This is a genomic window from Qipengyuania sp. ABI-127-1, from assembly GCA_022953095.1.
Classification (GTDB): Bacteria; Pseudomonadota; Alphaproteobacteria; order Sphingomonadales; family Sphingomonadaceae; genus Qipengyuania.
The window spans coordinates 55,606-283,431 of record JALJCR010000003.1; the positions used below are offsets into that span (position 1 = coordinate 55,606).

Sequence of the window (227,826 nt, forward strand, 5' to 3'; positions counted from 1 at the left end):
AGCCCTGGCATCTTGCCATCGCGGTACTGCTGGCGGCTCTGGCCGGGTGCATCGGGGCGCTGGCGGCAGATCGGTGGATCCGTGCGAATGACGAGCCGACGCTGCACGAATTCGTCCACGACGAACTCGAGTTGACTGCGGAGCAGAGCAAGCAGCTCGAAACCCTCGAAGCGGCCTATGCCGTGGAACACAAAGAACTGGAACTTGCACTGCGCGCCGCCAATGCAAGATTGGCGCGCGCCATGGACGACGAACACGAGTTCGGTCCCGAAGTCGCCGCCGCCATCGACGAGGTGCATGCGCGCATGGGCGCCTTGCAAAAGGCGACCATCAACCACGTATTCGATATGCGCAAACTTCTGAACCCGGCCCAGCAGCAGCGGTTCGATAGGCATGTCAGCACCGCTTTAACGCGCGACCCGCGCGCTTGAGAAGCTCGGTTGAAGCAGGAACCAGGCAGCGAAAAGGTTCTGGTCGAGCGCGTGCGGGAGGGCGATCGGCAGGCGTTTGCCGCACTCATCCGACCGGAAGTCCAGCGGCTGATCGCCATGGCCAATCGGATGCTCGGCGCTCCGGCCCAGGCCGAAGAATGCGTTCAGGATGCCCTCGCATCGGTTTGGGTGGCGCGCGCACGCCTTGATCCCCAGCGTCCGTTTACGCCGTTCGTGACCACGGTTGTGCTGAACAAGTGCCGCGATCGGTTGAGGCGCCGTAAGGTCACGGGCATTTTCGGTTTTCCGGACCAGATCGACGATTTGTCCATCGCCGACGATACTCCCAGTCCGGAAGCCCAGGCGATCGACCGGCAAAAGCTACTGCATTTGCGCGAAGCGCTCGACAAGCTGCCCATGAAACTGCGTGAGGCTCTTGTCCTCGTGGCTGTGGACGAACGCAGCCAACGAGAGGCGGCTGACATTCTCGGCGTTAGCGAAAAGACCGTGGAAACCCGGGTCTATCGTGCCCGCAAGACTCTGCGAAAAAAGTTCGACCGAAACTGAGGGGTGGAACCGGCGATAGCGTAAGAGCGGACAAACAGTCAGGGAAACCACCTTCATGTCCGCCCTCAGCCGTCGATCGTTTTTGTCGTCCAGTACAGGTGCCGTCGCCGCCACCGGCCTGCTTACTGCCATGCCCGCCTGGGCGCGTGGGGCGGTATCGGGCACCGTTGCGCGCAAGGGCAGCGACGTCCTGTCGGGCGAGCATCTGACCATGTCGGTGGCGGACACCCTGTTCACCACCGGATCGCGCAGAGGCCCGGGGGTTGCGGTCAACGGCACCATTCCAGGCCCGCTTGTCCGCCTGAAGGAGGGGCAGAACCTCGTTGTCGACCTGGTCAACAACAGTGCGCACGGCACGTCGATCCATTGGCACGGCCTGCTCGTCCCTTTCCTGATGGATGGAGTGCCCGGCGTCAGCATGGCGGCTGTCGAGCCGGGAGAGACCTATCGCTATGAATTCCCGATCCGTCAGTCGGGCACCTATTGGTGGCACGCCCATACGCTTCAGGAGCCGCTCGGCCATTACGGGCCACTGATCATCGACCCGATCGAGCCGGAGCCCCACCAATACGACCGTGATTATGTCGTCATGCTTTCCGACTGGAGCGAGATGAGCCCGCACGAGATCATGAAGAAGCTGAAAGTCGCGGACGGGTATTTCAATTACAACCAGACGACTTGGACCGACGATTACGACATGTCCGGTGAAGATCGGAGAATGTGGGCGCGCATGCGGATGATGCCGACGGATATCTCTGACGTCAGCGGTGCGACCTACACATTTCTCGTCAACGGGCATGGCCCTGAAGACGGGCTGGAGTATCTCTTCCGGCCCGGCGAGCGGGTGCGGCTGCGTTTCATCAATGGTTCCGCCATGACCTATTTCAACGTCCGCATACCGGGCACGGCGATGACGGTGATCCAGGCCGACGGGCAGAACGTTCAGCCGGTCGAAACCGATGAATTCCAGATCGGCGTTGCCGAAACCTATGACGTGATCGTCGAGCCGACGGCGCTCGCCCATGCGATCGTGGCCGAATCGACAGACCGGTCGGGCATGGGGGTGGCGATGCTGACCAGCCGTCCCGGTGCGAAGGCCCCAATTCCGGCGCTGCGCAAGCCGCCACTACTGACCATGGCCGATATGGGCATGGGTGGCATGGATCATTCTGCCCATGGCGGCGGGGATTCGATGGGCGGCGAAATGTCCGGCGGGGCCGCGATGGCAGGGGGAGCCATGAAAATGCGTGATACATCGCGCCTGCCCGAAACCGTCAAGGTCGGCCCCGGTCTCGACATGGTTGCGGCAAATCCCGTCGACAGGATGGATTACCCCGGGCTTGGCCTTGAGGATGTCGGTCATCGTGTGCTCGACTACAGCCAACTTGTCTCTCACAAACCACATGCGGAAGTGCGCCAGCCGACCCGGCTGAAGACCCTACACCTTACCGGGAACATGCACCGCTATATGTGGTCCTTCGATGGCGAGAAATTCAGTGCCGTCACCGAACCGATCCGCTTCGCCTATAACGAGCGGGTTCGGGTGAAGCTGGTCAACGATACCATGATGGCGCACCCCATCCACCTGCACGGCCATTTCTTCGAACTGGTCAATGGGACCGCCCCGGACCGCCAGCCGAAAAAGCACACGCTGACGGTCCAGCCGGGCAGCAGTGCACAGTTCGATCTCACTGCCGATGAACGCGGTGACTGGGCGTTCCACTGCCACCTGTTCTACCACATGCATAATGGGATGTTCCAGGTGGTGACAGTGCGCCCGCTGGCCGGTGGAGGCGCAAAATGATCCGCGCTTTCTTCCTTCTCGGCACTGCGCTGGCGGTTGGTACTCCGGCCATGGCGCAAGAGCAGCCGCACGCAGCACATACGATGCCCGCCCCGCAGTCCCCGCAAGAGCAGCCGGCGCATGACATGTCATCCATGGATGCCGAGGAGACGGCTTCGCATGACGCCGACAAAGACTCGGCGCAGTCTGGCGAGATGTCGGCGATGGATCATGCCGCCATGGGCCATGGCAGCCCGGCGATGGATGCGATGATTCCAGAAACGGCCCCTCCTCCCCAAGCATTCGAGAATCCGGGTTTCGCTGCCGATGCCTTTGTGGGCGCCGATGTGATGGCCGCCTCGCGTGCCGAAGTGATCGGCGAAATTCGCGGGCCGAAGGTGTTCTGGGTTCAGGGTGATCGGCTCGAATATCGCGCGCGGCAGGGCGAAGACGGTTATCTCTTCGATCTCCAGGGCTATTACGGCGGAGATCTGAACAAATTCTGGTTCAAGGCGGAAGGCGAGGGCGCCTTCGGCGAGGAGATCGAAAGCGCCGAGGTGCAGGCGCTCTATAGCCGCGCAATTGCCCCGTTCTTCGATGTCCAGCTGGGTGCGAAACAGGACCTCACCGGTCCGGAGCGTACGCATCTCGCGGTCGGCATACAGGGGCTAGTTCCCTACGAATTCGAGGTGGACGCGGCGGCTTTCGTGTCGACCAAGGGCGACCTGACCGCCCGTATCGAGGGCGAACTCGATCAGAGGATCACTCAAAGATTGATTTTGCAGCCGCGTGCCGAATTCTCGCTTGCCGCTCAGGACATCCCCGAGCTCGGCGTGGGGGCGGGTTTCGACAGCGTAGAGCTGGGCGTGCGCCTCCGCTATGAATTCGCGCGCGAATTCGCGCCCTATGTCGGCGTCGACCAGGAATGGAAGCTGGGCGACAGTGCCGATTTCGCCCGCCTTGCAGGCGAGGACCCCAGCGTCACCAACTACGTTGTCGGCATCCGTTTCTGGTTCTGAGGAGAAGAATAGTATGCGAATTCTCACCATGCTAATGATGGCGCAGGCCACAGCCGCCACGCCCGCGCTGGCGCAGGACCATTCCGGTCATGCCGCGCATACCCCGCGGCAGGCGGAAGTGGCTGCCGTCGGTCAAGCCACCCCCGAAGAGGCCCTTACCTCCTTTCGCTCGGCGCTTGAAAGGCTGGATGGCGCGGCAATGACGCGGCTCTTTGCCGACGATGCGGTCATCGTGGAAAATGGCAAGGCTGAAGGAACGTTCGCCGAGTATTTTGAACACCATCTCGGCCCGGAACTGAAAGCTATAAAGAGTTTCCGCTTCATCGATCCCACGATCGATATCGTCCGCCAGGGCGAGCACATGGCAATGGGTATGGAAAACTATCGTTACCGGATCGAACTGGTAGACGGTCGTGTGATCGAACGCCGCGGCAGCGCGACCTCTGTCCTTATGCACGATGCGGTGGGATGGAAGATCCTGCGCTATCACAGCAGTTCGCGTCCCGTTTCTTGATCCGGTCGTAATGCCAGGCATATAACTGCCGCCTGCCAAGGTTGTTTCCATCCTGCTAGCGCCTTGTCGGCGCCAGCCCCCCGGACATTCTAGGCTGCGGCTTCCGGAGGTTAATAACCGCAATACGTCGTCAATCGCTGGACCTTTCTGAAGACCGTGATGGGAACCGGTTTCGAAACGACAGGTTTTTGATTCATGAGAACCAAGCTCGTCGCGGCCAGCGCCGCATCCGCCCTTTTTGCGACCTTTTTGGCAGCCTGTGGTTCAGCTGAAAACGAATCTCCGGACAGCGGGGGCGCGGCAGCCCAACAAGCCCAGGAAACGACCGGCATTTCGGAGGATAGCCCCGAACTTGCCCCCGACTCGGTCGAGACTAATCCTACGGGCGATCCCGAAGCGCCCGATATCGCCGCAGAGAACTGCATCGACGAGCTAGCGAGGACCGCGAATCAACCGAAATCGAATATTTCGGTTCAACGCGTGGAGGTCGACCAAACCGGTCCAACCCACTTCCTGACCGTGGAAGGGGCCGCCGCACCATGGGCATGCAAGACGCTCCCGAATGCGAGTGTGACCGATCTCTATTACACTCAGGAAGGCTAGAAAACGCCTCCTTCACAAGGTCTGTCGGTCGGGAAGCCCTTTCGGGCTCAGGATAGGCCGGTTACGAACCTCAGCGCGATGTTCGAATTCCCAACCGCAGCCTCCGCGGCGACTGATCCGCCTCGCGCCTATGCCGGTTTGCCTATCTAGCGGGGGCTCGGGGGCGCGACTTGCACGGGAACGGCCAAGCCCGATGCACAGTGCCGACGGCAGTCAGCTCGGCTACTTTGTTAAACATTTGGTCGTCCAGAAACGTAGGTTTGTCGATTCACCGGCAGGCGAATGCCGAAAACGGTTGCGCCACGCTGCTGTCCGTCTATGGGGAAGGATATGTTGTATCGTACACAAGCTCCCCGCCGCCTCCTCTCCTCCACACTAGCACTTGCAACCGTGCTTGCCGCCGCTCCGATAGCCGCGCAGGAAAGCGAGGATCCAACACCTTCGGAAGCCGATGAACCGCTTTCCGAAGACCTGCACGATCGCCGGATAGATTATCAGGGCCAGATCATCGTCAGCGCGCAGGGCCTGCGCCAATTCGATCTGCTGGCAGGTACCAGCGTGGTCGAAGCGGCCGATCTCCAGCGTAATATGGACGGACAACTCGGTGAAGTTCTCGCCAATTTGCCAGGTGTGTCAGCCTCGGGCTTCGCGCCGGGGGCGTCACGCCCGATCTTGCGCGGGTTCGCCGGTGAGCGCGTCAAGGTTCTGGTCGACGGGATCGGGGCGATCGACGCTTCGAATACGTCGGACGATCACGCCGTGTCGATCGATCCGCTGACCGCCGAAAGCATCGAGGTGCTGCGCGGCCCTGCGGTGCTGCTGTTCGGCAGCCAGGCGATCGGCGGCGCGGTCAACGTGATCGACAAACGCATTCCGCGTCGTATTCCCGACGAGCCCATTCATGTCGATCTCCTGGCGCGCGGCGATACCGCCAGCGATCTGCGCGAATTCGGGGGTTCGGTCGATGTGCCCTTCGGCAAGAGCGGCTTCGTGGCGCATATCGACGGGTCATGGCGCAAGACCAATGATCTCGAGATCGCCGGCTATCAGGTGGCGCCGGTCTTGCGTGCCGAGCTGCTCGAAGATGCGGCCGAGGAGCAGGAAGAAGGCGAGCTGGAAGAAGCTGAGGAGCTGCGTGAGGCCGCCGAGCAGCGCGGCGTTCTGCCCAATAGCGCGACAGAGACCTGGACGGCCAATGCCGGCATTGCTTTCTTCCGCGCCGACAGCAGCCTTGGCGTTTCCTTCGGCGTCTATGACACGGACTATGGCATTCCTGGTCGTCCCGGTGCGGGGCATCATCACGGCGAGGAAGAAGAGGGCCATGACGAGGAAGATCATGACGAGGAAGATCATGGCGACGAGGAGCATGGCGAGGAATTGGTCAGCATTGGCCTGCGTCAATATCGTGCGGATTTGCGCGGCGACGTCTTCCTGGGCGAGGGTTTCTTTGAGCGGTTGAGGCTGCGCGCGGGCTATTCCGACTATACCCATACCGAGTTCGAGGGCGACGAGGTTGGCACCGTATTCGATGTCGAAGGTATCGAAGGGCGGCTCGAACTGGTCCAGAACCAGCAGGGACGCTGGCGCGGTTCGATGGGTGCGCAATATTACTTCCGCGATTTCGAAGCGGTCGGTGCGGAAGCCTTCGTGGCGCCGAACCGGACCGAGCAGCTCGCGTTCTTCGCGTTGCAGGAGTATGGCAACGGGCCTGTCCAGGTGGAAGGCTCCGTCCGCTTCGAATCGACCGACGTCGATTCGACCCAGCTCGGCATCGAGCGCAGCTTCGATACCTTCTCCGGTGCACTGGGGCTGGCCTATGACGGGGCGCAGGCCTTCCGCGCGGGCGTGAACCTGTCGCGTGTGGCGCGGGCTCCCTCTGGCGAAGAGCTGTTTTCCGACGGTCCGCATATCGCCACGCAGGCTTTTGAGATCGGGGATCCGAATCTCGATACCGAACGTGCCTGGGGCGTGGAAATCTTCGCGCGTGGCCGTCTGGGGCGCGCAGAATTCAGCGTTGCGGCATACAAGAACTGGTTCGACGATTTCATCTATCTGAGCGCTACCGGCACGGAAGAAGACGAACTGCCCGTCTTCGCCTATCGCCAGCAGGATGCCACCTACACGGGCGTCGAAGGCGAGATCGATTACGAGTTCTACGATGACGGCAATATCGCATTCGGTACCGAACTGCGCGGCGAGTATGTCCGCGCCAAGCTGTCCGACGGCAATTCGGTTCCGCGTATTCCGCCTTTGAGCCTGTCCGGCGCGCTGACCGCGTCAACGGGCGATTTCGACCTGCGCGGCGAGGTGGAGTGGTTCGACGATCAGCGAAAGGTCGCGCCGTTCGAGATCGCGACCGAGGGCTTCACCCATGTGAATGCCGCGATCACATGGCGGCCGCTGCGCGACAACCCGAACGTCAGCTTCATCGTGAAGGCCGACAACATCTTCGACGTGACGGGCCGCCGCCACACCAGCTTCACGAAGGATTTCGTGCCGCTGGCGGGCCGCAACATCAGTGCGAGCGTGCGCGCCAGCTTCTAGTCGCTGCTGGCCGCAGTAGCGCCTTCGGCCTTGCCTTCGGCATGCGCGGCGCGGACTTCGGCGTCGAGCCGCTTCGCGCGCTCGTCGACCACGTCGATCCGCCCGCGCACCTGGCCATAGGCGAAGACCATCAGCAGGCCGCCGATGATGGCCAGATTCTTCAGCGCCATCGCGGCCTGGACCTGATCGGTGACTTTTTCGTGGAAGAACAGCGTGGCGAGCGCCGTGAAGACGATCAACGCAAGGCTGGCGATCCGCGTCATGAAGCCGCTGGCAAGCACCAGCCCCGCTGCGATCTCGAAAATGCCCACAGCGAGCGCAAGGCTGCCTGGAAAGGGTGATTCCGCTTCCATATAGGCTGCGGTCCCGGCGGTATCCATGACCTTGCCGAACCCGGCGAAGACGAACAGTGCGCCGAGCAGGATACGCCCGATTATCGCGGTAATGACTGCCATTGCTTCTCTCCCCGTATAATGTTCTGTCAAACCCGCTGCGGCCTGGTGGTTCCTACTCCTCTACCGCGAAGGTCAGCTCCGCATGGTCCCGCAACCGCTCGACCAGCGCTTCGCCGAGAAACGAACCGGGCGTGCCGACCCCGCCTTCAGCGTCGCTGTCGAGCAGCGCCATGCCGGTTTCGGCCAGCATCCGGCTGGTCGAACCGTAACCCGGATCGTATTTGCCCTTTACCCCGTAATGAAGCCGTTTGCCGTCGGGCCATTCGCCGACGAACAGGACATCGTAGAAGCCGTTCTCGCGCTCTTCCTTGCTCGGCCCCTCGCCCGGTTTGGGCGGCTTGGCGCCGAAGGGGTTCTTGAGCATTTCCACCACGGCATTGGCCGCCGCCTTACCCGCTTCGCCCGGACTGGTGAGCATCATTTCGTCATAGCGGAAATTCTCGCCATAGGGATGCCCGCGAAGGAAATTGGTGCGGTGGACGTTTTTTGTGTTGATCGTCGCCATGATGAAGGGCGCGGCCCATTTGTCGAGCTCCGCCTCGTGGCGCGGGATCAGACCGCTGGGCTGGTCGGGGCCCTCGAAGCCTGGCGTCAGGCCGAAGGGATCGTTGAGCACCTTGATGATGCCCGGGTTCTTCGCTGCCGCTTTCATCGTGGCGGTCAGGCTGGCTGCGGTGCCGCCTGAAAAGGTCCCCTGCATGGCGCGCACGCGGCCCTTGACCCGCGGCGCGGGCGAACCATGGCGTGCGACCGCTTCTTTCTGCAGCATCAGGACGCCGAGATCGAAAGGAATCGAATCGAAGCCGCTCGAGAACGTGATCCGCGCACCCGATGTCTTCGCCGCATCGTGGTGCAGGTCGATCTGTTCGCGCATCCAGGCGGGTTCGCCGCACAAATCGGCATAGTCGGTGCCGGTCTTCACGCAGGCCGCGACCAGCTTGTCGCCATAGAGCTGATAGGGGCCGACTGTGGTGAGAACCACTTTGGTTCGTCCGCACATGGCCTCGAGGCTCGCGGGATCGTCGGCATCGGCAATCACCAGCGGGGTCGATTTGGGCGCGCCGATCTCGTCGCGGACGGCTTCGAGTTTGTCCATGCTCCGCCCGGCCATTGCCCACTTAGGCCCGCCCTCAGACTTGCCGTATTCGCGTACGAAATGCTCGGCAACCAGGCGACCGGTATATCCGGTCGCGCCATAAACGATGATGTCGAATTCGCTGGTGGCCATGGGTAGTCTCTCCTTCGCTCGTCTGAATGCGCGTGGGCGAAGCGAGAGTCAAAGCCGTTACGGCGTGCAAGGCATGAGGGGCCGTCTTCCGGTTCAACCAGATATCATGGGCAGGCCACACTTTCGAGCGAGGATTGCCTCGAGGCAGGCTGTGTAAGTGTCTAGAGCCTCGGCAGTGTGACCCCGCGCTGGCCCATATATTTCCCTGCGCGGTCCTTGTAGCTTGTCTCGCAGCGCTCATTGCCCTTGAGGAAGAGGAACTGGCACGCGCCTTCATTGGCGTAAATCTTGGCCGGGAGCGGCGTGGTATTCGAAAACTCCAGCGTCACATGGCCTTCCCAGCCCGGCTCCAATGGGGTGACGTTCACGATGATCCCGCAGCGCGCATAGGTGCTCTTGCCGAGGCAGATGACCAGTACGTCTTCGGGCACGCGGAAATACTCGACCGTGCGGGCAAGCGCGAAACTGTTCGGCGGGATCACGCAAATGTCGGTTTCGCGGTCGACGAAGCTGTTGCTGGCGAAATCCTTCGGGTCGACTACCGCGCTGTCGACATTGGTGAAGATCTTGAATTCGGGCGCCACGCGCGCGTCATAGCCATAGCTCGACAGCCCGTAGCTGATTACACCCTCGCGCCGCTGAGCCTCGACGAAAGGCTCGATCATGCCTTCGTTCTGTGCCTTGTCGCGGATCCACTTGTCGGAAAGAATCGCCATGAGAGACGCATTCCCGATTGGGCTGGCGGGGGCAAGCCGGAGGCGCGGAATATCCCCTCTTTGGCGCCGTCACGGCGGGTGGGGGAGCGTATCGAGGCGCTCCCACCTCCGCTCAGCCTGAGCGGAGGTGGCTCCGGTCAACTCGCCAGCAGCGTCGCGTTCCCCCCGGCCGCAGTCGTGTCGATGCATACCACGCGTTCGGTAGCGAAGCGCTGGACGTAGTGCGGGCCGCCCGCCTTGGGGCCGGTGCCCGACAGGCCCTCGCCGCCGAAGGGCTGGCTTTCGACCACCGCGCCGATCTGATTGCGGTTGACGTAGAAATTGCCGACCTTGGCGCGCGCCTCGACGAAGGCGCGGACATCGTCATTGCGGCTGTGTAGGCCCAGCGTCAGCCCGTATCCCGTGGCATTGATATCGGCGATCACCTGCTCGAGGTCGCTGGCCTTCCAGCGCACGACGTGAAGCACGGGGCCGAAGTTCTCGCGCTTCAGATCGAGGATCGAATCCATCTCGATGATCGTCGGCGCGACAAAGCAACCGGCACCGGCTCCGCGATGGAGCTTGCGGCGCCATACCGGGCGGCCGTTTTTCTTGCGGCGCGCGACATGGCGTTCGAGCGCGGCCTTGGCGTCGGGATCGATCACCGGGCCGACGTCGGTCGCCAGATGTTCGGGATTGCCGATGGTCAGCGCCTCGAACCCGCCGCGGATCATGCGCAGCATCTCGTCATAGACGTCGTCCTGAATGTAGAGGACGCGCAGCGCCGAACAGCGCTGGCCCGCGCTCTGGAAAGCGGAGGCGATGACATCGCGCGTGACCTGTTCTGGCAGCGCCGTCGAATCGACGATCATCGCATTCTGCCCGCCGGTTTCGGCGATCAACGTGGCGATGGGGCCATCGCGCGATGCCAGACTGCGGTTGATTGCCTGTGCCGTCTGCGTCGAGCCGGTGAAGGCGACGCCCGCAATGCGTGGGTCAGAGGTAATGAACTCGCCCACATCGCCGGCGCCCGGAAGGAGCTGGAAAGCTTCTTCGGGAATGCCCGCCTCGTGGCACAGGCGTACCGCCAGCGCCGCGATCAGCGGGGTTTGTTCGGCGGGCTTGGCGACAACCGTATTGCCCGCGGCGAGCGCGGCCGCCGGCGTGCCGATGAAAATTGCCAGCGGAAAGTTCCACGGACTGATGCAGGCGAAGACCCCGCGCCCGTGCAGGCTGAGGCGGTTTTCCTCACCCGTCGGGCCGGGCAGCGGCATCGGGCGGGTGAACAGGCGGCGCGCCTCATTGGCGTAGAAGCGCAGGAAATCGACCGCCTCGCGCAGTTCGAGCACCGCATCCATCAGCGTCTTGCCCGCTTCGCGCTGGCACAGGCTGAGGAACTCGTCGGTATGCTCTTCGAACAGGTCTGCCGCCGCTTCGAGCAGCAGCGCGCGCTTCTCGCCCCCCAGCCGGTCCCAGCCCGGCTGGATGGCCTCGGCCCGCGTGATCGCTTCCTCGACCTCGAAATCGAGCGTGTCGCGGCGGGTGCCGACTTCGGCCGTCAGGTCGTGCGGCTTGTTGATCGGCGCGATTTCGGCCTCGGCGCCCGACTTGAAGGTCGGCTCTGCCGTCCAGTGACGGCTTTCGAGCGCGGCGAGGCGTTCCTGCAGCGGTTCGAGCACTAGCGGGTCGGACAGGTCGACACCGGCCGAGTTGCGTCGGTCGGGGAAGATATCCGCGGGTAGCGGAATGGCCGGGTTGCGATAGGGTTCGAGCGTGGCGAGTTCCGCTACCGGATCGGTCGCCAGCTCGGCTGCGGGCACTTCGGCATCGGCCATGCGGTTGACAAAGGAGCTGTTGGCGCCGTTCTCGAGCAATCGACGCACGAGATAGGCGAGCAGATCCTTGTGTGTGCCGGTGGGCGCATAGATGCGTACATTGGTACGGGCATTGCCTTCCATCTGCGCCAGCGCGCCGTAAATGTCCTCGCCCATTCCGTGCAGCCGCTGGAATTCCAGCGGTTTGGAGCCGGCCAGCGCCTTGATCGCACCGATTGTATAGGCGTTATGCGTGGCGAAGGCGGGGTAAATCGCATCGTCCGCCGCGAGCATCTTCTCCGCGCAGGCGAGATAGCTGACATCGGTTGCAAGCTTGCGCGTGAAGACCGGAAAGTCGGTGAAGCCGCCGACATGGCTGAGCTTGATTTCGGTATCCCAGTAGGCGCCTTTCACCAGCCGCACGAAAAATCTGCGATCATATTTGCGCGCGAGCCGGGCGGTCCAGTCGACCATTGGAACGCCGCGTTTCTGATAGGCCTGGATGGCCAAGCCGAAGCCTTCCCAGCGGCCGCCATCGGGACGCGCGAACAGGGTATCGTCGCGTGCCAGCGCTTCGATCAAGTCCATCGAAAGCTCGAGCCGATCCGCCTCTTCGGCATCGATCGTGAAGTGAATATTCGCATCCCGCGCGGCGCTGGCGAGTTCGCGGACGATTGGCAGCAGATCGGCCACTGCCAGATCGGCGTGAAGAAAGGTGTATTTCGGATGCAACGCCGACAGTTTGACCGAGATACCGGGGGATGTGCGCATGTCACCGGTCGATTGCGTTGCCAGCCGCTCGATCGCCTTGTGATAATTCACCCTGTAGCGTTCGGCATCGTCAAAAGTCATCGCCGCTTCGCCGAGCATGTCGAAGCTGTGCGTCAGACCACGGGCGCGTTCGGGCTTGGCGCGTTTGAGCGACTCCTCGATCGTACGGCCATATACGAATTGCCCGCCCAGAATGCGCATGGCCTGCAAGGTGGCCTTACGGATGACCGGTTCGCCAAGCCGTGTGACTGCATTTTTGAGTGTCCGGCGCATGCTTTTATGGGCTTCTCTGGGGCGCTCGAGAACTTCCCCCGTCAACATCAGCGAAAATGTCGCCGCATTGACGAAAGTGGATGAGCTTTCGCCCATGTGCTCAGCCCAGTCGATATCGCCGATCTTGTCGCGGATCAGCGCATCCGCGGTGGCGGCATCGGGCACGCGCAGCAGCGCCTCGGCAAGACACATCAGCGCGACGCCTTCCTCTGTCGCGAGGCCGTATTGCTGCAGGAAAGCATCGATCCCGCTGGCTTTGCGCTTGCGCGCTTCTTCGATCAGGCCAACCGCGATGCGGGCCGCCTCTTCGTGTTTCGCGCTTGCGCCTGCTGCTTGCGCCAGGCGTTCGGCCACGCAGGCATTCTCCTCCGCGCGATAGGCTTCGCGGACGGCTTGGCGGGAAATTGCGGGCAGGCGAACAGGATCGTGCAGGGCCATACGACTCCGAATGACTAGAGGGTTATCTCGCGCCACTTGGACCCGCGACGTTTTGCTTTCAAGCTTTGTGAAAGGCCCTGGTTCCGTAACGTCGCGTCACGCCTGGGCGGCGAACCAGTCGGCGACCGCCTGTAGGGCTTCGGCGGGCAGATGCAGGCCGAGCTTGCTGCGCCGCCAGAGCACGTCTTCCGCCGTGCGCGCATATTCCTGATCGACGAGATAGCGCAACTCGGCTTCGAACAGTGTTCCGCCGAAATCCCGCCCCAGATCATCGAGCGATGTCGCCGCGCCGAGCACCCGGTCGATCCGTGTGCCATAGGCACGCGCGAGACGCAGCAGCATCTCCGGCGGTGCCCAGGAATAGCGTTCGCTCGCGCGCCAGAGGAAGGCCGCGAAATCGCCGTCGGGCATGTCTCCGCCGGGCAGGGGCGCATGCGCGGTCCACGGCTTGCCCGGCAGGGCGAGCACCTTGCCCAGCCTGTCGAGCGCATGTTCGGCAAGCTTGCGATAGGTCGTGATCTTGCCGCCATAGACCGACAGGATCGGTGCGCCGCCCTCTGCTTCCAGTTCGAAGACATAGTCGCGGGTCACGGTCGAATTGTTCGCGGCATTGTCTTCGTAGAGCGGGCGCACGCCGGCATAGGTCGAGGCGATCTCCTCCACGGTTATCGCACTGGCGAAATAGCGCGAGGCAGCATCGCACAGATACCGCGTTTCCTCATCCGAAATGCGCACCGCATCGAGGTCGCCTTCATACAGCAGATCGGTGGTGCCGATCAGCGTGAAATCGCGTTCGTAGGGAATCGCGAAGACGATGCGGCCATCGGGCTGCTGGAAAATATAGGCGTGCTCACCGGGGAATCGGCGCGAGACGATGATATGGCTGCCTTTGACCAATCGCAGATGGGCAGGGGTGCCCTGGCCCAGCGCGACTTTGGCCATGCGGTCGACGAAGGGGCCGGCGGCGTTGATGACCGCGCGGGCGGAAACCTTCCGTTCGCCCTCTTTGTCGCGCAGAGTGGCGGTCCAGCAATCGGCGGTGCGCTCCAGACCGGTGCATTCGGTGCGCACGAGCACATCGGCTCCTCGCTCTTCCGCGTCCCTGGCGGTCAAGACAACCAAACGGGCATCCTCGACCCAGCAGTCCGAATATTCGAACCCCGCCGTAAGCCGGTCCTGCAGCACGCCGCGATGCGGTGCGATGCGCAGGTCCACGCGCTTGCTACGCGGCAGGCTCATCTTCCCGCCGATGCGATCGTAGAGCGCAAGCCCGAGCCGCAGCATCCACTTCGGCCGCATCGTCGGTTCGTGCGGCATGACGAAGCGCAGCGGCCAGATGATGTGCGGCGCATTGCGGAGCAGCACCTCGCGCTCGCGCAGGCTTTCCGCGACCAGCCGGAATTCGTAATGTTCCAGATAGCGCAAGCCGCCATGCACAAGCTTGGTGCTGGCCGAGGAGGTGTGCGAAGCGAGGTCGTCCTTCTCGACCAGCAGCACCTTCATGCCGCGCCCGGCGGCATCGCGCGCTATCCCCGCGCCGTTTATGCCGCCACCGATGACTAGAAGGTCGTAAACCGCGCTCATCCCGACTTGAGCAGCCGCCCTGCCACCGCGTCGAGCTTGGCCAGCAGCGCCTTGTCACGCCTCTCTGGCGCCGTGATCACCGCGTCGCTCAGCGATTGGTCGATAGGAGAAGGCGTGCGCTTTTTTGGCAGGTTCTTGCAGAATGTCTCGATAACCTCGCGCGCCAGTTTCGAATTGCGCTGCATCTGCTCGACCACCTGCGCCAAATCGACGGCGTCGGTTCCCTCGCGCCAACAATCGTAATCGGTGACCATGGCGAGCAGGGCGTAAGGCAGTTCCGCCTCCCGCGCGAGCTTGGCTTCGGGCATGCCGGTCATGCCAATCAGCTCGGCGCCCCAATGGCGATACAGCCTGCTTTCGGCGCGAGTCGAGAATTGCGGCCCCTCCATCGCGAGATAGGTAGCGCCCTCGGCGCATTCGCCCCCCGCAATGGCCACCGATCTGACTGCATGTTTCGACAGGCGCTGGCAAACCGGATCGGCCATGGATACGTGCGCCACGAATCCGTCGCCGAAAAAGCTCGACGCACGGCCCCTGGTATTGTCGATGAACTGGTCGACGGCGACGAAGCGGCCGGGCGCCAGTTCTTCGGACAGGGATCCGACTGCGCTGATGGCAAGGATATCGGTGCAGCCCGCGCGCTTGAGCGCGTCGATATTGGCGCGCGCATTGATGGTGGAGGGGGCGATCCGGTGGCCGCGGCCGTGGCGCGGAAGGAAGCGTACCCTGACATGACCGATCCTGCCGCACAATATTTCATCGGAAGGCTCGCCCCAGGGCGATTGTACCGGAATCCACTGGGCCTCCTCGAGTGCGTCGATGGCATAGAGCCCCGATCCCCCGATGATGCCGATGGTCCACTCGCTCATGAAATCCCCTTGCCGGAAGCGCTTGTCCAGGAAATCACGGGTGGCGGCTGGCGAGTACTCTGTCCAGAAATTTAGCGCGCGATGATATCAGCGCTCATCGAGGAGCGCAGGACGAGACCGTTCGTCCAAATGAGGGCGGAACGTAAGCCAATATCCCTTTCGCATCCGTATTCATTGGCCTTGCTGCGGGCATTGCTTGACAGCGCCGCCGCATTGCCGCGGAACGCATTCCCTTCCCGGTGCATAGAGAAGAACGATGGCCGAAACGACGATCGAACCGACATTGGCAAGCTTGAGTGAACGCTTGCGCATCCTCCACCGACAAACGCGCGAAACGCCGCTCTTCAATCCCGTTTTCCAGCTCTCGCTCGATATTTCGCGCAAGCTGGAAGGGGGGGAGCTGAGCATCGAAGCGCTGGCCGGGCTGGTCGACGAATTGGAAACCCAGTCGCTCGGCGCCCGGGCCGCACGATTGCGCCAACTGATCGAGCCGCAGGATGCGGTCCAGAGACTCTCGGCCCTGACCGTCGCAAATGACGACGACTTCGAGACGTTTCGTGCGATGTGGGAACGGCCCCACATGCACGCGGTCTTCACCGCCCATCCGACCTTCCTCCTGTCGCCCCACCGGAGCGAAGCGGTCGCGGAGGCTGTCCTGTCGGGCGGCGAGCCGCGGCTTCGCGAAGCTCCGGAGGAGCCGGAGATCACACTGCGATATGAACATGATCGCGCGATGGCAGCGCTCGCCAATGCGCAGGATGCGCGCGACCGCATGGTGAGCGGGGTTTTGCGGGAAGCGCGGCGGGCCTTTCCCGATCGCTGGTCCGGGCTTCAGCCACTGCCTTTCCGCTTCGCCACCTGGGTCGGCTACGATATGGATGGCCGCACCGATATCAAATGGTACACGTCCATTGCCTTCCGTCTGGCCGAGAAAGCCCAGCGGTTGGGCCGGTATGCCGATAGGCTGGCGGAAATCGATCCCTCACACGATCTTGTCGCCACCCTGCGCGCCGCATCGGGCCGTGCCCGGACCAGCGCGTCGGAATTTGCCGGTGATCTGTCGGATCCCGAAGCCCTTTCGGCAGCGGCGAACCGGTTGACGAAGGATGGCCCCGACAAGCTCCTTTCGCTCGCCCCGCTAATCGAGCAACTGGAGAGCGATGCAGCCGCTGGGGATGCCGAGCGGGCCATTGCCCTGCGCACGCTTGTTGCTGCCATGCGCGCGGATGGGCTGGGCATGGGGTGGATTCACTTTCGCGTGAACGCGAAGCAATTGCACAATGCCATCCGGACTCGCCTCGGGGACGCGGCGGATATCGATCTGTCGAGCCGGGGTGCCATTGCGGCGTTGCGCGAGCTCCTCGCCAGTGTCGAGCCGCAGAGCGCCAACTTCGCCAGCCTCGCCGTCGAAAGCTCGACCGCTACCCGCCAGTTTCTCGCAATGGCGCAGATTCTCAAGCATATCGATGCCGATGCGCCGATCCGCATGCTGGTGGCAGAGTGCGAACAACCCTCGACCGTGCTTGCCGCGCTCTATTTCGCCAGACTGTTCGGGATCGCGGACAAGGTCGATGTGTCGCCGCTGTTCGAAACGGAAACCGCTCTGGAACATGGTGGGCGCTTTCTCGACTTGCTCCTCGCCGAGCCGGACTATCGGGCCTATGCGCGAACGCGTGGCCGTGTCGCGATCCAGACGGGGTTTTCCGATGCAGGCCGGTTTGTTGGCCAGATCCCCGCCAGTCTCGCGATTGAACGCCTCCAGGGCCGTCTGGCAGAGGCGATGGACGCCAATGGCCTGAGCGATATTGCAGCCTTGATTTTCGACACCCATGGCGAGGGAATGGGACGCGGCGCGCATCCTTCCAGTTTCGAAGACCGCATCGAATGGGCGCTCAGCCCATGGGCGCAACGGAGGTTCGCGCGGGCCGGAATCGCGCTCGAACCCGAAGCGAGTTTCCAGGGCGGCGATGGGTACCTGTTGTTTGCGACGCCCGACATGGCGCTGGCCACACTGACGCAAATCGTGGCGCACAGCCCCGCGCATACCGATTCCGACGTGCCCACCGATCCGTTCTATCGCCGGACCGATCTCAGTCTCGATTTCTACCGCGCGATCAAGGATCATCAGCGCGAACATCTCGAAAGCCGCACCTATAGCCGCGCAATCACAGCCTTCGGCCTCGGCCTGCTCAACGAAACCGGAAGCCGCAGGTCGCGCCGCCAGAGCGACCTCAATGCCGATCGCGAGATGAGCCTGCGGCAGATACGGGCGATACCGCATAATGCGATCTTGCAACAATTGGGCTATCCGGTGAACATCATCGCCGGCGTCGGGAGCGCGGCGGAAAGCAATATCGAGGAGGTGGGGGCATTGCTTTCGGAAAGCCCACGCGGCCGTCAGATCATGCGGTTGGTGCGCGCTTCCAACGCTCTTGCCAGCATCAAGACCGTTGCCGCGTTCGGCGAGCTGTTCAACTCCGCCTATTGGGCGAGCCGCCCTTATCGAGGGACCGAACAGCATTTGGCGCAGGCTTGCGAGGCGTTGGCCGAATATCTCATCAAAGACGATCGCAACGGTGTTTTCCGACGCCTCGCCTCACGCCTGCGGGTGGATGCCCTAAAGCTGCATCGTCTGTTCGATCTCGTGCCGGACGACGATCCGCATCCCGAACGCGAAAGCGTCCGCCGCGCGATCGGGGTATTGCAGGCGGTACGGCTGGCGCTGCTTCAGCACATGTTTCTCAAGGTGGTTTCGGTACCCGCATTCAGCCGCGCCAACGACATCAGCCGCACCGATGTACTGGAAATGGTGTTCACCCTGCGCATCGACGAGGCCTTGGCGCAGCTTCGCCGTGCCTTTCCCACCAGCTTTCCCCGCAAGGACGATTTCAGGCTCGATGAGCCGGGCGAATATCCGCGCGGCGAAGGCGAAGGATACGCCGCGATCCGCAAGAATTATATCGACCCTATCGAGCAGTCCTATGCACTGTGTCTGCGGATATCGACCGCGATTGCCAATGAATTCGGTGCGCATGGCTGATTGATATTGGCGTGAAACCGGCGCATTGTCTTCCCGTCCGCTTGGGGGGGTAATGATGGGAAACTTTCTGCTTGGCGTAGGCGCCACGCTGCTGGCGCTTGGCGTTTTTGGTTACCTGGCCTTCCGGCTGTTTCGTCGCGGCCCGCTGACCTTTGCGATCGAGGACTTTTACACGCATGTCGTCGATGGCGACGTCGGCCCCTTCATTCGCGATGTCCAGGCCGATGTTCCGCATGTGCAGGAATGCCGCCTGGATGACCGCCTGTCCTGCTCGATCCGCGATGCGGTGCAATCGCATAACCAGGCGGGTCGGCCCGATTGCAACGTGCTGCTGCTGTCGGGGGGCGGTCAATGGGGCGCCTATGGTGCCGGTCTGTTCGACACGCTCAGCCGCAACAGCGTCAACGAACTGGCGTTGAACGATGTCGGGGTCATCACGGGCATTTCGACCGGGTCGCTTCAGACCTTGATGTTGATGGTGGCGCTCGACCGAAAGCAGACGCCCGAAATGCGCCGCTTCGCGCTCGATCGGCTGGTATGGGGCTATTCGCCGAAAAGCGAAAGCGAGGTCGTCAAACACACCAAAATGATCGGCGTCCCGGTTTACGGTTCGGCTGCGGGCACTGCGCCTTTGCGCAAGCGGATCGTCGAGGCGCTCATGCCAAGCGGCGATACGCGACTGATCGAGGCGATCGGGGAATCGAGCATCGAAGGTTTCGCTGGTTTCGTCGAGGCGGAACGCGGGGTGTTCCGCTATGCCGATATCAAGGAGCTGGTGAATGCCGCGCCCAATGCCGCAGCAGCGGCACAGGCTCTGGCGGCGGCGACAATGGCATCTTCGGCCATGCCCGTATTCCACCAGCAATTGCGCATTGCGGGCAGCGACGGAAAAGCACTCGCGCTCTACGATGGCGGGGTCCGCCGCTCGGTATTCTTCGACCGCGCCATGGCTGCCGTCGACGCCGAAGTGCGCGAGCAGATGAAGGGCCACGCGCTGGCAAAGGTTGCCGACGGCGTTACGCAAGACGCTTTCGTCAAGGATTACGAAGCGACGGCACCGAGCGTCTATGTGGTGCGCAACGGCCCCACGGCGCGCAAGCCCGACGCGACGCTCAACACCAAATCGGGTCCGCTCAAGAACGGCCAGCGCGGTTATGATCTGCTCGTCAATGAAAGCGAAATCGGAGCGATCGCAGCGCTCAGACTCAACAATCCCTACGGCCGTATCATGCTGACCAGCGCGGATCGCTACGATACCTTCCCCAGCAATGTGGGCGAGAACTTCAAGAAGGACGAAATGTTCAAACCCGCCTTCATGGCCCGTCTGCGCGATCTCGGCCGCCACAAGGCAGAACGGCCCGAGGGTCCATGGTGGCCGCTCAGCAAGATCGACGGAGTTTGAGAAACGCCGCAAAAGCGGCAATTCGGCTGTGCGGCCCGACCCGGACATTCGCTACCAGCCTGTCCTAGGTGGATTACGTATCGCGTTCGGCCCAATGCATCGCAAGAGATCTGTGGCTCGGCAGACGTTGCAAGGAAGGCAGTAAAGGATGGCCACCACACCCCCGCACGAACCGGACCGGATCGATCCCCAGTCGCCGCCCGAAACACCGGCTCAGCCGGACGAGCCGGTTCCGGACCGGCGGCCCGAGATCATCCCGACCGAACCCGATTTCGACGAACCCGATCGCAGTCCGGACGAATATCCCCCGGCGACGAATGGAGTTATCTAGTGGCTTAGCAAAAGGGGGATCGGAGGATCGGACAGCATGTCGCGCGTCACGCCTCCGAGCAGCCGCTCGCGAAAGCGCGAACGACCGTAAGCACCCATGATGACGATCCCCGCCGCGCGTATCTTTGCCGCATCGATCAGCGTCGTAGCGATTGATGTCTCACCCTCGCGGGCGAGTTCGGTGATCAGCGGCTCGATATCATGACGGGCAAGAAATTTCGCTGCCTCCGATGTCGACAAACCCCGCCTGTTATGGCTTGTGTTCTCTCGAACGGCGAAGATGTGGACCTCCGACGCCGCGCTCAGTATCGGCTGCGCTGCCTGAAGGGCGTGGGCGCTTTCCGAAGAGCCATTCCATGCGACGGCCGCAGGCGCATCCAGAGCCAAGCCGGTGGCCGATGGGGGTACGACGAGAACCGGAGCCTTTACGCCGACGACTGCTTCGGTGACCAGCCGTGACGGTTGCCTGGCATCCCCGACGGGGTTGCGCGACCCCAAGATCACCATGTCCGACAGCGGCGCCAGATGATCGATCTCATCGACAGCATCGCCTTTCGTGCGGACCCAGTCCCATCGCACCCCTTCGCCGGTCAGACGGTTTTCTATCTCTTTCTGAAACCGGTCGGCATTTGCGCGGAACGAAGCGGCCATGTCCATCGCCAGGGAAAAATAGAGGTCTCCGGGCATGCCGAATTCGTAGGGTACGGCCTGGAGACAAGTGATGTGGCTATCGAAGCGCCGAGCGACGTCGAGAGCGGCCTGGAATCTGGCCTCCATGGCCTCGTCGTCGTGAATATGGAGCAGTATCGAGCGCATGGAACTCTCCCTTTCCGTGACTGTTCTGTAGCCCGCCTCCTAGGCGGCAGAGGCCTTTGCGAAATTACGCAAATGTCCTGACGGATAGCCTCGGTAGTTTCCGTATTTGCGTCGGTGCGCACGAAAGACACGATTGCGCCAGGTCAGGAGAAGTGGCTGCCATGAGCGACTGGAGCCTTATAAAGCTGGAGATGGCCCGTTCGGCCGACTATCCGTTCGGTTCTGTCAGTCGGGCCTATCTCATCCGCGTCCCGCTCGATCGGGTTGGCATGATCGATGGGGCCGGTGTGGCGCAAAACCCGAAAAGAGCTACCGTCAGGCGCTTTTGGCCGAATGAACCGGATCAGTCCGGCTATGTCGTGAAGTGTCAGCACCGCTGGGGTTTCCGCGAAGGAGATTACCCGGGAAGTAAAGGCTGCTTTGCCAGCATGCCGGATTGCTCGATCAGGGCTGGCGCGCTTCTCAAGGTCATCGAACGCAACGGCACGAGTTCGCCATTCCGTGTGGCCGAGATTTCCCTGGTTTAGTCTTTCCCAGGAATCTCATCCGCTTCGCCGACACCCGCCATGAACGCCACGCGAAGCAGGTCGGAGAGGCTGTGCACTTCCAGTTTCGCCATCAGGTTGGCGCGATGGATCTCGACCGTGCGTGGGCTGATGCCGAGATCGTAGCCGATGGTCTTGTTGGGATGGCCCTTGACCAAGCCTTCCAGCACTTCCGTTTCGCGGGTAGTAAGCGGCTTGAGCCGGGCTTGCGCTTCTTCCCTTCTCGTCCGCCATCTGTCGTCGTCGTCAAGACGCCGCCATGCTTCGGTGATCGCGGCAAACAGTTGGCGTTTGTCGAAGGGCTTCTCGATGAAATCGATCGCGCCGGCTTTCATCGCCTTGACCGCCAGTTCGACATCGCCGTGGCCCGTCATGACCACGACCGGAAACGTGATGGCGCGCTTGCGCATTTGCTCCTGCACATCGAGCCCATCGGGACCCGGCATGCGGATGTCGATAACGACGCATCCCGGATCGAGCCGTTCGACTTCGCCGAGCAATTGAGTGCCGCTTTCGAACGTTTGGACGGTGTGCCCTGACGTGCGGAGCATGAACCCGATGGAACGCCGGATGGACGGGTCGTCATCGACCAGATAGACTGGATAATCAGCCATCCGCATCTCTCAAATCGGCTCTTTTGAGTGTGAATGAGAACTCGGTTCCGCCCAATTCGGATGGGCCGGCCCAGATCTTTCCGCCATGCGCGTTGACGATCGTGTGACATATGGAAAGGCCCAGCCCCATGCCGCTGGACTTGGTGCTGACGAAGGGGTGGAACAGTCTTTCCGCTACGTGCGGATCCAGCCCGGGTCCGCTATCGCTGACCGAAACGCGGACCATCCCGTCGCTCTCGCACATGCTGTAGACGCGGATGCGCTTGCTATCGGTATCCTCCATCGCTTCCAGAGCGTTGCGGATCAGATTGACCAGGACCTGCTGGATCTGCACGGGGACGACCAGCACCCATTCGCAGTCCGGAGCGAACTGGCTGGAGAAATCCACGTCGCGCCCGTCGCCATTGACCAATGCTATGGCCGTGGCGGCATTCACGATCCTTCTGAGACTGTCGATCTCCAGCTCCACATCGCCACGCGATACGAAGGCGCGCAGCCGCCGTATGATATCGCCTGCCCGAAGAGCCTCGTTGCGGCATTCGGACACGGCATGACGCAGATTCTCCAGATCCACCGGCGAGGAATCGTCGAGAAGATCCATGGCCGCGCCTGCATAGTTGGCAATCCCCGTCAGCGGTTGGTTGAGCTCGTGAGCAATGGAATTCGCCAGGCTTCCCATGGAGGAAATGCGCGAGACATGGGCGAGATCGGCCTGCAGCGAATGCATGAGCTTTTCGCTCTCCCGCATTTCACTCAGATCTCGAATGAAGCCGGTAAAATGCAAAACTCCGGCGATTTCCACTTCGCCTAGCCCCAGCTCGATCGGGAAAGTGTCGCCATTGCGGCGGCGTGCGGTCGTGACCCGACCGCTGCCGATAATGTGCTTTTCGCCCGTTTCGAGATAACGTGCGATGTATCCGTCATGCGCTTCGCGATCGGGCGAGGGCATCAGAACGCTGACATTCTCGCCCAGCAATTGCTCTTCGCTATACCCGAATATCCGCTCTGCACCCTTGTTGAAGGATCGGATCGCCCCGGTTCGATCGATTACGACCATTGCGTCGGGAACCACATCGATCAGCGCGTGAAGCTCGTCGATCCGGCGAAACACTTGGCTAGGTACTTCTGGGGTGGATTGATGATTGTTCATGTTCGAATTTATGGTTGAGCGACCTTCATTTGGGTAATGGCTAAGCGTCGAGACACAATATCTCAGCCTAGGCCCTCCGATAGACGAATTCAGGCGTAAGATACTTACACTATATGGGTGCCCTCGGCGATCCCCAGTACGATTTACGGCGCTCGTGCCGCGCGCGCTTGCTGAAGCAGGCAAGAATGACCTGCGTGTGATCTCGCATGTCAGGGTGGGTGATGATCGCCATACGGAGGTTTGCGTATCGTGGCCGCCTCCGGACGGATTTATGCGGTCTGCACAAATGGCAGAAAGGAGGACCGGAGAATGGCCAATCAGACCGTCAGAGCCACCGAGCGGCGGCTAGAGCCCAGCTTCGCCGAGCGCTTTATCGAGCCCTTCACCCGTATGCGAACGGGGGTCGATCACCTGATGGACGAACTGCCCGCGCGCTGGTCGGCCTTGCAGTTTCCAGCGTCACCTGTAATCGAAATGGCAGAAACCGACACGCTCTATACCATCGATGCGGAAATCCCCGGAGTTGCGAATGGGGATGTCGAGATCCAGGTTGATCGCGACACACTGATCATCAAGGGCGAAAAGAAAGAGAAAAGCCGCGAAGAGCACTGTGATTATGTCATCAGCGAAAGAGCTTATGGCTCCTTCGAGCGGCGCATCTCCCTTCCGCACGATGCGCTGATCGACGAAATTACTGCCGAACAAGAAGCGGGTATGCTGCGTATCGCGATCCCGCGCAGCAAGGATGCCAGATCCGAAAAGCGCAAGATCGAGATCCATTCGAAGAGCGCTTCCTGAATCGGGCTGCCCCCTGTCCCGACCTCCCGTCTATCGGGACAGCCCGAAGGAGCTAGACGTGCCCCCCCCCGCACGACGACGCTCCACAATCAGGCCCCGGCTCATTGACGAGCCGGGGCTTTTTTCGATGTCCGGGCTGCGATTGATCATGTCACCGGGGTTTGAGGCCGATGGAAGAAAGGCAGTTCGACGATGCGAATCGCTGTTTTCAGTACCAAGCCATATGATGAGGAATTCCTCCTATCCGCCAACACCGAGGCGGGCGCCCCGCACGAGCTGGAGTTCCACCGCGTGCATCTGTCGGAGCAAAGCGCTATTCTGGCGCAAGGTAGCGATGCGATCTGCGCCTTTGTGAACGATCGCGCCGATCGTCCGGCGCTGGAGATCCTGCGTGATAACGGCGTTCGCCTGATCTGTCTGCGCAGCGCCGGTTTCAATAATGTCGACCTGGCAGCCGCTCGCGATCTCGGCCTCGCCGTAGCGCGGGTGCCCGCCTATTCTCCTCATGCAATCGCGGAACATACCGTTGCGCTCCTGCTTTCCTTGGTCCGCAAAATCCACCGATCCTATGCCCGCGTACGCGAGGGCAATTTCTCGCTCGACGGGCTGCTCGGTTTCGATCTTGCAGGCCGCACTGTCGGTGTTGTTGGCACGGGCAAGATCGGGTTGTGCGTGGCAAGAATACTCACCGGTTTCGGATGCGAGGTTCTGGGAACCGATCCGGTGCCGAACGGCGATTTCCATGGTCGCTACGTGGCGCTCGACGAGTTGCTCGAGAGCGCCGATATCGTCACTCTCCATTGCCCGCTTACGCCCGACACCCATCATCTGATCGATGCGCAGGCTCTTTCGCGGATGAAGGACGGTGTCACGATCATCAACACCAGTCGTGGGGCGGTAATCGACACGCAAGCAATCATCGCCGCGCTGAAGACGCGAAAAATCGGTCTGCTTGGACTGGATGTGTACGAAGAAGAGGAGGACATCTTCTTCGAGGACATGTCGCGCCAACCGATCATGGATGATACTTTTGCGCGGCTCCTGACCTTTCCCAATGTTCTGATTACGGGGCATCAGGGGTTTTTCACCACCCAAGCGCTCGAAGCGATCGCGCAGATAACGATCGCCAATGCCAGCGCCTTCGAGCGAGATGGCAGGCCGCTCCACTCCGCCGGGTTGCCTCCCGGGGGCCGGGACTGAGCTTCAAGGTGCCAATCGGCGGGATGCGGAGGTTTCCTTAATGCGCCGCTTGTGATCACGGCTAGCTTGTCCGTTGCACCGATAGCCGAGCGAAGGATCTTTCATGAGCACGACAGGCCTCGAAGTTTTCGACAAGACTCTCCAATCGACACATATCTGGCTCGATGAAATCATGGAGGAGATCGGCCCGGACCGCCATCTGGCCTGGAAGGTGCTAACCACCGTATTGCAGGCACTACGCGACCGCTTGCCCGTGGAACTGGCCGCCCATTTCGGGGCGCAATTGCCGCTCCTCGTGCGGGGTGGCTTCTATGCGGGTTTCGATCCTTCCAAAATGCCGACTCAGTGGCATACGGCAGAGGAATTTCGCCATCATATTGCAGCGAATCTCGCCGATGCCCGCGCGGTCGGGGCGATCGACGCGATCGATGCCGTCGTCGGGGTTCTCGATCGCCATCTCTCGCCGGGTCAGGTCGGCAAGGTCTATCGGGCTCTGCCCAAGCAGATTCGGGAACTCTGGCCGGATTACGAGGCGAGCGAGACCTGATTCGCAAAGGCCATCCCGCCGTTCGGCACCGGTCGACGCGTTGCCAGGCGGCCGACCCGATCAATATGGATTGATACTGATAGCCTGCGTCGCCTCCGCGTTTCACAGTCCCGATGCGAAGGTCGGCGGCGTATGGCCCCGTCGATAGGCGCTGCAATTTGCAACAGGGGTACATTTCCATCACCGATCCGCAGCAAGGAGCTGACGAACCTTGGCATGCGCTTGACGCCAGGGACGCCCTCAACCGCTTTGCCTCTTCCCGTAACGGCCTTGTGCAGGGCGAAGCCGAGCGGCGGCTGGCATCGCACGGGCCGAACCTGCTGCCCGAGCCCCAGAGGATGGGGCCTCTTCGCATCTTCGCACACCAGTTCACCAACCCGCTCATCTATCTGCTCATATTCGCGGGGGCGTTATCTCTCCTCATCGGCGACAGGTGGGACGCGGCGTTCATTTTCGGTGTCCTGACGACAAACGCCCTGGTGGGCAGTTATCAGGAATACAAGGCCGATGCCGGCGCGCGCGCGCTGCGCAGCCTGGTGCCACAAGTCGCCCGCGTGGTGCGCGACGGTGTCGTGCGCGAGATACCGGCGGCAGAGATCGTGCCGGGCGACATCGTCGAACTTGAAAGCGGGATGAAGGTTACGGCCGATATGAGGCTGGTGGAAGCACATGGTCTCAGGATCGACGAAGGTTCCCTGACCGGCGAGTCCATGCCCGTGCTGAAAGATGCCGATCGGTCGTTGGAGGCGGAAACCGTAGCCGGGGACCGGCTGACCATGGCACATGCCGGGACCGTCGTCGTGGAAGGGCGCGGGCTTGGTGTCGCAGTGGCAACGGGGGCAGGCACCTTGCTGGCCAATATCGGCTCCATGCTCACCGAAAACGCTCGCGTCGCGGTCGAAACACCCTTGGTCAGACGCATGGCGAAGCTTGCGCGAAGGATAGCCATTGCCACGGTATTCCTGATTCTGGTGCTGGCCGTCCTGCTTGCGCTTCAGGGTGGAGGATGGCGCGAGATTGTGCTGCTGGCCATTGCCCTTGCCGTTGCAGCGATCCCGGAAGGCCTGCCCATTGCAGTAACCGTAGCATTATCGGCAGCCGCCAGCCGTATGGCCCGGCGCAATGTGATCGTGCGGTCGCTGCCGGCCGTGGAAGGGCTTGGGTCCTGCACACTCATTGCAACCGATAAGACCGGAACGCTGACCCTCAACAGGCTGACGGTCCATCGCGTGGTTCTGGCCGATGGAACCAGTGTCGAGCGTCAGCAGTGGCTAAATGGTGACGGAAACGATCCCCTTGGCGAGATCGGTTCGGCGGCCGCCATCTGCAACGAAGCGCATCTGAGCGATACGGGCAGCCCGGTAGGCGATGCAGTGGATGTCGCTCTGCTCGATCTGGCCCGTGAGACGGGGCACGATCCCGAAAACCTGCTCGGAATGGAGCGGCTGGCCATCGTTCCCTACGAGCCTGCGGCCCGCTTCGCGGCCGTCGAAGCTGTATCATCCCAGGGAACTCGTCTCGTGGTGAAAGGGGCGCCGGAAACGGTCCTGCCAATGTGTGCGGAAGTGGCCCCGGGCGCGGTCGAAACTGCCGAGCGGCTTGCCGCCGAGGGGTTCCGGGTCCTGGTACTGGCCTACGCCGATTCGGCGGCATCCGCAGTGCCGATTCACGAACGGCTTCACGGGCTCCGACTGCTGGGTTTCGTCGGCTTGACCGATCCGCTGCGCTTCGGCGTTGTCGAAGCGGTCGCGCATTGCCGCGAGGCAGGCATTTCGGTGCGAATGATCACTGGCGATCATCCGGCGACGGCCCTCGCCATTGCCAGGCAACTGGGCCTGGATGTCCATCCAGGCGAGGTCGTGACCGGGGCTCAGCTTGCGGGGCTGGATAGCAAGAGCGAAGCATTCGATCGGACGATCGGCAATGCGGAAGTCTTCGCCAGAATCGAGCCTGCGCAAAAGCTGGCGATCGTGCAAGCTCTGCAACGCAACGACCATATCGTCGCCGTCACGGGGGATGGTGTGAATGATGGCCCCGCTCTGCACGCGGCGGACATCGGCGTTGCCATGGGGAAGGGCGGTACGGATGTTGCGCGTGCAGCCTCCGATCTGGTCATCGCGGACGACAATTTCGCCACCATCCTGTCCGGGATCGAGGAAGGGCGCGTTACCTTCCTCAACATTCGCAAGATCGTGATCTTCATGCTGGCCACGGGCCTTGCCGAAATCCTCATGTTCATCGGTGCCCTGGCCTTTGGGCTGCCAATGCCGCTCACTCCCGTCCAGCTTCTCTGGCTCAATCTTGTCACCAACGGTCTTCAGGATGTCACGCTGGGGTTCGGCAAGGGAGAGGGGGATGAATTGCAAAGGCCCCCGCGGCGCAAGCTGACCACGCTGATCGATATCGATGCCATCATACTGATGTTGCCGGGAACCCTGGTGATGACCGCAGCCGCGATATGGGTCATGGCAGGACATCTAGCTGCGGGAGAAAGCGTCGCGGAGGCACGTAACGCCGTCCTGTTCATCGTGGTGCTGTTCCAGAACGCCTTCCTGCTCACCGTTCGCAACCTCCATCGGCCCTTTTGGAGGTGGCATGCGCCGGAAAATGGATGGCTGTTTGCGGGGCTGGGCAGTGCGTTGATGCTGCATGTCGCTGCCCAGCATCTGCCGCTGTCCCAGACACTGCTCGGCATCAGTCCGGTCGGCCTTGATGTGGTCGTGCAGGGCCTTCTTGCCGCCCTGGCCGTGCTGCTTTCCACCGAGGTTGCGAAATGGTGGATCAATCGTACACGCCGCCTCCGGGCGACCGGGACATTACTTATGGATTGAGGCTGCGATAGTGCCGACGATGCGGATCGATCCACTATCCCGAGGAGAGAACAGATGGTCCGGCCCCTCAGACAGGCAATGGCGGCGCTGGTCGGGGCGGGTCTGCTTGCGACGGCAGCTTGTACCTACAGCAGTACGCCATACCAGCCGATTTCCTCGGCCAACCGTGTATCGGGCGGCTATAGCGATGAACAACTGGGCGAATATCGCTTTCGGGTGTCGTTTGCAGGCAATTCGCTGACCTCGCGCGAACAGGTCGAAAGTTACTTGTTGTTCCGCGCCGCCGAACTGACGCTGGAGCAGGGGCACACCTGGTTCGTGATCGAAGATCGTGTCATCGAGCACGAGGTCGAACGCAGCTTCCGGCGCGATCCGCTATACGATCCCTGGTATCGATCCTATTATGGCTATTGGCGTCCATACTGGCGTTATTACGGGCCGCGCGGCTGGCAAGCCTGGTATCCCTATCACGGCCATTCCTTCTGGACCGATCATGTCGATATCCGCGAAGTCGATCGGTTTGAGGCAATTGCCGAAATCCGCCTCGGAGATGGCCCTATGCCGAACGGCAATTTGCGCGCCTTCGACGCGCGCGAAGTGATTGCGCGGATCGGGCCGCGGGTGAAGTATCCCGGACAGGATTAGGCGCGCGGCGAAACGCGCGTACCGTCTTCGATATTACCCGACGGATTGAGGACGACGCGCTCGCCCGCTTTCAAACCGTCGCGAACTTCGGCAAAGTCATCATTGAGGTGACCGATCGCGACATCGCGCCGCCGTGCCCGGCCATCGGCTTCGACGAAGACCTGCCAGCCGCCTTCCGATCCCCGGAACAGAGCGCCGACGGGAACCCGCACCACCGCGTCTTCGCGCCACAGGATGACCGTGGCATCGATCTGGTAGCCATGGCCGAGGGGCGCGATCTGCCGGGCGGCATCGGCCGCGAAATCGATGATGACATTGACGCGTTGTTCTTCGATCCCGAGCGCGGATATCTTGAGCCTGCCGAAGGGTTCGATCCGGCGCACCCGGCCGGGCAGGGCATCCTCGCCACCCCACCGTGTGATCTTCACTGCATCGCCGGGCTTGATTCGCGCAGCCTCGCGCGAAAGCAGATCGGCGACCACCTCGATGCGTGCCGGATCGCCGATTTCGACCAACGCGGTTCCCTGCGCAACGACTCCTTCGCTTTCGACGAGCCGCCGTAGCAAGACCCCGCTTTCTGGCGAGCGTACCGCCACTGTACCACCCGACGGCAGGCCAGAGGCGGCAGGCTCGGATAGCTGGCTCTGCAACCGCTTGGTTTCGGCACGGATGCGTGCCAGTTCGCTGCTCGCCGTGGCAGCCGCGGCCCGCCGCGCATCGAGGTCTGACCGGGGCAGAAAACCCCGCTCGGCCAAGGCCTCGGCACGCTCCAGATCGGCCTTCGCCAGCCGCAGGGTAGCGGCCGCGCTCGCCTCGCCAGCGCGCGACGCGGTAATCGCATTGCCGATTTCCAGCCGTGTCCGCCGGTCTAGCGGCGTCGACGGAATTCCCGACATGCGGGCGATCACGGTCTGGCCCGCAACGACCTCGTCGCCGGGATCCAGCTCTATCCGCGTGACATATCCCGTGACCGGTGCCGTGACGGTGTAGAGATCGTGCACGCGGGTTACCCCGTCATCGGTCAGGCCCACCTCCATCGGTCCTTCGCTGACCGTGCCGAGATCGACGGCCTCCGCTTCGGGCCAGAAGCTATAGGCGAGCCCGGATACCAGCAGCGCCGTGATGATGATGGCCCAACGCCAGTTCTTGATCCGGTCCCACATCAGTCGCGCGCCTTCAATACGCGGACCATGTCGAGCCGAGCGACCCGGCGTGCGACGATCAATGCCGTCGCGCTGGCTGCGGCCAGCACTACCAACGCGGCGAACCCGTAGCTCGACCGGTCGGGGGCGAAGGGAAGGCGGAAGAGATCGGAACTGAACATCGCGACCATCAATTGGGCCAGAAAATAGCCGGTCAGGCACCCGACGGGTACTGCGACAACGACGAGCAGGGCTAGTTCTCCGAGCAGAACGATGCCGACTTCGCTGCGATGGTATCCCAGCACGCGCATGGTGGCGAGTTCGTGTGCCCGTTCGGAAAAGAGAATGCGCGCGCTGTTGTAAACGACGCCGACCGCGATGGCGGCTGCGAACGCGATATAGAAACCCATCATTGCCATGATGTTCTCCTCGATGATTTCCTCGAAAAGCTGCATCGCTGCATCGCGTTCGGTGATCCCGAGGACCAGCGGCATATCGCTGAGTTCGGTTATCAACTGGTCGCGATAGAGCGGATCGATCAGCAGATTGGCGCTGCCCACCGGAGTGCCGTCGCGTGTCAGGCGGGACAGCGCCTCGCTTCGTGCATAAGCCCGTGTACCGATCAGTTCGTCGATAATGCTCGCCACGGTCAATGTCGTCTTGGTCTGGCGTCCGCCGAGCAGTTCCACTTCCGCCCTGTCTCCGGGCGCGAGGTCGAGCTTCTCCGCGAGCGGGCGGCTCAACATCAGGCCGGAAGCCGGCAACGGAACCTCGAAGCCGTTCGCATCGACCCGTGCAGAAAGGCGGTCGTCGATTTCTGCCGCCTCGATCCCGACCCGTTCCGAGAGTGCACCGTTTCGCATGACCACTGGGACGGCGCGGGCCGGTTCCACTCTCAGGACACCGGGCATCGAGGCCAGTTCGAACAGGACCTTTTCGTTCTGCGGTTCGATGAAGGCGACGGAGATGTCCTGCCGCTGCGCCCGGAAGAAGTAATTGTCGAGCATGGCACGCGAACCGTCGATGAACTGGATCGTCGCGAAAAGGAGGGCAAGGGAAAGGGCCACGCCCGATACGGTCACCGCCGAACGTCCCGGCCAGCGTGCGATGTGGCGGATGATCATGTTGCCCACCGCCGATATGTCCGCCCACTGACCGAATTTTTCGACCAGACCTGCGCGATAGATGGGCGGCGGCGGCGCCGACATGGCGACCGCCGGAGTCAGCGCTGCGGCAGCCCGCACCCCGCCGATGGCGCCGATCCCGGCCGACCCGAATGCCAACGCGGCACCGGTCGCGAACACGTTGGGTGCGACCTGATAGTAGAGGAACGGGAAGCGGTAATACTCTGCATATTGCTCGGTCATGGACAGCCCCATCCACCAGCCGAGCGCGGAGCCCATGAGGATGCCGATCAGGGCCACGGCAATGGCGAATTTCAGATAATGCCAGCCGATTGCCCAGTTGCCGTAGCCGAAGGCCTTCATCAGCCCGATTTCCTCGCGCTCCGTGCGGATCGTCCGGCCGAGCACGACATAGACGAGGAAGGTGGAGACGAGCAGGAAGATCGGCGGGATGATCGTGGTCATCGCCTCGAGCTGGTCGAGTTCGCTGGTTAGGAAAGCGTTCGACATGTGGTCTTCGCGGCCGACTGCGCCGGTCCCGCCATATTGCGCGACGATGGCATCGACGTGCCGGACGACCTCGTCCTCGCTCGCGCCGCGTTCGAGCTTCAGCGACAGAGCGTTGATCGCGCCCGTTCGGCCCGAAGCGGCCTCGAGCGCTTTCTCCCCCATCCAGAAGATACCGTAGCGACTGGCATCGGGGATCAACTCTCCCGGTGCGATCGACCAGATGTAATCTGGCGCGAGGCCGATGCCGACCACTTCGAGCCGTGTCCGGCTGCCATAGACGACAGCATCGATCCGGGCACCCAGGTCGAGATCGTTGGCATCGGCAAACGCCTTGTCGATCACGACCTCGTTGGCCTTGTCGATCACCGGTCCGCGGCCTTCGGCCAGGACCAGCCTGTTCAGCTTGCTTTCGCCGTCCGCTCCGACCGAATTGATCAGCGCGCGGACCGGTTCGATGCGGTCGGCGAATTCCAGCGTGGCGAATTGTTCGATCCGGCCTTCGGCGATGGCTACCCCATCGACCGCTTCGATCCGCTGCACTATGCTGCGCGGCGCCCGGGTCATGCTGACGAAGATATCGCCATATTGATAGCGATCGTAATAGGCGTCGCGGGTCTGCGTCAGCGAGTGGTGCACACCCAGTGCCATCACGAACGTCGCCATCGCGGCACCGATCACCAGCCCGATCGCGAGCGCCTGTCCGCGCAGGCGCCACAGATCGCGCAGGAGCTTGGTGTCCAGCGCCCTCACCACGTCATCTCCGAGGCCGAAATTCGGTTCTCATTGGTTTCGATCGACGCGATCTGCCCATCGAGGAAGTTGAACACCCGGTCGGCCATGGCGGCGATGCCGGCATTATGGGTAATCAGGATCAAGGTGGTGCCGAGTTCGCGATTGGCCTCTGCCAGTGTCTCCAGAACCCTGACGCCGGTCGCGCTGTCCAACGCTCCCGTGGGTTCGTCGCACAGCAGGACTCCCGGCCGTTTCGCAACCGCCCGGGCAACTGCGACGCGCTGTTGTTCGCCGCCCGACAGTTGGGCCGGGAAATGATGGCGCCGGTCCCCCAGACCGACGAGTTCAAGCGCTTCCTTGGCCGACATGGGATTTTCCGCGATGTCGGTTACCAGCCGCACGTTCTCTTCTGCGGTCAGGCTGGGAATGAGATTGTAGAACTGGAAGATGAAACCGATGCTGGACCGGCGAAAACGGGTAAGGTCGGCTTCGTCCAGCGCGGTGAGTTCGGTATCGCGATACCAGAGCTCGCCGGAGGTGGGACGGTCCAGCCCGCCGACGATGTTGAGCAGCGTCGATTTGCCGCTGCCCGACGGGCCGAGTAGCACCAAAATCTCTCCGGCCATGATGTCGAGATCCACTCCGCGCAGAGCGTGGACCTCGGTTTCGCCGGTGACGTAGGTTTTGCGAAGCGATCGCCCGACAAAGGCAACTTCGCGTCCATTTCCGGGTTCTGTCTTCACCGCCTCGGGCATCGCGCGGGTCTATAACGTGGGTCGCGGCCGTGCGCTACGCAACTATCCCTAGTGACACATCCTTCCTGCGCCGATCGGCATTAGAGGCCGCCCCCCGCTGCCAGCAGAAATGCCAGCCCCGCCGCATAGACGAGGATGACGGCTACCGAATCCTCGCCCATTCTGAAGACGGTGCGATCCCGTCTTTCGATGAGCCCCAGCACGAATGCGCCCGACATCACCAGCGCGATAAGCGCCGCCATGGCTTCGAATGGACCTGCCATGGAAAGCACCGGGGGGCCGCTGGCGACGAGTTCGATAACGAGAATGAGGCCGAAATTGAACAGGTTGGAGCCGAACACCTCGCCGATCGCCAGTTCGTATCGCCGGTTGCGAATGGCGCCGATGATGGCAGAAAATTCGGGAAGCGAAGTTGCTGCCGATACGAAAAGGAATCCCATCAGGCTTCCGCCGATGCCCGTCGCGCCCGCGATCCTGATCGCCGTGGCTGCCAGCGTCGCCCCGGCGATCATGATGATACCGGCCAGCAGCGCGAGCCACAGGAACAGTCGCCGCCAACCGATGTCGCGCTGCTTTACCTCTTCGGCGAACGCCCGCTCGCTCTGGTCGATCACCTGCCACATCGGGCGCCGTTCGGCCCGGTCGGCGATGCCGATCGATGCTACCGAGGCAGCGAAGATCAGGCCCGGCCATAGGAATGGCCCGCCTATGGGTGTGCGCCCTTCGGCAGTGATCGCGGCGATGACCAGTGCCAGCACCATCATCCCCGAGACACCCTGGATCAGCGTGACCGGTCGAGCCACCACCGAAGTCAAGGGGCGCGACCCAATCAGCATATCGGCCACCGCAAGCAGCAGAATATTGAATGCCGCGCTACCCAGCACGTCGTTGGTCGCGAGAAGCGGCGCGCCGATTGCGGCCGCCGTTGTGGCAGTTGCAAGTTCGGGCAGGGAGGTAATGCCGCCCAATACCAGCATTCCGGCAAAACCCTGTCCCAGCCCGGTCTTGTCGCTCAGCGCAACGACATAGCGCGGCAAGCGCGTGCCAGCCCACCATACTGCCCCGGCGGCCAGGCCGAAGCCGACAAGAGCGGCGGTTAAGGATGGTTCATTCACGAGCATAGCTTTCCCGGTTCGGCCGGAACCGGACCGGCGATGAAACGGTCGGGGCTGCGCTGGTACATGACCGCGCGTCTTCGCAGGAGCTGTTGGGCAGGGGCCATCCGTAACTATCCTGAGCGCGGCGGTTAAGGAGGGTTCCGTATTGGAAGCGCCCGGCACGGTCTTCACGCTGGGCAAATCGCTTGAGACTCGCTCTGCCCCGCTTTCCAAGGAGAACGTCGTGCCTGGCAACCAATTGAGAGGAATTGTGGATACCGGGCCGCGCTCCGCCCCCTTAACTTATCGCTCGCGCTCGGTGCCGCGCGGGCTTTTCCGACCATATAGCGACACGCCGCGCCTGGTGGCCTGTGTCGATGACGGGGATTTGGCCCGGCGCGTTTCTTCTCATGCCCTTGCGATTGCTCGCAGTCTTGGAATGGAAGTGACCTTTGCGCGGGTCATCGATGCCCCCGGAAAATCCGGATCGCCGGCGGACCCGGTCGAATGGCAATTGCGCCAGCACAGCCAGAAAAGGGACTTGCGCCTGTTCGCTGGCGAGAAGGAGGCCGCAGTAGCCGCCAACAGCGTTCTCCTGGCCGGTTGTCCGGCAGAGGAGATCAGTGATTGGGCGCTCGAACATGGCGCGACACTGCTCGTTTCGGGCTGCAGTCGAAGCGAGACCGCAAAAGGTCTCGGATCGACCGCCCAGTCGCTTCTCGATCGGGGCGAACATTCTCTCCTGCTGGTGCCTCCGGGACCGACGAAAGAGGGCGGCTACCGCCGGATAATGGTCCCGGTAGACGGATCGCACCGGGGCGATGCGGTGCTCCCGGTTGCCCGCCGTATCGCCCGGACCCATGGCGCCGATCTGGTGCTGGTTCATGTCGTACCGCAAGCGCAGATATTGGAGAGAGAGCGCACTCCGAACCTCCAGCGGTTGAGTGTCGAGCTGGACAAGCAGCAGACCCGTTTCGGCAAAACGCATCTCGCGGACTTGCGGAGCCGCAGCGTAGAGGATGGTGTCGAAGTGCGAACGATCATTCGCGGCCCCGGAGATCCGCGAGCGTTGCTTCGCGAAACCGCCGTTTCGGAGAGTATCGACCTGATCGTCATGGCATCGCACGGTGTGACCGGGCTGGACGATGTCTCATGCGGTAGCGTGGCCGAATATCTGGCGGGCCACACCCCGGTACCGCTTCTGATCGTCAGGCCCAACCTGCGATGCAGTTTCAGCCCCGAGGAAAGAAGCTGCGGCCATTCTTCGGCCTTCCGTTTGACCGGGTGACCGGGTGACCGGGTCGGCCGATCTCGAAACACCGCTGGAACATGCCGCCAACGATCTGGCTGCGGCGCACATGCTTGGCAGTTCGCCGCCCAGGCCGCTGGCGCTGCTCGACCGCATTGCGGAAACGAAGCGATGGTTCGAGGCGGCGCGCAAAGCCTGCGTCGATCCCCCGCCCCATGCCAGCAAAGCTGCCGAGTGGCTGCTTGACAATGATTATCACGTCTACCGCGCGCTACAGCAGATAGGCAAGGATCTGGCGCAGACCTTCTATCGGCAACTCGCTGCACTCGGCGGAGAACGAGAGGGCATTCCACGGATTTACGATCTCGCGACCGAATATCTGCGCGCCAGCCACTTGCAGGTCTCCCCGAAAGGGCTTGCCGGTTTCGTCAATAGCTATCAGCGGCACCGGCCCCTCACGATTGCCGAAATCTGGGCTTTGCCCACGATGCTGCGAATTGCGAGCGTGGAGTTCCTCGTGACTTCGATGGATCGTTTGCTGGCGCTATCGCAGAGCCCGCCTTTCGCGGCCGATTGTACCTGCCTCGAAACGCTTTCGCTTGATCCAACCGAACGCGTCGCGCGTTCCATTGCCAATCTCGCCACCATAGCTTCGATTTCCTGGAAGGATTTTTTCGACAGCGTCAGCCTGGTCGAGAGAATTCTCTCGCGCGATCCGACGCATCACTATCCGCAAATGGATTTCGAGACCCGCGACCGTTACCGAAAGGCCGTCGAACGGATCGCGCGTGGCAGCGCGTGGACCGAAACCGACGTGGCAGAGGCCGCCCTGGGATGTGCCCGCGCCATGCCAAGCGCGGAGCCATCCGGTCATGTCGGATATTGGCTGATCGATCGGGGCAGGCGCGCTCTCGAACGCAAACTCGGAGTATCTCTCAGCCTGGGCGAGCGTATGCGCCGCGCCGTTCTCGACAATCCGGGAAAGTTCTACGCATCGGCGCTGGTTCTCGGCGGATTGGGCGTGTTGATCCCGCCCGCGCTTTATCTCGCCCGTGTCGGATCGTCGCTAGAGGGCTGGATCGGCGCGATGATCGTCAGCACCGTGCCTGCTTCGATTCTGGCGATCACCGCCTTGCACTGGACGATCACCCGCCTACTTCCTCCGTCCGTCCTGCCGAAACTCGATTACCGCCGGGGATTGCCGGAGAATGCGAAATGCTTCGTAGTCGTGCCGGTCGTGATCGGCTCCGATACGGAAATTGCCAGCCTCTCCCAGCAGCTCGAGACGCATTGGCTCGCGAATGTCGACGCGCGGGTCCATGTAGCTCTCCTCGCCGATCTGGCCGATGCGCCCGAACAGGAAATGGAAAGCGATGCGCCCATTTCCGATGCGCTCGAAGAGGCGATCCTGAACCTCAATTGCAGGCATGGCAAATCGGAGGGTAGTGGACCTTTCCACCTACTTCTGCGGCCCCGCCACTACAATTCGTCGGAAGCGTGCTGGATGGCATGGGAACGCAAGCGGGGAAAGCTGGAGCAATTCAATCGCCTGATCGTGGAAGGCGATCGGTCTGCATTCTCGATCCATATCGGCGATCCGGATGCGTTTCGCGACGTGCGTTATGTGGTGACTGTCGATGCCGACACCATGCTCCCGCCAGGCTCGGTGGCGCAGCTTGTCGGGACCATCGCGCATCCGCTGAACCGCGCCCGGTTCGATCCACAAAGCGGCAGGGTGCTGGGGGGCTACGCGCTGGTGCAACCGCGGGTGGAGATATCGCCGCAAGCGGGCAACCGCAGTCTGTTCGCAAGACTTTTCACCGGCGATACTGCGATCGACATTTACAGCCGGGCGGTGTCGGACGTGTATCAGGACCTGTTCGGCGCGGGGATTTTCGTCGGCAAGGGCGTGTATGACGTCGGTGCCTTCCACGCCGCGATTGACGGTCGCGTTCCGGAAAACCGAATCCTGAGCCACGATCTGTTCGAAGGAGCACACGGTCGCGCCGCGCTGGCCACGGACATCGTGCTCTACGAGAATTTTCCGGCGAGCTATCCAGAGTATGCCCGCAGATTGCATCGCTGGATCCGCGGCGACTGGCAGCTTCTCGCATGGCTGTGGCCGCGCGTACCCGGTCCCGGCGGCGCGCGGCTAAAAAGTTCGATCAGCGGGATCGACCGGTGGAAGATGCTCGACAACCTTCGCCGAAGTCTGATTGCGCCGGGCCTTCTGTTCATGGCGCTTGCAGGCTGGTTCGTGCTTCCCGGGCACCCCGCCTTCTGGACTGTTCTCGTAATCCTCGCCCCCGGCTGGCAGCTCATGACCGATATCGTCAGCGGGCTGGCGCGCGGAAGGAGAGTTGGCGCCAGCTATGGTCTGGCCAACCGGCTTGCAGACCAGGCAGGGCGCTGGCTGTTGCTGATGGTCTATCTGATGCACGAGGCGACCTTGTCGCTTCATGCCATCGGGATCACCTTGTGGCGCACCTTTGTCAGTCATCGGCATATGTTGCAGTGGACTGCGGCAGCGCAAGTCGCGGCCCGTATGGGCCAGACCAGTCCTCGCCGCACGGTCTGGCGCGAGATGTGGCTGGGCTCGCTCGTGGCGGCGCTTACCGGCGTCGCGCTGGCCGTGTTGCGGCCGAATGCCCTGCCGATCGCCTTGCCTTTGCTGGCGGCGTGGCTGGCGGCACCCGAGATTGCGCTTTTCACCGGACGGCCGCGGCGGGCCAAGGCCATTCCGCTCGGCGATGGGGATGATCGCTTCTTGCGTTTGTTGGCCCGCCGTACCTGGTATTTCTTCGAATGTTTCGCCGGGCCGGAAGACAATTGGCTGCCGCCCGACAACTATCAGGCGCCGCCGCACGAGGAGATCGCCCACCGCACCTCGCCGACCAATATCGGGATGCTGCTGATTTCCACCGCAGCCGCCTGGGATCTGGGCTTTCTCGGCAGGCAGGAACTGACCGCGCGGGGGCGGAATATGCTCGATGCGCTGGAGCAGTTGGAACGGTATCGCGGGCATTTCTTCAACTGGTATGATACCCGACACTTGCGTCCGCTCGAGCCGCGTTATGTCTCGACCGTGGATAGTGGCAACCTCGCCGTCAGCCTGATCGCCTATGCAGAAACCCTCCGCGAAGCCGCGGCCTCCCCGGATATGGAAGCCCAGCGCTGGTCCGGCCTTCGCGATATTCTCGACCTCCTCGAAGAAGCCGCGTCCGGCCTTCCCGGGTCCGATTCGCTGCTGACCCGCCTGGCTACGATCCGCTCCGGCGCGGAGGGAGCGGAGGAAAGCCGACCTGCTACGCAGGCGAAGATGGTCGACGGATTTCGCAGCGGCGAAGTGTTCGCTCTTGCAGACGATGTCGAAGCTATTGTGGCCGCTACCGGCGACGCTGCGCCAGAACAGTTGCAGGACTTGCTCGTCTGGCTTGAGCGTTTCCGCCATCACGTGGCCGAAATGAACCGCGATCTCAATGCGCCGGAGGGGCTGCGCGGCGATATGATCGAATTGGCCGACGAAGCAGAGGCTCTGGCCTGGTCGATGGATTTCGCCTGGCTCTACGATCGTGAACGCCGCCTGTTCTTTATCGGTCACAATGTCACTGCCAGCCGGATCGATACGCATCACTACGATTTGCTGGCATCGGAGGCCCGGCTAGCGAGCTTCTTTGCAATCGCCAAAGGCGATGTGCCGCCCGAACACTGGTTCCACCTTCAGCGACCCGTAACCAAGACCGAAGGCGGATTGTCGCTCGTCTCGTGGAACGGTTCGATGTTCGAATATCTCATGCCGCGACTGCTGCTTCGCGGCGAGCCTGAGACCTTACTGGGCGAGAGCGAGCGTGTAGCGGTCGAGATCCAGCGGCGTTACGGGAGCAAACAGGGAATACCCTGGGGGATTTCGGAATCCGCCTATGCCGAACGCGATCCCGAGCACCGCTATCGCTACCAGGCATTCGGCACACCCGGGCTCGGTCTCAAGCGCGGCCTCGCGCGGGATCACGTCGTGGCGCCCTATGCGTCCGCACTTGCTCTGGCCGTCGCCCCACGTCTCGCGACCGAAAATCTCAAGGACTTGACGGAGCTTGGTGCGCAAAGCCGCTACGGCATGTGGGAAGCGCTGGATTTCACTCCCGACCGTGCTCCCGCTTCGCAGCCGTTTGTGCCGGTCATGGCCTATATGGCGCATCATCAGGGCATGGTGATCTGCGCCATAGCCAATGCGCTGACGCAGGATCGCATGGTCACACGCTTCCTTCGCGATCCGCAGATGGGACTGGTCTCGCTTCTGTTGAGTGAGCGAGTGCCGCGCGAACTGCCCCCGGAGATCGAGCGTTTGGAAACAGTGGATGCCACGGCGGGAGGGGTTGAGATCGAGCCGATTGCTCCCTGGACGCCCCGCGCATTGCCCTTCCCGCAGATTCAGGTGCTGGGGAATGGACGCCTGTCGAGCTGGATCGGCGAAAGCGGGGGCGGCACGCTGCGCTGGCAGAAACAGGCGCTGACCCGATTTTCCCCCGACGCAACACGCGATGCGGAAGGAATGTGGCTTTACCTACAGGATGTCGAAAGTGGCGCACTGTGGTCGGCCACCCGCCAGCCGACCGGCGCGGTTCCCGATGAATATCAGGTTCAGTTCCAACCGCATCTCGCGGAGTTCCACCGCCGTGACCAGGGTATCGACCTGCGGATGGAAGTATGCGTGGGAAGCGGCGAGGACATCGAAATGCGCCGCGTCACACTGATAAACGAAGGCCTCGGGACGCGGCGCCTGCGGCTGACCAGCTATGCCGAGATCGTCCTTGCCCCGCCGCTGGAAGATGAACGGCACCCGGCGTTCAGCAAGCTGTTCACCGGCGGAGAATTCGTCCGTCAGATAGGCGGCCTCGCGTTCAAGCGCAGGCCGCGGAAACCCGGCGAAGCGCACCCATCGCTGGCTCAGTTCGTCATCGATGGCGATGGCCCGATCAGCGGGCTGCGATACGAAGTCGACCGGCGGGCGTTTATCGGCCGCGGGCGCGGTCTGGACGACCCGCTGGGTGCATCGCATCCGCTGAACGGTACGAGCGGCTTCACACTCGACCCGATTTCCGCATTGCAATGGGAGGTTGCACTGGAACCGGGAGAACGACGGGTGATGTGCCTGGTCACTGCCGTGGCGGCCAGCGCGGGAAATGCGCTGGAAATGGCCGCGCGCCATGCCACTCTGGCTTCGATGGACTGGATCGTCGGCGATGCGGCTCTGGAATCGGCCCGCACGATCGCGCGCGGCAAATTGCGTTCGGCGGACCTGCCCCATGTGCAGGCACTGGGTTCGCTGATGATTTACCCGCATGGCGCTTTGCGGGCCAAGCCGGAGCGGATCCGGGCAAACAGCCTCGGTCAGTCGAACCTCTGGGGTCTTGCGTTGTCCGGAGACTATCCGATCCTGTTGATGCGTGTAAACGGAGACTGGAAAGGGCTGCTCGCGCAAGTCGCAAGCGCGCACGAATTGTGGCGCCGCGCGGGGCTGCCGGTCGATCTTGTCATTCTGCAAAATTCCGGCTCGGCCTATATCGAGCCACTCCGCGAAGCTCTGCTGGAATTGCTTAGAGAGATGGGCGCCCGCGACATGCTTGGGCGCAATGGCGGTCTGCACCTTCTCTTCGCGGACCAGGGTGGTGAAGAACAAACGAGAATGCTCGAGACAATGGCCTGGGCCATTCTCGACGATGCGTGCGGCCCACTCGACCGGCAGCTAGCCCGAGCAGTGACATCGGGTGCCCTCCCGCCGCCGATCCTGCCGACCTTCCCCCGCTCGCCCGTTGTGGCCGATCAACCTACCGCGAGCGAAAAGCTGTCATTTTTCAATCAATATGGTGGCTTCGCGCGTGATGGGAGCGAATATGCGATCCGGTTGGCCCAGGGGCAGGGCACCCCTGCGCCCTGGACCAACATATTGGCCAACGAAGCGTTCGGCACGCTGGTCACCGAAAGCGGTGGCGGCTTTACCTGGTCGATCAACAGCGGCGAATATCGTATCACGCCCTGGACGAACGATCCGGTAATCGACCGTCCCGGCGAAGCCCTCTACCTGAGAGACGAGGAATCAGTCGCCATCTGGACGGTGACGCCAGCCCCTGCCGGACACGATCAGACATGCCATGTCCGACATGGCATGGGCTATTCCGAATGGCGTTGCGTCTCGCACGGGCTGGAACAGGAGCAGCGGGTCTTCGTGGCGCCGGATGCTCCGATAAAGCTGATCCGCCTTCGGTTGAGGAACAATACCCGGCGACATCGCAGGCTTACCGCGACCTATTATTGCGAATGGCTGCTGGGATCGCTCCCATCGGTCTCCCGCCATCATGTTTGTTGCCGTTTCGATGAAGCGGAGCAGCTCATCATCGCTGTCAATCCCTGGAATGGGGACTCCGCCGAACGGCGCGCTTTCCTCGGCGCTACCCATCAGGCGCACGGTTTCACCAGCGACCGTGAGGAGTTCCTCGGTCGGGAGGGCCGCTTTGCCGAACCCGAAGCGTTGCGCAGGTGGGGGCTGAGCAACAGGCAGATCGCCGGGGCCGATGCCTGCGGCGCTTATCAGGTCCATATCGAACTTGCTCCCGGCGCAAGTGACGAAGTCACCTTCATTCTCGGTGATGCAGCGAGTGATGAAGAGGCAGTGGCGCTGGCCCGCCAGTGGAAAGTACCTGCGGCCACTCCGCAAGCCGAAGCTGCATTGGCACGGAAATGGGACGATCTGCTCACGCGCGTCAGCGTGGAGACACCGGATCGCGCCTTCGATCTGATGATCAATCGCTGGTTGGTCTATCAATCGCTGTCGTCGCGGGTCCTGGCGCGCGCGGGTTTTTACCAGGCGAGCGGAGCTTTCGGTTTTCGCGATCAGCTTCAGGACGTGCTTGCCCTGCTGTTCATCGATCCCGCCAGGGTCCGGTCCCACATCCTGACCTGCGCCGCGCACCAGTTCGAGGAGGGGGATGTCCTGCATTGGTGGCATCCTCCTTCGGGCCGGGGGGTTCGCACGCGGTTCTCCGACGATCTTCTATGGCTGCCCTACGCAACCGGCACGTATGTGCGCGCGACCGGCGATCTGAGTATCCTCGAGGAAGAGGTATCGTTTCTTTCGGCGCCGCCGCTCGGTCCTGACGAACATGATCGTTATGCCCTGTTCGAGCGGTCGGAGGCCCGGGCTCCGCTGATCGATCATTGCGAGCGGGCTCTGGAACGGGTTGCGCTGGGTGCGCACGGCCTGCCACTCATGGGTACGGGCGACTGGAACGACGGGATGGACCGTGTCGGCGATCGCGGAAGAGGCGAGAGCGTATGGCTGGCCTGGTTCGCTTCGGTATCGGCCGACCTGCTGGCCGATCTTCAGAGCAGAATGGATCGTCCACAGGAGGCGGAGCAATGGATGCAGACGGCAGGTCGCTGGCGGCGCAATGCCGAAGATGCAGGGTGGGACGGCGCCTGGTACCGGAGAGCCTATGACGACGAGGGCCACCCGTTGGGATCGGCGCGCGAGACCGAATGCCGGATCGATTCGATTTCCCAGAGCTGGGCGGTCTTCGCCGGTGCGGATCCGGAACGCACGGCACTTGCGCTCGATGCGGCGCGGCGCGAACTGATCGATGGCGAAGCCCGGCTGGCGCGGCTCTTGTGGCCCCCATTCGACCGGGGCCTCATCGATCCGGGCTATATTGCCGCTTACCCACCGGGGCTGCGGGAGAATGGCGGGCAATATTCCCACGCCGCCGCGTGGCTGGGCCTGGCACTGGCGCAAACCGGCGATGCCGACGGCGCGCTCGACATCTTTCATATGATCTGTCCAGCCACACGCACGGCTAACGCCGAAGGGGCAGAACACTATCGGATCGAACCCTATGTGGTGGCGGGAGATATCGCCTCGGCACCGCCGCATGGCGGAAAGGGTGGCTGGAGCTGGTACACTGGCGCGGCGGCCTGGACCTGGCGGTTGGGCGTGGAAGGTCTGCTCGGTCTTTCTTTGGAAGGCGGCAAGGTCCGTATCGCCCCGGTGCTGCCGAGTGATTGGCCCGGCTATCGCGCGACATTGCGGCGCGGCGATGCAACGCTTGAAATCGAGGTTTCGGTTGCGCCGGAGCTGTCCGATATTCGCCTTACGGTCGATGGCGAAGGCTTCCCCGGCGATGCCATTCCCTTCCCTCCCGCCGGAAAAACCCATTCGGTTCGGGTCCTGTGCCCGGCGAAGCAGCCCGAGATTGCAGGAGAGCGCGTGTGACGGAACCCCTTGTGTTGAACTTCACCGAGGTATCGAAAAACGACGTCGGCCTCGTGGGTGGCAAAAACGCCTCCCTCGGCGAATTGATACGATCGCTGGTTCCCCGGGGCATTGTGGTCCCTCCCGGCTTCGCGACGACGGCACGGGCTTTCCGGCTGTTTCTCGAACACAATGATCTCGACAGCGCTATTGCGGACCTTTTCGCGGCCCACGAGGCGGGCGAGGCGGGCCTTGCCCGGACCGGCGAAGCGATTCGTACTGCCATAGAGGCCGCCGAATGGCCCGACCCGCTGCGCCGGGCCATCATCGATGCCTACGTGGCGATGGGCGAGCAGGCGGGCGAAGAGGCTTCGACGGTCGCGGTTCGCTCCAGCGCGACGGCGGAGGACCTCCCCGAGGCCAGTTTTGCCGGGCAACAGGAAACCTATCTCAACATCACCGGCGAAGACGCCGTGCTCGATGCCTGCAAGCGCTGTTTCGCATCTCTCTACACCGATCGGGCCATCACCTACCGCGCCGCTCATGGCTTTGCCGAAGGCACGGTCGCGCTGTCGGTCGGTGTGCAGCGCATGGTGCGCTCTGACCGAGCATGTTCGGGTGTGATGTTTTCGATCGACACGGAAACCGGATTTCCCGGTATTGTCCTGATCGATGGGGCATGGGGCCTTGGCGAAAGCATCGTGCAGGGGGCGGTCGATCCCGATGCATGGCAGGTGTTCAAACCCCTCCTGTCTGAGCGCGAGGCCAATCCGATCGTCACGCGCAGGCTTGGTGGCAAGCGCAAGAAGATGATCTACGCAGCCGGTCCGCACGTTTCGACTGTCAGCATCGAGACCGACCCCGCCGAGCGCGAGATGTTCGTATTGTCGGATGCCGAGGTGCTGCGGCTCGCCCGGTGGGCGGTCCTGATCGAAGAGCATTACGGGCGTCCGATGGATATCGAATGGGCCAAGGATGGTCCCGACGGAGGCCTTTGCATCCTCCAGGCCCGCCCCGAGACGGTCCAGTCCCGCATGGCGGGCGGTTCCCTGAAATCCTATTCGCTGCGCAACGAAGGCGAAGCGTTGCTGACCGGGTTGGCGATTGGCGGGGCTGCGGCCAGCGGTCCGGTGTGTCTGATCGAAAGCGCCGGCGATATCGCGGATTTCGTCGATGGCGCCGTGCTGGTCACCGCGACGACGGATCCTGACTGGGTGCCGATCATGCAGCGCGCGGCCGCGATCGTCACCGACCACGGTGGGCGCACTTCCCACGCGGCGATTGTCAGCCGTGAATTCGGCCTTCCGGCGATCGTCGGGACGGGCAATGCCACACGGATTTTGAAACCCGGCCAGCAGGTGACCGTCAGCTGTATCGGCGGCGATGAGGGGGTCGTCTATGGTGGCGAGGCGGAGGTCGCCGTCGAGGATATTGACTTGAGTACCGTGCCCGAAACCCGGACGAAGGTCATGCTCAACATTGCCGATCCGGGTGCCGCCAGCCGCTGGTGGCGGCTGCCGAGCGACGGCGTGGGCCTCACTCGCATGGAGTTCGTGATTGCCAATACCATCAAGGTCCACCCGATGGCTCTGGTTCGTTTCGCGGAACTTGAAGATGCTACCGTCAAAGCGGAGATCGAGCGGTTGACCGAGGGTTATTCCGACAAGCGGGACTATTTCATCGAACATCTCGCCCAGGGTCTTGCGCGGATCGCCGCAGTGCATTTTCCTCGCCCGGTGATTGTACGGATGAGCGATTTCAAGACCAATGAATATGCCGGGCTGGTCGGTGGAGCCGCGTTCGAACCTGAAGAAGAAAATCCGATGCTCGGATTTCGCGGTGCATCGCGCTATTACTCGAAACACTACCGTGCGGGCTTCGCGCTTGAGTGTCGCGCGATCCGGCATCTTCGGGAAACCATGGGGTTTTCCAACGTGGCGATCATGATTCCGTTCTGCCGCACGCCGAAGGAAGCCGATCGCGTGATCGAGACCTTGCGCGAAGAAGGGCTGGCTCGGGGCCGCGACGGCCTCGAACTCTACATGATGTGCGAGATCCCTTCCAACGTCGTCCTGGCGGGCGAATTCGCTCGGCGATTCGACGGCTTCTCGATCGGGAGCAACGATCTGACGCAGCTCACGCTCGGAATCGATCGCGATTCCGAGCTTCTGGCCGATCAGTTCGATGCGCGCGATCCGGCAGTTGCATGGATGATCCGCCGGACTGTCGAAGAGGCGCATCGTGCGGGGGCAAAGGTGGGGCTATGCGGTCAGGCGCCGAGCGACGATCCGGAATTCGCACGCTTCCTCGTGGAATGCGGTATCGATTCGATCTCCGTCACTCCGGATAGTTTCGTCGCGGTCAAAAACCATGTGGCGTCAGCCGAACGGATACGTAGTAAAGGCGGCCCAGAGCAGGAGACGGGCGCATGATGGACATCGGCACACTGACGCTGAACCCGACGATCGACATCGCGTGCGAGGTCGAGCAGGTCATTCCCATGCGCAAGATGCGCACGCAAAACGAACGCTACGACCCTGGCGGGGGCGGGATCAATGTGGCCCGCGTCTTTGTCCGCCTGGGGGGGAATGCGCGCTGTTACTATTTGTCCGGCGGCGCAACCGGCATCGCGTTCGACGGCCTGCTGGACCTGCATCAGCTTGTGCGCTCGCCAATCAGGATCGCGGGGGCGACCCGGGTCAGCACCGCAGTCCACGAGCGCAATACGGGCCAGGAATTTCGCTTCGTCCCGGGCGGACCCGACGTGACGGAAGAGGAATGGAACGAGTGCCTTTCGAGACTGGAAGGCGCGCACCACGATTTTCTGGTGGCCAGCGGTTCGCTGCCGCGCGGCGTACCGTCCGATTTCTACGCAAGGGTTGCTGCGATTGCGGCCAAGAACGATGTGCGTTTCGTTCTCGATACGTCGGGTGAAGCGCTTGCGGCCGGGATCGAAGGCGGCGGGGTTCACCTCGCGAAACCGAGCCTCGGAGAGTTTCGTGCCCTCATCGGTCACGATTTGCCGGACGATACGGCGATCGCCGAGGCCGCGACCGAATTGGTCCGCACCAAAAAGATCGACTATCTGGCAATCACCATGGCCGAAAGAGGGGCGCTGCTGGCGAGCCGCGAGGGTGTGCTGCGTTTGCCGGCCATTACGGTCGAGACGAAAAGCGCGGTGGGGGCGGGCGATAGTTTCCTGGCTGCGATGGTCCATGCGCTCGCATCCGGTAAGACACCGGACATGGCTTTCCGCTTCGGGCTTGCAGCCGGCGCTGCCGCCGTGCTCACTCCGGGTACCGACCTGTGCCGCGTAAAGGATGTAGAACGCCTGTTCGAGCGCTCTCTCGCGGGTGGTTTAGAGGCGGAGTTGTTATAATATAACAAAACTGCGCCATTTAGATACTTTTCGACCCTTCTCATGGCAACCTTCATTTGCTAGAGGGCTGCCAGCCCATGACTGTAAGCTATCGTCGCCTTGTCCTGAATCCGTTCATCGTCCTGCTGATGCTGGTCGCAATGGTTTTTGTGACTGCGGCGGATGCCGCGGCCTGCGGGGCCGAAGTGATGCCGGAAGCTCCTGCTGTTCTGATTGACGGTAATGGCGGTTCGGTTGCCTCGGCCGCCGACGCCGATGAAGAGCCAGCCGACGATGCCGCTCCGATAGAGCAGCATGGCGTGTGCAATCATGGCCACTGCCATCACGGGGCAAGCTTCGCTGCTCCCGTTCAGAAAACCGCGGCTATGCATGAGCCTGCTCTTCTTGTCTCAGCTCCGCCGATGGTCCTCGTATCGAGTGTCAGCGATCGACTGAGGCGTCCTCCTCGCGCCTGACGACCGTCATCGCACTGCGTGTTGCAGTGCTTTTCGGATCGTCAGCAGAGGAAATTTCCAGAAATGTCAGCCATCAATTGGCGGGGGGTCCTGTTTGCAGGGCTGGCTCTCGCCGCAATCGCCACACCTGTGGCGGCGCAGGAGCGCGAGCGCCTCTCGCTCGCCGATGCCTTGCGCCGCGCGGATGTCATTACGGGCCTTGAGCAGGCCGCGCCCAATCCGCGCATAGCCGGTCCGCGGGCGCAGGCCGATGCCGCGCGCGCTCTCGTCGGCCAGGCTCGGCTCCGGCCCAACCCCGAAGTATCCCTCGAAGTCGAAAATATTGCGGGTAGCGGAGCGTTTTCGGGTTTGAGCGCTACCGAATATACGCTTTCCATCGGACAGCGTCTCGAGCTTGGAGACAAGCGTGGGACGAGGGTTCGTGCAGCGCAGGCCGGCGCCAATCTCGCCGATCTGCGTGCCGATCTCGCGAATGTCGACCTCGCCTTTCTTGTGCGCGAGCGCTATCTGGCGGCGACAGCCGCTGCGGCGCGTGTCGAACTTGCGCGCGATGTCGTCACACGTAACGAAGAACTGGCGCGGATTGCCGGCCTGCTGGTCGAGGTCGGCCGCGAGCCTCCCTTGCGTGCGCTTCGCGCTGAAGCTGCTTTGGCGGAAGCAAGAGCCGAGCTGGAAGCGGCGGACGCGGCGAGCGTTGCCGCGCGTACGGCGCTCGCTTCGCTGTGGGGCGAACAGAGCAACCCTCCCACGGTTCCTGCCAGCTTCCCGGTCATCGACCCGCCCGGTCTTCTTCTCGCCGCGACGGATGGCCTTGCGCTGAAGGTCGCTCGGGCGGAAAGCAGGGTGGCAGCAGCCGAAATTGCGCGCGAGCGCAGCCTGCGGGTTCCCGACCCGGTGGTTTCGGGGGGCGTTCGCCGCTTCGCGGAAAGCAATGACAACGCTTTTCTTGTCGGTGTGTCCATCCCTCTTCCATTCAGCAACCGCAACCAAGGCAACATTGCTGCCGCAGAGGCCGAATTCAGGGCAGCATCCGCGCGTGAGGCGGTGGCACTGGCAGATTTCGAGCAGGCGGTGACGCGTGCGCGTGCCCAGTTCCTTGCCGCCGAAATGCGTGTCGAAACGCTTTCGGCCACGTCGCTTCCGCAGGCCGAAGAGGCACTGCGGCTCGTCCGTATCGGGTACCGCAACGGCCGCTTCCCTCTGATCGAGGTGCTCAGTGCTGCCGAGGCGCGCGACGCCATTCGTGAAGCGCTGATCGCGGCGCAGGAAGAACGAGGTCGGGCTGCCGCCGAACTCATCCGGCTGGCAGCACAATGAGGAAAATGATCATGAACCGCAGAACACTGGCGATTATCGCCGGGGCAATCATACTGTCCGCCGTCATCCTGTCGATCTTCTGGCCCGATGGCGCCCAAGAAGCCGAACCGGTCGAAACAGCGAGCGAGGCCGAACTGCCCGAAGGGCTCGTCTTGCTCGATGAGCAACAGATCCGTGCAGCAAAGATTTCGGTCGAGACCGTTGGCCGGGGCTCTGCCGTCGAGCTGGTTTTCCCGGCGACAATTGCCGCCAGCCCGACAGGGAGTGCGAGGATCGATGCGCGCGCGGCAGGCGTCGTGCGGAGCGTGAACAAGACGCTGGGCGACTATGTTCGCGCGGGGGAGACCGTCGCGCGCATCGAAAGCGCGGATGCCGCTGCGCTGGCATCCCAGCTCAACGCGGCCCGGGCGCGGGTGAATGAGCTATCGGCGGCCTACGAGCGAGAGCGCCGCCTGTTCGAAGCCAGCGTGACCGCGCGCCAGGATCTGGAGGCGGCAAGGGCCAATCTCCAGGTCGCCCAATCCGAATTGTCGCGCGCGCAGGCAGCCGTTGCTGCTGCCGGCGTCAGCGGGGATGGGAGATCGCTTGCCGTTACCAGCCCGCTTGCGGGTCGGGTCACGGCTGCGCCGATCATACTGGGCGCATTCGTCGCTTCCGGCGAGGAACTTTACCGCGTTGTCGATCCCAATGCGATGCAGGTCGAGGTGGCTCTGCCTGCCGCCGATGCAACTCGCATCGCTCCTGGTGACGAGGCCACTCTGGAAGTTGGCGACGACAGCGAAGTCGGCGCCCGCGTCCGCTCCGTAACGCCCTCACTGGATATGGAAAGTCGCAGCGCCACGGCGGTTCTGGCGCTGTCCCGGCCGATACCCGGATTGCAGCCCGGCGCTTTCCTTCAGGCACGGATCCGGCCTTCGGAGGAGGTCGACCAAACCCGGATATCGGTTCCCGAAGACGCGGTGCAGACCATCGATGGCCAGGACATGGTTTTCGTGCGGACCCGTCGCGGATTTCAGGCGCGACCCGTCGTAACTGGCACCCGATCGGGCGGCCAGGTCGTCATCGAATCCGGTCTCGAACCGAAATGGCGGATCGCCACTGCGAACGCCTTCCTGCTCAAAGCCGAGCTCGAGAAAGAGAGCGCCGAACATGGTCACTGATAATCCATCCGAGCGTCAGCACCTCGAAAAAAAGCATGGTCATGGCCTTATTGGCATGATCCTCGATGTAGCGGTCCGTTTCCGCTGGGTGATGATCGTCCTGACGGTCGGGATCTCCATCTGGGGGGCGCTCAATCTTTTGCGCCTGCCGATCGATGCCGTTCCCGACATCACGAACGTCCAGGTACAAATCAACACCGAGGCACCGGCCCTTTCGCCGTCACAGGTCGAGACCCAGGTGACGTATCCGGTCGAAACGGGCTTGGCCGGTATCGACGGGCTCGAAATGACTCGTTCGATTTCGCGCAATGGCTTCAGCCAGGTCACCGCCATCTTCGAGGAGGGGACCGACATCTATTTTGCGCGCCAGCAGGTGAATGAACGGCTGGCACCCATCACCGCCTCGCTTCCCGAAGGTGCGGAACCGGTCATGGGGCCAATATCCACCGGCCTTGGCGAAGTACTCATGTACACGATCGAATACGAATATCCGGGTGGCAAAGGTGCACCTGTCGGTGGGGCAACCGGCTGGCAAAGCGACGGTAGCTTCGTCACCGAACGCGGCGATCGTCTGGGCAGCGATGTTGCCAAGGCGGCCTATCTTCGCACGGTACAGGACTGGGTCGTCGCACCGCTCATGCGATCGGTTGATGGTGTTGCGGGCGTGGACTCCATCGGAGGTTTCGAGAAACAATATCTGGTTCAGCCCGATCCCGCGCGGTTGACCGGATATGGTCTGTCCTTCGACGCGCTGATCGAGGCGCTCGAAGCGGCCAATCTGGCCGAAGGCGCCAATTTCGTCGAACGGTCCGGTGAAGCGTTACTTGCCCGCGTCGATGCGCGGCTTGGCAGTATCGAGGATATCGAAAACGCCGTCGTCGCAACTCGCGAAGGCGTTCCGATCCGGATCGGCGATGTCGCGACGGTCGCCATCGGCGGAGATCTGAGAACCGGTGCTGCTTCGCTGAATGGCGATGAAGCCGTGGTCGGGACGGTTCTCATGCGGGCCGGGGAAAACAGCCGCACGGTTTCCGCTGGAGCCGCCGAAAGACTTGAAGAAGTCCGATCCTCGCTTCCCGAGGGTGTGGCCGCCGAGATCGTGTACAACCGTTCCTCGCTGGTCGATGCGACGATTGCGACGGTCGAGAAGAACCTCGTCGAGGGTGCTCTTCTGGTCATTGCGGTGCTGTTCCTCCTGCTCGGCAATATCCGTGCCGCAATCATCGCGGCGCTGGTCATCCCGGTTTCGATGCTGATGGCGGCAATCGGAATGAATCGCCTCGGCGTTTCGGGTAATCTGATGAGCCTGGGGGCGCTCGACTTCGGCCTGATCGTCGATGGTGCTGTGATCATCGTTGAAAACAGCGTCGCCAGACTTGCCGCGCGGCAGCATCACGAAGGACGCTTGCTCACGCTCGGCGAACGCCTGGCTGAAACACGGCTTGCCGCGCAGGAAATGATCAAACCGACCGTTTACGGACAAGCGATCATCCTGCTGGTATATGCCCCTCTGCTGACGTTCTCCGGCGTGGAGGGCAAAACTTTCTCACCCATGGCGATCACGGTCATGCTGGCGCTCGCTTCGGCTTTCGTCCTGTCGCTCACCTTCGTACCGGCCATGATCGCCGTGCTTTTAAACAAGAAGATGACTGAAAAGGAGGTCAAGCCGATACGCCTGGCGAAGGAACGCTATGGCCCGCTGCTGAGAAAAACGATTGCCCGGCCTTGGCCAGTGATCGCTGGCGGGGCGGGACTGTTCGTTCTGGCGGCTTTCGTTTTCACCCTGCTGGGGAGCGAGTTTACTCCGCAGCTCGACGAACGCGATATCGCCGTCCAGTCGCTCAGGATTCCGTCCACGTCGCTCGAACGGTCGCTTGCCATGCAACGCCAGGTGGAAGACCGGCTCGAGCAGTTCCCGCAAGTTGCGCTGGTGTTCTCACGTACCGGAACGGCGGAGGTTGCGAGCGATCCGATGCCGCCCAACGCATCCGACGCCTACGTCATTCTGAAGCCACGCGAGGAATGGCCCGACCCGGGTCTTCCGAAGGATGAGCTCGTTTCCGAAATGGAAAGCGCCCTCAATGGTCTGGTTGGCAACCTTTATGAATTCAGCCAACCGATCGAACTGCGCTTCAACGAGCTAATCGCTGGCGTGCGCGGCGATGTCGCGGTCAAAATTTATGGCGACGATCTCGCCGCCATGACCTCGACTGCCAACGAGGTTGCAGGTGTCCTGCGGGACATCGAGGGCGCCGCTGACGTCAAGGTCCAGCAGGTGACAGGCTTCCCGACGCTCGACATCGTCTTCGATCGGCCGACGATCGCCCGATACGGCCTGACCGTGGAAGATGTGGCCCAGTCGGTTGCCATAGCACTGGGCGGTCGGCCGGCGGGTCTCGTCTTCGAGGGCGATCGCAGATTCGACGTGATGGTGCGCCTCGCCGATGCGACACGAGATGACTTCGACCAGCTCGGAACGCTGCCGATATTGCTGCCCAATGGAGCAACAGTGCCTTTGCGCACTGTCGCTCAATTCCAAGTGGTCGATGGGCTTGCCGAAGTGCGCCGTGAACAGGGCCGCCGCCTTGTTATCGTCTCGGCCAATGTGCGCGAACGCGATCTCGGTACCTTCGTCGAGGAAGCTCAGGAAGGAGTGCGCGATCAGGTCGAACTGCCCGCAGCTTCTTTCATCGAATGGGGCGGCCAGTATCAGAACCTCCAGGCCGCCCAGGGACGGCTTGCCCTGGTCGTGCCGCTGGCCTTTGCGGTGATCCTGCTGCTGCTCTACATGGCGCTTGGCGGATGGGTTCCGGCACTCGCCGTCTTCACCGCCATTCCGATGGGCCTTGCTGGCGGTGTGTTCGCTCTGGCGCTGCGTGGCATGCCGTTTTCCGTTTCGGCGGCTGTGGGCTTCATCGCGCTGTCGGGAGTGGCGACACTCAATGGACTCGTGATGGTCACCGCGATCCGCCAGCGCCTGGAGAAAGGTGTCGAACTCAGCGAAGCGGTTGTGGATGGCGCCTTGGCCCGGCTGCGACCGGTGCTGATGACCGCTCTCGTCGCGTCGCTCGGCTTCGTCCCGATGGCGATCGCCACCGGCACCGGAGCGGAAGTGCAAAGACCGCTGGCAACCGTCGTCATCGGCGGGTTGATCACGGCGACCGCGCTCACACTTTTCGTTCTGCCCGCAATTGCGCGGCTCGTTCTGAACCGTTCGAACGACGGGCAGAGTTGGCGCCAAAGATGGTGGGACCGCCTGCGCCGCAACGCCACACGCGCGGAGCAGCGTGAGCTGGGAGACATAGTTTGATGGCGCTCCTTGCTGGGCAGCTCATGCAGCACATGGGTGACCGAAGGATGCGTTTCGGAGGAGTGGCCGTGCATCGCGGCCACTCCGCCCGCCTGTCTTCTTTTGATCGCATCGCGGTGGATTGGAAGGACGGAGTGAACCAGCTCAATCGTTCCTGGTGTCGGACCAACGAGGAAATTCTTACGCCCTCACCGCGTTATGCGGCAGGAAAAGGCGTGAGGATCGCAAAGGAGCCTTCATGAGCGGCGAAGGGGAAATCAGGCTGGATACGGCGAAAAGGCGCGGAACACTCTGGGTGGTACTGTGGCTTAACGTCGCCATCGCCATCGGGTTCTTCGCGGTCGGCTATCTTGCCGATTCCAACGCGCTGCTTGCGAACGGCCTCGACAATTCCTCCGATGCGCTTGTTTATGCGCTCAGCCTGTTGGCGCTCGCCCGTCCGCGCCGATGGAAGCGGGGAGCCGCGCGCTTTTCGGGAATCATGCTGCTGGTCTTTGCGGCAGGCGTCATCATCGATGCCATCAGGCGTTTCGTGGACGGGTCGGATCCCGCTGGCATGATGATGTTGGCGATGGCGGCTATCGCGGCGGTGGTCAATCTGGTCTGTCTCCGCCTGTTACAGAACATGGAAGGCAAGGATGTGAACTTGCGCGCGGCCACGACCTTCAGTTTCAACGATTTCATTTCCAATGGTGGGATCATCATCGCTGCGATCATCGTGATGCTGACGGGTGCGAACTGGCCGGATCTCGTCGTCGGCATCGCGGTGGCCGGGATCGCGATCTATGGCGGGATCGACATTTTGCGCGATGCCCATATGGATGGCCATGACGAGCGCGGGACGGTGCATGGCGAGGAACGTGAATGATGGCGTTCCACAGAGACATGGGACCGGGGATATGTCCTGGAATCCTGACCCCGGTCGCGCTTGTAGGCCAAGGGAATGGCCCCGGATTAGCTCGCGCGCAATTGCGTGGCTATCGAAGCGATAACACGAATAGGGGAGTGCAATGATGGCGCAGTCGGGTGGGCACACAGGGCACAGCCATGGAGAGGAACAACTCAGCGATCGTCAGTTGGTTCTCGCAGTAGCGATCAATGTCCTTTTGACATTGGCCCAGATCATCGGTGGTATCGTGTCCGGCTCGCTCGCGCTCATAGCGGACGCATTGCACAATTTCAGCGATGCGGCTTCACTCGGGCTGGCCTGGTTCGCGCGCCGGATAGGTCGGCGCCCCGCCGACAAGCTTATGACCTTTGGCTATGCGCAGGGCGAGGTCGTCGCAGCGCTAATCAACCTGACGACTCTGCTCATCATCGGTTTTTATCTGGTCGTCGAGGCGATCAACCGGTTTGCCGATCCGCAGCCCGTCGAAGGTTGGACGGTGATCGCTGTCGCCGGTGTTGCTCTTGTCATCGATCTTGTCACCGCCTTCATCGTCTATCGCGGCGCGCATGAAAGCATAAACATGAAAGCCGCTTTCCTGCATAATGTCTCGGACGCCCTGGCCTCGGTGGGCGTGATCGTCGCCGGGATTCTCATTCTCCTGTATGATCTCTACGTCGCCGATCTGGTGATTACGCTGGTTATCGCAGGTTACGTTATCTGGCAGGGCATCACGCTCCTGCCCCGGACCGTACGATTGCTGATGGGCGCAGTGCCGGATGAGTTGGAGTTCGACCGCATCGTCGAGTTTCTCGAAGGTCAGCAGGGTGTCGAGAGCGTCCATCACGTTCATATCTGGAACCTAGGCGAACATCATCGCGCCCTCGAAACGCATATCGTCCCGTCGTTTGATTCGCTCGCTGCCTTCGAGGAGTTGAAGCTATCGCTCCGCGCCCGTCTCACGCAGCGTTTCGGCATCGCGCATGCCACGTTCGAAGCGTGTCTCGTGCGCGACTGTAAAGATGCGTTGGTGGCCGACCATCACGCGGCGCGCCCGCACACCGATCATGACGATCACGACCACTAGCATGGACTGTGCCGACTGCTGAGCCTTCGGCAAGAAACCGGGTTCGGCGAGCGGAGGTAGCGATTACCCGGCGATCGCTTACGCTATTATGCCGGCTGCTGGTGGCGATCAGGCGCGCCAGCCCGTAGCCGCCGCACCAAGACGACGCAGAGTTCCTGGCTCCGGTATCAGATGACGACGAACTGTCCCATCATGCCCGCATCCTCGTGCTCGAGAATATGGCAGTGATACATATAGGGAAGATCGGGATCGGTGTGTTCCTCAAAGCGAAGCAGCAGGCGTACCTGTTCGCGCGAATTGACGATCACCGTGTCCTTAAAGCCGGTTTCCATCGGCGGAGGCGCTTTGCCATCGCGATCGAGTACCCGAAATTGCACATTATGGATGTGGAAGGGGTGGGCCATCATCGAGGCGTTCACGATCTCCCAGATCTCCCACTGTCCTACGGGAATACGTGCATTGATGATGTTCATGTCCATGGTTGCGCCATTGATCGACATGCCTCGTCCCATCATGCCCATATCAAGCACGAAACGCCGCGTCCGGGCAGCAAGCGACGGATCGGGCGGGGGCAGGGACGCCAGCTGCGCAGGCAGGCGCGTTGCCTTGAAAGAGCTTGTCGGCCTGATGTCGAGAATGGGGACCACATCGCCGCTGCGGTCTTCCCGGCCGCGCATCATGCCGCGTCCGCGACTGCCCATCATGCCCATCGCGTTACCCGGGGTACGGGCCACGAGCCGCAGCGGGCGCCCATCGGAAAGATCGATGACGACCTGGGCGCGTTCTCCGGGGGCGAGCATGACCGAACGAACGGAATGCGGTGACGCCAGCAATCCGCCGTCGCTCGCGACAAGCTGCATCGACCGGTTGCCTTCGAGCGAGAAGGTGTAAAACCGGGCATTCGATCCGTTGAGAATGCGCAGCCGGACTTGTCCGGTGCGTGCTTCGAACAGCGCGTTGCGGGTGCCGTTGACATAGACGGCATCGCCTTGAACACCCATCATCCGGGTGTGCATGTTCAGCGGATAGATTATCCGACCCGAACCATCGATTATCCGGTCCTGTACGATCACCGGAATGTCGTCGACACCGTATTCGCCCGGCAGGTCGAGGCGTTCTTCTTCCTCGTCGCGGACGTATATCGGCGCGGCGAGGCCGGCATAGACCTGCGGTCCCGACCGACCATGCACGTGCGAATGGCACCAATAGAGCGAGGCGCGCTGGCGAACTTCGTATGACGGGCTCCAGCGCTTGCCAGGCCGGATCACTTGATGAGGCCCCCCGTCGGCGGCGGCAGGAAGTTCGAAGCCGTGCCAATGGAGGGTGACGTCTTCGCTCAGTTCGTTGTCGATGTGAAAGCGCACGCGCTCACCGCGGCGCATGTCCAGCGTAGGCCCCAGATAGGGCGCCTCGATACCGATTGTTTGCGAAGCTGTACCCGGGACGAATTCTTTTTTACCCGCAGTTACGGACAGGCGGAAGGTTCGCTCACCCTGCTCGATCCTGCCCGTGTTCAAGGGTGGGACGGCGAGCGGATTACGCTCGTCCGAACCATCGAGCATTACTGCATTGCGTACCTGGCAACCGGCAAGCGGGAAAGCGGTCGATCCAAACGCTGCAAGGCCGACACCCCCGATCAGCTTGCGCCGATCGATAAGGAATGGCTTGTCCTCGCCGTTCATCTTCGTACCGCTCCCTCGCTAGAGTATTGGCCTCCGGTGCTCTCCCGCTACCTTATTGCGGGGCAATGGAAGTGATGTTGCTGCCTTGGGGACCGGTGGTAAACTCGAAGGCCACGGCATCGCCCACGCTGACCTGGTCGCGCAATTGCTTGTCGGTCTCGAAGCTCATGGTCATCGCGGGCCAGTCGATCGCGGGGACCGGGCCATGCTTGATGGTGATCGTACCCGCTTCCGGATCGATCGCGGTTACCGTGCCTTCGGCGCGAGCATCGTGCATCGCATCGGTGTCCCCCATCATGGGCATATCGTCTGACATAGGCATGTCGCCTGACATGGGCATTCCATCGCCGTCGGGCATGGACTCACCCATCATCGTCTCTGCCGGCTCTGGCGTTTCCTGGGCGCTGTCGCATGCCGCAAGGGCAAATGGGGCAGCCAGCAGGCCAAGATAGGTTGCTACACGCATTCGATGTCTCCTTAAGGGTATCTCGGCGATCAAAACCGGGTGCCGTGACAAATATGAACGCCCCGGAGCGGGGTTATCGGCCGAAGCGAACGGCGGCACGAGGCGTTCGATTGTTACTGGCTCCGTGCCGTTCATTGTCATGGGCTCCGCCCCGGCAGATCGTTTGGGCTTTGCTCCGCTGAGGCGGATTGCCGGCCTTCGTCATCGGATTAGAAATGACGAAGGCCGGGGTTGCATCCGGACGACTCAGGGGGACTGCGTAATGCAATCGTCCGGATGCTTGGGTGTGGAACAAGCCGCCATCGATGAAGGGGCGACTATTGTTGTGTCTTTCCGCCCTCAGCCATGGCCGGGTTCTCCGCCATCTGCGCCATCATCTCTTGCATCATCGCCATATGCTGATGGCACTGCTTCATCATCTCGGCGTTTTCGCCCGACATCATCTGTGCCATCTGCTCTTTCATCTTCTTGCGGTGTTCGGCCATCAATCGTTGGCGTTCTGCCGGGTCCGTTGCGGCGCTTGCTCGCTGTCTGAGATCGCGCATTTCCTGCATGGCCTGCTGATGCTGCTGCATCCCGCCATTGTGTTCCATCTGCATGCCAGACTTCTGTCCGCCGCCGTGCTGATGCTGTGTTTCCTGAGCGATAGCGGGCGCTGCGACGACTGCCACCAGCGCGGAGGCTGCCAGAAGAAACTTTTTCATAGCGTCTTTCCTTTTTCGATCCGGACCGGATTGCCCCAGTCATTCCTGATACGCACGGGCCGGGCTTACCCCTCAAAATTCGGTTTTTGTCGATGAGGGGACCATGCGTTGGGGTGTTCTGCATTCGCCGGTTCACCCTCGCCCGCACTGTATCGGTTGCCCTGACGGGGCCGACGCAAAAGCAGATAGGCCGCGGGAAGCAGGAACATGGATAACAGAGGGGCCGTGATCATTCCGCCGATCATCGGGGCGGCAATCCGGCTCATCACTTCCGAACCTGCGCCCGTGCCTATCAGGATAGGGAACAGGCCGGCCAAAATTACGGCGACGGTCATTGCTTTGGGCCGGACCCGCAACAGCGCGCCCTCGCGAATGCTCTGGTCGACCTGTTCGGCAGTGAGCTCTCCGCTGCGCCGCTCAAGCGCTGCTTTCAGGTAGATCAGCATCACCACGCCGAATTCCGCAGATACACCGGCGAGTGCGATGAAGCCGACAGCGGTCGCCACCGACTGGTTGTATCCCATGAGATAGAGCAGCCAATATCCGCCGGAGAGTGCGAAAGGCAGCGTGCCCATGATAAGCATGGCTTCATCCACCCGCCGGAAGATCAGGTAGAGCAACAGGAAAATGATCACCAGCGTGGCCGGTACCACGACCTGAAGCCGCTCATAGGCGCGGGTGAGATATTCGAACTGCCCCGCATAGGAGAGGCTGACTCCAGCGGGTAAATCGATGCTTGCGGAGACGGCTTCCTGAAGGTCGGAGACTACCGAGGTCAGATCGCGCCCTCGAACATCGACATAGATGGAGCCGGTAAGCCGCCCTTGCTCGCTTTTCAGCATCGGAGGGCCATCACTTACGCCGACACGCGCAACGGTGCCGAGCGTGATCTGTTGCCCCGAAGGCGTAAGCAGTGGCAGCGCCCTCAGCTTGTCCACACTATCGCGGATCTCGCGCGGATAACGCACATTGATCGGGTAGCGCGCCAGGCCCTCGACGGTACGGGCGATGTTTGCGCCGCCGACTGCGCCGGCGACAATCTGCTGAACGTCCGCGATGTTAAGCCCGTATCGTGCGGCTGCCGCCCGATCGATATCGACATCGACATAGCGGCCGCCAGAGAGCCGTTCGGCAAGCGCCGAACTCACGCCGGGGACGGCCTTGGCGATACCTTCGATCTCGAGCGCGACGCGCTCGATTTCCTCAAGGTCGTCGCCTGAGACCTTGACCCCGATCGGGCTCTTGATGCCGGTGGCCAGCATGTCGATGCGATTGCGGATGGGCGGGACCCATACATTGGCGAGCCCGGGCACCTTGACCACCCGGTCCAACTCCTCGACGAGCTTGTCCGGAGTCATTCCCTCGCGCCATTGATCGCGCGGTTTGAAGCGGATCGTGGTCTCGAACATAGTGAGCGGTGCCGGGTCGGTTGCCGTATCGGCGCGTCCCGCCTTGCCGAATACGGTTTCAACCTCCGGGACCGACTTGATGAGGCGATCGGTGCGTTGCAGCAGCGCCGATGCTTCGCCGGGAGACAGAGCGGGCAGCGCGCTCGGCATGTAGAGCAGGTCGCCCTCGTCGAGGGGCGGCAGGAACTCCCCGCCCAATCGAGTGAAGGGAATAGCGGTGGTAAGAAAGATAACACCGGCAATCGCCAAGGTCGCCTTGGGCCGTCGCATGACCCAGTCGAGCCCGGGGCGATAGATTCTTGTCAACCAGCGATTGAGGAAGTTCGCATCCTCCGATGGGATCTTTCCCCGGATCAGCCAGCCCATCATTACCGGGACCAGTGTCACCGAGAGAATGGCCGCCGCCGCCATGGCATAGGTCTTGGTGAAGGCGAGCGGGGCGAACAAGCGTCCTTCCTGCGCCTGCAGCGTAAAGACCGGCAGGAAGGACAGGGTGATGATCAGCAGGCTGAAGAACAGCGCAGGGCCTACTTCCTTCGAAGCGTCGGCGATGATACGCCACCGCTCTTTCGTCGCGAGAACGGCGTCTGGATTCTCGTGTTCCCACCGTTCGAGATGCTTGTGGGCATTCTCGATCATGACGACTGCGGCATCGACCATCGCACCGATCGCGATCGCGATCCCACCCAGCGACATGATGTTCGCGTTGACCCCCTGAAAACGCATCACGATGAAAGCCGCGAGCACCCCTAGGGGCAAGGTGATGATGACGACCAGAGCCGATCGTGCGTGCCAGAGGAACAGCAGGCACACCAGGGCCACCACGATGAACTCTTCGATCAGCTTGTAAGTGAGGTTTTCGACCGAGGCGTCGATTAGTTTTGAGCGGTCGTAGGTCGTGACGATCTCGACGCCGTCGGGCAGGCTGGCCTGTAATTCGTCGAGCTTCTGTTCGACTGCCCGGATCGCGCTTCGGGCATCCGCACCCTGGCGCAGAACGATGATACCGCCGGCAACTTCGCCTTCACCATCGAGTTCTGCGATCCCGCGGCGCAGTTCCGGCCCGATCTGGATCGTCGCCACATCGCCCAAGGTCACCGGAACGCCGCCGACCGTTGTGCGCAAGGGGATGGCCCGGAAATCGTTCAGACTGCCCAGATAGCCTGATGCGCGGACCATATATTCGGCTTCGCCCATTTCGACGATCGAGCCCCCGGATTCCTGGTTTGCCGACTGGATCGCACTGACGATTTCGGCATGGGTGACTCCGAACGACGCCATCCGGAAGGGATCGAGAACGACCTGATATTGCTTGACCATCCCGCCGACGCTGGCGACCTCCGCGATACCCGGAATGGTTTTGAGTTCATAGCGCAGGAACCAGTCCTGCAAGCTGCGAAGGCCCGCCAGATCGTGCCCGCCGGTCCGATCGACCAGAGCATATTCGTAAACCCACCCGACACCTGTCGCGTCCGGCCCGAGTGTGCTCGTGACCCCTTCGGGCAGACGGTTCTGCACCTGGTTCAGATATTCCAGAACGCGCGAGCGCGCCCAGTAAAGATCGGTGCCATCTTCGAAGATGATATAGACATAGCTGTCACCGAACATCGAATACCCGCGCACGGTCTTCGCGCCCGGGACCGACAGCATGGTTGTTGCCAGGGGATAGGTGACCTGATCCTCGATGATGCGCGGCGCCTGCCCCGGATAGTTGGAGCGAACCACGACCTGGACATCGGACAGATCGGGCAGTGCGTCGACCGGTGTCGTGCGCACGGCCCAAAAACCGGCCAGGGTCACGGCAATGGCCCCGAGCACGATGAACAGCCGGTTCGCGATCGAAGCATCGATGATTCTGGCGATCATTGTCCGCTCCTCCGGATGGTCTCGATCCGGGGACCGGCATCTTGCTGAATGAAGGTGAAGCGTACCGTGTCACCTATCTTGAACCCGCGTATCTGGGCCGTGTCCTTGAGACGGAATGTCATCGTCATCGCGGGCCAATCGAGCCGCGGTACGGCGCTGTGGCGCAGGGTCACGGTACCATCGGCAATCTTCTCGATGGTGCCCGTGGCGCTGAAGCGCGATTCCTTGTCGTTCTCTTTGGCCGCGTCGCTCGCCTGATCGATCGGGCGGACATCGAGACCGTTCAGGCTGGCTTCGGAATCGAGCAGGAACTGGCCGGAGGTAACGACCTTTTCACCGGTAGGGAGACCGGCCAAAACCTCGGTCCTGCCGCCTGCTTCGCGTCCGATACGAACCTCGGCAGGCATGAAACCGCTCTCGTCCTGCTTGACCATTACGATGGTACGCTGTCCGGTCCGGATCACCGCTTCGGAAGGAACCAGTAGCGCCCGACGGGTATCGGGAGTCAGGGATACCTGCGCGAACATGCCCGGCTTGAGCCGTCCCGATGGATTGGGCAGTTCGGCGCGAACGGTGATTGTCCGGCTCGCGTCCTGTGCGCTGGGAAGGATGGCGACAATCTGTCCCGCGAACCGTTCGTCGGGAAATGCGGTCAGCGTCGCGCTGACCGGCTGTCCGACACGAACATTCGCAGCTTGTGTCTCGGGCACGGCGGCTTCGAGCCAGATCGGGGAGAAACCGGTGATTTCCGCCAGTGTCTGACCTGATGTCACACTCATCCCCGGGCGCACTGCGAGCGATGTGATCGCCCCTCCGATCGGCGCCGTAACCGTGATCGTCGAGTGTGGCCGCCCGCTGCGTCCGACCGATGCAATCAGCTTGGGGGACATGCCGAGCAGGCGCATCCGTTCGCGCATGGCGCGAGCCAGTTCCTCGTCGCCGCTGCGCAGCACAGCGAGATATTCCTGCTGGGCGCCGCCCCATTCGGGCACGAGGATATCGACCAGGGGCGCACCGCGCCCGACCACGTCGTCGGGCGCATGGCCATAGGTGCGCTCGACATAGCCCCCTGCGCGTGGCTGGACGATCGCAACGTCGCGCCCGTTATAGGCCAGCACACCGGTCACGGTCACTTCGGGTTCGAGAATGCCGTATTCCGCCTCTGTCGTGCGAATCCCGAAATTCTGCACCATGCCGGGATCGATCCTCACCCCGGCCGATACTTCCTCGCCCGCGCATTTGGGCAGCAATTCCATATCCATGAAGGGTGACTTGCCTGGCTTGTCGAACTGTTGCCCTGGAACCATCGGATCGTACCAGTACAGCACTTCCTTGCATTCGCTGCCCGACCCACCGACGTTGTCGCTCGACCCGGTGCCGTTGTCGCCGAGCTGTGCCAAACCATATCCGGCGGCGAGGCTAATCAGGGCGGCAGTAGCCGCCATCGTCCATGACTTCTGGCGCGGCGACAGCCTGTCCCACGCGGATTGTGTTACGGCTCTCATTGGCCATGCTCCCTGTAGGTCAGTCGTAGATTGGCTGCGGCTTCGACAGTGGCTTGTTCGCGCGCGAGGATTTCGATGCGCAGCAGCGCCAGCGTTTTGATCGCTCTGATTACATCGAGCAGGTCTGCGCGGCCTGCGGCAAAACTCGCTCGCTCGAGCTCGGCCCGGCTTACAGCCAGGGGAAGCAACTCATCACTGGCGCGTCGCCATTGCCGATAGGCGCTGCGCCATGACGCAAGATCCGCCCCAAACTGGGCTTCGAGCGTGCGCAGCATGTCCAGTCTGGCTTCGCCGGCAGCGGCGGCTTGCGCGCGGGCAGCCTCTATCCTGGGTTGCTGTCGGCGCTTGGCGAACAGTGGCAGGGTAACCGTGCCCATGACGGAGAACAGATCGCCATATTGGCGTTCGCGGATGCCGTAGCTGGCACCGACGCTGAAGTCCGGTCGCAGATCGGATCGTGCCAGGTCGACACCCGCTTTGGCCTGCCTGATCTCAGTTTCCGCAAGCACGATTTCCGGGGTGTACTCCAGCGTCGCGCGCAATTGCTCGGGATTGACCTCGGGTGAAGGGGGTGGGCCAACGGCCAGCGCGTCCTCCACGGCGATATAGCGGGCAAGGCGGGCCTGCGCCGTCTGCATGTCGGCCCGGATTTGTGTCCGCCTGTCTTCCACTTCGAGGACCGCACGGCGGACTTCCAGGCTTTCGCCGGGTCTGGCTGTGCCGGCGGCTACCGAACTTCGTGCCAGCGGCACCAGGCGCTCGATCTCGTGGAGAGCATCGCTGGCGACTTCTTCCGCCTGTTGGGCATAGGCAAGAGATATCCATGCGCGCCCTGCGCCCAGCCGTGCGATATTACGCGCATAGGAAAGCTCGGCGGAGGCCCGCGCGATGTCGGCGTCGGCCAGTCCGGCGCGCGCGCGGCGTTCGGAAAGGTTAGGTATCTCCTGATCGATCCCGACCTCGAACACGGTCATCATGGTCGGGTCGAGCAGATCGGGACCGGTAACCGGCAGATTGCGCAGGCCGGCTCGCAGTTTCGGATCGGGCAATTCGTCCGCTGCATCGGCGACGTCACGCCGTGCATCGAGCCGCAATTCGCTCGCCCGGATCCGTGGCTGGTCGCTGACCGCCGATCTCAGAGCGTCTTCGTAGCCCACCGATTGGGCGTAGCTTGCCGACGCGACGGTCAGCAGGACCGGAAGCGCGGTCCAACATACTCGTTTCATGGTTTTCGTTCCGCAAAGAGGCGCGCCGAGCGCGCGGTCGGATCGTGCAGGGGGCGCGAAATGCGCGTACCCGTTCGTCCGGCATGGGCGTGCAGGATTACTCCCGCACGAGCGCTACGCCCGTGCTTGCGGAGGCGGGGTTTCGGGGCCGTGTCCGGTACCCAATAAAGGAACGCCGGTAACCACGGTAAACAGGAATGGTGTTACAAGATAGTCTCGCGGCGCCATCGCATCATCGACAAGCGCCAACGGCGGGATACAGCCGTGAGTCACGAGGCATTCGAGGCGAATATCCCTGCATCGCTGCCCGTCGCTGTCGTGAGCGAGCGAGGGTCCGGTCGCCATGCGCATTTCTGTGCAATCGACCTCCGACTTCATGGGAGCTTGCGGAACCGCCGAAGCATGGGCAGCCGACTGGACGAATAGCCCAGCGGCAATCAAGACGAGCGCCAGGGAGCGCAGCATGCGCATATATCGTTTCGGGGCGGTCATCTGGGCCAAGGCGTGCTTACACCTTCTGGCCTGCAAGAGCCCGTGACGCTGACTGCCAGTCGCTCATGGAGCCGAGATGAATATCGAGCTTGTCGACCCCTTTGCCTTGCGAACCGATCGGATAAGACAGTTGGGAAAGCCCGGGCATTCTGATCTTTTCCAGAATCATGTCGTCTCCTTACGCTTCTAGCTGCCAAATCGGCGCATGGGGTCGGTCAGGCGATGCCAAGTTCGTCTTTCAACGCGGTAATGTCTTCGAACCGGTTCTGCTCCGGTCGTCCGATCGCCGGTTTTGCCCTGACCCACGTGTTTTCGCAGATGAATTCGAGAAGGCCAGCCGCAAGGTCGGCATGACGGCATCGCAAACATCCTTCGGCCAACCGCTCGTCCGATATAACGGCTTCGCCGGTATAGGGCGCCTCTAGAAGCCAACCGGGGCGTGCTGCCGTCCAGTCGAGTTCGGTTTCGCGCTCCAGCGTCTTTTCCATCGCCCGCATTTCTTGGAGGATATTGTGCAGCACGGGCTTCGCGGTAAGCTCGAACCAGGCTGGAATGCTGGGCTGCGGCTCAACGAAAGCTGCCGAGATGACTGCGATCCGGCGGATCGCGGTTTCCCGCATCGCGAGAATCAGCTTGCGCGTCCCTTCGGTGTAGAGTGGAGGCGGTTGGATGACTGTCGATGGGTTCAATGGGATCCCGAGCGCAGAAATGATCGCACGGCATCCCTCGAGATTATCCGCGAATGCATCGTTCAGGACATCGCATTCGATGTATTCGATGCCTTCGATACGCGCCGATGGCGGCGGTAGGACGTGTTCGAACGCCCGCACCGCCACGCTGCGGCGGATCGCCTGGCGCAGGATCTCGCCCCCGGTTTTTCCTCCGGCTCCGAAAACTGCGATGGGGGATGTATCGCTCACTGGCTTACTTCCCTTGTCTCTGCTCCGTCCTCCTGTCGGCAGCGCGCGATGGAGGCGGATGTGCATGGATGCTGTCAGGCGAGTGCCGACGGATGCCAGCGCCCTCCTGGGCGTGGGCTAGGTCTCGGCACTGTCGCAGGTCGTGTAGCCCCAGAAGCCGAACTCGTCCTTCGCTCGCGGGGCGACAACGATCATTTCCTGCATTTGCAGGCCAGCGGTTCCCCGATCGTCGAGCGGGCGCGTGCGGATGCGAAGCTCTCCGCTGGCATAGCTGCCGGGACCGCTCGACGTCACCGGGATGAGCTTGCCGTTGATCTTGATCGCGCCCCGCCCGTCGCCATCATGGACGAAAGAGGGGAAGGCGACTTCGGTCAGGCGGAACTGGCAGGCCTTCTCGGCTCCGAGAGCGGCGAGGTCCGCATCGCTCATCGTCTCGGGAAGCATCAGCCCTGGGCTGAGATTCGCAAGCGCGCTGGCCGCGTTCTCGATCGGAGCCGCGCTCGGCGGTGGATCGAGCCGGGCCTCCCGGTCATTTCCAATGGCGGTATTCGAATTGCAGGCCGCCAGCGGTACCGCAGCCAATGCGATGAATGCGATCCGGTTCATTGCTGCATCTCCTCGGGCAGGCGTTCTGAGGTCCTCGGTCCGTTCCGTTCGATGTCGTCGATCAGATATTTCATCTCGGCGATCTCGCGGCGCTGCGCGACGATGATGGCCTGAGCGAGTTCGCGCACGCGGGGGTCCTTCAGGCTGGCTCTTTCGCTCGTCATGATTGCGATCGAGTGGTGCGGGATCATCGCCGCCATATACTCGGTGTCATCGACGGTCGTCTGGCTGCGCACGAGCCACAAGGCGAGCGCGAAAACCAAGGCACCGACCCCCAGAATTGCGAAGTTCTTGGTTCGGTCCTTATACATGCCCCACATGAAGAGCAGCATGACGACCATCATCATCGCGCCCATCACGAACATCATCCAGAAGCGGGTTTCGCTCCAGAAGACATCGTCCATGTCGTAGGTGTTGGCATACATCAGAAAGAACATGATCACGGTGGAAGTCGACACCATGGCCATGAACCGCCAATAATTGCCGCCCCTTGCCGTTTCGGAATGGGATGGAACTTCGGTCATGCTGGTTCACTTTCCTTCGACATGATTTCTCAAACGGGGCCAAGCGAACGATGCACGCATGGCTCCTGCGATGCCTCGATAATGGCTGCAACGCGCCAGACGGGGAAAACCGCCAAGAGCATGAGACCGTCGGGCCGCGAGGCAGGGGATGGGCCTCTTCGCTTCCTGGCCTGACGGCATAATTTTCCCCTGTTCTGTCTCACGAGGTCGAGATTATCCTGTCAGGCAATACGATGGGCCGGGGCGCATCCCTCAAAAATTTGTTCGAAGATCGACCGCAGGACATCCGCTCGCCACTTCAAGCGGACGCGTTTCGGGATGATCGCGAGGGCGGGACCAGGCGATCCCGTTGCGGACCGCACACAGATAAAGCTACATTTCTCCTGCCTCAAGATGTTACGAAAACTAGCGACTGGCTGCCGAGCGACGGCGGGCGGTTAGCTTGCGCCCGTCCAGCGCGTTCTTCGTCAGAAGCCAGAGATTGACCGCGCCTGCGGCGAGTTCGACCATCTGTACGGCATAGAATGTTGCATCGAAATCGCCGGCTTTCGCCTTGGCCGCCAGAAACAGCGCCGAAGGGATGAGGATCAGAACGCCGTTGGCGGCAATGATCGGCATCCGCTTGCGCTTCTTGCCGACGAGACCGCCCGATCGCCCGCCGGAGAGTGCGATGCCGGTTCCACCGACTGCCGCCAAAGCGGGAATGAGAATGATGAACCCCCACGGGATGAGTGTCTTGACGAAAACCACGAAAGGTTCCGAGCCCGAGAGTTCGGAGATTGCGGTAGAGAGCCAGAAGGTTGCGATCATGAGGATCGCAACCCCACCGGCGAGAGGATGGACGGTCTTCTTCATTTTCACTGTCCCGATCCCGTTGCGAGCGGCGCATCGGTGTGGATCGCGCGGCGATATCCGGGGCCTTCGACCACCGGCACGATCTTGCGCTCGTCCTTTTGCGTCGCAGCGGCGGCGAGGGCCAGCGCGCTTTCCCGGATGGCGAATGCGGTAAGATGCTTCATCGGATCTTCCTTCCATCTACATAGCATGCTATCCTCATATACACAGCATGCTATGGATACTCAAGGTCCCGCGATGCCATTCGAAAAAAACGCCTCCATGGGCTTTGTCACCAACCGGCTGGCGCGGTTGTTTGCCCAGCATCTGCACGCCCGCATCGCGCCTCTGGGACTCGCCCCGGCGCAATTCATGACGCTTCTGGAACTTTGGGAAGGCGATGGTCTGACCCAGGCAGAGCTTACCGATCGCCTCGATGTCGAGCAGGCGACCATGGCCAACACGCTCGCGCGGATGAAGCGGGACGGGCTGATCGAGCGGACGCCGCATCCGCAAGACCGGCGCGCGCAGCTTGTCTGGTTGACCGACAAGGCACGGTCTCTCGAGCAGCCGGCAAAACAGGCGGCGCATTCGGTCAATCAATTGGCGCTGGCCGGGTTGGAGGGGGGCGATGCCGCACAGGTGCTCGGTCATATGAACGCGATGATCGAGAGCTTGCGCGATAAGCCCGGATGAGAGTGCCAGGGGCTCAGACATGGGGCGGTCAACGCCCTCAGGTCCTGACGCCCGGGTCACGAGCGCCAGCCATAGCGAGCGTTCCGATACTCTTTCCGATGTGCTCCGAACGGCGGCCCGAAGACCGCGCTCCCCCCGAAACCTTGGATCATCTCTTCGATTTCAGGGGATTGGTGCGGTCGAGAAGACTCGAACTTCCACGGGTTATTCACCCACAACGACCTCAACGTTGCGCGTCTACCAGTTCCGCCACGACCGCACACAGTCTGCATCGGGAGCGAATCCTGTCGGATGCTCCCGCCGGTAGGAGCGCGCCACTAGCAGCGAGGCTGCGCCCTCGCAAGCACCTTTGTTGCCCGAATTCGAAAGCTAGCGCGGCGCCCAGCCTATATCCGCGAACACGGCCGATTTCGGTACATCGGTGACGGCTTCGTTGATGGTCAGCTCCTCGCCCGGCGCTAGGTTCGATTGGGGGGGCTGGACGACCCAACTGTAGACCTGCCGCTCGCGCTGGTCGCGCAAGACGATCAGAATTGGCGGGATCTGCCGTGATTCGCGCGCGGTATTCTTGACAATGATCCGCGCGCCGAAGAATTCGGTCCCGTTGGGCAGTGTGCGCCGTTCCTGCTGGTCCACGGGGAAGGCCAGTTCGAGATCGGGTTGCGCGGCTCCGAACAGCGGGCGTGTCACCGGCACCCATTCGGGGAGACCGACAGAGTTTACCGCCGCCACCGTGCCGAGTGCGATTACCGCGAAGAGGGCCGCGGCCCAAGTCCATAGCTTGGTGACGTTCCGGCGCGGGCGGAACGGGGGTGAATGATCGAAGCGTGAAGGCCCTTGTTCGGTTTCGGTCTCCGGCGGCGGCGGGAGATCTTCCTGCACCTCGCCATAGGGGGGTGCGGCTTCGTCGAAATCAGGTCCATCGCGGCCGGTTCTTCCGCTATCCGCATCATCATATGTAAAGCCCGGCTTGGCTGCCGGATCGGGTGCGGCCGACTTTTCGACAGCAGCCGGTTGCGGCGCAGTCGGCTCTGGCGGCGGTGGCGGCACCGGCGCTGTATCGACGGCCTCGAAGCGTTCGGCATCGGGGCCGTCCTGGAACCAGCTATGCTTGCATTTCGCGCAGCGCACCATGCGCCCGTCGAGTCCGATGGCACTGTCGGGCACGACATAACGCGTCGAGCAAGCGGGGCAGGCGATGATCATGGTGACCCAAGGCCTTAGGCTGCCTCGTGAATCACGACAAGCGACTGTCCTGTTCGCAAACCCCGACGGCGCCTTTTTTCCACATGCAAGCGCGGGTATAGGCTGTTTCGGACAATGACGGGCGCTTTCTTCCTCTTGATCGACCGGGCCGGACAATGAGCGGGGCCGAGAGCGAAGTCGTCCAGTTCGACAATGTCGGGCTGCGTTACGGCACCGATCGCGAAGTGCTCTCCAATGTTTCCTTCACGCTCTATCCGGGGCGTTTCTATTTCCTCACGGGGGCCAGCGGTGCGGGCAAGACCTCGCTGCTCAAGCTGCTCTATCTCGCCCAGCGTCCGTCGCGCGGCGCGATCCGCCTGTTCGGGACCGATGTCATCACCCTCCCGCGCGAGCGCCTGCCCGCCTATCGCAGGCGGATGGGCGTGGTTTTCCAGGATTTCCGCCTGGTCGACCATCTCTCGGCCTTCGACAATATCGCGCTGCCGCTTCGCGTGTCGGGCGTGCGCGAGGCGGATCTTCAGGGGCCGGTTTCCGATATGCTCGACTGGGTGGGGCTCGCCAACCGGGCCGACGCCCGTCCGGCGACGCTATCGGGCGGCGAGCAGCAACGGGTCGCCATCGCTCGCGCGGTAATCGGGCGGCCCGATATGCTCGTGGCCGACGAGCCGACGGGCAATGTCGATCCCGAAATGGCGTTGAAGCTCATTCGCCTGTTCGAGGCACTCAATCGTCTCGGCACCACCGTGGTGGTGGCGACCCACGATGTCCACCTGCTGCGAAAAGTGCCCGATTCGCTGATCATGCGGCTCGACAAGGGCGCATTGTCGGACCCCACGGGTGCCCTGCGCTACCCGCCACGCCGTGTGGGGGCGGGGGAATGAAGAAGCCTCCGGTCGTCACCCGCGCGGTGGAGCGCGGCCTGTCGCCCTTCCGCGGCCGCCGGGCGGCGCATCTCCTGCCGCAGGCGCGCCTGGGCGGGCCGATGCCGTGGGTCATAGCGATCATGGTCGCGCTTGTCGTGCTAGCCGCAGGTGGCGGGCTGGCGCTCGGCAATCTGGCCGACCGCGCGAGAGGAGAACTCGCGGGCAGTGCGACGGTCCAGATCGTCGAAGCCGATCCCGCTCTGCGCGCGCAGCAGGCGCAAGCGGCGGCGGCGATTCTCTCGCAGGACTCCGCAGTGGCGAGCCTGTCGGTGGTTCCGCAGGAGACGGTGGCGCAATTGCTCGAACCCTGGCTGGGCACCGACGATCCCGAGCAGACGGTGCCGATCCCCGCCCTGATCGACGTGCGCTTGCGCGACGGCGCCGATGCGGCGACGCTCGATCGATTGCGCCGCTTGCTTGTCGATCACGCGCCGTCCGCACGGATCGATACGCAGGCGCAATGGCTGGCGCCGGTCCTGTCGGCGCTTTCCGCGCTCGGCTGGATGGCGCTCGGCTTGATCGCCTTGCTGGCCTTTACCGGCGCGGCAGCGGTCTGGCTGGCTGCACGCAATGCGCTGGGTGCCAATCGCGAGACAATCGAGATTGTCCATCTTCTCGGCGGCAATGACGACCAGATTGCCCGCATTTTCCAAAGATCGATTTTCGCCGATGCGCTGGTCGGGGGTGTGTTGGGGCTGGTGGTCGGTTCCATGGCCGTGTGGCTGATGGGGGCGCAATTCGCGGCGCTGGATTCAGGTCTGGTGTCGGGCGGCGGCCTTGAGACGAGCGACTGGCTGGTCTTGGCCCTTGTCCCCGTGGGCGCGGTTGTTCTAGCGGTCTACACGGCACGTTTGACCGTGCTGGCCTCGCTCAGGAAAATGCTGTGATTCTCCGTTTCTTCGCCGCCGCCCTGCTGGTTTATGCGTTCGGTTTCCTCGGCTTCGCCGTGTCCCTGCCAAAGCCGGTTTCGGGAGAGCCGACCGATGCCGTCGTCGTGCTCACCGGCGGGCCGGGCCGCATCGCACGCGGTCTTTCTGTGGTCGAACAGGGGCTGGCAAAGGAAATGTTCGTATCCGGTGTCGATCCGGAAGTGCGACCCGCCGAATTCGCGGCCGAATTCGATGTCTCGGCCCGCACGATGGAATGCTGCGTCAAGCTTGGCTACCTCGCGGTCGATACCCGCAGCAATGCCGGTGAGGCGGCGCAATGGCTCAAGGAGAACGACTTCCGATCCGTCCGGCTGGTGACGACGGATTGGCACATGGCGCGGGCCGGTTCCGAATTCGCCGAAACGCTTCCGCCGGAGATAAGAGTAGTCGAGGATGCGGTTTCCTCGCACCCCAATCTCGCCACGCTCTTTCTGGAATATAACAAGCTTCTGGCGGCTGCGATTTCGCAAGGCTTGCCGAGCTGAGGCCCGTCATGCGACTGCTGCGCAACTTAGCCTTCTATTTCGCTTTTTACGTCGGCTCGCTGCTGATTACCTCGGCCTCGCTGATCGCGCTTACCTTCAGCGTGGAGACATTCCGGGCGCGGGTGCGGGACTGGTCGCAATGGCAGCGCTGGTGCCTGACCCATCTGCTCGGTTGCGAGATTGTGATCGAGGGCGCGCCGCAGAGCGAGCCGGTCCTGTATGCCATCAAGCATGAAAGCTTCTTCGAAGCGATCGATGCGCCCGCGCTGCTGGATTGCCCCAGCGTATTCGCCAAACAGGAACTGTTCGACATCCCGCTATGGGGCCGCGCGGCGGCTGCCTTCGGTCTGGTTCCGGTGGAACGCGATGCCGGGGCAAGAGCCCTGATGACCATGATCCGTTCGGCCAAGGCGCTGGTGGCGGATGGGCGTCCGCTGGTGATCTTCCCCGAAGGTACCCGCGTGCCGCATGGCGAGAAACGCAAGCTGCAGGCAGGCTTTGCGGGCCTCTACAAGATGCTCGGCCTTCCGGTGGTGCCGGTCGCGGTCGATAGCGGGCCGGTCTATCACAGGCGACTGAAAAAGCCGGGCCGGATCACCTACCGCTTTGGCGAGCCGATCCCGCCGGGCCTCCCCCGCGCGGAAGTGGAAGAGCGGGTGCGCGAGGCGATCAACGCGCTCAACCGGTGAGTTCGCCGCGCCTGCAAGCCCAGGAAACGGGCTGTGGGAAAGCGTCGGCATCGCAAATCTAACCGCAGTGGTCTTCGACGCGTTGGGAAAGCGGTTTCCTCTCCAGTGCATCTTCCAGCCGATCAATCGCGGCGATGGCATCGCCTGCTTCCGCGTTCAACTCGATCGCGGCCTTGTCGAGCGCATCGAACAGCGGAGCCAATTGCCGGGCGAGAGCCATCCCCTTGTCGGTAAGGGCAAGCACGCGTCGCCTGCCGTCGCGTTCGTCCGCCCGTGACCCGACGAGGCCCTCCTTCTCGAGCGCGCTCCTGATAACGCTGATCGAAACGTGCGAAACCTGGAGGCGATCCGCGAGATCGGTAACCGACATCGGTTCTCCGCTGCGAAGGCAATTGAAGACGGGAAACCAGCGCTGCTCGAACGCAACCCCGCGTTCTTCGTAGAGCGCCTTTGCTTCGCGATCGATTCTGTCGCTCAAGCGCCTCAGCCGACCACCGAGCGCGGCAGCCCCGTAGGCTCTGACCGCGTCTCGCGCGGGTTCCTCTGGTGTCGTTTCCATCCTGCTTGACATATCCGTAACCGATTACATAAATGGGTTTCGATAGCAAATTGAAAGTGAACCTCGCAAATGTCGATAACGAAGATTTTTCGCCGCAAGGCTTTGGCTATCGGTGCCGCAGCGGCGCTCCTTGTCCCGCTTTCCGGATGTCTGACGCCTTTGGACGGGACTGCGGCACCGGATCTGGAAAGCTATGCGTCAAAGCTCACACGAACCGCCGACTTCAGCGGGGTGATTCTCCTGGCGCGAGAGGGCGAAATCGAATTCCAGGGCGCTTACGGGCTGGCGGACAGGCAGAGCGGACGATCGAACACGGTCGATACGAAATTCAGCCTGGCGTCGGTGCCGAAGATGTTCACCGCAGTGAGCATCCTCCAGCTTGTCGATATCGGCGCAATTTCGCTGGATGACACCATCGGCACACACCTGCCCGATTATCCGAACCGCGCTGCGGCAGAGCGCGTCACGATCGAGCATCTTCTGATGCACACCTCCGGCGTCGGCAATTATTGGGCGGCGATGGAGAAGCTGGATGATGACAGCCTGGACGCCCTGGACAGCCATAGCGACTATCTGCCGCTGTTCGCCGACATCCCGCTCGAACATGAGCCGGGAACGGCATTTTCCTATTCGAATGGCGGCTATGTCGTTCTTGGGCTGATTATCGAAGCGGTGACCGGCACCAACTATTACGACCATGTGCAGACTGCGGTTTTCGACAGGGCCGGAATGCAGGATACAGGGTATTTCTTCCCCGGAAAGCCGGTGCCCGATCGGGCCAAAAGCTACATGCGATCCGTCGAGCGTCCGGGCATGTGGGATGACATGGCTGCCCGAGCCGAGCCGCGCGGCAGTGCGGCAGGGGGTGGCTATTCGACTGCCGGAGACCTGCTCCGCTTCGCCACCGCGCTCACGCAACACCGGTTGCTGAGCCCGGGCATGACCGATGTCTTCCTGCAGGGACGCCGTGAAACACCGGTTGGGAATTATGGCTACGGGATCATCGAGCAATCGCTCAACGGAACGCGTCTCCTCGGCCATTCCGGCGGCCATTACGGCGTCGCTGCGGAGCTGATGATATTTCCGGACCTCGACACCGTTTTCGTCGTCCTCTCCAACGGCGATGTCGATGCTTACTGGGATGTGGAGATGTATGCTCACGAAATGATTGTGGGACCGACCGATGAAACCCGCAATTACGCCTTCACCAAGCAACTCATCGCGGAAACGGTCGCGCGGGGATACGATGCCGGGCTGAAAATGCACCGCGACCGGGAAGCCGCGCGAAAGGTGCGGGGCGGCGTGATCGATCTGGCTGCCTTCAAATACATTCACCGGAAACACTATGAGGAGGGGATCGATCTGCTGCGCCTGAACCGGGCGATGGCGCCCGATTCCGATGACGCCATCTTCAGTCTGGCACAGGGTTTGCGCATTGCCGGACGAAACGAAGAAGCGCTCGAGACCTATCGCGCCTATCTTGAGAGAGTGCCCGAGAGTTCCGAAGCGAAATCCTTCATCGCGGCGATCATGCGGGACGGGGCCTGATACCTTTTCGGCCCATCGTGGGTGGCATAGGACTGGGGGCGACAGTCCGACTGCCAGCCTTCCCGTCCGAGCCTAGTGATCCTTGCGTCCGAAATCCGCCCTCGCATCGTCCTGGCCTTTTTCGATGATCGAGCGGCGGATGGTGCGGGTACGCTCGAACAGGTCGAACAGAGTGTCGCCGTCGCCGTTGCGGATGGCGCGCTGGAGGCGGCTGAGATCCTCTGTGAAACGTCCCAGCACTTCCAGCACTGCGTCGCGGTTCGACAGGAAGACGTCGCGCCACATGGTCGGGTTGCTCGCCGCGATGCGAGTGAAATCGCGAAAACCGCCGGCCGAATATTTGATCACCTCGCCCCGGGTTACATCTTCCAGATCGCTGGCGGTGCCCACGATGGTATAGGCGATGAGGTGCGGTATATGGCTGGTCACCGCAAGCACGAGGTCGTGGTGGTCGGCATCCATGATTTCGACCTTCGCGCCAAGGCCCTCCCAGAAGGCCCTGACAGCCTCGATGGCCTCCTGCGGTGCGTCCTTGCCCGGGGTGAGGATGCACCAGCGATGGCGGAAAAGTTCGGCGAAACCGGCATCCGGCCCGCTCTTCTCGGTTCCGGCGACAGGGTGTGCGGGAATCACCACCGCCTCGGGCAGTGCCTTGGTCAGCGCGTCGCCGACACTGCGCTTGGACGATCCCACATCGCTGACCACGGTTCCCTGCCTCAGATGCGGAGCTATGGCTTCGGCGGCATACCCCATGGCGCCGACGGGGACGCACAAAATGACCAGATCGGCTTCGCCCACGGCATCGGCCACGCTGTCGCACACAGCGCCGACCAGCCCGCGTTGTGCCGCACGGGCGCGCACGTCGGAAGCGGCATCCCAGCCAGTGGTCGCGACTTCGGGCTGCATGGCGCGCACCGCCAAACCGATCGATCCCCCGATCAGACCCAGTCCGACAATCGCCACGCGCTTGATGGTCATGCGTCTTCCCCGCACAGACTGCGCAGCACGCCGATGATCTCGTCCATCTGATTCGTGGTGCCGATGGTAATGCGCAGCGCCTGCGCCAGGCCCTGGCCGGGCAGGTGGCGAACGGCATATCCGGCCTCGGCAATGGCATCGAGCGCGGCCTCGGCGGCAAGATCGCCCTCGAACAGCACCAGCACGAAATTCGCCTTGCTGGGAATTGCGCGCAGGCCGTGATTGTCCAGCCCCTCGATTGCCGCGACAAAACGCTTGCGCTCCTCGCGATTGGCCTCACGCGAGCGGGCGAGAAAGGCATGGTCGGCGATGGCGGCCAAGGCTGCGCGTTGCCCGCTGGAGGTGACATTGAACGGGCCGCGAATGCGGTTGAGCACATCGATCAGGTTAGGCGTACCCGTTGCCCAGCCGATACGCTCGCCAGCCAGGCCGTAAATCTTCGAGAAGGTGCGCGTGACGAGTACGTTCTCATGCACCATTGCCAGGTCTAGCCCGCCGTCATTCTCTCCGGGTTCGAGATATTCGGCATAGGCCTGGTCGATCACCAGCAGCACATCGCCCGGCAATCCCGCATGCAGCCGCTCGACCTCCGTCCGCGGCAGATAGGTTCCGGTTGGATTGTTCGGATTGGCAAGGAACACGACCCGCGTGCGCTGTGTCACTGCGGCGAGCAGAGCATCGACGTCGGCCGCGTAATCCGTATCCGGCGCTTCGACGGGGGTAGCCCCGCACCGGCGCGCGGCGATGTCGTAGACCGCGAAGCTGAAGCGGCTGAAAAGCACCTCGTCGCCCGGCCCGGCGAAACCCTGCGCGGCAAGGTTGAGCAATTCGTCCGAACCCGTACCGCACACGATTCGCGCCGGATCGATCCCGTGCTGTTTGCCGATCGCGGTGCGCAGGGCCGTGGCGTCCGGATCGGGGTAGGCCGCAGGCGCATGATCGGTGGCAAGTGCCGCCAGCGCCGAGGCGCTACAGCCCAGCGGGTTCTCGTTGGCGGAGAGTTTGACGAGCCTGCGCCCATCCGCGCCGGTCGACTTGCCGGGGACATAGGCGTGGATGCCCTCGATCCAGGGCTTCATTGGGGGAGCTTGCTTTGCCATCTGTGCTTCGCCGCATGAAAGAATTACGGCCCTTCGACAAGCTCAGGGCGAATGGCGAGGAAAAAACATATCTCGCAAAGACCGAGGCTGAGCTTGTCGGAAGCGAAGCGGGCGCGTAGCGCCGATCCCTGTTCTTTTCTTCTCGCGAAGGTCAGTTTTGAGCGCGACGTCGCAAACGATTACACTACCCGGCCCGCTCCCTCTCGATGGGGGAGGCGACCTGGCACGTGTCGAGGTGGCGCTTGAAACCTATGGCGAGCTGAATGCGGACCGCTCCAACGCGATCCTGCTGTGCCATGCGTTGACCGGCGATCAATATGTCGCCTCGGCCCATCCGATCACCGGCAAGCCCGGCTGGTGGGAGCGAATGGTCGGCCCAGGCAAGCCGATCGATACGGATCGCTTCCATGTCATCTGCGCCAATGTCATCGGCAGCTGCATGGGCTCGACCGGCCCCGCAAGCGCTGCCCCCGACGGCGCTCCCTATGCCATGCGCTTTCCGGTCATCACCATCCGTGACATGGTGCGCGCCCATGTCGGCCTGCTCGATGCGCTCGGGATCGACCGTCTCCATGCGGTGGTCGGCGGATCGATGGGCGGGATGCAGGCGCTCAGCCTTGCCGCCAACTGGCCCGAACGCACTGCCCGTGTTCTGGTGATCGCCTCGACCAGTCGCCATTCGGCGCAGAACATCGCTTTCCATGAGCTTGGACGCCAGGCGATCATGGCCGATCCGCGTTGGAAGCAAGGCAATTATTACGGGGGCGAAGCGCCCGATAACGGCCTCGCCGTGGCGCGCATGGCAGCGCATATCACCTATCTTTCCGAAGAGGCGTTGACCGGCAAGTTCGGGCGCAATCTACAGGACCGGGACGCCAAGAGCTTCGGTTTCGATGCCGATTTCCAGGTCGAGAGCTATCTGCGGTATCAGGGCAGCGGTTTCACCCGGCGGTTCGATGCCAACAGCTATCTCTATATCACCCGCGCGATGGATTATTTCGACCTTGCGGAAGAGCATGGCGGCAGGCTGGCTAACGCATTTGCGGGGGCCGATGCGCGTTTCTGCCTCGTCAGCTTCGACAGCGACTGGCTTTATCCCACGAGCGAGAGCCGTCATGTCGTCCACGCGCTGAATGCGGCGGGGGCCGCGGTGAGTTTCGTCGAACTTTCCGCGCCGCACGGGCATGACAGCTTCCTGCTCGACGTGCCCGCGCTCGACCGGGTTATCGGGGGGTTTCTTGGGTGAGCCATCCTGCAACCGAACTGCGCCCCGATCTCGCGGTGATCGCCGACCAGATCGAGCCGGGCAGCCGGGTGCTCGATATCGGTTGCGGCGATGGCGCGCTGATGCTGGCCCTGCGCGAAAAGGCATGCGACGTGCGCGGGATCGAGATCGACGGTGCCTGTGTCGAGCGCTGCGTATCGCAGGGCCTGTCCGTGGTGCAGGGCGATGCGGACCGGGATCTGGGCGATTATCCGGACAAGGGGTTCGACTATGCCGTGCTGAGCCAGACGCTCCAGACCGCCGAACGACCCGACCGGATGCTGGGTGAATTGCTGCGCGTGGGAAACCGCGCCTTTGTCAGCTTTCCGAATTTCGCCCACTGGCGGACTCGTGCGGCGCTGATGTTTGGCGGACGCATGCCGGTAACACGGGCGATTCCGGTAAGCTGGTACGAAACGCAGAACATCCACCACGTCACCATTCTCGACTTTCGCGACCTCGCTGCCGAAAAGGGCGCGACGATCGAGCGCGACTGGTATTTCGCCAAAGAGCGCCCGATCGGTCGCTTGGCCGCCAACAGCCGTGCGGAGTTTGCTGTGTTCGAACTCGCGCGCTGATCGTCAGCCGGCTTTCTTCGGAATTTCCGCCACGTGCGGTTCATGCCCCCAATGGCGCAGCAGGGCGAGGACATGCTTGCCGGACAGGCCGAGCGTGCCGTTGTTGCGCAAGGGGTGAATGTTCATCCGCTTCGCCTCGGCGATCGATCGATCGAGCACCACGGTCACACTTTCGGGCTGTGCGTTGATCATCGCGAGAGGTGTGACCGAACCGGGCGTTATGCCCAGCAGGCGGTCCATATCCCCTGTTATGCCGAAACTCACGCGCTTGCAGCCGATCGCGGCGGGCAGGGCCTTCAAATCCACGCGTGCCTCGGCTGGCACGGTGACCAGCCAGAAGGCGCCGCCCGCATCTTTCAGGAACAGATTCTTGGTATGCGCGCCGGGAATGTCGGCATCGATTGTCCGGCTCTCCTCGACTGTAAAGACCGCCGCGTGCTCATGCGCCTCGAACGGGATTGCCAGCGCGTCGAGGTCCGCCAGCAATCCCGCTTCGCCGCGCATCACGCTTCGCGGTGGATGCCGCAGATCTTGTGACCGTCGAGATCGCGGAAATAGGACAGGTGCATCGTACCCATGGCGTTCTGGCGCGGTCCGGGCGGGTCTTCGATGCTAGTGCCACCAGCCGCGATGGCCGCGTCGTGCAGTTCCTTTACCTGGTCGCCGCTGTCGCATTTGAAGCCGATCGTCATGCCATTGGCGCAGGTGGCTGCCTCGCCATCGATCGGCTGGGTCAGGCAGAAGGTGCCGCCATTATGCATGAAGAAGACGCGCTTGTTGCCCTTCGCATCGGTATTGTCGATCGCCATTTCGCAGCCGACGACCTTGAGCACCTTTTCGTAAAAGGCCTTGGCCTTGTCGATATCGTTGGTGCCGATCATGATGTGGTTGAACATCCCGTCTCTCTCCTTTGGGTTTCGATTCGCCACCTTACTGGGCCGCGGCATCCTGACAAGCGGCGATCGTACTTCGTCGCTTGCGGTTCAGCCAGGCGCGCGTAAAAGCGCCGCATGTCGACTATCTTCGCCTCGCTCGCCCTGTCCTTCATGCAAGCCGCCACCGGCGCTCCGGCGGCCTCGGCCGCGCAGCTTCCCGATCTCACGCTCGAACAGGCCAGCGGATTGCGCTGTTCGGTCGCCTTCGGGCTGGTCCACCGCGCCCAGCGCGATGGCGAACTTGCGCATTATCCCGTCATGGCCGAGCGCGGGCAGGAATTCTTCGTGCGCACGACCGCCCGGTTGATGCACGAACTCGATACCGATCGCGATACGATCATGGGCCTGGTGATGCGCGAGCATGAAGAATTCGGCGGATCGCCCGAGCGGCTGGACGAAGTGATGCCCGCCTGCCTGCTGATGCTGGACGCATCGGGCCTGTAACTCCCGTTCAGGATCGCGTCAGCCCGCATGCGCTAGCGGTGTGAGCCGATCGTGAACCTGCCGGGGATACCCATGCGTAAAATCCTCCTGCCAGCCTTGCTCGCGGGGCTTGCCACCCCCACCATGGCCGAGGCCGCCGGACCTGCCGATGCGCCGCTCGCGGCCTTCGGCGAGCATCTGCACGATCCCGAACGTCAGCGCGACATGGCGCTGATGCTGCAGGCAATGACCGAGGTGCTGCTCGACATGCCGATCGGCCCCCTTGCCGAAGCCGCCGCCGACATGGCGGGCGAGGAAGCGCGCCGGATCGATCCCGACATGACGCTGCGCCAGATGACGCCCGAAGCCGACCGCATCGGCGAAGAGGTTGCGCGCAATGTCCCGCGCGCCATGCAGGCCGCAGGTTCGATGGCCGAGAGTCTGGCGGCGATGACTCCGCTGCTACGCGAAATGGCCGAGCGGTTCCGCGAAGCGATGCCGGAACGCGATTGATCCACCGCTAAATTGGCACCTTGCCTTCTCGGCCCGGTGGACGGGCGGCCCGCCCTTGTGGCAATGCGGCTGAATCCATGTGGCAACTTCATCAATTCCCCCTGTGCCCCTTCAGCCGCAAGCTGCGCCTGCTGATGGGCGAAAAGAACGTCGCTTACGAACTGGTGCGCGAATACCCTTGGGAAGGGCGCGACGAGCTGTGGCACCTCAATCCTGCCGGACGGACGCCGGTATTGCATGACCCCGCGCGCCGGGTGGCGCTGAGCGACAGCCAGGCGATCTGCGAATTCCTGGAAGAAACGGTCGACCGCACACCGATGATTTCCGGCAGTGCGCTGCAGCGTGCGGAAATCCGCCGCCTGGTCAGCCTGTTCGACGAGAATTTCTATCACGACGTGACCGAGCCCGCGCTGCACGAGAAGATGAAGAAACGCCTCGTGCTGCGCCAGTCGCCCGATGCGCAGGTGCTGCGGAGCATGGGCCGCCTGCTGCACGGCCATCTCGACTATATCGACTGGCTGGTCGATACGCGCCAGTGGCTCGCGGGGCCGACGCTGAGCCTCGCCGACCTCACCTGCGCGGCGCATCTCTCGGTGGTCGACTATCTTGGCGGGATCGAGTGGAAGGGCCATGACCAGGCGCGCCAGTGGTATATGGTCATGAAAAGCCGCCCCAGCTTCCGCCCGCTGCTGAGCGAGAAAATGGACGGCCTACCCCCGCCACGGGAATATGCTTCGCTGGATTTGTGAGGCAAGTCGGGATCAATGCCCGTGTAGCACTGCACTTTCCAATTTCTGATCCATCAGTTCGGCAATATCCTGACGGAAAACGTCGAGTGCTGCGTAAGTAGTGCGAAAGGACGTTTTGAGGCGCTGCGAGCGATCGTGATCGTCAGCGATTTCGACCGAAGCCAACAAGCGGCCCAACGCGTCTTTCGGTTCGATACGGATTCGAATGATGACATCGTCTCCCTCTAGCGTATCGTAGCCCCACAGAGTTTCGACCGGAGCGTCCTTCGCAATTGGATATGTGCGAAGGCTCTCACCGAACGCGACTACATCCTGCCACCGTACCCAAAAGCCACCCTTGCCTCGAAAACGTTCGGTTTCGATTTGGACTGAAAGCCGCCCAAAGTCCTCATGAGGCAGACTCTTGTCTTCGTGACTGTCATCATAGCGGTATTGAAGAGTCAGTTTGTCCATGCGCTGTTATGGCTCGCAATTTTCAGCTCGCAACAGGTTAGATGGACCCGCCTTCACTTCTGACAAACCGGACAGAGCCACGTGCTGCGCCCGCCCTGTACGATGCGGCGGATCGTGCCGCCGTCCTCGTGGTGGCAGGGCTCGCCTTCGCGGCCGTAAACGTGGAAGCGGGTGGCGAAATAGCCCAGCTCGCCATCGGGCTGGGCGAAATCGCGCAAGGTGCTGCCGCCGTCGCGGATGGAGCGCTCGAGCACATCCTTGATCGCCGGGACGAGGCGCTTGAGCTGCGGCATGGTCACCTTGCCGCCTGCCTTTCGCGGATGGATGCCCGCGTGCCACAGCGCCTCGCAGACATAGATATTGCCGAGGCCCGCCACGATCCGCTGGTCGAGCAGCAGCAGCTTGATCGCCTGCTTGCGGCCTCTGGTGGCCTCGCGCAAATGTTCCGCCGTCAGCGCCTCGCCTAGCGGCTCCGGCCCCAGCGCGGCGAAGGGTGGCCACACGTCGAGCTCGGGGGCGAGCAGCAGGTCGACCGATCCGAACCGCCGAGGATCGTTGAGGGCAAAGACGTTGCGCGCCGTCTCGATCACGAGATGGTCGTGCTTGTCCGCCTCCTCCGGATCGATCCGCCACCGACCGCTCATGCCGAGGTGAAAAACCATCGCGTGGTCGCGGTCGGTATGGATGAGACCGTATTTCGCGCGGCGCGAAAGATGCGTCACGCTCGCCCCGGTCAGCGCCTGCACCAGACCGGGCGGGAAGGGGCGGCGCATATCGGGGCGGTTCACGACAACGCGTGTGATCGTCTCGCCCTCGAGAAAGCGCGCCAGACCGCGCACTGTGGTTTCGACTTCGGGTAGCTCCGGCATGGTTGGGGTGCGGGTAACAGGGAGTCTTGATGGCGTCTATTCGCTCCCTTCGGTCGCGGCGCCCTGTTCCGTCCCACGCCCCCTCCCGACCACCCACGGCACGGTATCTTATGGGTGGTCGGGAGGGGGCGTGGGACGGAACAGCAAGGGAAGCGCGGATGCGCTTCACGCACGCGACAAAAACTCCCTTCCAACCCGCATTTACCTTGCGCCCATCACCCCCTAAGGCCGTTACCCATGAACGACACCGTTTCCTTCGGCTACGAAGACATCGACGCGACCGAAAAGACCGGCCGCGTGGGCGAGGTCTTTTCCAATGTCGCCGCCAAATACGACGTGATGAACGACGCCATGAGCGGCGGCATGCACCGGCTTTGGAAAAACCGCTTCGTGGCCCGCGTGAAACCGCAGCCGGGCGAGGCGATCCTCGATATGGCGGGCGGCACGGGCGACATCGCCTTCCGCATGGCGGAGCGCGGGGCGAGCGTCACCGTCTCCGACATCAACCAGGACATGCTCGATGTCGGCATCGAACGCGCGATGGAACGCGGGATCGACGGGCTGGTGTGGAGCCGCCAGAACGCCGAGGAGCTAACCTTTTCCAGCCGGATCTTCGATGCCTACACCATCGTCTTCGGCATCCGGAACGTCACCTATATCGACAAGGCCTTGCGCGAGGCGCACCGCGTGCTGAAGTTTGGCGGTCGCTTCTATTGCATGGAATTCAGCCAGACCGACTGGCCGGGGTTCAAGGAAATCTACGACCTCTATTCGCACAAGGTCATGCCGCAGCTTGGCAAGGTGATCGCGAATGACGAGGACAGCTATCGCTATCTCGCCGAATCTATCCGCCGCTTTCCCAGGCCTGCGGAATTCGAGGCGATGATCCGCAGTGCCGGTTTCGAGAATACACGCGTCGAATCGATTCTCGGCGGTGCGGTGAACATTCATTCGGGGTGGAAGGTGTGACAGTGGCGTCTGTTCGCTCCCTTCGGTCGCTGCGCCCTGTTCCGTCCCGCGCCCCCTCCCGGCCACCCACGGCACGGTATTCTATGGGTGGCCGGGAGGGGGCGCGGGACGGAACAGCCGAGCCGTCAGGCGAGCTGAACTAGATGGCTCGTCCTTCGACGCATATCTGGCGTCTCCTGAAGTGGGGGCGCACGCTCGCAAGGCATGGCGCGCTGCGCGGGATCGAGCGCGATCCCAACACACCGCCTCCGGTCAAGCGGCTGGTGCGTATTGCCCGCTTCGGCACCGTGCAGCCCACGGAACCCGACTATGCGGGCGCTTTCCGCGAAATCGGCCCGGCGGCGATCAAGCTCGGCCAAACGCTCGCCACGCGGCCCGACCTCGTCGGCGAGGACGCGGCGCGCAATCTGCTGACCTTGCAGGACGATCTGCCACCGGTCGATTTCGAGCAGATCAGGCAGAGTATAGAGGCGAGCTTCGAGCAACCTCTCACGGCGCTGTATTCCGAATTCGATCCCGTTCCGATCGGCGCCGCCTCGATCGCGCAGGTCCACCGCGCAGTCACGACCGAGGGCAGGCAGGTTGCGGTCAAGGTGCTGCGCCCCGGTGTGCGCGAACAGTTCGCCCGCGATATCGACACCTATGAATGGGCCGCCGCGCATGTCGAGGCGATGGGCGGCGAGGCTTCGCGCCTCCGCCCGCGCCTGGTCATCGCCAATTTCAAGCGCTGGACCAATCGCGAGCTGGACCTGCGCCGCGAGGCGGCGAGCGCTTCCGAACTGGCCGAACATATGGTCGGGACGCCCGGATACGAAATACCCGGTATCGATTGGGACCGCACCAATGGCCGGGTTATGACCATCGACTGGATCGATGGCATCAAGATCAGCAATACCGAGGCGATCCGTGCGGCGGGCCACGATACCGACGAACTTGCCAGTCGTCTGGTGCTGGCCTTCCTCAAGCAGGCGATCGCTGCGGGTTTCTTCCACGCCGACATGCATCAGGGGAACCTGTTCGTGAAGGCGGACGGGACCATTGCCGCGATCGATTTCGGTATTATGGGCCGGATCGACCGGCGCGCGCGCATGTGGCTGGCGGAAATCCTCTATGGGCTGACGACGGGCAATTACCGCCGCGTCGCCGAAATCCATTTCGAGGCGCAATACGTGCCCAGCTATCACAATGTCGACGAATTCGCGACGGCGCTGCGCGCGGTGGGCGAACCGATGCGCGGCAAGCCCGTGAGCGAGCTGTCGGTCGGCCAGATGCTCGACGGACTGTTCGCCATTACTCGCGATTTCGACATGCAGACCCAGCCGCACCTGCTGCTGCTGCAAAAGACCATGGTGATGGTCGAGGGCATCGCCACGCAGCTCAATCCCAGCATCAACATGTGGGACACTTCCGCACCCTATGTCCGCAGCTGGATCCGCGACGAGCTGGGGCCGGAAGCCGCGATTGCCGACCGTATTCGCGAGGATACCGAGACGCTGCTGCGCATTCCCGACCTCGTCCGCAGGATCGAGGATCGCTTTCCGGCCAAGGGCGGCGCGCCCGAACCGCCACCGCTGCCCGATGTGGAATTGATGTGGGAAAGGCGCCGTCGCAAGGAGCGTTCGCGAGGGCTGCTGGGCTATGCCGTGGCGGCAGTGGCAGGGGGGCTGGCAGCATGGGCGGCGATAGCACAGGGGTGGATCGGCTAGGCAAAGCCGCTACGGCGCCAGCCTGGGACCGCTTCGCCCATTGGAGGCCATGGCCCGCCCGCATCCTGTTGGCAGCGGTGGTTGCCCTGCTGGTTCTTGCCGCGCTCACTCCGCTGGGCGCAAGCGTGGATGGCACGCCTTCGGAAGGTGCCGACTTGCTCTCCATCGAGCCGTCAGCCGAGAGCGAACCTGCGCGCGACGATGATCTTGCCTTCTACGACCGCGTGATCGAGCGGATCGCTGGCGGCGAGGCCTATTACGATGTCGTCGTCGAGGAACAGCGCGCGCGAGACTATCCGGTGCGCCCTGGCCTTGCGGTCCGGCTCCCGACGCTCGCCTATATCCACGCTGCTCTGGGCGAAGCGGGGATGACTGTCCTCGCGATCTTGCTGATGGGCGCGACTGTCTGGGCGTGGTGGAAACGCCTCGGCGAAGAACCGGGCGGTCGGCGCGTGCAGCGGATCGGTGCGGCATTGATACTCATGGGCGCCTCGCTCGGCCTCAATCGCTACTATTTCGTGCTGCACGAGCTGTGGGCGGGAATGCTTCTGGCGCTGGCCTTAGGGCTGCACCGGCCCGGGCGCTGGGGTGGGTCTCTGGCCGTGGCGGCGCTGGCTTTGGCCATCCGCGAACATGCCTTGCCTTTCGTCCTGCTCATGGGGGCTATTGCGGCCTGGCGGCGGGATTGGAAGGAGGCAGCGGCATGGGGCGCTCTGATAATGATATTCCTTTTGGCATTAGCCTGGCATTTTGCGCTGGTTTCGTCGCACGTCCTGCCCAGCGATCCCGAAGGCCCAGATTGGCTGGTGCTGCGCGGATTATCGGGCTGGCTCGGTAATATCGTCTTGAGCTCGAACTTACGCTTCCTGCCGCATGAAATCGCCGGACCGCTGGTCCTGCTGATGGTGCTCGGCTGGGCGGGCTGGAAATCGCCAGCAGGAACGACCGGCACGCTCCTTTATCTTGGCTATGGTCTTGCCTTCATGCTCGCGGGCCGGGCGAACAATTTCTACTGGGGAGCGGTCGTTTCGCCTGCGATGTTCGTCGGGCTCGCCTTCGTGCCCATGTCAGTTACGTCACTGATGCAATCTGCGCGAGGCAAGGCGTGACCCTGCCCGAACGGCCTTTCGCACGTCTGCCGCGCTGGGCGGCGCTGGCGCTGCTGCTGGCGATGCTGTTCGCCTGTGTCTGGAACGCCTTTGCGCTCGAGACGCGCAACGCTGCGCACGAGGCGGATATCGAACAGCGGCTCGAACGCGGGCAGCGGGTCGATATGGACCTCTACCGCGCGGTGAACGCGCGCGTGGCGGCGGGGGAGGACTACTACGCCGTGGCGGCAGACGAGCATCGCGATTTCGGCATGCCGCTGACGCCTTTCGTCACTGTCCGCACACCGATTCTGGCATGGACGAGCGCGCTTTGGGGGGAAGGGGGCTGGCGCATTATCGCGGTAATTCTCTGGAGCGCGAATGTGCTGGGATGGATGGTCGCTTTGCGGCGGGAACGGCGGTTGGAACGGCTCGCCGCAACTGCACTGGCCGGGCTGTTCGGCGTGGTGGCGTTTATCGCCGATATTCCCTTCAGCCATGAAATCCTCGCCGGGATGCTGCTGTCGCTGGCGCTGGCCGCTTCGGTGGGCAGCCTGTGGGTTGGCGGTTTGGCGCTTGCGCTCGCCGCGATAGCCTTGCGCGAACTGGCGCTGCCCTTTCTGCTTGCGTGGGCCGCCATTGCCATATTCGCGGGCGAACAACGCAAGCTGGTCGCGATTTCAGGCGCACTGGTCCTGATCGCGCTTGGCCTTGCCCTTCATGCGTCGGCTGTCGCCAATGTGCGTGCGCCCGGCGATCTCGTTTCGCCCGGGTGGCACGGGATGATCGGACCTGCTCTGCCGTTTTACGGCATCCACATCACCACCTTGCTGCAAACGCTTCCTGCATGGCTCGCCGGCCCGCTCGGTGTGCTCCCGCTGTTCGGCTGGCTTGCCGTGGGCGGCCGACTTGGCGCATTCGCAAGCCTGTGGTTCGCAGGCTTCATCGCGGCGGTCGCCATTTTCGCGCGACCGGAGAATGTCTACTGGATGGGTCTGTTCATCCCCGCTTACGGTGTTGGCCTGGCCTTCGCCCCACGTGCTCTTGTCGACCTGGTCGGTGCGATCAGGCGTCCGGTTTCGGCATGCCCCAGGCCCGCATGGCCACGATGATGACGATGCAATGGAACGCCTCCACCGCCATGGGCATCATCCACCCGTCATAGGGGCCTTGCGCGATTACGTTGATGAACCGCCCGATAAAGGCGATGCCGAACAGGCCGAGCGCGGGCAGAAGCGCTTCGGGACGCCGCTTCCATGCGCCCCAGGCAAGCGACACGGCAGTCACATAGAAGAATGCGGTCATGTCTCCGCGCAGGGTGGATTCGCCATGAGTGGATGCGATTGCCAGCCCGAAATCGCCCGCCGCGCCTGCCGGGTCGACCAGGAAGCTGGTTCCCAGCACCAGATCGAGGATCGCCAGCGCAAGCAGAATCGCGCTCAGGATCACATGCATGAAAACCTCCCCGTTTCCCCTTTTTTCACCATGTGATGTTAGGCGGATTCGGGAAAAACGCCAGTGCTATGCGCTGGTCATGTCGGACGGGGGGCGCTAGCAAGCGCAGCGATGAGTTTACGGGTTACCATTCGCCGATCGGCCCGGAAGGGTGCGGGCATGATGCAGGCCGGTGGAGTCGCGGCATGAGCGGTCCGAAGATCCTGCTCGTCATCGGGGGCGGCATCGCGGCCTACAAGTCGTGCGAACTCGTCCGGCTGATCCGCAAGGCGGGGGGCGAGGTCACCTGCGTGCTGACCAAGGCGGGGCAGCAATTCGTCACCCCGATGGCGCTCGCCGCCCTGTCCGAGAACAAGGTCTATACCTCGCTGTTCGATCTCAAGGACGAGGTCGAGATGGGGCACATTCAGCTCAGTCGCGAAGCCGATCTCGTGGTCGTGTGTCCAGCCACCGCCGACCTGCTGGCCAAAATGGCAGCGGGCATTGCCGACGATCTCGCGACCACGCTGATCCTCGCCACCGACAAGCCGGTGCTCACCGTGCCGGCGATGAATGTGAAGATGTGGGAGAATTCGGCAACCCGGCGCAATGCCGACTGGCTGCGCCAGGCGGGCGTGGCAGTAATGGATCCGGACGAAGGCCCGATGGCGTGCGGCGAGTTCGGTCCAGGCCGGATGCCCGAGCCACCTGCGATACTGGGCCGCATCGGCGAGGAGCTGGGTCTCGATATCGAGCTGCCCGAACTGATGGCGCCCGCGCCCGCGCAGCTTGCGGCGCCCGCAGAGGACATCGCCGACGATTCCTACACGGCGGAAGACCTCGAGGACGAGGACGAGGCGGAGCCGAGCGGTGGCGGATTGGGCGGCCTGCTTGCGATGATTATTCCGCGCTCGACCCAGCAGCGCAGCCACGAAGAGATCGAAGCCGAGCTCGAGGACTTGCCCGAAGCGGATGCGCCCGAGATCGCCGAACCGCCCGAGGCGGACGAACCGCTGCCCGATGCGGGGCCGATCCTTGCCAAGAAGGGCAAGGCGTCATCCGCCCCGCCGATCGATCCCGCAGCGCTCAATCATGAAGTCGCTCGGCAGGACATGCGCGCCATGCCGCAGCCGGTCGCGGACCGGACTGCGACCACTACGGTCGCGTTTGACGATTCCCCGCTGGCGGGACAGGCCGCTTTCGATCCCGATCCGGCGCATCGTCCACTCTACGGCAAGCATGTGCTGATCACCGCCGGGCCGACTCGCGAGCCGATCGATCCGGTGCGCTATATCGCCAACCGGTCGAGCGGGAAGCAGGGCTTCGCCATTGCCGCGATGGCCGCCGCCGCCGGTGCGCGGGTCACGCTGATCGCCGGGCCAGTCCATTTGCCGACGCCGGTTGGGGTGGACCGCGTCGATGTGGAAACGGCCGAGGACATGGCCGAAGAGGTGCGCCGTGCCCTGCCAGTCGACATCGCCTTCATGGTGGCTGCCGTCGCGGACTGGAAGAGCAAGCATATCGCAGGCGAAAAGATGAAGAAGCGCGGCAGCGCACCGCCAGCCCTGATCCTGGCCGAAAACCCCGATATCCTTGCAAGCACTGCCGCCGGGCACAAACGCCCCACATTGTTGATCGGCTTTGCCGCAGAGACCGAGAACGTGGTCGAGAACGCCAAGTCGAAACGCAAGCGCAAGGGGGCCGACTGGATCATCGCCAACAATGTCTCAGGCGCGGAAGGCGACAGCGTGATGGGCGGTGACCTGAACCAGGTTCACATCGTCACCGCGAGCGGTGTCGAAAGCCTGCCGGAAATGCCCAAGGAAGACGTGGCGCGCGAACTGGTGCTTCGTGCCGCCGAAGCCCTTCAGCCCGTAGAGGACGACCATGACTGAACCCGTCGGCGTGCGGCTCAAACGCCTGCCTCACGGACACGGGCTCGATCTGCCCGCCTACGCCACCAGCGGCGCGGCGGGGATGGATGTGCTCGCGGCTGAAGATCTGACCCTGAAACCGGGCCAGCGTCATGCGGTTGCGACCGGCCTCGCCTTGGCGATCCCTGAAGGGTATGAAATTCAGGTCCGCCCGCGTTCGGGCCTTGCGCTCAAGCACGGCATCACCGTGCCGAACACGCCGGGCACGATCGACAGCGATTACCGGGGCGAGGTGAAGGTCATCATGATCAATCACGGGGCCGACGATTTCGCGATTCAGCGCGGCGATCGTATCGCCCAACTGGTGCTTGCCCCTGTCACTCGGGCCGCGTGGGAGGAAGTCGACGAACTCGACGACACCGTGCGGGGCGCCGGCGGTTTCGGTTCGACCGGCGGGCACGCACGGCTTGGCTAGATGATCTTCCCGGTCGCCAGTTCGACCCAGACGAGCATCGCCAGCGCAATCGCCCCGCCAATGCCGATCAGCCGCGCCGAGGCCGTCCGGGCAAGCCGCAATACCGCTTCGAGCGCGATCCCGAGCATGGCGAGCAGCGCGGCCATGGCCGCGAAATCGCGCAGATCCCACGCCACTTCGCTGGTGAATTGCATGGCGATTGCCGGGATCATCATCACCAGCAGAGCCAGGCCGGCATATATGCGACGGACCGATCCCGAGCTGGGCAGCCGCAAGTCGGATCTAGTCATTTCCCATCTCCTTCGCTTGGTATTCTAGCCGGGGAAGGGCGCAAATACCCAGGTCGTCCATCGAGCGAGCAGGGACGCAGGCAGAATTAGACGAACGCAAACGAACGAAAAAGGGCGGCCCGCTCCATCGGCCGCCCTGTTCCTGTCATTACGTCGGTGGTGGATGCGCCGCTAGTCGATTCGGCGGACCGTGGTCTTTTCCGGTGCGATCGAGATGCGCAGCGTCTCGCCCGAATTGCCCGGGAAGTCGGTAAACATCGCTTCGACCAGATTGGGCACCAGATATTGCAGACGGTTCGAGGTGGATACCGCCTGGGCCTTGCCTTCGAACAATCGTTCGCCGGTCGCCGCGCGGTCGATCTTCATGTCGATTCCGCTGGTATAGACGGTATAGCTGCGCACTTCGGGGCCGCCGAACCACGGATCGTAGAAGCCGTAGCCCCAGCGACTGCCGTAATAGCGCGGGCGGTAATATCCCAGCCGCGAACGGTAGCCAAAGGGTGAGCGGTAGCCGTACCAGGGCGAATAGAACGGGTCGTGAAAGCCTGTCGTGCGCACCCGCTCGCGGCCATTGTCGACCCCGTAATCGAAGCGCACCAGCAGCGTAGCGTCTTCTGGCGAAGCGGCTTCCGCATAGCCAAGCCGCGCCATCTGCGCTTCGACGAGATCGGCATATTGGGCGAATTCGAGACCGCCTGCGAGCGCCGGATCGTCCGCGACCACAAAGTAACTTTCGCCCTGCGGAGCGGGCAACTGCGTCTGATAGCGCGAAACGTCGGCTTTGAACGGTGTGGCGCAGGCGGCCAGGCCTGCCAGGATCATCGGTACGGAGGCAAGCTTGAGTGTGCGCCCCCAACCCTTTTTGCGGTCGGTCATCATCAGTCCTCTTCGAACGAGCACGCATCTACCACGATTACGCGCATTTGCGCAGTCCGCCGCTTCCCCAAGGCACACTGCCAGTAACTGTGCCTGTGTGTAGACGAACGCCCATGAACCCGGTTTGAATGCCCGGATTCACATTTCCTGTATCTACGTACCGTCCCTGAAGGACTTAGCGGACGAGACCGAGCGCAGTGTAGGCCGCCTCCAATGTCGGTCGTCCGATTTCGCGCGCCTGGCTGGCGCCGCGCGCGAGAATTGCATCCAGAGCTTCGCGATCGTCGAGCAATGCGGTGAAGCGCTCCGAAATAGGGCGCAGGGTTTCCACCAGCAATTCGCCCAGCGCCGGCTTGAACTTGCCGAAACCCTCGCCGCCGAAGTCCTTCAGCACGTCCTCGACGCTGCCATCGGTCAGCGCGGCATAGATTGTGACGAGGTTCAGCGCCTCGGGCCGACCTTCCAGGCCCTTTTCCTCGCTCGGCAGGGGTTCTGGATCGGTCTTCGCCTTCTTGATCTTCTTCATCACCTCGTCGGGTGTGTCGGCGAGTTCGATGCGGCTCATGTCCGAAGGGTCGGACTTGCTCATCTTCTTGGTTCCGTCCCGCAGATTCATGATCCGCGCGGCTTTGGGCGGGCTGATCGGATCGGGCAGGGTGAATACCGGCGCATCCTCGGAAGCGAAGTCGTTATTGAACTTCTGCGCGATATCTCGGGCGAGTTCGAGATGCTGCTTCTGATCCTCGCCCACGGGGACGTGCGTTGCCTGATACAGCAATACGTCGGCCGCCTGCAGCACCGGATAGGTGAACAGCGCGGCGCTGGCGCCTTCCCGGTTCTTGCCGCTCTTGTCCTTGAACTGGGTCATGCGGTTCAGCCAGCCCATGCGGGCCGTGCCGTTAAGCAGCCATTGCAATTCCGGATGGGCCGGTACCTGTGCCTGGTTGAACAGGACGCTACGCTGCGGATCGATCCCGCAGGCGACCAATGCGGCGGCCATTTCCAGCGTTGCCCGTTTAAGCTCCGCCGGATTGTGCGGCATGGAAATCGCATGCAGATCGGCAAGGAAGAAAAGACATTGGTTCCTGCCTGCATCGCCGCTCTCCGTCGTCCCCTCTGCGCGGTTCGCTTCTTCCATGTCATCCTGCATGCGCACCCAGTTGCGGATCGCCCCCAGATAATTGCCGAGGTGGAGATTGCCGGTAGGCTGGATGCCCGAAACTACTCTCATTGCAGGGCGCATGGGATCAGGGATTCCTCTTTTTGGTGAGGGCAGCGATGCGCTGCCGGTCGATGGCGCCGACAGCGAAGGCGACGCCGAAATAGACGATGGCCGAACAGGCGACGAGCACCGCGAGGGCGGCGAGGCGCGCGAACAGTCCCGCAGCGAACCAGCCGGTTAGCAAATCGCGCGCATAGAACAAGGCAAGGCCCATCGCCCCGGCTGCGATCAGTTGCCGCGCGATCCGCAGCAGCAGGGCGCCCGGCACCGCGTACCAGCCGCGCTTCGCCAGTACGAGGCAGAGGAAGCCCACATTGATCCAGGCGCCGATCACGCTGGCATAGGCGACGCCGATCACTCCGAACCGCTGGAGGAAGGCCAGGTTGAAACCGATGAAGACCGCGAGCGAGATGAAAGCGGCGATCACCGGCGTCTTGGTGTCCGCACGGGCGTAGAAATTGGGCACCAGCACCTTGACCAGGACGTAGGCCGGCAGGCCGAGAACCAGCGCGGCGAGCACTTCGCCCGCAATGGCCGCATCCTCCACGCTGAACCGGCCGCCCTGGAAGATCATGGTCACGAACGGCGTGGCGCAGATCCCTAGCGCCACCGCTGCGGGAATCGTCAGCAGCATGGAAAGTTCTATGGCGTCGGACTGGATGCGGTCGGCACCCTGCTTGTTCTCGCTGCCGACGAATTTCGACAGCGTCGGCAGGATCGCGGTGGACAGCGCAATGCCGATGATCCCAAGCGGCAACTGGTTCAGCCGATCGGCATAATTCATGTAGCTTACCGAGCCTGCGGCAAGCTGGTTGAGGAAATAGAGCTGAACCAGCGTGTTGATCTGGTAGGCGCCGCCGCCGATCGCCGCGGGCAGGGCGATGATCGACAGGCGTTTCACCTCGGGCGTGATACGCGGCCACAGAAGGCGCGGGCGAAAGCCTTCCACCCGGCTCCAGTAATAGAGCCAGGCCAGTTGCAGCACCCCGCCCCCGGTGACCGCCCAGGCCACGCCGAAGGCGACCTGCTCGACACTCCAGCCGAACGCGCCCATGGCATAGTCGCCAGCAAGCAGCGCGGCGATCAGCACCAGATTGAGGATTATCGGAAAGCTCGCCCCGGGGGCGAAGCGGCTGACCGAATTGAGCATGCCGGTGAACAGCGTGACCAGGCTGACCAGCACGATATAGGGAAACATGATCCGCGCGAAGGCGACGGCTATATCGAATGTCGCGGGATCGACCGGCTTGTCCGACAACAGCCAGATGACGCCCGGCATGGCCAGCATCATCACCGCGCACAGCGCGATGAGCACCGGCAGGAAAACGCTCAGCACATCGTCGGAGAAGCTGCGTGCGTCGTCGATCCCGCCTTCGCCGTTCAGGCGTTTGGAAAACATCGGGACGAAGGCGGCGGAAAACGCCCCTTCCGCAAACAGGCGGCGGAAAACATTGGGGATGATGAAAGCCTGAAACCAGGCATCGGTCACCGCATTGGCGCCGAGGACGCGCGAGAAAATCATCTCGCGCGCCATCCCGGCCACGCGGCTGACAAGGGTCAGCCCGCCGATCGTTCCGACGTTTTTGAGCAGGCTCACCTGTCAGAGCCTCATCGCAAGTCTGTCGCTCAGGCGTCGCCGGCGGGCGGCGTTGCGCCCTGGGCTTGCTGTTCCTGCGCGCGGGCGGCCAATTGCTGCTGGTAAAGCGCGCCGAAATCCATCGGGTCGAGCATCAGCGGCGGGAAGCCCGCATCGCGGCTGGCATCGGCGATTACGCGCCGTGCGAAGGGGAACAGGAGGCGCGGTGCTTCGGCGAAGAGGAAGGCGTGCGCATGTTCGTCGGGCAGGTTGCGCATGCCCATCAGACCGCAATAATCGAGATCGATCAGGTAGAGATTGCCCTGGCTGGTCTTGGCCGTGGCCGTGATCTTCAGCGTTACCTCGTGGACTTCATCGGATACCTTGTCGGCGCCGATATTGACCTGCACGTCGAGCTGCGGCTGTTCGTTCCACTGGAAGCACAGGGGCGCGTTCGGGTTTTCAACCGACAGGTCTTTGATATATTGCGAGATAATTCCCGCGCTGGGCTGGTTGTCGACGCCATTGGCGCCGGCTGCGGGATCCATGTTGAGGTCGGTGAGAACGTCGCCTTCGTCGGCCATGAGCAGTCGCTTTCCAATTATCCGAATGTGCGTCCCCGCGTGCCGCTGGTGGCGCGCGGGACTGTCGGGGCGCGCGCCTAGCATTGTCGGCCGCGCGTAGCAATGCGTCGCCGCGAGCGGTCGCGGCGCGGGGGGATGTTCATCGCACTACCATTGTCGGTTTGTAATTCTTCCCTATCTAGGGCAGGAAAGACGCTGGACTGCCGGGGGCACGCTGCCGCCCGCAAAGAAGTAGGGAAGCAGGTTACTTACGTGATCATCGAGATCGTCATTCTTGCCATGATCGCCGCCTTTCTCGGGCTGCGGCTCTATTCGGTGCTCGGTCGCCGTTCGGAGCATGAGGAAGAGGTGATTCCACACCGGTTCGAACGTGGGGATACCTCGCCGCCTGCGGACAATCCGCCGCGTCAGCTACGCCAGCCGGTCGTTTTGCGCGGGGCCGACGACAGCCGCGCGCCGGCTAACGAAGCGGGCGTCCGCGCGATTGCTTCGGCAGATCCGGCTTTCGATCTGCTCGGCTTTCTCGAAGGGGCCAAGAGTGCCTATGGCATGATCCTCGAAGCTTTCTGGAACGGCGACAAGGAAACCCTGCGCGAACTCACCGACGATGATGTTTATGCCAGCTTCGCGGGCGCCATCGATGCGCGCGAGGAAGCGGGCGAAACGCTCGATAACCGTCTGATCCGGATCGAGGATGCCAGTATTCATTCGGCCGACCTCGACGGGCGGACCGCCCGCATCGCGGTGCTTTTCGTTGCCGATATCGCTGCCGTGACGCGCGATGCCGATGGGAATGCGATTGCCGGTTCGCTGGACGATGCGATCGAGAGCCGCGACGTGTGGACATTCCGCCGCAATATCGGGGCGTCCGATCCCAACTGGGTGCTCGACGAGACGGACGAGGGCTGACGCCCCGCGCGCAACGGGGAGGGTTCATGCACAAATCGATGGTGATCGCGATGACGCTGGCGCTTGCCGCCTGCGTCAGGATGGTGCCCGATACCAGGCCGGTCCAGGGTGTGGCGCTACCGCCGGGAACCGTCTCCAGTGCCGCCTTCGCGCCGATCGAGCGCGGAGCGGATGTGGCAGCGTTGGGGTTGGCGCCCGACGATGCAGGCACGGCGCTGGTATCCTTCATCGAGTCGTGTCCATCGATCCTCAAGCGCGAGGATGCCAGCGGGCTGACGTTCGCGGAAGACTGGCGCCCCGCTTGCGAAGCCGCGGCAACCTGGCCGGTGTCCGACGCGCGGCGCTTCTTCACCAGCTATTTCGAAACCGCGCGTGTGGGCGATGGTGCGGCTTTCGCCACCGGCTATTTCGAACCCGAAATCCGCGGTAGTCGAGTGCGTGCCGCGGGGTACGACGTACCCATCTATGGCGTCCCGCCCGAACTCACGCGCGCCTGGCCCGAAGACATGCCCGAAAGCGAGCGCGAAGGGCGCCCGCCGCTGGGCCGCTACGACGACAGGGGCGAATTCGTGCTGTTCCACGATCGCACCGAGATCGAACTGGGCGCGCTGGAGAATCGCGGTCTGGAAATTGCCTGGGCGGCGGACCCGGTAGAGTTCTTCTTCCTCCAGATTCAGGGCTCGGGCCTGCTGCGCCTGCCCGACGGTTCGCTGATGCGGATCGGTTATGCGGGTCAGAACGGGCGCGAATATGTCGGCATCGGGCGCGTCATGCGCGAGCGCGGTCTGATCGGCGAAGGCACGCCTTACGAAACCTCGATGCAGGGCATTATGGCCTATATTCGTGATCATCCCGCCGAGGGGCGCGACATCATGCGCCTCAACAAGAGCTGGGTGTTCTTCCGCGAGCTGAATTCGGATGGTCCGCTGGGTTCGCTGGGCGTGCCCGTCCGCCGTGAAGCCTCGGTCGCGGTCGACCCGAAATTCGTGCCCTATGGAGCCCCGGTATTCCTCGATATGGAAACCGATGTCGCCGATGGCCTGTGGATCGCGCAGGATACGGGCGGGGCGATCAAAGGGGCCAATCGGTTCGACACTTTCTGGGGCAATGGCCGGGATGCGCGCGCGATTGCGGGCGAGATGAGCACGCGCGGATCGGCGCTGGTCCTGCTGCCACGAGGGACGATCGAACGGCTCGAAGCCCGGCGATGAGCGCGCCGCGCGGATTGTCGGCAGAAGAGGCCGCTGCATGGGAGAAGGTTGCGGCGACGACAGTGCCGCTGCATCCGCTCAAGCCTGTCCAACCCCGCCCCGCGCATGAGGCGAAAGCGCCCGCCCAGCCAGGGCCGACCAGAAAGGCGAGCCTGCCACGGGCGCCGAAGTCGGCCCACATCGCGCCGCCACCGCCACCGAACCAGCCAACCCAACCGGACCGGGGTCTCGATTCGCACTGGGACCGGCGGCTCAAATCCGGCGCGCTGCAACCGGAGCTGACGCTGGACCTGCATGGGCATAATCTCGATGCCGCCTATGACCGGCTGATGAGCGGGGTGGCGCAGGCACGGGCGATGGGCGCACGCACGATCCTGCTGATCACAGGCAAGCCGCGCCCGGTGGCGTCGGCGGATCGCAGCGCGCGCCGCGGCGCGATCCGCGCCAAGGTGCTCGATTGGCTGGCGGCATCGAGCCACCATTCGGCCATCGCCGCCGTCCGCCGCGCGCATCAGCGCCACGGCGGCGACGGTGCACTCTACATCGTGCTCAGGCGCGAACGCTGAAGGGTCATTCGGCGTTGGCCTTCGACGCGACGCCCTCACCGGAAATCGACAATGCGCTGGCCATTCCCGGCGCCTTCGACTTACCGCCGATCTTGTCGCGGACGGCTTCTTCGATGCGATCGCCGATCGCGGCATCGACATTGCGCCAGTATTCGAAGGCGCGCACCAGAACCTTCTCGCTGACGCCATCGGCCAGATGGCCCGCGACATTGGACACGAAGCGATCGCGCTGGGCATCATCCATGACGTCGCGCACGAGGATGCCCGCCTGCGTCCAATCGTCATCGTCCTCACGCAGGGTGTAGGCCTGCCGCACCATATCCCCATCGGCGTGCCAGGTGGCTTCGCCGCCCACCTCGGGCTGTGCGACCGGTCCGCCATAGGAATTGGGGGCATAGACCGGATCGACGGCATTCTTCACCCGCATATCGCCTGCGCGCGAATAGGAATGGACCTCCGCGTTTTTGGCCGAATTCACCGGGATCTGCTTGTAATTGACGCCCAGCCGCGCGCGATGCGCATCGGCATAGGAAAAACCGCGAGCGAGCAGCATCTTGTCGGGCGACAGGCCGATACCGGGAACCATATTGTTGGGTTCGAAGGCGAGCTGTTCGATCTGCGTATCCCAATCGACCGGGTTTTCGTTCAGCATCAGCTTGCCGACTTCGATCAGCGGATAATCCTCATGCGGCCAGACCTTGGTGAGGTCGAACGGATTGATGCGATAGGTCTTGGCATCCTCATAGGGCATGATCTGCCATTTCAGCGTCCAGCTCGGATAATCGCCCTTGTGGATCGCATCGAACAGGTCGCGGCGGTGGTAATCGCTATCCTCGCCCGCTTTCTTCACCGCTTCGTCCTGCGTGAGATGTGCGTTTCCGCTCATGTCGCCGACATCGGTGTGGAAGTGGAATTTGACCCAGAACTTCTCGCCCTCGGCATTGATGAGCATGTAGGTATGGCTGCCATAGCCGTTCATCTCGCGCCAGTTCTTGGGCACGCCGCGATCGCCCATCAGATAGGTCACCTGATGCGCGCTTTCGGGGCTCAGCGTCCAGAAATCCCACATCATATCGTGATCGCGTAAGGCATTGTCGGCGCGGCGCTTCTGGCTGCGGATGAAATGCTGGAACTTCAGCGGATCGCGGATGAAGAAGATCGGCGTGTTGTTGCCGACCATGTCGAAATTGCCATCTTCGGTATAGAATTTGACCGAGAAGCCGCGCGGATCGCGCCAGGTGTCGGGGCTGCCGCGTTCGCCCGCCACGGTGGAAAACCGCATTGCGACATCGGTTTTCACGCCCGGCTGAAACAGCTTGGCCTTGGTATATTTCGAGACGTCGCCAGTCGTCTCGAAGTACCCGAATGCGCCCGAACCCTTGGCATGCGGTTGGCGCTCGGGAATGCGCTCGCGATTGAAGTTCGCCATCTGCTCGATGAGATAGTGATCGTTGAGGACGATCGGACCATCGCGGCCGATCGTCAGCGAATGCTCGTCGCTCTGTACGCGGATACCTGCATCGGAGGTGGTGGGGGGGATTTTTGAGCCGGACATGGGCGACGCCTTTCAGTTGGAGTGTGATAGACATACGAGCCGGTTGCGGGTTCGGGTCCCGGGCCTGGTGACACATTTTGCCGCTCGGTGTGATCGGATCGCACGAATACAAAAACCCCCGGCATTTCTGCCAGGGGTTTCGTGCGAACCGGCGGGCCGGATCAGTGATATTTGGCGTATTCGAGATCGAAGCGATCGGCTTCCATCACCTTGGTCCAGGCCTTGACGAAATCGTCGACGAATTTCCGCTCGTTCCCGTTTTCGGCATAGACTTCCGCCACGGCGCGGAGCTGCGAATTCGATCCGAAGACGAGGTCGGTGCGCGTGGCGTGCCACTTCACATCCCCCTTGAGGCGGCACTTGCCGACGAACTCCTCGTCTCCGCTCTCATCGACGACTTCCCACACCGTGCCCATGGCGAGCAGGTTGGTGAAGAAGTCGTTCGACAGCACGCCGGGACGATCGGTGAGGACGCCGATACTGTTGCCATGCTGCGTATGCTTGCTGACCGCGCCCAGCGCGCGCATGCCGCCGAGCAGTGCGGTCATTTCGGGCATGGACAGGCCGAGCAGATGTGCCCGGTCGACCAGCATGTCTTCGGTCTTCACGCTGGCCTTGGTCTTGAGATAGTTGCGGAACCCGTCCGCGAAGGGTTCGAGCGGCTCCCAGCTTTCGGCATCGAACTGGTCTTCGGTGGCGTCACCGCGCCCGGTGGACACATCGACGCTGACATCGAAGCCGCCATCCCGCGCTGCCTTCTCGATCGCTGCGGCACCGCCCAGCACGATGGCATCGGCCAGCGAGAGCTCACCGCGCAGTTCGTCCAGCTTGGCCAGGACCTTGCCCAATTCCTCTGGATCGTTGACCGCCCAGTTCCTCAGCGCATCGAAGCGGATATGCGCGCCATTGGCGCCGCCGCGATGGTCCGAATTGCGATAGGTCGAGGCCGAGGCCCAGGCCGCCTTGACCAGTTCGCTGACGGTGAGTCCGCTATCAAGGACCGCCCGTTTGAAGTCGGCTATCGCGCTGTCCGAAGCCTGCCTCCCGGCGGGGACCGGATCCTGCCAGATCAGGTCTTCGGCCGGGACTTCCGGACCGAGGTAGCGAACCTTTGGCCCCATGTCGCGGTGACACAGCTTGAACCATGCACGCGCAAAGGCATTGTCGAGCGCTGCCTGGTCGTCGCGGAAACGCTCGGAAATCTTGCGATATTCCGGGTCGCGCTTCAGCGCCATATCGGCGGTGGTCATCATGGTCGGGACCTTCTTGGACGGATCGCGCGCATCGGGCGCCATGTCCTCCGGGTCCGGATCGATCGGCTGCCACTGGTTCGCGCCCGCCGGGCTTTGCACCAGCTCGTAATCGTATTTGAACAGCAGGCGGAAATAGTCGCCGCCCCATTCAATCGGGTTCGGCGTCCAGGCCCCCTCGATACCGCTGGTGGTGATATGGCCCTTGCCGATTTCTTCGGGGTCGGTCAGCCAGCCGAAGCCCATAGTGTGCAGGTTTTCGCCTTCGGGGGCCTTGCCGAAAGTGTCGGAAGGCTTGGCACCATGCGCCTTGCCGAAGGCGTGGCCGCCTGCCGTCAGCGCGACCGTTTCCTCGTCATTCATCGCCATGCGGGCAAAGGTTTCGCGCATATCGCGCGCCATGCCTTCGGCATCGTGCGGATTGCCGCCCGGCCCTTCGGGATTGACATAGATGAGACCCATCTGGATCGCCGCGAGCGGGTTTTCGAGCGCCTTGCCTTCATCGGGCAAGATGCGCGTTTCCGCGCCGGTATCGACCCACTGTTCCTCGGTGCCCCAATAGACCGTTTCCGGTTCGAACACGTCCTTGCGGCCACCGCCAAAACCAAAGGTCGGGCCGCCCATCGATTCGATCGCGACATTGCCGGTGAGGATGAAGAGATCGGCCCAGCTGATATGTTTGCCGTATTTCTGCTTGATCGGCCACAGCAGGCGGCGCGCCTTGTCGAGATTGCCGTTGTCGGGCCAGCTATTGAGCGGGGCGAAGCGCTGCTGGCCGCTGCCCGCGCCGCCGCGCCCGTCGCCGGTGCGATAAGTGCCTGCTGCGTGCCATGCCATGCGGATGAAGAAAGGGCCGTAATGGCCGTAATCCGCCGGCCACCAGTCCTGGCTGTCGGTCATGAGATCGATCAGATCGCGTTTCAGGGCCTGATAGTCGAGCGCGTTGAACGCCTCGCAATAGTCGAAATCCTCGCCCATCGGGTCGGCACTGCGGCCGCCCTGCTGGAGGATTTCGAGCTGCAGGCTGTCGGGCCACCAATCGCGGTTGGTCCGGCCCAGCAGGCCGCGCATCTCGCCATCGCCATGGAAGGGGCAGCCGCTCATTTCACCTGTCTTGGCGTCCATCGTCTCTCTCCACTCTCTTTAGATTCGAAAATCCGGTGAAAGAATGATGCGCCTTTGGCGGTAATCCGTCCAATCGATTAATTGCGTCGATTTAATAGCCTTAGGCGATGACTGGGCGGACCGCGCTCCAGATGCGAAAAGCGCCGCCATCCCGTTGGAATGGCGACGCTTTCATGACCGGTCTGTGGCAAGCTCAGGCGGCTTGCGCAATGTCTTCAGCCGGTTCGGTACGGATGAGGTAGTCGAAGGCCGACAGGCCCGCCTTCGATCCTTCCCCCATGGCAACCACGATCTGCTTGTAGGGCACATCGGTCACATCGCCCGCGCCGAAAATGCCCGGCAGGTTGGTGCGGCCTTCTTCGTCGGTGACGATTTCGCCGAACTTGGTGAGTTCGAGGCCCGAACCCTGCAGCCATTCGGTATTGGGGACGAGGCCGATCTGCACGAACACGCCTTCGAGCTCGACCCGGCGCTCCCCGCCCGATTCGCGATCCTTCAGCACGAGCCCGTCGACCTTGCCGTCCTTGCCGGTAATCTCGGTCGTCTGGCCGCTGGTGACAATCTCGACATTGGCCATCGAACGCAGCTTCTTCTGCAGCACCTCGTCGGCACGCAAGCTGTCGTCATATTCAATGAGCGTCACATGACCGACGATCTTGGCCAGATCGATCGCCGCCTCGACACCGGAATTGCCGCCGCCGATCACGGCAATGCGCTTGCCTTTGAACAGCGGACCATCGCAGTGCGGGCAATAGGCCACGCCCTTGTTGCGATATTCCGCTTCCCCCGGAACGCCGAGATTGCGCCAGCGCGCGCCGGTGGCAAGGATCAGGCTGCGCGCCTTGAGGCTTGCGCCATTGCCAAGCTCCACCGTGTGCAGACCGCCTTCCTGTTCGGCAGGCACCAGCTTCACTGCCTTGGCGAGATCCATCAGGTCGATGTCGTATTCGCCCACATGACGCTTCAATTCGCCCGCCAGTTTCGGCCCTTCGGTATAGACCGTGCCGGGCAGGTTCTCGATCCCCAGCGTATCGTGCAACTGGCCACCGAAACGTTCGGCGGCGATGCCGGTGCGAAAGCCCTTGCGTGCGGTGTAGATGGCGGTCGCGGCCCCGGCCGGGCCGCCGCCGACCACCAGCACTTCGAACGCGTCCTTGGCCGACAGTTTCTCTGCCGCCTTCGCTTCGCTGCCGGTGTCGAGCTTCGCCAGGATTTCGGCCAGCTCCATCTTGCCGTTGTAGAACGGTTCGCCATTGAGGAAGGTCGCCGGCACGGCCATGACCTCGCGTGCATCGACCTCCTCCTGGAAGGTGCCGCCCTCGATCAGCGTGGCGGTGATGCGCGGGTTTTCCAGCGCCATCAGGGTGAGGGCCTGCACCACGTCGGGGCAGTTATGGCAGGAAAGCGAGAAGTACATCTCGAACGCGTAATCGCCTTCGAGGCCGCGGATCTGCTCGAGCAGGTCTGCGTCAATTTTCGGAGGGTGGCCACCGGCCCACAATAGGGCCAGCACAAGGCTGGTGAATTCGTGACCCATCGGCAGGCCCGCGAAACGGACCCACTTTTCTGCATCGCCGCCGCGGCGAATGACGAAGCTGGGCCTGCGCTCATCGGTCCCGTCGAAACTCGCGCTCACCAGGTCGTGAAGCGCGGCGACCTCCTCGAGCAATTCGCGCGTCTGCGCGCTCTTGGCGTCATCGCCGAGCGAGGCGACCAGTTCGACCGGTTCGCGCAGATTCGCGAGATAGGTCTTGAGCTGCTGGGTCATGGTTGCGTCGAGCATGGGCGGACTCCGGGCTCCGGGTGGGACGAAGGATTCGAAAATCTTGGGGAAGGGAAAAGGCCCGGGGCGAGGGGGGAGGGGGGTGCCCCGGGCCTTCCAGCGACCCGAGTTTTAGGCTCGGGCTCTTATGCGGGCGCCCCTAGAGCGCCCGATCTGTCATCAGGCTTAACGCCTAGATCTTGCCGACGAGGTCGAGCGAAGGCGCCAGCGTGTCTTCGCCTTCTTCCCATGCGGCCGGGCAGACCTGGCCGGGATTGTTGCGGACGTACTGGGCCGCGCGGATCTTGCGGACCAGTTCGTTGGCATTGCGGCCGACACCTTCGCAGGTCTGCTCGACAAGCTGGATGACGCCATCGGGATCGACCACGAAGGTCGCCCGATCGGCAAGGCCGACGCCTTCACGCAGCACGTCGAAATTGCGCGCCAAAACGTGGTTCTGATCGCCCAGGAACGGGAAGTTCAGCTTGCCGATCTTCTCGCTGGTGTCGTGCCATGCCTTGTGGCTGAAATGGGTGTCGGTCGACACCCCATAGACTTCGACGTCCAGTTTCTGAAGCATTTCGTAATGTTCGCCGAGATCCTCGAGTTCGGTCGGGCAGACGAATGTGAAGTCGGCCGGATAGAAGAAGAAAACGGCCCACTTGCCCTTCACGTCTTCGTCCGTGACTTCGAAGAAGTCCTTGCCGGCCTGAAACGCAGTGGCGGTGAACGGTTTGATCTCGCTTCCGATGATACCCATGAATGTCTCCGTAGTTCGGGTTGAAACTGATGGTGGTCAGATAGGGCTTGTTGCGATGCACAAAAGCGATAAGTTGCGATTGCGAGGATCGAAATAATCGATCAAATCGATGGAACCTTCGATAAGCTCGGCATCCAGACGCGTTCGTGGTTTTCCATCCCGTGCCGGTCGCCCTGCTGGGGTGCCGCCCCGCAGCCGCCCATAGAGGAACGCGAATAACGGCCGGTCGTTGTGCCTGTCATGCGGGCCGACGAGCACGTGAAGGCTGCGATCCGTTTGCGAGGAAGGAATTCGATGATGCGAAAACTGGGAATTTCGATGGCGATCACGGCGCTGGTCGGCCTTGCCGCGTGCGACCAGGGTGGCCAGGATGCCGACCCGAGTGCCGCGGAGGCGGAAATCGCGGAGGCAGAAATCGAGCAGGTTACCGGCTCGCAAACTCCGGTGGCGGAACGCAAGATCAGCTTCTGCGATGGCGAAGGCAACCGCTATGCGAGCGAAGCGGAAGCGCAAGCCGCCGGTCTCGAACCTGCGGAATACGGAGCGACTTATTGCCCCGAATATCTCGATCCGACCATGCATCCGAGCTGGGATGCGGATCGTGACGGGATCAACGATTGCGAAGCGGACGGGATTTGCGACGATTCGGTCGATTACACGCAGCCCAGACCCCGGGAATAACGCGCACGGCAAGCGTGCATTTGACGTAACCGCGACGTGCGGCATTCAGCCGCATTGTGCGCGGTGGAGCAGCTTGTGATCGGCCAGAACCAGCGCCATCATCGCTTCGACCACGGGTGTTCCGCGGATACCAACGCACGGATCGTGGCGCCCCTTCGTGCGCACTTCGGTCGCCTCGCCGTCGCGGGTCACGCTGGCGACCGGGGTTAGGATCGAGCTGGTGGGTTTGAACGCCACCCTGCAGGTGACCGGCTGGCCGGTCGAGATACCGCCCGCGATCCCGCCTGCATGGTTGGCCTCGAAACGGGGACCGTCATTGCCCCCATCGTTTAAAGAGGGCCGCATCGGGTCGGCGTTCTGTTCGCCCGTCAGCCGCGCGGCTTCGAAACCGTCGCCGATCTCGACCCCTTTGACTGCGTTGATGCTCATCATGCCTCCCGCAAGGTCGGCATCGAGCTTGGCATAGACGGGTGCGCCCCAGCCCGCTGGCACACCCTCGGCCACGCATTCGACCACTGCGCCGAGCGACGAGCCGGCCTTTCGCGCCTCGTCGACCAGCTTTTCCCAGCGTTTTGCGGCCTGTGCGTCGGGGCACCAGAAGGGATTGCGCGCGATTTCCTCGCGGTCGAAATTCGCGGGGTCGATCCGGTCGCCGCCGATTTCCGCGACATAGGCGACGATGCTTACCTCGGGGATGACCAGCCTCGCCACGGCGCCCGCCGCCACGCGCATTGCCGTCTCTCGCGCCGAACTGCGCCCGCCGCCGCGATAGTCGCGGAAGCCGTATTTCGCGTCATAGGCATAGTCGGCATGGCCCGGTCGATAGGATTTCGCGATCTCGGAATAGTCCTTCGATCGCTGGTCGGTGTTCTCGATCAGCAGGCTGATCGGCGTGCCCGTGGTCTTGCCTTCGAACACGCCCGAAAGGATGCGGACCGCATCCGGTTCCTTGCGCTGCGTGGTGAACTTGTTCTGTCCGGGCTTTCGTGCATCGAGAAAGGGCTGGATGTCGCTTTCGGACAATGTGATCCCCGGCGGGCACCCGTCGACCACCGCGCCGATCGCGGGGCCGTGGCTTTCGCCCCAGGTGGTAAAGCGCAGCACGCGTCCGAATGTGTTCCAGCTCATACGCCTGTCTTGTCCCAAGCAGTCAGGCCTGTCCACTTTGCCTTTTTTGGGGCGGGGTGAAGCCGAGATTTTCCTACATGGTCGAAAATTTGCGATAGGAATGGGGAGTAAGAAAGGGGGGGCGGGGTGCCCGCCATGTGTCACCCTGGTCCTCGAGTGATATTACGCCGCGAAATCATGGGTTTGTGCCATAAATCTATGGGGTGACGGGGTGTCGCCTTTGTCACCCGGACCCGGCTGGGCCAGGTGCTGGCGATAATTCGCCCGCCGGACTGGTCAAGTCGTTCAATGTCGGGCAGGAACAAACCATGATTGCAAAGCTCAAGGGACTGCTCGACGAAACCGGCGCGGACTGGGCGGTGATCGATGTGTCGGGCGTCGGCTATCTCGTCCATTGCTCTACCAAGACGCTTGCTGCGCTGGGCGAGGTGGGCGAGGCCTGCACCGTCTATACCGATCTGCAGGTGAGCGAGACCGATATGCGCCTGCTCGGTTTCGCCGATGCCGCCGAGCGGGACTGGTTCCGTCTGCTTACCCAGGTACAGGGTGTCGGCAGCAAGGTGGCGCTGGCGATCCTCTCCGCGCTTTCGACGGGCGAGGTGCAGGCCGCCTGTTCGAACGGCGATGCGGCGATGATCGCGCGCGCAAACGGTGTCGGGCCGAAACTGGCGGGGCGCATCGTCAACGAGCTGAAGGACAAGGCAGGCGCGCTGCCGGGCGGCGGGATGGTCGGCGCTGCGGGTGTCGCCGTGACCCCCGCGGGCAGTGCCAGCGCCGATGCGGTGAGCGCGCTCGAAAATCTCGGCTTCAAACCCGCCGTGGCCGCGCGCGCGGTGGCTGCGGCGCAGGGCGAACTGGGTGAGGATGCGGGCGAGGGCGACCTCATTCGCGTCGCATTGAAGAGGGCAGCGGGATGAGAGTGGCAATTTTGCGATATGCGATGACGGCGGCCTTGGCGGCGCTGGTAGCTTCGGCGGCAAGCGCGCAGGACATGAGCGCCTTCGAGACCGGGCCGGTGTTCGAGGACTTCGGGCCTCACGCGCCGGTCGAGGGCGTGGGAAAGCTGACGGCAGGCACGGCGTTCAAGCACAGCTTCGACGTCAGCGAGGCGGCGAGCGAGGGGAAGGCCAACCGCCATATCGAAAGCGCCGCGCGCTTCATCAACATGCACGTCGGCGCCGGAGTCGATCCCGAGGATATTCAGGTCGCGGTCGTGGTCCATGGCGGTGCTTCGCTCGACTTGCTCAAGGAACCGGCATGGGAGGCGCAGGGCAAGTCCGGCGTGAACGCCAGCCACGCCCTGGTGCGCGACCTTCTCGACCAGGGTGTGCGCGTGATCCTGTGCGGCCAGAGCGCCGTCGCGCATGGCATTGCCCGGTCCGATCTCATCCCCGGCGTCGAATTGGCGCTTTCCGCCATGACCGCGCATGCGCTGCTGCAGCAGGCAGGCTATTCGGTGAACCCGTTTTGAGTGAGGAAAACAAACTTACCCCGGAGAGGGTACAGCAGCTCCGAGATAGGACAGCCCCTCAAGCCCTGTATTGGCTTGAGGAGTCGAAGTTTTATAGGGAGCAAGCAACCGGCACGGAGCGCTGGTTGCTGGCAGCGCAACTTTCCATCACATCTGGCGGCATCATCACACTTCTCAATTCAGATGGCTTGGATGCAAACTCGCGCTTTTATGCGTTGATTTGGTTCTTTCTTGGCCTTGCTTGCACTTTGATTGTCGCTCATTTTAGGGCGCAGGCTTTCGCTAAAATGCACCTCTTCGTGTCAAGGGCGGGCCGGGGTCTGCAGGACTTTGCCTCGACCGGCGAGGCGGAAGGGTTGCCCCAAGCGCTGGATGAGACTTCGGCGTCCGAAGTGACAAAGGCCGAGAAAGTGATCGAGATTGCTTACTACCTACCATTTATCACGATCCTTATTGCCTCCTTTATAACGATTGAGGGGTTGGGATGACCGAACCCGTCCCCCTCCACTCGCCCAATCGCCAGCCCGAGGACCCCGACGCGGCGCTGCGGCCGAAGTCGCTCGCCGAATTTGTCGGGCAGAAGGCGGCGCGCGAGAATTTGCGCGTGTTCGTCGAGGCTGCAAAGGGGCGCGGCGAGGCGATGGATCATGTGCTGTTCTTCGGCCCGCCCGGCCTCGGCAAGACCACGTTGGCGCAGATCGTCTCGAAGGAGCTGGGCGTGGGGTTCCGCGCCACCAGTGGTCCGGTAATCGCCAAGGCGGGCGATTTGGCCGCGCTGCTCACCAATCTCGAGCCCAACGACGTGCTCTTTATCGACGAGATTCACCGGCTCAATCCGGTGGTCGAGGAAGTGCTCTATCCGGCGATGGAGGACCGCGCGCTCGATATTATCATCGGCGAGGGGCCGTCGGCGCGCAGCGTGCGGATCGATTTGCCGCCCTTCACGCTGGTCGGTGCGACCACGCGGCAGGGGCTGCTGACCACGCCCTTGCGCGACCGCTTCGGTATTCCGGTGCGGCTCAACTTCTACACCGAGGACGAACTCTTGAAGGTCGTCACCCGCGGGGCAGGGCTGCTCGGCATGGGGATCGACGAGGGCGGCGCACGCGAGATTGCCCGCCGCAGCCGGGGCACGCCGCGTGTCGCGGGCCGCCTGATGCGCCGCGTGCGCGATTTCGCCAGCGTGCTGGGCGAGCCGATCGTGACCACGAGAGTGGCGGACGAGGCATTGACCCGGCTAGAGGTCGATTCGCTCGGCCTCGATGCAATGGACCGCCGCTATCTCACCATGATCGCCACCACATATAAGGGTGGTCCGGTCGGGGTGGAAACGCTCGCGGCGGGCCTGTCCGAGCCGCGCGACACGGTCGAGGAGGTGATCGAACCCTATCTCATCCAGCTCGGCCTGATCGCCCGTACCGCGCGCGGGCGTTGCCTCAACGATGGCGGCTGGGCGCATCTGGGCCTGCCCTCACCATCGACGCCCCAGAGCGATATGTTCGACAAATAGGGTTATCGGTGCGGTAAGAAAGCCACGCTCAACGGTCCCGAAACGGGACGGGGCTTGCGCAACCCTCGCATTTCCGCGAAAAATTTACTTTCTGCATGCATGAGCGATCAGTAAATTCGCGCGAAAATCCGAAAACGGGCGCTGCATAAAGAATCAAAGGTCGCTGCAAGGAACGGAAATTCCTCCGTTTCTTGCGCGGTCGCAAGAGGAATTTTACGATGTCGGTCAAGTCAGCTCTCGCCAAACTCTCGGCCACCGCGGCGGGTGGTGCGCTGCTTGCGGGCGGCGCGGTGCATGTCGCGGAAAAGCCGATTTCCGACAATCCGCAATATAAGTCGAAAGCGGTGAAATACGTCAAGCAGGCCAAGCCGCGCGCCGTGCCGCGGCCGACCGTGCCGCGTGCCCGCACCATTCCGCGCCAGGTCGAATGCGTGCCCGCCGAATCGCCCGAAGCGGCCTATAATCCGAACAATATCTGCCCGCCGGTCTATCGCCAGGCGATGGCCCCCGTTCCCGTACCTCCGTTGCCCGCAGCGGCGCCGGTCGGCGGCGGTGGCGGCGCGGCCCGTTCGATCCCCGGCGGTGGCTATGGCGGCGGATATGGCGGCGGTTTCGGCGGTGGCTTCTTCGGCGGTTTTTTTTCCGGCTCGAGCGGCGGCGGCAGCGTCATCGTCAACTCGACCACCACGACCGGGGGCGAAACGCCCGATGTGATCGTCGACGTATCGACCACCACCTCGACCGGCGGCAGTTCCACCTCCACCTCGACCGGCGGGTCCTCGACTTCCACCTCGACCGGCGAAGTTTCCACCACCACCAGCTCGAGCAGCAGCACGGGCGAGGTCTCCACCTCGACCGGCGCGGTTTCGACCACCACGAGCACGGGTGAGGTTTCGACTTCCACCGGCGCGGTCTCGACATCCACGGGAGAGGTCTCCACTTCGACCGGCGCTGTCTCGACCTCGACCGGCGAAGTATCGACGACGAGCGGCAACATCACCTCGAGCACCAGTTCCTCATCCTCCACCAGCACGTCGAGCTCATCGTCGTCTTCCACCTCGACCTCGAGTTCCTCCTCGACCAGCACGTCGAGCTCCAGCTCCACCTCCAGCTCGGGCAGCAGCAGCGGGACCGACGTGCCGGCTCCGCCGATGATGGCGCTGTTCGGTATGGCGGCTGCCGCGATTCTCGGCCGTCGCAAGTTCCGGATCAAACGCGGCGCCTGAGGAAATTGCCTGCGGCAGGAGCTTAGTCGCGCTGTTGCAGGCTCCATGCGCCCTGGCGGTACCATTGCGTCACGACATATTTGGCCCCCGCTTCCACGGGTAGCGCGGCGTGGCGTGTTGCGCGGTTGGGGCGGCCCTTGCGGTCCATATTGTCCCACATGACCAGCATTCCCGCTTCGGGTGCGATCTTCAGATCGAGTTCCGGGAATTCGGTTTCGCCACCCGCCTCGACCCCGTTGAGATAGACCATCGCGGTCCAGCTTCTTTGCCCGCCGCGTCGGCGCTCGACCTGCCAATGTGGTCGATCGACGCGAAAATGGTCACGGTGGTGACGGTATTCCTCACCCTTGCGGTAGCGCTGCCCTTGCAAGGGTTCGGCATGCCGTCGATCCAGGCCCGTCACCTCGCCGATTCTCGCCGCGAGCTTTTCCGTCTCGGGCAATCCCTCGGCGAAGAAATGAGTCGAACTCGTCCGGCCCCTCGGCGCCACTTTTTCCGAAAACAGGACAGAGGGCTGGATTCGGCTGTCGATGATCGCGATGAGCTCGCGACATTGCTGCGTCGGCAGAAAATCGCGCATGAGGAACATGTCCGCCTTGTCGCCCCCCGCCGGTTCCAGGCGCGGATTGCTCATTGCCTGGCGACGCACAGTGTCGCCGATTTCCCGCATAACGATCGGATCGGCCTGCGGGTCGATTTCCTCGCGACCCAATAGCTTGGCCAGATATTCGATCAGAGCCATGTCAGGCGCGCACTGCGCCGGTTGCCGCTCCAGGTAAGGCGGGGTCAGTCACGCTCTACCGGAAAGTCGGAGGCCTCCCAGGCAAGGATGCCGCCATCCAGATGCAGGGCGGCCGTACCCGATGCGGCGGCCAGCCGTTCGGCGGCGATGCCCGAGCGGCGGTCGGACCGGCAATAGAGTATGCGCTCGCTTCCCCGAGGGTCGGGCAGGGCTTCCGGATCGAATTCGCCGAGCGGGATGTTGATCGCGCCTGCCAGATGGCCCTGAGCAAACTCTTCCGGCGTGCGAACATCGATGAGCTGGACCGGCTCGCCTGCGGCGATCTTCGCTGCCAGCGTGTCCGGGGCGATGGTCTCGGCGGCGGCGCGGGCAGACGCTTCCGCCACATCGTCGTCGGCAGGGCGCGCCTGCGCGGAACAGGCGCCGAGCATAGTCGTCGCCAATCCCGCGAGGAGCGCATGCCGTATCATGCGGACGCCAGTTTCCGGAGCACGTAGTGGAGGATGCCGCCATTGCGGTAATACTCCATCTCGTTCGCCGTATCGATGCGGCACAGCGCGGTGAAGCTGAAGGTCGACCCGTCTTCGCGGGTGACTTCGACTTCGACATCCTGGCTCGGGGTAAGGTCCGCCAGCCCCTTGATGGTGAAGCTGTCGGTCGCCTTGAGGCCAAGGCTGTTGCGGGTGTCGCCATCCTTGAACTGAAGTGGCAGCACGCCCATGCCGATCAGGTTCGAACGGTGAATACGTTCGAAACTTTCCACGATCACGGCCTTCACGCCCAGCAGGATCGTGCCCTTGGCCGCCCAGTCGCGGCTCGAGCCGGTGCCGTATTCCTTGCCTGCGACGACCACGAGCGGCGTGCCGTCTTCCTTGTGCTTCATCGCTGCGTCGTAGATCGGCATCTGCTCACCCTTGTAGGTGGTGACGCCGCCTTCGATCCCGGGAACCATTTCGTTCTTGATGCGGATGTTGGCGAAGGTGCCGCGCATCATCACATCGTGGTTGCCGCGGCGCGAGCCGTAGGAGTTGAAGTCCTGCTTCGAAACCTGGTGGCTCTGCAGATAGGAACCTGCGGGCGAGTCTTCCTTGATCGATCCCGCAGGCGAGATGTGGTCGGTGGTAACCGAATCGCCCAGGATCGCCAGCGGCTTCGCATCGGTGATGTCGGTCACCGGCGCGGGCGTCATTTCCATGTCTTCGAAGAAGGGCGGGCTCGCGACATAGGTGCTGGTCGGGTTCCAGCGATAGGTGTCGCTGGCCTCGACATTGATCGCCTGCCAGTGCTCGTCGCCCTTGTAGACATCGGCATAGCGGGTAACGAACATCTCGCGGTCGATGTTCTTTGCGCGGTGTTCGCGCACTTCGTCATTGGTCGGCCAAATGTCGGCAAGCATGACGTCGTTGCCGTCCTGATCCTGACCGATCGGAGTTTCGGTGATGTCCTCGGTCACCGTGCCCTTGAGCGCATAAGCGACTACCAGCGGCGGGCTGGCGAGGAAGTTGGCGCGCACGTCGGGCGACACGCGGCCTTCGAAGTTGCGATTGCCGGAAAGGACGCTGGCGGCGACGATGTCGTTGCCGTTGATCGCCTTCGAAATCGGCGGGGCAAGCGGGCCGGAATTGCCGATACAGGTGGTGCAGCCATAGCCGACGAGGTCGAAGCCGAGGTCGTTGAGATCGTTCTGCAAGCCCGACTTTTCGAGATAGTCGGTAACCACCTGCGAACCCGGCGCGAGGCTGGTCTTGACCCAGGGCTTGGGCTTCAGGCCCTTTTCATTCGCCTTCTTGGCGACGAGGCCTGCGGCGATCAGCACGTCGGGGTTGGAGGTGTTGGTGCAGCTGGTGATGGCCGCGATCACCACGTCGCCATCACCGATATCGTGGTCCTTGCCATCAACACTGACGCGGGACGGCGCGCTCTTCTTGTAGATTTTCTCGAGATCGGAGTTGAACAGTTCGTCGACCTCCGGCAGCGCGACACGGTCCTGCGGACGCTTGGGGCCGGCAAGGCTGGGCACGACCTTGGACACGTCGAGTTCGAGCGTTTTGGTGAAGACCGGCTCGTTCTCGGGCGTGAACCACATGCCCTGTTCTTTCGAATAGGCTTCGACCAGCGCGATGGTTTCTTCGTCGCGGCCCGTCAGACGCATATATTCGAGCGTCTTGTCGTCGATGCCGAAGAAGCCGCAGGTCGCGCCGTATTCTGGCGCCATGTTCGCGATCGTCGCGCGGTCGGCAAGGCTGAGCTTGGCCACGCCTTCGCCGTAGAATTCGACGAAGCGGCCAACCACGCCGACTTCGCGCAGCATCTGCACGCAGGTCAGCACGAGATCGGTAGCGGTGACGCCTTCGGCCATTTCGCCGGTCAGCTTGAAGCCGACAACTTCGGGGATCAGCATCGAGATCGGCTGGCCGAGCATGGCGGCTTCGGCCTCGATGCCGCCGACGCCCCAGCCAAGAACGCCCAGACCGTTGATCATGGTGGTGTGGCTGTCGGTGCCGACGCAGGTGTCGGGATAGGCGACCGCGTTACCGTCCTGATCATCGGTCGACCAAACGCCCTTGCCGATATATTCGAGGTTCACCTGGTGGCAGATGCCGGTGCCCGGAGGCACGGCGGAGAAGTTCTCGAAGCTCTTCGAACCCCATTTGAGGAAGTCGTAACGCTCCGCATTGCGGGCATATTCCAGCTCGACGTTCTTTTCGAAGGCCTTGGGATGGCCGAATTCGTCGACCATGACCGAGTGGTCGATCACGAGGTTGACGGGCACCTGCGGGTTGATCTTGGCGGTATCGCCGCCGAGCTTCGAAATCGCGTCGCGCATCGCGGCGAGGTCGACCACGCAGGGAACGCCGGTGAAATCCTGCAACAGCACGCGCGCAGGGCGGTACTGGATTTCCTTGCCGGTCGCGGGGTTCTTCTGCCAGTCGGCGATCGCCTGCGCATCGTCGGTCGAAACGGTGAAGCCGCCATCCTCGAAGCGCAGCATGTTTTCGAGCAGGACCTTGAGACTGAAGGGCAGCTTCGACACGTCGCCGATCGTCTTCTCCGCCTTGGCGAAGGAATAATAGGCGTAGTCCTTCCCGTTCACGGTGAGGGTGGAGCGGGTTCCGAGCGTGTCCTTGCCGACCTGGGTCATGCGCGCATCTGTCCTTTCAGTTGAGAGCCGTCACCCGACCAATGGGCGGGGCGGTAGAATGTGCCGCGCACCTGCGCCGGAACGCCGAAAAAATCAAGAGTGCGGCACTGCAACATAGACCAATTGGGGAACCTAGGGGCGGCTTCAGCGCTTATTAAGGCAAAATCAGGGCAGGTGCGCCGCATCGGGCAGCACGGTCCGAAGGATGGAGTTAACAATGTCTTCGCTTCTGGAATTGGGTGACAGCCCGCATCGTTCGCTTCGCGTCGCTGTCCTCGCAGCCGTGCTTGGCGTTGCAGGCTGTTTTACCGCTGCTTTCACTTTCGCCGATCAGCCGGCACAGGCGGCCGAGGTCGAGCAGAGTCGCTAAATCTGGCGGTCTCTGGTCGGGGTGCGTGGTTTGCGCGCCGCTACCCAGCATGACGCGACAATGATGGCCGTGCCCATGATCGTTGGCGTGGTCAGCTTTTCGGCGAAGAATATCCAGCCAAACAGCGAAGCCCATAAGAACCCCGAATATTCCAGCGGGACGAGCACTTGTGCCTCGGCGCGGGCATAAGCCCAGGCGAAGGCCATCGCGCCTACGACTGTCAGAACCGCAGCCGCAGTGAGGTCAACCAGTGTGCTGCGGTCGGGCATCTCGAACAGGAACGGGACCGCAAGGCCGAGCAGGACGACCGACACGCCTGAATGGAAGGTAGCGATTTCGGCAGGCCCGGCGACTTGGGACTGCCTTCGGATCAGGATGAAGCTGTAGGCATAGAGCAACGCGGAAACGAGGATGGCCGCGAGGCCGAGTGCCGTATCGTAGTCGAAATCAGCCTGTCCGATCTTTCCGCCGATGATTACGAGCGTTCCCGCAAACCCAAGGAGCGATGCAACCACGGCCTGTCGGCTGATCGTCTCGCCCAGCAGAACGCGTGCCAGGTAGAGGGCGATCAGCGGCGCGACGAAACTGATTGCGATCGCTTCGGCCAGGGGCAGTGTGGTGAGGGCATAGAAAAAAGTCAGCGCCATGAAAGTCGCAACCACCGAGCGTTGCAGATGCAGTTTCAGTACCTGCTTGCCGGGCCACCGTCCGCCACGCGCCAGCCACAGGGGCAGCGCTATGCCGGTCGCGATTGCCGAGCGGAGCCAGGCGGCCGTAAGCGCACCCACCGCCAAGGCGGCGCTTTTCATATAGGCGTCCATCAGTGAAAGGCTGGCAACCGCCAGGGTAGCCATCGCCATGGGGAGAAGGACATGGTTGCGGTTCACCGGGCCGCCCTATCTGGCCGAACGACCTACGTCACTGCCAATTCAGCCTTGCGAAAGCCAACGTACTGGATTGGCGCCGCGCAACCGATTACTGTAATGTCAGGCTGCACGCGCCGCATGGGGGCTTGGGCCGAACCTGGTAGGATTTATGACACGCTTTCGTCTGATTATCGGCACCGCAATGGGTGCTGCGCTCTGCGCGACCTCGGTTTGGGCGCAGGATAGCGCGCCGGAAAACCTTCTTCCGCCCGAACCGGAAAAGGTCACCGAAGAGCTTCCCGATTATACTGCCGATGCACCGCGCCCGGCGGCGCAGCCAAGTGTCGATGAAAGCTTCGACGATATCCGCATGGAGCGTGGCGAGATCGTTCAGCAATTGCCGGTCCTCGTCCGCGAATGGAGCATTGCCCAGGCCCGGGATCTGCTCGCTTTCATTCCCACGGTCGAGGCCGAGGGACTCGTGCCCTCCGACTACCGTCCCGCTGAATTGCGCATGGCGATCGATAGTGGCGAAGGCGCAGCGCTCAACGAGATGGCGAGCGAAATCTTCATCTGGTTGGTGGAAGACCTGCGCGACGGTCGGACGCCGATGGACGCGCGCCGCCAGTGGTTCGTCGTCGATCCCGATCCCGATGTCCTGCCATCGCACCGCTTGCTGGAAGCTGCGGTCGAGAGTGGCGACATCGCGGGCACGCTAACGGCGCTCAACCCGGTTTCACCCGACTATGCGCGCCTGAAGGAAGAGCTCGCGGTCACGACCGATCCGGCCAAGCGCAAGCTGATCCGGGCCAATATGGATCGCTGGCGCTGGCTCGCGCGCGATCTGGGCAAGCAGTATCTTCTGGCGAATGTTCCCGAATACCAGCTAAGGCTGACGGTGAACGACAAGATCATCAAGCATTACCGCGTGGTGGTCGGCAAGCCGGGTCGCACCGCGACGCCGCAACTTGCGGAGATGGTCGAAGCGGTCATCTTCAACCCGACCTGGACGGTGCCGCAATCGATCGTGAAGGGCGAAGGGCTGGGCGCGAAGGTTCTGAACAATCCCGGCTGGGCGCGGGCCAATGGCTACAAGGCGACCAAGGGCGCCAATGGCTGGATCACCGTGGTCCAGCAACCGGGGCCGGGCAATTCGCTCGGGCTAATGAAGCTCGACATGCCCAATCCGCATGCGATCTTCTTCCACGACACGCCCGCAAAGGCGTTGTTCGCGCGCGACAACCGCGCCTTGAGCCATGGCTGCATCAGGGTGCAGGGTGCGCGCGAGCTGGCGATGACGATGGCCATGCTGGGAAATGCCGACAGCCGCGAAGACCTGCCCGTGATCCAGCAGGAAGTCTCCGAAATCACAGCATCGCGCAAATACACGCGCTACCCGATGGAAAAGCAGTGGCCCGCCTACATCACCTATTTTACCTACGGGGTGGATGTGAACGGAGAGCTGCGCCGGTTCGACGATATCTATGGCCGCGATGCGCCGGTTCTGGATGCCCTCGATGCGCCGCGCCAGCGCGAGCGGGCGCGGGAAACGAGCGAAGAGGTCATCGAGATCGTCGACGATCTCCAGACGAGCTGATCGGGATTAGAAAACGCCCGGGTTGGTGCGGCTGAAGGTCGTGCCATCCTCGCGGCGGAGAAGGTCGTACTGTGCGACCGGGGGTGCCGTGGTGCTGCCGTCTTCCGCAAGGCCATAGCTCCCCGCCACCAGCAGTCGTCCGCCCGACAGGTCGATCAGCGCGCGGTCGAACTGCTCCGGCCCCATGGCGAAACAGCCGTTGGACCGGCCGAGGCGGCCCCAGCGGTCGACATGCTCGGGCGTGGCGTAATTCGCCTGGTGCATCACGATCGCGCGGGGAAGGGCGTTGGAATTGGTCGGATCGAGGCCGTCCAGGCGGATCGAGGTGCCATAACGTCCGACATACCAACTGCGCGTCATGAAAGCGCCGCGGCTCGATGCCTCGCTACCCTCGATATTCGAATAGCGCTTGAGCCAGCCATCGTGTTCGCCATCGGAGCCCGTGCCATGGCTGACATGATAGCTTGCCACGCGTTCGTTCTCGAGATCGACGAAATGGAAGCGCTTGCTTGCCGAATGCAGCCCGAAATCGGCGATCCCGACGATATCCTTGCGCCAGACTTTCGATCCGACCCGTTCCAGTTCAGCGCGAGCAATCGCCATCAGCTTCGCGTCGCGTGCAGAAGTGGGATTGACCTGTGCAAACAGGCGCGTGGGAAGGGCTGCCACTGCTCCGGCAGCAAGAGTGCTCTTGATAAGATCGCGGCGTTTCATCGACAATTTCCTTAGCAGGGAGCGACTGACGACGCCATGAACATTGCGCCCGGCCGGTCTGGCTATTCGCCCAGCACCATGCGGTCGCCCTCGATCCGTACCGGCTGGATGGTGGTCAGAAAGCTCTGGCCGAGCAGCGAGACGGCAAGACCATCGGGCACGATGACAGCGCGAACATTGCGCGCTTCGTGGCCGCCCAGGGTCACCCTATCCAGTGATACTTCCACGCCATGCACCGGACCCGACGCGCCGCGGCCCACCGGGCGTATGTCTGCCGGGGACCAAAACAGACCCGCCGCCCGCGCATCGGTGCCGGTCAGCGCGACTATGCTTGCCCCGGTATCGATCAGGAAGGTGAGCCGCGTTCCGTTGATGTTGGCATCGGCATAGAAATGGCCGTCCGCGGCGCGCGGCAATTCGGTCGCACCCGCAACCCATGCGGCATAGCTGTCGGTGTCGCCCGCTTGCGGATCGCTCGCGGTGTACGCGGCCGTGTCAGCGATGGCTGTGTCGGCGGGCGCGCCTTCGGTGGCGAAATCCATCGGGCCATCGGGCACCAAGGCTGCGCCCGCGAAGGCCGTGATGGCAATAGCAAGAAGGGCGATCTCCCGCATGATGGCGGACTATGCGCAAGGCGGTGTTAAATCGCGGTAAAGCGCAGCAGCTCCGCATAGATTGCGTCGGCATCGCGGCTTGCCGCATTGCGCCAGGTGGTGGCGGTTTCTGGGTTCACCAGCGTCCCCTGCGGATCGACCACCAGCAGATTGGGCGTGCCCGGCAACGCCTCGAGGCCGAAACGGCGAGCAATATGCAGATTGTGGCCGTCATCGGTCTGAGGCATTCCGACATTTACGATGACCAGTTCGAAATGTTCGTCGATCAGTTCCGCAAAGCGCGGCGTTTGGAACAGGCCGGCCAGCGCCCGGCTGTCGTGACACCAGTTCGCGCCCATGACCAGCAGCACTTTGGTATCGCGTTCACCCGCCCGCGCCAGTGCCGAATCCACGGCAGCGGTGGCATCCATCTGGGCATCGTAAGCCCGCGCTTCGGGATGGTGAGGCGCTTGGGGTGCTGGTGTGTGGGAACACGCTGCCAAAAGCAGCGCCAAACCGGCAGCGATGCAACGCATTGCTATTCCGCCGCCTCTCTCGCATGCGGATCGAAGGCCACTGCCTCGCCCGCCTCGATGAGTGCCGCTTTCTCTTCCACCAGTTTCACGATGTGGTCGAGCATGTCGTCGCTCTTCACATGGTGGTCGGTCACGCCTGAGAGGTAGACCATGTGTTTGCCATTGCCGCCGCCGGTGATGCCGATATCGGTCTCGCGCGCTTCGCCCGGGCCGTTGACCACGCAGCCGAGGACCGAGAGGCTCATCGGCGTCTTGATGTGTTCGAGCCGCTTTTCGAGCGTTTCGACCGTGCGGATCACATCGAAACCCTGGCGCGAACAGCTCGGGCAGGACACCACCCGGACGCCGCGCGTGCGCAGGCCCAGGGCTTTCAGAATCTCGTAGCCGACCTTCACTTCCTGCTCGGGCTCGGCAGAGAGCGAGACGCGGATCGTGTCGCCGATGCCCGCCCACAGCAGGCTGCCGATCCCGATCGAGCTCTTCACCGTCCCGCCGACGAGGCCGCCCGCCTCGGTAATGCCGAGATGCAGCGGGCAGTCCACTGCCTCGGCCAGCCCGTGATAGGCGGCTACCGCGAGGAACACATCGCTGGCTTTCACCGCCACCTTGTATTCGTGGAAATCGTGGTCCTGCAGCAGCTTGATGTGGTCGAGCGCGCTTTCGATCAGCGCTTCGGGGCAGGGCTCGCCGTATTTTTCGAGCAGGTCCTTTTCCAGGCTTCCGGCGTTCACCCCGATGCGGATCGCGCAGCCATTGGCCTTAGCCGCGCGGACCACCTCGGCCACGCGGTCGCTGCTGCCGATATTGCCGGGATTGATCCGCAGGCAGGCCGCGCCTTTGTCGGCGGCCTCGAGCGCGCGCTTGTAGTGGAAATGAATGTCGGCGACGATCGGGACGCCAGCCGCCTTGGTGATCTTGTCGAAATGTTCGGTCGATTCCGCCGTCGGGCAGGAAACGCGAATGATATCCGCGCCCGCATCCTCGCAGCGGCGGATTTGATCGATCGTCGCGCCTACATCCTCGGTCGGCGTATTGGTCATGGTCTGCACGGTGATCGGCGCATCGCCACCTACGGGGACGTTGCCGACCATGATCTGGCGGGACTGGCGGCGCTCGATAGTGCGCCAAGGGCGGATGGAAGACATGATGCGCGATATAGTCTGTGGAGCATGAAGGGGCAATGACAGGGCATATACCGTGCTGCACGAATCGCCCGATGCCTTTGGCAATCTTTCTGGTGACCATGATGGGGTTTGGTCGCCCTGAGTTTCCCGGCCGACCTGCCTGGGATGATTTTGGTCCACTATCGGGAATGGCCGGTCGGGCGGTGGTTGGGGGCTTGGCCTTGGAGGGCGCTGCTTCCGCACACGCGACCGCGCAGGCCGAAGCGTGCTTTCTGTAAGATGACCGGACAATTCACAAGGACGTCATCACCCGGGTCTTAGCGGCTGTCGTCGAGGAAATGCACAGCAGCCGAGGGAAAACATGGCGATCGGAAAACTCAAACTGATATGCTCAGGCACAATCCTGATCGCAGGTTTATCGGCTTGCGCGACTATCTCGGAAAAAAGCTGCGCCTATGACGCATGGTATGATGTGGGTTTTCGCGGAGCGATGGCCAATCACGATCGAGCGGACTATCTCGACGACATCTTCAAAGACTGCGGTAAGCACGGTTTCGAACCAAATATCGCCGAATTGCAACGTGGTTTTGCAGATGGGACGGAGCGCTTTTGCGAGCCCGATAACGGGTTTGCCTGGGGGCGCGCCGGACACGGCTATAACGGGATCTGCCGCTCGCCCGAATTTTCCAATGCCTATGCGGAAGGCTACCACATCTATGAAATCGAGACACGCCGATCGGCGATTGTCTCGCGCCTGTCCTCGATCCGGTCCGAACTGGAAAAGCTGGAGAAGACGCTGGACGAGGATGAACTAACCGAAAAAGAACAACGCAAGGCCCGGCGCAAATACGACAAGCTTCGGCGCGAACGCAAGGATCTCAGGCGTGAGCTCGAGGCTCTGCCCTTTGTCTGATCGGGCTGCCGATGGTCGGTGGTCGGATTACCAACGCACCAGCGGCGGGACGGCGAAGCGCCCGACAAGCGCGCCGAGAGCCACCGGCAAGGCATGCCAGGTGCCAAGGTGGGCCAGCGTGTCGATCGGGCAGGCCAGGCCATAGGCGAAGCTTCCCAGCGCGCCCGCCGCGATGCCGGTAAAGGTCCCGGCAAGCGTGGTCGAGACCGGTGCTCCGCGCCGCAGCCAGCCGACCAGCGCGGCAAAGGTCAGCACGCTAAAGGCCGAACCGGCGAGGAAACAGTCCAGCCCATAAGGATCGTGCGTGACTTCGTGCAGATCGCCATGAAAGCCGAGCGTCACCAGCGCCGCAACCGGCAGCACCGCGAACATCGCCAGTGACCAGCGCGCGCCGTCATGGCTGTTGCCGACGCGCGGTCCGGCCATGCGCACCACGGCCAACGCCGTTGCCACACCGAGCAGGCCCAGCATCCCATTGACGATGAAGAAAAACGCCGATGCGTGGCCCGACAGAACGCCGCGCCATAGCCCATCGAGCAGTTCGACGGCGAGGATCGTGCCGACGACGGCCAGTGCCACCAGCACAATACCGTGCATCAGCTTCATCGGCTGGACTGGCGACAGATCGGTCGCGAGCTCGTCGATCAGGGAATTGGGAACCCGGTTCATGTCAGTCTGCTTTCTCTACGAGCGCGGACAGCTTCTTCAATCCGCGATGAATGTTTACCTTGACCAGGCTTTCGCTCTGGCCGGTCTTGGCCGAGGCTTCGGCGATCGACAGCCCTTCGATCTTGACCAGTTCGATCACTTCGCTCTGCTTGTCCGGCAGGTGAACGAACAACCGTTCCAGGCTCATCCGGGCCATCACCGCCTCTTCGTCGCTGTCTTCGGCAGCGTCGTGGTCGCCCAGTTCGTCTTCCGCCTTGCGATAGACCTTGCGCAAGTGATCGACCCAGCGATAGCGCGCGATCGCCGCCAGCCAGGGCAGGAAGGCGCGGGTCGGGTCCCAGGTCGCGCGCTTGGCGTGTACGGCCATCATCACTTCCTGAACCAGATCGTCGAGCTGCGCCGGGGCGACCCGGCGGCGGAAATAGCGTTCGAGCCACAGCTGGATTTCGGCGAGGAGCACGCGATAGGCGCTGGCATCGCCCTTTTGCGAGGCGGCCATCAGCTGCGCAAGGCTGGCTTCGTCGGCGATCATCGCGTCCTTCTCCCCTCGATCCGCAGGCTATCAGCTGGCGCGGCGCGAGGCGAGCAGCGCGTCGAGCGAGAACAGGCCTCCCCCGCGCGATACCAGCACTGCCGCCATGGCGACCCACACGATATGCGTTTGCCACCATGCTTCGGGATAGACGAAGATCTGGATCACCAGCGTCATCACCAGCAGCGCCAGCGCCGAGAACCGCGAAAAAAAGCCGAGCACCAGCAGGATGGGGAAGAGGTGCTCGGCATAGGTGGCCATCGGGGTCGCGATGGCCGGGGGGATGGGCAGATCCGAATATTCATATTCGAACAGGAAATAGGCCTGGTCGCTGATCGAGAGCAGCGAACCGTCCTCGACCTTGGTGCGGCCCGAGCGCCAGAAGATCCCGGCGAGCGCCACACGGGTAAGCAGCAGCGCCAGCCCTTCCGGCACGCGCGAAGCGAGCCATGCGGCAAGGTGATCGTAGCGGGCTAGTAGCGTCTGCATGGCTTACCTCGTGTGGCTGGGAGCGGGATCGGTCAGCGCTTGATGGCGGTCAGCGAACCCTTGCCCTTGGGTGTGGAGATCTTCTCGCAACTGCCCTTGGGGACGAGCTTCCAGGCATTGCCCTGGTAATCGCGGGTGGAGGTTCCGGCGCAGCTGGTGCCAGGTCCTGCGGCGCAATCGTTTTCGCCAGCCTTGGCGACGCCGTAGCATTTTTCCATCGCGGGTTTCTTCTGCGCGGCGGCTGGGGTGGCGGCAAGACCGGCGGCGACGCTGGCGGACAGCGCCATACCGGCGAGACGGGCAATCGATTGGGTGTTCATATCGGTATCTCTCTCGAAAACTTCATCTGGGGGGCGCCCCGGCACGAACGCCGGAACTGGCCTGTCATTCGGGCGGGTGCCGGGCATCGTTACAGCGCGACGAAAAAATTCCGGCGGTGTAACCGGCGCGGGCCAGCGCGCGAACGACCCCCGTGTGCGCAGTCCCGCGCATCACGATCAAAAGGGATCACGTCCAATGACCGCCATTCGCAAACCCGCCGCCGCAGCCGCCGCCGCAGCCTTCGCGCTTTCCTCCATGGCTGCTTTCGCTGCCGAACCGCCCGCGGGCAGCACCGGCCGCGCGCTCGGTGCGGAAGACACCGTCCATTGCTACGGCGTGCATTCGTGCAAGGGTCAGGCCGACTGCGCGACCACCGAGAATGCCTGCAAGGGCCAGAACGACTGCAAGGGTCACGGCTTCAAGGCGATGAAGGCGGGTGACTGCCTCGCCAAGGGCGGCACGATCGGCGACCTCGGCTGATCCGTCTCCCGGCGGCCCGGCCAACCCCTATCCTCCTCCGGTCCGCCGGGCCGCAACCTCCTTCTCGTAACGGAGTCACAATGAGCGCGATCGCCCCCTTTCACGGTTTCGGCCTCGGCCTCAGGCGCACCCACTACGCCGACTTCCTCGAGGGCGAGGTCGATGTCGATTTCGTCGAGGTCATTTCCGAAAACTACATGGTCGAGGGCGGCAAGCCTTTGCGCGTGCTCGAACAGGTGCGCGAAAAGCACCCGGTGATCCTTCACGGCGTGTCGATGTCGATCGGGTCCGCGCAAGGGTTGGATGAAGATCACCTCTCGCAGCTGCGCGGGCTGGCCGACCGGATCGATCCGCTGTGGGTGTCCGACCATCTGTGCTGGACCCGCACCAGTGCGCACAACAGCCACGACCTCCTGCCGCTGCCGCTGACGCGCGAGGCGCTCGACGCGGTCTGTGCCAATATCGACCGCGCGCAGGACGCGCTTGGGCGGCCGATGTTGTTCGAAAATCCGTCGAGCTATCTGACCTTTCCCGAAGACGAGATGGCCGAATGGGAATTCCTGTCGGAGATGGCGCAGCGGACGGGATGCTACCTGCTGCTCGACATCAACAATGTCTATGTGAGCGCGCATAATCACGGGTTTTCGGCGCGCGACTACATCGCCGGGCTCCCGCTCGACCGGGTGCGCCAGATCCATTTGGCAGGGCACGAACCGGGCGAGATCATCATCGACACGCACGACCGCGCGGTGAGCGGCGGCGTGTGGGAGCTTTATGCGGATACGATCGCGCAGCTCGGGCCGGTCGCGACGATGATCGAGCGCGACGACAAGATCCCGCCGCTGGCCGAGTTGCTCGCCGAACTCGAGCTCGCGCGATCGCTGGGGCGGGGCAATGCGGGGGCCATCGCAGCATGACCGGCCTTGCCCAGCGACAGGCGGCCTTTCTCGGCGCGATTCTTGACGATGAGGCACCTTTGCCAACGGGCTGGGGCGACGAACGCGCGCCGGGTCTCGCGATTTATCGCAACAATTACCGCACGTCGTTGATGGAAGCGCTACGCTCGACCTTCGAGAGGACCGAGCGGCTTGTCGGCGAGGATGCGTTCCGCCGCGCCGCCGCGCATCACTGCATCATGCATCCCCCGCGAAGCTGGACTCTCGACCTCGTCGGGAAGGGCTTTCCCGAAACCTGCACCGAGCTTTTCACACACGATCCCGACGTGGCCGAACTGGCTGCGCTCGAATGGGCGATGCACGAGGCATTTGTCGCACGGAACACAAAACCGCTGACCACCGCCGGATTCGGGGAGGCCTGCGCCAAATTCACCGAAGGCGACTGGGAAGACCTCACATTAACCTTGGTGCCCGATCTGCGCGTGGTTGGCGCAAGCCATGATCTCGTTCGCCTCTGGTCTTCCCTTGCTGCGGATAGGGCGAAACCGGATGTGGTCCCGTGCGGAGAGGCGCAATGTGCGATCGTCTGGCGCGAGGGCGAACGACCCGTCTTCGCTCTTCGGCCGGCATGGGAAGGCGCGGCACTGGACGCGTTTCAGAGGGGCGCGACATTCGGCGCGGTTTGCGCGGCGCTGATCGAAACGCTGGGCGAAGAAGCGGCAATCGCCGAAGCCGGTGCGATGCTGGCCCGATGGGTCGGCGAAGGGCTGGTCGAAAAACTGGCTCAGGGGGTAGTGGCGTCGCCCGCCGTTACCCCGCTCTCGCCCTTCGCGTCCGACTCGTCCTTGTCGGTCCGGTAACGGTCGAACCAGGCGAGGATGTTCTCGGTTTTGGCAATCAGGCGCGATGGCCGCGCGGCAATGCCATGCGAACTGCCCGGAACGCGAATGAGCATTGTGTCGACGCCGCGCAATTTCAAGGCCTGGTAGAACTGCTCGCTCTCCGTGATCGGTGTGCGGTGGTCCTCTTCGCCGGTCAGCAGCATGGTCGGCGTGGTGACATTGCCGACCAGGCTCAGTGGCGAGCGTTTCCAGTAATGCATCGGGTCCTCCCATGGGAGGACGGGGAACTGATGATGCGTCTGGAAAATATAGCTGTCTGCCGTCAGCGTCTTCGATAGCCAGTTGATCACCGGCTTGGCCGCCACCGCCGCATTGAAACGATCGGTCAGCCCGACGAGATAGGCGGTGGCGATCCCGCCTGCCGAACCGCCGGTGACGAAGAGATTGTCCTCGTCGATAAAGCCCTTCGCGATCATCGCATCGACGCCCGACATGTGATCGGCGGCGTCCTCCTCGCTCGAATATTTGTGCTCGAGCAGCAAAGCGAAATCCTCGCCATAGGAGGTCGAACCGCGATGGTTGTCGTAGAAGACGACGTAGCCCTCGGCGGCATACCGCTGCACCTCGGCGCTGAAATGCGGGCCATAGGCGGCATGGGGGCCGCCGTGGATCTCAAGGATCAGCGGGTATTTCTTCCCCGGGTCGAAGCCGGGCGGCGTGACGTACCAGCCCTGGATCTCGGTGCCGTCGAAACTCGAATTATAGGTGATCTCGTGCACCTTGCCGAGCGTTCTGTGGGCGAGAACGTCCTCGTTCAGGGACGTAAGCTGGCGAGTGCGGTTGCCGCTGCGCACGGCGAGATCGGCGGGCCGCTGGCTGGTCCCCGCGGTCCAGGCCAGCGTGCCGTTTGCCGCCACATCGTAAGTGCCGCTTGTATAGGGACGCCCAAGAGTTGTGCCGCCGAGACCCTCCGCAACGGTTGTGACACGACCGTCCAGCGATACACGGCCGATCTTCTTCTCGCCGCGATCATCGAAGGTGACATAGATCGCGCGATTGCCGCCCCAGCGGATATCGCCGACCTCGCGATCGAGGCTTTGGGTGAGATTGCGCGCGCCGCTACCGTCGGCATTCTTCACGCAGACGTCGATCTGCCACACCGGCCGCTTGACATTCGGCATGCAGACGAAAGCCACATGCGTGCCGTCGGGCGAAACTTGCGGGTTGCCTTCCGCCCCGCTGCCGGAAGTGAACTGGCTGAGCGCGCCGCTGCCGACATCGACCGTATAGATGTCGCTCTCGACCGTCTGCAGTTCCCAGCCCTCGTTGCGATTTGCGGAGAAATAAATGCTTCGGCCGTCGCGGCTCCACGATAGCGGTCCGTCGTGATCGAAATCGCCTTGGGTCAATTGGCGCGGCGTGCCGCCATTTGCGGGAACCACGAAAATATGGCGGAAGGCCGGGTCGAGAAAGCCCTGGCCGTCGCGGCGGAACTGGGCGTGGTCGATCACCTTGACCGCGTCCGACCATTTGGCGCCTTCAGGCTTTTTCGGCATCTTAGCCAGCGGTTTGCGCTCGGCATCGACATTGCTGGTAAAGGCGATCCATTGCCCGTCGGGCGACCAGGCCAGGCTGCTCGCACCGCTGTCCAGACTTGCTACCTGCTGAACCTGTCCGCTGTCCATCCAGCGCGTGTAGATCGCGGCACGGTCGTTGGAGCCGCGCCCGGTATAGGCAATGCGGCGACCATCGGGTGACCATTCGGCACGGCTTGCCCCTTCGACCACCAGGCGCGGTTCACCACCGGCCACGGGGACCATCCAGATCGCTCCCTCGGTCCGGTCGGACATGATGTCGTTCGAGCGGCGGACGAAGAGAACAGTGCGACCATCGGGCGATATCCTGGGGTCGTCGGCATATTCCAGCGCGAACACGTCCTCGGCGCTGAATGTCGTATCGTCCTGCGCCGCCAGCGGTCCCGCCGCGATCAGCGGTGCGGCCAACACCCATGCCCCGAAAAGGCTTCTCATCTGCCTCGTCTCCTTATTTCCCGGGATGCGGCGTAGCACAGAAAAAGGGGCACGGAAGATCAAATCCCGCACCCCTTTAGCGGTGCCGAAGGGCTGTTATGTTCAGGCGCCCGGAGGCAAGGGATCGTCCGATTTCGGGGCCGATCCGGCTAGATCGCTGTCCATCTGTTCGAGCTTCCGTGCAGCCCAGTCGCGGCCGCCGAGACCGAAAGCGAGCGCGCCCGCGACCGCGATTCCCGCGATGAGGATGGTCAGCGCATTCGCCGGGATCATTCCGCCGATGCCGGTGAATTGCAGTCCCATGAAGACGAACAGAATGATCGTTGCCCAGCGGACGATGGTCGCGGCCGTCGTGCTTCCGGCATCGCCCGCGATGAGACGGGCAAGCAGATTGGCGATCAGGAAGCCGAAGGCGATGACCACCGCCCCGAAGATCACCCGTCCGCCCAGTTCGAGCAGTTGATCCAAGATCACGGTCAGTTCGGGAAAACCGAGCAACCGTGTAGCCGCGATGGCGAAGAACAGGATGATCGCGACTTGTACCACGCGGGCGATGATGCCCGATGCGGTGGTGCCGTCTCCGACCAGTCCGGTTTCCGCCAGTGCCCGGTCGACCCCAAGGCCCGGCAACACCTCTTTGATGATCTGCACCACGAATTTGCTGATCAGATAGCCGATCCCCAGCAGCACTGCCGCGGCGATGATGTTCGGGATGGCGGCGAAGATCATCTCGAGCATGCGCGAAGCCGGACCGCTGATCGAATCGATGCCAAGCTGTTCGAGCGCGGCGATTGCCACCGGAATGGCGATCAGGACATAGATGATGGTGCCGATCGTCTTGCTGATCGTGGTGTTGCCGGTGACATTGTCGACCCCGCCGCGATTGGCCCATTTGTCGAAATCGACTGTTTGCAGCGTCGTCACGACCAGGTCGCGCGCAATCCGCGCAACCATCATGCCGATGAAGAAGATCAGGCCCGCCCACAGCAGGTTGGGCAGGAAATCGACGACGTTCTCGAGCAGGCTGTCGATCGGCCCCGCAACACCGCCCAGTTCGAGGATATTGAGAATGATCAGCAAGCCGAACAGCCAGATCAGCAAGGATACGATCTTGCCCAGCGATTCTCCCAGCGACTGGCCGCTGCCCGTTCCGCGCTTGAAGAAATCGACAGCGTCGACGAGTTTGGCGAAGGCCCATTTCGCCGCGCGTGCGGCGAGCCAGGTGATGACGAGCGCAACGATGGCCAGCAGGATTTTTTCCCCCAGCTCCATCGCCAGCTGTTCGTCGAAACGATAGCGATCGAAAATCATGAAACCTCTCCCCATTGGTTTCCGTAGCGTCAGGGCTATCACGGTGTCGGAAATCTACAAAATGCTTCTGGGGGATTGAGTGGATAACTCGCCGTGCTATCCCTCTCGCATGAGAGGATTTTTCACACCGCTAGCCCGCGCTTTCGCCGCGATTTCGATTTTGTTCGCATATCCTGCGGCGGCGCAGGAGGATCCGGGCTGGTCGATCGCCATCCATGGCGGTGCCGGGACCATTGAACGCGAAAGCATGACGGCGGAGCAGGACGCGGCTTATCGCGCGGCGCTGCAGAAGGCGCTCGATGCCGGGGCCAAGGTGCTGCGCGAAGGCGGCAGCGCGATGGATGCGATCCAGGCGGCGATCGAACCGATGGAGGACGATCCGCTGTTCAACGCCGGACGCGGCGCGGTGCTGACTTGGGATGGCGATATCGAACTCGACGCTTCAATCATGGACGGGCGCACGCGCGATGCGGGCGCCGTGGCGGGCGTCACCGGCATCCGCCACCCGATCGAGCTTGCCCGCAAGGTCATGACCGACAGCCCGCATGTCATGCTGGCGGGGGACGGGGCAGAGGCATTCGCGGCGGAACAAGGCCTGGAACTCATGCCGCCCGAATGGTTCGAGACCGAGCGGCGCAGGAATTCGCTCGAACGCATGAAGGCCGAGAAGCTTTCCGCGATCGACGTCGATATCAAGTTCGGAACCGTCGGTGCGGTGGCGCTCGACAGCGAGGGCAACATGGCGGCGGGCACCTCGACCGGCGGGATGACGGGCAAGCGCTGGGGCAGGATTGGTGATGCCCCGATCATCGGCGCAGGCACCTATGCCGACAACCGCGCCTGCGCGGTTTCGGCCACGGGCTGGGGCGAGTTCTTCATCCGAGTCGGCGTTGCGCATGAGATCTGCACGCGCCTGCGCTATCGCTATCAGACGGAAATCGGCGCCGCGCAGGCCGAAGTGCCGCGCGACAGTGAAGGGCAGCCGACCTATATCGTCCACGCCAGCGAGTTCGGGCTCGATGCCACCCAGGCGCAGGAAGAGATCGATGCGGTGATCGCCGAGGTTGGGGCGCTGGGCGGCGATGGCGGTGTCATCGTCGTGACCAGCGAGGGGCACCCGCTGTTCAGCATGAATAGCAGCGGCATGTATCGCGGCCGCGCTACCAGCGATGGCACGAACGAGGTGGCGATCTACGCCGACGAATAATCAGGCCTTTATGGACGCTTCGTGGCTTTTCGCCCAATCGGCGAGGAGCCTTCCCACTTGCGCGAAGGTCGCGTCGACTCTTTGGCCATCGATCGGTGCCCCGACAGGCGACTGATGATACACGGCAAAGAATGTGGGCGCTTCAGAGGGATCGAGCGCAAAGCCGATATTCCCGCGCAGATAACCCATTGCTGGATGCGCGCCCGAATTTCCGGTCTTGTCGCCAGCGACCCAGTCTTCGGGCAGCCCCGCCCTCACGCGCTTGAGACCGGTCGTCGATTCGATCATCCACCGGCGCAGTTCCCGTCGCCGAGGTGCTTCGAGTGGCGATTCGCTGTTCGTAGCGAGCATTTTCGCGAGTGTGCGAGCCATGGCTACCGGCGTCGTCGTGTCGCGGACATCGCCTTCCGGGACGAAATTCACCGCCGTCTCCATCCGGTCGAGCCGCGAAGTCTCGTCGCCGAGCCTGCGCCAGAAGGCCGTCAGTCCGGCAGGGCCGCCGACCCGGTCGAGCAGCAGGTTGGCCGCCAGATTGTCCGACACCGTCTGGGCGGCATGAGCGAGTTCGCGCAGCGTCGCTCCCTGCGCGACACGTTCGCCGGTGAAAGGTGTGTGAAAGATGAGATCGTCGGCTGTCCAGGTCACCCGCTCGGAAAGGTCCAGCGTGCCGTCCTGTCCGAGTGATAAGACCTGCGCCGCGAGCGATGTCTTGAATGTCGAACACATTGGAAAACGTTCATCGCCGCGATATGCGACATGGGCGTGACGTGCCGGAGTATGGAACGCGACGCCAAGCCGCCCTCCCAATGCGCGCTCCAGGATACGAAACGTCGCTAAGAAGCGCCCGTCCGTGCTCCGGTCGAGAGGCACGCAGGCCATGCCCGCCAGAGCTGCTGCGCCTGCAATCATGCTGCGCCGGTCGAGCGTCATCCGCGCTTCCGTGCCTGGGCATAGCTGCCTAGCAGGCGGACCTCGTTCGTCTGGAAGGCGAGTTCCTCCAGCGCGGCATCCACGCGCGGATCGCCCGGGGCACCTTCGATATCGGCAAAGAACTGCGTTGCCGCGAAGCTCGCGCCCTTTTGATAGCTTTCCAGCTTGGTCATGTTGACCCCATTGGTCGCGAAGCAGCCTAACGCCTTGTAAAGGGCGGCGGGGATATTCTTCACTTCGAAAATGAACGTGGTCATCGCCAGTGCGCCTTCGAGCGCCATGGGATCGCGCGCCTCCTTCGCCAGCACAACGAATCGCGTCGTATTGTCATGCGCGTCCTCGACTTCGCGCTCGATAATGTCGAGACCGTACAGATCTGCCGCCAGCGCCGGGGCGATGGCTGCGACATCCCGCCTGCCACTCTCCGCAACGAAGGCCGCCGCGCCCGCTGTATCGGCATGGCTGAGTCCGATGATCCCGCGTTCGGACAGGAATTTGTGCGACTGACCGAGCGCTTGCGGATGGCTGTAGGCGGCCTCGAACGGACCCGGACCGAGCGCAATCAGGCAGTGCGTGATGCGCATGAAATGTTCGGCCACGATGGCCAGACCGCTGCCGGGAAGCAGGAAGTGGATATCGGCCACGCGGCCATGCTGGCTGTTCTCGATCGGGATCATCGCGCAGCCTGCCGCACCGCTTTCGACCGCTTCGAGCGCATCTTCGAAGCTGAAGCACGGCAAAGGCAGCGCATCGGGAGCGAACTGCATAGCCGCCTGATGCGAGTTCGAACCCGGCGCGCCGCCAAAGGCAATGGCGCGCACGGGATCTTGCGCTGCGGCGGCGCGCATCGAGTCGACGAGGGCGAGAGCGGGCTTGGCGAATTGGCGCATGGTCCGAGCGGCGTTACGGATGCGTTGTGGTCGCATCAAGCGGTATTGCGCCCTGCGCACTTGCGCAAGGCGTGCACGCGCACTAGAGCGGCGCGCAACCATCAGACCAACCGATTTTTCGCCGGGTATTTACGCAATGGACGATCGCTTCAACACCGCCGCTGGCTGGGTTCTCTTCGCGGGCATCATTGCCCTTGGTGGTTCCATAGTTTCGGGGATGTATTTCCACGCCGACGATGGCGGGCTGCCGGAGGGTGTGGAACCCGGGTATTTCATCGAAGGCGAGGAAAGCGAAGGCGGCGCCGATGCGGGACCCGACCTGGGCACTTTGCTGGCCAATGCGGATGCCGCCGCTGGCGAGCGCGTTTTCGCCAAGTGCACGGCCTGCCACACGATCGATCAGGGCGGGGCCAACGGTATCGGTCCCAATCTTTATGGCGTCATGGGCAAGGCGATTGCCGGCGGCGCGGCCGGTTTCGCCTACAGCTCGGCGCTCAGCGAAAAGGGTGGCCAGTGGACATGGGAAAACATGGATGCCTGGCTGACGAGCCCGCGGGGCTTTGCCAACGGCACGAAGATGAGCTTTGCGGGCCTCAGTAAACCTGAAGACCGGGCCAATGTCATGGAGTTCATGGCAACTTACGGGGGGGCACCGGCCAAGCCCGAGCCCGCCGCTCCTGAAGAAGAGGTTGCCGAAGGCGAGGATGCGCCGGGCGCCGGTCCCGGTCCGGTCGAAGGCGCCGAAGTGGGCGCCGCGGAAGCTGCTGGCGGGATGAGCGCCGACCAGCCGGTTGCTGCCGACAACGCCGCGATCGACAATGAAGGCGCAACCAAGGTCGACTGACCCCGGTTTCGCTATCGATCAATTTCGAAACCCCGCCCATGGCGGGGTTTTTTGTGCCCTGCGCCTATGCGCCGCCCTTGAAGCCTTGCGCGATGACGTACCATTCGCTCGAACCCTTACGGCTGGCGGGCGGTTTGGCGTGCTTAACCGTCTTGAAATGCTGTTTGAGCAGTTTGAGCATTTCGTTGTCTGTCCCTCCGGCGAGCACCTTCGCCAGATAGGTTCCGCCGGGTGCCAGATTCTCGATCGCGAACCAGGCCCCCGCCTCTACCAGCCCCATGGTACGCAAGTGGTCGGTCTGCTTGTGGCCCACGGTATTGGCAGCCATATCGCTCATGACCAGGTCGGCCTTCCCACCCAGCGCGTCTTCCAGCACTGCGGGGGCCTCATCGTCCATGAAATCCATCTGGAAAATGGTCACGCCTTCGATGGGCTCGACTTCGAGCAGGTCGATACCCACCACATGGGCTTTGGGCTTCAGCTTGCGCACCACCTGGCTCCACCCACCCGGCGCGATGCCGAGATCGACGACGCGCGTGACACCTTTGAGCAGGCCGAACTTCTCGTCCAGCTCGATCAGCTTGTAGGCGGCGCGGCTGCGATACCCTTCGGCTTTGGCCTGTTTCACGTAAGGATCGTTGAGCTGGCGTTGCAGCCAGCGGGTCGAGCTCGCGGTGCGTTTCTTCGCGGTACGGACGCGCGTGTCGCGGTCTTTGCCTGAGCGTGCCATTATGATTGGGTCCTTGCTTGGTACACCTTCGACCTCCGTCGAAGGCTTGCTGGAACAGCCGAAAGGGAAGCGCGGAGGCGCTTCCCGCACGCATCAAACACACCGAAATCAAACATCCTGCTCTCGCATTCGCTGGACCGCAGCGCGGCTGCGCTCGCCTTCCGCGTCGGCGGCGATCAGGCTGCGCAATATGCCTTCGCGAATGCCGCGATCGGCCACGCCAAGCTGTTCGGCGGGCCAGATGTCGAGGATCGATTCGAGAATAGCACAGCCGGCAATAACGAGATTCGCCCGATCGTCGCCGATGCAGGGCAAGCGTTTTCGTTCCGGTGCGCTCATGCGCGAGAGCCTGGTCGAAATGTCGCGCATCGCCAGCGAGGGCACGATCAAGCCATCGACCGCGCGCCGATCATATTGGGGCAGCTCCAGATGCAGGCTGGCCAGCGTCGTCACGGTTCCGCTGGTGCCGAGCAGCCGGATCGGATCGGGCGCGCAGGTATGCTCGCGGATCCGTTCGGCGAATTCGGCGAAGCTGCGTCCGACCGTGCGGCGCATCTGGACATAACGATCGAGCCGAGCGTCCTCGCTTTCGTCTGTCCCATCGACCATGTCGGTGAGGGAGACCACGCCCCAGGGAACGCTCAGCCAATCGAGAATGCGCGGGACTTTTTCACCCGGCTGCACCAGCACGAGTTCGGTGGAGCCGCCGCCAATATCGAAAATGATCGCCGGGCCGTTGCCTTCCTCCAGCAAGACATGACAGCCAAGCACGGCAAGCCGTGCCTCTTCCTGAGCGGAAATGATGTCGAGCATGATGCCGGTTTCGCGTTGCACCCGCTCGATGAAGGCTTCGCCGTTGGAGGCACGGCGGCATGCTTCCGTGGCGACCGACCGGGCAAGCCGAACATTGCGGCGGCGGAGTTTCTCCGCGCAGACATGCAGCGCCGCCACTGTGCGTTCCATCGCCTCGTCGGACAGTTTGCCACTGGCCGCGAGTCCCTCGCCCAAGCGAACGACGCGGCTGAACGCATCGATCACGGTAAAATTCTCGCCCGATGGCCGGGCTATCAGCAGGCGGCAGTTATTGGTGCCCAGATCGAGTGCCGCATAGGCCTGTCGGCGCGGCGGATGGCCGGAATGTGGGCCGGGCTGACCGTTCGGCCGGGGAACGATTGCGCTGTCGCGATGCGGCGCATTACGTTTGCCGCCACGCTTCGTTTCGGGCCGGGAAGGGCGTTTGTAGCGGAAATCGGCTACCTTGCCGGACTTGCCGCCCCGTTGTGTCCCGCGCCCCCTTTTCGTGTCCGGCGGAGTATGGTCCGCCATAGTCGGAGCTTTCTTATTCCTCCCGCGCAAACCACCGTGCACGGGGACTTGGCGGCGATGCTAGCGGCGAAGCGGGGGCGGGGCAAGTGCGCGCGCAACGCACGGGGTTGACCTCGCGCGGCGGCGAAACTAGATGCGCGGCCTCTTCCGGAGCGGTAAAGCGATTCCCGCCCGCCCGGACGGCTGATGCCCCGTCGTCTAATGGTAAGACTACGGACTCTGACTCCGTCAATTGAGGTTCGAATCCTCACGGGGCATCCAATTTTCTTATCCCGTTGCCAAACCTTCTCCTGCGCGCCAAAAAGGTTGCAATGGGAGACGGACATTTGAACGAGACCTTTCCGGAAATCCGCGACGCGGTGCGGCGGCTGTGCGCCAAATTCCCTGGCGAATACTGGCAGCGGCTCGATCGCGAGCGGGCCTATCCGACCGAATTCGTGACTGCGCTGACCGAAGCCGGTTTCCTGTCCGTTCTGATTCCCGAGGAATATGACGGGTCGGGCCTGGGGCTCGAGGCGGCATGCGCTGTTCTGGAGGAAATCCATCGTTCGGGTTCGAACGGCGGGGCATGCCATGCGCAGATGTACACCATGGGCACGTTGCTGAAGCACGGGTCGGAAGAGCAAAAGCGCGAATATCTGCCCAAGATCGCCAGCGGCGAGCTGCGCTTGCAGGCCTTTGGCGTCACCGAACCGGGGGCAGGGACCGACACCACGCGCATTTCGACTTTCGCGAAGGATGCGGGCGATCACTATGTGGTCAACGGCCAGAAGATCTGGATCAGCCGAGCCGAGCATTCGGACCTCATGGTTCTGCTGTGCCGCACGACCCCGCGCGAGGAATGCGCCAAACCGTCCGACGGAATGAGCGTGCTGCTGGTCGACATGCGCGAGGCCGTCGGCAACGGGCTGACCGTGCGGCCCGTGCGCACCATGCTCAACCATGCGACGACCGAACTGTTCTTCGACGATCTGCGTGTTCCGAAATCGGCCTTGATCGGCGAGGAGGGCAAGGGTTTTCGCTACATCCTCTCGGGCATGAATGCGGAGCGTATCCTGATCGCTAGCGAGTGCATCGGCGACGGGCGTTTCTTCATCGACAAGGCGAGCGCCTATGCGAAGGAGCGGAACGTCTTCGGCCGCTCGATCGGCGAGAATCAGGGCGTCCAGTTTCCGATTGCCCGCGCCTATGTTCAATTGTCTGCCGCAGCCGAAATGGTGACCAAGGCGGCCCGCATGTTCGATGCGGGCGAGACGGCCGGGACCGAGGCGAACATGGCCAAGATGCTGGCGAGCGAGGCGAGCTGGTTTGCCGCCGACATGTGTATCCAGACGCATGGCGGTTTCGGGTTCGCCGAAGAATACGATGTCGAGCGCAAGTTCCGCGAAACCCGGCTCTACCAGGTCGCGCCGATCAGCACGAATCTGATCCTGAGCCATGTGGCGACGCATGTGCTGGACCTGCCCAAGAGCTTCTAAAACACCGAAATCACCGAGGAGAGAGAAATGTCGAGCAACGGTCCGCTGACCGGCCTCAAGGTCGTCGAATTCCAGGGCATCGGCCCGGGGCCGCACGTGGCGATGATGCTTGCCGATATGGGCGCCGAAGTGGTGCGGATCGAACGCGCGGGACATCAGCCGATGAATCCGGTGGTCGAACGCGCCCGGCATCGTGTCGCGGTCGACCTCAAGAGCGAGGAAGGGCATAGCTTCGTCAAGACGGCGCTCAAACATGCCGACGTGCTGGTTGAGGGCTTCCGGCCGGGTGTGATGGAGCGCCTCGGCCTCGGCCCGGACGAGATGCTCGAAGCCAATCCGCAGCTCGTCTATGCGCGCATGACCGGCTGGGGGCAGGACGGCCCGCTGGCGCAGGCTGCGGGGCACGACCTCAATTATATCGCGATCACCGGCGCGCTCGACGCTATCGGCAAGCGCGGCGAACTGCCGGTGCCGCCGCAGAATCTCGTCGGCGATTTCGGTGGGGGCTCGATGTATTGCGCCATGGGCATACTCGCCGCGCTGTTCGAGCGCGAGCGGAGCGGCAAGGGGCAGGTGGTCGATGCCGCCATCGTCGATGGCGTCACCAGCCTGATGAGCTTCTTCTACGGCCAGCCGCACAGCGCGCTGCGCACGGTCGAACGCGGTGCGGGCCTGCTTGGCGGGGCGGCGCATTTCTATCGCTGCTACACCTGTAAGGACGGCAAGGAAGTCAGCGTCGGCGCGATCGAGCCGCAATTCTATGCCGAGCTGCTCCAGCGCGCCGGCGCGCCCGAGCATCTGCGCGAGGCGCAGATGAACCCCGCGAAGTGGGACGATTATGCCGAGGACCTCGCCGAACTCTTTGCCACCAAGACGCAGGCCGAATGGTGCGAACTGCTCGAAGGGACCGATGCGTGCTTCTCGCCGGTCGTCCCGCTCGACCATGCAAAGGACCATCCGCACATGAAGGCACGCGGCGCCTTCGTCGAGCACGGCGGTCGCTGGCACACCGCGCCAGCCCCGCGTTTCGACCGCACGCCGAATACCATTCGCGACAGTGCGGAAGACGGCGATCAGGTGGTGGCGCGCTGGGCGGAAGGGGGCTAAACGCACGCGCAAAGGAGAGATTCCCATGCGCAATTGCACCAAGTTCTACATCGACGGCCAGTGGGTCGATCCGGTCGAGGAAAACACCCAGCCGGTCGAAAACCCGGCTACCGAGGAAACCATCGGTTACATTAGCTTCGGCACGAAAGCCGATGTCGACAAGGCCGTGGCCGCTGCGCGCGGGGCGTTCGAAACCTTCAGCCAGACGAGCAAGGAAGAGCGCCTGACTCTGCTGCGCGCGATCCAGGCCGAGATCGAGAACCGCAAGGAAGAGCTTGCCACTGCGGTGAGCGACGAAATGGGTGCGCCGATGAGTCTGGCGAATGGCCCGCATGTCGGGCTGCTTGCCGGGCACTGCCAGAAGGCCATCGAAATTCTCGAGGGTTTCGAGTTCGAACGCCAGGATGGTCCGACGCTGCACGTCTGGGAGCCGGTTGGCGTGGTCGGCATGATCACCCCGTGGAACTGGCCGCTCAACCAGATCGCCTGCAAGGTCTTCCCCGCGCTGGCGACAGGCAACACCATGGTATTGAAGCCAAGCGAGATCGCGCCTTTCAACGCCTATATCTTCGCCGAGATAATTGATGCGGCGGGCGTTCCGGCAGGCGTGTTCAACCTCGTCAATGGCGACGGGCCGGGCGTGGGCGAGGCGATTTCGGGCCATCCCGATATCGACATGGTCAGCTTCACCGGCTCGACCCGGGCGGGCATTCTCATTGCCAAGAACGCCGCCGACACGGTCAAACGCGTGGCGCAGGAACTAGGCGGCAAGAGCCCCAACATCGTGCTCGACGACAGCGTCTTCACCCAGTCGGTTGCCAAGGGCACCGTCGCGATGATGGGCAATTCGGGCCAGACCTGCACCGCGCCCAGCCGCATGCTCGTGCCGCAGGGGCGCATGGAGGAGGCCAAGGCCGCCGCCAAGGAAGCCGCGGAAGGCGTGATCCCCGGCGATCCCAAGGGCAATGCAGCGATCGGTCCGGTCGTCAGCCGTACGCAGTGGGACAAGATCCAGGGCCTGATCGAGAAGGGCATCGAGGAAGGCGCGACGCTGGTCGCGGGCGGGCCGGGCAAGCCCGAGGGTCTGGAAACCGGCCATTACGTCAAACCGACCGTCTTCGCCGATGTCGACAACGACATGACCATCGCGCGCGAGGAAATCTTCGGGCCGGTTTTGACCATCATCGGCTACGAGGATTACGACGACGCCATCCGTATCGCCAACGACACCGAATACGGCCTTGCCAGCGCGATCACGGGCGAGGATGTGGAGACCGCCCGCAAGCTGGCCAAGCGCATTCGCGCCGGCCGGGTCGCGATCAATGGCGGCTACGATCTCAACGCGGCCTTCGGCGGCTACAAGAAGTCGGGCAATGGCCGCGAATGGGGCGAGTGGGGCTTCCACGACTTCCTCGAAGTGAAAGCCGTGATGGGCCACGGCTGATGGCGGGCAAGCACTTCGACGAATGGCAGGTCGGCGACAAGCTGACCCATGAAATCCGGCGCACGGTGACGGAGGCGGACAATCTCTTCTTCACCGTGATGACTCACAATCCCCAGCCGCTCCACCTCGATGTGGAAGCGGCGAAGGAAAGCGAGTTCGGGCAGATCCTGGTCAATGGGACCTATACTTTCTCGCTTATGGTGGGGCTGAGCGTGGGGGACACCACGCTCGGCACGCTGGTCGCCAATCTCGGCTACGACAAGCTGGTCATGCCCAAGCCGGTGTTCATCGGCGATACGCTGCATGCAACCAGCGAGGTGATCGGATTGCGCGAAAGCAAATCGCGCCCCGATACGGGCATCGTCACTTTCCTGCACGAGGCGGTGAACCAGCGCGGCGAAGTGGTGTGCCGCTGCGAGCGTTCGGCCCTGCTCAGAAAGAAGCCCTCGAAATAGGCGCGTAACCTTTCTGCTCCTCGCGCGTTTGGTGCGCTAGGGAGAGCGACGTGTCGAGCAAGGAACCGGAAAGCGTCGAGGAAGTCATCGGCGAATTGGACGAGCTCGCCTCGAAGAGCGATGCCGTGCGTATCCGCGATGTGCTCGACGATTTCGGTGGGCGTAGTTTCGGCCCCTTCCTCCTGCTTCCCGCCTTGCTCGAAATTACGCCGATCGGTGGAATTCCGGGCGTGCCGAGCTTTCTGGCCGCAATCATCGCGCTGATCGCCATGCAAATGCTGATCGGCAAGGATCATGTCTGGCTGCCCGGTTTCGTCGAACGACGCGCGATCGAATCCAAGAAGCTGCACAAGGCGGTCATGAAGCTGCGCGGCGTCGCCCGGTGGCTCGACGATCACAGCCGCGACCGTTTCCATTCGTTGACACGAGGCATATGGATCAAGGTTTCCGCGGTGGCGGTTCTCCTCTTGTGCGCTACGGTCCCTCCGCTGGAATTTCTGCCATTCGCCAGCTCTGCGCCGATGCTCGCCATCGCGGTGATCGCCCTGGCTCTGATTGTACGGGACGGGCTGGTCATGATCTGTGCCCTGTTGCTGGCAGCGGCGGCGCTCGGCGGCGGGACCTACTATTATTACACATCGGACGAAGGCGAAGGCGCGGGTGGCATGGTTCGCGCGCCATCCTGGACCGCAGGCCACCGGGCTTGACCGCTGCCTCGCTCCGCGCTCAAGATGCGTCGGGGTCGAGGGAGAGGGATGATGCGTACAGCTCTTTACGCGACCGTCGCGGTTTGGTTGCTCGGCGCCTGCTCGATGGGGCCGGGCGAACCGACGGAAGACCAGCGCGGGGACGGCACCGATACGATCGAACTCGCCGAATTTCCCGACCGGCCCTATTGGGGCGACACGCATCTTCATACCGATATCTCCGTTGATGCCTTTGGATTCGGTGTCAGGCTGGGGGCGGAAGAGGCGCTGAAATTCGCGCGCGGCGACAAGGTCACAGCCACGACCGGCATGGAGGCCCAGCTCGACCGGCCGCTCGATTTCCTTGTGATTTCGGACCACTCCGACGCCATGGGGGCGACGCGCCGCCTGTACGATGCACCGCGCATGCTGGTGCGCGATCCGACATTGCGCCGCTGGTACGATATGATGCACGAAAGCCCCGAGCAATCGACCCGCGCGGTGGCCGAACTCATCACGGCGGCGGCAAATGACGAGATACCCGAGGCTTTGCGCGACCCCGCCCGCCAGGCGGCTGCGACTCGCGAACTGTGGGACACCCACCTCGCCATGCTGGACCGGTACAACCGTCCCGGCGAATTCACGGCCTTTGCGGGGTTCGAATGGACGCTGATGCCCGATGGCAACAATCTCCACCGCGTGGTGATGTTCAGGGATGGCAGCGTGAAGACGGGACAAGTGGTGCCATTTCCCGGCCTCGATACGACACCCGAACAGCTATGGGATTATATGGAGGCCTATGAGGCCAATACCGGCGGACGTGTGCTGGCCATCCCGCATAATTCCAATCTGTCCAATGGCATGATGTTCGATCTGGTCGGACCCGATGGCGGGGCGATGGGTGCCGATTATGCCCGCCGCCGTGCGCGCTACGAGCCCGTGGTCGAGGCCACGCAGATCAAGGGCGACAGCGAAACGCATCCTTTCCTCTCCCCGAACGACGAGTTTGCCGCATTCGGCGTGGCGGGTTGGGAGCTGGGCAACCTTCCTCTAACCCGCCGCTCGACGCCCGAGATGTATGCGGGCAGCTATGTGCGCAGCGCGCTGCTGCGCGGATTGACGCTCGAACAGCAGATGGGAGTCAATCCCTATGCCTTCGGCCTGATCGGATCGACCGACAGCCATACCGCACTGGCGACGGGCGACGAGGACAATTTCTTCGGCAAGCACACCGGCAGCGAACCGCGCGCTCAGCGTGCCTTGGCTGCGCAAAACCTTGGAACACGGGAAGGGCGTTTTGGTTGGCACTATCTTGCCGGCGGTTACGCGGCGGCGTGGGCGCGAGGCAATACGCGCGCGGAAATCTTCGACGCCTTCATGCGGCGCGAAGTCTACGCGACCACTGGCCCGCGCATGGCCTTGCGCCTGTTCGCCGGGTTTGATTTTGTCGAGGACGATTGGGATGGCGACTGGGTCCGCACCGGCTATACGCGCGGCGTCCCGATGGGCGGCGATCTGGAAGATAGCGGCCGGGCGCCGGTATTCCTGATCTCCGCGCTGAAGGATCCCGACGGCGCCAATCTCGACCGGGTGCAGGTGATCAAGGGCTGGGTCGATGCCAACGGCCAGGCGCAGGAGCGCGTCTATGACGTGGCCTGGTCGGACATGGACGGCGAACGGCGCCGCGTCGGCGGCAAAGTACCCGCTGTGGGCGATACCGTGGTCCGGCGCGAGGCGACTTACGAGAACTCGATCGGCGCGGCGGAATTGCGCGCGACCTGGCGCGATCCCGACTATCGAGCGGGCCAGCGCGCCTTCTATTACGTGCGCGCGATTGAGATCCCGACGCCGAGCTGGGTCCTGTTCGATGCCAGGCGTTTCGGCTTCGACCTGCCGCCCGAAGTGGTCGAGGCGAACGTGATCCAGGAACGCGCCTATTCGTCGCCCGTCTGGCTGCGACCGCGCCGGGGGCCGGGCGATGCGCCGCGCATCATGGACGAGGGATGATCCGCACGCTGCTGCGCGATCCGCTCGCGCATTTCCTTCTTGCTGGGGCAGCCATCTGGGGCGCGCTCGCGCTGATCGGCGATCCGGTCGATCCGGCGAGCCGAACGATCGAGCTGTCGCGCGAGCGGCAGGCGGGGATCGCGCTGGGCTTCGAGCGGATGATGGGCCGCCCGCCGACCGATGCCGAAATGGACGCGGCCATTGCACGCTGGGTACGCGAGGAAGTGCTTTACCGCGAGGCGTTGCGGCTGGGTATCGACCAAGGCGATGCAGTCGTGCGGCGGCGGCTGGCGACCAAGATGGACGAGCTCGCCGGTGCGGAGGCGGAGGTCGTGCGGCCGACCGATGCGGTGCTCGATGAGTGGCTTGCCGACAATGCGGAACGCTATGCCGAGGGTCGCGCGGTTAGCTTCGCACAGGCTTTTTTCCCAAGCGAGAAGACCGCCCGTGACGCGCGCGGCGGGCTGGCTCCACCCCGGGGCACAGCGATAAGTCTGCCGAGGTCGGTCGACGCGATGGAGCTGGCCGAAGTCGAAGCGGTTTTCGGGCGGGAATTTGCGTCCGGGCTTTCCGCTCTCTCCGCCGATGAGACGTGGCAAGGGCCGGTCCGCTCGGGATTTGGCTGGCACCTCGTACGCCTCGACCGGCGGACGGCAGGAAGCGTACCGGCACTCGATGAAATCCGCGAACGGGTCGAGGCCGACTGGCGCAGCACGACCATCGCCGAGCGGCGCCAGCGCGCTTACGAAGTGCTGCGCGCCGCCTATACCGTCGAGGTCGAATGATCCGCTGGCTTGCCGCGCTGTGCCTGCTCGTGTTCAGCGCGCCCGCGCTGGCGGACGAGATGCGACCGGTCGCAATCCAGTTCGAGCAAATCGACGGAACCGATTGGCGGCTAGGCTGGCGCCAGCCGATCGCCAGTGCGGCGGACGACCGCATGGCGATGCCGCACCTGCCGGAGAATTGCCGTATCGAAGGAGACATCCAGCGCCGGATGGCGCCGCTTGCTGCTCACGGCAATGCACGTGTGACTTGCGACGGCACCGTTGCCGGTGAGTCGATCGGCTGGCCTGCCTTCCCCGGCCACGGCGAGGCGATCCTGCGGGTCGCGCCGCTGGATCGCGGCGTTCAGGTCCATCGCCTGACGCCCGAAGAACCCACGGCCATGATCGCCGCAAAGCCCTCTTCCGCGCAGGTCTGGCGCGGCTATTTCGTCATCGGCGTCGAGCACATCCTTGCCGGATGGGATCACCTGCTGTTCGTTATCGCGCTGGTCCTGCTCGTCGCGCGGCCCTGGCTGGTGGTGAAAGCGGCCACGGCCTTCACAGTGGCCCATTCGATCACGCTCGCGGCGGTCACGCTGGGCTTCGAAGGAATCCGGCAAAACGTCGTCGAGGCGCTGATCGCGCTGTCGATCGTATTCCTTGCCGTGGAAATCGCACGGGGCAGTCGCGATACGCTTACCCGCCGCTTGCCGTGGCTGGTCGCCTTCGCCTTTGGCCTGCTGCACGGTTTCGGTTTTGCCGGGGCCTTGCGCGAGATCGGTCTGCCGGAGGGCGAAGTGCCCGCCGCGCTGGTCAGCTTCAATCTGGGCGTGGAGGCGGGGCAATTGCTTGTCGTTGCCGCCGTCCTGCTACTCATGGAGTGGGTCGGGCGGCTGCGTCCGGATGCCAGACCGCAACTGATCCGGTTTTCCGCCTATGCGATCGGTATGACGGGCAGCTATTGGCTGATCGACCGGCTCGTCGCCTGAAAGCGGAATTTCCGTATAGCCCTGCAACTTGCCATTCCCCGGTTGCATCCTACATTATCGGCAGTGAAAGGACCCCGCGCATGAGCGATCAGAATTCCCCGACCGAGCCCGAGGGCAACGGGCCTAACCCTTGGGTCAAAAGCCTGATGATCTGGGGCGGCATTTTTCTTGCCCTGCTGATGGTCGTTTCGGTCTTCGGCGGCGGGTCGAGCGGCGCTGGTACGCAAATTCCCTATTCGGATTTCCGTGACAAGGTAGCCGAAGGTTCCGTCGCCAGCGTGCAGATTTCCGAAACGCAGATCGTGGGCGAGATGAAGAACGGCGAGCAGTTCTCGACCATTCCGGTGGCGAACGACGCCACGCTGCCGCAACTGCTGGAAGATAATGGGGTGCGCTATTCCGGCGTCGAAGCCGAAGGCGGGAATATCCTCCTTTATGCGTTGATCCAGATCCTGCCCTTCGTCCTGATCCTCGGCATCGCCTTCTTCGCTCTGCGTCAGGTCCAGAAGGGTGGCGGTGCGGGCGGCGCGATGGGCTTCGGCAAGTCCAAGGCGAAACTCTTGACCGAGCGCCAGGGCAAGGTGACGTTCGATGATGTCGCCGGCATCGACGAAGCGCGTGAGGAGCTGGAGGAGATCGTCGAATTCCTCAAGGATCCGCAGCGTTTCTCCAAGCTAGGCGGGCAGATACCAAAGGGCGCGCTCCTGGTCGGTTCGCCCGGTACCGGCAAAACCTTGCTTGCGCGCGCCATCGCGGGCGAAGCGGGCGTGCCTTTCTTCACGATTTCGGGTTCGGACTTCGTCGAAATGTTCGTCGGTGTCGGCGCGAGCCGCGTGCGCGACATGTTCGAGCAGGCCAAGAAAAATGCGCCTTGCATCCTGTTCATCGACGAAATCGACGCGGTCGGCCGTTCGCGCGGCCATGGCCTTGGCAATTCGAACGACGAGCGGGAGCAGACGCTCAACCAGTTGCTCGTCGAGATGGACGGGTTCGAGGCGAATGAGGGCATCATCATCATCGCCGCGACCAACCGCCCCGACGTCCTCGACCCGGCGCTGCTGCGCCCGGGCCGCTTCGACCGCCAGGTGGTGGTGCCGATCCCCGATATCGACGGGCGCGAGAAGATCCTCGCCGTACACATGAAGAAGGTGCCGCTAGCACCGGATGTGAACCCCCGCACGATCGCGCGCGGCACGCCGGGCTTTTCCGGCGCAGACCTCGCCAACCTCGTCAATGAGGCGGCTTTGCTGGCGGCGCGGCGGAACAAGCGTCTCGTCGCCATGCAGGAATTCGAGGACGCCAAGGACAAGGTCATGATGGGCGCCGAACGCCGCAGCATGGTCATGACCGAGGACGAGAAGAAGATGACCGCTTATCACGAGGCCGGCCATGCGCTGGTTTCGCTGAACGAGCCGGCATCCGACCCGATCCACAAGGCCACCATCATCCCGCGCGGCCGCGCGCTTGGCATGGTGATGCGCCTGCCCGAGCGGGATAACTATTCCTACCATCGCGACAAGATGCACGCGAACCTGGCTGTTGCCATGGGCGGCCGTGTGGCGGAAGAAATCATCTTCGGACACGACAAGGTATCCAGCGGAGCCAGCGGCGACATTCAATACGCCACCGATCTCGCGCGCAACATGGTCACTAAATGGGGCATGTCCGACAAGCTCGGCCCCCTGCAGTACGAGGCAAGTCAGGAAGGCTATCTCGGCATGGGCCAGACGGCGCGTACCATGTCGGGCGCGGAAACCAACAAGCTGATCGATGCGGAGATCAAACGGCTCGTCGAAGACGGCCTCGCCCGGGCGAAGGAAGTGCTCACCGAGCAGGAGGACAAGCTCCACCTGCTGGCTCAGGCGATGCTCGAATACGAAACGCTGACCGGCGACGAGATCGATCAGTTGATGAAGAACGGCAAGATCGACCGGCCCGACGAGCCCAAGGGGCCGATTGTTGTCAAACCGACGGCTGGTGCCGCCGTGCCCAAGGCCGGCAAGAAGTTCGACGGAGGCCCCGCGCCCCAGGGCGCGTAACGCCAGTCGTCGTTGCAGAATTGGGGCTGTCCGGCGATCCCGGACGGCCCTTTTTCTTGCTCAGTAGAGGTCGAGCAGCATCAGCAGCGATGTAAACAGGCCGAGGACGATTACTATCAGAATGCTGAGCACCGACAGGCGCCAGAAGGCCGAAAACCGCGATAGGCCATAGGTTCCGCGCAAGTGCTTGTAGATGTGGATCGGTGGAATCAGCAACGATCCCAAAGCCACTATACTGGTGGGCACGCCTGCCATTCCGCCCAATACGATGGCCAAAATCAGCAGCGTCATGAAGGCCAGCGAGTAGGTGACGAAAATGGCGTGGTCATAAGCGCGGAAGCGGCGTTTCCAGAAGAACAGCAGCCAGACGAAGGGGACCGATAGGGGAATGAGCAGCCAGCTGAATTTGTAAAAGCTGGTCTGCAGCTTGTAGAGCATCAGGCCGGGGTTTTGCTGCCACTTTTCGAGCCCCTTTTTCAGCCACCCGGCATTCGCGGAGTCGAGGTTCCAGTCCTCCTCGCTCGCTGTGACCTGGGCGAGGTCTTGCGAATCGGTGTTCGTCACGATCTGTGGCGATTGGCCTTGCGAGTGAATCGTCGGTTCTTCTTCGGCAGGCCCCTTGAGAAACGGCAGTTCCTGGCGCGCTTGCGCCACTGCGGCGAGCTGCCGTTCGAGCTCGGCGAGCTCTTCTTCGGCGCCCGCACGCTGGGCATGCCCCGTTTCGGGGTCGGCGATGCGCTCTGCCAGCGTGTCGCGTCGATTTTCGAGCCGCTCGACCTGCTCTCCGGCCAGTTCCCGCAATTGCGCATCGGTATCGCCGCGCAGGTCGGTGGGCGCACTGATGCCGGCGATCTGGAATACGGCGAACATCAGGAAGATAGAGAACAGGAACAGCGCCATTGGCGAAACGAAGCGTGCGCGTTCCCCATCGATATATCGCCGGGTAAGCTCGCCGGGCTTGAACAGCAGTTTGGGCAAGGTACGCCAGGTTTTGCTGTCGAAATGCACCGCGCCATGCGCGATATCGTGTATGAACGCGTTCAGCGTGCGATGCAGATGGGCCTTCTGGCCGCAGTGATGGCAATGTTCACCGACCAGTTGTGTGCCGCAATTGAGACAGGCGCCTTCGGCGAAATGCCCTTTTTCCAGCGGTGTGGGATGGCCAGGCTGTTCGGCAACCGCTTTGGCGTACAAGCTGCCCTCGACTGCCGTACCAAGCCCTTCAACACCGTCGCTCATCACGCCTCCTGTCGAGCCACAGAGTAGGGAAGACGGCCGCGATGTCGCAACGCAAAAGGCCGCCCCTTGGGCGGCCTTTCCACGGTTCGGCGATTTGCGCTCGGTTCAGCCGTCGTAATCGGCGCCGATCGAGGTCGAGCGAGTGGGTGCCGACGCGGTAATCCGCAGGGCCTCCGCCGACTGGCTGAGCGAGCCGACTTCATCGATCTCGTCATCATCGTCGGGCAGAATTTTCTGCAGATTGGTAACGGCCGCTTCCTTGAGATCCTTGGGCTTGATCGTCTGCTCGGCGATTTCGCGGAGGGCCACCACCGGGTTCTTGTCGCGATCACGGTCGAGGGTCAGCTCGGCGCCGCCCGAAATCTCGCGCGCCCGCTGGGCGGCCAGCAGAACGAGATCGAAACGGTTGGGGACCTTGTCTACGCAGTCTTCGACGGTAACGCGCGCCATGGGGCACTCCGATGCAAATCAAGTGATTCCGGGGAAGCGCGGCATTTAAGCCGGGGACGCACCATAGTCAAGGATTTGCACCGGGGAGCAAGCACGGATAAGCGGTCAAGTCGATGGCCGATGCCTATCCCGATACTGAATCTGCGGATCTTGCCCCTTGGCGGGAACTCGAGGCGTTCGAAGCGACCGCGCAGGGCCACCATTTCACGATTTTCCCGGCTGGTCTGCAACGACTCGACGCGCTGCTCGCAATGATCTCAGGCGCGCAGCGGTCGATCCGGGCGTTCTATTATATGTTCGTGGATGACGATACAGGACGACGAGTCCGTGATGCGCTGGCGCAAGCCGCGCGGCGCGGTGTGGATGTGGTCCTGCTGGTCGATGGTTTCGGTGAGGACGTGGAGGAGGGATTCTTTCAGCCATTGCTTGATGCAGGTGGTCGCTATCATCGCTTTTTGGCCAAATGGTCCCGGCGGGCTCTCATCCGAAATCACCAAAAACTGGTAGTGGTGGATGAAGATGTCGCGATGATCGGTGGTTTCAACATCGAACACGACTATTTCGAAACACCCGAGAATAATGGCTGGCATGATCTCGGCGTCAGGGTCACCGGCGATGCTGTCGCCCGGTTGATCGAATGGTTCGATGAGATCGAGGATTGGGTCTCGCGTCCGAATGCGCAGTTTCGTGCAATCATTCGCAAGGTCATGCGCTGGAAACCGGGCAATGGGCCGGTGCGGCTGCTAATCGGCGGCCCGACGAGAGGGCTGTCGAGCTGGGCCAAATGCGTGGCCGAGGATATCGAGCGCGCCGACAGGCTCGACATGGTCATGGCCTATTTTTCCCCGTCCAAACGGATGCTGCGGCGCATGGGCAAAATGGCTCAGCGCGGCGAAATGAACCTGATCATGGCGGGCAAATCGGACAATGGGGCGACTATCGGCGCGGCGCGTTCGCTCTATCATTATCTGCTCTCGCAAGGGGCGAGAATTTGGGAATTCCGGCCCAGCAAACTGCATATGAAGCTGCTTGTGGTGGACGATGCCGTCTATCTCGGCAGCGCCAATTTCGACATGCGCAGCCTGTATGTGAATCTGGAGTTGATGTTACGCGTTGAGGATGCCGGGTTCGCCGAAAGGATGCGCCGGTTCATTGCCGATCACCATCCAGGTTCCAAGGAAATCACCCCCGCTGCCCATCTGCGCAAGTCAACCCTGTGGAACCGCATCCGCTGGAACCTTAGCTGGTTTATCGTTGCCGTGGTCGATTACAATGTCGCCCGGCGGCTCAATCTCGGATTGTAGAGACTCATTCGTAATCTTCGTAATGCCGCACGTCGGGGCTGGAGAACTTGGTGATTTCGCTGTGGAACAGCAGCGGGACGTTGCCGGTCGACCCGTGGCGTTGCTTGGCGACGATCAGCGTGGCCTTGTTGACCAGTTCCAGATGCCGCGCTTCCCACTCGGCATATTTCATCCGCACCGCTTCCGACGAGGTCTCGTCGGGTGTGTCTGGCTTTGTTGCGTTGTGGTAATATTCGGCGCGGAAGATGAACCACACCATGTCGGCATCCTGTTCGATCGAGCCGGATTCGCGCAGGTCGGAAAGCTGGGGGCGTTTGTCTTCGCGCTGTTCCACCTGACGCGATAGCTGCGACAGTGCAATCACGGGGACATGCAACTCCTTGGCCAGGGTCTTCAGGCCACGACTGATCTCGGAAATTTCGTTCACACGGTTGTCACTCGCGCGGCCCGATCCCTGTAGCAGTTGCAGATAATCGACGATGACAAGGCCGATGTCGTGGCGTCGCTTGAGCCGGCGCGCCCGCGTCCGCAGCGCGCCAATGGTCAGCGCCGGAGTGTCGTCGATGTAGAGCGGCAGATCGGTAAGCTCCTGGCTGGCGAAGGATAGCCGCTGGAATTCCTCGCGGCTGAGCTTGCCAGAACGCAGCTTCTCGCTCGAAATCTCCGCCGTTTCGGCGAGGATACGCGTAGCGAGCTGGTCCGCGCTCATTTCGAGGCTGAAGAAGGCGACGCCCGCACCGGGCGACTTTTCCGGATCGATCCCGGCTTTTTCGTCGTCCATCCGCCGCCGCGCGGCATTGAAGGCGATATTGGTCGCGAGCGAGGTCTTGCCCATCGCCGGGCGGCCTGCGAGGATCACGAGGTCGGAATTGTGCAGGCCGGATGTCTTGTCGTTGATCGTGTCGAGCCCAGTGGTCTTGCCCGAGAACCGCCCGCCCGAATTCATCGCCGCCTGCACGACCTCCAGCGCGCCGAAGGCCGCCTTGCGGAAACTCTGCGCCTCATTGCCGGTGCTGGCGCCCTCTGCCACGCGGTAGAGGTCGGCCTCGGCCTGTTCGATCTTGCGCAGCGGCTCGACCTCGTCCGACGTGTCGAGCGCGCCTTCGACGAGGTTCCGCCCCACCGTGACCAGTTCGCGTAAGAGCGCGAGGTCGTAGATCTGCTCGGCCAGTTCGCGTGGGTGGAGTAAGCCCTGCCCGTCGGCGGTCAACTGCGCGAGATAGGTCGTTCCGCCCAGTTGCTTCAGCGCCTCGTCGCTCTCGAAATAGGGCTTGAGCGTTACGGGGGTAGCCACCGAATTGCGATCGAGCAGCTTGAGGACACGCTCGTAAATACGTTGGTGCACAGGCTCGTGGAAATGCTCCGCCATCAGCGGCGTCGTCAGCTCCTCGATCACCTTGTTGTCGATCAGGACTGCGCCGAGAAAGGCGGCCTCTGCTTCCAGGTTGGCAGGCAGTACGGGGCCTTTGGCCGGTTTCTCTGAAGTCGAATCATCTGCGGGAAAAAGGAGATCGGTATCGGCCATTCTCCCTAGATGCCTGTTGCGCCGCTTCAGTGGAAGGCACCGGGTCGGCGAAATTTTTCGATCGCCGGCTCTTGTCCTGTGGATAGTGGGGACACAGTTTCTCCCCTTGCCGCAACCTGCCTAACTCTGCGAAAGCAGCCTTCACGCATGACCGATTCCGCATCCTCTTCGGGCGACCACCGCATCGCGCATATCGAGCTCGACGAGGAGACGATCATCTGGCGCAATGCCGATATCGAGCAGGAACGCCGCATCGCGATTTTCGACCTGATCGAAGAAAACTGTTTCAAACCGCTGCGTGCGGTCGAACGCGGGGCGAACGGCCCCTATCGCCTGACGCTGGCGGTGCGCGACGGGCGCTTGCTGATGACCATTACCGATGAAAGCGAACGACTGCTCGAGGAGCTGCTGCTCGGTCTTGCCCGGTTCCGCAGGCCGATTCGCGAATATTTCGCCATTTGCGACAGCTATTACCAGGCCATCCGCAAGGCGACACCGATGGAAATCGAAACGATCGATATGGCGCGCCGTGGGGTTCACAATCGTGCGGCGGAGCTGCTGATGGAACGCCTGGAAGGCAAGATCGAGACCGACTTTGCCACTGCCCGCCGCCTGTTCACGCTGATTTGCGTGCTCCACATCAAGGGCTGAGGGGGCGCAAATGGCCAGGAACAACCGGCGCCGGAGAAAGTCCCGCCTCCCGAAGGCTCTTTCGCGTGGGGGCAAGCCAGTACTGGTCCTGCTGGTCGTTGCCGCAATCGGAGCTTCCTATGCCTGGCACGAAGGGCGCAATTGGCGGCCTGACGAAGCACTGTGGCCGGATCAGGGTGCCCTGATCGGTGCGGGCGATGGCGCGGTCGATTTCGATACAATCGCCGGGCTGGGCGCGAAATTCGTTTATCTCGAGGCGAGCGACGGGGCCGGGCGCACGGACATCGCTTTTGCGCAAAACTTCGCCCGCGCCCGCGCTGCGGGGCTGGAAGTCGGCGCGGCGCATCGTTTCGACCCTTGCGCTGTCGCCGATGGGCAGTCCGCCAATTACGTCACCATGGTGCCGCGGGACAGCGATCTTCTGCCCCCCGCCATCCTGCTTGAGACGACCGCTACAATTTGTCCCTCGCGCGTATCGAAAGCAGCCGTGCAGAGCGAACTGACGACGCTCGTCAACCAGATCGAGGCGCATAGCGGAAAGCCCGTGATCCTCGCACCGTTCGAGGAGTTCGAGGAAGCTTACGCCCCCTCGCGCCGATTCGACCGCCAGCTCTGGCTGACGCGTAGCTGGTTCGAACCCGACTACGCCACCCGCCCCTGGCTGATGTGGACCGCCAACCGCTGGTATCAGACCGAAGCGGCGCAGTCGCCGTTACGCTGGGTCGTGGTGCAGCCCTGAGGATATTGCCATGACCGACGAAGATCTTATTGCCGCTGCCCGGGACGCATCGCGCCATTCCTACTCGCCCTATTCGAACTTCGCCGTTGGCGCGGCGCTGCGCTTTGCCGATGGCAGTGTGGTGACGGGCAGCAATATCGAAAATGCCAGCTATGGCCTCGCGCTGTGTGCCGAAGCGGTGGCTGTGTCGAAAGCAATGGCGGATGGGGTGCGCGGCGGACTCGAAGCGGTCGCGGTAACCGGCCCGGGGACCGACCCGATCACGCCGTGCGGTCGGTGTCGTCAGGTGCTTAACGAACTAGCACAGCTCGGTGGGACCGATCCGGAAATTCTCTGTGTCGGAGCCGAGGAGGTCCGCAAGCTGCGACTTTCCGACCTGCTTCCCCACGCCTTCGGACCTGCGAGCCTGACATGATCGCGCGCCGCGCCGCGCTTGGTCTGATGGGCGGGCTGGCGGGGGCGGCGCTGATGCCGATCGCAGCGACTGCGAGGACCCCGCGCAAACCACCGCGCCTGCGCCAGGGCGACACGGTCGGCCTTGTGGCCCCCGCGAGTGCAGTGACGGTGCCTTACGAACTCGACCGGGCAATCCACTGGGTCGAAGGCATGGGCCTCGTTCCGAAGATCGGACGACACGTCGCGGATCAGGACGGATATCTGGCCGGAAGAGATATCGATCGGGCGGCGGACATCGATGCCATGTTCGCCGACCCCGAAGTCCGCGCCATTTTCGCGGTACGCGGCGGATGGGGCGGCGCGCGTATCCTGCCTCTTCTCGACTGGGCTTCGATCCGTACCACCCCCAAGCTGTTGATCGGCTACAGCGATACCACCGCGCTGCATCTGGCCATTGCGGCGCGCGCCGGATTCCCCACGCTACATGCGCCCAATGCCGCGAGCCGATGGGAGGCGGCGAGCTGGGAGAGCCTGTGGCATATTGCCTTTGCCGGCGCCACGCCGGTACTCGGCGGCGAGGACGTCGAGCGCGCTTCGGGCCGGGTGGCGCGCATACTGGTACCCGGGTCTACGCGCGGGCGGCTGCTGGGCGGGAACCTGACGATCCTCTCCACGCTGATGGCCACCGGCTGGCTACCTGCTTTCGACGGCGCGATCCTCTTCCTCGAAGATATCGGCGAGGAACCCTACCGTGTCGACCGCATGCTCCAGCACTTGAAGCTCGCGGGCATATTCGACCGGGTAAGCGGCGTCGTTTTCGGACAGTGCACGCGCTGCACCTCGCCCGACCCGGATTATGCGGGCTTTTTGCTGGACGATGTGATCGACCGGCATCTGGGTGGGCTCGATAAGCCGGTGATTGCCGGCTTCAACACCGGCCACGTGACCAACCAGCTTACATTGCCGGTCAATGTTCCGGTCGAACTCGATACCGCCTCGCGCACGCTGCGGATGCTCGAACCCGCAGTTGGCTGACCCTGCTTGCCTTTTCCATTCGGCGCGGTTTAAGCCTCGCCCTCGAGGGAGATTTTCATGACTGCTCGAACCTTACGCCGTGCAGCGCTCGCGGCTGGTGCCATCCTGGCTTGCGCGGCGAGCGGCGCCGGAGCGCAGGATCGCGCGACGGCTTTCACCGGCGCAACGATCCACACCATGGCGGGGCCGACCATCGAAAATGGCACGCTGGTTATCGAGGATGGCAGGATAGTGGCCGTGGGCGCCGATGTGGCCGTGCCTGCCGACGCCGACACTCGCGATGCCAGCGGCATGGTCATCATGCCGGGTATCGTCGATACGCATTCGCATATCGGTTCGGTCGCGGGGGCTGACCGATCTTCGCCCATCCAGCCTGATGTGCGCGCGATGGACGCGATCAATCCCAAGGATGCGAGCATCGCCAAGGCGCGGGCGGGCGGCGTCACCACCGCCAATGTCATGCCCGGTTCCGGCTGGCTGGTCAGCGGCCAGACCTTCTATATGCGGCTGCGCGAAGGCAACACGATCGAGGACATCGCCTGGTACTTTCCCGACGGGGCGGTCATGGGTGGACTCAAGATGGCCAATGGCACCAATCCGATTGGCAATACGCCAGGGTTTCCCGGCACGCGCGCCAAATCCGCGGCGCTTGCGCGGGCGGCCTTCGCCGAGGCGCAGAGCTATTGCAAAGGGGACCGCAAGAAGGTTGACCTCGGCAAGGAAGCACTCTGCGAAGTGCTGTCGGGCAGGCGGCTCGTCCATTTCCATACGCACCGCGCCGACGACATCATGACCGTGCTGCGGCTGCAGCGCGAGTTCGGATTCAAGGTGCTGATCCAGCACGGGATGGAAGCCTGGAAGGTCGCAGAGGAACTGGCGGCGGCGGGTATTCCCGTGTCGAACATCCTCGTCGACAGCCCGGGCGGCAAGCTGGAGGCGATGGAATCGCGGCTGGAGACGGCCGGAATTCTCGAACGTGCCGGGGTCCTCACCTCGCTCCATTCGGATGACGGGATCATCGACAGCCGCCTGATGTTCCGTCAGGCGGGCATCGCGGTGCGCGGCGGGATGAGCCGCGAAGGCGCGCTGCGGGCGCTGACGATCAACGGGGCGAAGCAGCTTGGGCTCGATGACCGGGTCGGCAGTCTTGAACCCGGCAAGGATGCCGATTTCCTGATCCTCGATGGCGATCCGCTGTCGGTTTACACCGACCTCATGGAAACCTGGGTCGAGGGACGAAAGCTCTTCGATCGCAGCACCGAAGAGGGCAGGCTGATGGCCGAGGGCGGTTATGGCGCGGGCAATCCGATGGAGCTTGCGCATCATCACTGGGAAGTCGCCGAAGCGGAGACCGCACAATGAACGCCCCTATCGCCAAACTCGCCGCGATCATGCTGGCGATCGCTCCCACCAGCCTTGCCGCGCAGGATATCGCGGTTCGCGCCGAAACCCTGCACACCATGGAAGGCGCCGCAATCGCGGACGGTGTGGTGGTTATCCGGGACGGCAAGATCGCCGCTGTCGGGCCTGCCGCCTCTACCGTGGTTCCCGACGGTCTCGAAGTTCTCACTGCCACGGTCGCGACGCCCGGTTTCGTCGATGCGCGTACGGTGGTGGGCCTCGCGGGGTTCATGAACCAAGCGCACGACCAGGACCAGCTCGATACCGGCTCTCCGCTTCAGCCGCATCTGCGGGCCATCGATGGATACAATCCGGATGAGGATCTGGTCGATTGGTTGCGCGGTTTCGGGGTGACGACGATCCATACGGGACACGGCCCTGGGGCCGTGGTTTCAGGCCAGACGATGGTCGCCAAGACATGGGCGAAGACTGCCGATGCAGCGGTGATCGTTCCGCGCGCTATGATCGCGGCCAATCTGGGGGCCAATGCGCTCGACCGCGAGAAGGGGCCTGGAACGCGGCCCAAGCAGATCGCTCTCCTTCGTTCCGCGCTCACCGCGGCCCGCACACCCAAACCGCCCCGCAACGGTGCGGACAAGGACGATGCGGAGACCTTCGAAAAGCTCGATGCGAGGGTATGGAAGGATGTCCTCGCCCGCCGCGTGCCGCTGATGATTACCGCCAACCGCGCTCAGGACATCATGTCGGCCCTGCGGTTGAAGGAAGAGTTCGACATCGACGTGGTGATCGATGGCGGGGCGGAAAGCTATCTCCTGATCGACGAACTGCGCGATGCGGGCGTCACCGTTATTCTGCACCCGACCATGGCGCGTCATTATGGCGATATGGAAAATGCCAGCTTCGCCACCGCCGCCAAGCTGCGCAATGCGGGTATCCCTTTCGCCCTGCAGTCCGGCTATGAAGGATATGTTCCCAAGACGCGCGTCATTCTGTGGGAAGCAGGGTGGGCGGCTGCCAACGGCCTGTCACCAGAAGCCGCCCTGGGAACGATCACGTCGGATGCGGCCAGGGCAATCGGGGTCGATGATCGCGTGGGCTCGCTAAAGGTCGGCAAGGATGGCGATGTGGTGCTGTTCGACGGCGATCCGCTCGAATACACCAGCCACGTCACGGGTGTGGTAATCGAAGGCCGGGTGGCGAGCCGCGAGAAGCGCTGATAGCGGGCTTCCCGTTAACCGCTTTTTGAGTGGAATCGCGCTATTGCGGGTGTGTCAGGAGACATACCCAAGATGAAATTCGTTGCCCTTGAATCGCGTGGCGGTAACTATCTCGTGGTCGCTTCGAACGTGGCCTGGCTGCGTGCGGCGGAGAACGGTCAGACAAGTGTCGGCATTGTCGGCGGCCAGCCTTTGCTGGTTACCGGAACCGTAGAGCAGGTCGCGCAAAAAATTCTGGCAGGTTGATCGGTCAGTTTTCGTAACAGCGAATCCACCGCTTCGCGCCCTGCCATTCTACCGTGCCGTCATAGCGGTCCTCATTGTATCTGGCGCGGAGCGTGACCAGCGTCTCGAGCGCGTTCGCGTCGGTCAGCAACAGGCGCAGTTCTTCGTCATCGAGCCACCATTGAGGGGCGTTGACGGGAATGGTCCTACCCTTGGCGCGTAACTGCGTGGAGATGATCGGCGCGCCGGGCACATGGCCGATCCCCACCGCTATCTCGAGATCGCTGCCATCCGCAGTGCGACATATATACCCGCCGGTCGCTTGCGCCGGGGCGGCCAGCGCAAGCGAAAAGGCGGCTGCGAGGAAGAGAGATTTTCGCATCCCGGGGGCGATACGCAATAGCTGCTGAACGGCTGCTGGCCGCGATCAGCCTTCGCGCGTCTCCATCCATTCAAGCAATGCCGCGAGGCAATCGCGCGCGAGCAGTTTGCAGCGTTCGGGGCTCCAGCCCTGTTCGGGCTCGGGGCTGGCCGGATTGTCCTTGTAGGGCATTTCCAGCGTCATCGCGGTCGCGCCGAAGCGCTCGGCCACCTGGTTGGTGCTCATCGACAGGTTCGCCTTGCCGGGCGCCGCCTTGGTGTAGCCCTGCTCGGTCTGGAAGTCCGGCGTCCGACGGTCGAGGATCGCCTCGTAGCGATAGTAGCGATTGCCCTGTTCCTCGGTCCAGCCGGGGATGCCTTCATAGCCAGCAAGGAAGCTGACGGGAATAGCCTCGTCGCCATGCACGTCCATTGCGAAATCGACGCCGGTCTCGTCCATCCGGTTGCGGATTGCGAGCACTTCGGGCGATTTCTCGGCGGTCGGCTCGGCCCATTCGCGATTGAGATTGGTGCCCGCCGCATTGACGCGCAGATTGCCGCGTGTCGATCCGTCGGGGTTGCAATTGGGCACGATGTGCAGGCGGCAACGCTTGCGCAATTCGCGGCCCACGCTGTCGGCGGGATCGGTCAGCACTTCGAGCGCGCCCTCCATCCACCATTCGGCCTGCGTCTCGCCCGGATGCTGGCGGGCATAAAGCCATACCTTGAATTCACCTTCGCCCATTTCGAGGCTGTCGAGCGGCTGCCCGTCGAGCGTGGTGCCGAGCTGGACGTAGTCGACGCCTTCCGATGCGGCGGCCTCGGCGATCAGATCGTGGTGGCGCTCCATCGAATAGGGCGCGAAATAGGCGAACCACGCGATGTCGCTTGCCGGGGTGTAGCGGATCGTCAGCGTGCCGCCATGTTCGTTATTATCGTAGGTCGAAGCGGCACGGCCCCAATAGTCGCGGTCTTCCGATACGCAGCTATCATAGCCGGGCCAGCCGCCCGGATAGGCACTTTCCTCGAGACCCGTGATCTTGAGAACGAGTTCCCGCCCCGCCGCGCCCGAAACGCGGAAATGGTACCATTGCTTGAATTCGCTGCTTGTGTCTTTCGGGATCGCCAGCATGGCACTGGCGCCGTCCACCGACAGGACTTCGATATTGCCACTGTCGAAGGCGGAATCGATCCGGATATCGCTCACTCGCTAACCTCTACTTCTATCGTTTCGCCATTGTTGCCGGGAAATTCCCGGAACAGCGCGGAGGCGACCGTCTGAGCGTTCGCCGATCCGCGTGCAAGGGGTGAATTTTCGGGCGGCTGGAAATCGGCGCGGCCTTCCCAGATGCTCTGGCCGCTGGCCTTGTCGCGAATGGTCACGGCAAGCTCCGTGCCGAGACGATCCTTCGGCCCGCCTCCCAGATTGATGCCAATGCCCACACCGACGCCCGAGCCGTAACTGCCGGTCGATCCGCCGACCCCGACGCTGACTGGGTTGCGCCTGCCAGCGCTGCCGATGACATATCTCTCGAGCGAGATCTGGGCGATCTGGCCCGCGCTGCCCCGGTCGCTTTCCACATAGCCGAGGCGCCGCAGTTCGTCGGCGACCGCTGCCTTGTAGGGCGCCAGCGCAAGACTGTCTTCTTGAACACCCGCAGCAGTTTCAACGAAGATGCGTCCCTGGCCTAGCTGTGCCATGCGGTCGGGCGCGACGAAGCGGGTCACTTCAACCGGGCCGGGCGGAGTGGTGCAAGCGGCCAGCGTCAGGGCTGCAGTAATGCCTAGGGCGAGGGGAAGCGGTTTCATGGTCAGCGATCCTTCTTGCGTGTTGAGCCCGATTGCTTGCCCTGACAACGCATGGGCAAACAATTCCGCACCGGAAGGCGTTTCCACGCGCGTTAGGGCGTTGCCGTTACCAATTGGTATGTTACTGCGCAGACCATGAGCGATACGAGCAAAGTGCCCGTGCTGGTTACCGGCGGGGCAGGGTATATCGGCAGCCATGCGGTGCTCGCCCTGCGCGATGCAGGCTGGCCGGTGGCCGTGATCGACAATCTGTCGACCGGCTTCGCCTTCGCCGTGCCCGACGATGTGCCGCTCTATGAAGGGGATATTGCCGACACCATCCTGCTCGAACAGATCTTCGCGGAGCAGGGGATCAAGGCGATCATGCATTTCGCTGGATCGATCATCGTGCCCGAATCGGTCGAGAACCCGCTGAAATATTACGACAACAACACGGTGAGGAGCCGCGCGCTTATCGAGGCGGCGGTCGCGGGCGGGGTCGAGCATTTCATCTTCAGTTCGACCGCCGCGACTTACGGTACGCCGGAAACCTCGCCCGTTTCCGAGGACAGCCCCAAGCGCCCGATCAATCCCTATGGCTGGTCGAAGCTGATGACCGAGCAGATGCTGTCCGATGCCAGCGCGGCGCATGGGTTCAATTTCTGTGCGCTCAGATATTTCAATGTCGCGGGCGCCGATCCGCAGGCCCGGACCGGCCAGTCCACTGCCGGAGCCACGCATCTGATCAAGGTCGCCTGCGAAGCGGCCACAGGAAAGCGCGACAGCGTGGCGGTGTTCGGCACCGATTACGACACGCCCGACGGCACCGGCGTGCGCGACTATATCCATGTCAGCGATCTGGCGAATGCGCATCTGCTTGCGCTCGAAGCGCTGATCGAACAGCCCGGTCGCTCGCTGACGATGAATTGCGGCTATGGGCGCGGCTTCTCGGTGCTCGAAGTGCTCGACGCGGTGGACCGGGTGACCAACCAGACGATCGCCCGCCGGATGGAGCCACGCCGGGCGGGCGACCCGGCAGAGCTCGTTTCCGACCCTTCGCGGATACGCGAAACGCTGCCGTGGCGGCCCAAGCATGCCGATCTCGGCGATATCATCGCGCATGCATTGCAATGGGAGCGCAAGCTGTCCGAATTGCGCGGCGAGTGACGCAGCGCCGGTTGGTCGCTCGAAAACGGCGGTTCGTCGTTCAGCATTGCCGCCGGACTCGCGGCTCGTCTAGAGGGCGCGCTTGCCTATGACCTTGCCCTCTTTCCCCGATGGAACGCTCGATGGCGACCGGCATCTTTATGCCGTGCGCGTCTATTACGAGGATACCGACCTCTCGGGCATCACCTATCACGCCAATTACCTGCGCTGGTTCGAACGCGCGCGGAGCGATTTGCTGCGCCGCCTCGAGATAGACCAGCGCGCGGCGATCGAGGCGGGCGAGGGTGCCTATGCGGTATCGGAAATCAACCTGAAGTATCTGCGCCCAGCGCGGCTCGACGATGATGTGCTGATCGAGACGCGCTGCAACGAGATGCGCGCCGCTTCGTGCAGAATGCACCAGCTTGCGTTCAGGTTGGCAGGTGAAGAGCGCGAGTTACTTGCCGAGGCACATTTGCGCGTCGGCTTCGTTTCACCCGAAGGCAGGCCCAAACGCCAGCCGGAGGAATGGCGCGCGGCCTTCGCGCGGTTTGTCGGGCAAGGGGATTCATGAGTTCGCTATCACTTCTCGCCGCCGGGGCACCGACCCGGCTTGATCCGATCCAGCTTTTCCTCGACGCCGATATCGTCGTTCAGCTGGTCATGGCCGGGCTGCTCGTCGCCAGCATCTGGGTGTGGATGATCATCGTCAGCTTCAGCTTGCGGATGAAGAAGCTGCGCAGCCGGACGATCGATTACGAGAACGAGTTCTGGCAGGCGGAAAATTTCGACCGTTTCACGTCCGAACGCGGCAGTAAAGACATCCCCGCCGCACGCGTGGCGCAGGCGGCCGTGGCCGAATATCGCCGTTCGACCAAGACCACCGTCCGCGACCCGGAGGCGCTGCGCGGCCGGATTGCGGTGGCCATGGACAGCCAGATCGCGCTCGAAGCCGACGATATCGCCGAGCGGCTCAACTTCCTCGCCACGGTCGGCTCGGTTGCCCCATTTGTGGGGCTGTTCGGAACCGTCTGGGGCATCATGAACAGCTTTTTCCAGATCGGCGCGCAGGAAAGCTCCTCGCTTGCGGTCGTCGCGCCGGGCATTTCGGAAGCGCTGTTCGCGACTGCCATCGGCCTGTTCGCCGCTATCCCGGCGGTGATCGCCTACAATCGCTTCAGCCACCGCGTCGATCGCTACGAAGCGCGGCTGCAGCGTTTCGCCGACAAGCTCAACGCGACCTTCAGCCGCCAGCTTGAGGCGCGCTGATGGCGATGGGGCTTGCCTCTTCGCGGGCGATACGACGCGGACGCGGCGGGCGGCGTCGTCCGATGAGCGAGATCAACGTCACGCCCTTTGTCGACGTGATGCTCGTGCTGCTGATTATCTTCATGGTCACCGCCCCGCTGCTGACCGCCGGAGTGCCGATCGATCTGCCCGACAGCCGGGCAGCGCAACTGCCCGATGAACAGCAGCAGGTGACGATCACCATCGACCGCGCCGGCTATGTCTATATCGACGATGTGGAGGTGCCCGTCGGCGGGCTGCCGCAAGCGCTCGAAAGCCTGCCGCGGAGCGGAGGCGAGGGGCCGGACATTACGCTGCGGGCCGACAAGGCGCTCGACTATGGCCGAGTCATGGCGGTGATGGGCGAACTCAATCGCGCAGGCCTCAACCGCATTTCACTGATTACCAACAGCGCCGCACCGGCACCGCTCAACGCCGGTTCATCGGACGAGGAATAGCCTCGGCGTCATGGAGAGAACGGGCATCAGGGCAGAGGAGCGGACCGGACTGATCGTCGCGGTCGTGCTGCATCTTGCGCTGTTCGGCCTGCTGGTCGTGCAGGGGCTGTTCCCGGCCCCGGCGATCGATCCGCCGCATCGCATGACGGTCAGCCTCGCCGAAGATGTCGGGCTCGCCGCGACCGCGCCCGATCCGGTCGCCGAAAGCCGTGCCTCGACCGCGCCGACCATGGATATCAACCCGGCTCCCGCGCCTGAGCAGGAAGCGCCGACCCCGCCGCAGGTCGAGCGTCCCGCGCCGCAAGTCCAGTCTCCGGTGCCCGCACCCAATTCGGCCGCCGACACCCGTCCGCGCCGCCGCCCCGATCCCCCGCGTACGCAAAGCCAGCCGCAGAGCAGCCAGCGCAGCGGCGGCTCGCGCCTGGGCGACAATTTCCTCGACGGTGCCGGCGACAGCACCCGTACGAGCGAAACGCGTATCCCGGCCTCGCGGATCGGTAACAGCGCCAAGGCGTCGCTTTTCCAGGCAGTCGCTCGTCAATTGCGCCCGCACTGGCAGCCGCCGAGCGGCCCCGAGGTCGAGAAGATCGTTACCAAAGTCCGCTTCCGCCTCAATCCCGACGGCACGCTCGCCGGTGCGCCAAGCGTTGCGGGGCAGCGCGGCGTGAACGCCACCAACCGCGCGCAGGCCGGACGCCATGGCGAACAGGCCATCCGTGCGGTACAACTGGCTGCCCCCTTCGACCTGCCCGACGAATACTACGAGGCATGGAAACTCATCACCGTGGATTTCGACTGGAGATTGGCCCAGTGAAGTATGTTCTGATTGCCGCCGCGGCCCTCGTCGCTGCCCCCCTTGCCGCCCAGAACCAGGATCTCGGCCAACCCATCCCTGAGGGTGGAGAAGTCGAGACGATCGAAGAGAGCGAGGGTCTCTCGGGCTCGGTCAGCTTCGAAGGCAATCTCGACGATCTCGGGATCGCCATTCCGGGCTTCGCGACCGATCGCGATGTGGCGACACCCGCGAGTTCATCGGGCACCGCGGCGCTGGGCAAGGAACTGGCGCGGGTCATCACGGCCGATTTGCGCAATAACGGCCTGTTCAAGCCGACCGGCCCCGATGCGCTGCCGCAGCCCTCCTTCGGTGAAATCACGTCACCCAACTGGCCGACCTGGTCCAACCGCGGCGCGGAAATGCTGGTTCATGGCTATGTTCGTGGCCGCGGCGACGACCGCCTGACGGTCGGTTGCTATCTCTACGACATGGCGCTGCAGCAGGAGCTGGTGCGTGAGGGCTGGGTTGTGCCGCCTGCCGACTGGCGCCGCGCCGCGCATAAATGCGCCGATCTGATCTATTCGCGCCTGACCGGCGAGAGCCCGTTCTTCGACAGCCGTATCGCCTATATCGCCGAGACGGGTCCGAAGGATAACCGCTCCAAGCGCCTCGCGATCATGGACAGTGACGGGGCCAATCACCGCTTCATCACCACGGGCCGTTCGACTGCGCTGACCCCGCGCTATTCGCCCGATTACAAGAAGCTGTCCTATTTGAGCTATGTCGACGGCAATCCGCGTATCTATGTCTATGACATCGGTACGGGGCGCCAGACGCTGGTGACGCAAAGCGCCAATCCGACCTTCGCGCCGCGCTGGAGCCCCGATGGGCGCTGGCTGCTCTATTCGATGGCGGTCAACGGGAATACCGACATCTACCGCGTGTCTTCCAGCGGAGGAGAGCCGGTTCGGCTGACCGATACGCCCGGGATCGACATCGGCGGGTCCTACTCGCCTGACGGTGGCCGCATCGTCTTTGAAAGCGATCGCTCCGGCGCGCAGCAATGTTATGTGATGAATGCCGATGGTTCGAACCAGCGCCGCATCAGCTTCGGCGGCAGCCGGTGCGCGACGCCCGAGTGGAGCCCGCGCGGTGACCAGATCGCCTTCACCAATGCGAGCTCATTCAACATTTCGGTGATGACGCCGTCGGGCGGTAATGTCCGGACACTGACCAGTGGCTGGCAGGACGAAGCGCCGACCTGGGCGCCCAATGGCCGGATCATCCAGTTCTTCCGGACCGAGCGCAACAGCGGCAAGACCTCGCTTTGGCAGGTCGATCTCACGGGCGACAATCTGCGCCGTTTGCCGACGCCGGTCGATGCGTCCGACCCGGCCTGGGGACCGATTTTGCCGTAACTGCATTGGATTGAACAGGGGACGAATTCGGGGGGCAAACCGATCATCCAAGCTGTTTGAAAAGGGGACAGCCTATGAATACTCGTGCTGCTACAGGCCTGATGCTTGCATCGACCATCGCTCTTGCCGCCTGCCAGAAAAAGGCACCCGAGGAGCTACCGCCACCTCCGGTCGAAACGGCCACGCCAACGCCCACCGCCCCAACTGGCCCCGCAGTCGGTTCTCAGACGCATTTCGTGGAGGCCGTGGGGCAGGCGAATACGGTGGTGTATTTCGATACCGACCGCTTCAACATCGATACAGAAGACCAGACGAAGCTGCAGCGTCAGGCGCAGTATTTCAGTCAGTATCCGCAGGTCACCTTCACCATTGAAGGCCATGCCGACGAGCGCGGCACGCGCGATTACAACCTGGCCCTGGGCGAGCGACGTGCCAATGCGGCGAAAAACTATCTCGTGTCGATCGGCATCCCCGCCAACCGTATACGCACGGTAAGCTACGGCAAGGAACGTCCGGTTGCGCTGGGCTCGAACGAGGCCGCCTGGGCGCAGAACCGCCGCGCGGCTACCGTCACCATCAACTGATCGAGCGGAAAGGGCTCCCCCGAGAGACGGGGAGCCCTTTCTGGCTGCTGTTCAAACCGGCCCGGCCTATCGGATCGCAGCGAAGGCTGCGACGGGAGAGACACCCGCCATCCGATCGGTGGACACTGGCGAGAAATGGCCCAGCCCGCTGGCCATGGCAAAAGCGGCCATCGTGAAGATCGCGGCGGTGGCGGATAAGGTTAGCTGTCTGCTCACGGGGTTTCTCTCATATAGGATCGCTACGGTCCACATATGAAGGTTTCGTTGCATTGCAACATTTCAGATTGCAACTTATTGTCGCGCGCTTGCACCTTTCGTCAGGCCGCCTAGATTGACGCGCATGTTTTCCGGCCTCACAAAATCCCGCTCGCATGGTTAAGGCGCGCCGCTCGAACGATTGGGGCTTTCCCCGCTGGCGCGGTTATGGATCGTCGCGCGAGACTACGACTGTGCGGCTATGCGACCGGCACGGCTGCGAGGAACCGGGCGATTGCCCGGCACCCAAGGCGCCGAACAGTCCCGAACGGTGGATGTTCTGCCAGAAGCACGCCGCTGAATACAATCGCAAGTGGGATTATTTTGAAGGGCTCGACAAGGCTGAGAAAGAAGCCCGGACCAAAACCGAGCAAAGCCAGAATGCGGGCTATGCCGAAGCGCAGCACTATGGCTGGAGCGGTAGTGGCGACGGTTCGCGCAGCGCCGATGAAATGCGCGCGCTCGAGGTGCTCGAACTGGAGGCCGACGTCGAATTCATCGCGATCAAGAAGGCCTGGCGCGACAAGGCCAAGACCGTCCATCCCGATGTGAAACCCGGCGACAAGGAAGCCGCCGCCGAATTCCAGAAGCTCCAGCTCGCCTACGAAGTGCTCAAGGCTGCGGAAGAGCGGCGCGAGTGGAAGGGATAGGGGCCGCCACCGCGCGGTCTGCAAGGCGCGCTGCGATGGCTTGCGCCAGGCGCTGCCCCAAGCCCGGCCCCTGCTGGGGATAGAGATACGGCTCGATCGCCTCGGCTTCCATTACTGCCAGTTCGCCCGACGGAAGCCGTGCCATGTCGATCCGGCAGTATAGCAAGTCGGTGAAGGGCAATGCCGTCACGACCGCTTCGGCCCTGGCCAGGTCCTGCGCGTCGGGCGCATAGTCGCATTCATAGCCGCCATAAAGCGACTGGATACGGTATTCGCCTTCGCCAGCACGCTTGAGAACGCCATGGCTGAAAGCGCCGTCGACGAAGACGAAGGTGTATTCGCCTTCTTCGACGATGCTCGGCAGGAACGGCTGGACCATGCAGGCGCGCCCCATCGACCAGCCTTCGTCCGGCAGGTTATCGCGCGAGAAGCTGTACTGACCCAGCCCGCCGGCACCGACCTGACGCTTCACCACCACGCGATCGGCGCCGAAATGGTCCATCGCTGCCTCGATACCGGCCCGGTCGATGTCGGCGTGCCAGAGTGTCGGAACGCTTGTCGCTCCGCGCATGGCCAGTTGCTCGAGATAGCGCTTGTCGGCATTCCAACGCACTACCTCGGGTGGATTGCAAACCTGAATGCCGCGCGCCGCGAGGGCTTCGAGCTTGGCGAGAAACGCATCGGGATGATCCTGGTAGTCCCACGCCGTGCCGAGCAGGATCAGTGCGATTCCCTCGAAATCCTCCAGCGGCGCGCGCCAGTCGATTTCGTGCAGGTCCAGTCCCGCAGTCTCGAAAGCCGGGCGTAGCGCCGCGACCTCCAGATCGTGCTCGAAGGCATCTCCCCGGCGCGGTCCATCGCCGGGGAGCGTATCGGCACAAGCGAGGAAACCGATACGGATCATACCGCCTCCAGTGCCTGCTCGAAGTCGGCGATGAGATCGTCCGGGTCCTCGATTCCGATGCTGATCCGCACCAAATTGTCCGAAATGCCGAGTTCAGCGCGGCGTCCTTCTGGCACTGACAGGTGAGTCATCGATGCCGGGTGGCTCGCAAGCGTTTCGGTCCCCCCGAGACTGACCGCCAGCTTGGCGATCTTGAGGCTGTCGAGGAACCGGAAGCATTCCGCCTCGCCGCCCTTCAAGAGCAGCGAGAAGGTGCTGCCCGCGCCCTTGCAATGGCGGTCGTAGATATCCTGCTGCCGCACGTCTTTTATCATACCGAGGTAACCCAGCCCCTCGACCTTCGGGTGCTGTGCCAGAAATTGGCAGACCTTGGCGGCGTTTTCGCCCGCGCGGCTCATGCGCAGTTCCACCGTCTCGAGGCTGCGCAGGAGCATCCAGGCGGTGTTCGGATCACAAATCCCGCCCATCGTGTTGCGCAGCATGCGCACGGAGTCCATCCACTTCTTGGCTCCAGCGATGCTGCCGGCGACGAGATCCGAATGGCCGCCGACATATTTGGTCAGCGAATAGCATACGATATCGGCGCCTTGGTCGAGCGGACGCTGCCAGAGAGGGCCGAGGAAAGTGTTGTCGATGGCGATCGGGCAATCCCAGTCCAGCGCTTCGTCGCGCGCTGCCTTGACCGCTTCGACATCGACCAGCGCATTGGTTGGATTACCCGGGCTCTCGAGATAGATCATGCAGACCTTGCCGCCGTTCCGGCTGGCCAGATCCTTGGCCCTGGCGAGAACGGCGTCGATTGCCTCGCGCGTGGCACCCGCGGGAAAGTCGACATACTCGATGCCCCAGCGCGACATCCATTTGGCGACGAACCCTTCGCTCGCGGCGTAAAGCGGGCCGGAATGGACGATGACATCGCCCTTCGACGCATAGGCCAGCATCAGCACGCAGATCGCGGTCATGCCGCTGGAGAAGCTCAGCGCATCCTCGGCGCCATCCCACACCGCTAGGCGATCTTCGAGGATTTCCTGGTTCGGCGCATTGAAGCGCGAATAGACGAGGCCGTCGGCGCCGCCCGGCCGCTTGCCGGTAATGCCTTCGAAATGACGCTTGCCATCGGCAGCGCTGGGAAAGGCGAAGGTGGACGTGAGGAAGATCGGCGGCTTGAGGCTGCCTTCGGACAGAACCGGGTCGTAACCATAACCCATCATCAGTGTGCTGGGCTTCAGTTCGCGCCCATCGATCTTGGTCACTTCGGGCTTGGGGGCCATGCGCGGCGAGGTCGGGTCGATGTCGTGGTCGCTCATCGGGCGAGCATCCTTCCTGTATCACGCCCCCAGGAAGGCGGGAGCCGGTTGGGCTGGTCAGGGCGCCCGTTCCTAACCTCCGCAGGAACGCCTCTCCACCGACAGCGCTTTCGGCTGCGATCCATATGTCGGAGCGAGATTGGTTTCAACTGCGACGAAGCCGGCGGCATGGACTGCGGTTAAGGACCAAGATGCGTAGGCTGAAACAAGCCATGGGAACGCGTGCAAAGCGGGTGTACGCATGGCGCGGTATCGCGTCGATCCGACACGGACTGGGGCGGGGAGCAAAAGCCCCTGTTAGACCAGCGCGTTCATCCCCCACACCACGCCCACGATCATGAAGATCCCGACAATGTCCAGCAACAAACCGGCCTTCACCATTCGTCCGATCCGGATGTGCCCTGTCGACCAGGCGATGGCGTTAGGTCCGGTCCCGGCGGGCAACATGAAGCCCCAACTGGCGGCAAGCGCGGCGGGCATGGCAAGCAAGATCGGATCGACTCCCAAGGCCACCACCAATGCGGCCACGACCGGGATAATTCCGCTGGCCGTCGCGACGTTGCTGGCGAACTCGGTAATCAGCACGACCATCGCCACAACCGCAATGGCGACCAGCACCAGCGGCCACGCCTCGAGCGGCAGCAGCGCATTACCCAGCCAATCGGCCAGCCCGCTCGCACTCATGCCTGCCGCCAGCGCCAGCCCGCCGCCGAACATCATTATGACGCCCCAGGGGGCGCGGTCGGCCTCGTCCCAGATCAGGAGCGGGCGTCCCGTGCCGTCGGGGAGCAGGAACAAAACCAGGCTGGCGATGATGGCAATGGTGCCGTCGGTCCACGAGCCTTCGGGCAGATAGGGCGCAACGATCAGCCGCGTCATCCAGGCGAGAAAGGTCAGGCCGACGGTTACCATCAGGCGGCGTTCCGCCGATCCCATCGGTGCTTCGTTCACGACAGCCGCCCGCGCCGCCGCAACGTCGAAAGGGTGCTCTGCCACACGTTGCACGCGCGCCACCAGGAAGGCGGCCAGCGGCACGCCGAGCACCACGATGGGGAGGCCGTAAAGTGTCCATTCGGCAAAGCTGATCTGCGTTCCGATCATCGTGTCGAGCAGGCCCACCGCGATAGCGTTTGTGGGTGATCCGACCAGCGTGCCGAGCCCGCCCACGCTCGCGGCAAAGGCGATGCCCATCGGCAGCGCGCCCGCAAGGCCTTCGCGCTCGTCTGTGGCGACCCCGCCCCCGGCCAGCACCGCAAGCGCCATCGGCATCATGATGAGCGCGGTTGAAGTGTTCGAAATAAGCATGGAAAGGATCGCGGCGGCGATCATGAAGGCCAGCAGCAGTCCCGCCTGTCCGCCGCGTCCGCCAATCGCATTGAGGATCGCGAGCGCGAGGCGCTTGTGCAAACCGGTGCGTTCGATGGCCAGAGCGATGAAGGCCCCGCCCAGCAGCAGAAACAGAATGGGCGAGTAATAGGCGCTGGCCGTGTCGCGCGCATTCATCACCCCGGCGAAGGGCAGCACGATGAAGGGCATCAGCGCGGTTGCCGTCAGCGGCAGCGCCTCGGTCATCCACCAGCTCGCCATCAGCACGACGAGGCCGGCGACGATAAAGGCCTCGCGGCTCATACCGGCGGGTGTAGGCAGGAAGATGCTCGCCAGCAACGCCAGCACGCCCACCAGAAATCCTATGCGTTTGGTCGTCATGTCGCCGCGATCCCCCTCATGCCCGCTGCTAACAGTCTCCTTTCACGAGGACAATCTTGGCGCTTGCCGGAATCCTGAAGCCCGTTAAGGTGGGTGTATTACTTTGATCACACAGGAGAGGAATCCGTGATCCGATCGATTTCCATGCTTGCGGCCGTCTCGCTAGCCGCGCTGGCCGCCCCCGCTTTCGCGCAGCCGCACCAAAGGCACGCCATGACTGAGGAGGCGCAGGTAAAAACCTACACCGCGCAGCAGTTCTTCGAATCGACCAGCTACAGAGTCGGTTCGCCCAGCGGTTTCAACTTCTCGCCCGATGGGGAGTTCGTGCTGGTGACTTCGGATGCGACCGGGGTATTCAACGCCTACAAGATGCCGGTGGCAGGTGGCGAACCCGTGCCGCTGACCCAATCCAGTACCAATGCCACCTTCGGCGCGAGCTTTTTCCCCGACGATCCGCGGGTGCTCTTCACCGCCGACGAAGGGGGGAACGAACTCAACCACCTTTTCGTGATGGACATGGCCGGCACGGTCACCGATCTGACGCCAGGTGAGGAATTGAAGGCAGCTTTCGCCGGATGGAACGCCGATGGAAAGACCTTCTACGTCACCACTAACGAACGCGATTCCGCGGCTTTCGATCTCTATGCCTACGACGCTGCAACCTACGAGCGCAGCCGTGTCTTCACCAATGAAGGTGGCTTTTCGATTAGCGATGTGTCGCCCGACGGGCGCTGGGTAGCCTTGTCGAAAGCCCTATCGAGCGCGAACAGCGATCTCTACGTGGCGGACCTGTCTGCAGCCGGGGCTGAGCCGAAGCTGATCACCCCACACGAAGGCAATGTGAGCTATGGTGCCTACACCTTCACCCGCGACAATGCCGCCCTGATCTACGCGACCAACGAGCATGGCGAATTCAGTCAGGCGTGGCGCTACGACCTCGCGAGCGGCAAGAAATCGCCCGTGGTCGAGGCGGACTGGGATGTCGCCTTCCTGCAATATTCGCCCACTGGCCGCTAATCGGGTGAGTGCGATCAACGAAGATGCGCTGACGGCCATTACGATCCTCGATCAGAGCAGTGGCGCAGCGGTCACGCTCGATGGCCTTCCCGAGGGAAGCCTCGGATCTATCCGCTTCGACCCGGCTGAAACACGGATCGCCTTTACACTGACGTCGGATACGTCACCGACCGACATTTATGTCGCGGACCTGGCGAGCGGCGCTTCGACCCGGCTGACCAAGGCGCTCAACCCCGCGATTGACGAAGATGACCTCGTCACTGCCACGGTGGCCCGTTTTCCCAGTTACGACGGGCTGGAAATCCCTGGCATACTCTACCGGCCCAAGGGCGCCAGTGCGGCCAGTCCGGCCCCGGCAGTCGTGCTTGTCCACGGTGGCCCGGGCGGTCAGAGCACGCGCGGCTACAGCGCGATGATCCAGCATCTGGTGAACAATGGCTACGCTGTCTACGCGATCAACAACCGCGGTTCCTCGGGCTATGGCAAGACCTTCTTCCATATGGACGACAAGCGGCACGGCGATGTCGACCTGAAGGATGTGATTGCCTCCAAGGGATTCCTGCAGGGTCTCGACTGGGTCGCAGACGATCGCATTGCAGTGATGGGCGGAAGCTACGGTGGCTACATGACGGCTGCTGCGCTAGCTTTTCATCCGGAGGTGTTCGATGCGGGCATCAACATTTTCGGCGTTACCAACTGGGTGCGGACGCTGAAATCCATCCCGCCCTGGTGGGGCAGTTTCCGCGATGCGCTCTATGACGAGATGGGGGATCCGGCGATTGACGAGGAACGTCACCGCGCGATTTCGCCGTTGTTCCATGCGGGCAATATCACCAAGCCGATGCTGGTCGTGCAGGGCGCAAACGACCCGCGCGTGCTTCAGGTCGAAAGCGACGAACTGGTCGCTGCGGTCAGGGCCAACGGGGTGCCGGTCGAATATGTGTTGTTCCCCGACGAGGGCCACGGCTTCCGCCGCCGTGAAAACCGTATCACCGCATCGGAAGCCTACCTGAAATTCCTCGACGACCATATCGGGCGCTGATCGCAGCACCACCAAAGGAAAAGGGCGGGCCACACAGACCCGCCCTTTTTCGTTGTCGCCGCGAGGCGCCGCCTTACTTGGGCGCGATCACCATGATCATCTGGCGGCCTTCGAGACGCGGGAAGGCTTCGACCTTGGCGATTTCCTCCACATCGTCGCGGACGCGGTTGAGCAGATCCATGCCAAGCTGCTGGTGGGCCATTTCGCGGCCGCGGAAACGCAGCGTGCACTTTACCTTGTCGCCGTTTTCGATGAACTTGACGACATTGCGCATCTTCACATCGTAGTCGTGATCGTCGATATTGGGACGCATCTTGATCTCTTTGATTTCCTGCGTCTTCTGCGTCTTGCGTGCGAGGTTCGCCTTCTTCTGCGCCTCGTAGCGATATTTGCCGACATCGAGGAACTTGCACACCGGCGGGTCCGCATTGGGGGACACTTCGACGAGGTTCAAACCAAGCTCGTTGGCCTGCTCGGTCGCTTCGCGGGTGAACATAACGCCGAGGTTCTCGCCTTCGTGATCGATCACGCGGACCTTCGGCACATTGATCATGTTATCGTAGCGTGGGCCGCTTTTTACGGGCATCTGCATGCTACGGCGGGGTGGACGGGCTATGGGGTAATCTCCTCGATTCTGCCTGTTTCGAGGGGGGTATGTAGGGAGAAACGCCGGAATTCGGAAGGGGGAAGAAAGGTTTTTGTCGCAGACGTCCATCTCCTTGCGTGCGATAGCCGTCCCTCATCCGCATCGGCCGCAGCGCGGTGGCGGGATGGCTCCATTGGAAACCGAGACGGACCAGCGCGAAAAAGCTAAGCCGCCTGCCACAAATTGAACCGGGCCAGCTTGCCCTTTGCAGGAACCACCGCGTCGATTCGGTCCGCCGGTTGGAGGGCTTTCAGGATTGCTGGATCGGCTGCATTCATCCCGCCCGTGTAAGCGCCGAAGGCGGGCAGGATCATGCGGCCCGTGGGCGCGCCGCCGGCGGCGTCATTTGCGCTCACCACCGCGCAGGGGCGGCGGATCATACGCTGGTGAACCTTCAGTTGCAGCCGCGGGTGGTAGTGGCCGGAAAGTTCGGGCCGGGTTTCGCCCTTCTGCGCGCGGTGTCGCAGGATGGCGCCTCCGATCTCGAGTTCCTCGGCCAGAGTGCCGCCGTAGCGTGCTTCCATTTCCGGATCGTGATTACCGGTGATCCAGACCCAGTCGACCGCTTTGGTGAGCGCATCGAGCATGCCCGCGGCGTGTGGTTCGAGGCGCGTCGATCCGTCCGAATCGTGGAAATTGTCGCCCAGCGTGATGACGCGGCGCGCGCCGGTTTCACGTACGGCCAGCGCCACGCGTTCCAGCGTCTCGCGGCTGTCATAGGGCGGGATCATCTGACCATGACGAGCGAAGAAGCTGCCCTTTTCGAGGTGCAGGTCGGCGACCAGCAGCGCGCGCTCGCGCGGCCAGTAGAGCGCGCGGCCCTCTGTTAGGAGCCATTCCTCGCCTGCGAACGAAAGGGGAACCATGCGTGGCTATTGCCGCCTGCGCGCCGCAATGGCAAGGGCTTCGACATGACCGACTGGATCCAGCAGACCGACACCGCCCGAACCTGGTTCGAAACCCTGCGCGATCGCATCTGCACGGAATTCGAGAGCATCGAGCGCGAGGCAGGATCGGATGCGCGCTTCCAGTACGATAGCTGGAACCGGCGAGAGGAAGGCAATCCCGATCCGGGTGGTGGAACGCGGGGTCTCATGAAGGGGCAGGTGTTCGAAAAGGTCGGGGTCAATGTCTCGACCGTGCGCGGCAATTTCGCGCCCGAATTCGCCGGAACCATCAACGGCGCGAGCGCGGAAAACCCGGGTTTCACCGCGACCGGCATCAGCCTGGTGGCGCATATGGCCAATCCGCATGTGCCCGCCGTACACATGAACACGCGTTTCCTGACGACGGGTAAGGCCTGGTTCGGGGGCGGGGCGGACCTCAATCCGCCGATCCCCTACGCCGAGGATACAGAGGATTTCCACGCCCGCTTCCGCGCCGCCTGCGCCGCGCACAATCCGACCTATTACGAGCGTTTCAAGAAGTGGGCGGACGATTACTTCTACATCCCCCATCGGGGCGTCCATCGCGGCGTAGGCGGGATCTTCTACGACCACCTCGAATGCGAGGACGCTGCCGCCTTCGAACGCAATCTCGCCTTTACCAAGGATGTTGGCGAAGCCTTCCTCGACATTTTCCCCAAGCTGGTCCGCCGCCGGATGGAGAGCGAGTTCACGAGCGAAGACAAGCAGACCCAGCTCGAATGGCGCGGGCGCTATGCGGAATTCAATCTCGTCTATGATCGCGGCACGCTGTTCGGCCTCAAGACCGGCGGCAATATCGATGCGATTCTGATGAGCCTGCCGCCCGAGGCAGTGTGGAGCTGACCGCACGGGCTCGCGTTCGGGCTGGCGCGCGGTCACTGGATCGGCAATAGCGCCCCGGCGTAGACAGAACATCAGGCCGGGTCGCGAATCCGGCACCATGCAACGGAGACATGCCCATGCGCCGCCTTGCCGCCCCGCTCGCCCTGCTGCTTGCCAGCACCGCCTGCACCACGATGGAGGCCGCTCCGCCGACGACTTCCGCCCCGCAGCCGGAACGCATGATCTCGCCGATCCTGACCTCGGCCGAGGCGGTCGACAGCCTGACCCATGCGCAGCCGCAAATTGCGCGGGTAACGCATGTCGCGCTCGATCTGGAACTGGATTTCGCCGCCCGGCGGGTGGGCGGTGTGGCGCAGCTCGACGTGCTGGCCGCTCCGGGCGCGGAGGAGATCGTGCTCGACAGCAACGGCCTTGAGATCGCGCGCATTACCGACGCTGCAGGCCGCGAACTGGCTTATGAGATCGGCGAACTGGTCGAAAAGGGCGGCAAGGGCGCTCCGCTGACCATCCAGCTTGACGGCGCAACCACCCTGCGCATCGAATATCGCGCTCCTGCCGACGCCAGCGCGCTGCAATGGCTCAGCCCGGAACAGACCGCAGGCAAGGTTCATCCCTTTCTGTTCAGTCAGGGCCAGGCAATCCTCAACCGCACCTGGATTCCGACGCAGGACAGCCCCGGCATCCGCCAGACCTGGGAAGCGCGGATCACCGCGCCCAAGCCGCTCGACGTGGTGATGAGCGGCGTTCGCCAGGGCGAGCCCGAGGATCTCGGCAACGGGCGCCGGGCCTTCACATTCGTGATGGACAAGCCGGTGCCGCCCTATCTCATCGCGATCGCGGCGGGCGACATCGATTTCCGGGCGATTGGTCCGCGCACCGGCGTATGGGCGGAGCCGTCGGTGATCGCTCGCGCGCATGCCGAGGTGGCCGATACCGAGGAGATGGTCGTCGCAGCCGAGAAGCTCTACGGCGAATATCGCTGGGGCCGCTACGACATGATCGTGCTGCCACCGGCCTTTCCCTATGGGGGTATGGAAAATCCGGTGATGACCTTCCTTACCCCGACCTTCATTGCGGGCGATCGGTCGAACAACGGTCTCGTCGCGCACGAACTGGCACATAGCTGGTCGGGCAACCTCGTCACCAATGCGGTGTGGGGCGATAGCTGGCTCAACGAAGGTGTGACCACCTATTTCGAGAACCGCATTGTCGAAGCGGTCTATGGCAAGAAGCGCGCCGAGCAGGAAGCTGCTCTGATGTATGCCAATATCCTCGCTACACTGGCCGAAGTGGGCGGGGATGCGCCGGGTACGGCGCTGAGCACCGATGGCGGCTATGAACTGGGCAGCGCGATCGCCTATGATAAGGGCGCTTTCTTCCTGCGCACGGTCGAACGCACGGTCGGGCGCGATCGGTTCGACACTTGGCTGCGCCAGTGGTTCGACAGCCACGCCTTCCAGCCCGCCACGAGCGAGATGTTCTACGAGGATATGATGACCAACCTCGTACGCAGCGAGGCGGAGGCCGATATGCTCATGCTGCGCCAGTGGATTTTCGAGCCGGGCCTGCCGGCGAACGTCGCCAAGCCCGATCAGGCGGCCTTCGCCGAGGTGGACCGCGCCGTCACAGCGTATACGTCTGCCGGAACCATCCCCGCCGCCTATTCCGGCTGGACCGCTGCCGAACAGATGCGCTTTCTCGACAACCTCCCGAAAGAGCTTACCGCAGACCAACTGGCAGCACTCGATTCAACGCTTGGCCTCTCGGACACCGGCAATAACGAGATACGTTTCCTGTGGTTGGAGATGGCGCTGGAGAACCGCTACGATCCCGCCGTGCCGCAGGTCGATGCCTTTCTGTCCGAAGTGGGCCGCGCGAAATTCGTCCGCCCGCTGTTCCAGGTCCTGTGGAACGAAGGTGAGTGGGGGCGCCCGATTGCGACGCGCATCTACGCGAAAACCCGCGACAGCTATCACGCGGTGACGCGGGCCGGAGTGGACCGGGTGATGGATGACGAATGATTGCAGGCAGCGCATGATTGCGTGCACTGGATGCGATTGAAACGAAGTCGGCTTGACGCTAGGGCTTGGGGCGACAGGGAGATTTGCCATGACATCTCGCCTCGCCGCCAGAACCGCGCCGATACTACTACTGCTGCTAGCCCCGCTGCTGGCAATCCTGGCGGCCCGGCTGGCAACCCATAGCGACATGGCCGCCCGCTATCCGCGTGCGGCTGCGATCCTGTTCCTCTGGATAGCCGCCGATGCGCTGGCACTGGCGTTGATTGCGAAGGCGCCTCGCAATAGGCCAGGTTTGCGCGCCTTGCTGGGCGCGGTTGCAGCAGGGTGCATCGTGGCCACTCTGGCTGCGGCGGCGCCGGTACGGGCGGCCTTGCTCGACATGCAGGGCGTGGTCATCGCGATGGGGCTGACCGTTACGGCCTATCTCGGCTGGAGCCTTACATTGGCCGCGCGGGCATTTCTGGCCACCCGTTCGGTAGAAGCTGCAGCCAGTGAAGTCCTTCCCGCAAAGCTCGTGCAGTTCGCTGCGCATGAAAGCGCGATGATGCGGATGGCGCTGTTCAGTTGGGGTGCAAGGCCGCATGTGCCCGATGGCGCGCGGGGCTTTGCCTATCATCGCGTGATCAATCCGATGATCGGCGTTTTCCTTGTGCTGCAAGTCATCGAAATTGTCGTAGTCGATCTGCTGGTCAGCCACTGGAGCGAGCGGGCGGCGTGGGTGCTGCTGGCGCTGGGTATCTGGGGCTTCCTGTTCCTTGTCGCGCTGATGAAGGCATTCCGGCTCTATCCGGTGCTGTTGCGGGAAGACGGTGTGCAGGTGCGTGCGGGGACGGTGATCGATATTTTCGTCCCCTTCGACGCGATCGCGGAAGTAGAGCCGACGATTTCCCACGCCGAAACGCAGCAGAAGACCGTGTTGAACGCGGCCATCCTTTCACATCCCAATGTCGTGCTGCGGTTGTCGCGCCCGCTCGAACACCGTCCCTTGTTCGGGAAATCGCGGCAGGTTCATCGGGTGGCCTTCCGCCTGGACGAGTCGGCGCCCTTCCTAGAAGTCCTGTCGCAACGGATTTGATCGCGCGGCTCAGCATTTTTCGTTGCATTGCAGCAGGGTTTGCCCACATCGTGAGCACAGGATGCTGCGCCAGTACGAACTCGTAGAGCGGGTCAAGGAATACGACCCCGACGCCGACGAGGCGATGCTCAACCGTGCCTATGTTTATACCGTGCAGAAGCACGGCACGCAGACGCGGGCGAGCGGGGACCCCTATTTCTCGCATCCGGTCGAGGTCGCGGGCCTTATGACCGATCTGAAGCTCGATCAGGAAACCATCGCCACCGCGCTGCTCCATGACACGGTCGAGGATACGCTGGCGACGATCGAGGACATCGAGGCCAATTTCGGCACCGATGTCGCACGGCTGGTCGACGGCGTTACCAAGCTCTCCAAGATCGAGCAGATGCCCGAGAACGAGCGCGCGGCGGAAAACCTGCGCAAGTTCCTGCTCGCCATGAGCGAGGATATCCGTGTGCTGCTGGTCAAGCTGGGCGACCGGCTGCACAATATGCGCACGCTGCACTTCATCAAAAAGCCGGAGAAGCGCCAGCGCATCGCACGCGAGACGATGGATATCTACGCCCCGCTGGCGGAGCGGATCGGCATGTACGAATATATGCGCGAAATGCAGATGCTCGCTTTCGAGCAAATCGAGCCCGAAGCGTTCAAGACCATCACCCAGCGGCTCGACCAGATCCGCAACGAGGATGGCGGGCAAGTCGATGCCATCGCGCTCGACATGAAGCATGCGCTGGCCGAAGCCGGGATTACCACAGAGGTTTCCGGCCGCGAGAAGCATCCCTATTCGATCTGGCGCAAGATGGCCGAACGGCATGTCAGCTTCGAGCAGGTCACCGACATCATGGCCTTTCGCATCATCTGCGAGGACGTATCCGATTGCTACCGGGCGTTGGGAGTGCTCCACACGACGTGGCAGTTCCTGCCAGGCAAGTTCAAGGACTACATCTCTACCCCGAAGAATAACGGCTATCGCTCGCTCCACACTTCGCTGATCTACGGCAAGTCGATGCGGGTCGAGGTGCAGATCCGCACGCGCGAGATGCACCGGCTGAACGAATTCGGACTGGCGGCGCATTGGGCCTATAAGCAACACGACCGTCCCGACGGCGAGGTCGGCTGGCTGCGCGACCTGATCGAGATCGTCGATGCCAGCCACGATCCCGACGAGCTGCTCGAACACACGCGGATGGCGATCTATCAAGATCGCATCTTCGCCTTCACGCCCAAAGGCGCGCTGTTCCAGTTGCCCAAGGGGGCCACCCCGGTCGATTTCGCCTTTGCCGTCCATACCGATCTGGGCGCGCAGACCGTTGGCGCCAAAATCAACGGACGGCACATGCCGCTGCGCACGCAGCTCAACAATGGCGACGTGGTGGAGATCATCAAAAGCGATCAGGCCGATCCGCAGATGAGCTGGCTGGGCTTCGTCGTCACCGGCAAGGCGCGTGCCTCGATCCGCCGTGCGGTACGGCTCAAGGAACGCGCCGAGGTGGCCGAGATCGGCAAGAAACTGTTCGATGAAATCGCTCTGCGCGTGCCCGCCAAGATCGGCAAGAAAGCCTTGCGCGAGGCTCTCAAACGGCTCGATATGGAAGAAGACGAAGACCTCTTCTACGCCATCGGTGCGGCCAAGATCGAAGACCGCACGGTCATGGAGGCGCTGGTGCCGGGCTGCACGGCGGAGCTCGAAAACGAACCGGACTGGGCGAAGAGCGGCAAGGCGTTGTCGATTCGGGGGTTGACGCCCGGCGTGGGTTTCCAGCTCGCCGAATGCTGCCACCCGGTTCCCGGCGATCGGATCGTGGGTTTGCGCAAGCCTGGCGAGGGGGTCGAGGTACACACGATCGACTGTAGTCGCCTGGCCAGCGGGATCGACAGCGACTGGCTCGATCTATCGTGGGGCAAACGTTCGCGCGGGGCGGTCGGGCGGCTGCGCGTGACACTTTACGACCGGCCGGGGACGCTGGCTGAAATGGCGGGCATCTTCGCGCAGAACCACGTCAATGTGACGAGCCTGGAGCAAACCCAGCTCGACCATCCTTTTACCACTTACGAGATCGATCTCGAGGTGCAGGACGTGCCGCACCTTACACGTATTCTGAGCGCATTGCGGGCCAGCGATTCGGTGGCCCAGGCGGAGCGCGTATGAGCACGATCACCGGCATAGATCACGTCCAGCTCGCCATGCCGCATGGCGGCGAATCGCATGCCCGGCGCTTCTGGATCGATCTGATGGGGTTGGAAGAGGTGGCGAAGCCCGCGAATCTTGCGGTGAATGGCGGCTGCTGGTTCGAAGGTGGGGGTGTCGCGATCCATTGCGGTGTGGAAGAGGGCTTTCTTCCCGCACGCCGTGCGCATCCCGCCTTGCTGGTCAGCGATCTCGCTGCTTTGGTGGAGCGGCTGGGCAAGGCGGGAATCCGCTTCAAGCCGGGCAAGGAGCTGGATGGCTATATCCGGGGCGATATCGCCGATCCCTTCGGCAATCGTATCGAATTGATGCAAAGGGTTTAGAGCAGTTTGAGTGTCAGAGTGGCTTCGTCGCCCGCCATGAGATCTTCTGCCTTCAACACTTTCTTGCCGACCAGAAGCCACCAATCCCCCGTTTTGGAAGGAAAGACCGAAGTCTTCCAGCGCGTTTCGCCGACCGTCGCCATGACCTTGACCGATCCGAAGCCGCGCCTGCCGCCCAGTTCCAACCGGCGGATGCGTTCGTGCATGGCAATCGCCTCGGCCGCCGCACCATCGATAGTCAGCAGATGGTAGGTCGCCTTTTCGCCCTGCCAGCGGGTCACTGGCCCGCGAAAGGCGAGCGTCTCGTTCAATCGGCGACTCGCCGCACGGGCACCGGGATGTTGCAGATATCGGCACCGCCAGCCGGTACGTTGAAGAAGGGATCGCGGCGATTGGCCCGCGCATCGGCATAGCGCGCGAAGGTCTCGCCCCCGGTGGAGAGGTATTCGAAGGCGGGTCGCTCGGCTTCGGGCAGGTCGCTGGCAACGCGCACAGAAAGGATTGGGATGCGCTTGCTCTCGTCTTCGTAGAAACCGAGCTGTCCTTTGCCGCGCGGCAGCGAAGAAAGGTGCTCTATCCCTTCCACGATGCGCCCGACCAGCGCGATATTGCGGTCGAGATGGCGCGGCGCATGGCCGATGACAGTATAGAGTTCCGCCCCCGTGCCTGCATCGGGCGCCAGGTTCCGGCCCACCCCGACCATGCCGTAGCAGTGCACGGGCCAGGCAATGTCCCGGTGTTGGGGTTGGGACTCGGCTGCCATGCCGACCGGCCACCCCCCGATATAGGCGGTTTCGAGTGCGTAGCTGTCGCCCTTCTGCCGTGACAATGCCTCCCGAATCTGCGCTTCGTCAGGGATGATTCCTTGTTCCACCAGCCCCTTGATCCAATTTGTCCGCAAGACTGCGCTGAGCGGGTAGTAGGATGGGTCCCCGCCCGGATCGCGCGGGTACTCGAAGACGTAATCTTTCTCATGCGTCTCCACCAGCCCTTCCGGCAGCGGTTTCGCCGCCCCATCGGCTTCCGGATTGTCGTAATTCGGATCGCCCCACTGCACGACGTAATTGTCTTGAACGCGGTTGACGGTGATGCCGTCGTACCACTGCGCGCGTGCGAGCGTGCGAATGTTGTCGACCCAGCTCTGGCTGAAGGGCTCCGGCATAAGCTGGATGACGACCGTGCGTCCGGAGCCGTTTGCCGCGGGCGCCAATGTCATCACGACGAGGTCTTCCGCCGGGATATCGAGCCACTCTTCCACCGGAGCCTCGGCCACGACCTGGTTGGGCGAGGGCGCCGCGGGTGCATCCTGCGCCAGCGCGGGAGAAGTGAGCGCAAACAGCGCGGCGAGCGAAATCAGCGGCTTTGTCATGGGGCAAGACGTGCCATTGCGCGCAGTAAAACAAAAGCCCCCTCTCGCGCATTGTAGGGGCGGGAGGGGGCTTCGAGGCGGTGTTCGCAGGGTATGCCTGATCCGCGCAGCACTGCCACTGGGGACGGTTGTACACCGAATCCGCATTTTGAGAACCTTTGCGTTCCGCTTCGGCTTGCGAAACCCACCGGTCGCCGCTAGACGCGCGCGTTCTTGGTTGGCCTACCGCGTTGTGCGCTGCTCGAGGCCGGGCTCGCTGAAGTGGGTGCCGCGCTCGAGTAACGAAGTGGTAGCGCAACCGAGAACGCGGAGCAGTGGCCGAGTGGTCGAAGGCGCACGCCTGGAAAGTGTGTATACGGTAACCCCGTATCGAGGGTTCGAATCCCTCCTGCTCCGCCACCGGCCCTTTCGAGGCTCTCCAATCACCTCCAAAATCGTGCGGAAAGCTTTACAATTCTGCTGTTTGCGACTCCTATGCGGTTCAGCCCATCTCACCCCTAGCCAGACGCATGTCGGGGTATTTTGGGGGTAACGAACTGATCGACATGGGGTATCGGATGCTGACGGACAAGGCGGTGCGCGCGGCTGCTTCGAGAAAAAAGGCATACAAGCTTGCCGACAGCCGCGGATTGCATCTTCACGTGTCTGCGAGCGGTCACAAGAGCTGGCGCTACAAATACCGCTTCGAAAACAAGGAGCGCTTACTGACGCTAGGTGCATACCCCGAGGTGTCGTTGGCCGATGCTCGCGAGAAGCGCGACGAGGCGAAGAAGATTCTAAGAAATGGTAGAGACCCGAGGCACAGCGCAAAGCGCAGTCGGTTGATTGGCAGGAATGATGCGGCGAAGTCGTTCGAGGGGATGGCCCGCGAATGGCATGCTTTGCAGGTCGCACGCTGGAAGCCGGTGCACGCAAACGATGTCATCACCAGCCTCGAACGTGATGTCTTCCCGCATCTGGGCGAGATGCCGCTGGCCGAAATCGATAAGCCGCTGCTGCTTTCGGTTCTGCATAAGGTCGAGAAACGCGGTGCGATCGAAACAGCGCGGCGTATCAAGCAGCGCGTGGCGGCCATCTATCGCTACGCCAATGCCGGAGGCGCTGGCCTTGAGAACCCGGCCCTGGATATCAACGACGCGCTGACACCGTTGCCGCCTGCGAAGCGCTATCCTGCCCTTACCAACATCGATGCGATCCGTACGATGATCGGCGACATCGATCGTGCCGGTGCCTCACCAGTCAACCGCTTCGCTGCGCGCCTGCTGGCGCTCACCGCACAGCGTCCGGGCATGGTCCGGTTCATGGAATGGGATGACATCACCGGGATCGACTGGGGCGATCCGAACGCGGATACGAGCGCGGCACTGTGGAAGGTGCCGGCTGAGAAGATCAAACAAGAACTGCACCTGCGCACCGACGAAGCGTTCGATCATCCGGTGCCGCTGTCCCTGCAGGCGGTCGACACGCTTCGCGCCGTGCGCTGGCTGACGGGGCGATCGCCCCTTGTATTCCCAGGCGCCCGTTCCGGTCTCAAGCCGATCAGCGAGAACGCGATCGGCTATCTCTACAACCGCGAAGGCTACAAGGGCCGCCACGTTCCCCATGGCTGGCGGTCGAGTTTCTCAACCATCATGAACGAGCAAGCAGAGCGAGAACTGGGTACGGACCTACGGCTGCTCGCCGATCGGATGATCATCGATCTAATGCTTGCGCATACGCCAAAGGGAATGAGCGCGAGCGAGTTGCGCTACAATCGCGCTGCCTACATGCCGCGGCGCCGCGAACTTGCGCAGCGCTGGGCGGATATGATCATGGAAAATGCGATCCCGGCCCATGACATCATCGACAGCCCGCGCCGCAAGCCGCGCTAGCGCCCGCCGCGCTTTGCCGACTGCTCCTCGATCCAGGCGAGCACTTCGTCCTTGCGCCAGCGCGAGCTCGACCCGAGCTTGAGGCGCTCGGGGAACCCGCCTTTCTTTTCGTCTTCGTAGATCGACGACTGGCTGCGCCCGATCAGTTCGCTCACCTCGTCAATCGACAGTAACATCGGGCCGACACCGGGCGGATCGGACGAGGCCGCTATGTGCAAATCGCCGCTTCCCGCCTTGACTGTCGGACCCAAGTTCACTCTTCGTGCTGCGACCACACGCGCGGCACGCAGCTGCGGATCGACAATCTCCTCGACCTGCCGAGCGGTCAGCGGGCCTAGCGGCTTTAGCGCAGCCAACCATTCGTCGAACTGTGCATCGTCAACAAAAATGCGATGGGTCAACGGTGCTCCGGAGTCAATCCATCGTTCGACGTTGAACGCCCCAGTTGCGAAGCGGGGAAGCGGATCGTCCAGCTCCCATAGACCAGCGTCGATACCGACGACCTCGCCTCCGCCTAGGGGACGCGCGAATGTTGCAAGCCGACCGTTCGCGAACATCCGGACGAGGTGTTCGGCATTGAGGCGCACCAGATCGCGCGCGGCGTCGTTCTCACCCTCATCGTTCGGTGCGGCAAAGATGTCGGGAAGTTCGTAAGACGGAAATCCAGCGCGGGACTGGACCACATCCGCAAAAGCGGCGGTCAGCGTTTTGCGACCCTTAGATACAAGCGACGGACGGCCTTCATATGGCGACCAGGGCGGGATGGTAGTGCTCACGATCGCAGGCTAGCAGCACCGTTGGGTTCAGCAAGGGTTCGGCAGCTTTGCGCTCTAATATCAGACTTTCGGGGTCATTGTTCGACCGCCCGAAAGCGGAATTTCAGCGAATTACCTCAGGGTGCAAACGGTTGCCCAGTTATCCAAAGCTCAGCCTCCGGGGCGCTCCGTCTGAAATATCCGGGCCACTTGCATTGTTCGTTCGACCGAACTATCGATGAGTAATGATTCGAAAACACCTGCTTGAAACGGCTATTCATCAATTTGGCGAGCGTGGGTTTGACGGAGCGTCGACCCGCTCAATCGCCGCGACGGCCGATACCGCAATGTCTTCGATCACCTATCACTTCGGCGGGAAGGAAGGATTGTACCTCGCGTGCGCCGATTATATAGTTGAGGAGGTTCGTGACCGTATCACACCTCTGCTAAGTACTGTTGAGGTAGAAGATAGCGACCGTTCAGGCGCGACGGAGGCGGTCTGCTTCCTGCTGCGAGGCTTCGCAGGCATAATGATGTCCGAAGAAACAGCGCCCTGGGCGCGCTTCGTGTCCAACGAGCTACAACAGCCCACCGAAGCTTTCGAGCGCATCGCTACAGGGGCGATCGATCTGATAATGGCAAAGGTCGTCGAACTGGTCGGAATTGCCCGCCCCGACCTCGATGAAATCCACCGCCGTAGCGTCGCGATCACGATCTGGGGGCAGGCCATCTTCCTGCGTCTCGGGCGGGCCTCGATTGAACGGCTGCTTGAGGCTAACACCATGAACGCGGCGGCCGCCGAACTCATGATCGATCGAGTCGTTGCAAATGCCCGCTGCATCCTCACCCAGAGCCCAGAGTGTCGCCAGTGACCCGAAAGTCTATCATCGGCCTCCTCGCGCTCGGCGCCGCAGTTGTCGCTTTGGTCGTGACGTCTGGATTCGGCCTTTGGATGAGCGAGAACGAAGGACAGCTCACGCTCTACGGCAACGTCGACATCCGGGAAGTCGATCTTGCATTCGAGAACAGCGGCAGGATCGAAGAAATCAAGGTGGACGAAGGTGACGAGGTCGAGAGTGGCGCGATCCTCGCATCGCTCGATCCCGCCCGAAGCGAGGACCGGATGCGGCAGGCAGAAGCCGACGTTGCCCAAGCCCGCGCGGCGCTCGCCAGAGCGCGCAATGGCAATCGCCCGCAGGACATCGCACAAGCGCAAGCTCGCGTCGATGCCGCGCGGGTCACGCTTACAAAGGCCGAGAGCGACGTTGACCGCCGCCGCCCACTTGTCGGCGAGGGCGCGATCAGCCGTGAGCTTTGGGACCGAACGCTCGCAGAGGCCCGGCGCGCTCAGGCGCAGCTGCGTGAAGCCGAGCAAGTCTTGTCGCTCTTGCGGGCCGGAACCCGCAGCGAAGATATTGCCGCGGTACAGGCTCGCCTGGACGCCGCGCTAGCGCAGCGATCAAGCGTTCAAACCGATCTTGCCGACACACGGCTTAGAGCACCGATAGCGGGGATTGTGGTTACTCGCGCCGTAGAACCGGGAACGCTCGTGCAGCCAGGAACGCCCGCCTTCACCATCGCAATCGATCGACCGGTGCGCATCCGCGCCTACGTCAGCGAGCCTGATTTGACGCGCATCGAGCCGGGTATGGGCGTGAGCATCAAGGTCGATGGAAGAGCCGAGCCCTACCATGGCCGGATCGGTTACATCTCTCCGCAGGCCGAGTTCACACCTAAGTCGGTGGAGACCGAGGAGTTGCGAACCGACCTTGTATACCGCGTCCGGATCGTGGTGGACGAAGCCGATGGCGGTTTGCGGCAGGGCCAGCCAGTAACTGTCACTATCCCGCAGGCGCGCCCCGCGAGGGACGAGTGAGATGGGTGAGACTGTCGCCAGTGCTCGCGACCTGGTCATGCGTTTCGATGGTGCGGAAGACGACGCGCTCAAGGGCGTCGCCCTCACCGTCGAGACGGGTCAAATTACCGGACTTGTCGGCCCCGACGGGGCCGGGAAGACGACGCTTATCCGGATACTCGCCAATCTCCTGTCCCCCACCGAGGGAAGCGTCGAGGTGCTCGGAGGCGAGCCGGGCACCAACCGTTTCGATCTGGGGTACATGCCCCAACGCTTCGGCCTGTACGAAGATCTGTCCGTTATCGAGAACCTGACGCTCTATGCCCGGATGCGCGGGCTTCCGAAAAGCGAGTGGGACGCAGTATTTGCGCGCCTGCTCGACTTCACTGACCTAGCCCGTTTCAAGTCACGGCTTGGAGGCAAGCTGTCGGGCGGGATGAAACAGAAGCTCGGTCTCGCCTGTGCCCTCGTGCGAACCCCCAGGCTCCTGCTGCTCGACGAACCGAGTGTGGGCGTGGACCCTGTATCGCGGCGCGAACTTTGGGGGATGATCGAGCAACTTGTCGACGAAGGTATCGGCGTGCTGTGGTCGACCGCCTATCTCGACGAGGCCGAGCAATGCGAGGTCGTTTACCTGCTCAACCATGGCGAATTGCTCTTTTCCGGCAATCCATCGGAGCTGACCGACGAGGTTACCGGACGTGTGGCGGTTGTCACCGGATTCGAGGGACGGCGGCGAAGGCTGCTCACCCGGATGCTCGACCGTGACGACGTGATCGACGGGACGCTTCAGGGACGTTCGATCCGCCTGTTGTTCGATCGCCCTGCGCCCAGCGAGCCGATCGTGCTGGACCTTGACGCCGACTCCCAGATGCAGTCGGTCCCACCGCGCTTCGAGGACGGGTTCATCAACCGGCTCGGAGGCGGGCCTGACGGAACGAGTGAACTCGCCCGAAGGTATCGCACGATCCTTGGTGGTGACGGTTGCGCCATCGAGGCTAAGGGCCTGACCAAGCGCTTCGGTGATTTCACGGCGGCGGACAACATGGATTTTGTCATACCGTTCGGCAAGATTTACGGACTGCTCGGCCCCAACGGGGCAGGGAAATCCACCACTTTCAAGATGCTATGCGGTCTATTGACTCCCACCGAAGGTTCGGGGGCAGTGGCGGGACATGACCTGCGCACTGCAGGGCCGGAGGCGCGCCGCTCACTCGGGTACATGGCGCAGAAGTTCTCGTTATATGGCGACCTCAGCGTCCGCCAGAATCTGAATTTCTTCGCTGGCGCCTACGGGCTCTCGCGCGGCGAGGCGCGCGATGCGATCGATAGCGCCATCGAGGTCTTCGGACTTGGTGACAGTCTGAGCCGAAGTGCGGGCGAGATGCCGCTGGGTTACAAGCAACGCCTGTCGCTAGCCTGCGCAGTGATGCACCAGCCACCGGTGCTCTTTCTCGACGAGCCGACCTCGGGTGTCGATCCGGTCGCCCGCCGCGAATTCTGGACGCATATCAATGGCCTCGTGGAAAAGGGCGTCACAGTCCTGGTGACGACGCATTTCATGGAAGAGGCCGAGTATTGTGATGACATATCGCTGATCTACCGCTCGCAACTGATCGCTCAGGGAACTCCCGATGAATTGAAACGCCGCGCCCAGGAGTTGTCGCCCGGCCTGCAGGCCCCGACGATGGAGGATGCCTTTATCGCCCTGGTCGAAGACAGGGATGCTGCGGTGGAGAAAGCCGCATGAAAGCGCAGGCCGAAGCATCCGTGCCGCCACCGAAAACGAACCGGGCAGGAGATCGCGAGAAGTTCGACGTCCGTCGTCTTTCCGCGATGTCGCGCAAGGAAATTCTTCAGGTCTCGCGCGATCCATCGACGTACATCATAGCTCTCGTGCTGCCGCTTATCCTTCTGCTGTTGTTCGGTTACGGGTTGAATTTGGATATGGGCACCACGCGGATCGGCCTTGTCGTTCAGGACGATAGCGAGGCGGCCCAGTCGCTGGCAGCCTCCTATCACAACAGCGATTGGTTCGAAGTCGAGCAGGCCCGCAGCGTGGACGAGATCGAGGTCGATCTCGTCAGCGGAAACATCTTCGCGATGGTGGTCATTCCGCAGGGCTTCGGTGAAGGCGTACCGCGCGGCGAAGCGCCGCCGATCCAGATCGTTACCGACGGATCGCAGCCCAACAACGCAACTTTCGCCGCCGGCTACGCAGAAGGACTACGCGCCAATTGGGCGGCGGGCCGCGGACTGGAGGCGGGGCAAGCGGAGCGCGGCGGTATTCGCACCGAAGAAAGATACTGGTTTAACCCCGAACTCAAGAGCCGCTATTCGCTCGTTATCGGCTCGATCGCCATCGTGATGGTGATAATCGGGACGCTGCAGACATCGCTCGTCATTGCCCGCGAGTGGGAGCGCGGCACGATGGAAGCAATGATGGCAACGCCGATGCGTATGAGCGAATTTCTGGTCAGCAAGGTCGTGCCCTACTTCATCCTGTCGCTGGTCTCGATCGCGCTGTGCACGGTTCTGGCAGTGACAGTATTTGGCGTTCCGTTCCGCGGATCGGTTATGGCACTGTTTGTCATCTCCTGCGCATTCCTCCTGCCCGCCCTCGGCCTGGGCCTGCTCATCAGCGCGGTCACCAAGAACCAGTTCGTAGCAAGTCAGGCGGGACTTCTCAGCGGATTCCTGCCGACTCTCCTCCTGTCGGGTTTTCTTTACGAGATCTCGTCTATGCCGTGGCCGATCCAGGCCATCACCTACATCATCCCGGCTCGCTACCTGGTTCCATCCTTGCAGACTGTATTCATGGCGGGGGACGTGTGGGCGCTGTTCCTGCCGAACATAGCTGCGCTAGTCGGCTTCGGCGCCCTGCTTCTGTTTCTCACTTTTCGCGTCAATCGCCGGAGCCTCGCCTGATGCAGCGCTTGAAGGCAATCATCGTCAAGGAGGCCTGGGCGCTCCTGCGTGATCCGCGAGGGCGCATAACCCTGTTCGTCCCGCCACTCATCCAGCTCCTGCTGTTCTCCTTCGCGGCCACGCTCGAAGTCAAGAACACGGATGTCGGCTACCTCGATCTATCGAGCGGGGTCGAGAGCGTAGAGATCCTCAGCCGCCTGGAGGCGAGCGGCAATTTCGACGAAGTTCGCAGGCTCGGTTCCTACGACGAGCTCCAGGATGCGATTGACCAGCAGCAGATCATCGCCGCGCTTGTCTTCGACCAGCAGTTCGACCGGTCGGTCCTTTCCTCGAAACCGGCGGCAATCGGGGTGGTTCTCGATGGCAGGCGCATCAACGCCGCGCAGATTGTGTCACGCTACATCTCCGAGATCGCCTCGTCGGTCGGTATGGAGGCCGGACCGGCGCGGACCACCGGTCCGCCCAGCATCACGCGCAGCTGGTTCAATCCCAACCTCGACTTCATCTGGTTCAACATTCCGGCACTCGCCTGCATCATCGTGTCGGTCTCCGCGCTGTCGGTTACTGCGCAAAGCGTCGCACGCGAGCGCGAACTGGGCACGTTCGACCAATTGATGGTCTCGCCGCTCCGCGTCCACGAGATCCTGATCGGCAAGATCATCCCCCCATTCCTTGTCGCCGTCCTCGCCGGACTGGTCTTTGTGGTGGCAGCCCCGATCTACGGTGTGCCGTTCACTGGATCGATACTCCTGTTTGTTCTGGGCCTCTCGTTCTACGCCCTCGCGCTGGGCGGGTTCGGCATGTTCGTCTCCAGCCTGTCCAAGACCCAGCAGCAGGCCTTCCTCGGCTCCTTCGTCATTACTGTACCGATCGTGCTGCTATCGGGATTTGCCGCCCCGATCGCCAATATGCCGGATTGGCTGCAGCCGATAACTTACCTCATTCCCGCCCGGTATTTTCTCGAAATGTCGCTCGGGATTTTCCTGAAGGACATGCCGCTATTCGATGTGCTCGGACTGCTCTGGCCGCTCGTCCTGCTTTCGATCGCGACTCTGGGCACCTCCGCCTGGCTGTTCCGCGCCCGCATGGAGTGATCATGGGATATCGTAATTCTTCTCTCGCCGTCGCCGTAGCTGCCGGACTTGCTGGCTGCACGACGGTGGGGCCCGACTACCAGCGACCCGAACTCGACTCGGCGATCGCCGCAAACTGGCTCGAACCGGGCGGTCAGGGATCGGTGACAACCGAATGGTGGACACGTTTCGACGATCCGGTCCTGACCTCGCTGATCCAGCGCCTTCTTGCCAACAGTCCCGACGTGGCCGAAGCGAGCGCTCGGCTTAGACAGGCGCGCGCCAATCGCGACGCGGTAATCGGGCGGACCCAGCCTCAAGCCGGACTGACTGCGTCCGCAACGCAGAACCGGATAAGCGAGGAGGGGCAACTGCCGGTATCGAACATTCCGGGTTTCTCATCGGAATACTCCCTCTTCGACATCGGTTTCGACGCGAATTGGGAACTGGATTTCTGGGGTCGGCAGGTCCGCTCCCGGCAAGCCGCCGAGGCGCGGCTGGAATCGGCTGCCGAGGCAAGGCGCGACGTCATCGTGCAGCTTACCGGCGAACTGGCCCGATCCTACGTCGATTTGCGTCAGGCGCAGGCGGAAGCCCGCTTGGCACGGACGGCGGCGGATGCTTCTGCGGAACTCGAACGCCTCACGCGCCTGCGCTATGAGGGGGGTGAATCCTCGCGCATCCAGGCCGCCGAGGCGACGATCAGCGCCCAAGCGCAGCGCGAGGCTGTTTTGCGGCTAGAGGCCGGTGCACGCAGTGCGGCTTACCGCATCGCCGCAATCCTCGGCGCACCGCCCGAAACCGTGGTGCCGGAACTCGCCGACGACGGCGCCATACCGCAGGTCCCCGACACGATCCTCGTCGGATTGCGTTCGGACCTCTTGGCGCGCCGCCCAGACGTGCGCCGCGCAGAACGCGAACTCGCCGCCGAGGTCGCCGACGTCGGAATCGCCACGGCCGACCTGTATCCCCGCTTTTCGCTACTGGGCAGTCTCGGCCTCCAGTCGCAATCCCTCGACAATCTCGCGAGTGGCGAAACCCTACGCTTCAGCATCGGACCGAGCTTTTCCTGGCCGATCTTCAGTGGTGGACGTATCCGTGCCCAAATCCGGGCGACTGATGCTCAGGCAGACGCGGCGGCAGCGCGCTTCGAGACGATCATCGCCGAAGCGCTGTCGGAAACCGAGGATGCCATAAATGGCTTTCAGACCGCGGGTCGGAGGCTCCAGGCAGCGCGCGAAGCGGCAGTAGCGGCCGAGACGGCTCTTCGGTTGTCGGAGAGCCGCTTTCGGGCAGGCGAGGATGACAAGCTCGCCCTGGAGCGGCAGCGCTTGCAGTTCCTGGAAGCGGCTCGCTTGGTCGCGCTCTCCGAAGCCGCTCGGGCCTGGTCTGCCGCGACGCTCTATAAGGCGCTCGGCGGTGCCTGGGTTGACCTGGACGAAGATGGACTGGCCGATCTTGACTACCAAGCCCAGACGCCGAGCGGACGATGACGCATGGCCGCGTCTTTGCGATCATCGCCGTCGCCTCCCTCACCGGAGCCTGTGCGACCCTTCCAGACAGGGCACTGGCGACTGCCGAGCTGCAGGCACGCGCGACTGTGCCAGGGTTCTCCGCCATCAGGTTCGAGCTCGACGCACCGGTCGCGAGGATCGACAGTTGGCGCGATGACCTACTCCGGGATCGCGCGAACGCACGAGTCTCAGACCCCCTGAACCTCCTCGCACTCTCTAGCGGCTCGGACGACGGAGCCTTTGGAGCGGGATACCTCGTCGGCTGGACCGAAGCGGGAACCCGTCCCGCCTTCGACATCGTTGTCGGAGTGAGCACGGGCGCGCTGATCGCTCCTTTCGCCTTCGTCGGCCCGGAAAAGGATCCGGCATTGCATCGCCTTTACACCGGCATCGAGGCGGACGACGTATTTCGTTTGCGTCCCGTTTCTGGAGTGCTGGGCGGTCCCGGCCTGGCGTCGAGCCGTCCCTTGCGCGCAATGATCGAGCGCGAGGTCACACCGGCACTGCTGCGCGAGATCGCAGAGGCGCACGCCAAGGGTCGGCGTCTGCTTGTCCTGACGACCAATCTCGATACCCAGCGCGGCACGGTCTGGGACATCGGAGCGATCGCTGAACAGGGCACAGAGGAGGCGGAAGCGCTCGTCGAGCGCGTGCTCCTCGCCTCGGCCAGCATTCCGGTTTTGTTGCCACCGGTACTGATCGAAGTGACGGCCGACGGCGAAACCTTTACCGAGATGCATGTCGATGGCGGCACGATCGCCAGCGTTCTGGCAGTACCGCCAACCGTGCTATGGAACGAAGAAGCGAATTACCGCCCGGCGATTTCCGCGGGAAGTTCGATGACCATTATTTACAATGGCCATACGCAGCCGCGATACGAGGTTGTCGAACCGCGCACATTCCCGATCCTTGCACGATCACTTCAAACTATGATCGCTGCCGCCGATCGGCGAATGCTGCGAAGCTATCAGAGGTTCGCCAAACGAAATGGCATGACCTTCTCTGTCGTGGCAATCGAAGAAGACTTCGACGATGAATTGTTCCCGGATCGCGAGCGCTTCGACCGTGCATATATGAACGCGCTTTTCGAGTATGCTCGTCGGCGGGCAGTCCGGCGTGTCCAATGAAAACGCGAGGAAATCCATCCATGCCAGGCAAGAATGGCACTCCGGTCGTAAGCGCCGCTTACACGCCGGCATCCGAAGATATCGACTTCCTCAACATGGATGATCTTCGCCCGCTGCGCCTTCAACTCGAACTGCTGAAGCCCGAATGGTATCTGCGTCAGGAGGGAATCCGCTCGACCGTGGTCGTGTTCGGGAGTGCACGCATATCGCCGCCCGAGGTGGCCAGTGCGCGGATCGAAGAACTTGAAGCCGAGCTGCGCGAGGAACCGGACGATCCGCAATTGCGCACAGAGCTTGGTCGAGCGCACAAGCGAAAAGCATATTCGCACTATTACGAGGAGGCGCGGAAATTTTCCTCGCTGGTCTCGCGCAGTTTTGACGATGCGGGTCTGCACGATTTCGCTGTCGTCACCGGCGGTGGCCCGGGGATCATGGAAGCCGCCAACCGGGGCGCGCGGGAGGCAGGTGCCAAGAGTGTGGGCCTTAACATCGCTCTGCCCCATGAGCAGGAACCAAACCCCTTTGTCAGCCCCGAACTGTGCTTCCAGTTTCGCTATTTCGCGATCCGCAAGATGCACTTTCTCCTTCGTGCCAAGGCTCTCGTCGCCTTCCCGGGCGGCTACGGCACCCTTGATGAACTGTTCGAAGTCCTGACCCTGATCCAGACCGCCAAGATCGCGCCGATCCCGGTCGTCCTGGTCGGTCGTGATTATTGGGCGAAGGGGGTGAACTTTGATTTCCTTGTCGAAGAAGAGTTCATCGATGCCGACGATATCGCTTCGTTTGAAATCGTCGATAGCGCTGAGGATGCAGTTCGCGTCATCCACGGTTTCTATGGCGGCGAGCCGCCGGAATGAGCCCGATCGACCACACTAGCCAAATCTGTAGAGGGAAAGTCTCGTGCAAGTTACCTTCAACGGCGCAGCGCAGGAAGTCACCGGTTCTTGCACACTGATCGAAACCGGACAGACCCGGTTTCTGGTCGATTGCGGAATGTTTCAGGGTGGCCGCGAGGCAAGCGACAAGAACCGTACTCCTTTTGCGTTCGAGCCGTCTGACATCGATTTCGTGCTGCTCACACACGCGCATATCGACCACAGCGGCCTGCTACCCAAGCTCTACCGCGAAGGGTTTCGCGGACCTATCCATACAACGGCGGCGACGGCGGAGTTGTTGGAGATCATGCTGCGCGATAGCGCGCATATCCAGGAAACGGAGGCCAAGAGAAGGGCGCGCCGTCGCCGCAATCGCAGCAAGCCGGTGAAGGAGCCGATTTACACACTCGCTCATGCAGAAGCTGTCCTGCTCCAGGTGCGACCGGTGGACTACGAAGAACGGTTGCAACCGCAGACCGGCATCGAGGTTCGGTTCCGCGATGCCGGTCATATTCTCGGCTCGGCGATCGTGGAGGTATGGGTCACCGATAATGGGCGCGCCCGAAAACTGGTCTTCTCGGGGGACCTGGGGCAGCCTGGGCGCCCGATTCTGCGCGATCCGGCGATCATCGAGGAAGCCGATGTCCTCTTCATCGAGTCGACCTATGGTAACCGTCAGCACAAGAATCTCACCGATACTGTCGATGAATTCGTGGCTGTCGTGTCCGAAACACTTCATGTAAAGAAGGGCAACGTCATCATACCGGCCTTCGCGGTCGGCCGGACACAGGAACTCATCTACTACTTTCACCAGCTGGTGTGCGAAGGACGCCTTGGCGATCTCGACATCTTCGTGGACTCGCCCATGGCAACCGCAGTGACCAAGCTTACCGCGCGGCATATGAATCTCTTTGACGAACAGGCCCGCAGTCTGGCGCGGTGGCATGCCGAGGGAGACAATATCCCCAACTTGAAGTTCGTCGGGAGCGTCGAGGAATCCCAAGCGCTCAACGACATTCGCGCTGGCGCGATCATAATCGCAGCGAGCGGCATGTGCACGGCCGGCCGTATCAAGTATCATTTGCGGGAGAATTTGCCGCGCCCTGAGAGCGCTGTTCTCATTACCGGATTTCAGGCGCAAGGTACGCTGGGGCGCAGGCTGGTGGACGGAGCCGATCTGGTTCGTATCTTTGGACAGGATGTGCCCGTCCGAGCCAATATCCATACGTTGAATGGCTTTTCTGCCCATGCCGATCAGGCTGCGCTCCTGGATTGGCTTGGCGGATTCAAGAAGCCTCCATCCCGGACCTTTGTCGTTCATGGCGAGGCATCGTCGTCCGCTGCCCTCGCGGAGAAGATTACCAGCCAACTCGGTTGGAAAACGCATATCCCAAGTCTGGGCGAAATCACGCAAATCATTTGATGCCAAATGCGGGTTTGCTGCAACGATGAGCGGATCGCAGATGGTTGGGCAATGGACATTGCCCAACCTGGACCGGTCAAGGCGCTAGCCGACTGAGAAGTCTATGCTGCTCGCCCGTAATTTGCGCCAGGTCGAACTGGTCCAGATGCGTCAGAAAGGCCTCAAGAGCGCCAGCTAGCGCAGGCTTCAGGCCACATGCACCATCGATTGTGCAATTCTCCTTGCCGCCCATGCAAGCAACAAAACCCGTGAGATTCTCCAATCTGCGGACCACCTCGCCGACATTTATCTCCGCTGGAGGCTGCGCCAGACGCAGACCGCCCCCCCTTCCTCGCAGGGATGCGACATAGCCTGCGGCGACCAGTTCTTGTGCGACTTTCGCGAGATGATTGCGCGATATGTCGTAGTGATCGGCCAGCCAGTCGATCGACACGACATCATCTTTGGCGGCAAGGGCCATGAGCATTCGCAAGGCATAATCTGTTCGAAGGTTCAGCTGCATAAAACAAGTATATCAGGTATTGCTTTTCCCTCCAACGCGCTATAACAGGTATATTATATACCTCTTTAAAGAGAGCTTCAGATGCATACCGCAGCCGAGAGATCACGAGAGCAAGTATACGCTGCAAGGGCAGCAAAGCGCGCGCATTCCGTAGCGCTGGGCGTGGATGAGCGGTTCGTGTCGCTCATGGTGGAGCGCTTTTATGGCCGTATTCGGGAGGATGAGCTGCTGGCACCGATCTTCGCCGAACGCATCTCGGACTGGCCCCGACATCTGGAGCGGATGAAAACTTTCTGGCGATCCATACTCTTCAATAGCGGAGAGTTTTCGGGAAATCCCATGCTCAAACATATGGCCATCCCGAGCCTGGAAGAAATGCATTTCGCGCGCTGGCTCGAGCTTTTCTACGCGACTTTGAACGACCTCGAACCATCAGTCGAAGGCGTTGCGCTGGTAGCCGAAAAGGCACGCGCCATCGCCGATAGCCTTCTGACCGGAATCTCTATCCGGCGGGACGGCATGTCCGGATCCAAAGCAGGAAGGAACCTCCCCTATGCTTGAACAACGTGCGATTGTCGCCGAACGCGAAGCCGATCTGGAGGTGGAAGTCGAAGCGCTCGCGTATACGCTTCACCCCCTGGCTGCCGCGCCAGTTGCGCCCCGGAGTGCGGGATTTCAGCTTCCGCGAGGTGTCTGGATGGCAATGCTGTCCTGCTATGCGGTGTTCTTCGGAGCGATTGCTATCGCAACCGGAGGAAGCGGGTCGGCGCGTTTCGCGATCGTGGTCTCAGTGCTTTACACCCTGGTTTATTTCGGGGTCGCGAGGATCGGCGCCAGGCAGGCCGGGGCCGAAGAGACATCCCCGCTCAAGCAGGGCAGAATGCTCGATACGTGGACCGGCCTGATGGATCGGAAAGCGGTCTATGGCCAGATACTAATCGTACCCTTGGCGGTCGCTTTCTTCGGTGTCGGGATTATGATCATAGTCTGGGCGATCGGCGCGGGCGAATGACCACAGCGAAGAACCTGCCAGACCATGTCGAGAAATACGGGGAATCATCGCTCTTCACCGAGCAAACGGTGCCGCGAAAGTTGCTTTCGGACCATCATCTAAAGCCCGGGGTTTGGGGCAGGCTTTGCGTGAGTTCCGGAGCTCTTGAATTCGTCATACCCGGTACGCCGGAACAAATGCATACCATAAGCGAGAACGAGCATCTGGTTATCGAGCCCGAGCAGGTGCATTTCGTAAGGCCGCTTGGAGCCGTCGAATTCAAGATAGAGTTTTACCGTTGAGCGTGGGTCGCCCTTGAATTCGCTCCAAAACGATTCTTCTCTTCTACTCCCTACCATTCGGCGGGGAAATCGGAACGCGCGGCGATTGCAGCTTTTTGAACAGTGAAAGAAGTCTGCTTTAAGAGCAAAGCCTATAAGAGACGCAAACGCCGCTCCCCGCCCCAAAGCTATCGGTCTGTTAACAGCAGAAGCTGCCGGTCAGAAAAGCGCCCTCATATCGGACATGAAACAGAGTCAGCGATTTCCCCGAAAGCAGACGCTTTATCCTGCCCGAAATGGCTTCGCAGAACGTAGGTAGGAACTGCGGTTGCACTACGAATTAACGGGGCTGTGTAGTGACGCTGAGCCGCATGCCAGCACCCTCGGCAGTCCAACGCGCCGTCGCCCCCAGCGAAGTGGCGAGGGACCCAATGACCCTTGTACCCAACCCCGTGCCGGACGCAGCCCGCTCGGCATCATCAGGCGACGCACCGCCCTCGTCGGTACATATGATCGACCAGTCTCTGCCTGCCCCGTCGATGGCGATCTCGATGGCGCCCTTTCCATCCACCGGCCCATGTTTCACACTGTTCGAGACGAACTCGTTCACGATCAGGAGCAAGGCATTTGCAATCTCCGGCGTCGCTTCTCCAGGCTCCGTCATGATCACCAGATTAGTACCTGTCGGCAAAAGTTGTTTCAGGTCTAAATGGACGCGAGAGAACAGGGACTGGAGGTCAATCTTCCCGCCATGTTCAAGTTCGTGGAGTTCAGCATGAAGGGAAGCCAGCGCGCGAATTCGCGCACTGGTATCGTTGAGGGCCAATCTGAGTGCTGCGTCAGACGTATGGCGAGCTTTCATCGACACGAGCGCGCTGATCGATGCTAGTGAGTTTTTGACGCGGTGGTCAACTTCGCGCCGGAGCATTTGCTCCTGATGTAGCGCAACGCGAAGATTGAGTTCCCGCATCACGTGCTTCGAAAGCACCGTTAGTATTTTTCTTTGGCGATCGGTAAGGGTTCGCGGCTTGTGATCCAGTACGCAAAGTGTTCCCAAGGGCAGGCCATTTGACCCTCTCAAGACGGCTCCAGCATAAAACCGGAATCCTGGCTCGCTTGTGCACAGTGGATTATCGGCCATCCTTTCGTCTTGGAGTGTGTCAGGGATTTCGACGAAGTCACCCTGAAGGATGACGTGCCCACACAGGCTGGTTTCTATCGGAGTAGACCTGATGCCGAGACCAACCTCAGCCTTGAACCACTGCCGGCCTTCATCGATGAAATTGACGACGGAAACCGGTGCGTCACAAATGTCAGATGCAATTTCGACGAGCTCGTCGAAATCTCGTTCGCGATCTGTATCGAGAATGCCGTATCGGCGTAGCTCTTGGAGTCGCTCGGCTTCTTGTGGGTGCAGGCACGGTTTCATCCGTGGGGGCTAACAGGCTCATCCTACAAATGGAAAGCAATATCTCGCGAGGATCCGAATCCGGTTAACGGAGCGGCAGCTACGCGCCCCATCCAAGACGTAGCCACCCGAGATTTTAGCTCCCAAGAGCGGACATTCGCATAGGTCGATGGACGCGGGTGGCCGCGCGGAGAAGGGGGTTTCTAAGCTACGATTGTGATTTCTCGTTAAAGAGTTTCGAATTCTTTCTTGACCACCCAACAGCGAAGAGTGCGGTCGATCCGCTTGTAGCCCGAGCGAATTTCAATGGCTTCTACGCTTCGAGCGCGCGCACCTAAACCGTTTGATTAGAAAGACGATCGAGTGTGAGCGTTCCAGCAGTGTTGATTGCGCGTCGCCATTGTCGCGCTGTCCAGAATGTTCCCTCAAGCTGATCCTTCTTATTGTCGTAGAACAAGCAGGCTGCTGCATCGAAACTGGGATCATCCGCTTGGTTATCGGTGTCGTTTTGCTGGCTAAAGAAATAGCAGAGCGAGGGCCGCTCAGTTTCCGAACGCTTGCGCGGCATGACGATATAGCTTGTCGAGTTTTTAATCGGTGTATCAGCGCGCGGATTGGTCATTGTGATCTTGATGGACCACCACGATTGTTCGATCTCGGCGACCAGTGAGACAGGCAGCAACTCGGCAAGCTCGTCCGCTTCGCAAGTTCGAGGGTCGAAACTACGTCGCCGATCGGCGGCCGCATCAAGCAACTGCATCTGACGCGACCAATTGCTGCGAAGCGTCATAGCCCACTTGCCGTTAAGATCCGGGAACACGTGGTGCCCAAGATCGGGCAACCAGCCAACCCTTTTACTCACCGCCCAAACCCATCGCCAGATGGGGTTCCATGTAAGGGCAACACAGATTGCCCAAACGATGCTTGGTATTGCCAGCCTTCGAACTTCGATATCGAATGCAGACGTAGCGAATTCTATCGCCAGGAAAACGCCCACGGCCAAGAGTGCCGCAGCGTAGATCAGCGCTTTTACCGGGAAAATTCTGTACATTGTTTGTTCGCCTCTTGATTTCGCTGTAACCTGCCGCATCTCTGTAGGAAAGGCCCGATTGATTTAGGAGTGCCGCCATGACTTTAGCTAACGCGCATGCCCTATTTGTCGGGCTTCAAAAGAACCCGAGCTATCTTGCAAGCCTCGAGATCGAAGATAACGAGCGGCAGCGCCTCTTAAATGCCCGTCAAACCATCCGCACGGCCCTTCGCAATGCAACGCATCGCCTCGAAACAGACAAAAGCTTTTGGCGGCGTGGTTATCTGATCGAGACTGCCAATCGCATTCAGGACGATGTGAAGGTCAAGTTCATGACGCAAGGCAGCTTCGCGTATAAGACGCTGAATGCTCCAGCGCAGCCGGATTTGCAGGAGATCGATCTTGACGATGGCATGTACGTTCCGGTCCGTTTTCTGAGCGATAATCATCCCGCGCTAGCGGCTGGCGCCCTGTTTACCTTCGTTGAAGAAGTGCTTCGCCCGGTTTGCCGGGCTAACGGCTGGTCGCTCGACTCCAGCAAGAGCACGTGCGTGCGGATCAGGCTCTGGCGAGGCGCGCATATCGACATCCCGATCTATTCCGTTCCAGAGGAGCGCTTCAGAATCATGAAGGCAGCCATTGAGGAAGCCGCCTTCAGCGCGCGCAACCTAACTTTTGACAGCGTTCCTGCGATTCCGAGCGACCGCGTGATGCTGGCCCAGCGCGGCGGAGAATGGGTTCAATCGGATCCCAAACAGCTTCATGACTGGGTTGAAAACCGAGTTGATCGCCACGGCCCTTCATTCCGTCGAATGAGCCGCTTCTTTAAGGGCTGGCGCGATCATGTCTGGGCCGACAGCCCGCTATCCTCAATCTGCCTCATGTGTGCGATCGATGCGGCTCTGCTCGAACTCGGTCAGAGCGCAGAAAACCGCGATGATAAGACTATACTCGATGTCGCGCGACTGCTTCCGCCGATTTTTTCAGGCGAGATCAAAAACCCGGTGGTTAAGGCGAGCTGTTTGAACAGCTGGAGCGAGGAAGAGCGCGGAGATGTTCTGGCGGAAACGCGAGCTCTTGCTGCGACAATGGAGGCTGCGCTCGAGCGTACTGGCGACGCCGACCGGGTTATCGAGCATCTGCGCGATGCATTCGGACGACGCATTCCCTACAGGCCAGATATCATTGCGATTGAGAGTGACACGGCTGCAGCTGTACGTGCCGCTCCTGCGGCGACCGTGGCCACACCGCACATTACTAGTTCCGATTCCGGATGATGTCGCAAGCCGATCGGTGGCGCGCCATTGCAGCTACGCTTGCGAATAAAGGCTTCACCGAACAGCAAGGGGCATCGCCAGAGTTTCGCGGATCGATAAACGTCCATGGCCGTGCGGTCGATATTGAGCTGGTTGTTCCAGATTCAAAGTTTGTGGAGCTACCCATTGTTCGGCTTGTCGATCGCAAGCAACTCCCCACTGGCGCATTTGGACATATAAGCCGTGACGACATCCAAGGCTCTGTGGTTTGCTTTGCCCCCGCAACAGGCCTGCCACTCGACTTTCACAATCCAGGCGGATCCGTTTTGCGCGTGCTCAGACAGGCCGAGCTTTCGCTGGAGAAGAGTTTTGCCGGGAAAGGCGGCGCCGAAGTTGCGGCCGAGTACCAAGAGTATTGGATAACGAAGGAGCCGCATTTCCGAGTTCTCGTAAGCCGGTATGGTACAGCTGGGCGACAAGCCGGTTTGCAATACGCGGTCTTCAAGCCTGAAACGGGAAGTCCGTTTTTCGCGATCGCTGATACGATCAGTCTACATGACCACGAGGCTACCCGATTGTCTGGAGCCGTTGTATTCCATTTCGATGCCGAGTTGGGACCGACCGCTGATCGAGTGGTCCCGAACAGCTTCTTGTCTCTTGAGCAATGGTTTCGTGGGCAAACGGCTGCGGTTGCTGATCGCTGGAGCGAATGTGAGAGAGCGCTTTTGTCGGGGAAATTCGTATGCCTCGCAGCAAACAACTGCACTCTCGGCGTCACAGTTGAACTGCCGGCTAACATTGCAGTGGCGGTCCGTGCAAAGAAACTGCGATCTTCGAAATTGCAGCCACTTTTAGCCAATCAGAAGACTAAACTCGATATCAAGCGCTCCGGCGGTTATTGGACGGGATTGGCTGAAATCGCTCAACGTAATTTGCACGGGATCAAAACATTGGATGGGAAGGCCATCGCTCTTATAGGTTGCGGCACGCTTGGAAGCCATCTTGCCAAATTCCTTATCCAGAGTGGCGCGGGCGTCAGTGCCCCCCTGACGCTAGTTGATGGTCAGGTGCTTTCTGCTGGCAATATTGGGCGTCATTATCTCGGTCATTCGCGGATAGGCGAACCGAAGGCGAGCGCACTGGCTGAGGAGCTAAAATCTTTTCACCCCCAATGCGATATCCGTGCTACGGTTGGCGATGCGCTAGCTCAAACGACGGTGCTGGCTGACGCCAATCTACTCGTCGACGCGACAGGTGATTGGAACACGCAATATGCGCTGAATGAACTTTTTTATGAGGACGGCATATCGGCTGATGCCATTTTACATTGCTGGATAAGCGGTAACGGCGCAGCTGTTCAGGCTTTTCTGAATGTTCGCGGCGATGAGTGCTGCTTTCGCTGTTTGAGACCGTCTATGGACGCGGGGCCGCGTTTCCCAGCTCTCAAACCGGGGGTCGAAGCCAACCTGGCCCCTGCGACCTGCGGAGATGGGAACTATATTCCTTACTCCGTTGCTGCGCCTGCCACCGCTGCCGGATTAGCTTGCGACATGGCGATAGGTTGGGCCAACGATAAGCCAGGGGCGCGGCTTCGCACGATCGTACTCGACCACGAGCGCGGCATCGAGCGTAAACCAACGTCTCCTTCAGCTCACAAAACGTGCCCATCATGCCTCGCGAGGTATGGGTCGTGATCGAGGGCATTCTTGTCGAACATGAAGCTGCAGAGAACATGTTGAAATGTACGCGGCAGTATCGCCCTTTAGAAGCTGGGGGGCTGGTACTTGGGCTGCGCAAGGGTCTCTACCTTCATGTGACTGAGATCACCCGTCCATTGCCATGGGATCGACAGAGTTCGACGCGCTTCCAGCGCTCGCCTAAGGGGCACAGAATAGCTGCGCTTAGGAGGTGGCGTAAATCCGGCGGAAAGATGGACTGGATTGGCGAATGGCACAGCCATCCTGGGTTTTCTCTTACGCCTTCCTCCATCGATATACGCAATTGGCACGGCATCGTTAGGCAGCGCAAGGCAGAGATGATATTCCCCATCTGCGACGGACGAGAAACCGCCTTTTACCTTCAGTTTTCGGGTGATCGGGGTAAGGTTTTGCTCCGGCAAGTCGAAAAAGATGAGCTTGGCACTTTCTACCTCACCCCTGCTGCCATTAAGCGTCGTCTGCGCAAAACGGGGAATGAGGCTTATGGTCCAACCGTCGAGTTGCCCTAGCCTAGCGGGCAACCGCAACCACACTTTGCTCTGTTCCTGCAAACGGCCCACGCTCTGCACGAGCGTTGCTATGGCACATTGCGAGCCGCAACTGAAATCAAACCACCACAACAACCCGAGATCCTGAGACTAATCGTAGTAACTTCCAATGACAAACCCAAGTGCACAGCGACGAAAGATGAATCTCCGATCTAAGCGCTAAAGCTGGCAACAGGGTGTGGGACGAAACGGCAGCATTCCGTGTCGGGCTCGCCAACAGAAGACAGTCTGCAACCGGCCCGATGCGGTCAGGATCGACGGTTCAGAATGCTCGAACGCCGTCCGCTAGGACCGCGATACATTTTTCTACGCGCGCGGACGACTTCTCAGCGGCTGGGACTGGCGAACTCCACTAACGCAGATCAGCGAATGCGGATGCAAAAAAAGGGGGTGGGGCGCCCCACTGCGGCGGGCCGCCCCATTCTCGATTTAACCGCCACCGATCTCCCGATCGGCGAACGCGAGTTGCATCAGCCGCTCGCTCAACGCTCGGGCGCCTTGCCGGTAGGCGAGCTCTCCCCAGTCAGGCCAGCGGTCGATGCGCTCGTGGAGCCAGAACAGCATCCTGTCGCGCGCGTAGTCGTCCGCGAACGTGGCGGACCATAGAACGCGCGTGAGCGGAATGTTCGGTCCGAGGCCGACCCCCGCGAGCACGATGGCCGGCTGCCCTGCGATGCTCTTGCGCCCGAACCGGTATTGCAGGTGCAGGGTCGCGCGCTCCTGCGCCGCGATCAGGCGATCGCGCTCGTCCTGATCGGGTGTGCCGGTGAGGCCGTGGAACGACTTGAGCGTCGGCAGGCCGATCGCGAGCGGCGCCGCATCGGGACTTCGGGTGGAAGCGAGCATCACCAGAACCGCGCGCCCCTCGGGCGACAGTTCGGCGGCGAGATCGGCTTCTGGTTGCGGCATCAGCAGCTTCTGGCCAGCAAGCCAGCTCATGTAATGTCTGCTCCGGTCCCAACTGCCGAACAGGTCGACCGCGCGTTCCTCGGTGTAGATCACCCGGCGATCGAGCGAGACCAGCGTGGCGAGCATGAACTCGAGCTCCTGGTTGCGGGTATCGGTGCGCGGGATCGCGGCCATCCCCAACCGCTCCGCCCAGAAGTATTCCCGGACGCTGCTCCAGGTCTGGCCGGTGTGGTCTGTCAGCGGCGGATAGCCATCGAGCTCGCCCTGGGCGACGAGCCAGTAGCCCCAAGGGAGGTTGGGATTGAAGCGGTCGGTGTAGGGGATCTCGTCCCAGTCGCGCGCGCTCACCGGCGGCGCTCCGGATCGAGACCGACCGGCGGCGGGGATGCGGGATCGAGCTGGGTGTCGCTGTCGCTTTTGCCATCGACGGCGGCCTTGAGCAGTCGTGCGAGCCGGCAGGTCTGTGCGTAGACATAGGCGATGTCACGGTAGACCCGGCCGTTCTCCGCGCCGAGGTCGTTCGGATTAACTTGACGACCGGGGACCAGATCGTGGTTCCGATCGCACTGGAACCCAAACCACCACAGCGGTTCGTGGCTGCCATGATTGTCATCACCATCCTTGCTCCGGCCCGGACGTTTCCTACTAGCCGTTTTCGGATGACAGATGGTGATCTCTGTGGGCCCGTCCTCGCACGGCGCCGCGTAGTCGAGGCCGCCGTGCGGACTGATTCCGAGCGCACCCGGCACGGCGTCGACCTCGAACCCGAACAGGGGATGATCCTCGCCTACGCCGGTATAGCCCCCAAGCACCCCGTCTTCCTGCCGCAGGATGGTACAAGGCAGGCCAGTGGCGGCATCGACCCAGGCGAGCTTGTCCGGCTCTTGCTGCCACGGTCCATCGCCCGAGGGATGGCGCGCGGGGACGTGGAATACCTGCGTCGCTTCGATCTCGGTACCCGCGATGGGGTAGGTCTTGGTTTCTCCGGTAGGCACAAGCGCTTGGCTGGCAGTGGTTTTCTTCTTGGGCATTTCGATAAGTCCTTCTGATACGAAAAAAGCCGCTGTCCCGAGTGGACAAGCGGCTGCTGATCGCCCGCCGGATGGCGAGCGCGGATGGCACGGTAGATCGCGAACGACGGGCCGTGCCGGCTCCCGTCATCCTGCTGGATCAGGTCATGGTTTCCTCCCTCTTCATTTCATCGTTATCGTCGTCATCCCGACCGCCGATCCGCTGGTGCTGCGCCGTCGCGGCGACGCGATTTTGCCCGGCTTTCAGCTCGGCGCCTTGCGTGCCCGCTCGATCCGCGCCACGCTTCCCATGCCGCGGCCAACCAGTCGCGCTGCTTCGCCCTGCAATGGGTCCACAGGAAGAGAAGCCAGAGCGCCTGCGCATCGCGTGCGGCCCTGGCTTCCAGCCTCGTCCACATGGGACCGCTCTCGGCGACGATCCCATAGGCTTCCGCCGCATCGAAAAGTTCGCGTCGTTCGCACTGCAGGCAGATCGTCCTGAGATCGGGCCGGTAGCCCGTGATCAGCGTTGGGGGATCGGGCGGTAGCGACCCGGCCTAGGATGGCGCTGTGTCGCAACGCATGATCCGATAAGCGCTTCGTGTGCGCCAGCACCGTCGCATCACGCGGGATTCGCTCGGCGATAGAGGCGATGACGGTGCCTCGCGTCTCGGCGGATCCGAACGAGCGCCGATCGAGTTCAAACCGCGCGCCACGCTTCGGATTAGTCCTCACAACAAGCAGCGCGGCGCCCGGCGTCCGGCCGCCATCAATACAGACCGAAACCAGAACCCGCGGGTGCGACATGCGGTGGCCGACGATCATGCCGCCTGCTCCATCCGGTAGACATTCCCGCGCAAGGCCGCTTCACGCAGCCGGTCTCGTGCCCACGGCTTGAAGTCGCGGATCAGAAATGCGCTGTCCGGTGAGGCCGCCAACGCCGCATCGGCGACGGCCATTGCGGTGCGCTCGCGGTCGCAGCCGATCTCGCCCATCGCGGCGAGCCAGCGCAGGCCGACGATCGTGGTGGTCAGGACATCGGCAAGGACGTGGTCGTGGACCATGTTCCACTCGTCAGCCTCGACCAGCTTTCCGATGGCCTCGGGCGGCGAGGGTTTGGAGGGGATGCCGCACCCCGCGGCATACTCGTCCAGATGCACCTGATCGGCCTGCACGGTGGTCGATCGGCACAGGTCGATCCGCTCGCGCGCATGCGGCGAGGTATCGCGCAGATGGACCGGCAGGTTCAGGCCGTAACGGCAGGCCTGGTAACGCAGCACGGCGAGGTCGCGTACTTCGCCACCCCAGGTCACCATCCGCGCGTCGCATCCGATGGCATCGAGTGTGTTGAATAGCCCACGCACTATGTCGGTCTCTGCATGTTCAGCGAGCGTCATGACGACCGGTTCGGCGATCTCGGGAAGGTCGCTCTGCCCATCGAATCGCACCACCATCCAAGCGGCTGCAGCGATGGTTTGGAACGGCCAGCGGATCTTCTCTGCGATGCGATGGCCACGCTTGTCGTATCTGGGCTCGCGCCCATAGGCCCAAGCCTCGTGTGCCTCGCGGCGAAACTTGTACTCGAAATCGCAGACGAGGAAGACGCGCGGGCCAGTTGTTTCGTCCCGTGCGTGCGCAGCGATAGCGGCATGCGCCTGTCGCTCGAGCGAGCGCTCCAGCGCGACGAGATCGGTTACGCCATTGGGGGTGTTATCGGTCATGTAAATTCTCCACTGCAGACGCACGAAGGCCCGCCGGATCGGGCGGGCCTTCGTGAAGGTCGTTAAAGGTTGGATGGGGAGCTGCGATCAGCGGTGCCGTTGGTGAGCGGTCATGGTGCTGAGCGTCGGCTCCGGCAGGCCGCTGCGATAAAACCAGGCCCGCTCGTGATCGACCAGTTCGGGCTCGATCTCTTTTTCCCAGACGCTCGCGCCCGCATTCCAGCGATACTGCCGCGCTTTGAGCAGATCCTTCTTGCCGATCGGCGAGAAGGTCGCGCGCACCAACGTTGTGGTGCGGTCGGCGCCTTCCAGCAGACGTTTGAAGTGGGTGCGTTCGGGATCGGCGCCCCAGCCCCTGCGGCGCTGCTGGAGAAGCCAGAACAGCGACCAGACGTCATCGCCCGCTCTATGCGCCGTGGTGTGCCAACCTTCTTGCGCCAACAGCCACTGCTGTGCGCGTCCGTCCATCTTCGCGCGCAGCCAGTCGATGTCCTTCATCGAACATCCCCAGGCGGCACCGGCGAGTTGCGGATAGCGCCGCTCCAGCCATGCGATCTCGAACGACGAATTATGCGCGACGAGTAAGTCCGCGCGGTCCAGCATGGCAAGGACCGTTTCGTCGGGGATCGACTTGCCGATCAGGTGATGGTTCGCAAGGGACGTAAGCCAGATGATGCGCGGGTCGATCATGACGCCCGGATCTTCCTGCCAGACGCGAGGCGCGGCATGGTTCACGACCTCACCGTTCTCGTCCACCCAGACGAGCATGATCGCCAGTTCCATGATGCGATCGCTGGCAGGATCGAGGCCGGTGGTTTCCAGGTCGATGAGCGCGAGGCAGCGGGCATCGGGCGGCGCGCCTTTTGGCGCATTGAAATAGGGACGCGGGACCGCGCGCAGGATGCGGTAATCGCCATCAGTTGCTAGGCGATGCGCGAGCGCTTCGCTGTCAGGATTGAGATGTTCGGTATTCATGAAGCTTTGCCTTTCGGTTCGTTGCCGAACCGGCGAGGCGAGAGCCGAGCGTTCATGCTCTTTTCCTCTCTCCCTGCCGGTTCACACGGCAGATCTCCACTAATGTCTTTTTGTCGTTCGCATGACGCCGGGAAGGCGGTCATGTTTTTCTGGTGCGGATATAAAAAAGGGGCCGGTCTCTCGGCCGCCCCCTTTCAGCCTATCGGAAGGATGCGTTGCTCTTCGTAGTCGTATCGCGACATGTCTATGGGGTAGTCTTCGGCTTCTTCAGATGCTGCCGTTTCCGTCACCACTTCGCTTCGACAGGATGCGACGCCCAACCTTCCAAGCAGGGCATCGTGCTGATTGCGGATCTCGTCGAGCCGGGCTTCGGCGAGATCCGCTCGCTCCTTTTCGGTTGCAATCTTCCGGGCGGAATCCGCGACGTCCTGCGCCAGTTTGTCGACCTTTCCGTCAGCGAGCACACGGGCGTCCCGTTCGCTGACGAGCTCGCTTTCGAGAAGGGCGATTTCTTTTCGCAGCAAGGACTCGGTCTGGTCGCTACGCTGACGCTCCTCGTCGATGGTCTTGCCCGTGAGCCCCAGCGCGACATGCACCATCTCTTCGATACCGGCCCGAAACTGCCTTTCGAGTTCCTTACGCAGGCCGTCGGGCGCCTGTCGAACGTGTCGTATGCCCTGCGCCTCCATGCGCCTCTTCCAGTCCTCTACCTTGTTGTAGACCGATTCGTTGCCTTTCGGCATGCCAAGCGCGGTAGCAACGGCGTTCCCATACACCTGGTCGAGATCGCCGCCGGCCTCCTGCAATAACCGATTGGCAATGGCGTCGACGTCGGTCTGCGTTTTGTAATTCTTCTTTGTCATGATTTCGAACCTTTCCTGTCCGCTCCAGCGAAGGCAGCGAATGTCGCTGGGTTCGCTGGTTGTTATCGTTGGTCAGCCGGACGTTCGTTGCGACCGCCGCTTATCGGGAAGGATCGGGGGTTTCTTTGCTCAACCGAGAGCTGGCTCCGCAGCGAATGCAGCGAATTGCGTATCGTAGATCATGCGGTGTCGCGACGATGGGCGCGAGCCGAAGGCGATAGGAAGCGAAACGGGCACGCACGCTGACCGGGCGATTTCGATCGTCGCATTTTACGGCAAGCCGGATTCCAAGGATGAGGAGGATGATCGCGGTCATCGTTCGAAACCGTCCGGACCGGCACGACCAGGATGTCGCGGCCGTTCGGGGGGGTTTTGATCCGTCCCATCGGCAGGACGAGGGATGCCGGTTTCAGTGCGGGAAGATTTGTCGGATGTGAGCTCGGGAACAGCGCTTTCCGAAGGTATGCTCGCGGTTTCCATGGGAGATCGATTGCCTTCGGCGGCGGTGATATTGATCCGCTCGTAGGCAAGCATCTGACGCGCGATGGCCTTTGCAAGCGGCAGCTCATTGTTCTGCAACGCCAGCGTTCGGCTTCGCTCTCCAGGCCGCGCGCTTTCGTCATATGTAAATCTGTCTGGTCTTGCCCATGCGACGGCAATCAGGCGCTGGAATGTCGGGTCGGACCGCTGCGCCTTCCAAAAATCTTGCGCCCAGGCAGCCTGCGGGCCATCAATGCTAAGTTCGCCGTCGCTAATCGAGGCGGCACCGGCAACAATCGCAGCAGCGATGATGCGTCGTTTGTCCAGCTGAATGGCCTCGATGGCGCGCAGCCTGTCCTGCATCTCGCGGTCGATGAGAAGCTCGGGCGCCTCGCTGAACGCCTTCGTCAAGGCACCATCGTCCAGGAATCGAAAATGGTGCCCTTGGTAACGGACGTGATAGCGCGATGATGCGAGGAACAGGCGGTCGTGATCGATGTCCTCGTCCAACCTTCGCCGCGCTTCGATGACCTCGGCGTCGTCGGCATGAGCTAGCGTACGCTGATTGCTGTTCAAGTACGCGGCGATCGACGCCTTCAAGGAGTTGCTTTCGTCGCGTACGGACGCCTCTGTGAAAAGGTCGCGATCTTTCCGAACCCGTCGGGCCGCCTGCCGTATGCGAACACGATCATCCGTTGTTTTGTGAAACCGCAGGGATGCTTCGAGAATGCTGCCGGTTCTGCGCGCTGCAACGGCTTTACGATGCTCTAGTCCAGTCTCGGCCTGATTGGCCTCTAGGACCAGGTCGAGCTCGGCGGCGATCTTGATGCTATCCGATATCGCGCGCTCAGTGCCTGCGATCCGGATCCGCTCATACTTCTCGCTGGCAATTTCGAGCGCGTCGATATTGACGCGGCGCGCGGTATGCCAGACCGTAATGAGGTTATCGGATTCGACAAAGGCGAGGGTGGCGTCGCTCGTGGGGCCGCGCAGCCAGTATTCGACATACCCTTCCTTGGATCTGATGTCGTAACGTTGATCGAGGGCGGCGCGCCGATTGGCCGAAGCCTTTCTTCTGCGTTTCCTGATTGCGCCCCAGATGATCAGGCAGATCGGTCGCCAACCGCTAACGCGCTCTGCAACCTCCGGCTTGGTCGCTGCCGTCCTGCGCGTTCGCCGCGCGCCTTTCGCGATCGCGAACTCATGGACGGTTTCTTCTTCCTGGCGTCGGCGGGCCGCTTCTGCGGCAATGGCCGGATTATGGTCCTTCCCGAGCTTGGCTTGCTGTATCTCCTTGCGTCGACGTCTCCCTTCGTCGGCAAGATGCCGCTCGATGGCTTCGATCTCCGGTTTGAGTTGGACGGCCTCTTGCCTGACCAGTTCTTTCTTTTCGACAGGCTCTTCCGACGCATCGTCCGGTCGGTTGAATACTGGCACGGTCAGCGGACGCAAATCGAGCGCGCCCAGTGGGAGCTCGAAATCGGCTTTGAAGCGTTTGCTCAACTTGCCAAGAGCAGCATTGGGGTAAGCGGCGCCTGCACCGACCCATTCCCCGCTCGGTTCTCCGTTCTCGCCGATTGCAATGAGGCGGCCTGTATTGCCGACCACAGTATATCGTATTCCGAGCGGCGCGAGATTGCGATGCACCTCCTGCCAGTTTCGGGCGTTCTGGATCCGTGGAGCAATCACGATTTTCGCGAACCGCTCGAGGGGCCATCGGTCGCCCGGCTCATATCCGTCCGGAGCGTCGTTCCCCTCGATGACTGCCTGATGCTGTCGGCGCGCACGTGCCATCAGTCCACCATCGGGAAGGGTTTCACCTTCGCGGTCGACCTTGGCCGAATCAGTTGCGCGCAGGATCCGTCCGCTGCGGTCGGCTACTCGGACTCCTGTAAACAGTCCGAATACGCCGTCATCGGTAGCGATGTAGCGCCGCATCGGTTCGGGGCGCAGGCCATCGTCCCGCTCCACAACGGCGATGGCCAGATGCGCTGCTTCCCTGTACCAGGAATGCGCCAGCGGCTTGCCCACGCCGTTTTGATCGACCGAGAGCAGATTGCCGTGGCCGTGGATCTGGGTCTTTCCTCGACGCTTTTCGCGATGATAGGCTTCCAGGGAAGGACACCCGGAGGCTTCGAGCACATGGCGAATGGTGCGGTTCTGCCGGGCCAGTTCGTACGGCGCGAACATTTCTCCGTCACGGTGAGACCAAGTGTAGTGGTAGAAATACTCCAGACCGGCCGATGCGGTGGCAACGGACATCATCTGGATCTGTTCGACAATGTGTCCGTCGCCCAGCCCGTGACCCAGCGTTCCGGCGACATCGTGATCGTCCTGGCGCACGATGTAATCACCTGCCCGTCGCGCATCTGACGAAGCTTCCGTAAAAACCATGGCATTCTCGAACGCTTCCACGCATTCGGGTTCGATATTCAGACCGGCAATGTAGCTTGCGCATCCAAAGGCGATGTCGAAAGCGTTCTTCTGCGTCGTCCGGGGACGGATGCCTTTCTGTTGCCGCACCTTGTATCGCCAGATCTTGATGATCATGACGCGCGCGCCCGACGCTGTTGGATGGTGGCCTTGCGCTCCTGGCGCAGATCCCATTCGGCGCAGGCCGTGGAGTGATCCACGATCGCCTTGATCAACTCGCCGGAGAGATGCGCCCGTTGTTCGTGGCCCTCGAGAAGCTTCGAGATGATGGAACTTATGTCTTCGATAGCCTGACGGGTGCGACGATCGTTTGTAGGTGCCGGAGATGCTTCTACTGCCTGCCGCAACCCCGTGGTTGCGCGCACGAGATCACCGATCCGGTGCAGTTCATCTGACAATTCATTGGCCAGACGCATCACTCGCGCCGCGACGTCGTGGCGTCGGTCTGCATATCCATCGTCATACAAAACCCGTTCGAGCACGTATCGCGAGGTATTTCCGCCCGCCGCGCGCTCGATTTTCCGCTTCTGTTCCTCGCTGTCGCAACACACGCTCAAGCGAACGCGTTTACCCTTATCTTTCTTCTCCTTCTTGCTCATCCCATGCGCTCCACGCTGGCCGCGCGCCCAATGGCGGCGCGAAAAACCAACGTCACGAAGCGCAGCGACACGATGTTGGCCGGGGCGGTCATACCGCCCCCATCCTGCTTAAAAGCTACACCCCTTTCGTCAGACCTTCTCACGGCAGGGGTATCCCAAGCTTCGCCATCGTCTGGACAAAAAGGGATTCGGCCTCGGTGTCGAGCGTTCGCATCTCGTCTCTGGCCCAAGGGTCCGAGGCTAAAGTCTTACCTGCCTCGCGAAGTTCATGGATATCGCTAGAGTTCCAGTAGGCGCGCCAGAAAGTTTTTGCGGTCGAGGAGGTGAGCTGGTTGAATCGGAAGGGCATATCGCGCGGCGGCGCCGGGAGATCTCCGGTCGACATTTCAGTTGCCGGCGATGGAGCGGACACGCTTTGCTCGGTGGGAGGCCGATTGAGGTTGTCGATCGAAGAATAGATATCCACCTCCGCTCCCAGCGCATCGACGATAGACACGCGAGGCCCGTATTTGCCCCCGGAGCGCAGCGCAGTCGGGGACAGCTTCAGGTAGCCGAGCCATCTTTCGAGCCACTCGAGATCCTCGTCGCGCAGAACGATCATGGGATAGGCTGCGCGAAAATCCTTGATCACGTTCTTGGGATAGAAGCGCTTGCCATGCCTCAGTTTCATGCGCAAACCAGTGGCCATCCACTCGAACCCCTCGCGCCACAATGCGTGATCGTCGCTCTGCGCTATCCGGTCACGCAGAGATTGTGGCATCGTCGGCTCGAGTTCGGCGAGCTCCTGCGCTTCCGGACCGTGCGGAAATTTCTTGGCGGCGCGCGCCTTTCGGTCCAGTTCGCGCTGCGCCCTGGAACGGGTCCTTCCAGTCTTTTTCGCCGGACCCTCAACGCCAGCCGCTTTAACTTTCTGATCATCATCAGAAAGGGTTCCGGCCTTCAGCGCGGGGCGATCGCTATCTTTGTCGTTCAAGGTGAAGCACTCCGTGGGATGATACGAAGTGCTTTTTAGGACAGACGACAGCCAGACCCAAACAGGGTGGCAAGTGCCATCGATTGAAGGCGGCGATCAAGCCTTGCGTCAATGCAGATGAGCGATCAACGCGCCCGTTGCACGCGCAAGTCATATCTGGGCGTTGAGCGCTGTCCTGCACAAGCTAGTGCTTCGATAAGGCTTGCCGTTGATTTCGTCCCCATCGCCATCCGTCAGGTGCTGGAGGCCGGGTTATCCTCCACATAGAGGGGTGGCGCCCGCCGTACGCTTGGCGGCAGTCGCGTCTTGGCTACTCCTTCGGCGGTGACGTAGCCACGGGAGAAAATGCGACAAGCCCATCGCCATCCCTCGTCGAAGCGCTCTTCCGCTACCCGTGCGCGTGTAAAAGAAAGTCTTCCCCTAAATGGAGCCGCACCAGCGGCGCGTTTTTGTGGGACCTCTTCGCATTCGCGAACCCGGCCCGGGGAAGGCGCCGCCGGCGGGCGGCCCTTCGCGCGCGACCCCGCCGGGGCGCGCTGTGCCGACGCAATAGCGACCGGTTCTAAATCCTTTTCGGGACGACGATTTTGAAAATCGTCGGTGAAAGGAAAAAGCTTTCAGACGCCTGCCGGCGCAAAAAGGAGATGTGAAATGAAGATCGAACAGCCTGATAGACTTCGCAATCCGTTGATCGAAATGAAATCTGAAGAGGAGAGAGGAAAAACCCGACGACGAACCTGTCGGGGGCATCCGCCGTAGCGGATGCCAAGGGCGCCTTCAGGCGCCCGGGGGCGCGATGAGTTTTCGTCGCGTCCCCTGAGGTCGGCTAGGTCAGCTGGAGGTGAGCTCCAGATTTCCGGGCCGGCCTCAACCATTTCTTAACTTTCAGCCGGTTATGGCGAAGCCACGGGGCCGGGCTCGGCTCCCGCTTTTCCTCTATCCCCTTTCATTCAACCTACCTGCTACAAGTCGGGACCGCGCGCAGACGCGCGAGAGGGGCGGCTTGGAAGCCGCCCCCAGTTATTCAGTCGCCTTTTGCCAGTCGCCTGAAGGTCGCGATGTCGCAGGCGATGGGCGTGCTGCCCATAGTGAACAGCACTTCGCCGGAAGGCGCGAGCTTGGCGATCCGCTTCCGGATGCTTTTTTCTGCAAGAGCGATGTCGTCGCCGTAGTAGCGGGAGGAGCCCTCGCGAAGGCATGCGCTGCCGTTCTTGCGGATCGAGGCTTCCAGAGGAAAGCCGACGTCGAAGATCAGCTTCGCACGTGCATCTCGAGGACGTTTCCATACTGCGCCGTCCAAGATTGCCTTTGCTTCAGTCTCTCCGTTGGTGATGAAGTAGGTTAGATCGAGCGCCTGGGCGTCGAAGGTCACGCAGGGGCGCGCAGGATCCATTCCGACGTGTAGCAGCTCCCAGTTCTTCGTCATGGCGAAACGGAGGATTTGCTGCATGTCCGGCCCGCTGAGCTTCGTGCCGCCGATGACGAGGAAGTCGAGCGGCCGCACCGTGCGGGCTTCGAGTTCGGCGTGGAGGCCTCGCAGGATTTTGTTCATCGCCGTGTTGTAAACACTGGGGTGATACGAAGAGTTCATATTGGTATTTCCTTCCGCAAGTTGCGTGTGATCGGTCGCGAAGCAGAAGTTTTTCCTTCCTTCTCACGATCCGTTCATCCTGCTCTTGTGAAAGGTCATTCGCTTCCGGTTGAATGCCGGAAGGCCTATATCTCTATGTCACTCGTCGCTTGATTTATTGACGGCGGGGCGCGGCGTTCAGCATGCTGGCGCGGCCGCGTTGCCGAATTCATAGCAGGGGCTATGTCGGTTACTGGGCCGCTTGCGGACGGTCCGCTTTTGGGCGGCGACCTCGGCTAGTCCGCCGCTCATACGGGGATGGCTTTAGGGAACCTCTGGGCCCCCAGCATTCCTTCCCGAAAGCGCGCCTCTGATGTAAGCAAGAATGTGCGGGACCAAGCAACCTCCCGCTCAGACCGTGCCGGTTCAAGTGTTGCCTCATGGCTCCGCGCCTGCTGCGGACCAATAGTTGTGAGGTAAACATGTCTCGACCGTCCGTGGCGCCGTCCTTTTCAGAGCTGCTGCGCGCGTTCTGGCGTATCGGATTGCTCAGCTTCGGCGGGCCGGCCGGACAGATCGCACTGATGCACCGCGAACTTGTCGAAGAGCGTGGGTGGATCAGCGAGGACGATTACCTGCACGCGCTCAATTTCTGTCACTTCCTGCCGGGGCCGGAGGCGCAGCAACTCGCCACGTGGATAGGCTGGCGCCTCCACGGATGGCGGGGCGGGCTGGCTGCGGGGCTGCTGTTTGTCATACCCGGCGCCTTCATCATCCTTGCCCTCAGCATGCTCTATGCGGTCGCTGCAAACCTCGACTGGTTCGAAGCGCTTTTCCTCGGCGTGAAGGCCGCGGTGCTGGCAATCGTGCTGCAAGCCCTGTTCCGGATTGCGGGTCGCGCGCTGAACACGCGGTTCAAGCAGGTGTTGGCAATAGCAGCCTTCGCCGCGTTGTTTCTGTTCGACCTGCCGTTTCCCGTCGTCATACTGTGTGCAGGAATCCTTGGCTTGGCGATCGCCCGGGTCAGGCCGCACTGGCTGGCGGTATCAGCCACGCCTTCCAGGATTGCTACCGGACCGCGCCCGTGGCGGGCGACGCTGCAATCCATCGCTATCTGGGCGGTGATTTGGGCTGCTCCGATGGGCCTTGTGCTCGCTACCTTGGGCCCAGAGCACGTGCTGTGGGACATCGGGGCATTCTTCTCGCAGCTCGCCGTAGTTACCTTCGGCGGCGCCTATGCGGTCCTTGCCTATATGGCGCAGGAGGCTGTGCAGGGTTTCGGTTGGCTAAAACCGGGCGAGATGGCGGATGGGCTGGGCCTTGCCGAGACGACGCCGGGGCCGCTGATCATGGTGACGCAGTTTGTCGGCTATCTCGCCGCCTATCGCGCGCCGGAGCCGTTCACACCGCTAGTTGCGGGGCTGCTGGGTGCAGGGCTGACCACGTGGGTGACCTTTGCGCCATGTTTCCTATGGATCTTTGCCTCTGCCCCGTGGATCGACCGGCTGGGCAATGCCGTGCGTATCAAGGGCGGGCTTGCGGCCATCACCGCGGCGGTCGTGGGTGTTATCGCGAACCTCGCTGTCTGGTTCGCCATCCACGTGATATTCTCCGCGGTGGGAGAAGCGAGGCTTGGACCTGTGCGGCTCTACGTGCCGGATTGGGAAACGCTTGACTGGCGGGCAGCGCTGCTGACCGCGCTTGCCTGCGCTCTTGTCTTTGTCGCAAAGTGGTCGGTCGTGCGGGTGCTGGCGATCAGCGCGATCGGCGGGCTGATCCTGTCCGCCTTGTGAGCCGGTTTCAGAGCCGCACGCCGAAATGGCCTAGCGCCCAGACCATTGCGAGGTAGAGCAGCACCGTCATGGTGCATCCGATGGCGAGAGCGGGCCAGAAAGCGACGCCACGGTTCAGCATGATCGGAATGGCGAGGAACATGGGCAAGCTCGGCAGGACGAACCAGAATGTGGCGTAGGCGTGCTCTGCCATGCGCGCGGTATCTTCGGTATCGCGCCACAACCATATCATTCCCAGCACGGAGATCAGCGGCAGCGAAGCGATCAGGGCTCCCAGGCCCGGAGCACGCCGGGCGACCTCGCTGACGAGCGCGATGATAATGCCCGACAGGGCAGCCTTGAGCAGGAAGTATCCCATCGCGCCTCCTCCTCAGCTGGCCGGTTCTGGCTCGGTGACGGTGCTATCATCGCCGCGCTGCATCCTGTCGCGCAATCGGCCGACACCCCATCCATCCCGCGTCACCTTGAGGTAGATGGCGGGAAGGACCAGCATGTTGAGAACTGTCGAACTCGTCAGGCCGCACAGGATCACGATGGCCATTGGGGCCTGAATCTCGCTTCCCGGCTGGCCCATCGCAATGGCCAGCGGGACGAGCGCCAGCCCGGCGGAGATGGCGGTCATCAGGATCGGCACGAGCCGTTCCTCCGCGCCGCGCCGCACGGCCTCTGCCAGATCGCTGACGCCTTCGACTGCCTGAAGGTGCTTGATATGGGTCACCATCATCACGCCGTTGCGCGTGGCGATACCGAACAGCGTGATGAAGCCGACGATTGTCGCCACGGACAGAACCCCGCCGGTCAGCCACAGGCCTACCACGCCGCCTACCAATGCCAGCGGCAGGTTGATCATCACCAGCGCCGCATCGTTGGAGGATCGGAATGCCTGGCGCAGCAGCAGGAACATCCCCACAAGCACAATCAGACCAAGTGCCAACAGCGTCCGCGTGGCGCTGGCTGCGCTTTCGAACTGTCCGCCGAGTTCGATGTGCGAACCTTGCGGGAGATCGATACCTTCCAGCGCGCTTTCAACGTCTTCGACCACGGCTCCCAGATCGCGGCCGGAGACGTTGGCCATCACCAGCTGCATCCGCTCGACGCTCTCGCGCGTGATGGCGTTCGGTCCCTGATCGCGCACGACGTCTGCCACCGCGGCTAGTGGCAGCAATTGCCCGTCGGGCGCGGCGAGCAGCATGTTCTCCATCTGTCCGGCATCGTTGTATTGCGCCGGATCGTAGCGCACCACGACATCGGTGATAACCGGGCGCTCGACAAGCTGGCCGACTTCGGCCCCGGCAATGGCGGCCTGTATCGCGCCGGTCACGTCTTCCACGGCAAGCCCGTAATTGGCCAGATCAGCGCGGCGCAGGCGCACGCGGAGATAAGGCACGCGGCTCTGGGTGTCCTTCTGCACATCGACCGCGCCGGGAATGGTGGAGACTGCGCTTTCCACCTGCGTGGTGATCGTCTGCAGCGTGTCGGTATCCGGCGCGAACACCTTGATCGCGATGTTGGCACGCGCGCCGGACAGGATATGGTCGATCCGGTGTCCGATGGGTTGGCCGAAGATCGCCTGAACACCGGGCACCGCACCCACGGCCCCCCGTAGGGCGGAAACAAGCTCTTCGCGATCACGGCCGTCCTCCGCAAGCGTCGCCTCGATCTCAGACGCGAAGACTTCCTGCGCGTGCGGATCGCCCGGCGCTCGGCCGGTCCGGCGCGCCGTGGTCAGCACTTCGGGCTGCGAAAGTAGAGCGGCCTCAACCTCGCTTGCCGCGCGGTCGCTGTCTTCAAGGCTGGTGCCGGGCAGAGTGGTGACATTCACCGTCAGCGAGCCTTCGTTGAACTCAGGCAGGAAGGACCGGCCCGCCAATGCGATGCCGATCCCGGCGGCAACGACCATCACCAGCGAGGCGACGGCAAGCACTTTCCAGCGGTCCAGCCAGCGCGACAGCACGCCGTCATACCAGCCTTTCATGCGGACAACCCATTTCGGCTCGTTGCCGACATCCTCGGGCCTGCGACTGAGGAGGTCGTAGCTGAGCGCCGGGGTCAGCGTGAGCGCCACGGCGAGACTGGCCAGCAGCGATACGCCATAGGCCAGTGCAAGGGGTTGCAGCAGCCTGCCTTCGATGCCCGTCAGGCCGAAGATCGGCAGGAAGACAAGCAGGATGATCAGGGTCGCGAAGATGATCGCGCCTTGGACCTCGCTGGTGGCTGCGGCGACGACCTTGACGTCGCTTTGCCGCTCTCCCTCGGGCTTCTCGCGCTCCAGGCGCAATCGCCGGACCACGTTCTCGACCACGATGATCGCATCGTCGACCAGCATGCCGAGCGCAATGGCAAGCCCGCCCAGGGTCATCGTGTTGATGGTGCCGCCGCCTGAATTGATGACGATGATCGCGCTCACCACCGAAACCGGAATCGCCGCCAGCGCGACGGCAGTCGCGCGCCAGCTCACGAGGAAGATGAAGACGATGATCGCGACGAGGACCAATCCTTCGATCAGCGCGGTCGTCACGTTGTCTACAGAACGCTGGATGAAGTCCGACTGGCGGAAGACCTGCGTCTCCAGCACCATGCCTTCGGGCAGGGTGCGCTGGATCTCGGCGAAGACCGTGTCGAGCCGGTCGGTCAGTTCGAGTGTATTGGCACCGGGCTGCTTCTGGATGGCGAGGATCACGGCAGGCTCGCCGTTGAACGCTCCGGTGCCGCGCTTCAGACCTTCGCCGATGCGGATTTCGCCCACTTCGCGCGCAAGCACGGGCAGGCCACCTGTCTCGCCGACCACTACGTTGCCGAATTCCTCTGCCGTGGCGGCACGGCCCACGCCTTCGATCAGCAGCTCCTGTCCGTTCTCGACGACGACACCCGCGCTCTGATTGGCGCTGGCACTGCTCATCGCCTCCACCACCTGATTGAGGCCGATGCCGCGCGCCGACAGCCGCGCCGGATCGACCAGCAGTTGCACCTGTCGCTCGTCGCCGCCGATGGTCATCACCTCGGCAATTCCGGGCACCGACATCACGCGGCGGCGGACGATCCAGTCGGCGGTAGATTTGAGTTCCATCGGGCTCGCCGTGTCGGACCGCATGGCCACGAACATGATCTCGCCCATCACCGAACTTGCCGGGGTCATGTGCGGCGGAGGAACATCGTCGGGCAGTTCGTCGGTCGCGGTCTGGAGCCGTTCGGCGGTGACCCGGCGTGCCTGTTCCGGCTCGGTCGACCAGTCGTATTCCATCGTCACGACGGCAAGGCCGGTCGCGCTGTTCGAACGGATACGCCGCAATCCCGGCGCACCGTTCAACGCGGTTTCCAGCGGGATGGTGATACGCTGCTCGACCTCGGTTGGCGTATAGCCGCCCGCATCGACCACCACTGTGACGGTCGGCGCGGTGAGGTCGGGCAGCACGTCGACCGGCGTGCGCATGGCAGTCCAGGCCCCGAACGCCGTCAATAGCAGCGCAATGGCATAGACTGCGATCCGGTTTTCGAGACTCCAGCGGACGAGACGTTCAAGCATTGTCCGGCCCCTCAGTGCGCATGGCCGTGGCCGAACGCGCCGGGCGTTGCCGCCGCTGCACGCACGGCAGAGGCACCTTGCGACACTACGCGCTCGCCCGCCTCGATCTGGCCTTCCACGGCTACACGTTCGCCGCTGCGGGACAGCACGGTCACAGCGCGGCGCTGGAACGTCTCTCCGCCCAGCATCACGTAGACGACGTCCTGCCCGCCCTCGTTCAGGATTGCGCCTGCAGGGATGGTCAGCCGCTCGGTCGCAGTTCCGGTGCGCAAGCTGGCCTGCAATCGCTGGCCCGGTCGAACCGCGCGGCTGTTCCAGGCGAAAATGACCGGCAGTGTGCGGGTGGCCGGATCGATAGCGGCTCCGCGCTGGACCAGCGATACATCGCCGCGTCCGAGCGAGATGGTTTCGCCCGGCAATCTGAGTTCGATGCCCTGCGGACTGCCAACCTGCGCAGCAAGGCTTTCGGGAACACGTGCCACCAGCCACAAGGCAGCCGGATTGCCGATGCGCATAAGCTGTTCACCCCCTTGCACACCCTTGCCTTGGACGAGCGAACTTTCGAGGATTTCTCCCGAAATGGGCGCAACCACCGGCACACCGGCTCCGCCACCGGCCACGGCATTGCGCCGCTGCTTGGCCGAACGCAGTTGCGCTTCGGCGAGCCGCAGGTCGGTTCGCGCTTCGTCCAGGCGCCGCGCCGGAACCGCTTCGGCCTCGACGAGGCTATTCATCCGCGCAACTTCGCGCGCCGCGGCGTCGCGGGCGATGGACGCCTCGTTGACTGCAAGCTCGAGCGTGGCGACATCCTCGCCCCCGCCAAGGGTCGAGGAAATGCTCGCAAGCGTCTGTCCGCGGCGGACAAAGCTGCCCGACGAATAGACCCGCGGCGCGCGCACGATACCATCGACAGGCGCGGAAACGATGGCCTCGGCCTGTGGCTGCATCTGCACGTCGACCGTCACCGGCACGGTTTCGGCAAGCTCCTCCATCGTGGCGGGTGCGGTCATGAAGGGAATGCGCCACTGAACTTCCTTGGTGAAGGCGATAGCGCCCTCGATCTCGGTTTCGGGCGGGGCCGCCTCTGCCCCTTCCTCACTGGTGGCATAGACGGTGACGTCGCCAAGATCGTGCGAGGACACACCGCGCGGGTTGTCGAGCACGAGCCGCAGGCGTGCCGTGCCGCTCTTGGAAGCGGTCATCAGCGGGCGGAAAATTCCTTCGACATCGCTAGGCCCGGCCTCCGCCGTATCGGTCGATCCGTCGGGCCATCTCAGTTCTGCAGTCAGTGTGCCGTCGGTCACCGGATCATAGCTGTCGAGCCAGGTCAGGTGAGCGTCGAACCGGCGGTTCTTGCCCATGACCAGCGGTCTGTATTCGACGAACAGCTCGGTCGTCTCGGTAAAATCAGTGACCACGATCCCGCCACCTCCGTGCCCATGCGCCTCTTCGGCGGGCGCATCGGCACCGCTGCCGCAGGCGGCCAGCGACAGGGGCAAGAGGGCAGCTAGGCAAGCTGCGAACAAGCGGGATCGGGTCATAATCAGGATACTCGAAAGGTCAGGCTATCAATGTTCGTGCGGCACGGATTCGTCGTGCGGCTCTTCCTCGGCGACGGGTTCGGCCACCGGCTCGGGCGCATCATTATCGTCGTCCATCACCGCCGTTTCGGTTTCGGCGGCATCCTCGCTCGCGGACTCGCCGCACGCGGCTAGGGCAAACATTGCCGGAATGGCGGCAAGCATCATCGTTTTCTTCATCAGTAAGTCCTTCCAATGGCTAGGTCGTATTCGACGGCCGCAAGGGCCGCACTGGTTGCGAGCGCGATCACCGACAGGTCGGCCTCGCGCGCGGCTTCGTAGGCGTCGAGGAGTTCCACGACGCCAATCTCTCCCGCCTGGTAGGCGGTTTCGGCAATGGTCCCGAGGCGTCCGGCATCTTCGCGCGCACCGGCGGCAGTCACGGCCGCATCGCGCGCGGCAGCAAGCCGCGCAGCAGCAGCATTCTGCTCCGCTTCAGCCCGGCGGCGGGCAATGAGAAGCTCGGATTCCAGCGCGGCGGCACGGGCCTCTTCACGCCGCACGGCAGCGGAACCCGAGTTCCACAACGGAACGGTGACGCCGACGGAAACGACGGGCCCATAGGCGGTGTCGATCCCATCATCCCGACGCAGCACGCCAGCGCCTACGGCAAGCTGCGGCAAGCGGGCCTGGTCGGCAGCGCGAACACGGTATTGCGCCGCCTCGATCCGGCGCTCGTCGGCGACAAGATCGGCTCGCTCACCCAGCTCCGCTGCGCTTGCAACACGCGTGATGGCTTCGCGTTCGACCTGCGGGTCCGCGATTCCGGTGAGCGATGCCAGCGCGGCGCAATCGGCAGCGACATCGCCGCGTGCCCGAGCCAGCTGCGCCTCGGCAGCCCGCCGTTCGACCCGCACTCGGCGCACGTCGTAAACGGCGGTATCGCCTGCCTCGGCGCGCGCTGTGGAGACCCGCTCTGCCTCGGCCAGTTCATCGGTATAGCGCTGCCAGACGTCGAACTGCGCGCTCGCAGCGGCGCATTGGACATAGGCTTGGCGCACTTCAGCCACGAGCACTTGGCGACGCCGCTTAATCTCGGCCTCCGTCGCAAGACCATCGGCGCGTGCAGCGTCGCGGAGCGATCCGCGCCGCCCGTTCAGATCGATGGGCTGGACGATGCCCAGCTGGTATTCGTTCTCACCGCCTGCGCCCTCGCGCGACAGCTCGACAATCGGATTGTCACGCGGGCCGATGGCGTCGATCTCAGCCGCCGAAGCCGCGCGTTCGGCATCGTCACGAGCGGAAATGCCCTGGCGCGCGAGGGCACGCTCGATCGCCGCATCTTCGTCGACAACGTTCTGCGTTTGCGCCGCAACGGGCATGGCGCACAACAGAATTGCAATGGGAATGGATGCATCGTGCATCCGCAATTTGGGCATGGATTCCTCCGCGTGAACTGACAGCCGGGCAGCCGCCCGGCAGGAACGTCAGATCGCGCGGGGTGGTCGCAAAAAGGAATCCGGGCGTGAAAGCACCCTGAGGCGAAGTTCCGTCAGACCTTCTGCGGAGCGGGCACCGATCACTGTCTTGACCGGAGAAATCTCCGGCAGCGGTATGTCTCCACTTACGGCGAAGGCTGGCTTGTGATCGTGCGTGAGATCGCCCGGCGCATCATCCTGCTCCGTCGGATCTTCGTCAGTCGGCGAATGTTCGTGAGCGTGGTCATCGTGGTGCGAATGCACCGCACCGACCGAACTCAGATCCTCATGCCCGCTCAAGTGCGCGCCCCACGCAGCACGCGGCACGATCAGCGCGCTTACGAGCAGGACGAGGGCGAGAAACCGGATCACATAGCTGCGATAACCGGCAGGGGCGTGTAACGCAATGTCGATCAATTCACTTGGTGCGCTAGTCGTCCGCTTTTGGAGTCTCAACGGCGATCCGCGAATGACTGGGATGGGGCGCAGAGCTGGCATCGAGTGATACTGTCTATCGTACGCGAAGCGCGTGCGCGGGAAATCGAGCTCAGTTTCCCCAGAAGAGTGGGGTATTGCTGGGGGTATTAGGCGCTGTCTGCGTCATATTAATACATTATTGCCAATAGCTTATCGTGGCAAAGTGAATCCCTCCTGCTCCGCCATTTCACCCTCCGCGCCGAAGACGGAAAGGCTGCGATCGGGTGAAAGTATCCCATATGGGATATTAAGCCCTCGCTCCCTGCCTGGTAGCCATCCTCACGCAGACAGCGCCGACGGGCGCTACTCGGTTCGAGATGGATGGGAAGCTGTGTTGCCCGGTGACGCGTCATATGCGCCGCAGCAATGCGCTGCGCTGGGATAAGGCGGGTTCTCCCCTTCATCGAGATCTTCGAAGCGTCATCGACGATCCGCGGCGCTTCGTTGCGCGGCGGCGGACCATCTCGCCCCTCCAGGTGCAGACCCGTCGCCGCTTCAGCATTCAACAAGCGAAAGGTCCGTTCACATGCGTATTCCAGTTATCGCCCTCTCGATCACGCTAGCAATCGGGACAATGCCTGCTTTCCTGGCGCCCCTCTCGGCTCAGCAATCCTCGACCGAGGTTGCCAAGGACGGTTCGTGCCCCACGGGTTTCAAGGCGAGCGGATCGTCCTGCAAGTCTTCGGGCAAGGTTGCGATCGTTCGGCTGGGGTCGTGCCCTACCGGCTTCAAGAGCTCGGGAAACTACTGCGTCGGTGGTAAGGGCGATTATGCAGAGGTGCGCGATGGATCGTGCCCCTCCGGTCTCAAATCCTCGGGCCGCTACTGCGTCAAGTAACCGCAATCCGAAGAACGCGGCGGGCAGCATCGTGCAGACACGGTGCTGCCCATTTTCCATGGCTGCGCCGATACGCAAGGCGCCGCACTAGGCCCTCGGCAGGATGCTTGGCGCGCCCTCTCAACGATAGGGCGGTTTCGCGGATCGATGGCGCGGCGGCCGTGTCGGTCGCCAACCCTTGTCTGCGTTCTCACGCAACCGTCCGGGACGGGGAGGGGCCGTTCGCGGATACGAACGGCCCCGGCGGGACGAATGATGACAAGCATCATCACGGGTCGCAACTGTGTCCCGCCAAGTAGAATGCCCGGCCAGTCCACCACTGTATAGGAGTGAGTTTTATTTGCGCGCATGTCCCAAATGGGACATTCCTGCATTGTTCGATCGCTCCTAGCTTTGCTTGCTGATCATCTCAGTCCAGCGGATCGCAACGCTCTTATGACTATCAAACTCAACTCGACCCAGCTCGAGGACGTGGTCGCACAGACCTATTCGGCAATCGCGCGCCCTGACCGTGTGATCGAATTGCTCGGGGCGGTTTCCCGGTTTCCCGAACGCAGTGCCGACAGCACCAATGCGCTCGAAACGCACCTCGCGAATGCAGCCAGCATCATCGATCAGATGTATCCGCTCAATGCGGACGATCTTGCTGCGCTGGATACGCAAGGCGATCGCGTGCCGGATAGCGATCTGGCAATGGATGCCTTGCAGCGGGTCGTTCACGTGAACAGCGCCGTCTTGGCCGACCCGGCTTTTATACCCGGCCAGTTCCTGCCCGAATGGGCGCTCGATGGCGTGGGCAGGGGGGTTCCGGAACGAGAATGCCTGCCACGCAACGAGACCCCGCGCCTGGTGCGCCTCCATTGTAGCGAGGACGACGCCGATGGTAGCTGGTTCATGGTTCGCCGCGAAGAGCTTGATGAAGGGCTGCGTTTTCATTTCTTCGCCGTTCGCATGCAGTGGGACGACCGCCACGGCCTGAGCTTTCAGGAGGCGCTAAGCCTTTCCGACGTGGAAACCATGCTTTTGCGCCATCTGGTTCGTGGAGGCACCCTGCGCGGTTTCGCCGATCGCCGAGATCGCTCGCTGGGTACGGTGCGCAATCAGATGAAGGTCCTGCAGCGCAAATTGGGTGTGCGTTCGAAAGAAGAGGTGCTGCTGCTTTATGCCGGTTTCGCGAGCACCATGGATGGGAGCGTCAACCGCACCAGCCCGGCGCCGCATGAATGCACCAACCTCCTTCATTCAGACGATGGCAGTATCGCATGGGAAGAGATGGGCGATCCACAGGGCAGGCCGGTGGTGTTCTTTCATCCGCTGGAAGGCGCGTTGATGCCGAACCGGGCCGAACGCGCTTTCCGACAGCACGGTTTGCGGATCATCGCCCCATGGCGCCCGTTTCACGGTGACACTTCCGGCGAAGGGTTCGGCCAGGACGGAATCGAATCCTTTGCAGCGAAGGTCAGCGGTTTGCTCGAACATCTCGGTGTGTCACGCGCCACGGCCTTCGCGACGCAGGCGGGCGCACCGTATATGATGGCCTGTATCAAGCGGTCGCCGACCATTTTCGATCGTGCGATCGGCGCAGGAGCATTCCTGCCGATCGGAACCGAAAGCGAAATGGGCCTGATCCCCGCCAGCCACCGAATGTCGATACGCGCCGTTCGTACCGCCCCCGCCATTGCCAGGATGTATCAGCGGGGCATGCTGGCCGCGATCGGCAGCGGGTCTTTCCACCGGTTCGTCGAGGACTTCTACGATGGGTATGAGCGCGAACTGGACGCCGTGCGGCATCCGGAACTGCTGAGCGTTTTCCGCCGTGCCGCCAGCTATTCCATAGCGAGCACGCTCGATGGTCCGATCGATACGATGCAGTTCTGGGCGAGCGACTGGTCTGAACTGTTTAGCGATATAAAGGTGCCGCTGTCGCTTGTGTATGGCACGCACGACGCGAACATGCCTCGTGTGCTGGTCGAAGCGGTCAGCGCTCGGCTCGGCCTACGGTGCGCCAGCTTTGTCGAGAATGCGGGCAGCTTTCTGCTGATGGATAGCCCCGAGGCGGTCGCACGGCTGCTGTCGGAACGGTAAGCGAAACCGCCTGGTATTTTGGCGGAGGTGACTCCCGGGGGGTAGCTTGATCCTGCCCGGCGCCGAGTGCGGCCCGCCCGACGCGTCCAAAGAGCTTTTCGTAATGTCCCATCTGGGACATGCCGTTGTATTTCCCGGCTCTTTATTCGGACCCCCAGTTTCCAAACCAGGGGTTATGCATGTCTGCCAAACGTATCTTTTCCGCAATCGCACTGTCTTCCGCGTCCTGTCTTGCACTTGCAAGTCCGGCCAAGGCGGTCACGGGAAACAGTCCGATCATCCAAGGTTTCCAGACCGCAGGTTCGATCTGCCGGATCAATTTCCGTTACACGGTCAGGGGATCCGAAAATGATCTCAATCAGAACGATCTCTTTCACGAGGTTCTGACCGATGCAAACGGCAACAACATCACCACCCCGCGGCTGCTGAGTGTTCTGACCAGCGGGAGCCGTTCGCGGGCCACGCAGATCGATCTGTCGTCTGCCGGATTGCGAGGGGGCGGCAGCGCGCCCTATGTCGCGATCTACGATACCGATGCGGCCGGTACGCGCGAGCAATTGGTCGGGCGCACCCAGGTGAACCTTGCGCAGATGGCCTCGGTACAGGGCGAATGTGCGGCAGTGGCGCAGAAGTTCGGCTATGCGGCAAATGCCGCGCCGGTTACCGAGGCCGGCGTGGATCAATCCGTCACCGCCGGATCGCAGGTAACGCTCGATGGCAGTGGAACCAGCGATCCCGATGGCGACACGCTGACCTATAGCTGGGCGCAGGTCTCCGGCCCGTCGGTTGCCATCAGCAACGCCAATCAGGCGGTGGCCCAGGTCCAGACCCAGGCCGGTCCTTCGGCGACATATGTTTTCGAACTGACGGCAACAGACCCGAGTGGTGCGTCGAGCAGCGATCGGGTGACTATCCAGACCCTTGGGCAGGGTGGCGTGGTCGTACCCGTAAACAGCCCGCCTGTCGCCGATGCCGGGCCGGATGCCACTATCGATCCCGGGGCGACGCTGGTTGGGTTGGACGCTACCGGGTCCAGCGACCCCGATGGTGACACGCTGAGTTTTCAGTGGACCCAGCTTTCCGGACCGAACGTGACTTTGCGCAATTCCAATCGTGCCAGCGCCACCTTCACCGCACCTTCCGGAAGCGCTGCGCAGCAGCAGCTCGTTTTCCAGGTCACCGTAACCGATCCGGGCGGGCTATCTGCCACGGATACAGTGACTTATACCGTTCGCGGCAATCGCGCTCCGGTGGCTGATGCCGGTGGCGACAGGACGGTTGAAGGCGGCACCGCCGTCACGCTGGATGCCACGAGTTCTTCGGATCCCGACGGCGACACGTTAAGCTACAGCTTTCGCCAGACGGGCGGGCCGAGCGTCACCTTGACCGGTGCCAACACCGCCACGCCAAGCTTCACGGCCCCTCTCGGCACGCCGACCGCACAGACACTGACCTTTGAAGTCACCGTGGACGATGGGCTAGAAACGGCGACGGACAGCGTGGTTGTCACGGTGTCGCCAAACAGTGCGCCAAACGCCGATGCAGGCGCGGATATCGGACCCGTCGACGAAGGGAAATTGGTGACCTTGAACGGGTCGGCATCGAGCGACCCCGATGGCGATACGGTCAGCTATAGCTGGAGGCAGATCTCCGGCCCATCCGTGGTACTGGCCGGTCGCACCAGCGCCCAAGCCAGCTTCACCGCGCCCAGCGTTAACGGCACGCAGGATCTGGTCTTCGAACTGACGGTCGATGACGGTCAGCGGCAGTCGACCGATCGGGTGCGCGTGAGTGTGCAGGAACGCGGTTCGATCACCATCGTTCAAAGGGTGATCGGCGATGACGTGACGGTTGGGTATTCAAGCAATGTTCCCGGCCTTGCCGCCCAACTGACCACATCGAACGGTATCGGAAAAATCACCGCCACCGATGTCAGCGCCGGCAATTACAGCTTCAGCGTGGATGATCTGCGTGTGCAGGGCTATGCCCTGACGGCTCTCACCTGTTCGGATACCGACAGTATCGTGACCAGCGGCGGTGGCTCGGGTTCGGTGGCGATCGCTCTGTCTCCGGGCGAAAGCCTGACCTGCACCGTGACGCTGGCCGATACGCGCAGCGCCGCGCAGCGGGCGATCGGCGAATTCATCGGCGGGCGTAACGCCCTGCTGCTCGCCAACCAGCCGAATTTCCAGCGTCGTCTGGACCGGGTGAAGGGTCGGCAGGCTGCCGGTGGCAGCGCGATGATCGGTCAGGTTCCGGTTCCCGGAAGCGGCAACCTGCCGGCGCAGATCAATGTCACGCGGTCGAGCAAGAGCTTGTCGACCAGCCTGGCCATGGCGCAATCCGCGTTGGGTGGCCCCGATGGCGGGGGCAAGCTCGACATCTGGTTCGAGGGTTCGCTGGCGGATGTCTCGCTAGGCAACAATCGGGGCGAGTTCGCATTGGGCTATTTCGGGATCGATTATCTGGTTGGGGACGGCCTCCTGATCGGTGCGCTGGCGCAATTCGATCGCTTCGAGAGCGACGATGCGCTGGCGACCGGGCAGAGCGAAGGCGATGGGTGGATGGTCGGCCCATATCTCACCGCCCGGCTTGCACCGCGCTTCTACCTCGATGCGCGCATTGCTTTCGGAGGATCGGATAACAGCGTTTCGCCGCTCGGCACCTATGTCGACGGGTACGAGACCGACCGTATCCTCGCCAGCGCGTCTGCGATTGGCGATCTGGATCTGGGCGATGGCTTCACCTTGTGGCCCGAACTCGGTGTCCGGTATATCCGCGAGGATATCGACGGCTATGTCGATACGCTGGGCGTGGCAGTGCCCGATGCGGTGATCGATCAGGGTGAACTCGCGCTCAGTCCGCGGCTGGATTACCGCTCGATCTCGCAACAGGGGTGGGTTTTCGCACCTTACGCCGAGTTCGAAGGTGTGCTGACTTTCGGTGCCGACGCCTTCTCGGCGGTCGATAACGGTCTGCGCGGCCGGGGCGCGCTGGGGCTCGACATCGCCTCGCCGGGCGGCCTGCGGTTCGGCGTTTCGGGCTTCTACGACGGCATAGGAGAAGACGGTTTCGAGGCCGCTGGTGTGACGGCGACCGTATCGCTTTCATTCTGATCGCTGCCCTACAATCCGTCTCAAGGGGCGCCGTGAGCCATGCTTGCGGCGCCCCTTCTTTCTGGCCTTCCTGCATGCCGGGATGAGAATAAGACGAAGGTCGATGCGACTTGAAACCGGATCGGTGCTAGGTTTCGCGCATGGCCAGCGAACCCCGCGACATCGAAGCCTTCCTTCGCGCCACTGCGCCGTTCGATCGCCTCGATGCGGAACAGATCGCCCCCATCGCGCGCGCGGTGATGGTGCGGTATTTCCGGGGAGGCGAGACGATCCTGGAAGCGGGTTCGCACAATGACTGGCTGTATATCGTCCGTTCGGGCGCGGTAGAGCTTCGTTTGGCGGGCGAAGAACTGACCGCGCGCATCGGCAGCGGGGGTATCTTCGCTTTCCCTTCCCTGCTGCGCGGAGGCGAGGTGAGAAACGAGGCCCGCGCTATCGAGGATGCGCTGGTTTACCTCTTGCCTGCCGCCGAATTCCATCGCTTGCGCGAGGCATCGGCGCGGATTCGCCAGTTCTTCGCCGAAAGCGAAGGCGAACGCATCGGGAATGCCGTTCGCGAACTCAAGCTCAAGCGTTCGGGCATTCTGGAAGAAACACCGATCGGTGCGCTGGTCCGCCACCGCACAACGGTGTCCTGCGGGCCGCAGACATCGATCGAGGCCGCGGCGCGGCTGATGAGC

The 227,826-nt window shown here is 62.6% G+C and carries 209 protein-coding genes and 3 tRNA genes (2 of these 212 cut by a window edge); 113 read left to right on the plus strand and 99 right to left on the minus strand.

Annotated features, from left to right (window positions below; all coding sequences use genetic code 11):
* The 7 genes from MUY37_RS12985 to MUY37_RS13015 all read left to right on the plus strand — a co-directional run.
* Positions 1 to 431 carry the 3' portion of a periplasmic heavy metal sensor gene (locus MUY37_RS12985; RefSeq protein ID WP_499195785.1) on the plus strand. It extends 10 nt beyond the left edge of the window, so only the last 431 of its 441 coding nucleotides appear in the window; the start codon falls outside the window, past its left edge; its stop codon occupies positions 429 to 431.
* Positions 432 to 440: 9 nt separating this feature from the next.
* Positions 441 to 998 (plus strand): RNA polymerase sigma factor, encoded by a 558-nt coding sequence (locus tag MUY37_RS12990; protein WP_499195786.1) that lies wholly within the window; start codon positions 441 to 443, stop codon positions 996 to 998.
* 55 nt (positions 999 to 1,053) lie between these two features.
* Positions 1,054 to 2,802, plus strand: a complete 1,749-nt coding sequence (locus MUY37_RS12995) for a copper resistance system multicopper oxidase (RefSeq protein ID WP_499195787.1) — start codon at positions 1,054 to 1,056, stop codon at positions 2,800 to 2,802.
* A complete protein-coding gene (locus tag MUY37_RS13000; protein ID WP_499195788.1) occupies positions 2,799 to 3,800 on the plus strand; it encodes a copper resistance protein B in 1,002 nt (333 codons plus the stop codon). Before MUY37_RS12995 ends, MUY37_RS13000 begins: the two co-directional genes overlap by 4 nt.
* 34 nt (positions 3,801 to 3,834) lie before the next feature.
* The gene (locus tag MUY37_RS13005; RefSeq protein ID WP_499195789.1) at positions 3,835 to 4,314 is read left to right on the plus strand and encodes a YybH family protein; all 480 of its coding nucleotides are present in this window, start codon (positions 3,835 to 3,837) and stop codon (positions 4,312 to 4,314) included.
* A gap of 195 nt (positions 4,315 to 4,509) precedes the next feature.
* Positions 4,510 to 4,917, plus strand: coding sequence for a hypothetical protein (locus MUY37_RS13010; protein WP_499195790.1), 408 nt, complete (start codon positions 4,510 to 4,512; stop codon positions 4,915 to 4,917).
* A 330-nt stretch (positions 4,918 to 5,247) separates the two neighbouring features.
* Entirely contained in the window at positions 5,248 to 7,461 is a 2,214-nt protein-coding gene (locus MUY37_RS13015; protein ID WP_499195791.1) for a TonB-dependent receptor, read from the plus strand.
* Here the strand turns inward: MUY37_RS13015 and MUY37_RS13020 are convergent.
* The 6 genes from MUY37_RS13020 to mtnP all read right to left on the minus strand — a co-directional run bounded on the left by MUY37_RS13020 (position 7,458) and on the right by mtnP (position 15,588).
* On the minus strand, positions 7,458 to 7,916 hold the full coding sequence (locus MUY37_RS13020; protein WP_499195792.1) for a DoxX family protein: 459 nt from the start codon (positions 7,914 to 7,916) through the stop codon (positions 7,458 to 7,460). The genes MUY37_RS13015 and MUY37_RS13020 overlap by 4 nt on opposite strands.
* 52 nt (positions 7,917 to 7,968) lie before the next feature.
* Complete coding sequence (locus MUY37_RS13025; protein ID WP_499195793.1) at positions 7,969 to 9,144, minus strand: saccharopine dehydrogenase family protein; 1,176 nt, start codon at positions 9,142 to 9,144, stop codon at positions 7,969 to 7,971.
* A 161-nt stretch (positions 9,145 to 9,305) separates the two neighbouring features.
* Entirely contained in the window at positions 9,306 to 9,860 is a 555-nt protein-coding gene (dcd, locus tag MUY37_RS13030; RefSeq protein ID WP_103022209.1) for a dCTP deaminase, read from the minus strand.
* Between the two features lie 137 nt (positions 9,861 to 9,997).
* Positions 9,998 to 13,135, minus strand: coding sequence for a bifunctional proline dehydrogenase/L-glutamate gamma-semialdehyde dehydrogenase PutA (putA, locus tag MUY37_RS13035; protein WP_499195794.1), 3,138 nt, complete (start codon positions 13,133 to 13,135; stop codon positions 9,998 to 10,000).
* Positions 13,136 to 13,231: 96 nt separating this feature from the next.
* Positions 13,232 to 14,719 (minus strand): glycerol-3-phosphate dehydrogenase, encoded by a 1,488-nt coding sequence (gene glpD, locus MUY37_RS13040; protein WP_499195795.1) that lies wholly within the window; start codon positions 14,717 to 14,719, stop codon positions 13,232 to 13,234.
* Positions 14,716 to 15,588, minus strand: a complete 873-nt coding sequence (gene mtnP / locus MUY37_RS13045; protein ID WP_499195796.1) for an S-methyl-5'-thioadenosine phosphorylase — start codon at positions 15,586 to 15,588, stop codon at positions 14,716 to 14,718. The genes glpD and mtnP overlap by 4 nt, the downstream gene beginning before the upstream one ends.
* A gap of 256 nt (positions 15,589 to 15,844) precedes the next feature.
* Between mtnP and MUY37_RS13050 the strand changes: the two genes are divergently transcribed.
* The 3 genes from MUY37_RS13050 to MUY37_RS13060 all read left to right on the plus strand — a co-directional run bounded on the left by MUY37_RS13050 (position 15,845) and on the right by MUY37_RS13060 (position 20,361).
* Positions 15,845 to 18,628 (plus strand): phosphoenolpyruvate carboxylase, encoded by a 2,784-nt coding sequence (locus MUY37_RS13050; protein WP_499195797.1) that lies wholly within the window; start codon positions 15,845 to 15,847, stop codon positions 18,626 to 18,628.
* 52 nt (positions 18,629 to 18,680) lie between these two features.
* Complete coding sequence (locus tag MUY37_RS13055) at positions 18,681 to 20,030, plus strand: patatin-like phospholipase family protein (protein WP_499195798.1); 1,350 nt, start codon at positions 18,681 to 18,683, stop codon at positions 20,028 to 20,030.
* A 148-nt stretch (positions 20,031 to 20,178) separates the two neighbouring features.
* Complete coding sequence (locus tag MUY37_RS13060; RefSeq protein WP_499195799.1) at positions 20,179 to 20,361, plus strand: hypothetical protein; 183 nt, start codon at positions 20,179 to 20,181, stop codon at positions 20,359 to 20,361.
* Here MUY37_RS13060 and MUY37_RS13065 read toward each other — a convergent pair.
* Positions 20,358 to 21,176: a universal stress protein gene (locus tag MUY37_RS13065; RefSeq protein WP_499195800.1), complete on the minus strand. Its 819-nt coding sequence runs from the start codon at positions 21,174 to 21,176 to the stop codon at positions 20,358 to 20,360. The genes MUY37_RS13060 and MUY37_RS13065 overlap by 4 nt on opposite strands.
* A 161-nt stretch (positions 21,177 to 21,337) precedes the next feature.
* On the opposite strand from MUY37_RS13065, the gene MUY37_RS13070 reads away from it, so the two are divergent.
* Complete coding sequence (locus MUY37_RS13070; RefSeq protein ID WP_499195801.1) at positions 21,338 to 21,703, plus strand: hypothetical protein; 366 nt, start codon at positions 21,338 to 21,340, stop codon at positions 21,701 to 21,703.
* Here the strand turns inward: MUY37_RS13070 and MUY37_RS13075 are convergent.
* Positions 21,700 to 22,335: a response regulator transcription factor gene (locus tag MUY37_RS13075; protein WP_499195802.1), complete on the minus strand. Its 636-nt coding sequence runs from the start codon at positions 22,333 to 22,335 to the stop codon at positions 21,700 to 21,702. The genes MUY37_RS13070 and MUY37_RS13075 overlap by 4 nt on opposite strands.
* On the minus strand, positions 22,328 to 23,485 hold the full coding sequence (locus MUY37_RS13080; protein WP_499195803.1) for a sensor histidine kinase: 1,158 nt from the start codon (positions 23,483 to 23,485) through the stop codon (positions 22,328 to 22,330). Before MUY37_RS13080 ends, MUY37_RS13075 begins: the two co-directional genes overlap by 8 nt.
* A 309-nt stretch (positions 23,486 to 23,794) precedes the next feature.
* On the opposite strand from MUY37_RS13080, the gene MUY37_RS13085 reads away from it, so the two are divergent.
* From MUY37_RS13085 to MUY37_RS13105, 5 genes are all read left to right on the plus strand, one after another.
* Positions 23,795 to 24,283, plus strand: coding sequence for an Hsp20/alpha crystallin family protein (locus tag MUY37_RS13085; protein ID WP_499195804.1), 489 nt, complete (start codon positions 23,795 to 23,797; stop codon positions 24,281 to 24,283).
* Between the two features lie 192 nt (positions 24,284 to 24,475).
* Entirely contained in the window at positions 24,476 to 25,483 is a 1,008-nt protein-coding gene (locus tag MUY37_RS13090) for a 2-hydroxyacid dehydrogenase (RefSeq protein WP_499195805.1), read from the plus strand.
* A gap of 103 nt (positions 25,484 to 25,586) precedes the next feature.
* Positions 25,587 to 26,030, plus strand: coding sequence for a DUF2267 domain-containing protein (locus MUY37_RS13095; RefSeq protein ID WP_499195806.1), 444 nt, complete (start codon positions 25,587 to 25,589; stop codon positions 26,028 to 26,030).
* A 158-nt stretch (positions 26,031 to 26,188) separates the two neighbouring features.
* On the plus strand, positions 26,189 to 28,861 hold the full coding sequence (locus MUY37_RS13100; protein WP_499195807.1) for a cation-translocating P-type ATPase: 2,673 nt from the start codon (positions 26,189 to 26,191) through the stop codon (positions 28,859 to 28,861).
* Between the two features lie 54 nt (positions 28,862 to 28,915).
* Positions 28,916 to 29,506 carry a CC0125/CC1285 family lipoprotein gene (locus MUY37_RS13105; RefSeq protein WP_499195808.1) on the plus strand — a complete coding sequence of 197 codons (591 nt, stop codon included), beginning with the start codon at positions 28,916 to 28,918 and terminating at the stop codon, positions 29,504 to 29,506.
* Here MUY37_RS13105 and MUY37_RS13110 read toward each other — a convergent pair.
* From MUY37_RS13110 to MUY37_RS13125, 4 genes are all read right to left on the minus strand, one after another.
* A complete protein-coding gene (locus tag MUY37_RS13110; protein ID WP_499195809.1) occupies positions 29,503 to 30,669 on the minus strand; it encodes an efflux RND transporter periplasmic adaptor subunit in 1,167 nt (388 codons plus the stop codon). The genes MUY37_RS13105 and MUY37_RS13110 overlap by 4 nt on opposite strands.
* Positions 30,669 to 33,032: an ABC transporter permease gene (locus MUY37_RS13115; RefSeq protein ID WP_499195810.1), complete on the minus strand. Its 2,364-nt coding sequence runs from the start codon at positions 33,030 to 33,032 to the stop codon at positions 30,669 to 30,671. The genes MUY37_RS13110 and MUY37_RS13115 overlap by 1 nt, the downstream gene beginning before the upstream one ends.
* Positions 33,029 to 33,757, minus strand: coding sequence for an ABC transporter ATP-binding protein (locus MUY37_RS13120; RefSeq protein WP_499195811.1), 729 nt, complete (start codon positions 33,755 to 33,757; stop codon positions 33,029 to 33,031). Before MUY37_RS13120 ends, MUY37_RS13115 begins: the two co-directional genes overlap by 4 nt.
* 92 nt (positions 33,758 to 33,849) lie before the next feature.
* Positions 33,850 to 34,884: a sodium:calcium antiporter gene (locus MUY37_RS13125; protein WP_499195812.1), complete on the minus strand. Its 1,035-nt coding sequence runs from the start codon at positions 34,882 to 34,884 to the stop codon at positions 33,850 to 33,852.
* A 346-nt stretch (positions 34,885 to 35,230) separates the two neighbouring features.
* On the opposite strand from MUY37_RS13125, the gene MUY37_RS13130 reads away from it, so the two are divergent.
* Genes MUY37_RS13130 through MUY37_RS13145 form a run of 4 tightly spaced genes read left to right on the plus strand, consistent with a single transcriptional unit; the run spans position 35,231 to position 47,736 of the window.
* Positions 35,231 to 36,154: a universal stress protein gene (locus tag MUY37_RS13130; protein ID WP_499196133.1), complete on the plus strand. Its 924-nt coding sequence runs from the start codon at positions 35,231 to 35,233 to the stop codon at positions 36,152 to 36,154.
* 4 nt (positions 36,155 to 36,158) lie between these two features.
* Positions 36,159 to 44,378, plus strand: coding sequence for a GH36-type glycosyl hydrolase domain-containing protein (locus tag MUY37_RS13135; protein ID WP_499195813.1), 8,220 nt, complete (start codon positions 36,159 to 36,161; stop codon positions 44,376 to 44,378).
* Positions 44,375 to 46,789 carry a phosphoenolpyruvate synthase gene (ppsA, locus tag MUY37_RS13140; RefSeq protein ID WP_499195814.1) on the plus strand — a complete coding sequence of 805 codons (2,415 nt, stop codon included), beginning with the start codon at positions 44,375 to 44,377 and terminating at the stop codon, positions 46,787 to 46,789. Before MUY37_RS13135 ends, ppsA begins: the two co-directional genes overlap by 4 nt.
* Complete coding sequence (locus tag MUY37_RS13145; protein WP_499195815.1) at positions 46,786 to 47,736, plus strand: 1-phosphofructokinase family hexose kinase; 951 nt, start codon at positions 46,786 to 46,788, stop codon at positions 47,734 to 47,736. Before ppsA ends, MUY37_RS13145 begins: the two co-directional genes overlap by 4 nt.
* A 59-nt stretch (positions 47,737 to 47,795) precedes the next feature.
* On the opposite strand, the gene MUY37_RS13150 is transcribed toward MUY37_RS13145, so the two are convergent.
* A complete protein-coding gene (locus MUY37_RS13150) occupies positions 47,796 to 48,062 on the minus strand; it encodes a hypothetical protein (RefSeq protein ID WP_499195816.1) in 267 nt (88 codons plus the stop codon).
* A gap of 192 nt (positions 48,063 to 48,254) precedes the next feature.
* Here MUY37_RS13150 and MUY37_RS13155 point away from each other — a divergent pair, with 192 nt between their 5' ends.
* The 5 genes from MUY37_RS13155 to MUY37_RS13175 all read left to right on the plus strand — a co-directional run bounded on the left by MUY37_RS13155 (position 48,255) and on the right by MUY37_RS13175 (position 55,951).
* The gene (locus tag MUY37_RS13155) at positions 48,255 to 49,508 is read left to right on the plus strand and encodes a TolC family protein (protein WP_499195817.1); all 1,254 of its coding nucleotides are present in this window, start codon (positions 48,255 to 48,257) and stop codon (positions 49,506 to 49,508) included.
* Between the two features lie 11 nt (positions 49,509 to 49,519).
* Positions 49,520 to 50,668, plus strand: a complete 1,149-nt coding sequence (locus MUY37_RS13160) for an efflux RND transporter periplasmic adaptor subunit (protein ID WP_499195818.1) — start codon at positions 49,520 to 49,522, stop codon at positions 50,666 to 50,668.
* Positions 50,658 to 53,978, plus strand: a complete 3,321-nt coding sequence (locus MUY37_RS13165) for an efflux RND transporter permease subunit (RefSeq protein ID WP_499195819.1) — start codon at positions 50,658 to 50,660, stop codon at positions 53,976 to 53,978. The genes MUY37_RS13160 and MUY37_RS13165 overlap by 11 nt, the downstream gene beginning before the upstream one ends.
* A gap of 238 nt (positions 53,979 to 54,216) precedes the next feature.
* Positions 54,217 to 54,846 carry a cation efflux transmembrane domain-containing protein gene (locus MUY37_RS13170; RefSeq protein ID WP_499195820.1) on the plus strand — a complete coding sequence of 210 codons (630 nt, stop codon included), beginning with the start codon at positions 54,217 to 54,219 and terminating at the stop codon, positions 54,844 to 54,846.
* 142 nt (positions 54,847 to 54,988) lie between these two features.
* Complete coding sequence (locus tag MUY37_RS13175) at positions 54,989 to 55,951, plus strand: cation diffusion facilitator family transporter (RefSeq protein ID WP_499195821.1); 963 nt, start codon at positions 54,989 to 54,991, stop codon at positions 55,949 to 55,951.
* Positions 55,952 to 56,118: 167 nt separating this feature from the next.
* On the opposite strand, the gene MUY37_RS13180 is transcribed toward MUY37_RS13175, so the two are convergent.
* From MUY37_RS13180 to MUY37_RS13240, 13 genes are all read right to left on the minus strand, one after another.
* Positions 56,119 to 57,633 carry a multicopper oxidase family protein gene (locus MUY37_RS13180; RefSeq protein ID WP_499195822.1) on the minus strand — a complete coding sequence of 505 codons (1,515 nt, stop codon included), beginning with the start codon at positions 57,631 to 57,633 and terminating at the stop codon, positions 56,119 to 56,121.
* Between the two features lie 52 nt (positions 57,634 to 57,685).
* Entirely contained in the window at positions 57,686 to 58,099 is a 414-nt protein-coding gene (locus MUY37_RS13185) for a copper-binding protein (protein ID WP_499195823.1), read from the minus strand.
* A gap of 317 nt (positions 58,100 to 58,416) precedes the next feature.
* On the minus strand, positions 58,417 to 58,803 hold the full coding sequence (locus MUY37_RS13190; protein WP_499195824.1) for a hypothetical protein: 387 nt from the start codon (positions 58,801 to 58,803) through the stop codon (positions 58,417 to 58,419).
* Between the two features lie 65 nt (positions 58,804 to 58,868).
* Positions 58,869 to 62,078 carry an efflux RND transporter permease subunit gene (locus MUY37_RS13195; RefSeq protein ID WP_499195825.1) on the minus strand — a complete coding sequence of 1,070 codons (3,210 nt, stop codon included), beginning with the start codon at positions 62,076 to 62,078 and terminating at the stop codon, positions 58,869 to 58,871.
* Complete coding sequence (locus MUY37_RS13200) at positions 62,075 to 63,583, minus strand: efflux RND transporter periplasmic adaptor subunit (protein WP_499195826.1); 1,509 nt, start codon at positions 63,581 to 63,583, stop codon at positions 62,075 to 62,077. The genes MUY37_RS13195 and MUY37_RS13200 overlap by 4 nt, the downstream gene beginning before the upstream one ends.
* Positions 63,580 to 64,809: a TolC family protein gene (locus MUY37_RS13205; RefSeq protein WP_499195827.1), complete on the minus strand. Its 1,230-nt coding sequence runs from the start codon at positions 64,807 to 64,809 to the stop codon at positions 63,580 to 63,582. Before MUY37_RS13205 ends, MUY37_RS13200 begins: the two co-directional genes overlap by 4 nt.
* Before the next feature lie 114 nt (positions 64,810 to 64,923).
* Positions 64,924 to 65,274: a hypothetical protein gene (locus tag MUY37_RS13210; RefSeq protein WP_499195828.1), complete on the minus strand. Its 351-nt coding sequence runs from the start codon at positions 65,272 to 65,274 to the stop codon at positions 64,924 to 64,926.
* A 43-nt stretch (positions 65,275 to 65,317) separates the two neighbouring features.
* On the minus strand, positions 65,318 to 65,470 hold the full coding sequence (locus tag MUY37_RS13215) for a hypothetical protein (RefSeq protein WP_499195829.1): 153 nt from the start codon (positions 65,468 to 65,470) through the stop codon (positions 65,318 to 65,320).
* A 46-nt stretch (positions 65,471 to 65,516) separates the two neighbouring features.
* Complete coding sequence (locus MUY37_RS13220) at positions 65,517 to 66,221, minus strand: NAD(P)-dependent oxidoreductase (protein WP_499195830.1); 705 nt, start codon at positions 66,219 to 66,221, stop codon at positions 65,517 to 65,519.
* A gap of 117 nt (positions 66,222 to 66,338) precedes the next feature.
* Entirely contained in the window at positions 66,339 to 66,827 is a 489-nt protein-coding gene (locus MUY37_RS13225; protein ID WP_499195831.1) for a DUF6692 family protein, read from the minus strand.
* A complete protein-coding gene (locus MUY37_RS13230; protein WP_499195832.1) occupies positions 66,824 to 67,351 on the minus strand; it encodes a DUF305 domain-containing protein in 528 nt (175 codons plus the stop codon). Before MUY37_RS13230 ends, MUY37_RS13225 begins: the two co-directional genes overlap by 4 nt.
* 405 nt (positions 67,352 to 67,756) lie before the next feature.
* Positions 67,757 to 68,206 (minus strand): hypothetical protein, encoded by a 450-nt coding sequence (locus MUY37_RS13235; RefSeq protein ID WP_499195833.1) that lies wholly within the window; start codon positions 68,204 to 68,206, stop codon positions 67,757 to 67,759.
* A gap of 2 nt (positions 68,207 to 68,208) precedes the next feature.
* Positions 68,209 to 68,370 carry a hypothetical protein gene (locus MUY37_RS13240; RefSeq protein WP_499195834.1) on the minus strand — a complete coding sequence of 54 codons (162 nt, stop codon included), beginning with the start codon at positions 68,368 to 68,370 and terminating at the stop codon, positions 68,209 to 68,211.
* A 73-nt stretch (positions 68,371 to 68,443) separates the two neighbouring features.
* On the opposite strand from MUY37_RS13240, the gene MUY37_RS13245 reads away from it, so the two are divergent.
* Positions 68,444 to 68,881 (plus strand): MarR family winged helix-turn-helix transcriptional regulator, encoded by a 438-nt coding sequence (locus MUY37_RS13245; protein ID WP_499195835.1) that lies wholly within the window; start codon positions 68,444 to 68,446, stop codon positions 68,879 to 68,881.
* Positions 68,882 to 69,052: 171 nt separating this feature from the next.
* On the opposite strand, the gene MUY37_RS13250 is transcribed toward MUY37_RS13245, so the two are convergent.
* Both MUY37_RS13250 and MUY37_RS13255 read right to left on the minus strand, forming a co-directional pair.
* Positions 69,053 to 69,140 (minus strand) — tRNA-Leu (locus tag MUY37_RS13250).
* A gap of 110 nt (positions 69,141 to 69,250) precedes the next feature.
* Positions 69,251 to 70,087: a zinc-ribbon domain-containing protein gene (locus tag MUY37_RS13255; protein WP_499195836.1), complete on the minus strand. Its 837-nt coding sequence runs from the start codon at positions 70,085 to 70,087 to the stop codon at positions 69,251 to 69,253.
* 155 nt (positions 70,088 to 70,242) lie between these two features.
* On the opposite strand from MUY37_RS13255, the gene ftsE reads away from it, so the two are divergent.
* From ftsE to MUY37_RS13275, 4 genes are read left to right on the plus strand one after another with little or no spacing between them, the layout of a single operon-like run.
* Positions 70,243 to 70,968, plus strand: a complete 726-nt coding sequence (ftsE, locus tag MUY37_RS13260; protein ID WP_499195837.1) for a cell division ATP-binding protein FtsE — start codon at positions 70,243 to 70,245, stop codon at positions 70,966 to 70,968.
* Complete coding sequence (locus MUY37_RS13265; RefSeq protein WP_499195838.1) at positions 70,965 to 71,897, plus strand: cell division protein FtsX; 933 nt, start codon at positions 70,965 to 70,967, stop codon at positions 71,895 to 71,897. Before ftsE ends, MUY37_RS13265 begins: the two co-directional genes overlap by 4 nt.
* Positions 71,894 to 72,424, plus strand: coding sequence for a YdcF family protein (locus MUY37_RS13270; RefSeq protein ID WP_499195839.1), 531 nt, complete (start codon positions 71,894 to 71,896; stop codon positions 72,422 to 72,424). The genes MUY37_RS13265 and MUY37_RS13270 overlap by 4 nt, the downstream gene beginning before the upstream one ends.
* Positions 72,425 to 72,432: 8 nt before the next feature.
* The gene (locus MUY37_RS13275; protein WP_499195840.1) at positions 72,433 to 73,113 is read left to right on the plus strand and encodes a lysophospholipid acyltransferase family protein; all 681 of its coding nucleotides are present in this window, start codon (positions 72,433 to 72,435) and stop codon (positions 73,111 to 73,113) included.
* 58 nt (positions 73,114 to 73,171) lie between these two features.
* Here MUY37_RS13275 and MUY37_RS13280 read toward each other — a convergent pair whose 3' ends face one another.
* Entirely contained in the window at positions 73,172 to 73,591 is a 420-nt protein-coding gene (locus MUY37_RS13280; protein WP_499195841.1) for a MarR family winged helix-turn-helix transcriptional regulator, read from the minus strand.
* Positions 73,592 to 73,741: 150 nt separating this feature from the next.
* Between MUY37_RS13280 and MUY37_RS13285 the strand changes: the two genes are divergently transcribed.
* Complete coding sequence (locus MUY37_RS13285; RefSeq protein ID WP_499195842.1) at positions 73,742 to 75,220, plus strand: serine hydrolase; 1,479 nt, start codon at positions 73,742 to 73,744, stop codon at positions 75,218 to 75,220.
* 72 nt (positions 75,221 to 75,292) lie between these two features.
* Here MUY37_RS13285 and MUY37_RS13290 read toward each other — a convergent pair whose 3' ends face one another.
* Positions 75,293 to 76,198, minus strand: a complete 906-nt coding sequence (locus MUY37_RS13290; protein ID WP_499195843.1) for a prephenate/arogenate dehydrogenase family protein — start codon at positions 76,196 to 76,198, stop codon at positions 75,293 to 75,295.
* Positions 76,195 to 77,277 (minus strand): histidinol-phosphate transaminase, encoded by a 1,083-nt coding sequence (hisC, locus tag MUY37_RS13295; protein WP_499195844.1) that lies wholly within the window; start codon positions 77,275 to 77,277, stop codon positions 76,195 to 76,197. The genes MUY37_RS13290 and hisC overlap by 4 nt, the downstream gene beginning before the upstream one ends.
* Positions 77,278 to 77,455: 178 nt before the next feature.
* Between hisC and metX the strand changes: the two genes are divergently transcribed.
* A complete protein-coding gene (gene metX / locus MUY37_RS13300; protein WP_499195845.1) occupies positions 77,456 to 78,544 on the plus strand; it encodes a homoserine O-acetyltransferase MetX in 1,089 nt (362 codons plus the stop codon).
* Positions 78,541 to 79,140 carry a methionine biosynthesis protein MetW gene (gene metW / locus MUY37_RS13305; RefSeq protein WP_499195846.1) on the plus strand — a complete coding sequence of 200 codons (600 nt, stop codon included), beginning with the start codon at positions 78,541 to 78,543 and terminating at the stop codon, positions 79,138 to 79,140. The genes metX and metW overlap by 4 nt, the downstream gene beginning before the upstream one ends.
* A 3-nt stretch (positions 79,141 to 79,143) precedes the next feature.
* Here the strand turns inward: metW and MUY37_RS13310 are convergent, their stop codons facing one another.
* Both MUY37_RS13310 and MUY37_RS13315 read right to left on the minus strand, forming a co-directional pair.
* Positions 79,144 to 79,644, minus strand: coding sequence for a prolyl-tRNA synthetase associated domain-containing protein (locus MUY37_RS13310; protein ID WP_499195847.1), 501 nt, complete (start codon positions 79,642 to 79,644; stop codon positions 79,144 to 79,146).
* A complete protein-coding gene (locus MUY37_RS13315) occupies positions 79,644 to 80,036 on the minus strand; it encodes a VOC family protein (protein ID WP_499195848.1) in 393 nt (130 codons plus the stop codon). Before MUY37_RS13315 ends, MUY37_RS13310 begins: the two co-directional genes overlap by 1 nt.
* A gap of 114 nt (positions 80,037 to 80,150) precedes the next feature.
* Here MUY37_RS13315 and MUY37_RS13320 point away from each other — a divergent pair, with 114 nt between their 5' ends.
* The 3 genes from MUY37_RS13320 to MUY37_RS13330 all read left to right on the plus strand — a co-directional run bounded on the left by MUY37_RS13320 (position 80,151) and on the right by MUY37_RS13330 (position 81,760).
* Positions 80,151 to 80,519, plus strand: coding sequence for a hypothetical protein (locus MUY37_RS13320; RefSeq protein WP_499195849.1), 369 nt, complete (start codon positions 80,151 to 80,153; stop codon positions 80,517 to 80,519).
* Between the two features lie 72 nt (positions 80,520 to 80,591).
* Entirely contained in the window at positions 80,592 to 81,011 is a 420-nt protein-coding gene (locus MUY37_RS13325) for a hypothetical protein (RefSeq protein ID WP_499195850.1), read from the plus strand.
* Between the two features lie 77 nt (positions 81,012 to 81,088).
* Positions 81,089 to 81,760: a glutathione S-transferase family protein gene (locus MUY37_RS13330; protein ID WP_499195851.1), complete on the plus strand. Its 672-nt coding sequence runs from the start codon at positions 81,089 to 81,091 to the stop codon at positions 81,758 to 81,760.
* Positions 81,761 to 81,772: 12 nt separating this feature from the next.
* Here the strand turns inward: MUY37_RS13330 and MUY37_RS13335 are convergent, their stop codons facing one another.
* Complete coding sequence (locus MUY37_RS13335; RefSeq protein ID WP_499195852.1) at positions 81,773 to 82,213, minus strand: hypothetical protein; 441 nt, start codon at positions 82,211 to 82,213, stop codon at positions 81,773 to 81,775.
* A gap of 53 nt (positions 82,214 to 82,266) precedes the next feature.
* Positions 82,267 to 83,082, minus strand: coding sequence for a bifunctional DNA-formamidopyrimidine glycosylase/DNA-(apurinic or apyrimidinic site) lyase (gene mutM / locus MUY37_RS13340; RefSeq protein WP_499195853.1), 816 nt, complete (start codon positions 83,080 to 83,082; stop codon positions 82,267 to 82,269).
* Positions 83,083 to 83,319: 237 nt separating this feature from the next.
* Here mutM and MUY37_RS13345 point away from each other — a divergent pair, with 237 nt between their 5' ends.
* The 4 genes from MUY37_RS13345 to MUY37_RS13360 all read left to right on the plus strand — a co-directional run bounded on the left by MUY37_RS13345 (position 83,320) and on the right by MUY37_RS13360 (position 87,957).
* Entirely contained in the window at positions 83,320 to 84,051 is a 732-nt protein-coding gene (locus MUY37_RS13345) for a class I SAM-dependent methyltransferase (RefSeq protein WP_499195854.1), read from the plus strand.
* A 143-nt stretch (positions 84,052 to 84,194) separates the two neighbouring features.
* Positions 84,195 to 85,757: a 2-polyprenylphenol 6-hydroxylase gene (gene ubiB, locus MUY37_RS13350; protein ID WP_499195855.1), complete on the plus strand. Its 1,563-nt coding sequence runs from the start codon at positions 84,195 to 84,197 to the stop codon at positions 85,755 to 85,757.
* On the plus strand, positions 85,724 to 86,866 hold the full coding sequence (locus MUY37_RS13355) for a hypothetical protein (RefSeq protein ID WP_499195856.1): 1,143 nt from the start codon (positions 85,724 to 85,726) through the stop codon (positions 86,864 to 86,866). The genes ubiB and MUY37_RS13355 overlap by 34 nt, the downstream gene beginning before the upstream one ends.
* On the plus strand, positions 86,863 to 87,957 hold the full coding sequence (locus tag MUY37_RS13360; protein WP_499195857.1) for a hypothetical protein: 1,095 nt from the start codon (positions 86,863 to 86,865) through the stop codon (positions 87,955 to 87,957). Before MUY37_RS13355 ends, MUY37_RS13360 begins: the two co-directional genes overlap by 4 nt.
* On the opposite strand, the gene MUY37_RS13365 is transcribed toward MUY37_RS13360, so the two are convergent.
* Positions 87,911 to 88,300 carry a hypothetical protein gene (locus MUY37_RS13365; protein WP_499195858.1) on the minus strand — a complete coding sequence of 130 codons (390 nt, stop codon included), beginning with the start codon at positions 88,298 to 88,300 and terminating at the stop codon, positions 87,911 to 87,913. The two genes, MUY37_RS13360 and MUY37_RS13365, sit on opposite strands and share 47 nt — an antisense overlap.
* A gap of 185 nt (positions 88,301 to 88,485) precedes the next feature.
* On the opposite strand from MUY37_RS13365, the gene MUY37_RS13370 reads away from it, so the two are divergent.
* Both MUY37_RS13370 and dut read left to right on the plus strand, forming a co-directional pair.
* The gene (locus MUY37_RS13370) at positions 88,486 to 90,174 is read left to right on the plus strand and encodes a bifunctional phosphopantothenoylcysteine decarboxylase/phosphopantothenate synthase (protein WP_499195859.1); all 1,689 of its coding nucleotides are present in this window, start codon (positions 88,486 to 88,488) and stop codon (positions 90,172 to 90,174) included.
* A complete protein-coding gene (gene dut, locus MUY37_RS13375) occupies positions 90,167 to 90,628 on the plus strand; it encodes a dUTP diphosphatase (protein ID WP_499195860.1) in 462 nt (153 codons plus the stop codon). Before MUY37_RS13370 ends, dut begins: the two co-directional genes overlap by 8 nt.
* On the opposite strand, the gene MUY37_RS13380 is transcribed toward dut, so the two are convergent.
* The 5 genes from MUY37_RS13380 to secB form a co-directional block, all read right to left on the minus strand.
* Positions 90,625 to 90,918: a hypothetical protein gene (locus tag MUY37_RS13380; RefSeq protein WP_499195861.1), complete on the minus strand. Its 294-nt coding sequence runs from the start codon at positions 90,916 to 90,918 to the stop codon at positions 90,625 to 90,627. The two genes, dut and MUY37_RS13380, sit on opposite strands and share 4 nt — an antisense overlap.
* Positions 90,919 to 91,089: 171 nt before the next feature.
* Complete coding sequence (locus tag MUY37_RS13385) at positions 91,090 to 91,794, minus strand: DUF4136 domain-containing protein (protein ID WP_499195862.1); 705 nt, start codon at positions 91,792 to 91,794, stop codon at positions 91,090 to 91,092.
* A gap of 175 nt (positions 91,795 to 91,969) precedes the next feature.
* Entirely contained in the window at positions 91,970 to 93,025 is a 1,056-nt protein-coding gene (gene trpS / locus MUY37_RS13390; RefSeq protein ID WP_499195863.1) for a tryptophan--tRNA ligase, read from the minus strand.
* Between the two features lie 16 nt (positions 93,026 to 93,041).
* The gene (murJ, locus tag MUY37_RS13395; protein WP_499195864.1) at positions 93,042 to 94,613 is read right to left on the minus strand and encodes a murein biosynthesis integral membrane protein MurJ; all 1,572 of its coding nucleotides are present in this window, start codon (positions 94,611 to 94,613) and stop codon (positions 93,042 to 93,044) included.
* Positions 94,614 to 94,642: 29 nt separating this feature from the next.
* The gene (secB, locus tag MUY37_RS13400) at positions 94,643 to 95,176 is read right to left on the minus strand and encodes a protein-export chaperone SecB (protein ID WP_499195865.1); all 534 of its coding nucleotides are present in this window, start codon (positions 95,174 to 95,176) and stop codon (positions 94,643 to 94,645) included.
* 252 nt (positions 95,177 to 95,428) lie between these two features.
* Here secB and MUY37_RS13405 point away from each other — a divergent pair, with 252 nt between their 5' ends.
* From MUY37_RS13405 to MUY37_RS13415, 3 genes are read left to right on the plus strand one after another with little or no spacing between them, the layout of a single operon-like run.
* Positions 95,429 to 96,085: a Tim44/TimA family putative adaptor protein gene (locus MUY37_RS13405; protein WP_499195866.1), complete on the plus strand. Its 657-nt coding sequence runs from the start codon at positions 95,429 to 95,431 to the stop codon at positions 96,083 to 96,085.
* A gap of 26 nt (positions 96,086 to 96,111) precedes the next feature.
* A complete protein-coding gene (gene mltA, locus MUY37_RS13410) occupies positions 96,112 to 97,296 on the plus strand; it encodes a murein transglycosylase A (protein ID WP_499195867.1) in 1,185 nt (394 codons plus the stop codon).
* On the plus strand, positions 97,293 to 97,862 hold the full coding sequence (locus MUY37_RS13415; protein ID WP_499195868.1) for a Smr/MutS family protein: 570 nt from the start codon (positions 97,293 to 97,295) through the stop codon (positions 97,860 to 97,862). The genes mltA and MUY37_RS13415 overlap by 4 nt, the downstream gene beginning before the upstream one ends.
* 4 nt (positions 97,863 to 97,866) lie before the next feature.
* Here MUY37_RS13415 and MUY37_RS13420 read toward each other — a convergent pair whose 3' ends face one another.
* The 4 genes from MUY37_RS13420 to ahpC all read right to left on the minus strand — a co-directional run bounded on the left by MUY37_RS13420 (position 97,867) and on the right by ahpC (position 104,314).
* On the minus strand, positions 97,867 to 99,417 hold the full coding sequence (locus tag MUY37_RS13420) for a catalase (RefSeq protein WP_499195869.1): 1,551 nt from the start codon (positions 99,415 to 99,417) through the stop codon (positions 97,867 to 97,869).
* A gap of 161 nt (positions 99,418 to 99,578) precedes the next feature.
* The gene (katG, locus tag MUY37_RS13425; RefSeq protein WP_499195870.1) at positions 99,579 to 101,792 is read right to left on the minus strand and encodes a catalase/peroxidase HPI; all 2,214 of its coding nucleotides are present in this window, start codon (positions 101,790 to 101,792) and stop codon (positions 99,579 to 99,581) included.
* A gap of 193 nt (positions 101,793 to 101,985) precedes the next feature.
* Positions 101,986 to 103,575 (minus strand): alkyl hydroperoxide reductase subunit F, encoded by a 1,590-nt coding sequence (gene ahpF / locus MUY37_RS13430; RefSeq protein ID WP_499195871.1) that lies wholly within the window; start codon positions 103,573 to 103,575, stop codon positions 101,986 to 101,988.
* 172 nt (positions 103,576 to 103,747) lie between these two features.
* On the minus strand, positions 103,748 to 104,314 hold the full coding sequence (ahpC, locus tag MUY37_RS13435) for an alkyl hydroperoxide reductase subunit C (protein WP_499195872.1): 567 nt from the start codon (positions 104,312 to 104,314) through the stop codon (positions 103,748 to 103,750).
* Between the two features lie 294 nt (positions 104,315 to 104,608).
* On the opposite strand from ahpC, the gene MUY37_RS13440 reads away from it, so the two are divergent.
* Positions 104,609 to 104,995: a hypothetical protein gene (locus MUY37_RS13440; RefSeq protein ID WP_499195873.1), complete on the plus strand. Its 387-nt coding sequence runs from the start codon at positions 104,609 to 104,611 to the stop codon at positions 104,993 to 104,995.
* A 45-nt stretch (positions 104,996 to 105,040) separates the two neighbouring features.
* On the opposite strand, the gene aroC is transcribed toward MUY37_RS13440, so the two are convergent.
* Complete coding sequence (gene aroC, locus MUY37_RS13445; protein ID WP_499195874.1) at positions 105,041 to 106,123, minus strand: chorismate synthase; 1,083 nt, start codon at positions 106,121 to 106,123, stop codon at positions 105,041 to 105,043.
* Positions 106,124 to 106,431: 308 nt separating this feature from the next.
* Here aroC and ruvA point away from each other — a divergent pair, with 308 nt between their 5' ends.
* From ruvA to ruvB, 4 genes are read left to right on the plus strand one after another with little or no spacing between them, the layout of a single operon-like run.
* Positions 106,432 to 107,040 (plus strand): Holliday junction branch migration protein RuvA, encoded by a 609-nt coding sequence (gene ruvA / locus MUY37_RS13450; protein WP_499195875.1) that lies wholly within the window; start codon positions 106,432 to 106,434, stop codon positions 107,038 to 107,040.
* Positions 107,037 to 107,594: a DsrE family protein gene (locus tag MUY37_RS13455; protein WP_499195876.1), complete on the plus strand. Its 558-nt coding sequence runs from the start codon at positions 107,037 to 107,039 to the stop codon at positions 107,592 to 107,594. Before ruvA ends, MUY37_RS13455 begins: the two co-directional genes overlap by 4 nt.
* Entirely contained in the window at positions 107,591 to 108,082 is a 492-nt protein-coding gene (locus MUY37_RS13460) for a hypothetical protein (protein ID WP_499195877.1), read from the plus strand. Before MUY37_RS13455 ends, MUY37_RS13460 begins: the two co-directional genes overlap by 4 nt.
* Complete coding sequence (ruvB, locus tag MUY37_RS13465; RefSeq protein WP_499195878.1) at positions 108,079 to 109,104, plus strand: Holliday junction branch migration DNA helicase RuvB; 1,026 nt, start codon at positions 108,079 to 108,081, stop codon at positions 109,102 to 109,104. The genes MUY37_RS13460 and ruvB overlap by 4 nt, the downstream gene beginning before the upstream one ends.
* Positions 109,105 to 109,690: 586 nt before the next feature.
* Here the strand turns inward: ruvB and MUY37_RS13470 are convergent.
* The 4 genes from MUY37_RS13470 to acnA are packed head-to-tail and all read right to left on the minus strand — an operon-like array spanning position 109,691 to position 114,214.
* Positions 109,691 to 110,305 (minus strand): hypothetical protein, encoded by a 615-nt coding sequence (locus tag MUY37_RS13470; protein WP_499195879.1) that lies wholly within the window; start codon positions 110,303 to 110,305, stop codon positions 109,691 to 109,693.
* 47 nt (positions 110,306 to 110,352) lie between these two features.
* Positions 110,353 to 111,072, minus strand: a complete 720-nt coding sequence (locus MUY37_RS13475) for a prolyl hydroxylase family protein (protein ID WP_499195880.1) — start codon at positions 111,070 to 111,072, stop codon at positions 110,353 to 110,355.
* Positions 111,073 to 111,116: 44 nt separating this feature from the next.
* Positions 111,117 to 111,542 (minus strand): rhodanese-like domain-containing protein, encoded by a 426-nt coding sequence (locus MUY37_RS13480; protein WP_499195881.1) that lies wholly within the window; start codon positions 111,540 to 111,542, stop codon positions 111,117 to 111,119.
* A complete protein-coding gene (gene acnA, locus MUY37_RS13485; protein ID WP_499195882.1) occupies positions 111,539 to 114,214 on the minus strand; it encodes an aconitate hydratase AcnA in 2,676 nt (891 codons plus the stop codon). The genes MUY37_RS13480 and acnA overlap by 4 nt, the downstream gene beginning before the upstream one ends.
* A 217-nt stretch (positions 114,215 to 114,431) precedes the next feature.
* Between acnA and MUY37_RS13490 the strand changes: the two genes are divergently transcribed.
* Positions 114,432 to 114,584: a hypothetical protein gene (locus tag MUY37_RS13490; protein WP_499195883.1), complete on the plus strand. Its 153-nt coding sequence runs from the start codon at positions 114,432 to 114,434 to the stop codon at positions 114,582 to 114,584.
* Here the strand turns inward: MUY37_RS13490 and MUY37_RS13495 are convergent.
* Positions 114,581 to 115,471: a DMT family transporter gene (locus tag MUY37_RS13495; RefSeq protein WP_499195884.1), complete on the minus strand. Its 891-nt coding sequence runs from the start codon at positions 115,469 to 115,471 to the stop codon at positions 114,581 to 114,583. The two genes, MUY37_RS13490 and MUY37_RS13495, sit on opposite strands and share 4 nt — an antisense overlap.
* Before the next feature lie 148 nt (positions 115,472 to 115,619).
* Here MUY37_RS13495 and MUY37_RS13500 point away from each other — a divergent pair, with 148 nt between their 5' ends.
* A complete protein-coding gene (locus MUY37_RS13500; RefSeq protein WP_499195885.1) occupies positions 115,620 to 117,047 on the plus strand; it encodes a L,D-transpeptidase family protein in 1,428 nt (475 codons plus the stop codon).
* Positions 117,048 to 117,053: 6 nt separating this feature from the next.
* Here the strand turns inward: MUY37_RS13500 and MUY37_RS13505 are convergent, their stop codons facing one another.
* From MUY37_RS13505 to ispG, 4 genes are all read right to left on the minus strand, one after another.
* Complete coding sequence (locus MUY37_RS13505; RefSeq protein WP_499195886.1) at positions 117,054 to 117,761, minus strand: murein L,D-transpeptidase catalytic domain-containing protein; 708 nt, start codon at positions 117,759 to 117,761, stop codon at positions 117,054 to 117,056.
* 62 nt (positions 117,762 to 117,823) lie between these two features.
* Entirely contained in the window at positions 117,824 to 118,375 is a 552-nt protein-coding gene (locus MUY37_RS13510) for a retropepsin-like aspartic protease family protein (protein WP_499195887.1), read from the minus strand.
* Positions 118,376 to 118,401: 26 nt separating this feature from the next.
* Positions 118,402 to 118,890, minus strand: a complete 489-nt coding sequence (locus tag MUY37_RS13515; protein WP_499195888.1) for a thioredoxin family protein — start codon at positions 118,888 to 118,890, stop codon at positions 118,402 to 118,404.
* A gap of 2 nt (positions 118,891 to 118,892) precedes the next feature.
* Positions 118,893 to 120,035 carry a flavodoxin-dependent (E)-4-hydroxy-3-methylbut-2-enyl-diphosphate synthase gene (ispG, locus tag MUY37_RS13520; protein ID WP_499195889.1) on the minus strand — a complete coding sequence of 381 codons (1,143 nt, stop codon included), beginning with the start codon at positions 120,033 to 120,035 and terminating at the stop codon, positions 118,893 to 118,895.
* Between the two features lie 340 nt (positions 120,036 to 120,375).
* Here ispG and MUY37_RS13525 point away from each other — a divergent pair, with 340 nt between their 5' ends.
* Complete coding sequence (locus MUY37_RS13525; RefSeq protein ID WP_499195890.1) at positions 120,376 to 120,927, plus strand: DUF2799 domain-containing protein; 552 nt, start codon at positions 120,376 to 120,378, stop codon at positions 120,925 to 120,927.
* 27 nt (positions 120,928 to 120,954) lie between these two features.
* Here MUY37_RS13525 and MUY37_RS13530 read toward each other — a convergent pair whose 3' ends face one another.
* From MUY37_RS13530 to MUY37_RS13545, 4 genes are read right to left on the minus strand one after another with little or no spacing between them, the layout of a single operon-like run.
* Positions 120,955 to 121,596, minus strand: coding sequence for a DUF1109 domain-containing protein (locus MUY37_RS13530; RefSeq protein WP_499195891.1), 642 nt, complete (start codon positions 121,594 to 121,596; stop codon positions 120,955 to 120,957).
* Between the two features lies 1 nt (position 121,597).
* Positions 121,598 to 122,128 (minus strand): sigma-70 family RNA polymerase sigma factor, encoded by a 531-nt coding sequence (locus tag MUY37_RS13535; RefSeq protein WP_499195892.1) that lies wholly within the window; start codon positions 122,126 to 122,128, stop codon positions 121,598 to 121,600.
* Positions 122,129 to 122,158: 30 nt separating this feature from the next.
* Positions 122,159 to 122,617 carry a DoxX family protein gene (locus tag MUY37_RS13540; protein WP_499195893.1) on the minus strand — a complete coding sequence of 153 codons (459 nt, stop codon included), beginning with the start codon at positions 122,615 to 122,617 and terminating at the stop codon, positions 122,159 to 122,161.
* 32 nt (positions 122,618 to 122,649) lie between these two features.
* A complete protein-coding gene (locus MUY37_RS13545) occupies positions 122,650 to 122,937 on the minus strand; it encodes a BufA1 family periplasmic bufferin-type metallophore (RefSeq protein WP_115415840.1) in 288 nt (95 codons plus the stop codon).
* A 196-nt stretch (positions 122,938 to 123,133) separates the two neighbouring features.
* Here MUY37_RS13545 and bufA2 point away from each other — a divergent pair, with 196 nt between their 5' ends.
* The 3 genes from bufA2 to MUY37_RS13560 all read left to right on the plus strand — a co-directional run bounded on the left by bufA2 (position 123,134) and on the right by MUY37_RS13560 (position 125,174).
* Positions 123,134 to 123,418, plus strand: coding sequence for a BufA2 family periplasmic bufferin-type metallophore (bufA2, locus tag MUY37_RS13550; RefSeq protein WP_499195894.1), 285 nt, complete (start codon positions 123,134 to 123,136; stop codon positions 123,416 to 123,418).
* A gap of 80 nt (positions 123,419 to 123,498) precedes the next feature.
* Complete coding sequence (gene bufB / locus MUY37_RS13555) at positions 123,499 to 124,335, plus strand: MNIO family bufferin maturase (protein WP_499195895.1); 837 nt, start codon at positions 123,499 to 123,501, stop codon at positions 124,333 to 124,335.
* Positions 124,332 to 125,174, plus strand: a complete 843-nt coding sequence (locus tag MUY37_RS13560; protein ID WP_499195896.1) for an HvfC/BufC family peptide modification chaperone — start codon at positions 124,332 to 124,334, stop codon at positions 125,172 to 125,174. Before bufB ends, MUY37_RS13560 begins: the two co-directional genes overlap by 4 nt.
* Here MUY37_RS13560 and MUY37_RS13565 read toward each other — a convergent pair.
* Both MUY37_RS13565 and MUY37_RS13570 read right to left on the minus strand, forming a co-directional pair.
* The gene (locus MUY37_RS13565; protein ID WP_499195897.1) at positions 125,099 to 127,186 is read right to left on the minus strand and encodes a S9 family peptidase; all 2,088 of its coding nucleotides are present in this window, start codon (positions 127,184 to 127,186) and stop codon (positions 125,099 to 125,101) included. The two genes, MUY37_RS13560 and MUY37_RS13565, sit on opposite strands and share 76 nt — an antisense overlap.
* Positions 127,187 to 127,288: 102 nt before the next feature.
* Positions 127,289 to 128,497, minus strand: a complete 1,209-nt coding sequence (locus MUY37_RS13570; RefSeq protein WP_499195898.1) for a mechanosensitive ion channel — start codon at positions 128,495 to 128,497, stop codon at positions 127,289 to 127,291.
* 109 nt (positions 128,498 to 128,606) lie between these two features.
* Between MUY37_RS13570 and MUY37_RS13575 the strand changes: the two genes are divergently transcribed.
* Positions 128,607 to 129,704 (plus strand): isoaspartyl peptidase/L-asparaginase family protein, encoded by a 1,098-nt coding sequence (locus MUY37_RS13575; RefSeq protein ID WP_499195899.1) that lies wholly within the window; start codon positions 128,607 to 128,609, stop codon positions 129,702 to 129,704.
* Here MUY37_RS13575 and bla read toward each other — a convergent pair whose 3' ends face one another.
* Entirely contained in the window at positions 129,705 to 130,634 is a 930-nt protein-coding gene (gene bla / locus MUY37_RS13580; RefSeq protein ID WP_499195900.1) for a class A beta-lactamase, read from the minus strand. It lies immediately after the preceding gene.
* The gene (locus tag MUY37_RS13585; RefSeq protein WP_499195901.1) at positions 130,631 to 131,524 is read right to left on the minus strand and encodes a prephenate dehydratase; all 894 of its coding nucleotides are present in this window, start codon (positions 131,522 to 131,524) and stop codon (positions 130,631 to 130,633) included. The genes bla and MUY37_RS13585 overlap by 4 nt, the downstream gene beginning before the upstream one ends.
* Positions 131,525 to 131,660: 136 nt before the next feature.
* Between MUY37_RS13585 and MUY37_RS13590 the strand changes: the two genes are divergently transcribed.
* Positions 131,661 to 132,368, plus strand: a complete 708-nt coding sequence (locus MUY37_RS13590; protein ID WP_499195902.1) for a c-type cytochrome — start codon at positions 131,661 to 131,663, stop codon at positions 132,366 to 132,368.
* Positions 132,369 to 132,432: 64 nt separating this feature from the next.
* On the opposite strand, the gene MUY37_RS13595 is transcribed toward MUY37_RS13590, so the two are convergent.
* Positions 132,433 to 133,098 (minus strand): RlmE family RNA methyltransferase, encoded by a 666-nt coding sequence (locus MUY37_RS13595; protein WP_499195903.1) that lies wholly within the window; start codon positions 133,096 to 133,098, stop codon positions 132,433 to 132,435.
* A gap of 108 nt (positions 133,099 to 133,206) precedes the next feature.
* Positions 133,207 to 134,424, minus strand: coding sequence for a Ppx/GppA phosphatase family protein (locus tag MUY37_RS13600; RefSeq protein ID WP_499195904.1), 1,218 nt, complete (start codon positions 134,422 to 134,424; stop codon positions 133,207 to 133,209).
* 187 nt (positions 134,425 to 134,611) lie between these two features.
* Here MUY37_RS13600 and MUY37_RS13605 point away from each other — a divergent pair.
* The 10 genes from MUY37_RS13605 to ftsH all read left to right on the plus strand — a co-directional run bounded on the left by MUY37_RS13605 (position 134,612) and on the right by ftsH (position 145,393).
* A tRNA-Gln gene (locus tag MUY37_RS13605) sits at positions 134,612 to 134,685 on the plus strand.
* Positions 134,686 to 134,750: 65 nt separating this feature from the next.
* Positions 134,751 to 135,902 (plus strand): acyl-CoA dehydrogenase family protein, encoded by a 1,152-nt coding sequence (locus MUY37_RS13610; protein WP_499195905.1) that lies wholly within the window; start codon positions 134,751 to 134,753, stop codon positions 135,900 to 135,902.
* A gap of 27 nt (positions 135,903 to 135,929) precedes the next feature.
* Positions 135,930 to 137,009 carry a CaiB/BaiF CoA transferase family protein gene (locus MUY37_RS13615; RefSeq protein ID WP_499195906.1) on the plus strand — a complete coding sequence of 360 codons (1,080 nt, stop codon included), beginning with the start codon at positions 135,930 to 135,932 and terminating at the stop codon, positions 137,007 to 137,009.
* 25 nt (positions 137,010 to 137,034) lie between these two features.
* Entirely contained in the window at positions 137,035 to 138,453 is a 1,419-nt protein-coding gene (locus tag MUY37_RS13620; protein ID WP_499195907.1) for an aldehyde dehydrogenase family protein, read from the plus strand.
* On the plus strand, positions 138,453 to 138,908 hold the full coding sequence (locus tag MUY37_RS13625) for a MaoC family dehydratase (RefSeq protein ID WP_417320662.1): 456 nt from the start codon (positions 138,453 to 138,455) through the stop codon (positions 138,906 to 138,908). The genes MUY37_RS13620 and MUY37_RS13625 overlap by 1 nt, the downstream gene beginning before the upstream one ends.
* Positions 138,909 to 138,958: 50 nt before the next feature.
* Positions 138,959 to 139,615: an exopolysaccharide biosynthesis protein gene (locus tag MUY37_RS13630; protein ID WP_499195908.1), complete on the plus strand. Its 657-nt coding sequence runs from the start codon at positions 138,959 to 138,961 to the stop codon at positions 139,613 to 139,615.
* A gap of 48 nt (positions 139,616 to 139,663) precedes the next feature.
* Positions 139,664 to 141,601, plus strand: a complete 1,938-nt coding sequence (locus tag MUY37_RS13635; protein ID WP_499195909.1) for a DUF3604 domain-containing protein — start codon at positions 139,664 to 139,666, stop codon at positions 141,599 to 141,601.
* The gene (locus MUY37_RS13640) at positions 141,598 to 142,386 is read left to right on the plus strand and encodes a peptidyl-prolyl cis-trans isomerase (RefSeq protein ID WP_499195910.1); all 789 of its coding nucleotides are present in this window, start codon (positions 141,598 to 141,600) and stop codon (positions 142,384 to 142,386) included. Before MUY37_RS13635 ends, MUY37_RS13640 begins: the two co-directional genes overlap by 4 nt.
* Complete coding sequence (locus tag MUY37_RS13645) at positions 142,383 to 143,354, plus strand: HupE/UreJ family protein (protein ID WP_499195911.1); 972 nt, start codon at positions 142,383 to 142,385, stop codon at positions 143,352 to 143,354. Before MUY37_RS13640 ends, MUY37_RS13645 begins: the two co-directional genes overlap by 4 nt.
* An 80-nt stretch (positions 143,355 to 143,434) precedes the next feature.
* Complete coding sequence (gene ftsH / locus MUY37_RS13650; RefSeq protein WP_499195912.1) at positions 143,435 to 145,393, plus strand: ATP-dependent zinc metalloprotease FtsH; 1,959 nt, start codon at positions 143,435 to 143,437, stop codon at positions 145,391 to 145,393.
* Between the two features lie 60 nt (positions 145,394 to 145,453).
* Here the strand turns inward: ftsH and MUY37_RS13655 are convergent, their stop codons facing one another.
* Together MUY37_RS13655 and rpoZ are read right to left on the minus strand one after the other, a co-directional pair.
* Positions 145,454 to 146,632, minus strand: coding sequence for a DUF3667 domain-containing protein (locus tag MUY37_RS13655; protein ID WP_499195913.1), 1,179 nt, complete (start codon positions 146,630 to 146,632; stop codon positions 145,454 to 145,456).
* Positions 146,633 to 146,737: 105 nt separating this feature from the next.
* Complete coding sequence (gene rpoZ, locus MUY37_RS13660) at positions 146,738 to 147,082, minus strand: DNA-directed RNA polymerase subunit omega (RefSeq protein ID WP_115415864.1); 345 nt, start codon at positions 147,080 to 147,082, stop codon at positions 146,738 to 146,740.
* 113 nt (positions 147,083 to 147,195) lie between these two features.
* Between rpoZ and MUY37_RS13665 the strand changes: the two genes are divergently transcribed.
* Positions 147,196 to 148,386, plus strand: coding sequence for a phospholipase D-like domain-containing protein (locus MUY37_RS13665; protein WP_499195914.1), 1,191 nt, complete (start codon positions 147,196 to 147,198; stop codon positions 148,384 to 148,386).
* Positions 148,387 to 148,390: 4 nt separating this feature from the next.
* On the opposite strand, the gene MUY37_RS13670 is transcribed toward MUY37_RS13665, so the two are convergent.
* Complete coding sequence (locus MUY37_RS13670; RefSeq protein WP_499195915.1) at positions 148,391 to 149,911, minus strand: replicative DNA helicase; 1,521 nt, start codon at positions 149,909 to 149,911, stop codon at positions 148,391 to 148,393.
* 147 nt (positions 149,912 to 150,058) lie between these two features.
* On the opposite strand from MUY37_RS13670, the gene MUY37_RS13675 reads away from it, so the two are divergent.
* The 7 genes from MUY37_RS13675 (at position 150,059) to MUY37_RS13705 (ending at position 155,557) form a co-directional block, all read left to right on the plus strand.
* Positions 150,059 to 150,562, plus strand: coding sequence for a UPF0262 family protein (locus MUY37_RS13675; protein WP_499195916.1), 504 nt, complete (start codon positions 150,059 to 150,061; stop codon positions 150,560 to 150,562).
* 10 nt (positions 150,563 to 150,572) lie between these two features.
* Positions 150,573 to 151,301 (plus strand): glycoside hydrolase family 25 protein, encoded by a 729-nt coding sequence (locus MUY37_RS13680; RefSeq protein ID WP_499195917.1) that lies wholly within the window; start codon positions 150,573 to 150,575, stop codon positions 151,299 to 151,301.
* A gap of 10 nt (positions 151,302 to 151,311) precedes the next feature.
* Entirely contained in the window at positions 151,312 to 151,716 is a 405-nt protein-coding gene (locus MUY37_RS13685; protein WP_499195918.1) for a cytidine deaminase, read from the plus strand.
* Positions 151,713 to 152,732 carry a S66 peptidase family protein gene (locus MUY37_RS13690; RefSeq protein ID WP_499195919.1) on the plus strand — a complete coding sequence of 340 codons (1,020 nt, stop codon included), beginning with the start codon at positions 151,713 to 151,715 and terminating at the stop codon, positions 152,730 to 152,732. Before MUY37_RS13685 ends, MUY37_RS13690 begins: the two co-directional genes overlap by 4 nt.
* A gap of 57 nt (positions 152,733 to 152,789) precedes the next feature.
* Positions 152,790 to 154,094 carry an amidohydrolase family protein gene (locus MUY37_RS13695; protein ID WP_499195920.1) on the plus strand — a complete coding sequence of 435 codons (1,305 nt, stop codon included), beginning with the start codon at positions 152,790 to 152,792 and terminating at the stop codon, positions 154,092 to 154,094.
* Positions 154,091 to 155,311: an amidohydrolase family protein gene (locus tag MUY37_RS13700; RefSeq protein ID WP_499195921.1), complete on the plus strand. Its 1,221-nt coding sequence runs from the start codon at positions 154,091 to 154,093 to the stop codon at positions 155,309 to 155,311. Before MUY37_RS13695 ends, MUY37_RS13700 begins: the two co-directional genes overlap by 4 nt.
* A gap of 72 nt (positions 155,312 to 155,383) precedes the next feature.
* Complete coding sequence (locus MUY37_RS13705; protein WP_174223721.1) at positions 155,384 to 155,557, plus strand: hypothetical protein; 174 nt, start codon at positions 155,384 to 155,386, stop codon at positions 155,555 to 155,557.
* 4 nt (positions 155,558 to 155,561) lie between these two features.
* Here the strand turns inward: MUY37_RS13705 and MUY37_RS13710 are convergent, their stop codons facing one another.
* From MUY37_RS13710 to MUY37_RS13720, 3 genes are read right to left on the minus strand one after another with little or no spacing between them, the layout of a single operon-like run.
* A complete protein-coding gene (locus MUY37_RS13710) occupies positions 155,562 to 155,918 on the minus strand; it encodes a hypothetical protein (RefSeq protein ID WP_499195922.1) in 357 nt (118 codons plus the stop codon).
* Between the two features lie 45 nt (positions 155,919 to 155,963).
* The gene (locus tag MUY37_RS13715) at positions 155,964 to 157,103 is read right to left on the minus strand and encodes a M14 family metallopeptidase (RefSeq protein ID WP_499195923.1); all 1,140 of its coding nucleotides are present in this window, start codon (positions 157,101 to 157,103) and stop codon (positions 155,964 to 155,966) included.
* Entirely contained in the window at positions 157,100 to 157,705 is a 606-nt protein-coding gene (locus tag MUY37_RS13720) for a DUF4136 domain-containing protein (RefSeq protein ID WP_499195924.1), read from the minus strand. The genes MUY37_RS13715 and MUY37_RS13720 overlap by 4 nt, the downstream gene beginning before the upstream one ends.
* A gap of 135 nt (positions 157,706 to 157,840) precedes the next feature.
* On the opposite strand from MUY37_RS13720, the gene galE reads away from it, so the two are divergent.
* From galE to pal, 7 genes are all read left to right on the plus strand, one after another.
* Complete coding sequence (gene galE, locus MUY37_RS13725; protein ID WP_499195925.1) at positions 157,841 to 158,851, plus strand: UDP-glucose 4-epimerase GalE; 1,011 nt, start codon at positions 157,841 to 157,843, stop codon at positions 158,849 to 158,851.
* An 88-nt stretch (positions 158,852 to 158,939) separates the two neighbouring features.
* Complete coding sequence (locus MUY37_RS13730) at positions 158,940 to 159,404, plus strand: YbgC/FadM family acyl-CoA thioesterase (protein WP_499195926.1); 465 nt, start codon at positions 158,940 to 158,942, stop codon at positions 159,402 to 159,404.
* Positions 159,401 to 160,099: a protein TolQ gene (gene tolQ, locus MUY37_RS13735; RefSeq protein WP_499195927.1), complete on the plus strand. Its 699-nt coding sequence runs from the start codon at positions 159,401 to 159,403 to the stop codon at positions 160,097 to 160,099. Before MUY37_RS13730 ends, tolQ begins: the two co-directional genes overlap by 4 nt.
* Positions 160,099 to 160,575 carry an ExbD/TolR family protein gene (locus MUY37_RS13740; RefSeq protein ID WP_499195928.1) on the plus strand — a complete coding sequence of 159 codons (477 nt, stop codon included), beginning with the start codon at positions 160,099 to 160,101 and terminating at the stop codon, positions 160,573 to 160,575. The genes tolQ and MUY37_RS13740 overlap by 1 nt, the downstream gene beginning before the upstream one ends.
* Positions 160,576 to 160,585: 10 nt before the next feature.
* The gene (gene tolA, locus MUY37_RS13745; protein ID WP_499195929.1) at positions 160,586 to 161,389 is read left to right on the plus strand and encodes a cell envelope integrity protein TolA; all 804 of its coding nucleotides are present in this window, start codon (positions 160,586 to 160,588) and stop codon (positions 161,387 to 161,389) included.
* On the plus strand, positions 161,344 to 162,768 hold the full coding sequence (tolB, locus tag MUY37_RS13750; RefSeq protein WP_499195930.1) for a Tol-Pal system beta propeller repeat protein TolB: 1,425 nt from the start codon (positions 161,344 to 161,346) through the stop codon (positions 162,766 to 162,768). Before tolA ends, tolB begins: the two co-directional genes overlap by 46 nt.
* 74 nt (positions 162,769 to 162,842) lie before the next feature.
* Positions 162,843 to 163,352, plus strand: a complete 510-nt coding sequence (gene pal, locus MUY37_RS13755; protein WP_499195931.1) for a peptidoglycan-associated lipoprotein Pal — start codon at positions 162,843 to 162,845, stop codon at positions 163,350 to 163,352.
* 66 nt (positions 163,353 to 163,418) lie between these two features.
* On the opposite strand, the gene MUY37_RS13760 is transcribed toward pal, so the two are convergent.
* A complete protein-coding gene (locus MUY37_RS13760; RefSeq protein WP_499195932.1) occupies positions 163,419 to 163,568 on the minus strand; it encodes a hypothetical protein in 150 nt (49 codons plus the stop codon).
* A gap of 155 nt (positions 163,569 to 163,723) precedes the next feature.
* Here MUY37_RS13760 and MUY37_RS13765 point away from each other — a divergent pair, with 155 nt between their 5' ends.
* Entirely contained in the window at positions 163,724 to 164,257 is a 534-nt protein-coding gene (locus MUY37_RS13765) for a J domain-containing protein (RefSeq protein WP_499195933.1), read from the plus strand.
* Here MUY37_RS13765 and MUY37_RS13770 read toward each other — a convergent pair.
* From MUY37_RS13770 to MUY37_RS13780, 3 genes are all read right to left on the minus strand, one after another.
* Positions 164,220 to 165,161, minus strand: a complete 942-nt coding sequence (locus MUY37_RS13770; protein WP_499195934.1) for an ATP-grasp domain-containing protein — start codon at positions 165,159 to 165,161, stop codon at positions 164,220 to 164,222. The genes MUY37_RS13765 and MUY37_RS13770 overlap by 38 nt on opposite strands.
* Positions 165,158 to 166,468 (minus strand): cystathionine gamma-synthase family protein, encoded by a 1,311-nt coding sequence (locus MUY37_RS13775; protein WP_499195935.1) that lies wholly within the window; start codon positions 166,466 to 166,468, stop codon positions 165,158 to 165,160. The genes MUY37_RS13770 and MUY37_RS13775 overlap by 4 nt, the downstream gene beginning before the upstream one ends.
* Before the next feature lie 297 nt (positions 166,469 to 166,765).
* Positions 166,766 to 168,175, minus strand: a complete 1,410-nt coding sequence (locus MUY37_RS13780) for an SLC13 family permease (protein ID WP_499195936.1) — start codon at positions 168,173 to 168,175, stop codon at positions 166,766 to 166,768.
* A gap of 126 nt (positions 168,176 to 168,301) precedes the next feature.
* Between MUY37_RS13780 and MUY37_RS13785 the strand changes: the two genes are divergently transcribed.
* Both MUY37_RS13785 and MUY37_RS13790 read left to right on the plus strand, forming a co-directional pair.
* Positions 168,302 to 169,192: a hypothetical protein gene (locus MUY37_RS13785; protein ID WP_499195937.1), complete on the plus strand. Its 891-nt coding sequence runs from the start codon at positions 168,302 to 168,304 to the stop codon at positions 169,190 to 169,192.
* Between the two features lie 4 nt (positions 169,193 to 169,196).
* On the plus strand, positions 169,197 to 170,234 hold the full coding sequence (locus MUY37_RS13790; RefSeq protein ID WP_499195938.1) for an alpha/beta hydrolase family protein: 1,038 nt from the start codon (positions 169,197 to 169,199) through the stop codon (positions 170,232 to 170,234).
* Positions 170,235 to 170,307: 73 nt separating this feature from the next.
* Here MUY37_RS13790 and infC read toward each other — a convergent pair whose 3' ends face one another.
* Together infC and pdeM are read right to left on the minus strand one after the other, a co-directional pair.
* A complete protein-coding gene (gene infC, locus MUY37_RS13795) occupies positions 170,308 to 170,826 on the minus strand; it encodes a translation initiation factor IF-3 (protein ID WP_499195939.1) in 519 nt (172 codons plus the stop codon).
* Between the two features lie 218 nt (positions 170,827 to 171,044).
* The gene (gene pdeM, locus MUY37_RS13800) at positions 171,045 to 171,746 is read right to left on the minus strand and encodes a ligase-associated DNA damage response endonuclease PdeM (RefSeq protein WP_499195940.1); all 702 of its coding nucleotides are present in this window, start codon (positions 171,744 to 171,746) and stop codon (positions 171,045 to 171,047) included.
* A 45-nt stretch (positions 171,747 to 171,791) separates the two neighbouring features.
* Between pdeM and hemF the strand changes: the two genes are divergently transcribed.
* The 5 genes from hemF (at position 171,792) to MUY37_RS13825 (ending at position 178,259) form a co-directional block, all read left to right on the plus strand.
* Entirely contained in the window at positions 171,792 to 172,649 is an 858-nt protein-coding gene (gene hemF, locus MUY37_RS13805) for an oxygen-dependent coproporphyrinogen oxidase (RefSeq protein WP_499195941.1), read from the plus strand.
* A 116-nt stretch (positions 172,650 to 172,765) separates the two neighbouring features.
* The gene (locus MUY37_RS13810; RefSeq protein WP_499196134.1) at positions 172,766 to 174,670 is read left to right on the plus strand and encodes a M1 family metallopeptidase; all 1,905 of its coding nucleotides are present in this window, start codon (positions 172,766 to 172,768) and stop codon (positions 174,668 to 174,670) included.
* A gap of 88 nt (positions 174,671 to 174,758) precedes the next feature.
* A complete protein-coding gene (locus MUY37_RS13815) occupies positions 174,759 to 175,745 on the plus strand; it encodes a hypothetical protein (RefSeq protein WP_499195942.1) in 987 nt (328 codons plus the stop codon).
* A 61-nt stretch (positions 175,746 to 175,806) separates the two neighbouring features.
* Entirely contained in the window at positions 175,807 to 177,897 is a 2,091-nt protein-coding gene (locus MUY37_RS13820) for a RelA/SpoT family protein (protein WP_499195943.1), read from the plus strand.
* On the plus strand, positions 177,894 to 178,259 hold the full coding sequence (locus MUY37_RS13825; protein WP_499195944.1) for a VOC family protein: 366 nt from the start codon (positions 177,894 to 177,896) through the stop codon (positions 178,257 to 178,259). The genes MUY37_RS13820 and MUY37_RS13825 overlap by 4 nt, the downstream gene beginning before the upstream one ends.
* On the opposite strand, the gene MUY37_RS13830 is transcribed toward MUY37_RS13825, so the two are convergent.
* A complete protein-coding gene (locus MUY37_RS13830) occupies positions 178,256 to 178,570 on the minus strand; it encodes a DUF1905 domain-containing protein (protein WP_499195945.1) in 315 nt (104 codons plus the stop codon). The genes MUY37_RS13825 and MUY37_RS13830 overlap by 4 nt on opposite strands.
* Positions 178,567 to 179,628: a peptidylprolyl isomerase gene (locus MUY37_RS13835; protein WP_499195946.1), complete on the minus strand. Its 1,062-nt coding sequence runs from the start codon at positions 179,626 to 179,628 to the stop codon at positions 178,567 to 178,569. Before MUY37_RS13835 ends, MUY37_RS13830 begins: the two co-directional genes overlap by 4 nt.
* A 308-nt stretch (positions 179,629 to 179,936) precedes the next feature.
* Here MUY37_RS13835 and MUY37_RS13840 point away from each other — a divergent pair.
* Both MUY37_RS13840 and MUY37_RS13845 read left to right on the plus strand, forming a co-directional pair.
* Positions 179,937 to 180,027, plus strand: a tRNA-Ser gene (locus MUY37_RS13840).
* 110 nt (positions 180,028 to 180,137) lie between these two features.
* Positions 180,138 to 181,499 (plus strand): tyrosine-type recombinase/integrase, encoded by a 1,362-nt coding sequence (locus tag MUY37_RS13845; RefSeq protein WP_499195947.1) that lies wholly within the window; start codon positions 180,138 to 180,140, stop codon positions 181,497 to 181,499.
* Here the strand turns inward: MUY37_RS13845 and MUY37_RS13850 are convergent.
* On the minus strand, positions 181,496 to 182,275 hold the full coding sequence (locus MUY37_RS13850; RefSeq protein WP_499195948.1) for a helix-turn-helix transcriptional regulator: 780 nt from the start codon (positions 182,273 to 182,275) through the stop codon (positions 181,496 to 181,498). The genes MUY37_RS13845 and MUY37_RS13850 overlap by 4 nt on opposite strands.
* Positions 182,276 to 182,499: 224 nt before the next feature.
* Here MUY37_RS13850 and MUY37_RS13855 point away from each other — a divergent pair, with 224 nt between their 5' ends.
* The 9 genes from MUY37_RS13855 to MUY37_RS13895 are packed head-to-tail and all read left to right on the plus strand — an operon-like array spanning position 182,500 to position 193,049.
* Complete coding sequence (locus MUY37_RS13855; protein WP_499195949.1) at positions 182,500 to 183,126, plus strand: CerR family C-terminal domain-containing protein; 627 nt, start codon at positions 182,500 to 182,502, stop codon at positions 183,124 to 183,126.
* Entirely contained in the window at positions 183,123 to 184,130 is a 1,008-nt protein-coding gene (locus MUY37_RS13860; protein WP_499195950.1) for an HlyD family secretion protein, read from the plus strand. The genes MUY37_RS13855 and MUY37_RS13860 overlap by 4 nt, the downstream gene beginning before the upstream one ends.
* A 1-nt stretch (position 184,131) precedes the next feature.
* Positions 184,132 to 185,859, plus strand: coding sequence for an ATP-binding cassette domain-containing protein (locus MUY37_RS13865; protein WP_499195951.1), 1,728 nt, complete (start codon positions 184,132 to 184,134; stop codon positions 185,857 to 185,859).
* Positions 185,856 to 187,037, plus strand: a complete 1,182-nt coding sequence (locus MUY37_RS13870) for an ABC transporter permease (protein ID WP_499195952.1) — start codon at positions 185,856 to 185,858, stop codon at positions 187,035 to 187,037. Before MUY37_RS13865 ends, MUY37_RS13870 begins: the two co-directional genes overlap by 4 nt.
* Positions 187,037 to 188,131 carry an ABC transporter permease gene (locus MUY37_RS13875; RefSeq protein WP_499195953.1) on the plus strand — a complete coding sequence of 365 codons (1,095 nt, stop codon included), beginning with the start codon at positions 187,037 to 187,039 and terminating at the stop codon, positions 188,129 to 188,131. The genes MUY37_RS13870 and MUY37_RS13875 overlap by 1 nt, the downstream gene beginning before the upstream one ends.
* A 2-nt stretch (positions 188,132 to 188,133) precedes the next feature.
* On the plus strand, positions 188,134 to 189,603 hold the full coding sequence (locus MUY37_RS13880) for an efflux transporter outer membrane subunit (RefSeq protein WP_499195954.1): 1,470 nt from the start codon (positions 188,134 to 188,136) through the stop codon (positions 189,601 to 189,603).
* The gene (locus MUY37_RS13885; RefSeq protein WP_499195955.1) at positions 189,600 to 190,751 is read left to right on the plus strand and encodes a patatin-like phospholipase family protein; all 1,152 of its coding nucleotides are present in this window, start codon (positions 189,600 to 189,602) and stop codon (positions 190,749 to 190,751) included. Before MUY37_RS13880 ends, MUY37_RS13885 begins: the two co-directional genes overlap by 4 nt.
* Before the next feature lie 20 nt (positions 190,752 to 190,771).
* A complete protein-coding gene (locus MUY37_RS13890) occupies positions 190,772 to 191,608 on the plus strand; it encodes an LOG family protein (RefSeq protein ID WP_499195956.1) in 837 nt (278 codons plus the stop codon).
* Between the two features lie 43 nt (positions 191,609 to 191,651).
* A complete protein-coding gene (locus MUY37_RS13895; protein WP_499195957.1) occupies positions 191,652 to 193,049 on the plus strand; it encodes an MBL fold metallo-hydrolase RNA specificity domain-containing protein in 1,398 nt (465 codons plus the stop codon).
* A gap of 76 nt (positions 193,050 to 193,125) precedes the next feature.
* Here the strand turns inward: MUY37_RS13895 and MUY37_RS13900 are convergent, their stop codons facing one another.
* Entirely contained in the window at positions 193,126 to 193,551 is a 426-nt protein-coding gene (locus MUY37_RS13900) for an RrF2 family transcriptional regulator (protein ID WP_499195958.1), read from the minus strand.
* Positions 193,552 to 193,632: 81 nt separating this feature from the next.
* On the opposite strand from MUY37_RS13900, the gene MUY37_RS13905 reads away from it, so the two are divergent.
* The 3 genes from MUY37_RS13905 to MUY37_RS13915 are packed head-to-tail and all read left to right on the plus strand — an operon-like array spanning position 193,633 to position 194,844.
* Positions 193,633 to 194,112 carry a group III truncated hemoglobin gene (locus MUY37_RS13905; RefSeq protein ID WP_499195959.1) on the plus strand — a complete coding sequence of 160 codons (480 nt, stop codon included), beginning with the start codon at positions 193,633 to 193,635 and terminating at the stop codon, positions 194,110 to 194,112.
* Complete coding sequence (locus MUY37_RS13910) at positions 194,105 to 194,563, plus strand: hypothetical protein (RefSeq protein WP_499195960.1); 459 nt, start codon at positions 194,105 to 194,107, stop codon at positions 194,561 to 194,563. The genes MUY37_RS13905 and MUY37_RS13910 overlap by 8 nt, the downstream gene beginning before the upstream one ends.
* Entirely contained in the window at positions 194,560 to 194,844 is a 285-nt protein-coding gene (locus MUY37_RS13915; protein ID WP_499195961.1) for a TehB-like domain-containing protein, read from the plus strand. The genes MUY37_RS13910 and MUY37_RS13915 overlap by 4 nt, the downstream gene beginning before the upstream one ends.
* 319 nt (positions 194,845 to 195,163) lie before the next feature.
* Here the strand turns inward: MUY37_RS13915 and MUY37_RS13920 are convergent, their stop codons facing one another.
* Positions 195,164 to 196,252 (minus strand): histidine kinase dimerization/phosphoacceptor domain -containing protein, encoded by a 1,089-nt coding sequence (locus MUY37_RS13920; RefSeq protein WP_499195962.1) that lies wholly within the window; start codon positions 196,250 to 196,252, stop codon positions 195,164 to 195,166.
* A 313-nt stretch (positions 196,253 to 196,565) separates the two neighbouring features.
* Entirely contained in the window at positions 196,566 to 197,282 is a 717-nt protein-coding gene (locus MUY37_RS13925; RefSeq protein WP_499195963.1) for a hypothetical protein, read from the minus strand.
* A 77-nt stretch (positions 197,283 to 197,359) separates the two neighbouring features.
* Between MUY37_RS13925 and MUY37_RS13930 the strand changes: the two genes are divergently transcribed.
* From MUY37_RS13930 to MUY37_RS13940, 3 genes are read left to right on the plus strand one after another with little or no spacing between them, the layout of a single operon-like run.
* Positions 197,360 to 198,538, plus strand: a complete 1,179-nt coding sequence (locus MUY37_RS13930; protein ID WP_499195964.1) for a CBASS cGAMP synthase — start codon at positions 197,360 to 197,362, stop codon at positions 198,536 to 198,538.
* Positions 198,535 to 200,211 carry an E2/UBC family protein gene (locus MUY37_RS13935; protein ID WP_499195965.1) on the plus strand — a complete coding sequence of 559 codons (1,677 nt, stop codon included), beginning with the start codon at positions 198,535 to 198,537 and terminating at the stop codon, positions 200,209 to 200,211. Before MUY37_RS13930 ends, MUY37_RS13935 begins: the two co-directional genes overlap by 4 nt.
* Positions 200,208 to 200,744 carry a Mov34/MPN/PAD-1 family protein gene (locus tag MUY37_RS13940; RefSeq protein ID WP_499195966.1) on the plus strand — a complete coding sequence of 179 codons (537 nt, stop codon included), beginning with the start codon at positions 200,208 to 200,210 and terminating at the stop codon, positions 200,742 to 200,744. The genes MUY37_RS13935 and MUY37_RS13940 overlap by 4 nt, the downstream gene beginning before the upstream one ends.
* A 468-nt stretch (positions 200,745 to 201,212) precedes the next feature.
* On the opposite strand, the gene MUY37_RS13945 is transcribed toward MUY37_RS13940, so the two are convergent.
* The 9 genes from MUY37_RS13945 to MUY37_RS13985 all read right to left on the minus strand — a co-directional run bounded on the left by MUY37_RS13945 (position 201,213) and on the right by MUY37_RS13985 (position 212,337).
* Positions 201,213 to 202,040, minus strand: coding sequence for a hypothetical protein (locus tag MUY37_RS13945; protein ID WP_499195967.1), 828 nt, complete (start codon positions 202,038 to 202,040; stop codon positions 201,213 to 201,215).
* The gene (locus MUY37_RS13950) at positions 202,037 to 202,723 is read right to left on the minus strand and encodes a hypothetical protein (protein ID WP_499195968.1); all 687 of its coding nucleotides are present in this window, start codon (positions 202,721 to 202,723) and stop codon (positions 202,037 to 202,039) included. The genes MUY37_RS13945 and MUY37_RS13950 overlap by 4 nt, the downstream gene beginning before the upstream one ends.
* Positions 202,724 to 203,523: 800 nt before the next feature.
* Positions 203,524 to 204,423: a 3'-5' exonuclease family protein gene (locus tag MUY37_RS13955; protein WP_499195969.1), complete on the minus strand. Its 900-nt coding sequence runs from the start codon at positions 204,421 to 204,423 to the stop codon at positions 203,524 to 203,526.
* 87 nt (positions 204,424 to 204,510) lie between these two features.
* Entirely contained in the window at positions 204,511 to 205,398 is an 888-nt protein-coding gene (locus tag MUY37_RS13960; RefSeq protein WP_499195970.1) for an exonuclease domain-containing protein, read from the minus strand.
* A gap of 194 nt (positions 205,399 to 205,592) precedes the next feature.
* Positions 205,593 to 206,261, minus strand: a complete 669-nt coding sequence (locus MUY37_RS13965; RefSeq protein ID WP_499195971.1) for a hypothetical protein — start codon at positions 206,259 to 206,261, stop codon at positions 205,593 to 205,595.
* 312 nt (positions 206,262 to 206,573) lie between these two features.
* Entirely contained in the window at positions 206,574 to 209,291 is a 2,718-nt protein-coding gene (locus tag MUY37_RS13970; RefSeq protein ID WP_499195972.1) for a hypothetical protein, read from the minus strand.
* Positions 209,288 to 209,773, minus strand: coding sequence for a hypothetical protein (locus MUY37_RS13975; protein WP_499195973.1), 486 nt, complete (start codon positions 209,771 to 209,773; stop codon positions 209,288 to 209,290). The genes MUY37_RS13970 and MUY37_RS13975 overlap by 4 nt, the downstream gene beginning before the upstream one ends.
* A 139-nt stretch (positions 209,774 to 209,912) precedes the next feature.
* Positions 209,913 to 210,746 carry a hypothetical protein gene (locus MUY37_RS13980; RefSeq protein WP_499195974.1) on the minus strand — a complete coding sequence of 278 codons (834 nt, stop codon included), beginning with the start codon at positions 210,744 to 210,746 and terminating at the stop codon, positions 209,913 to 209,915.
* Positions 210,747 to 211,770: 1,024 nt separating this feature from the next.
* A complete protein-coding gene (locus tag MUY37_RS13985) occupies positions 211,771 to 212,337 on the minus strand; it encodes a hypothetical protein (protein WP_499195975.1) in 567 nt (188 codons plus the stop codon).
* A 461-nt stretch (positions 212,338 to 212,798) separates the two neighbouring features.
* Between MUY37_RS13985 and chrA the strand changes: the two genes are divergently transcribed.
* Positions 212,799 to 214,109: a chromate efflux transporter gene (chrA, locus tag MUY37_RS13990; protein WP_499195976.1), complete on the plus strand. Its 1,311-nt coding sequence runs from the start codon at positions 212,799 to 212,801 to the stop codon at positions 214,107 to 214,109.
* Between the two features lie 7 nt (positions 214,110 to 214,116).
* Here the strand turns inward: chrA and MUY37_RS13995 are convergent, their stop codons facing one another.
* From MUY37_RS13995 to MUY37_RS14020, 6 genes are read right to left on the minus strand one after another with little or no spacing between them, the layout of a single operon-like run.
* Complete coding sequence (locus tag MUY37_RS13995; RefSeq protein WP_499195977.1) at positions 214,117 to 214,467, minus strand: DUF3147 family protein; 351 nt, start codon at positions 214,465 to 214,467, stop codon at positions 214,117 to 214,119.
* A 12-nt stretch (positions 214,468 to 214,479) separates the two neighbouring features.
* A complete protein-coding gene (locus MUY37_RS14000) occupies positions 214,480 to 217,632 on the minus strand; it encodes an efflux RND transporter permease subunit (protein WP_499195978.1) in 3,153 nt (1,050 codons plus the stop codon).
* Positions 217,633 to 217,643: 11 nt separating this feature from the next.
* Entirely contained in the window at positions 217,644 to 219,173 is a 1,530-nt protein-coding gene (locus MUY37_RS14005; RefSeq protein ID WP_499195979.1) for an efflux RND transporter periplasmic adaptor subunit, read from the minus strand.
* A gap of 27 nt (positions 219,174 to 219,200) precedes the next feature.
* Positions 219,201 to 219,392 carry a hypothetical protein gene (locus tag MUY37_RS14010; protein ID WP_499195980.1) on the minus strand — a complete coding sequence of 64 codons (192 nt, stop codon included), beginning with the start codon at positions 219,390 to 219,392 and terminating at the stop codon, positions 219,201 to 219,203.
* On the minus strand, positions 219,392 to 220,591 hold the full coding sequence (locus MUY37_RS14015; protein WP_499195981.1) for a TolC family protein: 1,200 nt from the start codon (positions 220,589 to 220,591) through the stop codon (positions 219,392 to 219,394). The genes MUY37_RS14010 and MUY37_RS14015 overlap by 1 nt, the downstream gene beginning before the upstream one ends.
* Before the next feature lie 48 nt (positions 220,592 to 220,639).
* Positions 220,640 to 221,047, minus strand: coding sequence for a hypothetical protein (locus MUY37_RS14020; RefSeq protein WP_499195982.1), 408 nt, complete (start codon positions 221,045 to 221,047; stop codon positions 220,640 to 220,642).
* Positions 221,048 to 221,633: 586 nt separating this feature from the next.
* Between MUY37_RS14020 and MUY37_RS14025 the strand changes: the two genes are divergently transcribed.
* The 4 genes from MUY37_RS14025 to MUY37_RS14040 all read left to right on the plus strand — a co-directional run.
* Complete coding sequence (locus MUY37_RS14025) at positions 221,634 to 221,945, plus strand: hypothetical protein (protein ID WP_499195983.1); 312 nt, start codon at positions 221,634 to 221,636, stop codon at positions 221,943 to 221,945.
* Between the two features lie 435 nt (positions 221,946 to 222,380).
* Entirely contained in the window at positions 222,381 to 224,030 is a 1,650-nt protein-coding gene (locus tag MUY37_RS14030; protein WP_499195984.1) for a bifunctional helix-turn-helix transcriptional regulator/alpha/beta hydrolase, read from the plus strand.
* Between the two features lie 179 nt (positions 224,031 to 224,209).
* Positions 224,210 to 227,146: an autotransporter outer membrane beta-barrel domain-containing protein gene (locus MUY37_RS14035; RefSeq protein WP_499195985.1), complete on the plus strand. Its 2,937-nt coding sequence runs from the start codon at positions 224,210 to 224,212 to the stop codon at positions 227,144 to 227,146.
* 140 nt (positions 227,147 to 227,286) lie between these two features.
* Positions 227,287 to 227,826: the start of a DUF294 nucleotidyltransferase-like domain-containing protein gene (locus MUY37_RS14040; RefSeq protein ID WP_499195986.1), read on the plus strand. 1,326 nt of this gene lie beyond the right edge of the window; 540 of the gene's 1,866 nt are visible here — the first part of the coding sequence; it begins with the start codon at positions 227,287 to 227,289; its stop codon lies off the right edge, out of view.

What these genes read in the sequence shown, in the direction of transcription:
- MUY37_RS12995 (WP_499195787.1), top strand. Translation starts at nt 1,054, where the DNA reads ATGTCCGCCCTCAGCCGTCGATCGTTTTTGTCGTCCAGTACAGGTGCC.
- MUY37_RS13000 (WP_499195788.1), top strand. Translation starts at nt 2,799, where the DNA reads ATGATCCGCGCTTTCTTCCTTCTCGGCACTGCGCTGGCGGTTGGTACT.
- MUY37_RS13005 (WP_499195789.1), top strand. Translation starts at nt 3,835, where the DNA reads ATGATGGCGCAGGCCACAGCCGCCACGCCCGCGCTGGCGCAGGACCAT.
- MUY37_RS13010 (WP_499195790.1), top strand. Translation starts at nt 4,510, where the DNA reads ATGAGAACCAAGCTCGTCGCGGCCAGCGCCGCATCCGCCCTTTTTGCG.
- MUY37_RS13015 (WP_499195791.1), top strand. Translation starts at nt 5,248, where the DNA reads ATGTTGTATCGTACACAAGCTCCCCGCCGCCTCCTCTCCTCCACACTA.
- MUY37_RS13020 (WP_499195792.1), bottom strand. Translation starts at nt 7,916, where the DNA reads ATGGCAGTCATTACCGCGATAATCGGGCGTATCCTGCTCGGCGCACTG.
- MUY37_RS13025 (WP_499195793.1), bottom strand. Translation starts at nt 9,144, where the DNA reads ATGGCCACCAGCGAATTCGACATCATCGTTTATGGCGCGACCGGATAT.
- dcd (WP_103022209.1), bottom strand. Translation starts at nt 9,860, where the DNA reads ATGGCGATTCTTTCCGACAAGTGGATCCGCGACAAGGCACAGAACGAA.
- putA (WP_499195794.1), bottom strand. Translation starts at nt 13,135, where the DNA reads ATGGCCCTGCACGATCCTGTTCGCCTGCCCGCAATTTCCCGCCAAGCC.
- glpD (WP_499195795.1), bottom strand. Translation starts at nt 14,719, where the DNA reads ATGAGCGCGGTTTACGACCTTCTAGTCATCGGTGGCGGCATAAACGGC.
- mtnP (WP_499195796.1), bottom strand. Translation starts at nt 15,588, where the DNA reads ATGAGCGAGTGGACCATCGGCATCATCGGGGGATCGGGGCTCTATGCC.
- MUY37_RS13050 (WP_499195797.1), top strand. Translation starts at nt 15,845, where the DNA reads ATGGCCGAAACGACGATCGAACCGACATTGGCAAGCTTGAGTGAACGC.
- MUY37_RS13055 (WP_499195798.1), top strand. Translation starts at nt 18,681, where the DNA reads ATGATGGGAAACTTTCTGCTTGGCGTAGGCGCCACGCTGCTGGCGCTT.
- MUY37_RS13060 (WP_499195799.1), top strand. Translation starts at nt 20,179, where the DNA reads ATGGCCACCACACCCCCGCACGAACCGGACCGGATCGATCCCCAGTCG.
- MUY37_RS13065 (WP_499195800.1), bottom strand. Translation starts at nt 21,176, where the DNA reads ATGCGCTCGATACTGCTCCATATTCACGACGACGAGGCCATGGAGGCC.
- MUY37_RS13070 (WP_499195801.1), top strand. Translation starts at nt 21,338, where the DNA reads ATGAGCGACTGGAGCCTTATAAAGCTGGAGATGGCCCGTTCGGCCGAC.
- MUY37_RS13075 (WP_499195802.1), bottom strand. Translation starts at nt 22,335, where the DNA reads ATGGCTGATTATCCAGTCTATCTGGTCGATGACGACCCGTCCATCCGG.
- MUY37_RS13080 (WP_499195803.1), bottom strand. Translation starts at nt 23,485, where the DNA reads ATGAACAATCATCAATCCACCCCAGAAGTACCTAGCCAAGTGTTTCGC.
- MUY37_RS13085 (WP_499195804.1), top strand. Translation starts at nt 23,795, where the DNA reads ATGGCCAATCAGACCGTCAGAGCCACCGAGCGGCGGCTAGAGCCCAGC.
- MUY37_RS13090 (WP_499195805.1), top strand. Translation starts at nt 24,476, where the DNA reads ATGCGAATCGCTGTTTTCAGTACCAAGCCATATGATGAGGAATTCCTC.
- MUY37_RS13095 (WP_499195806.1), top strand. Translation starts at nt 25,587, where the DNA reads ATGAGCACGACAGGCCTCGAAGTTTTCGACAAGACTCTCCAATCGACA.
- MUY37_RS13105 (WP_499195808.1), top strand. Translation starts at nt 28,916, where the DNA reads ATGGTCCGGCCCCTCAGACAGGCAATGGCGGCGCTGGTCGGGGCGGGT.
- MUY37_RS13110 (WP_499195809.1), bottom strand. Translation starts at nt 30,669, where the DNA reads ATGTGGGACCGGATCAAGAACTGGCGTTGGGCCATCATCATCACGGCG.
- MUY37_RS13145 (WP_499195815.1), top strand. Translation starts at nt 46,786, where the DNA reads ATGATGGACATCGGCACACTGACGCTGAACCCGACGATCGACATCGCG.
- MUY37_RS13155 (WP_499195817.1), top strand. Translation starts at nt 48,255, where the DNA reads ATGTCAGCCATCAATTGGCGGGGGGTCCTGTTTGCAGGGCTGGCTCTC.
- MUY37_RS13160 (WP_499195818.1), top strand. Translation starts at nt 49,520, where the DNA reads ATGAACCGCAGAACACTGGCGATTATCGCCGGGGCAATCATACTGTCC.
- MUY37_RS13165 (WP_499195819.1), top strand. Translation starts at nt 50,658, where the DNA reads ATGGTCACTGATAATCCATCCGAGCGTCAGCACCTCGAAAAAAAGCAT.
- MUY37_RS13170 (WP_499195820.1), top strand. Translation starts at nt 54,217, where the DNA reads ATGAGCGGCGAAGGGGAAATCAGGCTGGATACGGCGAAAAGGCGCGGA.
- MUY37_RS13175 (WP_499195821.1), top strand. Translation starts at nt 54,989, where the DNA reads ATGATGGCGCAGTCGGGTGGGCACACAGGGCACAGCCATGGAGAGGAA.
- MUY37_RS13180 (WP_499195822.1), bottom strand. Translation starts at nt 57,633, where the DNA reads ATGAACGGCGAGGACAAGCCATTCCTTATCGATCGGCGCAAGCTGATC.
- MUY37_RS13185 (WP_499195823.1), bottom strand. Translation starts at nt 58,099, where the DNA reads ATGCGTGTAGCAACCTATCTTGGCCTGCTGGCTGCCCCATTTGCCCTT.
- MUY37_RS13190 (WP_499195824.1), bottom strand. Translation starts at nt 58,803, where the DNA reads ATGAAAAAGTTTCTTCTGGCAGCCTCCGCGCTGGTGGCAGTCGTCGCA.
- MUY37_RS13195 (WP_499195825.1), bottom strand. Translation starts at nt 62,078, where the DNA reads ATGATCGCCAGAATCATCGATGCTTCGATCGCGAACCGGCTGTTCATC.
- MUY37_RS13200 (WP_499195826.1), bottom strand. Translation starts at nt 63,583, where the DNA reads ATGAGAGCCGTAACACAATCCGCGTGGGACAGGCTGTCGCCGCGCCAG.
- MUY37_RS13205 (WP_499195827.1), bottom strand. Translation starts at nt 64,809, where the DNA reads ATGAAACGAGTATGTTGGACCGCGCTTCCGGTCCTGCTGACCGTCGCG.
- MUY37_RS13210 (WP_499195828.1), bottom strand. Translation starts at nt 65,274, where the DNA reads ATGCTGCGCTCCCTGGCGCTCGTCTTGATTGCCGCTGGGCTATTCGTC.
- MUY37_RS13215 (WP_499195829.1), bottom strand. Translation starts at nt 65,470, where the DNA reads ATGATTCTGGAAAAGATCAGAATGCCCGGGCTTTCCCAACTGTCTTAT.
- MUY37_RS13225 (WP_499195831.1), bottom strand. Translation starts at nt 66,827, where the DNA reads ATGAACCGGATCGCATTCATCGCATTGGCTGCGGTACCGCTGGCGGCC.
- MUY37_RS13230 (WP_499195832.1), bottom strand. Translation starts at nt 67,351, where the DNA reads ATGACCGAAGTTCCATCCCATTCCGAAACGGCAAGGGGCGGCAATTAT.
- MUY37_RS13235 (WP_499195833.1), bottom strand. Translation starts at nt 68,206, where the DNA reads ATGAAGAAGACCGTCCATCCTCTCGCCGGTGGGGTTGCGATCCTCATG.
- MUY37_RS13240 (WP_499195834.1), bottom strand. Translation starts at nt 68,370, where the DNA reads ATGAAGCATCTTACCGCATTCGCCATCCGGGAAAGCGCGCTGGCCCTC.
- MUY37_RS13245 (WP_499195835.1), top strand. Translation starts at nt 68,444, where the DNA reads ATGCCATTCGAAAAAAACGCCTCCATGGGCTTTGTCACCAACCGGCTG.
- MUY37_RS13255 (WP_499195836.1), bottom strand. Translation starts at nt 70,087, where the DNA reads ATGATCATCGCCTGCCCCGCTTGCTCGACGCGTTATGTCGTGCCCGAC.
- ftsE (WP_499195837.1), top strand. Translation starts at nt 70,243, where the DNA reads ATGAGCGGGGCCGAGAGCGAAGTCGTCCAGTTCGACAATGTCGGGCTG.
- MUY37_RS13265 (WP_499195838.1), top strand. Translation starts at nt 70,965, where the DNA reads ATGAAGAAGCCTCCGGTCGTCACCCGCGCGGTGGAGCGCGGCCTGTCG.
- MUY37_RS13275 (WP_499195840.1), top strand. Translation starts at nt 72,433, where the DNA reads ATGCGACTGCTGCGCAACTTAGCCTTCTATTTCGCTTTTTACGTCGGC.
- MUY37_RS13285 (WP_499195842.1), top strand. Translation starts at nt 73,742, where the DNA reads ATGTCGATAACGAAGATTTTTCGCCGCAAGGCTTTGGCTATCGGTGCC.
- MUY37_RS13290 (WP_499195843.1), bottom strand. Translation starts at nt 76,198, where the DNA reads ATGACCATCAAGCGCGTGGCGATTGTCGGACTGGGTCTGATCGGGGGA.
- hisC (WP_499195844.1), bottom strand. Translation starts at nt 77,277, where the DNA reads ATGAAGCCCTGGATCGAGGGCATCCACGCCTATGTCCCCGGCAAGTCG.
- MUY37_RS13310 (WP_499195847.1), bottom strand. Translation starts at nt 79,644, where the DNA reads ATGCGCGGCGAAGCGGGATTGCTGGCGGACCTCGACGCGCTGGCAATC.
- MUY37_RS13315 (WP_499195848.1), bottom strand. Translation starts at nt 80,036, where the DNA reads ATGTTCAACCACATCATGATCGGCACCAACGATATCGACAAGGCCAAG.
- MUY37_RS13320 (WP_499195849.1), top strand. Translation starts at nt 80,151, where the DNA reads ATGTCGACTATCTTCGCCTCGCTCGCCCTGTCCTTCATGCAAGCCGCC.
- MUY37_RS13325 (WP_499195850.1), top strand. Translation starts at nt 80,592, where the DNA reads ATGCGTAAAATCCTCCTGCCAGCCTTGCTCGCGGGGCTTGCCACCCCC.
- MUY37_RS13330 (WP_499195851.1), top strand. Translation starts at nt 81,089, where the DNA reads ATGTGGCAACTTCATCAATTCCCCCTGTGCCCCTTCAGCCGCAAGCTG.
- MUY37_RS13335 (WP_499195852.1), bottom strand. Translation starts at nt 82,213, where the DNA reads ATGGACAAACTGACTCTTCAATACCGCTATGATGACAGTCACGAAGAC.
- mutM (WP_499195853.1), bottom strand. Translation starts at nt 83,082, where the DNA reads ATGCCGGAGCTACCCGAAGTCGAAACCACAGTGCGCGGTCTGGCGCGC.
- MUY37_RS13345 (WP_499195854.1), top strand. Translation starts at nt 83,320, where the DNA reads ATGAACGACACCGTTTCCTTCGGCTACGAAGACATCGACGCGACCGAA.
- ubiB (WP_499195855.1), top strand. Translation starts at nt 84,195, where the DNA reads ATGGCTCGTCCTTCGACGCATATCTGGCGTCTCCTGAAGTGGGGGCGC.
- MUY37_RS13355 (WP_499195856.1), top strand. Translation starts at nt 85,724, where the DNA reads ATGGGCGGCGATAGCACAGGGGTGGATCGGCTAGGCAAAGCCGCTACG.
- MUY37_RS13365 (WP_499195858.1), bottom strand. Translation starts at nt 88,300, where the DNA reads ATGCATGTGATCCTGAGCGCGATTCTGCTTGCGCTGGCGATCCTCGAT.
- MUY37_RS13370 (WP_499195859.1), top strand. Translation starts at nt 88,486, where the DNA reads ATGAGCGGTCCGAAGATCCTGCTCGTCATCGGGGGCGGCATCGCGGCC.
- dut (WP_499195860.1), top strand. Translation starts at nt 90,167, where the DNA reads ATGACTGAACCCGTCGGCGTGCGGCTCAAACGCCTGCCTCACGGACAC.
- MUY37_RS13380 (WP_499195861.1), bottom strand. Translation starts at nt 90,918, where the DNA reads ATGACTAGATCCGACTTGCGGCTGCCCAGCTCGGGATCGGTCCGTCGC.
- MUY37_RS13385 (WP_499195862.1), bottom strand. Translation starts at nt 91,794, where the DNA reads ATGACCGACCGCAAAAAGGGTTGGGGGCGCACACTCAAGCTTGCCTCC.
- trpS (WP_499195863.1), bottom strand. Translation starts at nt 93,025, where the DNA reads ATGAGAGTAGTTTCGGGCATCCAGCCTACCGGCAATCTCCACCTCGGC.
- secB (WP_499195865.1), bottom strand. Translation starts at nt 95,176, where the DNA reads ATGGCCGACGAAGGCGACGTTCTCACCGACCTCAACATGGATCCCGCA.
- mltA (WP_499195867.1), top strand. Translation starts at nt 96,112, where the DNA reads ATGCACAAATCGATGGTGATCGCGATGACGCTGGCGCTTGCCGCCTGC.
- MUY37_RS13415 (WP_499195868.1), top strand. Translation starts at nt 97,293, where the DNA reads ATGAGCGCGCCGCGCGGATTGTCGGCAGAAGAGGCCGCTGCATGGGAG.
- MUY37_RS13420 (WP_499195869.1), bottom strand. Translation starts at nt 99,417, where the DNA reads ATGTCCGGCTCAAAAATCCCCCCCACCACCTCCGATGCAGGTATCCGC.
- katG (WP_499195870.1), bottom strand. Translation starts at nt 101,792, where the DNA reads ATGGACGCCAAGACAGGTGAAATGAGCGGCTGCCCCTTCCATGGCGAT.
- ahpF (WP_499195871.1), bottom strand. Translation starts at nt 103,575, where the DNA reads ATGCTCGACGCAACCATGACCCAGCAGCTCAAGACCTATCTCGCGAAT.
- ahpC (WP_499195872.1), bottom strand. Translation starts at nt 104,314, where the DNA reads ATGGGTATCATCGGAAGCGAGATCAAACCGTTCACCGCCACTGCGTTT.
- MUY37_RS13440 (WP_499195873.1), top strand. Translation starts at nt 104,609, where the DNA reads ATGATGCGAAAACTGGGAATTTCGATGGCGATCACGGCGCTGGTCGGC.
- aroC (WP_499195874.1), bottom strand. Translation starts at nt 106,123, where the DNA reads ATGAGCTGGAACACATTCGGACGCGTGCTGCGCTTTACCACCTGGGGC.
- ruvA (WP_499195875.1), top strand. Translation starts at nt 106,432, where the DNA reads ATGATTGCAAAGCTCAAGGGACTGCTCGACGAAACCGGCGCGGACTGG.
- MUY37_RS13455 (WP_499195876.1), top strand. Translation starts at nt 107,037, where the DNA reads ATGAGAGTGGCAATTTTGCGATATGCGATGACGGCGGCCTTGGCGGCG.
- ruvB (WP_499195878.1), top strand. Translation starts at nt 108,079, where the DNA reads ATGACCGAACCCGTCCCCCTCCACTCGCCCAATCGCCAGCCCGAGGAC.
- MUY37_RS13475 (WP_499195880.1), bottom strand. Translation starts at nt 111,072, where the DNA reads ATGGCTCTGATCGAATATCTGGCCAAGCTATTGGGTCGCGAGGAAATC.
- MUY37_RS13480 (WP_499195881.1), bottom strand. Translation starts at nt 111,542, where the DNA reads ATGATACGGCATGCGCTCCTCGCGGGATTGGCGACGACTATGCTCGGC.
- acnA (WP_499195882.1), bottom strand. Translation starts at nt 114,214, where the DNA reads ATGACCCAGGTCGGCAAGGACACGCTCGGAACCCGCTCCACCCTCACC.
- MUY37_RS13490 (WP_499195883.1), top strand. Translation starts at nt 114,432, where the DNA reads ATGTCTTCGCTTCTGGAATTGGGTGACAGCCCGCATCGTTCGCTTCGC.
- MUY37_RS13500 (WP_499195885.1), top strand. Translation starts at nt 115,620, where the DNA reads ATGACACGCTTTCGTCTGATTATCGGCACCGCAATGGGTGCTGCGCTC.
- MUY37_RS13505 (WP_499195886.1), bottom strand. Translation starts at nt 117,761, where the DNA reads ATGAAACGCCGCGATCTTATCAAGAGCACTCTTGCTGCCGGAGCAGTG.
- MUY37_RS13510 (WP_499195887.1), bottom strand. Translation starts at nt 118,375, where the DNA reads ATGCGGGAGATCGCCCTTCTTGCTATTGCCATCACGGCCTTCGCGGGC.
- MUY37_RS13515 (WP_499195888.1), bottom strand. Translation starts at nt 118,890, where the DNA reads ATGCGTTGCATCGCTGCCGGTTTGGCGCTGCTTTTGGCAGCGTGTTCC.
- ispG (WP_499195889.1), bottom strand. Translation starts at nt 120,035, where the DNA reads ATGTCTTCCATCCGCCCTTGGCGCACTATCGAGCGCCGCCAGTCCCGC.
- MUY37_RS13525 (WP_499195890.1), top strand. Translation starts at nt 120,376, where the DNA reads ATGGCGATCGGAAAACTCAAACTGATATGCTCAGGCACAATCCTGATC.
- MUY37_RS13530 (WP_499195891.1), bottom strand. Translation starts at nt 121,596, where the DNA reads ATGAACCGGGTTCCCAATTCCCTGATCGACGAGCTCGCGACCGATCTG.
- MUY37_RS13535 (WP_499195892.1), bottom strand. Translation starts at nt 122,128, where the DNA reads ATGATCGCCGACGAAGCCAGCCTTGCGCAGCTGATGGCCGCCTCGCAA.
- MUY37_RS13540 (WP_499195893.1), bottom strand. Translation starts at nt 122,617, where the DNA reads ATGCAGACGCTACTAGCCCGCTACGATCACCTTGCCGCATGGCTCGCT.
- MUY37_RS13545 (WP_115415840.1), bottom strand. Translation starts at nt 122,937, where the DNA reads ATGAACACCCAATCGATTGCCCGTCTCGCCGGTATGGCGCTGTCCGCC.
- bufA2 (WP_499195894.1), top strand. Translation starts at nt 123,134, where the DNA reads ATGACCGCCATTCGCAAACCCGCCGCCGCAGCCGCCGCCGCAGCCTTC.
- bufB (WP_499195895.1), top strand. Translation starts at nt 123,499, where the DNA reads ATGAGCGCGATCGCCCCCTTTCACGGTTTCGGCCTCGGCCTCAGGCGC.
- MUY37_RS13560 (WP_499195896.1), top strand. Translation starts at nt 124,332, where the DNA reads ATGACCGGCCTTGCCCAGCGACAGGCGGCCTTTCTCGGCGCGATTCTT.
- MUY37_RS13565 (WP_499195897.1), bottom strand. Translation starts at nt 127,186, where the DNA reads ATGAGAAGCCTTTTCGGGGCATGGGTGTTGGCCGCACCGCTGATCGCG.
- MUY37_RS13570 (WP_499195898.1), bottom strand. Translation starts at nt 128,497, where the DNA reads ATGATTTTCGATCGCTATCGTTTCGACGAACAGCTGGCGATGGAGCTG.
- MUY37_RS13575 (WP_499195899.1), top strand. Translation starts at nt 128,607, where the DNA reads ATGAGAGGATTTTTCACACCGCTAGCCCGCGCTTTCGCCGCGATTTCG.
- bla (WP_499195900.1), bottom strand. Translation starts at nt 130,634, where the DNA reads ATGACGCTCGACCGGCGCAGCATGATTGCAGGCGCAGCAGCTCTGGCG.
- MUY37_RS13585 (WP_499195901.1), bottom strand. Translation starts at nt 131,524, where the DNA reads ATGCGCCAATTCGCCAAGCCCGCTCTCGCCCTCGTCGACTCGATGCGC.
- MUY37_RS13590 (WP_499195902.1), top strand. Translation starts at nt 131,661, where the DNA reads ATGGACGATCGCTTCAACACCGCCGCTGGCTGGGTTCTCTTCGCGGGC.
- MUY37_RS13595 (WP_499195903.1), bottom strand. Translation starts at nt 133,098, where the DNA reads ATGGCACGCTCAGGCAAAGACCGCGACACGCGCGTCCGTACCGCGAAG.
- MUY37_RS13600 (WP_499195904.1), bottom strand. Translation starts at nt 134,424, where the DNA reads ATGGCGGACCATACTCCGCCGGACACGAAAAGGGGGCGCGGGACACAA.
- MUY37_RS13615 (WP_499195906.1), top strand. Translation starts at nt 135,930, where the DNA reads ATGTCGAGCAACGGTCCGCTGACCGGCCTCAAGGTCGTCGAATTCCAG.
- MUY37_RS13620 (WP_499195907.1), top strand. Translation starts at nt 137,035, where the DNA reads ATGCGCAATTGCACCAAGTTCTACATCGACGGCCAGTGGGTCGATCCG.
- MUY37_RS13625 (WP_417320662.1), top strand. Translation starts at nt 138,453, where the DNA reads ATGGCGGGCAAGCACTTCGACGAATGGCAGGTCGGCGACAAGCTGACC.
- MUY37_RS13635 (WP_499195909.1), top strand. Translation starts at nt 139,664, where the DNA reads ATGATGCGTACAGCTCTTTACGCGACCGTCGCGGTTTGGTTGCTCGGC.
- MUY37_RS13640 (WP_499195910.1), top strand. Translation starts at nt 141,598, where the DNA reads ATGATCCGCACGCTGCTGCGCGATCCGCTCGCGCATTTCCTTCTTGCT.
- MUY37_RS13645 (WP_499195911.1), top strand. Translation starts at nt 142,383, where the DNA reads ATGATCCGCTGGCTTGCCGCGCTGTGCCTGCTCGTGTTCAGCGCGCCC.
- ftsH (WP_499195912.1), top strand. Translation starts at nt 143,435, where the DNA reads ATGAGCGATCAGAATTCCCCGACCGAGCCCGAGGGCAACGGGCCTAAC.
- MUY37_RS13655 (WP_499195913.1), bottom strand. Translation starts at nt 146,632, where the DNA reads ATGAGCGACGGTGTTGAAGGGCTTGGTACGGCAGTCGAGGGCAGCTTG.
- rpoZ (WP_115415864.1), bottom strand. Translation starts at nt 147,082, where the DNA reads ATGGCGCGCGTTACCGTCGAAGACTGCGTAGACAAGGTCCCCAACCGT.
- MUY37_RS13665 (WP_499195914.1), top strand. Translation starts at nt 147,196, where the DNA reads ATGGCCGATGCCTATCCCGATACTGAATCTGCGGATCTTGCCCCTTGG.
- MUY37_RS13670 (WP_499195915.1), bottom strand. Translation starts at nt 149,911, where the DNA reads ATGGCCGATACCGATCTCCTTTTTCCCGCAGATGATTCGACTTCAGAG.
- MUY37_RS13675 (WP_499195916.1), top strand. Translation starts at nt 150,059, where the DNA reads ATGACCGATTCCGCATCCTCTTCGGGCGACCACCGCATCGCGCATATC.
- MUY37_RS13680 (WP_499195917.1), top strand. Translation starts at nt 150,573, where the DNA reads ATGGCCAGGAACAACCGGCGCCGGAGAAAGTCCCGCCTCCCGAAGGCT.
- MUY37_RS13685 (WP_499195918.1), top strand. Translation starts at nt 151,312, where the DNA reads ATGACCGACGAAGATCTTATTGCCGCTGCCCGGGACGCATCGCGCCAT.
- MUY37_RS13690 (WP_499195919.1), top strand. Translation starts at nt 151,713, where the DNA reads ATGATCGCGCGCCGCGCCGCGCTTGGTCTGATGGGCGGGCTGGCGGGG.
- MUY37_RS13695 (WP_499195920.1), top strand. Translation starts at nt 152,790, where the DNA reads ATGACTGCTCGAACCTTACGCCGTGCAGCGCTCGCGGCTGGTGCCATC.
- MUY37_RS13700 (WP_499195921.1), top strand. Translation starts at nt 154,091, where the DNA reads ATGAACGCCCCTATCGCCAAACTCGCCGCGATCATGCTGGCGATCGCT.
- MUY37_RS13705 (WP_174223721.1), top strand. Translation starts at nt 155,384, where the DNA reads ATGAAATTCGTTGCCCTTGAATCGCGTGGCGGTAACTATCTCGTGGTC.
- MUY37_RS13710 (WP_499195922.1), bottom strand. Translation starts at nt 155,918, where the DNA reads ATGCGAAAATCTCTCTTCCTCGCAGCCGCCTTTTCGCTTGCGCTGGCC.
- MUY37_RS13720 (WP_499195924.1), bottom strand. Translation starts at nt 157,705, where the DNA reads ATGAAACCGCTTCCCCTCGCCCTAGGCATTACTGCAGCCCTGACGCTG.
- galE (WP_499195925.1), top strand. Translation starts at nt 157,841, where the DNA reads ATGAGCGATACGAGCAAAGTGCCCGTGCTGGTTACCGGCGGGGCAGGG.
- MUY37_RS13730 (WP_499195926.1), top strand. Translation starts at nt 158,940, where the DNA reads ATGACCTTGCCCTCTTTCCCCGATGGAACGCTCGATGGCGACCGGCAT.
- tolQ (WP_499195927.1), top strand. Translation starts at nt 159,401, where the DNA reads ATGAGTTCGCTATCACTTCTCGCCGCCGGGGCACCGACCCGGCTTGAT.
- MUY37_RS13740 (WP_499195928.1), top strand. Translation starts at nt 160,099, where the DNA reads ATGGCGATGGGGCTTGCCTCTTCGCGGGCGATACGACGCGGACGCGGC.
- tolA (WP_499195929.1), top strand. Translation starts at nt 160,586, where the DNA reads ATGGAGAGAACGGGCATCAGGGCAGAGGAGCGGACCGGACTGATCGTC.
- tolB (WP_499195930.1), top strand. Translation starts at nt 161,344, where the DNA reads ATGGAAACTCATCACCGTGGATTTCGACTGGAGATTGGCCCAGTGAAG.
- pal (WP_499195931.1), top strand. Translation starts at nt 162,843, where the DNA reads ATGAATACTCGTGCTGCTACAGGCCTGATGCTTGCATCGACCATCGCT.
- MUY37_RS13765 (WP_499195933.1), top strand. Translation starts at nt 163,724, where the DNA reads ATGGTTAAGGCGCGCCGCTCGAACGATTGGGGCTTTCCCCGCTGGCGC.
- MUY37_RS13770 (WP_499195934.1), bottom strand. Translation starts at nt 165,161, where the DNA reads ATGATCCGTATCGGTTTCCTCGCTTGTGCCGATACGCTCCCCGGCGAT.
- MUY37_RS13775 (WP_499195935.1), bottom strand. Translation starts at nt 166,468, where the DNA reads ATGAGCGACCACGACATCGACCCGACCTCGCCGCGCATGGCCCCCAAG.
- MUY37_RS13780 (WP_499195936.1), bottom strand. Translation starts at nt 168,175, where the DNA reads ATGACGACCAAACGCATAGGATTTCTGGTGGGCGTGCTGGCGTTGCTG.
- infC (WP_499195939.1), bottom strand. Translation starts at nt 170,826, where the DNA reads ATGCAGATGCCCGTAAAAAGCGGCCCACGCTACGATAACATGATCAAT.
- pdeM (WP_499195940.1), bottom strand. Translation starts at nt 171,746, where the DNA reads ATGGTTCCCCTTTCGTTCGCAGGCGAGGAATGGCTCCTAACAGAGGGC.
- hemF (WP_499195941.1), top strand. Translation starts at nt 171,792, where the DNA reads ATGACCGACTGGATCCAGCAGACCGACACCGCCCGAACCTGGTTCGAA.
- MUY37_RS13810 (WP_499196134.1), top strand. Translation starts at nt 172,766, where the DNA reads ATGCGCCGCCTTGCCGCCCCGCTCGCCCTGCTGCTTGCCAGCACCGCC.
- MUY37_RS13815 (WP_499195942.1), top strand. Translation starts at nt 174,759, where the DNA reads ATGACATCTCGCCTCGCCGCCAGAACCGCGCCGATACTACTACTGCTG.
- MUY37_RS13820 (WP_499195943.1), top strand. Translation starts at nt 175,807, where the DNA reads ATGCTGCGCCAGTACGAACTCGTAGAGCGGGTCAAGGAATACGACCCC.
- MUY37_RS13825 (WP_499195944.1), top strand. Translation starts at nt 177,894, where the DNA reads ATGAGCACGATCACCGGCATAGATCACGTCCAGCTCGCCATGCCGCAT.
- MUY37_RS13835 (WP_499195946.1), bottom strand. Translation starts at nt 179,628, where the DNA reads ATGACAAAGCCGCTGATTTCGCTCGCCGCGCTGTTTGCGCTCACTTCT.
- MUY37_RS13845 (WP_499195947.1), top strand. Translation starts at nt 180,138, where the DNA reads ATGTCGGGGTATTTTGGGGGTAACGAACTGATCGACATGGGGTATCGG.
- MUY37_RS13855 (WP_499195949.1), top strand. Translation starts at nt 182,500, where the DNA reads ATGATTCGAAAACACCTGCTTGAAACGGCTATTCATCAATTTGGCGAG.
- MUY37_RS13865 (WP_499195951.1), top strand. Translation starts at nt 184,132, where the DNA reads ATGGGTGAGACTGTCGCCAGTGCTCGCGACCTGGTCATGCGTTTCGAT.
- MUY37_RS13870 (WP_499195952.1), top strand. Translation starts at nt 185,856, where the DNA reads ATGAAAGCGCAGGCCGAAGCATCCGTGCCGCCACCGAAAACGAACCGG.
- MUY37_RS13875 (WP_499195953.1), top strand. Translation starts at nt 187,037, where the DNA reads ATGCAGCGCTTGAAGGCAATCATCGTCAAGGAGGCCTGGGCGCTCCTG.
- MUY37_RS13880 (WP_499195954.1), top strand. Translation starts at nt 188,134, where the DNA reads ATGGGATATCGTAATTCTTCTCTCGCCGTCGCCGTAGCTGCCGGACTT.
- MUY37_RS13885 (WP_499195955.1), top strand. Translation starts at nt 189,600, where the DNA reads ATGACGCATGGCCGCGTCTTTGCGATCATCGCCGTCGCCTCCCTCACC.
- MUY37_RS13890 (WP_499195956.1), top strand. Translation starts at nt 190,772, where the DNA reads ATGCCAGGCAAGAATGGCACTCCGGTCGTAAGCGCCGCTTACACGCCG.
- MUY37_RS13900 (WP_499195958.1), bottom strand. Translation starts at nt 193,551, where the DNA reads ATGCAGCTGAACCTTCGAACAGATTATGCCTTGCGAATGCTCATGGCC.
- MUY37_RS13905 (WP_499195959.1), top strand. Translation starts at nt 193,633, where the DNA reads ATGCATACCGCAGCCGAGAGATCACGAGAGCAAGTATACGCTGCAAGG.
- MUY37_RS13910 (WP_499195960.1), top strand. Translation starts at nt 194,105, where the DNA reads ATGCTTGAACAACGTGCGATTGTCGCCGAACGCGAAGCCGATCTGGAG.
- MUY37_RS13915 (WP_499195961.1), top strand. Translation starts at nt 194,560, where the DNA reads ATGACCACAGCGAAGAACCTGCCAGACCATGTCGAGAAATACGGGGAA.
- MUY37_RS13920 (WP_499195962.1), bottom strand. Translation starts at nt 196,252, where the DNA reads ATGAAACCGTGCCTGCACCCACAAGAAGCCGAGCGACTCCAAGAGCTA.
- MUY37_RS13925 (WP_499195963.1), bottom strand. Translation starts at nt 197,282, where the DNA reads ATGTACAGAATTTTCCCGGTAAAAGCGCTGATCTACGCTGCGGCACTC.
- MUY37_RS13930 (WP_499195964.1), top strand. Translation starts at nt 197,360, where the DNA reads ATGACTTTAGCTAACGCGCATGCCCTATTTGTCGGGCTTCAAAAGAAC.
- MUY37_RS13935 (WP_499195965.1), top strand. Translation starts at nt 198,535, where the DNA reads ATGATGTCGCAAGCCGATCGGTGGCGCGCCATTGCAGCTACGCTTGCG.
- MUY37_RS13950 (WP_499195968.1), bottom strand. Translation starts at nt 202,723, where the DNA reads ATGCCCAAGAAGAAAACCACTGCCAGCCAAGCGCTTGTGCCTACCGGA.
- MUY37_RS13955 (WP_499195969.1), bottom strand. Translation starts at nt 204,423, where the DNA reads ATGACCGATAACACCCCCAATGGCGTAACCGATCTCGTCGCGCTGGAG.
- MUY37_RS13960 (WP_499195970.1), bottom strand. Translation starts at nt 205,398, where the DNA reads ATGAATACCGAACATCTCAATCCTGACAGCGAAGCGCTCGCGCATCGC.
- MUY37_RS13965 (WP_499195971.1), bottom strand. Translation starts at nt 206,261, where the DNA reads ATGACAAAGAAGAATTACAAAACGCAGACCGACGTCGACGCCATTGCC.
- MUY37_RS13970 (WP_499195972.1), bottom strand. Translation starts at nt 209,291, where the DNA reads ATGATCATCAAGATCTGGCGATACAAGGTGCGGCAACAGAAAGGCATC.
- MUY37_RS13975 (WP_499195973.1), bottom strand. Translation starts at nt 209,773, where the DNA reads ATGAGCAAGAAGGAGAAGAAAGATAAGGGTAAACGCGTTCGCTTGAGC.
- MUY37_RS13985 (WP_499195975.1), bottom strand. Translation starts at nt 212,337, where the DNA reads ATGAACTCTTCGTATCACCCCAGTGTTTACAACACGGCGATGAACAAA.
- chrA (WP_499195976.1), top strand. Translation starts at nt 212,799, where the DNA reads ATGTCTCGACCGTCCGTGGCGCCGTCCTTTTCAGAGCTGCTGCGCGCG.
- MUY37_RS13995 (WP_499195977.1), bottom strand. Translation starts at nt 214,467, where the DNA reads ATGGGATACTTCCTGCTCAAGGCTGCCCTGTCGGGCATTATCATCGCG.
- MUY37_RS14000 (WP_499195978.1), bottom strand. Translation starts at nt 217,632, where the DNA reads ATGCTTGAACGTCTCGTCCGCTGGAGTCTCGAAAACCGGATCGCAGTC.
- MUY37_RS14005 (WP_499195979.1), bottom strand. Translation starts at nt 219,173, where the DNA reads ATGACCCGATCCCGCTTGTTCGCAGCTTGCCTAGCTGCCCTCTTGCCC.
- MUY37_RS14010 (WP_499195980.1), bottom strand. Translation starts at nt 219,392, where the DNA reads ATGAAGAAAACGATGATGCTTGCCGCCATTCCGGCAATGTTTGCCCTA.
- MUY37_RS14015 (WP_499195981.1), bottom strand. Translation starts at nt 220,591, where the DNA reads ATGCCCAAATTGCGGATGCACGATGCATCCATTCCCATTGCAATTCTG.
- MUY37_RS14025 (WP_499195983.1), top strand. Translation starts at nt 221,634, where the DNA reads ATGCGTATTCCAGTTATCGCCCTCTCGATCACGCTAGCAATCGGGACA.
- MUY37_RS14030 (WP_499195984.1), top strand. Translation starts at nt 222,381, where the DNA reads ATGACTATCAAACTCAACTCGACCCAGCTCGAGGACGTGGTCGCACAG.
- MUY37_RS14035 (WP_499195985.1), top strand. Translation starts at nt 224,210, where the DNA reads ATGTCTGCCAAACGTATCTTTTCCGCAATCGCACTGTCTTCCGCGTCC.